At 57.4% G+C, this 221797-nt stretch carries 244 protein-coding genes and 2 tRNA genes (2 of these 246 only partly in view); 136 read left to right on the top strand and 110 right to left on the bottom strand.

The features are described 5' to 3' along the window. Positions 1–194, top strand: the 3' end of a protein-coding gene (gene ald, locus WCX18_RS07890; protein WP_345987081.1) for an alanine dehydrogenase. Its footprint begins 904 nt before the window's first position; 194 of the gene's 1098 nt are visible here — the last part of the coding sequence; its start codon lies beyond the left edge, outside the window; its stop codon occupies positions 192–194. Positions 195–229: 35 nt separating this feature from the next. Here ald and WCX18_RS07885 read toward each other — a convergent pair whose 3' ends face one another. From WCX18_RS07885 to WCX18_RS07870, 4 genes are all read right to left on the bottom strand, one after another. Continuing rightward, positions 230–859 carry an HAD hydrolase-like protein gene (locus WCX18_RS07885; protein ID WP_345987080.1) on the bottom strand — a complete coding sequence of 210 codons (630 nt, stop codon included), beginning with the start codon at positions 857–859 and terminating at the stop codon, positions 230–232. 125 nt (positions 860–984) lie between these two features. After that, positions 985–1419, bottom strand: coding sequence for an ankyrin repeat domain-containing protein (locus WCX18_RS07880; protein ID WP_345987079.1), 435 nt, complete (start codon positions 1417–1419; stop codon positions 985–987). A 15-nt stretch (positions 1420–1434) separates the two neighbouring features. Further along, positions 1435–2037, bottom strand: a complete 603-nt coding sequence (locus tag WCX18_RS07875) for a hypothetical protein (protein WP_345987078.1) — start codon at positions 2035–2037, stop codon at positions 1435–1437. 61 nt (positions 2038–2098) lie between these two features. Continuing rightward, positions 2099–2851 (bottom strand): TIGR01458 family HAD-type hydrolase, encoded by a 753-nt coding sequence (locus WCX18_RS07870; protein WP_345987077.1) that lies wholly within the window; start codon positions 2849–2851, stop codon positions 2099–2101. Between the two features lie 143 nt (positions 2852–2994). Between WCX18_RS07870 and WCX18_RS07865 the strand changes: the two genes are divergently transcribed. The 5 genes from WCX18_RS07865 to galU are packed head-to-tail and all read left to right on the top strand — an operon-like array spanning position 2995 to position 8914. Beyond that, positions 2995–3804 carry an HAD-IIB family hydrolase gene (locus tag WCX18_RS07865; RefSeq protein ID WP_345987076.1) on the top strand — a complete coding sequence of 270 codons (810 nt, stop codon included), beginning with the start codon at positions 2995–2997 and terminating at the stop codon, positions 3802–3804. Then, entirely contained in the window at positions 3797–5077 is a 1281-nt protein-coding gene (locus WCX18_RS07860; protein WP_345987075.1) for a DUF4147 domain-containing protein, read from the top strand. The genes WCX18_RS07865 and WCX18_RS07860 overlap by 8 nt, the downstream gene beginning before the upstream one ends. Next, positions 5070–6287 carry a glycosyl transferase gene (locus tag WCX18_RS07855; protein ID WP_345987074.1) on the top strand — a complete coding sequence of 406 codons (1218 nt, stop codon included), beginning with the start codon at positions 5070–5072 and terminating at the stop codon, positions 6285–6287. Before WCX18_RS07860 ends, WCX18_RS07855 begins: the two co-directional genes overlap by 8 nt. Before the next feature lie 3 nt (positions 6288–6290). Next, positions 6291–8066: a sugar phosphorylase gene (locus tag WCX18_RS07850; protein ID WP_345987073.1), complete on the top strand. Its 1776-nt coding sequence runs from the start codon at positions 6291–6293 to the stop codon at positions 8064–8066. Beyond that, positions 8063–8914, top strand: coding sequence for a UTP--glucose-1-phosphate uridylyltransferase GalU (gene galU, locus WCX18_RS07845; RefSeq protein WP_345987072.1), 852 nt, complete (start codon positions 8063–8065; stop codon positions 8912–8914). The genes WCX18_RS07850 and galU overlap by 4 nt, the downstream gene beginning before the upstream one ends. A gap of 356 nt (positions 8915–9270) precedes the next feature. On the opposite strand, the gene WCX18_RS07840 is transcribed toward galU, so the two are convergent. Together WCX18_RS07840 and WCX18_RS07835 are read right to left on the bottom strand one after the other, a co-directional pair. Continuing rightward, complete coding sequence (locus tag WCX18_RS07840; RefSeq protein ID WP_345987071.1) at positions 9271–10116, bottom strand: aldo/keto reductase; 846 nt, start codon at positions 10114–10116, stop codon at positions 9271–9273. Further along, positions 10109–10495, bottom strand: a complete 387-nt coding sequence (locus WCX18_RS07835) for a hemerythrin domain-containing protein (protein ID WP_345987070.1) — start codon at positions 10493–10495, stop codon at positions 10109–10111. The genes WCX18_RS07840 and WCX18_RS07835 overlap by 8 nt, the downstream gene beginning before the upstream one ends. A 127-nt stretch (positions 10496–10622) precedes the next feature. Between WCX18_RS07835 and WCX18_RS07830 the strand changes: the two genes are divergently transcribed. Next, positions 10623–11036 (top strand): hypothetical protein, encoded by a 414-nt coding sequence (locus WCX18_RS07830; protein ID WP_345987069.1) that lies wholly within the window; start codon positions 10623–10625, stop codon positions 11034–11036. Between the two features lie 12 nt (positions 11037–11048). Here the strand turns inward: WCX18_RS07830 and WCX18_RS07825 are convergent, their stop codons facing one another. Continuing rightward, positions 11049–11285, bottom strand: coding sequence for a hypothetical protein (locus tag WCX18_RS07825; RefSeq protein WP_345984577.1), 237 nt, complete (start codon positions 11283–11285; stop codon positions 11049–11051). A 283-nt stretch (positions 11286–11568) separates the two neighbouring features. Between WCX18_RS07825 and WCX18_RS07820 the strand changes: the two genes are divergently transcribed. After that, positions 11569–11820, top strand: a complete 252-nt coding sequence (locus WCX18_RS07820; protein ID WP_345987068.1) for a hypothetical protein — start codon at positions 11569–11571, stop codon at positions 11818–11820. After that, the gene (locus tag WCX18_RS07815; RefSeq protein ID WP_345987067.1) at positions 11807–12181 is read left to right on the top strand and encodes a hypothetical protein; all 375 of its coding nucleotides are present in this window, start codon (positions 11807–11809) and stop codon (positions 12179–12181) included. Before WCX18_RS07820 ends, WCX18_RS07815 begins: the two co-directional genes overlap by 14 nt. 7 nt (positions 12182–12188) lie before the next feature. Here WCX18_RS07815 and WCX18_RS07810 read toward each other — a convergent pair whose 3' ends face one another. The 8 genes from WCX18_RS07810 to WCX18_RS07775 form a co-directional block, all read right to left on the bottom strand. Beyond that, entirely contained in the window at positions 12189–12734 is a 546-nt protein-coding gene (locus WCX18_RS07810) for a hypothetical protein (RefSeq protein ID WP_345987066.1), read from the bottom strand. A gap of 112 nt (positions 12735–12846) precedes the next feature. Beyond that, positions 12847–13509: a DUF6498-containing protein gene (locus tag WCX18_RS07805; protein WP_345987065.1), complete on the bottom strand. Its 663-nt coding sequence runs from the start codon at positions 13507–13509 to the stop codon at positions 12847–12849. Continuing rightward, positions 13509–13952, bottom strand: a complete 444-nt coding sequence (gene dtd / locus WCX18_RS07800) for a D-aminoacyl-tRNA deacylase (RefSeq protein ID WP_345987064.1) — start codon at positions 13950–13952, stop codon at positions 13509–13511. Before dtd ends, WCX18_RS07805 begins: the two co-directional genes overlap by 1 nt. Further along, positions 13952–14428 (bottom strand): FKBP-type peptidyl-prolyl cis-trans isomerase, encoded by a 477-nt coding sequence (locus WCX18_RS07795; protein ID WP_345987063.1) that lies wholly within the window; start codon positions 14426–14428, stop codon positions 13952–13954. The genes dtd and WCX18_RS07795 overlap by 1 nt, the downstream gene beginning before the upstream one ends. A 69-nt stretch (positions 14429–14497) precedes the next feature. Further along, positions 14498–15073, bottom strand: a complete 576-nt coding sequence (locus WCX18_RS07790; RefSeq protein WP_345987062.1) for a class I SAM-dependent methyltransferase — start codon at positions 15071–15073, stop codon at positions 14498–14500. A gap of 10 nt (positions 15074–15083) precedes the next feature. Further along, positions 15084–16043 carry a DUF6515 family protein gene (locus WCX18_RS07785; RefSeq protein WP_345987061.1) on the bottom strand — a complete coding sequence of 320 codons (960 nt, stop codon included), beginning with the start codon at positions 16041–16043 and terminating at the stop codon, positions 15084–15086. A 66-nt stretch (positions 16044–16109) separates the two neighbouring features. Continuing rightward, entirely contained in the window at positions 16110–16283 is a 174-nt protein-coding gene (locus WCX18_RS07780; RefSeq protein ID WP_345987060.1) for a hypothetical protein, read from the bottom strand. Positions 16284–16353: 70 nt separating this feature from the next. Next, complete coding sequence (locus WCX18_RS07775) at positions 16354–17304, bottom strand: hypothetical protein (RefSeq protein WP_345987059.1); 951 nt, start codon at positions 17302–17304, stop codon at positions 16354–16356. Between the two features lie 219 nt (positions 17305–17523). Between WCX18_RS07775 and WCX18_RS07770 the strand changes: the two genes are divergently transcribed. Continuing rightward, positions 17524–17862: a hypothetical protein gene (locus WCX18_RS07770; RefSeq protein WP_345987058.1), complete on the top strand. Its 339-nt coding sequence runs from the start codon at positions 17524–17526 to the stop codon at positions 17860–17862. Positions 17863–17868: 6 nt separating this feature from the next. Here the strand turns inward: WCX18_RS07770 and WCX18_RS07765 are convergent, their stop codons facing one another. The 3 genes from WCX18_RS07765 to WCX18_RS07755 form a co-directional block, all read right to left on the bottom strand. Beyond that, complete coding sequence (locus tag WCX18_RS07765) at positions 17869–18495, bottom strand: hypothetical protein (RefSeq protein WP_345987057.1); 627 nt, start codon at positions 18493–18495, stop codon at positions 17869–17871. A 146-nt stretch (positions 18496–18641) separates the two neighbouring features. Further along, on the bottom strand, positions 18642–19523 hold the full coding sequence (locus WCX18_RS07760; protein ID WP_345987056.1) for a hypothetical protein: 882 nt from the start codon (positions 19521–19523) through the stop codon (positions 18642–18644). A 66-nt stretch (positions 19524–19589) separates the two neighbouring features. After that, positions 19590–20093, bottom strand: coding sequence for a YgjP-like metallopeptidase domain-containing protein (locus WCX18_RS07755; RefSeq protein WP_345987055.1), 504 nt, complete (start codon positions 20091–20093; stop codon positions 19590–19592). A 97-nt stretch (positions 20094–20190) separates the two neighbouring features. Here WCX18_RS07755 and WCX18_RS07750 point away from each other — a divergent pair, with 97 nt between their 5' ends. The 4 genes from WCX18_RS07750 (at position 20191) to WCX18_RS07735 (ending at position 24140) form a co-directional block, all read left to right on the top strand. Then, positions 20191–21171: a sce7726 family protein gene (locus WCX18_RS07750; protein ID WP_345987054.1), complete on the top strand. Its 981-nt coding sequence runs from the start codon at positions 20191–20193 to the stop codon at positions 21169–21171. Positions 21172–21236: 65 nt separating this feature from the next. Then, positions 21237–22025 (top strand): phytanoyl-CoA dioxygenase family protein, encoded by a 789-nt coding sequence (locus WCX18_RS07745; RefSeq protein WP_345987053.1) that lies wholly within the window; start codon positions 21237–21239, stop codon positions 22023–22025. Positions 22026–22080: 55 nt separating this feature from the next. Continuing rightward, complete coding sequence (locus tag WCX18_RS07740; RefSeq protein WP_345987052.1) at positions 22081–23433, top strand: MATE family efflux transporter; 1353 nt, start codon at positions 22081–22083, stop codon at positions 23431–23433. A 458-nt stretch (positions 23434–23891) separates the two neighbouring features. Next, positions 23892–24140, top strand: coding sequence for a hypothetical protein (locus tag WCX18_RS07735; protein WP_345987051.1), 249 nt, complete (start codon positions 23892–23894; stop codon positions 24138–24140). On the opposite strand, the gene WCX18_RS07730 is transcribed toward WCX18_RS07735, so the two are convergent. The 8 genes from WCX18_RS07730 to WCX18_RS07695 form a co-directional block, all read right to left on the bottom strand. Further along, positions 24137–24772, bottom strand: a complete 636-nt coding sequence (locus WCX18_RS07730) for a CatB-related O-acetyltransferase (protein WP_345990784.1) — start codon at positions 24770–24772, stop codon at positions 24137–24139. The two genes, WCX18_RS07735 and WCX18_RS07730, sit on opposite strands and share 4 nt — an antisense overlap. 43 nt (positions 24773–24815) lie before the next feature. After that, positions 24816–25229, bottom strand: a complete 414-nt coding sequence (locus WCX18_RS07725) for a MarR family transcriptional regulator (RefSeq protein ID WP_345987050.1) — start codon at positions 25227–25229, stop codon at positions 24816–24818. A 121-nt stretch (positions 25230–25350) separates the two neighbouring features. After that, positions 25351–25662, bottom strand: a complete 312-nt coding sequence (cowN, locus tag WCX18_RS07720) for a N(2)-fixation sustaining protein CowN (RefSeq protein ID WP_345987049.1) — start codon at positions 25660–25662, stop codon at positions 25351–25353. Between the two features lie 233 nt (positions 25663–25895). Next, positions 25896–26618, bottom strand: a complete 723-nt coding sequence (gene budA / locus WCX18_RS07715) for an acetolactate decarboxylase (protein WP_345987048.1) — start codon at positions 26616–26618, stop codon at positions 25896–25898. A gap of 57 nt (positions 26619–26675) precedes the next feature. Beyond that, positions 26676–27188, bottom strand: coding sequence for a DUF2953 domain-containing protein (locus WCX18_RS07710; protein ID WP_345987047.1), 513 nt, complete (start codon positions 27186–27188; stop codon positions 26676–26678). Between the two features lie 9 nt (positions 27189–27197). Further along, positions 27198–27548 carry a spore germination protein GerW family protein gene (locus WCX18_RS07705; RefSeq protein ID WP_345987046.1) on the bottom strand — a complete coding sequence of 117 codons (351 nt, stop codon included), beginning with the start codon at positions 27546–27548 and terminating at the stop codon, positions 27198–27200. A gap of 158 nt (positions 27549–27706) precedes the next feature. Further along, a complete protein-coding gene (locus tag WCX18_RS07700; RefSeq protein WP_345987045.1) occupies positions 27707–28459 on the bottom strand; it encodes a TSUP family transporter in 753 nt (250 codons plus the stop codon). Positions 28460–28504: 45 nt separating this feature from the next. Then, the gene (locus tag WCX18_RS07695; protein ID WP_345987044.1) at positions 28505–28798 is read right to left on the bottom strand and encodes an ATP-dependent Clp protease adaptor ClpS; all 294 of its coding nucleotides are present in this window, start codon (positions 28796–28798) and stop codon (positions 28505–28507) included. A gap of 627 nt (positions 28799–29425) precedes the next feature. On the opposite strand from WCX18_RS07695, the gene WCX18_RS07690 reads away from it, so the two are divergent. Beyond that, a complete protein-coding gene (locus WCX18_RS07690) occupies positions 29426–30235 on the top strand; it encodes a transglutaminase family protein (RefSeq protein WP_345987043.1) in 810 nt (269 codons plus the stop codon). An 18-nt stretch (positions 30236–30253) separates the two neighbouring features. Beyond that, a complete protein-coding gene (locus WCX18_RS07685; protein WP_345987042.1) occupies positions 30254–30475 on the top strand; it encodes a hypothetical protein in 222 nt (73 codons plus the stop codon). A gap of 484 nt (positions 30476–30959) precedes the next feature. Here the strand turns inward: WCX18_RS07685 and trxA are convergent, their stop codons facing one another. Then, the gene (trxA, locus tag WCX18_RS07680; protein WP_345987041.1) at positions 30960–31343 is read right to left on the bottom strand and encodes a thioredoxin; all 384 of its coding nucleotides are present in this window, start codon (positions 31341–31343) and stop codon (positions 30960–30962) included. A gap of 171 nt (positions 31344–31514) precedes the next feature. Here trxA and WCX18_RS07675 point away from each other — a divergent pair, with 171 nt between their 5' ends. The 8 genes from WCX18_RS07675 to WCX18_RS07640 all read left to right on the top strand — a co-directional run bounded on the left by WCX18_RS07675 (position 31515) and on the right by WCX18_RS07640 (position 39682). Then, positions 31515–31823: a Dabb family protein gene (locus WCX18_RS07675; RefSeq protein ID WP_345987040.1), complete on the top strand. Its 309-nt coding sequence runs from the start codon at positions 31515–31517 to the stop codon at positions 31821–31823. A gap of 452 nt (positions 31824–32275) precedes the next feature. After that, complete coding sequence (locus WCX18_RS07670; protein ID WP_345987039.1) at positions 32276–32638, top strand: rhodanese-like domain-containing protein; 363 nt, start codon at positions 32276–32278, stop codon at positions 32636–32638. A gap of 31 nt (positions 32639–32669) precedes the next feature. Further along, positions 32670–33053: a thioredoxin family protein gene (locus tag WCX18_RS07665; protein ID WP_345987038.1), complete on the top strand. Its 384-nt coding sequence runs from the start codon at positions 32670–32672 to the stop codon at positions 33051–33053. Between the two features lie 93 nt (positions 33054–33146). Continuing rightward, positions 33147–33326 carry a hypothetical protein gene (locus tag WCX18_RS07660; RefSeq protein WP_345987037.1) on the top strand — a complete coding sequence of 60 codons (180 nt, stop codon included), beginning with the start codon at positions 33147–33149 and terminating at the stop codon, positions 33324–33326. Positions 33327–33383: 57 nt separating this feature from the next. Next, positions 33384–34271 carry a hypothetical protein gene (locus WCX18_RS07655; RefSeq protein WP_345987036.1) on the top strand — a complete coding sequence of 296 codons (888 nt, stop codon included), beginning with the start codon at positions 33384–33386 and terminating at the stop codon, positions 34269–34271. Between the two features lie 16 nt (positions 34272–34287). Continuing rightward, positions 34288–37317, top strand: a complete 3030-nt coding sequence (locus WCX18_RS07650; protein WP_345987035.1) for a TrlF family AAA-like ATPase — start codon at positions 34288–34290, stop codon at positions 37315–37317. After that, complete coding sequence (locus WCX18_RS07645; RefSeq protein ID WP_345987034.1) at positions 37310–38785, top strand: DUF2130 domain-containing protein; 1476 nt, start codon at positions 37310–37312, stop codon at positions 38783–38785. Before WCX18_RS07650 ends, WCX18_RS07645 begins: the two co-directional genes overlap by 8 nt. A 15-nt stretch (positions 38786–38800) precedes the next feature. Next, positions 38801–39682 carry a hypothetical protein gene (locus WCX18_RS07640; RefSeq protein WP_345987033.1) on the top strand — a complete coding sequence of 294 codons (882 nt, stop codon included), beginning with the start codon at positions 38801–38803 and terminating at the stop codon, positions 39680–39682. Between the two features lie 23 nt (positions 39683–39705). On the opposite strand, the gene WCX18_RS07635 is transcribed toward WCX18_RS07640, so the two are convergent. Then, complete coding sequence (locus tag WCX18_RS07635) at positions 39706–41541, bottom strand: ABC-F family ATP-binding cassette domain-containing protein (RefSeq protein ID WP_345987032.1); 1836 nt, start codon at positions 41539–41541, stop codon at positions 39706–39708. A 503-nt stretch (positions 41542–42044) separates the two neighbouring features. Here WCX18_RS07635 and WCX18_RS07630 point away from each other — a divergent pair. Further along, entirely contained in the window at positions 42045–42698 is a 654-nt protein-coding gene (locus WCX18_RS07630; RefSeq protein ID WP_345987031.1) for a DUF3530 family protein, read from the top strand. A gap of 50 nt (positions 42699–42748) precedes the next feature. Here WCX18_RS07630 and WCX18_RS07625 read toward each other — a convergent pair whose 3' ends face one another. The 3 genes from WCX18_RS07625 to WCX18_RS07615 are packed head-to-tail and all read right to left on the bottom strand — an operon-like array spanning position 42749 to position 45212. Further along, a complete protein-coding gene (locus WCX18_RS07625; protein ID WP_345987030.1) occupies positions 42749–44296 on the bottom strand; it encodes an FAD-binding oxidoreductase in 1548 nt (515 codons plus the stop codon). Between the two features lie 10 nt (positions 44297–44306). Next, positions 44307–44873: a twin-arginine translocation signal domain-containing protein gene (locus WCX18_RS07620; RefSeq protein WP_345987029.1), complete on the bottom strand. Its 567-nt coding sequence runs from the start codon at positions 44871–44873 to the stop codon at positions 44307–44309. 9 nt (positions 44874–44882) lie between these two features. Beyond that, complete coding sequence (locus WCX18_RS07615; protein ID WP_345987028.1) at positions 44883–45212, bottom strand: cytochrome c; 330 nt, start codon at positions 45210–45212, stop codon at positions 44883–44885. 158 nt (positions 45213–45370) lie between these two features. On the opposite strand from WCX18_RS07615, the gene WCX18_RS07610 reads away from it, so the two are divergent. Beyond that, on the top strand, positions 45371–46660 hold the full coding sequence (locus tag WCX18_RS07610) for a histidine kinase dimerization/phosphoacceptor domain -containing protein (RefSeq protein WP_345987027.1): 1290 nt from the start codon (positions 45371–45373) through the stop codon (positions 46658–46660). Next, positions 46657–47406, top strand: a complete 750-nt coding sequence (locus WCX18_RS07605; RefSeq protein ID WP_345987026.1) for a response regulator — start codon at positions 46657–46659, stop codon at positions 47404–47406. Before WCX18_RS07610 ends, WCX18_RS07605 begins: the two co-directional genes overlap by 4 nt. Positions 47407–47460: 54 nt before the next feature. On the opposite strand, the gene WCX18_RS07600 is transcribed toward WCX18_RS07605, so the two are convergent. Continuing rightward, complete coding sequence (locus tag WCX18_RS07600; RefSeq protein WP_345987025.1) at positions 47461–48066, bottom strand: superoxide dismutase; 606 nt, start codon at positions 48064–48066, stop codon at positions 47461–47463. Positions 48067–48320: 254 nt separating this feature from the next. On the opposite strand from WCX18_RS07600, the gene WCX18_RS07595 reads away from it, so the two are divergent. From WCX18_RS07595 to WCX18_RS07585, 3 genes are all read left to right on the top strand, one after another. Then, on the top strand, positions 48321–48539 hold the full coding sequence (locus tag WCX18_RS07595) for a cold-shock protein (RefSeq protein WP_345987024.1): 219 nt from the start codon (positions 48321–48323) through the stop codon (positions 48537–48539). 84 nt (positions 48540–48623) lie between these two features. After that, a complete protein-coding gene (locus WCX18_RS07590) occupies positions 48624–48809 on the top strand; it encodes a hypothetical protein (protein ID WP_345987023.1) in 186 nt (61 codons plus the stop codon). 69 nt (positions 48810–48878) lie between these two features. Next, positions 48879–49088 carry a hypothetical protein gene (locus tag WCX18_RS07585; RefSeq protein WP_345987022.1) on the top strand — a complete coding sequence of 70 codons (210 nt, stop codon included), beginning with the start codon at positions 48879–48881 and terminating at the stop codon, positions 49086–49088. 37 nt (positions 49089–49125) lie between these two features. Here the strand turns inward: WCX18_RS07585 and WCX18_RS07580 are convergent, their stop codons facing one another. Then, complete coding sequence (locus tag WCX18_RS07580) at positions 49126–49491, bottom strand: hypothetical protein (RefSeq protein WP_345987021.1); 366 nt, start codon at positions 49489–49491, stop codon at positions 49126–49128. Between the two features lie 126 nt (positions 49492–49617). Here WCX18_RS07580 and WCX18_RS07575 point away from each other — a divergent pair, with 126 nt between their 5' ends. Then, a complete protein-coding gene (locus tag WCX18_RS07575; protein ID WP_345984530.1) occupies positions 49618–50193 on the top strand; it encodes a hypothetical protein in 576 nt (191 codons plus the stop codon). Between the two features lie 9 nt (positions 50194–50202). Here the strand turns inward: WCX18_RS07575 and WCX18_RS07570 are convergent, their stop codons facing one another. Next, positions 50203–50793, bottom strand: a complete 591-nt coding sequence (locus WCX18_RS07570) for a phosphoribosylanthranilate isomerase (RefSeq protein ID WP_345987020.1) — start codon at positions 50791–50793, stop codon at positions 50203–50205. Between the two features lie 166 nt (positions 50794–50959). Between WCX18_RS07570 and trpB the strand changes: the two genes are divergently transcribed. Together trpB and amrA are read left to right on the top strand one after the other, a co-directional pair. Beyond that, entirely contained in the window at positions 50960–52168 is a 1209-nt protein-coding gene (gene trpB / locus WCX18_RS07565) for a tryptophan synthase subunit beta (protein WP_345987019.1), read from the top strand. Positions 52169–52441: 273 nt separating this feature from the next. Then, positions 52442–53434: an AmmeMemoRadiSam system protein A gene (amrA, locus tag WCX18_RS07560; RefSeq protein WP_345987018.1), complete on the top strand. Its 993-nt coding sequence runs from the start codon at positions 52442–52444 to the stop codon at positions 53432–53434. Between the two features lie 21 nt (positions 53435–53455). Here the strand turns inward: amrA and WCX18_RS07555 are convergent, their stop codons facing one another. Continuing rightward, the gene (locus WCX18_RS07555; RefSeq protein ID WP_345987017.1) at positions 53456–53857 is read right to left on the bottom strand and encodes a hypothetical protein; all 402 of its coding nucleotides are present in this window, start codon (positions 53855–53857) and stop codon (positions 53456–53458) included. Between the two features lie 118 nt (positions 53858–53975). Here WCX18_RS07555 and WCX18_RS07550 point away from each other — a divergent pair, with 118 nt between their 5' ends. Both WCX18_RS07550 and WCX18_RS07545 read left to right on the top strand, forming a co-directional pair. Further along, the gene (locus tag WCX18_RS07550; protein ID WP_345987016.1) at positions 53976–54710 is read left to right on the top strand and encodes a hypothetical protein; all 735 of its coding nucleotides are present in this window, start codon (positions 53976–53978) and stop codon (positions 54708–54710) included. Between the two features lie 73 nt (positions 54711–54783). Then, a complete protein-coding gene (locus tag WCX18_RS07545; protein WP_345987015.1) occupies positions 54784–55143 on the top strand; it encodes a hypothetical protein in 360 nt (119 codons plus the stop codon). A gap of 73 nt (positions 55144–55216) precedes the next feature. Here WCX18_RS07545 and WCX18_RS07540 read toward each other — a convergent pair whose 3' ends face one another. Continuing rightward, positions 55217–57130, bottom strand: a complete 1914-nt coding sequence (locus WCX18_RS07540; RefSeq protein WP_345987014.1) for a diguanylate cyclase — start codon at positions 57128–57130, stop codon at positions 55217–55219. A gap of 133 nt (positions 57131–57263) precedes the next feature. Then, positions 57264–58070 carry a hypothetical protein gene (locus tag WCX18_RS07535; RefSeq protein ID WP_345987013.1) on the bottom strand — a complete coding sequence of 269 codons (807 nt, stop codon included), beginning with the start codon at positions 58068–58070 and terminating at the stop codon, positions 57264–57266. A 113-nt stretch (positions 58071–58183) separates the two neighbouring features. Between WCX18_RS07535 and WCX18_RS07530 the strand changes: the two genes are divergently transcribed. The 3 genes from WCX18_RS07530 (at position 58184) to WCX18_RS07520 (ending at position 60643) form a co-directional block, all read left to right on the top strand. Beyond that, complete coding sequence (locus tag WCX18_RS07530) at positions 58184–58459, top strand: hypothetical protein (protein WP_345987012.1); 276 nt, start codon at positions 58184–58186, stop codon at positions 58457–58459. A gap of 183 nt (positions 58460–58642) precedes the next feature. After that, the gene (gene nifE / locus WCX18_RS07525; RefSeq protein WP_345987011.1) at positions 58643–60010 is read left to right on the top strand and encodes a nitrogenase iron-molybdenum cofactor biosynthesis protein NifE; all 1368 of its coding nucleotides are present in this window, start codon (positions 58643–58645) and stop codon (positions 60008–60010) included. Between the two features lie 219 nt (positions 60011–60229). Continuing rightward, positions 60230–60643 (top strand): hypothetical protein, encoded by a 414-nt coding sequence (locus WCX18_RS07520; RefSeq protein ID WP_345987010.1) that lies wholly within the window; start codon positions 60230–60232, stop codon positions 60641–60643. Positions 60644–60683: 40 nt separating this feature from the next. Here the strand turns inward: WCX18_RS07520 and WCX18_RS07515 are convergent, their stop codons facing one another. After that, on the bottom strand, positions 60684–61286 hold the full coding sequence (locus WCX18_RS07515) for a TetR/AcrR family transcriptional regulator (RefSeq protein WP_345987009.1): 603 nt from the start codon (positions 61284–61286) through the stop codon (positions 60684–60686). Between the two features lie 7 nt (positions 61287–61293). Further along, positions 61294–61869: a YceI family protein gene (locus WCX18_RS07510; RefSeq protein ID WP_345987008.1), complete on the bottom strand. Its 576-nt coding sequence runs from the start codon at positions 61867–61869 to the stop codon at positions 61294–61296. A 146-nt stretch (positions 61870–62015) separates the two neighbouring features. Between WCX18_RS07510 and nifN the strand changes: the two genes are divergently transcribed. The 9 genes from nifN (at position 62016) to rpoN (ending at position 68001) form a co-directional block, all read left to right on the top strand. Then, positions 62016–63335 carry a nitrogenase iron-molybdenum cofactor biosynthesis protein NifN gene (gene nifN, locus WCX18_RS07505; protein WP_345987007.1) on the top strand — a complete coding sequence of 440 codons (1320 nt, stop codon included), beginning with the start codon at positions 62016–62018 and terminating at the stop codon, positions 63333–63335. A gap of 17 nt (positions 63336–63352) precedes the next feature. Continuing rightward, on the top strand, positions 63353–63811 hold the full coding sequence (nifX, locus tag WCX18_RS07500) for a nitrogen fixation protein NifX (protein ID WP_345987006.1): 459 nt from the start codon (positions 63353–63355) through the stop codon (positions 63809–63811). A 40-nt stretch (positions 63812–63851) separates the two neighbouring features. Continuing rightward, positions 63852–64307: a NifX-associated nitrogen fixation protein gene (locus WCX18_RS07495; RefSeq protein ID WP_345984514.1), complete on the top strand. Its 456-nt coding sequence runs from the start codon at positions 63852–63854 to the stop codon at positions 64305–64307. A 23-nt stretch (positions 64308–64330) separates the two neighbouring features. Then, positions 64331–64849 (top strand): flavodoxin, encoded by a 519-nt coding sequence (locus WCX18_RS07490; RefSeq protein WP_345987005.1) that lies wholly within the window; start codon positions 64331–64333, stop codon positions 64847–64849. An 88-nt stretch (positions 64850–64937) separates the two neighbouring features. Then, complete coding sequence (locus WCX18_RS07485; RefSeq protein ID WP_345987004.1) at positions 64938–65318, top strand: nitrogenase-stabilizing/protective protein NifW; 381 nt, start codon at positions 64938–64940, stop codon at positions 65316–65318. A 59-nt stretch (positions 65319–65377) separates the two neighbouring features. After that, the gene (locus tag WCX18_RS07480; RefSeq protein ID WP_345987003.1) at positions 65378–65830 is read left to right on the top strand and encodes a nitrogen fixation protein NifZ; all 453 of its coding nucleotides are present in this window, start codon (positions 65378–65380) and stop codon (positions 65828–65830) included. Between the two features lie 104 nt (positions 65831–65934). Beyond that, positions 65935–66279: a 2Fe-2S iron-sulfur cluster binding domain-containing protein gene (locus tag WCX18_RS07475; RefSeq protein ID WP_345987002.1), complete on the top strand. Its 345-nt coding sequence runs from the start codon at positions 65935–65937 to the stop codon at positions 66277–66279. Between the two features lie 15 nt (positions 66280–66294). Next, complete coding sequence (locus WCX18_RS07470) at positions 66295–66585, top strand: 2Fe-2S iron-sulfur cluster binding domain-containing protein (RefSeq protein WP_345987001.1); 291 nt, start codon at positions 66295–66297, stop codon at positions 66583–66585. A gap of 147 nt (positions 66586–66732) precedes the next feature. Continuing rightward, positions 66733–68001, top strand: coding sequence for an RNA polymerase factor sigma-54 (rpoN, locus tag WCX18_RS07465; RefSeq protein WP_345984508.1), 1269 nt, complete (start codon positions 66733–66735; stop codon positions 67999–68001). Positions 68002–68004: 3 nt separating this feature from the next. Here the strand turns inward: rpoN and WCX18_RS07460 are convergent, their stop codons facing one another. Further along, on the bottom strand, positions 68005–68400 hold the full coding sequence (locus WCX18_RS07460) for a P-II family nitrogen regulator (protein WP_345984507.1): 396 nt from the start codon (positions 68398–68400) through the stop codon (positions 68005–68007). Positions 68401–68560: 160 nt separating this feature from the next. On the opposite strand from WCX18_RS07460, the gene WCX18_RS07455 reads away from it, so the two are divergent. Genes WCX18_RS07455 through nifT form a run of 4 tightly spaced genes read left to right on the top strand, consistent with a single transcriptional unit; the run spans position 68561 to position 72556 of the window. Beyond that, positions 68561–69532 (top strand): iron-sulfur cluster assembly scaffold protein, encoded by a 972-nt coding sequence (locus tag WCX18_RS07455; protein ID WP_345987000.1) that lies wholly within the window; start codon positions 68561–68563, stop codon positions 69530–69532. Continuing rightward, positions 69532–70653 carry an aldo/keto reductase gene (locus WCX18_RS07450; RefSeq protein ID WP_345986999.1) on the top strand — a complete coding sequence of 374 codons (1122 nt, stop codon included), beginning with the start codon at positions 69532–69534 and terminating at the stop codon, positions 70651–70653. The genes WCX18_RS07455 and WCX18_RS07450 overlap by 1 nt, the downstream gene beginning before the upstream one ends. Further along, positions 70643–72307 carry an FAD-dependent oxidoreductase gene (locus WCX18_RS07445; protein WP_345986998.1) on the top strand — a complete coding sequence of 555 codons (1665 nt, stop codon included), beginning with the start codon at positions 70643–70645 and terminating at the stop codon, positions 72305–72307. The genes WCX18_RS07450 and WCX18_RS07445 overlap by 11 nt, the downstream gene beginning before the upstream one ends. Before the next feature lie 27 nt (positions 72308–72334). Then, positions 72335–72556 (top strand): putative nitrogen fixation protein NifT, encoded by a 222-nt coding sequence (nifT, locus tag WCX18_RS07440; protein ID WP_345986997.1) that lies wholly within the window; start codon positions 72335–72337, stop codon positions 72554–72556. A gap of 24 nt (positions 72557–72580) precedes the next feature. Here nifT and WCX18_RS07435 read toward each other — a convergent pair whose 3' ends face one another. Both WCX18_RS07435 and WCX18_RS07430 read right to left on the bottom strand, forming a co-directional pair. After that, complete coding sequence (locus tag WCX18_RS07435) at positions 72581–72826, bottom strand: hypothetical protein (protein WP_345986996.1); 246 nt, start codon at positions 72824–72826, stop codon at positions 72581–72583. A gap of 147 nt (positions 72827–72973) precedes the next feature. Beyond that, a complete protein-coding gene (locus WCX18_RS07430) occupies positions 72974–74425 on the bottom strand; it encodes an acetyl-CoA carboxylase biotin carboxylase subunit (RefSeq protein ID WP_345986995.1) in 1452 nt (483 codons plus the stop codon). A 171-nt stretch (positions 74426–74596) separates the two neighbouring features. On the opposite strand from WCX18_RS07430, the gene WCX18_RS07425 reads away from it, so the two are divergent. Then, entirely contained in the window at positions 74597–75466 is an 870-nt protein-coding gene (locus WCX18_RS07425; RefSeq protein WP_345986994.1) for a GyrI-like domain-containing protein, read from the top strand. A gap of 182 nt (positions 75467–75648) precedes the next feature. On the opposite strand, the gene WCX18_RS07420 is transcribed toward WCX18_RS07425, so the two are convergent. Continuing rightward, on the bottom strand, positions 75649–75816 hold the full coding sequence (locus WCX18_RS07420) for a hypothetical protein (protein WP_345984499.1): 168 nt from the start codon (positions 75814–75816) through the stop codon (positions 75649–75651). 30 nt (positions 75817–75846) lie between these two features. Continuing rightward, positions 75847–77496, bottom strand: coding sequence for a nif-specific transcriptional activator NifA (nifA, locus tag WCX18_RS07415; RefSeq protein WP_345986993.1), 1650 nt, complete (start codon positions 77494–77496; stop codon positions 75847–75849). A 185-nt stretch (positions 77497–77681) separates the two neighbouring features. On the opposite strand from nifA, the gene WCX18_RS07410 reads away from it, so the two are divergent. The 20 genes from WCX18_RS07410 to WCX18_RS07315 all read left to right on the top strand — a co-directional run bounded on the left by WCX18_RS07410 (position 77682) and on the right by WCX18_RS07315 (position 95217). Then, entirely contained in the window at positions 77682–78236 is a 555-nt protein-coding gene (locus tag WCX18_RS07410) for a redoxin family protein (RefSeq protein ID WP_345984497.1), read from the top strand. Between the two features lie 27 nt (positions 78237–78263). Then, positions 78264–78698, top strand: coding sequence for an ankyrin repeat domain-containing protein (locus WCX18_RS07405; RefSeq protein ID WP_345986992.1), 435 nt, complete (start codon positions 78264–78266; stop codon positions 78696–78698). After that, the gene (locus WCX18_RS07400; protein ID WP_345986991.1) at positions 78691–79920 is read left to right on the top strand and encodes a nitroreductase family protein; all 1230 of its coding nucleotides are present in this window, start codon (positions 78691–78693) and stop codon (positions 79918–79920) included. Before WCX18_RS07405 ends, WCX18_RS07400 begins: the two co-directional genes overlap by 8 nt. Positions 79921–79957: 37 nt before the next feature. After that, entirely contained in the window at positions 79958–80266 is a 309-nt protein-coding gene (locus tag WCX18_RS07395) for a hypothetical protein (protein ID WP_345986990.1), read from the top strand. Between the two features lie 42 nt (positions 80267–80308). Next, positions 80309–80653 (top strand): nitrogen fixation protein NifQ, encoded by a 345-nt coding sequence (locus tag WCX18_RS07390; RefSeq protein WP_345986989.1) that lies wholly within the window; start codon positions 80309–80311, stop codon positions 80651–80653. A 48-nt stretch (positions 80654–80701) separates the two neighbouring features. Further along, positions 80702–81712, top strand: coding sequence for a MoxR family ATPase (locus tag WCX18_RS07385; protein WP_345986988.1), 1011 nt, complete (start codon positions 80702–80704; stop codon positions 81710–81712). Between the two features lie 129 nt (positions 81713–81841). Beyond that, on the top strand, positions 81842–82366 hold the full coding sequence (locus tag WCX18_RS07380) for a hypothetical protein (protein ID WP_345986987.1): 525 nt from the start codon (positions 81842–81844) through the stop codon (positions 82364–82366). Positions 82367–82447: 81 nt separating this feature from the next. Continuing rightward, a complete protein-coding gene (locus WCX18_RS07375) occupies positions 82448–82648 on the top strand; it encodes a hypothetical protein (RefSeq protein WP_345986986.1) in 201 nt (66 codons plus the stop codon). A gap of 208 nt (positions 82649–82856) precedes the next feature. After that, complete coding sequence (locus tag WCX18_RS07370; protein ID WP_345986985.1) at positions 82857–84551, top strand: hypothetical protein; 1695 nt, start codon at positions 82857–82859, stop codon at positions 84549–84551. Positions 84552–84575: 24 nt separating this feature from the next. Next, positions 84576–85502, top strand: coding sequence for a hypothetical protein (locus WCX18_RS07365; protein WP_345986984.1), 927 nt, complete (start codon positions 84576–84578; stop codon positions 85500–85502). Between the two features lie 101 nt (positions 85503–85603). Next, positions 85604–86224, top strand: coding sequence for a hypothetical protein (locus WCX18_RS07360; protein ID WP_345986983.1), 621 nt, complete (start codon positions 85604–85606; stop codon positions 86222–86224). A gap of 414 nt (positions 86225–86638) precedes the next feature. Next, complete coding sequence (locus WCX18_RS07355) at positions 86639–87361, top strand: DNA alkylation repair protein (RefSeq protein ID WP_345986982.1); 723 nt, start codon at positions 86639–86641, stop codon at positions 87359–87361. A gap of 63 nt (positions 87362–87424) precedes the next feature. Next, positions 87425–88579, top strand: a complete 1155-nt coding sequence (locus tag WCX18_RS07350) for a VWA-like domain-containing protein (RefSeq protein ID WP_345986981.1) — start codon at positions 87425–87427, stop codon at positions 88577–88579. Between the two features lie 148 nt (positions 88580–88727). Next, positions 88728–89423, top strand: a complete 696-nt coding sequence (locus WCX18_RS07345) for a hypothetical protein (RefSeq protein ID WP_345986980.1) — start codon at positions 88728–88730, stop codon at positions 89421–89423. A 2-nt stretch (positions 89424–89425) separates the two neighbouring features. After that, entirely contained in the window at positions 89426–89728 is a 303-nt protein-coding gene (locus WCX18_RS07340; RefSeq protein WP_345986979.1) for a hypothetical protein, read from the top strand. Beyond that, positions 89725–90138: an ArsC/Spx/MgsR family protein gene (locus tag WCX18_RS07335; protein ID WP_345986978.1), complete on the top strand. Its 414-nt coding sequence runs from the start codon at positions 89725–89727 to the stop codon at positions 90136–90138. Before WCX18_RS07340 ends, WCX18_RS07335 begins: the two co-directional genes overlap by 4 nt. Positions 90139–90549: 411 nt before the next feature. Next, positions 90550–92253: a YaiO family outer membrane beta-barrel protein gene (locus WCX18_RS07330; protein ID WP_345986977.1), complete on the top strand. Its 1704-nt coding sequence runs from the start codon at positions 90550–90552 to the stop codon at positions 92251–92253. Continuing rightward, positions 92253–93377 (top strand): hypothetical protein, encoded by a 1125-nt coding sequence (locus WCX18_RS07325; RefSeq protein ID WP_345986976.1) that lies wholly within the window; start codon positions 92253–92255, stop codon positions 93375–93377. The genes WCX18_RS07330 and WCX18_RS07325 overlap by 1 nt, the downstream gene beginning before the upstream one ends. Beyond that, on the top strand, positions 93374–94765 hold the full coding sequence (locus tag WCX18_RS07320) for a glycosyltransferase (RefSeq protein ID WP_345986975.1): 1392 nt from the start codon (positions 93374–93376) through the stop codon (positions 94763–94765). Before WCX18_RS07325 ends, WCX18_RS07320 begins: the two co-directional genes overlap by 4 nt. Continuing rightward, the gene (locus WCX18_RS07315) at positions 94762–95217 is read left to right on the top strand and encodes a hypothetical protein (protein WP_345986974.1); all 456 of its coding nucleotides are present in this window, start codon (positions 94762–94764) and stop codon (positions 95215–95217) included. The genes WCX18_RS07320 and WCX18_RS07315 overlap by 4 nt, the downstream gene beginning before the upstream one ends. 259 nt (positions 95218–95476) lie before the next feature. On the opposite strand, the gene WCX18_RS07310 is transcribed toward WCX18_RS07315, so the two are convergent. Then, positions 95477–95553: transfer RNA gene (locus WCX18_RS07310), tRNA-Met, on the bottom strand. Positions 95554–95574: 21 nt separating this feature from the next. Continuing rightward, positions 95575–95649 (bottom strand) — tRNA-Gln (locus WCX18_RS07305). A 177-nt stretch (positions 95650–95826) separates the two neighbouring features. Between WCX18_RS07305 and WCX18_RS07300 the strand changes: the two genes are divergently transcribed. Genes WCX18_RS07300 through WCX18_RS07285 form a run of 4 tightly spaced genes read left to right on the top strand, consistent with a single transcriptional unit; the run spans position 95827 to position 99182 of the window. After that, complete coding sequence (locus tag WCX18_RS07300; RefSeq protein WP_345986973.1) at positions 95827–96864, top strand: bifunctional 3,4-dihydroxy-2-butanone 4-phosphate synthase/GTP cyclohydrolase II; 1038 nt, start codon at positions 95827–95829, stop codon at positions 96862–96864. Further along, positions 96861–97205 (top strand): TraR/DksA C4-type zinc finger protein, encoded by a 345-nt coding sequence (locus tag WCX18_RS07295; protein ID WP_345986972.1) that lies wholly within the window; start codon positions 96861–96863, stop codon positions 97203–97205. The genes WCX18_RS07300 and WCX18_RS07295 overlap by 4 nt, the downstream gene beginning before the upstream one ends. Then, a complete protein-coding gene (gene cmoA, locus WCX18_RS07290) occupies positions 97205–97915 on the top strand; it encodes a carboxy-S-adenosyl-L-methionine synthase CmoA (protein WP_345990782.1) in 711 nt (236 codons plus the stop codon). Before WCX18_RS07295 ends, cmoA begins: the two co-directional genes overlap by 1 nt. A gap of 10 nt (positions 97916–97925) precedes the next feature. After that, positions 97926–99182, top strand: coding sequence for a M20/M25/M40 family metallo-hydrolase (locus WCX18_RS07285; protein ID WP_345986971.1), 1257 nt, complete (start codon positions 97926–97928; stop codon positions 99180–99182). On the opposite strand, the gene nth is transcribed toward WCX18_RS07285, so the two are convergent. Beyond that, positions 99179–99835 (bottom strand): endonuclease III, encoded by a 657-nt coding sequence (nth, locus tag WCX18_RS07280; protein WP_345986970.1) that lies wholly within the window; start codon positions 99833–99835, stop codon positions 99179–99181. The two genes, WCX18_RS07285 and nth, sit on opposite strands and share 4 nt — an antisense overlap. A 129-nt stretch (positions 99836–99964) precedes the next feature. Here nth and WCX18_RS07275 point away from each other — a divergent pair, with 129 nt between their 5' ends. The 3 genes from WCX18_RS07275 (at position 99965) to WCX18_RS07265 (ending at position 103699) form a co-directional block, all read left to right on the top strand. After that, complete coding sequence (locus WCX18_RS07275) at positions 99965–101905, top strand: response regulator (RefSeq protein WP_345986969.1); 1941 nt, start codon at positions 99965–99967, stop codon at positions 101903–101905. Positions 101906–101982: 77 nt separating this feature from the next. Continuing rightward, positions 101983–102822 carry a peptidyl-prolyl cis-trans isomerase gene (locus WCX18_RS07270; RefSeq protein ID WP_345986968.1) on the top strand — a complete coding sequence of 280 codons (840 nt, stop codon included), beginning with the start codon at positions 101983–101985 and terminating at the stop codon, positions 102820–102822. Position 102823: 1 nt separating this feature from the next. Then, complete coding sequence (locus WCX18_RS07265; RefSeq protein ID WP_345986967.1) at positions 102824–103699, top strand: pyridoxal-phosphate dependent enzyme; 876 nt, start codon at positions 102824–102826, stop codon at positions 103697–103699. Here the strand turns inward: WCX18_RS07265 and fbaA are convergent. Further along, positions 103696–104775 carry a class II fructose-bisphosphate aldolase gene (gene fbaA / locus WCX18_RS07260; RefSeq protein ID WP_345986966.1) on the bottom strand — a complete coding sequence of 360 codons (1080 nt, stop codon included), beginning with the start codon at positions 104773–104775 and terminating at the stop codon, positions 103696–103698. The genes WCX18_RS07265 and fbaA overlap by 4 nt on opposite strands. 103 nt (positions 104776–104878) lie before the next feature. On the opposite strand from fbaA, the gene WCX18_RS07255 reads away from it, so the two are divergent. The 6 genes from WCX18_RS07255 (at position 104879) to WCX18_RS07230 (ending at position 110294) form a co-directional block, all read left to right on the top strand. Beyond that, entirely contained in the window at positions 104879–105805 is a 927-nt protein-coding gene (locus WCX18_RS07255; protein ID WP_345986965.1) for a 5'-nucleotidase, read from the top strand. A gap of 2 nt (positions 105806–105807) precedes the next feature. Beyond that, a complete protein-coding gene (locus tag WCX18_RS07250) occupies positions 105808–106593 on the top strand; it encodes a TIGR00730 family Rossman fold protein (RefSeq protein WP_345986964.1) in 786 nt (261 codons plus the stop codon). 51 nt (positions 106594–106644) lie between these two features. Next, the gene (locus WCX18_RS07245; protein ID WP_345986963.1) at positions 106645–107325 is read left to right on the top strand and encodes a response regulator transcription factor; all 681 of its coding nucleotides are present in this window, start codon (positions 106645–106647) and stop codon (positions 107323–107325) included. Beyond that, on the top strand, positions 107312–108580 hold the full coding sequence (locus WCX18_RS07240; RefSeq protein ID WP_345986962.1) for an ArsS family sensor histidine kinase: 1269 nt from the start codon (positions 107312–107314) through the stop codon (positions 108578–108580). Before WCX18_RS07245 ends, WCX18_RS07240 begins: the two co-directional genes overlap by 14 nt. Positions 108581–108651: 71 nt before the next feature. Then, positions 108652–109674 (top strand): tRNA 2-thiouridine(34) synthase MnmA, encoded by a 1023-nt coding sequence (gene mnmA, locus WCX18_RS07235; RefSeq protein ID WP_345986961.1) that lies wholly within the window; start codon positions 108652–108654, stop codon positions 109672–109674. 5 nt (positions 109675–109679) lie between these two features. After that, a complete protein-coding gene (locus WCX18_RS07230; protein WP_345986960.1) occupies positions 109680–110294 on the top strand; it encodes an arylesterase in 615 nt (204 codons plus the stop codon). A gap of 5 nt (positions 110295–110299) precedes the next feature. Here WCX18_RS07230 and WCX18_RS07225 read toward each other — a convergent pair whose 3' ends face one another. From WCX18_RS07225 to WCX18_RS07215, 3 genes are all read right to left on the bottom strand, one after another. Beyond that, positions 110300–110515: a hypothetical protein gene (locus tag WCX18_RS07225; RefSeq protein ID WP_345986959.1), complete on the bottom strand. Its 216-nt coding sequence runs from the start codon at positions 110513–110515 to the stop codon at positions 110300–110302. Continuing rightward, entirely contained in the window at positions 110512–111435 is a 924-nt protein-coding gene (locus tag WCX18_RS07220; protein WP_345986958.1) for an HpcH/HpaI aldolase/citrate lyase family protein, read from the bottom strand. The genes WCX18_RS07225 and WCX18_RS07220 overlap by 4 nt, the downstream gene beginning before the upstream one ends. Before the next feature lie 94 nt (positions 111436–111529). Next, positions 111530–112255, bottom strand: a complete 726-nt coding sequence (locus tag WCX18_RS07215; RefSeq protein ID WP_345986957.1) for a tetratricopeptide repeat protein — start codon at positions 112253–112255, stop codon at positions 111530–111532. Positions 112256–112300: 45 nt separating this feature from the next. Here WCX18_RS07215 and WCX18_RS07210 point away from each other — a divergent pair, with 45 nt between their 5' ends. Continuing rightward, entirely contained in the window at positions 112301–112519 is a 219-nt protein-coding gene (locus WCX18_RS07210) for a hypothetical protein (RefSeq protein ID WP_345986956.1), read from the top strand. A gap of 122 nt (positions 112520–112641) precedes the next feature. Here the strand turns inward: WCX18_RS07210 and WCX18_RS07205 are convergent, their stop codons facing one another. Beyond that, positions 112642–113235 carry an MBL fold metallo-hydrolase gene (locus WCX18_RS07205; RefSeq protein ID WP_345986955.1) on the bottom strand — a complete coding sequence of 198 codons (594 nt, stop codon included), beginning with the start codon at positions 113233–113235 and terminating at the stop codon, positions 112642–112644. A gap of 25 nt (positions 113236–113260) precedes the next feature. Between WCX18_RS07205 and WCX18_RS07200 the strand changes: the two genes are divergently transcribed. Further along, entirely contained in the window at positions 113261–114076 is an 816-nt protein-coding gene (locus tag WCX18_RS07200; protein WP_345986954.1) for a ferritin-like domain-containing protein, read from the top strand. Positions 114077–114241: 165 nt separating this feature from the next. Here the strand turns inward: WCX18_RS07200 and WCX18_RS07195 are convergent, their stop codons facing one another. Continuing rightward, on the bottom strand, positions 114242–114898 hold the full coding sequence (locus WCX18_RS07195) for an OB-fold nucleic acid binding domain-containing protein (protein WP_345986953.1): 657 nt from the start codon (positions 114896–114898) through the stop codon (positions 114242–114244). Positions 114899–115105: 207 nt separating this feature from the next. On the opposite strand from WCX18_RS07195, the gene WCX18_RS07190 reads away from it, so the two are divergent. The 6 genes from WCX18_RS07190 to WCX18_RS07165 are packed head-to-tail and all read left to right on the top strand — an operon-like array spanning position 115106 to position 119878. Further along, positions 115106–115906 (top strand): NAD+ synthase, encoded by an 801-nt coding sequence (locus WCX18_RS07190; RefSeq protein WP_345986952.1) that lies wholly within the window; start codon positions 115106–115108, stop codon positions 115904–115906. Positions 115907–115915: 9 nt separating this feature from the next. Further along, positions 115916–117034 carry a DegT/DnrJ/EryC1/StrS family aminotransferase gene (locus tag WCX18_RS07185; protein WP_345984457.1) on the top strand — a complete coding sequence of 373 codons (1119 nt, stop codon included), beginning with the start codon at positions 115916–115918 and terminating at the stop codon, positions 117032–117034. Then, entirely contained in the window at positions 117031–117954 is a 924-nt protein-coding gene (locus tag WCX18_RS07180) for a tetraacyldisaccharide 4'-kinase (RefSeq protein ID WP_345986951.1), read from the top strand. The genes WCX18_RS07185 and WCX18_RS07180 overlap by 4 nt, the downstream gene beginning before the upstream one ends. After that, complete coding sequence (gene argB / locus WCX18_RS07175) at positions 117938–118789, top strand: acetylglutamate kinase (protein ID WP_345986950.1); 852 nt, start codon at positions 117938–117940, stop codon at positions 118787–118789. The genes WCX18_RS07180 and argB overlap by 17 nt, the downstream gene beginning before the upstream one ends. 17 nt (positions 118790–118806) lie before the next feature. Next, the gene (locus WCX18_RS07170; protein ID WP_345986949.1) at positions 118807–119169 is read left to right on the top strand and encodes a CidA/LrgA family protein; all 363 of its coding nucleotides are present in this window, start codon (positions 118807–118809) and stop codon (positions 119167–119169) included. Continuing rightward, on the top strand, positions 119153–119878 hold the full coding sequence (locus tag WCX18_RS07165; RefSeq protein WP_345986948.1) for an LrgB family protein: 726 nt from the start codon (positions 119153–119155) through the stop codon (positions 119876–119878). The genes WCX18_RS07170 and WCX18_RS07165 overlap by 17 nt, the downstream gene beginning before the upstream one ends. Here WCX18_RS07165 and WCX18_RS07160 read toward each other — a convergent pair whose 3' ends face one another. Next, positions 119879–120610, bottom strand: coding sequence for an NnrU family protein (locus WCX18_RS07160; protein ID WP_345986947.1), 732 nt, complete (start codon positions 120608–120610; stop codon positions 119879–119881). 73 nt (positions 120611–120683) lie between these two features. Between WCX18_RS07160 and cutA the strand changes: the two genes are divergently transcribed. Genes cutA through thrC form a run of 3 tightly spaced genes read left to right on the top strand, consistent with a single transcriptional unit; the run spans position 120684 to position 124045 of the window. Further along, positions 120684–121004, top strand: coding sequence for a divalent-cation tolerance protein CutA (gene cutA, locus WCX18_RS07155; RefSeq protein ID WP_345986946.1), 321 nt, complete (start codon positions 120684–120686; stop codon positions 121002–121004). A 41-nt stretch (positions 121005–121045) separates the two neighbouring features. Beyond that, positions 121046–122518: a methylated-DNA--[protein]-cysteine S-methyltransferase gene (locus tag WCX18_RS07150; protein WP_345986945.1), complete on the top strand. Its 1473-nt coding sequence runs from the start codon at positions 121046–121048 to the stop codon at positions 122516–122518. Between the two features lie 57 nt (positions 122519–122575). Continuing rightward, complete coding sequence (thrC, locus tag WCX18_RS07145; protein ID WP_345990780.1) at positions 122576–124045, top strand: threonine synthase; 1470 nt, start codon at positions 122576–122578, stop codon at positions 124043–124045. On the opposite strand, the gene ppk2 is transcribed toward thrC, so the two are convergent. Next, positions 124042–124995 (bottom strand): polyphosphate kinase 2, encoded by a 954-nt coding sequence (gene ppk2, locus WCX18_RS07140; RefSeq protein WP_345986944.1) that lies wholly within the window; start codon positions 124993–124995, stop codon positions 124042–124044. The two genes, thrC and ppk2, sit on opposite strands and share 4 nt — an antisense overlap. A 102-nt stretch (positions 124996–125097) precedes the next feature. After that, positions 125098–127038 (bottom strand): thioredoxin domain-containing protein, encoded by a 1941-nt coding sequence (locus tag WCX18_RS07135; protein WP_345986943.1) that lies wholly within the window; start codon positions 127036–127038, stop codon positions 125098–125100. A gap of 168 nt (positions 127039–127206) precedes the next feature. On the opposite strand from WCX18_RS07135, the gene WCX18_RS07130 reads away from it, so the two are divergent. The 9 genes from WCX18_RS07130 (at position 127207) to dsbD (ending at position 140501) form a co-directional block, all read left to right on the top strand. Then, complete coding sequence (locus tag WCX18_RS07130) at positions 127207–128583, top strand: TolC family outer membrane protein (protein ID WP_345986942.1); 1377 nt, start codon at positions 127207–127209, stop codon at positions 128581–128583. A 104-nt stretch (positions 128584–128687) separates the two neighbouring features. After that, on the top strand, positions 128688–129263 hold the full coding sequence (locus WCX18_RS07125; protein ID WP_345990778.1) for a transglutaminase-like cysteine peptidase: 576 nt from the start codon (positions 128688–128690) through the stop codon (positions 129261–129263). After that, positions 129260–131167: an EAL domain-containing protein gene (locus WCX18_RS07120; RefSeq protein WP_345986941.1), complete on the top strand. Its 1908-nt coding sequence runs from the start codon at positions 129260–129262 to the stop codon at positions 131165–131167. Before WCX18_RS07125 ends, WCX18_RS07120 begins: the two co-directional genes overlap by 4 nt. Beyond that, the gene (locus WCX18_RS07115) at positions 131168–133321 is read left to right on the top strand and encodes a type I secretion system permease/ATPase (protein ID WP_345986940.1); all 2154 of its coding nucleotides are present in this window, start codon (positions 131168–131170) and stop codon (positions 133319–133321) included. Further along, a complete protein-coding gene (locus tag WCX18_RS07110; RefSeq protein WP_345986939.1) occupies positions 133314–134702 on the top strand; it encodes an HlyD family type I secretion periplasmic adaptor subunit in 1389 nt (462 codons plus the stop codon). The genes WCX18_RS07115 and WCX18_RS07110 overlap by 8 nt, the downstream gene beginning before the upstream one ends. A 1-nt stretch (position 134703) precedes the next feature. Further along, entirely contained in the window at positions 134704–135318 is a 615-nt protein-coding gene (locus tag WCX18_RS07105; RefSeq protein ID WP_345986938.1) for a response regulator transcription factor, read from the top strand. A gap of 83 nt (positions 135319–135401) precedes the next feature. Then, positions 135402–136667, top strand: coding sequence for a hypothetical protein (locus WCX18_RS07100; RefSeq protein WP_345986937.1), 1266 nt, complete (start codon positions 135402–135404; stop codon positions 136665–136667). A gap of 118 nt (positions 136668–136785) precedes the next feature. Then, on the top strand, positions 136786–138603 hold the full coding sequence (locus tag WCX18_RS07095) for a protein containing Six-hairpin glycosidase-like domain protein (RefSeq protein ID WP_345986936.1): 1818 nt from the start codon (positions 136786–136788) through the stop codon (positions 138601–138603). Positions 138604–138701: 98 nt separating this feature from the next. Beyond that, a complete protein-coding gene (gene dsbD / locus WCX18_RS07090; protein ID WP_345986935.1) occupies positions 138702–140501 on the top strand; it encodes a protein-disulfide reductase DsbD in 1800 nt (599 codons plus the stop codon). A 12-nt stretch (positions 140502–140513) separates the two neighbouring features. Here dsbD and WCX18_RS07085 read toward each other — a convergent pair whose 3' ends face one another. From WCX18_RS07085 to WCX18_RS07065, 5 genes are all read right to left on the bottom strand, one after another. Further along, positions 140514–140906, bottom strand: a complete 393-nt coding sequence (locus tag WCX18_RS07085; protein WP_345986934.1) for a hypothetical protein — start codon at positions 140904–140906, stop codon at positions 140514–140516. 82 nt (positions 140907–140988) lie between these two features. After that, positions 140989–141717, bottom strand: a complete 729-nt coding sequence (gene truC / locus WCX18_RS07080; protein ID WP_345986933.1) for a tRNA pseudouridine(65) synthase TruC — start codon at positions 141715–141717, stop codon at positions 140989–140991. After that, positions 141672–144023 carry a 5-methyltetrahydropteroyltriglutamate--homocysteine S-methyltransferase gene (gene metE, locus WCX18_RS07075; protein WP_345986932.1) on the bottom strand — a complete coding sequence of 784 codons (2352 nt, stop codon included), beginning with the start codon at positions 144021–144023 and terminating at the stop codon, positions 141672–141674. The genes truC and metE overlap by 46 nt, the downstream gene beginning before the upstream one ends. A gap of 57 nt (positions 144024–144080) precedes the next feature. Continuing rightward, on the bottom strand, positions 144081–144410 hold the full coding sequence (locus WCX18_RS07070) for a hypothetical protein (protein WP_345986931.1): 330 nt from the start codon (positions 144408–144410) through the stop codon (positions 144081–144083). Positions 144411–144452: 42 nt separating this feature from the next. Then, positions 144453–145028: a methyltransferase domain-containing protein gene (locus tag WCX18_RS07065; protein ID WP_345986930.1), complete on the bottom strand. Its 576-nt coding sequence runs from the start codon at positions 145026–145028 to the stop codon at positions 144453–144455. A 178-nt stretch (positions 145029–145206) separates the two neighbouring features. Here WCX18_RS07065 and WCX18_RS07060 point away from each other — a divergent pair, with 178 nt between their 5' ends. Beyond that, positions 145207–145722 (top strand): hypothetical protein, encoded by a 516-nt coding sequence (locus tag WCX18_RS07060; RefSeq protein ID WP_345986929.1) that lies wholly within the window; start codon positions 145207–145209, stop codon positions 145720–145722. Here the strand turns inward: WCX18_RS07060 and WCX18_RS07055 are convergent. Genes WCX18_RS07055 through WCX18_RS07005 form a run of 11 tightly spaced genes read right to left on the bottom strand, consistent with a single transcriptional unit; the run spans position 145719 to position 154436 of the window. Then, positions 145719–147173, bottom strand: coding sequence for a TrkH family potassium uptake protein (locus WCX18_RS07055; RefSeq protein WP_345986928.1), 1455 nt, complete (start codon positions 147171–147173; stop codon positions 145719–145721). The two genes, WCX18_RS07060 and WCX18_RS07055, sit on opposite strands and share 4 nt — an antisense overlap. Then, a complete protein-coding gene (locus tag WCX18_RS07050) occupies positions 147155–148480 on the bottom strand; it encodes an NAD-binding protein (protein ID WP_345986927.1) in 1326 nt (441 codons plus the stop codon). Before WCX18_RS07050 ends, WCX18_RS07055 begins: the two co-directional genes overlap by 19 nt. Continuing rightward, positions 148477–148611, bottom strand: coding sequence for a hypothetical protein (locus WCX18_RS07045; protein WP_345986926.1), 135 nt, complete (start codon positions 148609–148611; stop codon positions 148477–148479). The genes WCX18_RS07050 and WCX18_RS07045 overlap by 4 nt, the downstream gene beginning before the upstream one ends. A 9-nt stretch (positions 148612–148620) precedes the next feature. Next, complete coding sequence (locus tag WCX18_RS07040) at positions 148621–148761, bottom strand: hypothetical protein (protein WP_345984425.1); 141 nt, start codon at positions 148759–148761, stop codon at positions 148621–148623. A 44-nt stretch (positions 148762–148805) separates the two neighbouring features. Further along, positions 148806–149843 carry a coproporphyrinogen III oxidase gene (locus WCX18_RS07035; protein WP_345986925.1) on the bottom strand — a complete coding sequence of 346 codons (1038 nt, stop codon included), beginning with the start codon at positions 149841–149843 and terminating at the stop codon, positions 148806–148808. 3 nt (positions 149844–149846) lie between these two features. After that, complete coding sequence (locus WCX18_RS07030) at positions 149847–150314, bottom strand: hypothetical protein (RefSeq protein ID WP_345986924.1); 468 nt, start codon at positions 150312–150314, stop codon at positions 149847–149849. 10 nt (positions 150315–150324) lie between these two features. Beyond that, entirely contained in the window at positions 150325–151047 is a 723-nt protein-coding gene (locus WCX18_RS07025; RefSeq protein ID WP_345986923.1) for an acyl-ACP--UDP-N- acetylglucosamine O-acyltransferase, read from the bottom strand. Beyond that, a complete protein-coding gene (locus WCX18_RS07020; protein ID WP_345986922.1) occupies positions 151044–151943 on the bottom strand; it encodes a Gfo/Idh/MocA family oxidoreductase in 900 nt (299 codons plus the stop codon). The genes WCX18_RS07025 and WCX18_RS07020 overlap by 4 nt, the downstream gene beginning before the upstream one ends. Beyond that, on the bottom strand, positions 151940–153037 hold the full coding sequence (locus tag WCX18_RS07015; RefSeq protein WP_345986921.1) for a DegT/DnrJ/EryC1/StrS family aminotransferase: 1098 nt from the start codon (positions 153035–153037) through the stop codon (positions 151940–151942). The genes WCX18_RS07020 and WCX18_RS07015 overlap by 4 nt, the downstream gene beginning before the upstream one ends. Beyond that, positions 153034–154086, bottom strand: a complete 1053-nt coding sequence (gene lpxB, locus WCX18_RS07010; RefSeq protein ID WP_345986920.1) for a lipid-A-disaccharide synthase — start codon at positions 154084–154086, stop codon at positions 153034–153036. Before lpxB ends, WCX18_RS07015 begins: the two co-directional genes overlap by 4 nt. After that, a complete protein-coding gene (locus WCX18_RS07005; protein WP_345986919.1) occupies positions 154083–154436 on the bottom strand; it encodes a cytochrome c in 354 nt (117 codons plus the stop codon). The genes lpxB and WCX18_RS07005 overlap by 4 nt, the downstream gene beginning before the upstream one ends. A gap of 110 nt (positions 154437–154546) precedes the next feature. On the opposite strand from WCX18_RS07005, the gene WCX18_RS07000 reads away from it, so the two are divergent. From WCX18_RS07000 to WCX18_RS06985, 4 genes are all read left to right on the top strand, one after another. Continuing rightward, the gene (locus tag WCX18_RS07000) at positions 154547–155746 is read left to right on the top strand and encodes a dihydroorotase (protein ID WP_345986918.1); all 1200 of its coding nucleotides are present in this window, start codon (positions 154547–154549) and stop codon (positions 155744–155746) included. Between the two features lie 84 nt (positions 155747–155830). Continuing rightward, a complete protein-coding gene (locus WCX18_RS06995; protein WP_345986917.1) occupies positions 155831–156385 on the top strand; it encodes a DUF4382 domain-containing protein in 555 nt (184 codons plus the stop codon). Positions 156386–156471: 86 nt separating this feature from the next. Continuing rightward, positions 156472–158244 (top strand): ABC transporter ATP-binding protein, encoded by a 1773-nt coding sequence (locus WCX18_RS06990; RefSeq protein WP_345986916.1) that lies wholly within the window; start codon positions 156472–156474, stop codon positions 158242–158244. Positions 158245–158327: 83 nt separating this feature from the next. Further along, positions 158328–158540 (top strand): DUF2892 domain-containing protein, encoded by a 213-nt coding sequence (locus WCX18_RS06985; protein ID WP_345986915.1) that lies wholly within the window; start codon positions 158328–158330, stop codon positions 158538–158540. 119 nt (positions 158541–158659) lie between these two features. On the opposite strand, the gene WCX18_RS06980 is transcribed toward WCX18_RS06985, so the two are convergent. The 3 genes from WCX18_RS06980 to dnaJ are packed head-to-tail and all read right to left on the bottom strand — an operon-like array spanning position 158660 to position 160713. Then, positions 158660–159259, bottom strand: coding sequence for a class I SAM-dependent methyltransferase (locus WCX18_RS06980; protein ID WP_345986914.1), 600 nt, complete (start codon positions 159257–159259; stop codon positions 158660–158662). After that, positions 159260–159553: a chorismate mutase gene (locus WCX18_RS06975; protein ID WP_345986913.1), complete on the bottom strand. Its 294-nt coding sequence runs from the start codon at positions 159551–159553 to the stop codon at positions 159260–159262. It abuts the gene before it with no gap. Positions 159554–159594: 41 nt separating this feature from the next. After that, on the bottom strand, positions 159595–160713 hold the full coding sequence (gene dnaJ / locus WCX18_RS06970; protein WP_345986912.1) for a molecular chaperone DnaJ: 1119 nt from the start codon (positions 160711–160713) through the stop codon (positions 159595–159597). A 141-nt stretch (positions 160714–160854) separates the two neighbouring features. Between dnaJ and WCX18_RS06965 the strand changes: the two genes are divergently transcribed. Further along, the gene (locus tag WCX18_RS06965; protein ID WP_345986911.1) at positions 160855–161907 is read left to right on the top strand and encodes an MltA domain-containing protein; all 1053 of its coding nucleotides are present in this window, start codon (positions 160855–160857) and stop codon (positions 161905–161907) included. 7 nt (positions 161908–161914) lie between these two features. Then, on the top strand, positions 161915–162868 hold the full coding sequence (locus WCX18_RS06960) for a class I SAM-dependent methyltransferase (protein ID WP_345986910.1): 954 nt from the start codon (positions 161915–161917) through the stop codon (positions 162866–162868). Positions 162869–162928: 60 nt separating this feature from the next. Here the strand turns inward: WCX18_RS06960 and WCX18_RS06955 are convergent, their stop codons facing one another. From WCX18_RS06955 to WCX18_RS06930, 6 genes are all read right to left on the bottom strand, one after another. Then, positions 162929–163357: a hypothetical protein gene (locus WCX18_RS06955; RefSeq protein ID WP_345986909.1), complete on the bottom strand. Its 429-nt coding sequence runs from the start codon at positions 163355–163357 to the stop codon at positions 162929–162931. A 71-nt stretch (positions 163358–163428) separates the two neighbouring features. Further along, entirely contained in the window at positions 163429–163854 is a 426-nt protein-coding gene (locus WCX18_RS06950; protein ID WP_345986908.1) for a hypothetical protein, read from the bottom strand. 94 nt (positions 163855–163948) lie between these two features. Beyond that, positions 163949–164485 (bottom strand): hypothetical protein, encoded by a 537-nt coding sequence (locus WCX18_RS06945; RefSeq protein WP_345986907.1) that lies wholly within the window; start codon positions 164483–164485, stop codon positions 163949–163951. 11 nt (positions 164486–164496) lie between these two features. Continuing rightward, a complete protein-coding gene (locus WCX18_RS06940; RefSeq protein WP_345986906.1) occupies positions 164497–164856 on the bottom strand; it encodes a hypothetical protein in 360 nt (119 codons plus the stop codon). A 92-nt stretch (positions 164857–164948) separates the two neighbouring features. Next, positions 164949–165149 (bottom strand): hypothetical protein, encoded by a 201-nt coding sequence (locus tag WCX18_RS06935; RefSeq protein WP_345986905.1) that lies wholly within the window; start codon positions 165147–165149, stop codon positions 164949–164951. 259 nt (positions 165150–165408) lie between these two features. Then, positions 165409–166080, bottom strand: coding sequence for a class I SAM-dependent methyltransferase (locus tag WCX18_RS06930; RefSeq protein ID WP_345986904.1), 672 nt, complete (start codon positions 166078–166080; stop codon positions 165409–165411). Between the two features lie 144 nt (positions 166081–166224). Between WCX18_RS06930 and recR the strand changes: the two genes are divergently transcribed. Both recR and WCX18_RS06920 read left to right on the top strand, forming a co-directional pair. Further along, the gene (gene recR, locus WCX18_RS06925) at positions 166225–166794 is read left to right on the top strand and encodes a recombination mediator RecR (RefSeq protein WP_231018133.1); all 570 of its coding nucleotides are present in this window, start codon (positions 166225–166227) and stop codon (positions 166792–166794) included. Between the two features lie 6 nt (positions 166795–166800). Then, positions 166801–168330 (top strand): AAA family ATPase, encoded by a 1530-nt coding sequence (locus WCX18_RS06920; RefSeq protein WP_345986903.1) that lies wholly within the window; start codon positions 166801–166803, stop codon positions 168328–168330. 5 nt (positions 168331–168335) lie between these two features. Here the strand turns inward: WCX18_RS06920 and WCX18_RS06915 are convergent, their stop codons facing one another. After that, a complete protein-coding gene (locus WCX18_RS06915; protein ID WP_345986902.1) occupies positions 168336–169679 on the bottom strand; it encodes a hypothetical protein in 1344 nt (447 codons plus the stop codon). 226 nt (positions 169680–169905) lie between these two features. On the opposite strand from WCX18_RS06915, the gene WCX18_RS06910 reads away from it, so the two are divergent. The 6 genes from WCX18_RS06910 to WCX18_RS06885 are packed head-to-tail and all read left to right on the top strand — an operon-like array spanning position 169906 to position 173935. Further along, the gene (locus tag WCX18_RS06910) at positions 169906–170574 is read left to right on the top strand and encodes a hypothetical protein (protein WP_345986901.1); all 669 of its coding nucleotides are present in this window, start codon (positions 169906–169908) and stop codon (positions 170572–170574) included. Further along, positions 170574–170993, top strand: coding sequence for a hypothetical protein (locus WCX18_RS06905; RefSeq protein WP_345986900.1), 420 nt, complete (start codon positions 170574–170576; stop codon positions 170991–170993). Before WCX18_RS06910 ends, WCX18_RS06905 begins: the two co-directional genes overlap by 1 nt. Then, positions 170990–171964 carry a transporter gene (locus WCX18_RS06900; RefSeq protein WP_345986899.1) on the top strand — a complete coding sequence of 325 codons (975 nt, stop codon included), beginning with the start codon at positions 170990–170992 and terminating at the stop codon, positions 171962–171964. The genes WCX18_RS06905 and WCX18_RS06900 overlap by 4 nt, the downstream gene beginning before the upstream one ends. 10 nt (positions 171965–171974) lie before the next feature. Then, a complete protein-coding gene (locus WCX18_RS06895) occupies positions 171975–172622 on the top strand; it encodes an energy-coupling factor ABC transporter permease (protein WP_345986898.1) in 648 nt (215 codons plus the stop codon). Further along, positions 172612–173160: a hypothetical protein gene (locus WCX18_RS06890; RefSeq protein ID WP_345986897.1), complete on the top strand. Its 549-nt coding sequence runs from the start codon at positions 172612–172614 to the stop codon at positions 173158–173160. Before WCX18_RS06895 ends, WCX18_RS06890 begins: the two co-directional genes overlap by 11 nt. Continuing rightward, a complete protein-coding gene (locus WCX18_RS06885) occupies positions 173153–173935 on the top strand; it encodes an ABC transporter ATP-binding protein (RefSeq protein WP_345986896.1) in 783 nt (260 codons plus the stop codon). The genes WCX18_RS06890 and WCX18_RS06885 overlap by 8 nt, the downstream gene beginning before the upstream one ends. A 2-nt stretch (positions 173936–173937) precedes the next feature. Here the strand turns inward: WCX18_RS06885 and WCX18_RS06880 are convergent, their stop codons facing one another. The 9 genes from WCX18_RS06880 to WCX18_RS06840 all read right to left on the bottom strand — a co-directional run bounded on the left by WCX18_RS06880 (position 173938) and on the right by WCX18_RS06840 (position 182385). Beyond that, entirely contained in the window at positions 173938–174927 is a 990-nt protein-coding gene (locus WCX18_RS06880) for a lytic murein transglycosylase (protein ID WP_345986895.1), read from the bottom strand. Beyond that, positions 174908–175705: a shikimate dehydrogenase gene (locus WCX18_RS06875; protein ID WP_345986894.1), complete on the bottom strand. Its 798-nt coding sequence runs from the start codon at positions 175703–175705 to the stop codon at positions 174908–174910. The genes WCX18_RS06880 and WCX18_RS06875 overlap by 20 nt, the downstream gene beginning before the upstream one ends. Continuing rightward, positions 175702–177108, bottom strand: coding sequence for a chorismate-binding protein (locus WCX18_RS06870; protein WP_345986893.1), 1407 nt, complete (start codon positions 177106–177108; stop codon positions 175702–175704). The genes WCX18_RS06875 and WCX18_RS06870 overlap by 4 nt, the downstream gene beginning before the upstream one ends. A gap of 12 nt (positions 177109–177120) precedes the next feature. Beyond that, entirely contained in the window at positions 177121–177804 is a 684-nt protein-coding gene (locus WCX18_RS06865; RefSeq protein ID WP_345986892.1) for an SPOR domain-containing protein, read from the bottom strand. Next, complete coding sequence (locus tag WCX18_RS06860) at positions 177797–178333, bottom strand: DUF1882 domain-containing protein (RefSeq protein WP_345990776.1); 537 nt, start codon at positions 178331–178333, stop codon at positions 177797–177799. Before WCX18_RS06860 ends, WCX18_RS06865 begins: the two co-directional genes overlap by 8 nt. Continuing rightward, positions 178333–179580, bottom strand: a complete 1248-nt coding sequence (locus WCX18_RS06855; RefSeq protein WP_345986891.1) for a serine hydroxymethyltransferase — start codon at positions 179578–179580, stop codon at positions 178333–178335. Before WCX18_RS06855 ends, WCX18_RS06860 begins: the two co-directional genes overlap by 1 nt. Before the next feature lie 178 nt (positions 179581–179758). Further along, entirely contained in the window at positions 179759–181285 is a 1527-nt protein-coding gene (gene lysS, locus WCX18_RS06850; protein ID WP_345986890.1) for a lysine--tRNA ligase, read from the bottom strand. Between the two features lie 15 nt (positions 181286–181300). Beyond that, the gene (locus tag WCX18_RS06845; RefSeq protein ID WP_345986889.1) at positions 181301–181783 is read right to left on the bottom strand and encodes a transcriptional repressor; all 483 of its coding nucleotides are present in this window, start codon (positions 181781–181783) and stop codon (positions 181301–181303) included. Beyond that, entirely contained in the window at positions 181780–182385 is a 606-nt protein-coding gene (locus WCX18_RS06840; RefSeq protein ID WP_345986888.1) for a CvpA family protein, read from the bottom strand. The genes WCX18_RS06845 and WCX18_RS06840 overlap by 4 nt, the downstream gene beginning before the upstream one ends. A 150-nt stretch (positions 182386–182535) precedes the next feature. Here WCX18_RS06840 and WCX18_RS06835 point away from each other — a divergent pair, with 150 nt between their 5' ends. Next, positions 182536–183885, top strand: a complete 1350-nt coding sequence (locus tag WCX18_RS06835; RefSeq protein ID WP_345986887.1) for a 3-deoxy-7-phosphoheptulonate synthase class II — start codon at positions 182536–182538, stop codon at positions 183883–183885. 197 nt (positions 183886–184082) lie between these two features. Here WCX18_RS06835 and WCX18_RS06830 read toward each other — a convergent pair whose 3' ends face one another. From WCX18_RS06830 to gatC, 3 genes are read right to left on the bottom strand one after another with little or no spacing between them, the layout of a single operon-like run. After that, positions 184083–185159 carry a type IV pilus twitching motility protein PilT gene (locus tag WCX18_RS06830; RefSeq protein ID WP_345986886.1) on the bottom strand — a complete coding sequence of 359 codons (1077 nt, stop codon included), beginning with the start codon at positions 185157–185159 and terminating at the stop codon, positions 184083–184085. Continuing rightward, on the bottom strand, positions 185156–185503 hold the full coding sequence (locus tag WCX18_RS06825; protein WP_345986885.1) for an arsenate reductase family protein: 348 nt from the start codon (positions 185501–185503) through the stop codon (positions 185156–185158). Before WCX18_RS06825 ends, WCX18_RS06830 begins: the two co-directional genes overlap by 4 nt. Beyond that, positions 185500–185790, bottom strand: coding sequence for an Asp-tRNA(Asn)/Glu-tRNA(Gln) amidotransferase subunit GatC (gene gatC / locus WCX18_RS06820; protein ID WP_345986884.1), 291 nt, complete (start codon positions 185788–185790; stop codon positions 185500–185502). Before gatC ends, WCX18_RS06825 begins: the two co-directional genes overlap by 4 nt. A gap of 181 nt (positions 185791–185971) precedes the next feature. On the opposite strand from gatC, the gene WCX18_RS06815 reads away from it, so the two are divergent. From WCX18_RS06815 to WCX18_RS06770, 10 genes are all read left to right on the top strand, one after another. Continuing rightward, positions 185972–186253, top strand: coding sequence for a hypothetical protein (locus tag WCX18_RS06815; RefSeq protein WP_345984382.1), 282 nt, complete (start codon positions 185972–185974; stop codon positions 186251–186253). Between the two features lie 90 nt (positions 186254–186343). Further along, on the top strand, positions 186344–188851 hold the full coding sequence (locus tag WCX18_RS06810) for a sugar phosphate nucleotidyltransferase (protein WP_345986883.1): 2508 nt from the start codon (positions 186344–186346) through the stop codon (positions 188849–188851). Then, the gene (locus tag WCX18_RS06805) at positions 188836–190884 is read left to right on the top strand and encodes a glycoside hydrolase family 57 protein (protein WP_345986882.1); all 2049 of its coding nucleotides are present in this window, start codon (positions 188836–188838) and stop codon (positions 190882–190884) included. The genes WCX18_RS06810 and WCX18_RS06805 overlap by 16 nt, the downstream gene beginning before the upstream one ends. 44 nt (positions 190885–190928) lie before the next feature. After that, a complete protein-coding gene (locus tag WCX18_RS06800; RefSeq protein ID WP_345986881.1) occupies positions 190929–191954 on the top strand; it encodes a UTP--glucose-1-phosphate uridylyltransferase in 1026 nt (341 codons plus the stop codon). Beyond that, complete coding sequence (locus WCX18_RS06795) at positions 191947–193380, top strand: glycogen/starch synthase (RefSeq protein ID WP_345986880.1); 1434 nt, start codon at positions 191947–191949, stop codon at positions 193378–193380. Before WCX18_RS06800 ends, WCX18_RS06795 begins: the two co-directional genes overlap by 8 nt. 49 nt (positions 193381–193429) lie before the next feature. Further along, positions 193430–194917: a glycogen synthase GlgA gene (glgA, locus tag WCX18_RS06790; protein ID WP_345986879.1), complete on the top strand. Its 1488-nt coding sequence runs from the start codon at positions 193430–193432 to the stop codon at positions 194915–194917. A gap of 11 nt (positions 194918–194928) precedes the next feature. Then, positions 194929–196851 (top strand): 1,4-alpha-glucan branching protein GlgB, encoded by a 1923-nt coding sequence (glgB, locus tag WCX18_RS06785; protein WP_345986878.1) that lies wholly within the window; start codon positions 194929–194931, stop codon positions 196849–196851. A 77-nt stretch (positions 196852–196928) separates the two neighbouring features. Beyond that, on the top strand, positions 196929–198194 hold the full coding sequence (locus WCX18_RS06780) for a glucose-6-phosphate isomerase (protein ID WP_345986877.1): 1266 nt from the start codon (positions 196929–196931) through the stop codon (positions 198192–198194). 5 nt (positions 198195–198199) lie between these two features. Beyond that, entirely contained in the window at positions 198200–199837 is a 1638-nt protein-coding gene (gene glgP, locus WCX18_RS06775; protein ID WP_345986876.1) for an alpha-glucan family phosphorylase, read from the top strand. 6 nt (positions 199838–199843) lie between these two features. Further along, positions 199844–200224, top strand: coding sequence for a YbgC/FadM family acyl-CoA thioesterase (locus WCX18_RS06770; RefSeq protein WP_345986875.1), 381 nt, complete (start codon positions 199844–199846; stop codon positions 200222–200224). Here the strand turns inward: WCX18_RS06770 and WCX18_RS06765 are convergent. From WCX18_RS06765 to WCX18_RS06745, 5 genes are all read right to left on the bottom strand, one after another. Next, on the bottom strand, positions 200213–201490 hold the full coding sequence (locus WCX18_RS06765) for a hypothetical protein (protein ID WP_345986874.1): 1278 nt from the start codon (positions 201488–201490) through the stop codon (positions 200213–200215). The genes WCX18_RS06770 and WCX18_RS06765 overlap by 12 nt on opposite strands. Continuing rightward, positions 201487–202149 (bottom strand): uracil-DNA glycosylase, encoded by a 663-nt coding sequence (locus tag WCX18_RS06760; protein ID WP_345986873.1) that lies wholly within the window; start codon positions 202147–202149, stop codon positions 201487–201489. The genes WCX18_RS06765 and WCX18_RS06760 overlap by 4 nt, the downstream gene beginning before the upstream one ends. 77 nt (positions 202150–202226) lie before the next feature. After that, entirely contained in the window at positions 202227–202616 is a 390-nt protein-coding gene (locus WCX18_RS06755) for a class II SORL domain-containing protein (RefSeq protein WP_345986872.1), read from the bottom strand. A 119-nt stretch (positions 202617–202735) separates the two neighbouring features. Further along, entirely contained in the window at positions 202736–204124 is a 1389-nt protein-coding gene (locus tag WCX18_RS06750; RefSeq protein WP_345986871.1) for a phospholipase D-like domain-containing protein, read from the bottom strand. A 36-nt stretch (positions 204125–204160) separates the two neighbouring features. After that, positions 204161–204637, bottom strand: a complete 477-nt coding sequence (locus tag WCX18_RS06745) for a pyridoxamine 5'-phosphate oxidase family protein (RefSeq protein ID WP_345986870.1) — start codon at positions 204635–204637, stop codon at positions 204161–204163. A 174-nt stretch (positions 204638–204811) separates the two neighbouring features. Here WCX18_RS06745 and glyS point away from each other — a divergent pair, with 174 nt between their 5' ends. Then, complete coding sequence (glyS, locus tag WCX18_RS06740; RefSeq protein WP_345986869.1) at positions 204812–206860, top strand: glycine--tRNA ligase subunit beta; 2049 nt, start codon at positions 204812–204814, stop codon at positions 206858–206860. On the opposite strand, the gene WCX18_RS06735 is transcribed toward glyS, so the two are convergent. From WCX18_RS06735 to WCX18_RS06690, 10 genes are all read right to left on the bottom strand, one after another. Then, entirely contained in the window at positions 206857–207312 is a 456-nt protein-coding gene (locus tag WCX18_RS06735) for a DUF4188 domain-containing protein (RefSeq protein WP_345986868.1), read from the bottom strand. The genes glyS and WCX18_RS06735 overlap by 4 nt on opposite strands. Continuing rightward, on the bottom strand, positions 207309–207974 hold the full coding sequence (locus tag WCX18_RS06730) for a hypothetical protein (RefSeq protein ID WP_345986867.1): 666 nt from the start codon (positions 207972–207974) through the stop codon (positions 207309–207311). Before WCX18_RS06730 ends, WCX18_RS06735 begins: the two co-directional genes overlap by 4 nt. Positions 207975–208072: 98 nt before the next feature. After that, the gene (locus tag WCX18_RS06725) at positions 208073–208453 is read right to left on the bottom strand and encodes a hypothetical protein (RefSeq protein ID WP_345986866.1); all 381 of its coding nucleotides are present in this window, start codon (positions 208451–208453) and stop codon (positions 208073–208075) included. 184 nt (positions 208454–208637) lie between these two features. Then, a complete protein-coding gene (locus WCX18_RS06720) occupies positions 208638–210158 on the bottom strand; it encodes a diguanylate cyclase (protein WP_345986865.1) in 1521 nt (506 codons plus the stop codon). Positions 210159–210492: 334 nt separating this feature from the next. After that, complete coding sequence (locus WCX18_RS06715; RefSeq protein ID WP_345986864.1) at positions 210493–211023, bottom strand: J domain-containing protein; 531 nt, start codon at positions 211021–211023, stop codon at positions 210493–210495. Positions 211024–211092: 69 nt separating this feature from the next. Beyond that, positions 211093–211548 (bottom strand): GNAT family N-acetyltransferase, encoded by a 456-nt coding sequence (locus WCX18_RS06710; protein ID WP_345986863.1) that lies wholly within the window; start codon positions 211546–211548, stop codon positions 211093–211095. Positions 211549–211653: 105 nt separating this feature from the next. Next, entirely contained in the window at positions 211654–212115 is a 462-nt protein-coding gene (locus tag WCX18_RS06705; RefSeq protein WP_345986862.1) for a hypothetical protein, read from the bottom strand. A gap of 98 nt (positions 212116–212213) precedes the next feature. Next, positions 212214–213443 carry a multidrug effflux MFS transporter gene (locus tag WCX18_RS06700; protein WP_345986861.1) on the bottom strand — a complete coding sequence of 410 codons (1230 nt, stop codon included), beginning with the start codon at positions 213441–213443 and terminating at the stop codon, positions 212214–212216. A 69-nt stretch (positions 213444–213512) separates the two neighbouring features. After that, positions 213513–214181, bottom strand: coding sequence for a nitroreductase (locus WCX18_RS06695; protein WP_345986860.1), 669 nt, complete (start codon positions 214179–214181; stop codon positions 213513–213515). Between the two features lie 103 nt (positions 214182–214284). Next, positions 214285–216675, bottom strand: coding sequence for a hemopexin repeat-containing protein (locus WCX18_RS06690; RefSeq protein ID WP_345986859.1), 2391 nt, complete (start codon positions 216673–216675; stop codon positions 214285–214287). A 192-nt stretch (positions 216676–216867) separates the two neighbouring features. Here WCX18_RS06690 and WCX18_RS06685 point away from each other — a divergent pair, with 192 nt between their 5' ends. The 4 genes from WCX18_RS06685 to hemH are packed head-to-tail and all read left to right on the top strand — an operon-like array spanning position 216868 to position 220755. After that, positions 216868–217992, top strand: a complete 1125-nt coding sequence (locus WCX18_RS06685; RefSeq protein WP_345986858.1) for an FAD-dependent oxidoreductase — start codon at positions 216868–216870, stop codon at positions 217990–217992. Between the two features lie 17 nt (positions 217993–218009). After that, positions 218010–219035, top strand: coding sequence for a hypothetical protein (locus tag WCX18_RS06680; RefSeq protein WP_345986857.1), 1026 nt, complete (start codon positions 218010–218012; stop codon positions 219033–219035). Next, positions 219032–219802: an alpha/beta fold hydrolase gene (locus WCX18_RS06675; protein WP_345986856.1), complete on the top strand. Its 771-nt coding sequence runs from the start codon at positions 219032–219034 to the stop codon at positions 219800–219802. The genes WCX18_RS06680 and WCX18_RS06675 overlap by 4 nt, the downstream gene beginning before the upstream one ends. Next, positions 219802–220755 carry a ferrochelatase gene (gene hemH, locus WCX18_RS06670; protein ID WP_345986855.1) on the top strand — a complete coding sequence of 318 codons (954 nt, stop codon included), beginning with the start codon at positions 219802–219804 and terminating at the stop codon, positions 220753–220755. The genes WCX18_RS06675 and hemH overlap by 1 nt, the downstream gene beginning before the upstream one ends. Positions 220756–220825: 70 nt before the next feature. Here the strand turns inward: hemH and WCX18_RS06665 are convergent, their stop codons facing one another. After that, positions 220826–221797, bottom strand: partial view of a response regulator gene (locus WCX18_RS06665; protein ID WP_345986854.1) — the 3' portion only. It continues 876 nt past the right edge of the window; the window shows 972 of its 1848 coding nt (coding positions 877–1848); its start codon lies beyond the right edge, outside the window; the stop codon is at positions 220826–220828.

Below are 221797 nucleotides of genomic sequence, written 5' to 3'. Positions count from 1 at the left end.
GGGCCTACCCGCGCACCTCGACAATGGCGCTCACGAACGCGACACTGCCCTACCTGCTGAAACTGGCGGAATTCGGCGGCGAAGAAGCGTACGTGAAGTTCCCGCTGCTGCACAGTGCGCTCAATACCTATGACGGTAAGCTCACCAACCTGGCCGTCGCCGAAGCGCACGGGCTCGAATACTGCGAGCTGTGAGGCCTTCGGGCCCGAACCAACGGCAAGCGCGTATTTCAGTGCGCCAGCTTCTCCGCAATCTCCCCGACACGATTGAACATCGCTGAAGGGGAGTGCTCCATCAGGGCATCCCCTTTCGTATACCCCCATGTAACGGCACCGAAATCCATATTGACGGCCCGTGCGGCGTTCAGGTCCCTGATCTCGTCACCGATATAGATGGCCTCTTCCGCGGCCAGGCCGCTCTTTCGCAGGATGGTTTTCAGCTTGGACGCTTTTCCGAACAGGCTTGTACCGTATTGCGGGTAGCGCAGCAGCCCCGTATTTTCCTTTCCCAGGATTTTCAGGACATTTTCGTGCGAGTTGCTCGTGACGAGGCTGAGGGTGATGCCCTGTTCCGACAGGGTGTGCAGCATTTCCGTTACCGCGGGAAACATGGGAATATCGCCGACATTCTGTGCCATCCGCTTCCTGAAAACGGCGGCGACCATCGGCACTTTCCATAAGGGGATACGGAGCTGCCTGATGATGCGTTTCGCATCATAGTGCCGCAGGGTCTCGACCTGTTCCGGGTCTATTTTTCTGAAATGGTGTTTTTCCGCCAGGGCGTTGACGGCGTGCAGGAAAAAGGGAAAAGAGTCGGCAAGGGTACCGTCGAAATCGAAAATGACGAGCTTGTACTTCACGGTGTCTCTCTGAACGATATTTTTCTACTTATCACTGCTTATTATACTATGCGGGACGTATCCGCCGTGTTGGTATGGAGAGAGAGTTGGAAAGCAGGATATCGGGCGGGCCTCCCCACCCGGACTTATTTCTTCCGCAGCAGACGGAGGATCTTCGGGGTGACGGCGAGGTCGAGGGCCGTGAAGTCGTCGGGGTTCTTGATGGCGACGTCGGCACCCGCGTCCACGAGCATTTTCACCATCGCCTCTTTGCCGCTGGAAGCGGCGTACATCAGGGAGGTGACGCCGTTGACGTTCGCCGTATCAAGCTCGATGCCCGCGTCGATGAGCATGGAGACGACCTCGGGGTTCTCGCCGAAGCAGGAGAGCCACAGCGCGGTATTGCCGTCGACGTTCTTGAGCATGATGTCCGCGCCGGCGTCGAGCAGTTCGCGCACGATCGCGGCATTGCCTTCGCGGGCGGCCTTCATCAGGGCGGTATTGCCGTAGCTGCCCTGAAGGTCAAGGTTCCCGGCGTCGTAGTCGTTCGCCGCCAGCCATGTCAGTGTGGTTTCGGTCACGGTTGTCTCCTTGGACTATTTTTTCAGGCCCGCAAGGGCGAGGGCGTGCTTGGTCGCCCGGGCGATGATGCTGTGTTCGGGGCGGAACATCGCGTCCGAGATCGTTTTGACCGCCGGGAAGATCTCGTCAAAGCCGTGCTCGGGGAAACCGCTCTGCAGCATGATCTTGTCCATGGAGAGGCCGGCGAGGACCTCATGGTCGAATGCGCCGACATTGGAGGGGCCGATGGCCACGAAGAACTGCTCGAGGTCGTCATGCGCCTGCGTGGCGTTGAGGATGACCCCCCGGTCGCCGCGTTCGATCAGCAGGGAGCGGAGGGTATCGTCAAGAGCGCTTTCATCCACAAAGAGCGGTTTGTCCGCGATGGACGCCGCACGCAGTTCGTCGGCACTGTTGACGCGGTAGCCGACGCATTTCGCATTCGACTGCTCGCCCAGGGCAATGGGGGCGGTGTAGAAGAGGGCCGTGTACGCTTCGGCATCCTCTTTGGCCTTTTCCAGGGCCGCTTCGTCTTCGGGCTGCAGAAAAAAGATCTGCACCATCGTATCTTCGATGATCTCGTCGATCTCGTCGAGAAAATCCTCATTGGTTGCTTTAACGTTGACATCAATCGTCATATATAGAAACTCCTCCTCGTTAGTGCAAGGAGGGATATGCAAGTCCGGTTCCGAGGTTTTTTCAGAGGCTGATCGCGGCGAGGGAGGGGAAGACGGCATCGGGGGTGATGCCGCGTGCGAGGTCGGCGGGTGCGTATTTTCCCGTCTCGACGAGGATGCCCTGCAGGCCCGCCGCCTGCGCACCGCCGACATCGCTTTCGACGTCGTCGCCGATCATGACCGCCGCCTCGGGCGTGATGCCCATCTGCGCACAGGCCAGACGGTAGAAGGCGCTGCTCGGTTTGCCGATGACCGTTGCCGTTTTCCCCGACGCGTACTCCAGGGCCGCGACGAAGCCGCCGGCATCCATACTGAGGCGGCCGCCGTGGTCTTTGAAATAGCGGTTTTTCGCCGCGGCAAGGAGCTCGCCGCCTTCCATCAGGGTACGGAAGGCTTCATTGAAGCGTGTATAGGTGAAGTTTTCCTGGGCGTCGCCGACGACGACACAGCGGCAGGGGGCGTCGGGCAGGTCGTCGAAAAACGCCTCGGCGGCGTCCGTGAGGAGGAAGGTTGCCCGGCTTTGGCGTTCGGTAAGGTACGCTTTGGTGACGTCCAGGGCGGTGATCACTTCCGAGGCCGTGATCGCAAATCCCATCCGCTGCAGTTTTGCGACCACTTCCGCACCCGTCTTCTGGGTCGTGTTGGTCAGGAAGCGGACGGGATAGCGCGCTTTGAGCCGCGCGACTGCTTCGACGGCGCCGGGATAGGGGGTGTCGCCTTCGTAAAGCACACCGCCGATATCGCACAGGACGCCTCTGATGATCGAAGTGTTCATAAAATGTTCTCTTTTCCCGGGATATTTTTGAAGTATACCCCATGGGGCCCTTTGTGTATGCCTAAAAAGCAGGCAGGGATCCAGCGTATAACGGCGGCAGTGATGTTACAATGGGAACATGACAAACATGCAAGGCCGAGCGGATGTCTGATTCGCCGCACTACATCGTTTTCACTGACCTAGATGCCACACTGCTTGATCACGAAACCTACTCGCATTCGGCGGCGCAGCCCGCGATCGACTACCTGATACGTGAAGAGATACCGCTGGTTTTCGTGACCAGCAAAACGCAGCCTGAAGCCGTCAAACTCCAGGAGAAACTGGGACTCTGTGCCCCCTTCATCGTGGAGAACGGCGGGGCGATCTTCATCCCGCGTTGCTGCAGCCGCTTTTACGGCGCAGATCATGAGGCTGATTACGAGGTGATTACCCTCGGGGCGGCCTATGACGCCTGTACGAACCTGCTGGACAACCTGAAAACCCGCTTCCGCCTGAGAGGTTTTTCGCATATGCACCATGACGAGGTGGCCGAACGGACGGGACTGCAGAGCGAAAGCGCCGTGATGGCGAAAACGCGCTACTGCTCCGAACCCTTTATTATGGAAGACGAGAGCCTGCTTGATGACCTGATAGCGGCCGTTTCGGCCGAGGGTTTCATGATCACCAAGGGGGGGCGCTTTTACCATCTTATCGGGCGGAACCAGAGCAAGGGGAGTGCGGTCGAAGCACTGCTCGAGCGCGCCGAGGCGTCGACGGGGATCCGTTTCAGATCCATCGCGCTGGGAGACAGTGAAAACGATTTCTCGATGCTGCAGAGTGTCGATATCCCAGTGCTTATTCCCAAGCACGACGGCAGCTATGCCGCTATCAGCCTGCCCAATCTCATCAAGGCGCCCTATCCGGGGCCCAGAGGCTGGAATGCCGTTTTGCAGGAGCTTTTCGGTGTTGCCTGAGCTCGCAGCCCTCTTCGAGGCGGCGGTCGATGCGGTGATGCCGCAGCAGATGCTCCCGGAGCGGATGCAGCTTCATGACGGGATGCTCTGCATTGATGACAGAGAGTTCGACCTGGAACGCTACCGCCGCCTCTACCTTTGCGGTGCGGGCAAAGCGGCACTGCCGATGGCCGAAGCGTGCGAGGGCATTCTGGGGGCACGCATCGCCGGCGGGGTGATCGTCACGCCCGAAGCGGAACGTCCGCTGCGCTACTGCCGCTACGTCCACAGCACCCATCCCATCCCTTCCGAAGAGAGCGTTGCGGCGGCAGAGCAGTTGATGGCGCAGTTCGCGGCGGCGGAAGAGGGGGACCTGATCCTTTTTCTGCTCAGCGGCGGCACCTCCGCGCTGATTGAGAAACCGCAGCCGCCGGTGACGCTGGAAGCGATGGCGGAGACGACCAGGCTGCTGCTGGAGAACGGCTGCAGCATCGAGGAGACGAACAGTGTGCGCAAGCATCTCTCCATGATCAAAGGGGGGCGGCTGGCGCAGATGACGAAGGCGACCGTGATCGTGCTGGTCATCTCCGACGTCATCGGGGACGATCTCGAAACCATCGGGTCGGCCCCGCTCTACTGCGACCGCAGCACCTATGCCGGCGTCACGGCGATGCTGAAGGAGAAGGGGCTGTTTGAGAGGCTCCCTGCCACGGTACGCGACGTCCTGGCGGAGGGGGAGCGCGGTGCCATTGCCGAAACGCCGACGGAACCGCTGCCGGGCGTGACGCATCTGATGATCGGCAGCAACAAGCAGGCGCTGGAAGCCGCGGCGGCCTGCGGCGTGGAGCACGGCCGGGACGTCCGGGTCGTCGAAACCCCCATCGAGGGGGACGTCGAAGCAGCGGCCGCGGCATTCTGCCGCCGCTTCGAGATGCTGCCGCCGGGTACCCTGCTGCTGCAGGGCGGCGAAACGACGGTGACGGTCTCGGGCAACGGAAAAGGGGGACGGAACCAGCATTTCGCGCTTCATTGTTTGAAACGTTTAAAAACAAATATCGGTTACGATATCATATGTGCCGGTACCGACGGGATCGACGGCAATTCGGATGCGGCCGGGGCCCGCATCTCCGACGCGCTCTATCGGCAATGCACTCCCGGGGAGATCGACGACGCCCTGGCACGTTTCGACTCCAACACGTTTTTCGCCGAGAAAGCGGCACTCATCAAGACCGGCTACACCGGCACCAATGTCATGGATGTGGTATTAGCTTACAAAGGAGAGGAAAATGGCTGACTTTTTTCAAAACGGGGTGATCACGTCACTGCAACGGGTAGGGGGCAGAAGCCTTGAAGCGATGGAGAAGGACCTTGAACACATGTCCGAACGCCGCAAAATGGTCCTGCTGCTTCCCGCACTCTACAGCGAGTTCGAGACCCCGGCGATGCATACGATCATCGAAGAGCTCAAGCATGTCCGCTACCTGCACCGCATCATCCTCGGCCTTGACCGCGCGACCCGCGAACAGTTTCTCGAAGTCAAAAAACTGATGGTCCAGCTGCCGTGCGAAGTGGAGATCCTCTGGAACGACGGCCCGCGCATCCAGGAGCTCTACGCGGAGCTGACCCGCGAAGGGTTCCCCTGCCTGAAAGATCCGGGCAAGGGGCGCAACGTCTGGACGATGATCGGTTACGGCCTGACGGGGGAGGAGAACTACGCCTTTGCCCTGCACGACTGCGACATCGTCAACTACTCGCGCGAGATCGTTGCCCGCCTTTTTTACCCCATCGTCCACCCGGCCCTGGACTACGAGTTCAACAAAGGGTACTACTCCCGGGTGACGAACAAGCTCCACGGCAGGGTGACGCGCCTCTTTTACACCCCGCTGATCCATGCCCTGGAGAAGGTGATGGGCACGAACCGATACCTCGAGTACATGGACAGCTTCCGCTACGCGCTCTCCGGGGAGTTCGCCTTTATCCGCTCGCTGGGGCGCGGGATCGCGATTTCACCGACCTGGGGGCTGGAGGTCTCGACGCTCAGCGAGGTCTACAAGAACACCTCCAATCGCCGCATCTGCCAGACGGAGATCATGGATACCTACGAGCATAAGCACCAGGACCTCGGCAACAAGGCGGAGGGCGGCGGCGTCTACAAGATGGCCGGCGACATCGCCAAGGCGCTCTTCCGGGTGATGGCACAGGAGGGGATCGTCTTTACCGAGTCGCATTTCAAGACCCTGCTGGCGACCTATTTCCAGGAGTCGCGTTTCGAGATCTCCAAGTACGTGGCGCTCTCCAAGCTCAACGGCCTGGAGTACAACCGCGAGAAGGAGATCAGCGCCGTCGAAGCCTTCCAGGACGCTATCGAGGAGGCGGCCAAGGAGTTCTTCGAAAATCCGCTCGGCGTACCGTCGATGTCCCCGTGGATTACCGTCCGATCGGTGCTGCCGGAGTTCTCGGAGAAGTTCGCCCGTGCCGTCGCCTTGGATGCGCAGGAGGCGTAACGCATGATCCAGTACGAACCGCATTCGATACGGGAGCGTTTGACGGTCCTCTACACGCCCGAAGACGCGGACAACGCCTATAAGGGCATCCGGGAGCTGATCAACGGCTACCGCGAACGGATCACCTCCTATGACTATCACCTCAGCGAGAAAGATGCCATTCTCATTACCTACGGCGACCAGGTGCAGAGTCCGCCCGAACCGCCGCTCAAAGAGCTCAACGACTTCCTGGTGTCGCATATCGACGGGCTCGTCAACGCGGTGCACCTGCTGCCGTTTTACCCCTACTCCTCCGATGACGGCTTCTCCGTGGTCGATTACAAGGCGGTCGACCCGCACTGCGGCTCCTGGAGCGAGGTGGAACAGCTGGGCACCCATTTCCGCCTGATGTTCGATGCGGTCATCAACCATGTCTCGCAGTTCTCCGACTGGTTCAAGAAGTACCTCGAGGGCGACCCCGACTATGCGAACTTTTTTATCGATGCCGATCCCACCCAGGACCTGAGTTCCGTCGTACGGCCGCGCACCTCGCCGCTGCTGCACGAGTTCAAAGACGCCGAGGGGCGGATTCGCTATATCTGGACGACCTTCAGCCGGGACCAGGTCGACCTCAACTATGCCAACTACAAGGTACTGCTGGCCGTGCTCGACGCGCTCTTCTTCTACATCGAAAAAGGGGCGACGCTGCTGCGGCTGGATGCGATCGCTTTCGTCTGGAAGGAGATCGGTACGCCCAGCGTCCACCTCCCGCAGACCCACGAACTGATCCAGTTGATGCGGGAGGTGCTGCACAAGGTCGCCCCCGAAGTCATCATCATCACCGAGACGAACGTGCCGCACCAGGAGAACATCTCCTACTTCGGCAGCGGCGACGACGAGGCACAGATGGTCTACAACTTCGCGCTCCCCCCGCTGCTGGCGCATTCGGTCCTGACGGGGAGCCCGGCCAAGCTGCTCGCCTGGGCGCGCACACTGACGCTGCCCAGCGACAAGGTCTGCTTCTTCAACTTCACCGCCTCGCACGACGGGGTGGGGCTACGGCCCGTGAGCGAGCTCCTTGACATCGAGGATATCGCGGCCCTGGAGGCGGCGGCGAAACGTTCGGGCGGCCTGGTCTCGTACCGGGCGAATGCCGACGGTACGCAGAGCCCCTATGAGCTCAACTGCAGCTACATCGATCTGCTCACACCGCCGGATGCGGACGATGCCGTCCGGGCGAAGCGGATGCTGCTGACCCAGGCCGTGGCCCTTGCGATGCCCGGAGTGCCGGGGATCTACTTCCACTCGCTGTTCGGTTCGCGCAACTATCTCGAGGGTGTCAAGATGACGGGCATCAACCGCTCCATCAACCGCGAGAAGTTCAACTCCAACTGGCTCGACGAGCAGCTGCAGAAGGAGGGCGGGCTGGAGCGCCGGGTCTACCTGGCCTACAAACGGCTGCTCTCCATCCGGATCAACGAGACGGCCTTCGATCCCTTCGGGCCGTTCATTTTCCTCGATCTGCACCCGTCGCTTTTCTGTCTCCAGCGCGAGAGCCGCGAACTGGACAGCCATATCCTGGCCGTCCACAACTTCAGCGGCGAGACGGTCCGGTTCCATCTGCCCGATTACCTTGAACTACCTGCGACGGAGTGCATCAGTAACATCTATGTAACGTCGGAGACACTGCAGATTGAAAGTTACGGAGTGATGTGGATAAAATGCCGTATCGATGTCGAGGCGTTCGAGGCGTGCTGCAACCAGGCGCTGCCCATCATCAATGAAAAGGAGTTTGAATGATTACAAAATGTCTATTTCCCGCTGCCGGATACGGCACGCGCTTTCTGCCCGCGACCAAGGCGATGCCCAAGGAGATGCTGCCCATCCTCACCAAGCCGCTGATCCAGTACGGGGTGGAAGAGGCCAACGACGCCGGCTGTGACGTTATGGCCGTCATTACGGGGCGCGGCAAACGGGCCATTACCGATCATTTCGACATCAGCTACGAGCTGGAACATCAGATCAAGGGCTCCTCGAAGGAGTCGCTGCTCAAAGACATCCGCCGCCTTATCGACAGCTGCACCTTCACCTATACGCGCCAGAACGAGATGAAGGGGCTCGGCGACGCCATCTACAAAGGCAGAGTTTTGGTCGGCGAGACGGACCCTTTTGCCGTCATCCTCGCCGACGACCTCTGCATCAATCCCAAGGGCGACGGGGTCCTCAAGCAGATGGTGGAGCTGTACAACAAGTACAAGTGCTGCATCGTCGCCATCATGGAGGTCCCGAAGGAGCAGGTCCATAAGTACGGCGTTATCGCCGGGCGCGAAATCGAAGAGGGCGTTTTCATGGTCGACGACATGGTGGAAAAACCGGACAACGACAAAGCGCCGTCCAATCTGGCCATTATCGGCCGCTACATCCTCACCCCGGATATCTTCGAAGTGATCAAGAACACCAAGCCGGGCAAGAACGGCGAACTGCAGATCACCGACGCCCTCCTGACGCAGGCGAAAAAGGGGATGGTCCTGGGCTACAAGTTCAAGGGCAAGCGTTTCGACTGCGGGAGCGTCGACGGTTTCGTCGAAGCGACAAACTATTTCTACGAACTCGAAAAGAAAGCCGAAGCGAAGGCGGAGAAGCAGTAACCTTCTCCCCGCGGCTCCCCTTTCATACTGCTACTGCGTGACGGCCGGCACGGTCGCACGGTTTCATTATCAATCTCGATGTATGACCGGAAGGTGTTGTTTTGGTGTGAGGGTGAAAGGCTCGCGGTGTCAGCAGCACCGCGAATGCAAGGGAGTAGAAGAACAAAAACGTAATGGCTCGACTTTCAAAAGAAAGTCTGATACAAATCAATCGCATCGGAATGCTTACCCTTTTACGGGTACACACAGTATAGAATATTTGTCAAGCGTACTATGCAATTTTATGATTAACTTTTAATCAATTGCTTTTCGGGATTGTACAAAAGGTAGATCAGGCGCCAAAATGTGCTAGGTTTTCAAGAGAGGAGCAGCCGGTCGATCGCCGCAATCTCCTCGGGTGCCAGGCGGATCTCCGGGACGTGAAGGTCTTCTTGCATGTGCACGGATGAGGTCGTGCCGTCGAGGGGGGTGATCCCTTTGGCGATGAGGTAGGCATAAAAGATCTGTGGGGTACCGATGCGCCGGGCCATCGCGGCGCGGATGACCGGCTCGCTGCCGAGCAGGTGGGGGTTGGCGGTCAGGCTCCAGAAGCTCTGGTAGCGGATGGCGTTTGCGTCGCAGAAGGCGCGCAGCTCCACATCATAGCCGGAATCGGCGTAGAAGCGGTTCTGGAGCACCGCCGGTTTGACCTCCGCTTCGTCAAAAAGCCGCTGCAGGGTGCGCAGATCATAGCAGTTGCTGATTCCGAGCTGCCGCGCGTTGCCCTCTTTTGCAATCGTCTCCATGGCGCGCCAGACGGCAAGCAGCTGCGAAAAGGGGAAGAGCGGCGAGTGCAGGACATACGAATCGACATAATCGGTGCGCAGATTGTCCTGCGAAACGCGGAACGATTGGCGGACCTGCTCCGCAAGCGCAGCTTTTCGGTCATAGGGGGTGTTCTCCGGATCCTGCCCGTCTACGGGGGTGAACTTGGTCTGCAGGAAGAGCGCTTCGCGTTCGAGGCCCTCGGCGCGCATCACCTCGAGGGCCTCGCCGACACCGGCCTCATGGTAGTGGCGGGGCTGGCAGGCCGTATCGATGCCGCGGAACCCGCAGCGCAGTGCCGCTTCGACCAGGGGGGCCGTCTGCTCTTTTTTCCAGGCCGTTCCGTAGATGAGTGTGGGCATCTCGACGCCGGCACGCGTGTGAAGCGTCTTAACCATAAACTTTCTCCGTTTCGACTGTTTTGAGGAACATCGCCAGCTGCGAGTCGATATTGATGATGTGGCGCCGGAACTTTTCATAGGCGTAGTCGTCGATATAGGAGCGCCCGAAGGGGGGAAGCTTTCGTGCTTTTTGCAGGAAGTAGCGCATCTCGGAGAGCAGGGTCTCATGTTCGTCATGGTGTTCCTGAAGACCGTAGAAGCCGAGGCTCCGCATCAGCTCTTCCTCCATGGCGAAGTGGGCTTCCGTATGCTCGACAAGCGCGGAGAACCCCTCGACGAAGTCACTGCCCGAAGCCGCTTTAACACGGGCGAGGCACTGCAGAAACTCCGTGTGGGTCTCGTCCATCACCTCTATGCCGAGAGTCAGCTCTTCCATTCGATGCTCCTTCACACTGCCGTGTCTTTACCGCGCCCTGTGCAACTTTCATGCGATACCCCTGTATCGCACGGAATATGCAGTACTTTATCCAAAACGCCTGAAAGCGGGCGAAGAGGAGATAACGATGCTATCGACGTTCAATGCACTCAAAGCCGTCTACGCTTCGCGCGAAATCACGATGGATGATCTTGAAGTCCTGCAGCAGTACGATTTTATCCACTTCGAAAACCGGGGCATCAGCCGTTCGGAAACGGATTGCCTGCTCTGTGAGGTGCGCTGCGAACCCTTTGCGACTTTTCTGACGGCGATTACCGCGGCCGTTTTCGAGTCGGCGGAAGTCCTGCGCGACATGATCACAAAGACAGGCCTCGGGCTTTTCGAGGAGAAGAGCGATGATGTAGCACTGCTCAGTTTCATGAGCGAGGATAAAGCGGTGGAGATTATCGCCAGTGTTGCACCGGACGGCAGTGTCAGTATCGACGCGGGTGATATCGAAGTGCTGCCTTTTTTCCAGGTCTATCTGCGCGTGCAGCACTGAGGCGCGCGGGCCTTAGTGGTGCTCGTGGCTGCCGCAGCCGCAGCCGCCCTGGAGCATCCCGATGACGAAGTGGTCGTCGACTTCGGTGACATCGAAGTGGTGTTTGCCGCAGAAGCTGTTCTTCATAAAGGAGAGTTGCGCTTCCGCGGCGCTTTTGGCGCTCTCTTTGTTATCGTAGGAGACGATCTGGTCGAGGCCGTTTCTTTTGGCGCAGCTGCAGAGTTTTTCAATGATGACATGGTGTTCCATAACAGGTTCCTTGAGTGGTTTGGTACAAAATGCAACCGCCGTTCCTGCCGGGCACCGTGACGCCCGCCGCTGCCGCACACTTTGGCTGTTTGCCATACTTCACTATTATCGTTGTACTACTGTTTCACGCGGGGGTGCAGACGCGTCCTCCCGGTGTGTTGATCATTACCGGCGCTTTCGCCGGGCAAGCGGAAAAACGCTGATATTTCGGTACGATTCCCGTTTCACGATTACTGCATGGTTTCACTGTACAGTTGTCTTATTCATTGACAAAGGAGCGATTATGAAACGAATGACAGCATTGATTTCGGCAGTCTTCGTCGCAGGGACCGTTTTTGCGTCCGTCCCGACGGAATCACGCCCGCTGCAGGTGCGTAAAGTGGTTCACCTCCAGAGTGCCCCGGAGGCTGTTGAAAAGCCCGAAGCGCTTCCTCCGGCTTCCAAACCGGCCAAGGATTTCGGCAAACTGAACGACCGGAAACTCCCCAACGTCTTTTATCTTCCGAAGCCGGAGGTGTCCGATGAAGCGCAGTAAAGTTATGCTCAGGCTCACCGTACTGCTGATGCCGCTCTGGCTGTTGTCCGGCTGTTTTATCTATGTCGAGGACAACGACCCGCATATCCCCTACGTGCCGGCGACACTGGTGATCCATAATGATATAGACTCCTGGGGCGATATCTGGTATGCCTATGCCGCGCCTTCCACGGCTTCGAGCTGGGGGAACGAGCTGCTGGGCGCGGATGTGCTCTACCCGGGGGACGATCTGGTACTCGATATCTATGAATGCGACCAGAATTATGATATCAGCGTGGAGTATGATGACGGTACCGTCATTGAAGACTGGGGCGTATGGGTACCGTGCGGCGTGACGACGTACGTCACATACTTACACTAAGTGCGGCTCAGCCCTCGATAAGCTGTCCGCGGAAGTAGAGCTTCTGTTTTGGGGCGGGTGCTGCAGGCTCGGCGGCGACCGTCACCGGTTCCGGTGCGACCATCAGTTCATCGAACTTCGTCTGCGGCGTTGCCAGCATGACACTCTCAAAGGCGCGCAGCCGTTTGAGCAGCGCGTCCGAGACGTTTAAGAGCTCCTCGTAGTAGTTCTGGGCGAGTTTCAGGTCGCTGGCGCTCGCCTTTTTCGATCCGAACACCCCCATCAGTCCCCCCGATTTTCCGGCAAACAGCGTGGCATAGATCTTCAGATAGATATCGTAACACTCGGTATGGAGTGTGATCATTTCATCAATGACGCTTTTGGCGTTGGAGGTGGAAAAGACCATCGCATCGTCATAGAGCCAGCGGCTGAAGTCGCTGTCGGACTGGTTGACGGGGACGGCATCCTTTTCTTGGCTGACCCCGGAGACCATCAGTTTGATCTGGTTGATCCATTTGAGCTGGTGTGTTCGTGCATTTCGAATATTCTGAATATAGTTTTCTTTTGATGCCATAATGACCTCCGCGAATAATACGCAAGTGTACGACACGGCCGGAAGATTTTCGGCGATAATATGGATAAAAAATAATCAGCTATCGGATTAATATGATCATCAAAAAGTCACATTAATCCACCGGCAGTTTCCGCTGCAGGGCATCATGCCGCAGGATGAGTGAACGTGCGTCCATGCCGACCTTCAAAAAGAGCAGGACGATCAGCCCGGCAACGGGCTGTCCCAGGGCCGCGACGAGAAAACCGCCGCCGATCAGGCCGATGTGCAGGACGGCAACGCGACCGTAGGGCGCGCCCATCCACTCCCGTAGGGTGGTGCGCTCATAGTCGCCGCTGCGGACATAATCGACGTAGAAGGAGACGGCGTGGCTGACGATGAGCAGCGTCAGGGCCGTGAGCATGCCGTTGCCGAAGAGCGTGTCGCGGTGGTAGAGGTAACCGGCGAGTCCGAAGACGTTCAGGTGCAGCTCCTCCGGCGCGAACAGCGCGATGACGAAGATGCCGTGCACGTAGGTGAACATGCCGTAGTGGAAAATGAAAAAGGGTACGAGGAAGAGTTTGCCGAGATTGCCGGCGAGATCTTCGGGGCGGTTGGTGATCATCTTGAGGACATTGAAGAGGCCGATCACGACGTTTTCCATCCAGTAGAGAAAGATCAGTTCGAAGACGCCCCATCCCCGTTCCAGGACACCGTAAAGCGGGTAGAGATTGGCCGCCAGCAGAACGATGAGCGGCAGGGAAACGTAGCGCCCGAGCGTAGAGAACAACGCTGCCATCAGAGCGTTTTGGAATCGATCACGATGGTCACCGGCCCGTCGTTCGCGATGCGCACATCCATATGGGCACCGAAGATACCGTGCGAGACCGGGACGCTCCCGGATGCCCGGTCAATGAAGTACCGGTAGAGGGTTTCGGCCCGCTCCGGCCGGGCGGCGGCATCGAAGGAGGGGCGCCGCCCCTTTTTGACGTCGGCGGCCAGGGTAAACTGGGAGATGACGAGGAGTTCGCCCCCGACGTCGAGCAGGGAACGGTTCATCTTGCCTGCCTCGTCGGCGAAGATGCGCAGCGTCAGGATCTTGGAGAGCAGCTTGTCGGCGTCCGCCTCCGTATCGCCCTCCAGGACACCCAGAAGAAGGTTCAGCCCCTTTCCGATCGCAGCGATTTCGCGGCCGTCAACGTGGACGGAGGAGTTGCCGACGCGTTGCAGTACGGCCAGCATCAGTGGTGATGATGCTCGTGTTCCAGGATCTCCCGGACGGCGGCATCGTCGAGCGGCTCTACTGCCGTGACCGTCCCGTCGAAAACGAGGCTGCGGCCTGCCAGGGGGTGGTTGCCGTCGAGGACCGCTTCGTCGCCGCGGATCTCCTTGACCGTGTAGATGATGACGTCCTCCGGGTTCGATTCGAGGTGGCCTTCGATCTCCATGCCCGCTTCCAGGTCGTCGGGGAGCTCGGAGAGCGCCTCTTCGACAAGGAGGGAACCGTCGTACTCTCCGAACGCTTCGGCGGGGGAGAGGGTGACATGGACGTCATCCCCGGTCTGTTTCCCCTCAAGTTCCGTTTCAAGCTTGGCAAAAATCTGCCCGTAGCCGCCGTGGAGATACATCAGTTCGGAGTCGTCGGGGTTGAGCAGCTCGCCGTCGGAGGTGGAGAGTTCATAGTTCAGGGTGACGAGGCTGTTTTTCGTAATCTTCATGGTGAAACCTTGGGAATTGGGATAGCGCAATTTTACAATGAAAGGGGGGAAATAGACAAACGTCCGGGCCTACGCCTCCAACAGGGCGGCAAGGCTGTAGCGCCAGCCGTAGCGGTTGACAGCAGTGGAAAAACCGCGCTCCCGTAGCAGCGAAGCCAGCGACTCCGGAGGATAGAAGTGCCCCGGTTCCCCCAGCAGCTTCTCCGCCCGCCGCAGCAGGCCGCCGAGGAGGGTGGAGGGGTCGAAGTCGTAGACGAACAGGAGTCCGCCGGGGCGGAGGACGCGGGCCATCTCGTCGAGCGCTTCTTCGGGAACGGTGAAATGGTGCAGCGCCTCGCCCACGAGGATGCCGTCAAAGCGGTCGGCGGCGAAGGGAAGGGCTTCGGCCCTGGCGATGACACGCGCGACCGTATCGGGGACATAGCGCAGCATCCCTTCGGCCGGATCGGCGGCGACGGCTCTTAAATCGTTGCGGCAGCCGAGGGCGTAGTTGGCGAGGGTGCCCGTTCCCGCGCCGAGGTCGAGGATGTCGGCGTCGGGGGGAAGGGCGTGCAGGGCAGCGCAGAGCTGCGCGACGGCAGTGTCGGGGTAAACGGCCGCTCCGAAGCGGCTAAAGGCCCAACCGAGATGGTTGAAGGGGATCATCGGTGCCGTCTTAGGGCGTGACGACGATATAGACGATACGGTCTCCCTGGATTGCCTGCATGAAGTAGGTATCCGCGTAGCGGTAGTACTGCGCCCCGTCGATCGTGACACTGTACGCACCGTCGGGGAGGCTGTCGAGTACCTGGCCGGGAGCGAATTCGACGTCATAATAGGCCACCGGCGGCTTGACGACGCGGTAGGCGTTGCGGTAGGTGTCCCAGGTGTAGTAGACGTCCGCATAGTAGTAGTACGTGCGCCCGCTATGTACGAAGACGGTGTAGCCAACCGGCAGGGTATGGACCACGAGGCCTACCGGCGGAACGGTGACGATAAACCCGCTGTCGTGATGGCGGTAGTAAAGACCGTCGGCATAGTAGAACGAGAGCGCGCCGAGGCTCAGAGAGATCGCCAGACGCGGCAGACTGTGTACCACATAGCCCGGACGCTGATAATAGGTCAGAGGACGGGCCCCCGGCGGTCGGTAGTAGCGCTTGTGCTTGTCGATACGTACGATGTCACCCTTGGCAGGCGGATAGACCCGTTTGCCGTTGCGGTATTCCACCTTCGGCGGGCGGACTGTACGCTGTTCGGTATGTCTGTACTCCTCGCGTTCTTGCGGGCGGACGACCGGCGCAGGTTTGACCGGATGGGGCGTGTACTTCTGGGGTTCGGAGCGGCGTACCTCTTCGCGGCGGATCTCACCCTTGGAGGGCTGGTTACGGTCGCGGCGAATCTCCTGCCCCAGGGCGTTGCCCTGGTTACCGGAACGGCTCTGGTTGTAGGAACGGTCCTGTTGATTATAAGAGCGGTCCTGCTTGTTGTACGAGCGGTCCTGTTTCTCATAAGAGCGTTCCTGCTTTGAACCGCCTCTGTCGTTGTCTTTCCTGCCATCATGGTCGGGAGCCGCATGGAGCCCGGCCGAGCCGATCAGCAGCGCGGCTGCGACGGATATGAAGTTGCTGTATCGCATCGTATCCTCCTTAATTGATAGCTTCAGTATAACGGGAAATCGTTAAATAATTGTGAGACGATGCGCTTAGCGGGTACGTTCGCGTTTGAGTGCCGTCAGCGTTTTGAAAAAGCAGCCCGCGGTGAAACGGTACTGCTCCCTTTTCTTTTCGAGAGCGGAGCTGTTTTGCTGCACGAGGAGGATGTCTTCGGGTCGGACCCGGTAGATTTTGTCGCAGTGAAGGCAGTAGAGTGTTTCCATTGCTGTACCTGTGCAAGTTATATTCATACCGCTGCAGGTTCAGCGGCATTTCGGGCAGGGGGGGCGGCGTTTAGTTCGGACGCTGTCTGAAAAAAAGCATCAGGGCGGCGCCGCCGAGCAGCAGTTCGGCGAGCAGGAGGGTGATGACGGAGGAGAGCATGGACTCGTCCGAGACTTCGGACGCATCCGAGATCTCGAACGGTGTCGTGCGTTCAAACTCCTGCGTCGCCGGGACATGTTTGGCAGCGGGCGTCTGCGGCAGCACGGGCGCTTCGGCGTCGTTCTCGATCACCGTGGTTTTGGTACTTTCGGGCAGGGCCGTTGGGAGAGCTTCCGGTTCCGGTTCCGGGGCGGCGGCGGCGCGGGCGGCAGCCTCGATCTCCGGCGCGGGCGTTTTGATGGTCGTGTGGGCCTGCGGTTCGAGCGGCTGGGTGACAAAGGGTTTCAGGCTGTTCAGGTCGTTCTCGACATAGGCGTTGGGGTGCAGTTTCCGGATACTGCCGAGGATCGTCTGGATATCCTGCTTGTGACGGAACTGTTCGAGGACGGCCAGGTAGTTCTTGCTCCCGCCGCTGACGGCATAGGCGAAACCGTTTTCATTCTGAAGACGGCTGGTGTCCGGGTTGTGCTGGAGGTACCACTGCAGCGCTTCGTTGCGCTGCTGTGCCTCGCGTTTGCTTTTGAAGACGCCGGCAATGATCTCCCCGCCGTTGGTCGTGAACGCATCCGGATGCAGTTTCTGGATGGTGCGCAGCACGGTGCGGCGCTCCTCGGTCGTGCGGAAGTGGTGGAGGACGGCCAGGTAGTCCGGCACGGCGCTGCGCACGCTGTAGGTAAAGACGCCTGCGGCCTGGAGGGCACTGGTCTCCGGGTCCTGCTGGAGGTACCACTGAAGTGCTTCGATGCGCTGTTTTGCATCCTGTTCCGTTTGGAACGCCCCTGCGATAATGGCTTCTGACGTTGCGGCTGCGAGCGGGAGCACCACCAGAAACAGAAAGAACGATAGGGTGGCCAGACGCATGGAACTCCTTTAACGAATATGGTGCCGAACGCACCAATGAAAGAAGACAATTTTAGCACTCGGAACTTTGTCTAACTTTTTTCTGTTGCAAAAACCGGTGTGTTTTGCCGTTTTTTAACATTTTAGAAGATGTAGCAATAAAAAATGCATTTTTGTAACCCTGCTGTAGTGCAAAGGGGGTAAAGTGGCGGCCAACGATGATCTGCGCAGGAAAACACGATGACCATGATACCGACATCCCGGAAACCCCTGCAGCGCCTCAGCGCTGCAGAGGCATCTGCGGCGGCACGCTGCGAAAACAGCTTCTGCACTGAAAATGCGCAGCGCCAGACCGGACTGGGTGGCGGAATCCATACTGCCGTGACAAACTACATCCGTAAACGTCTGAGAGTACCGGACAGTTTCGAGCCCCTCTGCAGCTGTACCGAAGGCGAGGGAAACAACGTGCGTGTCGTGACCGTGTTTACGGCGCAGAATTACCGGGGAGAGTGCTGCACGGTGCAGCTTGCGGTAGAGATCGACCCGTCAGGATCGATTCTCAGTGTGAAGCAGATCTGAATCGGGTCAGGCTTGCACCGGCTGGCGTCTTCCTGCAAAGAGCATAATGAACGCCGCCCCGCCGAGCAGTTCGGCGATCAGCAGCGGCAGGAAGGACGGTCCCGTCGTTTCCGGGGGAAGGGAAGCCGATGAGAGTGTCGCGGGAGTTGTCACCGCCGTCACTTCGGTACCCGGCACCGTAGCGATGACGGTCGTGTCCGTCGCCGTCATGACGCTTTCCGCCATGCCTTCGGCAGAGACGGCCGCCGGAGCGAATGCCGCGCTCTCATCGGCTGCCATGCGCTGAACGGCAGCACCGAGCGGGCGCGTAAAGTCCATGTTGTTCTTCAGGTAGGCGTCGGGGTAGATCTTCTTGATGCTGTTGCGCACCGTCAGCACTTCGTCGAAATTGCGGAAATCGTACAGTACCGCGACGTAGTAGGGCGCTGCACTTCGGACGCCGTAGGTGTAGTATCCGGCGCGCTGCAGGGCGTAGCTCTCCGGTTCAAAGCGCAGATACCCTTTGAGGGTGTCGACGCGCTGCTGCGCCTGTTCGGGGGTGTGGAACGCCCCGACGACGATGACCTTGGTGGTGGCAGCCGCGAGGGACGCCGCCGTAATAAACAGTAGTAGTGTCGCGATGATCGGTCGCATGGTTCTCCTTCTCGGCGGCACCGGAATTGGTGCCGGGAAAAATAATTGTAACATTAATAACTTTATTAAACATGTTTTTAAAAAAAATTTAAAAGCTTTGGGAGAGAAAGAACGACCGGGGCGTGATCGGGAGAGAGGGGTGCGCCTTACTCCTTCTCTTTGCGGAGTTCGGCATCGAGGGTGTCGAAGAAGGCTTTCGCCTCTTTCTCAAACTGTTTGCGCCACTCGATCCACTGCGCTTTGTAGCGCTCCAGCGTCTTTTCATCAAGCTGCAGCAGCATCCCCTGGGCCTCGAGGGCTTTCTCGGTCCCTTCGGTCACGTTGTCCGCGTCGGGTTCGGAGAGGGTGTCGCTTTGGTGTTCCATCTCCCCGGCGACGTCGTTCAGGGTCTGCTGCTCCTGCGGTGTGAGCTGTTCCCCGTGTTCGTCGAGTGCGTCGCGGGCCGATGCGGCCAGTGCGTCGATCTGTTCGCGCAGGACGCTGCCGTAGCGTTCGATGGCGTCCGACATCTGCCGGTTCAGCGTCTCGGCGTAGGCGTCGATTTGCTGCCGCATCGTCCCGAGCTGCTGCTGCAGGTCGTCGGAGGTGGCGCCGAGCTGTCCCGCCAGCTCCCGGGTGAACTTGGTCAGTTCCGAAAAGAGGGCGGAGAGGGCGTTGCCGCGCAATCCCTCTGCCGTACGCTCGTAGTCGACGAGCCACGTCTCGTCGCGCTGGACGAGGTAGGTCGTCACCGTGTCGGGCAGGTCGCGCCCTTCCGGGGCGCTGATGCGCGAGACGATCTGCGCTCTGCGCCCTTCGATGAGGATTTGTTCGACCGTCGCTTCGGCCCCCTCCCAGGAATGTCTGAAGGCGTCGAACGCCGCCTCGTCTTCCAGGGTGGAGTAGCGGACCGCATCGCCTGCATCGTTCTGTTCGACGGCCTTCCAGAACGCTGCCGCAGCCTCCTGTGGCGTCTTGGGCTCGAAACAGCCGGTAAACGCCGCAACGATCAAAAGGAGTGCCGCCAGGCGGGAAAAAAACATCTTCATAGGGTGCCTTTATAAAGGGTATGGAAAGGCGCCATTATAGCGTGCAGGGGAAAATGCGTCGTAGGGTCAGTAGAGCTTCCCGGAGTGCTCCAGGTGGGTCAGGTAGAGGCGCAGGTCGAACTCCAGCTGGTGGTAGCCGGGGGCCATGTGCTCGCAGAGGTTGTAAAAAGCCTTGTTGTGGTCGCGCTCCTTGAGGTGGGCAAGTTCGTGGGCGACGATCATCTGCAAGAAGGGCTCGGGGACCCGCTTGAAGAGGGAAGCGATGCGGATCTCCCGCCGGGAGCGCACCCGGCCGCCGTGCACCTTCGAGATGCGGGTGTGCATCCCCAGGGCGTCGTCGATGACCCTGATCTTCGTGTCGTAGACGACCTTGTGCAGGGGCTGGGAGTTGCGCATGTGGGCGCTGCGCATAGCGTCGGCGTAGTCGTAGAGCGCGCCGTCGGTGGAGAGGGTGTGCGCCTCGGGGTACTTCTGCAGCAGAAAATCGCCGAGTTTCCCGCTTTCGATCAGGCGGCGCACCTGCGCCTGGAGCGTCTCGGGGTAGTGGGCTAGATAGCGCAGCTCTTTCATACCGCTCTCCCTGTTTGTGTTTACGGCATTGTAGCATCCCCTTCGCGTGCACGTCATATTTTCGGTTGACGCTCCGGCTTCGCGCTATAATCGCGTCATGGATGCCATCAACGCGGGCGAAGTCCTCGCCCTTCTCAATGCCGTCACTGCCGACGAAGCCCTGCTCGAAGAGCAGCCCGACAACCCCTTCATTCCCCGCCGCCTGAAACGGCGCCGCAAGCAATTGTGCGACTACTGCAGCGGGGGCGACGACGAAGGCTATGTGCGGCAGGCTTATACGGATATGACCCCGCGCCAGCGCCGGGACCGTGACCACAAGAGCTTCCTCGCCAAGTACCGCAAGCTGCGGCCCGCCCCGGCGTCGAACGAGGCCGAACTGCGCGAGGCCGCCGAAACCTTCCTGCGCGAACGCTACGGGGAAGGGACACATATCATCCACGAGTTCTCGCAGTGGACCATCAATGTCCGCCCGGACCTCTACGCCCTCTCGGAAAACGAGACGCTCGTCGCCGTCGAGATCAAGAGCGACAAGGACAACCTAGACCGCCTCTACCGTCAGCTTGACAGCTACTCCCGTTTCAGCAACCACGTCTACGTCGCACTCGATGAGCGGTTTCTCACCAAGTACCTGCAGACCTTGGGCAACCGCTTCGAGCATGTGGGCATTCTGCTTTACGGCGAAGCGGGCCTGGGGCTTTACAAGGAGCCCGAACCTCTTCACCCCGATACGCTCGTTGCCATGCTCCGCGCCCCGGAGCTGAAGCACTTCTTCTCCATGCTGAACAACCGCAGCCGCCTTCCCGGCAACGACTACAGCACCTACCGCGACGTCATCGATGCCGTCTACACCCAGCGCGAACGCGAACGGATCGCGCGGCAGCTCTTTGTGACCCGCCTGCGGGGCGGCAGGCCTGAAGATGTTAAGATGGTGGACTATGTCGACCCGCTGGAGAAGCAGCTGCTCTTCGACGAACTGCTCAAACCCTCCTACTGGGAAGCGGGGCGGATGCTTAGGGCGGTGAAGCTGCCCGGCGTGCTGGAGCTCTACCGGCAGCTGCGGCAGCCGACGCTCTTTTGACGCGGGGTCGAACAGAAATTGCTTTGCCGTCTAAAAGGCGAGAGCGCAGAGAGGGGAGCAGTGCAGTGAAAGTGGGGCCGATGACGGCGGAAAAACATTGGTTCGAGTACGAAAACTACGCTCGGCATCCCCGATATCTCGGTCTCTCCGGGGAGGAGAGGGCGATTGTCGAGCAGTTCAACGCGGACGGCTGCTACCTCTACAGGGGTGCAATAGGCGACGAAACGGTCGAAAAGGTCAACGACGCGCTGGACGACTGGACGGTCGCCAATATCAAAGCCCTGGCGGCGAACAAGAAAGAGGACGGCACCTACCCGCGCCTGATCGGGCTGCACGATGAAATCCCCGAGATCAATGCACTCTTTGCGGAGCGCACCATCGTAAAATTGCAGGAGCTGCTGTTCGGCTTGGGGCCGTCGCTGCGGACTTCGATCACCTTTTTGCAGGGGAGCCAGCAGCCGCTGCACCGGGACATCCCCGTCTTTCACGTGATGCCCGGGGAGCCCTATTTCAGGATCTGGATCGCCCTGGAAGATACGACGCCTGACAACGGTACGCTGACAGGCGTCAAAGGCGCCCACCGGGTTGCGGCGGAACGCTACCGTCTGCCGCACCGATTCTACGAACGTTTCGATACAATGCCGCCACAGGATCCAGGCGCATGGCGCCGGTACCAGGAGACGCTGAAGCGGCACTACGAGGCGGCCGGATTGATAGAGGAGGCGTTCGCCTTCCGCAGCGGCGACGCCCTCATCTGGCACCCGCTTTTCCCCCACGGCGGCAGCGTTATTGAGAACAGACGCTCCAGCAGACGCTCCGTCGTCCTGCACGTCTCGGCCCTTCCGCCGCGCTGACATCCATCTTAACCATTGCCGCACCGATGGCGGGTGCAGGCAGGAAGCAATGCAAATGAACCAACCGTCCCGCTCCGTGCTGACGTCTCTGCGGCCCAACGCGCGCCTGCGCGAGGTGCTGCGGCTGGCGCTGCCTGCGGCTTTCAAACACCTCCTCGACGTCCTGCAGATCCTCGTCGACATGCTGATGGTAGGGCTGCTGAGCGTCTCCGCCCTGGCGGCGGTCGGGACGAGCATGCAGTTCATCATGGTCGTCAACGTCGTCATCACCCTCTACGTCGTGGGGGGCAACGCCGTGACGGCGCGCCTCATCGGTGCACGGCGGCGCAAAAGGGCCTACGCGCTGCTCTTTACCCTGGGCATTTTCTCCCTGCTGCTCTCGCTTCCGTTCGCCGTAGCGGGTACCTTCTTTGCTGACGAGTTCTACCGCCTGCTGGGCACGGGCGAGGACGTCGTGCACTACGGCGGCGTCTATTTCGGCGCACTCTCTATAGGCTTCCCCCTTATCTTCCTCGACGCGCTCTTTTACAACCAGCTCAGCGCGGCGGGCGATACGAAGAGCTCGCTGTACATCAAGCTCGCTTCCGCCGGGGTCAATGCCCTGCTGGACTACCTGCTCATCTTCGGCCACTGGGGTCTGCCGGCGATGGGCGTCGCCGGGGCGGCCTACGCGACGGTGGCGGCTTACGGCCTCAACATCGTGCTCTACCTGCTGTTGCTGCGGCGGCACGACGCGCGGCTGCATTTCCTGCCGCTGTGGAACCTGCCGGACCTGAAGCGCGCCGTCAAAGTCGGCAGCCACGCGGCGCTGGAGCGCCTCATCACCGTCAGCTCCTTCCTGCTCTTCATCTGGGTCATCGCCTCCTACGGGACGGCCGCCCTGGCGGGGTACCAGGTGGGGCTGCGCGTGGAGGGGCTCGCCTTCATGCCGGGCTTCGGCTTCGCCGTCGCGGCGATGGCCATCGTCGGGCAGCAGCTGGGGGCGAAGCGCCCCGAGGAGGCCTACGAGGGAGGGCTTTACAGCCTCAAAGTCGCCGCGGCATTCATGGGGCTGCTCGGGCTTGTCATGGTCATCTGGCCGGAGCTCTTTGTGCGCCTTTTCACCCACGACCCCGCGACGGTGGAACAGGCGTCGCTCTACCTGCGGCTCGTCGGCCTCTCCCAGGTGCCGCTGGCCGTGCTCTTCGTGCTCAGCAACGTCCTGCGCGGCGCGGGGGATACCCGCACGCCGCTGAAAATCAACATCGCCGCGCTCTGGCTGCTACGCGTCATCCCCTCCTACATCGCCATGAAAATGGGCTTCGGCATCATCGCCGTCTACATCATCATGACGGTGGAGACCTTCATCAAGGGGATCATCTTCTGGAAGATCTTCGCCCGGCGCAAGTGGTTGAAGACGAAGATATAAGCTGTGCCTTCATCAGTCAAATTGAAGACTGAATAGTAATCTCTTTGCCACTTTTTTAGAAAAAGTAGCGCAAAAAGCGGCCTTTCGCGAATCGCTCATCCCTCCCGGCTTTATGCCTCCGGGATGGCTTACAAAGAGCGCTCAAGGCCAATTCCCAATTTGATTGAATGCGCTTCGACGTGTCGAAGCTCTCTTGTTTTTGTTAGCTTCGGTTCCCGAAGCGCATAAATTGATAGATAACCTGTCGTTAAGCGTGCCTTGAAAGCCGCCCTGAAGGCATAAAGCCGAGAAGGGCTTGCGATTCGCGCAACGACGATTTTCTTTTGTTTCTTTTCTTATGAAAAAGAAAAGATAGAGAAAAATACTCATGCCACTTCTTGAATTGATTTTATGCGCTTCGACGTGTCGAAGCTGATACTATGATATGTGTGGACGCATACGGTAAAAAGGATCAGCGTATGAAAAAGAGCGTATTTGCAGCGGTTTTCCTGCTCTACGGCAGCCTGGCCTTTGCCATCAGTGTCGGCGTCATCGTCCCCTACGAAGAGGACGAACCCGCCCCGGAAAAGGAGCTGACCGCCGAGCAGAAGAAGCAGGAGGCGGTTTTCAAAGAGCGGCTGCGGCAGCGTGACGCGGAGCGCCAGCGGGCCAAAGAGGCGCAGGAGAAGTTTAAGCGCGAGCTGCAGGAGAAGCGCCTGAAGGATTAGAAGCTCTCCCGGCTGCAGCGCTTCAGGGCGTCGATGTCGCCGCCGGTGATGACGTCGATATTTTTCTCTATCTTTTCCGTCGGCCACTCCCACCAGCGGATGGCAAGCAGCGACTCTATGACCTCCTCGTCGAAGCGCTTGCGGACGGGGCGTGCCGGGTTGCCCGCCACGACGGTGTAGGGTGCGACGTCCCCCGCGACGACGGCATGGCTGCCGATGATGGCGCCGTCGCCGATGGTCACCCCCGGCATGATCGTGGCTCCCAGCCCGATCCAGACGTCGTTACCGACGACGGTGTCACCGCGGTTGCCGGACTTCTCGAACATGGCGGCGATTTCCGCGCCCGTCGTCTCCGCGTTCATCGTGAAGTTGTCGAAGGGGTAGGTGGAGAACCCGCCCATGGCGTGGTTGGCCGAGCTCGTAATGAAGCGCACCCCGTGGGCGATCTGGACAAACTTCCCGATGATGAGCCTGTCGAGGCTGAGGGGGAAGAGGTAGGGGGCGAGATAGCCCGCGTAATTCTCCAGCTTTTCAAAATTGTGGTAGTAGCTGAATTCGCCCACCTCGATGCGGGGGTGGTCTATGACCGCCCTGAGGTGGACGACCTGTTCGACAGCGGTGCCGTCGGGCATCACCATGGGGTGTTTTTTCGACGGGTCCAGCATAGTCTTCTCCTTAGTTTAGTTTTGCCGCGATTGCCATGCAGGCGTCGATGTCGCTCTCATCCAGCGGCGAGAGCAGGGTGTCGAGGGTCATCTGCACCGTCGCCAGGGCGTCGGTGGACTGCCGCACCCCGGTGTCGGAGAGCTTGACGAGGCTCACCCGCGCGTCTCTTGGGTTTTTCTCTTTCTGCACCAGCCCCAGCTTCTCCAGCGGGTTCAGCGCCCGGGTGATCCCCGAGGCGCTCATCCCGACCTCTTCGGCCAGGTCGATGCGCCGCATGGCCCGCCCCGGAGCGTTCCGGAGCCGGTGCAGGATGTAAAACTCCGAGAAGCTGATGCCGTGGACGCTGAGCGCCCGGTCGACCTGCTTGAAGAGCTTCGCATGCGCGGAGGAGAAGGCGAAGAGCCATTCCAGTTTCGTAGCCATAGATTATCCTTGCAATATATTTGAGTAAACAAGTATATTGCAAATATCTGCGATAGTCAAGAGGGGAGATTGGGAGTAACACTTGTGTAGCCTATGGTGGGAAGAGGGGCGGGGCCGCCGCTTAGCAGCACTCCAGTTCGGCGCGCTTCAGGGCATTGAGCCCCTCCTCGTCCTCTTCGTTCTCGAAGAGCTCTTCGAGGTAGAAGACGTTGGAGCAGACGAGGTAGAGCAGGGCCTCTTTCTCGTCCGCTTTCGGGTCACGGTCGTAGTAGGCCTGGGGGATCGTCGGGATGATCTTTTTCCAGTAGAGGTTGACGTGTTCGGCCTGAGCGGTCACATAGAGCAGCCGGTCGATGACGAGGCAGGCGTTCTCGAAGCAGTCGATGTTCGCAAAGGAAACGTAGCGTTCGTCTATGCGGATTTCATTGTTCATTGGGCGTGCTTTTCGGAAGGGAGGAGGGGCGCGGCGGTGCGGAGCGTCATTAGTTTCCTTAAAAATATTTGTGGAATATTATACTTTTTATATTTTAAGGAAAGTGGCTGCGAAAAGGCGGGTATCGCAGGTATCAATACGCTTCCTCCCTGCCCGATGCTCTATATTTGTCCAGTGCGGTCGTAGGGATGGTTACGGTAGATACAGGCAGAAATTCGCATCTCTCCCGGGTGCTACTTCTCCGCCGCCTCGAGGTCTGCGGCCGTGTCACGCTTGAAATCGCGGGTCAGGTAGTCGTGGGTCATGGGAAGGGAAAGCTCGAGGGTGTGGAGCATCTGTATCTCGACGGTGACGCCTCGGGTGCGGCACTCCAGCAGGTGGCCGCCGCGGCGGCGATCCGTTGTGAGGAAGTGCAGGTGCAGGCCGGGGACGTTGAGCGACGCCATGAACGCGGGGGTGTAGAAGCCGGCGAGGCACCCCGCCGCGTTCTCGAAGCGGAATTCGTGCTGTTCGGCGGCCGCTTCGCTGAGCGGCCGGTAGTTGTGCTGCTTGGGGACGGAGCGCGCCCGGACCAGGTCGAAGCGGCCGCGGATGCGGAGGGCGTAGAAGAGGTTGGGCGAGGGGAGCAGGGCGTCGAGGCGTGCGAGGAAGGTGTCGTACTCCATCGCCTCTTCGAAAGTCGCCGCAAAGGTCGGTTCGAAAAAGGTGACGACGGCAAAGGGGGTGTGTTTGGCGTCGGAGACGCGGTGGGCCTCCCCGTCGGCGCTGATCTGGTAGACGTCGCCGTCAAGCATCACCATCTCCCCGTCCAGGTCGTCAAAGGTGCCCAGGCCGAAGTCGCCGTGGCGCTTGATCTCGGCCAGGGGGATATTTTCCTCGTAGATCCCCTCAACGAGGGCGTTGACGGGAGCGCAGAGGTAGAGGGGGTGCGATGAGGCGGTGCGTTCGGCGGGCATTGGGTTCTCCTTTCGTCTGTCGGTGTCGCGGACGGTCACCCTGCCGCAGTGATCATCCTAGCGCCTTCCCGCAAAGAAAAAGCGCAGCAAAACGCCGAAGATCCGCAGGGGGACGAGGCGGACCCTCGTGCTGAAGCGGCCTTCAAAGACCGCTTCCTCGTAATCCGCGACGAGGCTCACCTGCCGCGCGGGCAGGAGCAGCGGCTTCAGCGCACCTATCAGCATTCCGGTACAGGCCGGGTCGCCCAGCCCGATGCGGCCGTGAAGGCTGAACTCCCTGACCTGCAGGCTGCGTCGCAGCCCCCGCAGAAGCCGGGTGACACTCTGGGCTGACACACTCCCGCCCGGGAACTTTGTCCTATGCTTTTTGCGCTTCGTTTTTTTCACCGTGCCTGCTTTCTTTGCCAGCCCGGTCAGGTCGACGGAGATAAGCCCGAAAAACCAGTGCAGCCTGGCCTTGTAGTCGAAGGTCTCCTCCTTTTCCAGCTGCAGGCTCAGTTCGACGGGAGTGGCGAGCAACGCGAGCAGAAACAGGAACAGAAAGGCGATGAGATAGAGAACTGTTAGCATGTTCTGCTGCTACTCGTCGTCGTCCTCTTTCTCCTTCATCGCCTTGGCGAGGGTTTCGCCGAGGTGTTCGAAGACGCTGGCCATCCCGCTTTTGATGGGTTCGACCCTGACGCCGTCCTTGTTGATGATGACGAGGGCCACCGGCCGGATGCCGCCACCGCCGCCCGTACCGGCGCCCTGTCCGTCACCGCTTTTTTTGCCGCCGATGTTGCCGCCGGCACCGAACCCGAACCCGATGCTGATAAGGGGGATGAGGGTGTTGCCTTCGATGACGAAGGGCTCCCCGACGACCGTTTTGGTGCTCAGCACCCTTTCAAGCTCCTCCAGGGAGGTTTTCAAAACTTCTTGAACATGTTCCATCGCGCTCTCCTTACTTGCTAATGCAGATATGCTGCGATTGATCCGGAGGGGTATTGCATCCGGACGACAATGTCTGTACTCCTTCACTGATTGTAGCAAAAAGTGACAATGGGGAACGAAAGGGTCTGAAAGTAATGCTGCCAGTAAGGGTCAGTACATCAGGAGGAGGCGATGTACTTAGCGAGCATCAGCAGACAGACGACGATGACGAAGGCGCGCAGGTACTGCGGGTTGATCTTGTAAAGCAGATGCACCCCCAGCCAGGCGCCGATGGCCTGGCCCAGCATCATCACCAGACCCACGTGCCAGACGACGTTGCCGAAAAGGATGAAAACCAAGAGGGATGAAACGTTGGTGGCGAAGTTGAGCGGCTTGGCCGTGGCGGTTGCTGCCACCAGTTTCGCGCGCCGAAGCAGCACGTTCGCAAAGCTGAAGAAGGAGCCCGTCCCGGGGCCGAACATGCCGTCGTAAAAACCGATGCCGGGAACGACGAGCCAGGTAAACTTTTTCGCACCCACTTTGATGCTGAAGTTAGCGGTTCTGCTTGGGTTGTAGAGCAGAAAGTAGCCGATGATCAGCACGAGCACGACGGGGATGACCAGTGACAAAGAGTGCTGGCTGATGAACTGCACGGCTACGGTGCCGATGACCGAGCCGACAAAGGCGGCAATAAAGAGTGGCTTGATGTGCCGCCACCTTATTTTGGACTTCCTGAGCAGCAGGACAGTTGCCATCCCCGTGCCGACGCACCCCTGCAGCTTGTTCGTGCCCAGCGCGTTGATGGGGGACAGGCCGGTGAGCATCAGCGAGGGCAGGGTAATGAGCCCGCCGCCCCCGACCATCGTGTCCATCGTGCCGGCGACGATGGAGGCGGCAAACAGGAACATGAGCATTTCAATCGATATTTCCATAAGAACCAGACTGATTTAAATGCTTAATATTTGCAAGTTGTAGTCTTACTGCTCTTCAACAGAACAGCGCATGGGGAAGCCCTCTTTACGGGCCTGCTCCCGAACCATGAAAGCCTTCGTTTCCGCGATCTCGTAGGTGTAGATGCCGCACAGGCCCTTGCCCTTGGTGTGGATGTCATGGGTGATGGCGTCCGCTTCCGCAATGGTCTTGTGAAATACGGTACTGATGATCTTGATGCAGAACTCCCAGGTCGTATAGTCGTCGTTGAGCATGAAGACGGCGAACATTTTCGGTTCGCTGGTGGCGAGTTCGGTCTTGCTTTCGAGTTGTGTTGACATGGCGGAAGTCTAGCATATTAAAAGATTCAACGGGGTTTCATCCCCACAATCAGCTTCAATGCTTGAAGCGCATTCAATCAAATTGGTAGGTAGATAATTTTCATGCCACTTTTTTAGAAAAAGTAGCGCAAAAAGCGGCCTTTCGCGAATCGCTCATCCCTCCCGGCTTTGTGCCTCCGGGATGGCTTACAAAGAGCGCTCAATGCCAATTCTTAATTTTATTGAATGCGCTTTGTCGCGACAAAGCTCTTTATATACTAGCTTCGATTTCTCGAAGCGCATTAATCGATAGGCAACCTGTCGTTAAGCGTGCCTTGAAAGCCGCTGCAGAGGCATAAAGCCGGGAGCAGCGTGCGATTCGCGCAACGACGATTTTCTTTTGGTTCTTTTCTTAGTAAAAAGAAAAGAATGAGCAGTGTATCTCAATACCATTCTGTGATTGGATGAATGCACTTCGACATATCGAAGCTGATTAGGCTGTGCTTTTCCGAGAGATGACCATATGAATCCATCAGAGGCTCTATTCACTTGCTTTTATTTGTGTCCCGCATGTAATGTGACACGCTATAATGAATAACCGGTGGGACAGGGGTGCAAACACCACTTGTCACAGTGTGAAGGATTGTCATGTGGTTGCACGCATCTTGTTTTCTTGAATTCAGTATTCCGGTTCCGACGCCATTCCTGCTGATGCTGCGCCCCCGGAGCGGATGGCAGCAGTGGGTCGCCAGCGAGCACTACGTTCTGTCGCCCAACGTGCCGGTGATGGAGTTTACGGACATGTTCGGCAACCTCTGCCAGCGGCTGGTCGCACCGTCTGGCTATTTCTCCGTTCACACCTCCGTCGACATTGAAACCGCGGAGGCCTATGATACGGCCCCGGGTGCTCCTTTTGTCGAGGTGCAGCAGCTGCCCGACGAAACGCTCCCCTACCTCTACCCCAGCCGCTACTGCGAATCGGACCGTTTTACCGAGATGGCCAGGTCCATCACGGCGGGCCGGGCCGCCGGCTACGACCAGTGCGCCGCCATCGTCGAGTATATCCGCAATACGGTCCGGTACGCGCCCGGCATGGGGCAGCAGATCATCAGCGCCTCCGAGCTCAACCAGAGCGGCTTCGGCGTATGCCGCGACATGGCCCACCTTGGCATCGCCTGCTGCCGGGCGCTGTCAATCCCGGCGCGCATGGTTGTGGGCTACCTGGAGAGCCTCGAACCGATGGACCTCCACGCCTGGTTTGAGGCCTATGTAGGCGGCCGGTGGTACACGTTCGACCCGACACAAAACGACCTGTGGGGCGGGCGCATCGCGATTGCTTTCGGACGGGATGCCGCCGACGTCGCCATCTACACCCAGTTCGGCGATCCCGTGGAGCTGCTGTATATGTCCGTCAATGTCGAACGGATGGTCTCGCCTCCCTCCGATAGTGCGTTATAAAAACAGATTTCTATTTGAATGAATGCGCTTTGTCGCGACAAAGCTCTTTTTACTGATACTAGCTTCGGTTCCCGAAGCGCATTGATCGATAGGCTCAGTGTCGTTAAGCGTGCCTTGAAAGCCGCTGCGGAGGCCCAAAGCCGGGAGCAGCGTGCGATTCGCGCAACGACGATTTTCTTTTGGTTCTTTTCTTATGAAAAAGAAAAGAATGAAGATAATAGTTCTTTGCCACTTTTTTAGAAAAAGTAGCGCAAAAAGCGGCCTTTCGCGAATCGCTCACCCTTTCTCGGCTTTATGCCTTCAGGGTGGCTTTCAAGGAGCGCTCAAGGCCAACCTCCAATTTGATTGAATGCGCTTTGTCGCGACAAAGCTCTTTTTATATCTCATAAGAGCTTCGGTTCCTGAAGCGCATAAATCGATAGGCAACCTGTCGTTAAGCGTGCCTTGAAAGCCGCTGCGGAGGCCCAAAGCCGGGAGCAGCGTGCGATTCGCGCAACGACGATTTTCTTTTGGTTCTTTTCTTATGAAAAAGAAAAGAATGAAGATAATAGTTCTTTGCCACTTTTTTAGAAAAAGTAGCACAAAAAGCGGCCTTTCTCGAATCGCTCGCCCTTCCCGGCTTTGGGCCTCCAGGACGGCTTTCAAGGAGCGCTCAAGGCCAACCTCCAATTTAATTGAATGCGCTTCGACGGGGCGAAGCTAATTGATATATGGGGAGGTGGGACTAGCCTTCTTGCTGTGCTGCTGCCGCTTCCTGCTCTGCAATTTTTGCGCGGACCATGTCCATGTCGAGGGCCTGCGCCTTTTCCGCGATGTCCAGCAGCTTCTCGTGGAAGAGCACCCCCTCCTGCTGGAACACGATGATCTCGTCTTTCATCACCACCGTCGTCGGGATGGAACGGATATGGAACTGGGCGGCCAGTTGCTGCTGCTCGTCGGTATTGATCTTGGCAAAGGTGATGTCTGAAACGTTCTCCGCGACGCGTTCAAAGATGGGGCCGTACTGCTTGCAGGGTCCGCACCATGTCGCCCAGAAATCGATGATGACGATCTCGTTGTCCGCTATTGTTTTGTCAAAGTTCTCCGCTGTCAGTGCTACTGGTGCCATTCTTTCTCCTTGGTTGTTTTTACGGCCCTATGCAAATTAGATTCAAGGGGTGATTTTGAGGGAGTTTTTGTTGTACAAAACCAGCTTCATGCATAAATTTTGCAACTCGCTCGGCAGCTAACGGATAAAGCAGACTTTTCGTTGATAGCATATTTTTTCCAAGTGGGGTGAATGATGATAGTACACGTTGAAATGTATAAGTTCAAACTCGAATTGAACAAGATGGCCAACATGGTCAAGGCCAAAGAGATGCTCGAAGCGCTGCCCGAAAAGGTGGAGTGGCTGCAGACGATGCAGGTGGGGATGGACTTCAACCACGGGGCGCACTCGTATGACCTCTGCCTCTACGCGACCTTCAAGACCAAGGAACACCTGATGTGGTACAAGGTCGAACAGGAGAGCCTGGAAGTGCTCAATTTCATCAAGGACAAGACGGAGGAGATGCACGTCGTGGATTACGAGGTGGATGAAGAGGAGTAGAGCATTCTCTTTGCTCTATAACTCCCATTAGCTTCGGTCCCCGAAGCGCATTCAATCAATTAGGAATTGGCCTCGAACGCTCCTTGAAAGCCATCCCGGAGGCATAAAACCGGGAGGGGATGAGCGATTCGTGAGAGGCCGCTTTTTGCGCTACTTTTTCTAAAAAAGTGGCAAAGAAATACACTTCTCTATCTTTTCTTTTTCATAAGAAAAGAAACAAAAGAAAATCGTCGTTGCGCGAATCGCACGCTGCTCCCGGCTTTGGGCCTCCGCAGCGGCTTTCAAGGCACGCTTAACGACATTGAGCCTATTGATTTTATGCGCTTCGACTGCTCGAAGCTCTTTTTATTGCTTACAGGTTCGATTTTCTTCTGGATCTTCTCGTCAGGCATGATTATTGTACATATCCCCAAAAACACCCGGCGCACGGCAGCGCCACCAGGAGGGAAACAGTGTTAAATTTCGGACCGTTCAAGTCGCTCTCGACCAAGGAGTTCCAGAAGAAAAAAGAGGAAGGCTTCACTGTCATCGACATCAGAAGAGCCGAAGAGTGGGAAGAAGACGGCATCATCGAAGGGAGCCACAAGATCACCTTTTTTGACGCGATGGGCGGCTTCGACATCGACGCCTTCCTGGAGTCGTTTTCGAAGGTCGTGACGACGAAGGAACAGCCTTTTGTCATGGTCTGCGCCCATGCCAGCCGGACGAAAGTCGCCTGTGAGATTATGGGTTCGAAACTGGGCTACAAAAATGTCTATGAGCTCGACGGCGGGATCAACTGGGGCTGGATCGACAAAGGTCTGGAAACGGTCTAGTAAGTAAAAGCAAAAGCAGGAGAAATAACAGATGCTCGAATTGACAAAAGAGAATTACGATAATACCGTTGACGGCAGCGAGATTGTGATCATAGATTGCTGGCAAAATTTTTGTGCACCGTGCGCACAGTTTGCCCCTATCTTTGAAAAGACGTCTGAAAAATACCCCGAGATCACCTTCACTAAGCTCAATTCCCAGGTGGAAACGAGTATTTCGGATCATTTCTTTATCTCAAGCACGCCGACAACGGTGATCATGAAGGAGAAAACGGTCGTTTTCAAAAAACCGGGCGTATTTTCGGAAGAGGAGCTTGTCGAAATTATCGAAGAGATAAAAACGATGGATATGGAAGAGTTCCGCGCGGCAAAAGCAGCGGAAAAAGCAGCGAGAAGGGCGGCACGCCAGCAAAAATAGCTGCATTCCTAAATTAAATGCGCTTTGCATTCTCTCACTAGCTTCGGTTCCCGAAGCTCATTAATCAATAGGCCAAGGGTCGTTAAGCGTGCCTTGAAAGCCGCTGCGGAGGCCCAAAGCCGGGAGCAGCGTGTGATTCGCGCAACGACGATTTTCTTTTGGTTCTTTTCTGATGAAAAAGAAAAGAATGAACAGCATATTATTTTGCCATTTGTTAGAAAAAAAAAGATTCGATCCCCAATGGGTGTAGTTCCAAAATTGAAACCTTATTAGATTAAATATTTTTTAGCTATTCTTCAGTGTATTTATAATGAATTCAGTGAGAAAGTAATGTCTGACATAAAATTGATATCCACGAGTCAACTTTCTAAAAACCTCTCTATCCCGAAAAACAAACTTGACGAACTTCTTCTTTCAGCAGGATTTATTGAACGTGCAGAAAATGGTTTTTCGCTTACAAAGAAAGGTGAAGATGAAGGTGGTACTTGGCAAACTCATCCCAAATATGGTACTTATATAGTCTGGCCTGAAACGCTAGATCTTCCCGATAAGACTCTTACGCAAGGAAATGACTTTTTCAATGCGACGGCTATTGCCAAGAAATACAATCTTTCCGCAAGACGGATCAATATGATGCTCTCCGAGCTTGGATGGATAGAGCACTATCTTAAAGGGTGGAATATCACTGCCCTCGGAATGAAGAACGGCGGTATCCAGAAAGAGAACACAAAAAATGGTATCCCCTTTGTAGAGTGGCCTAAGAGTATTTTTGAGAACCAGGCTTTCAAGGCCGTTTTACGAGAAGTGCAGGGCGATGCAGGCGAAGAGACGCAGGCCAAAGTCGATAAGTCCGAAGGTGATGACTTCCGAACAAAATTTGAGGCCAAGCACCGTGCCACCGACGGGCACTTTGTACGAAGCAAGGCCGAGATGCTCATTGATAACTGGCTCTACATGGCTGAGATCGTCCACGCCTACGAACGCCGTCTCCCCATCGAAGAAGAGGTATATTGCGACTTCTACATCCCAACGGGCAAAGTATATATTGAGTTTTGGGGGTTGGAGAACGATCCGAAATATGCCGAGCGCAAACGGGTGAAAAAGGCGATCTACGAAAAATACAACTTCAAGCTGATCGAGCTGACGGACGAGGATGTTTTCAATCTTGACGACGTGTTGCCGAAGATGCTTTTGAAGTTTGGAGTGCAGACGTATTAATAATTGGGGGAAAGACATGAATTTTAATCGAGGTTCTGAATGGCGCAAATGGGATTTACATGTACATACACCTTATTCATACTTAAATAATCAATTTGGTGATGACTTTGATGAGTATGTAAAAACTCTCTTTCTAAACGCCATAACACATCAAATCGCTGTGATAGGAATAACTGATTATTTTTCAATAGAAGGTTATAAAAAGATCAAAAATGAGTATTTGAATAATTATGAAAAACTCAAATCTCTTTTTATAGAAGAACAGATTAGACAGATTCAAACTATAAAAATACTTCCCAATATAGAGTTTAGGCTCAACAAAATAATTGGTACGAATAGAGTAAATTTTCATGTAATTTTTTCAGATGATGTTTCAATCACAGATATAGAAGAAAACTTTTTACATGAGTTAGAGTTTATCTATGAAGGCAATCCTCAAGGTAGTGATGAGAAGTGGAAATTAAAGATTCCAAATATTAAAGAGCTTGGCAAAAAACTAATAGAAGAACAACCTGAATTAGGAAGTAGTGAATTATTTGTAGGACTAAAATGTGCCGTCGTTGATGATACTCAGATACTTGACATTTTAAAGAATAAGCAATCTAAATTCAAAGATAAGTATTTGATTGTAGTCCCTTCTGACGAAGACCTTAGTGTAATAAACTGGAAAAGCCAAGATCACAATGTACGAAAAGTAATTTTGCAAAAAGCCGATATGCTTTTCGCTTCTAATCCTAAAACTATTAAGTGGGGTCTTGGTGAATTCAATGAAACTGAAGAAGATTACATCAAAGAGTTCAAAAGTATCAAAGTATGCATATGGGGTTCCGATGCGCATGGCTATGAGAACTTATTCATACCAGCGAATAATAGATTCACATGGATAAAAGCTAACCCAAATTTTGTAGGTCTAAAGCAAGTTGTAAATGAACCAAGAGAACGGGTGTTTCTTGGAGAGAATCCCCCAAAAAGACAAACGGTTTTACTAAATAAATCTAAATATATCTCAAAAGTTAAAATCACGAAAACTTCAGCAAGTCGCTTATCTGATTTGTGGTTCGACAACGAACTCGATATCAATCCCGGCCTTGTTGCCATCATTGGTAATAAAGGCAATGGGAAAAGTGCTTTGGCCGATATTATTGCTTTGACTGGTAATGCACAGTTAATTAATCATACGGATTATGTGTTCTTGACAAAAGAAAAATTTAGACGAAATGGCTTGGCAAAAAATTTTGAGGCAACACTTTTGTGGGAGGATAAAGACCAAAGTACAGTTAATTTGGATGAGACTTTTAAAATTGACGAAATTGAGAGAGTCAAGTACTTGCCTCAAAAATATATTGAAACAATCTGTACTAGTGAAAACTATGAAGATTTTCAAGATGAAATAAACAAAGTAGTCTTTTCTCACATAGATGAGGAAGAAAAGCTCGGAAAACAGAACTTAAGCAAATTGATTTCAGAAAAGACTGACGCGGTAAAAGAACGAAGAGAACGACTTGGTGAAAACATAAAAAATTTATTTGATTCATTAATTGCCTTAAGAACAGACTATAGCGACCTTGAGATGAAAAAGGTTGAAAATGCTTTGAGGGAAAAGAATAAAGAAATAGACGAACATGAAGAGTACAAGAATGAAAACATCATTGAAGTAAAAAAACCCGAAGATGATGAACAGGTTCAGGACGAACAAAAAAAACAGTTCAAAAAGATCACTAGGTTAAATAAACATGCACTAACTTTGGAAAGCTTCAAAGAGAAACTGCAAAATCAATTAAAAGAATATGTAGTACAAAAAAATATTCTTGAAAACACTTTACAAAGTTTAAAACAAGAAGTTGAAAGTTTCAAAGAACGCTTACAAGAAGTAAATCAGAAATTTTTCGAGGCCAAGATTGAAATGGACATAGATCAAATGGTGACGCTCTCTTTCGATACTAGTTTGATTGATTCAAAAATTGAAACCATTACTAAAACCATTGGTGCTCGGAAGGTGAAGATTGCAGTCGTCGATCAAATGCTTGAGAAGAAAAAAGTTGATATTGATGGTCTGACAAATGCCCTGAGTGAAGTACAGCAAGCATATCAAAAATATGTCGAGCAAATGCAACAGTGGGAAGCGAAAAAGCGTGAGTTCATTGCTCAAAAAAACAGGATAGAAGAAAGAATTATATTTAAGAAAGAGAAACTTCCTGCAAAGGTTTTTAAAATCAAGCGTGATTTATTGCAGGCGTATTTTCAACTTCATGACACATATAAACAAGAATTAGCTATATACGAAGAGTTGTACAAGCCAGTCCTACAGTTCATTGAAGATGAGAAAAAAAAGACGAATGCCACAAAAGGCTTTATAGAATTTACAACCAATTTAGTATTTAAGAAGAAGGAATTTACAAGTAAGCTGCTTGACTTTTTTGATAATAGACGAAAAAGATTTGACGATAAAGATGTGATTGAACTTATTGATGAGCATAACCTCTTTGATGCAAAAAGCATGCGCCGTTTATTGCAAAGAATTGAAAACATAATAAATGACAAAAAACCTATAGAACAGCAATTTAGAGATTACAAAAAAACATTAGATTTTTATGTCGTATTATGGGATATGAGCTATGTTGCTATTGAATACGACATCAAGTTAGATGGCAAGACAGTTAGTCAACTGTCACCTGGTGAGAGAGGTGCGTTACTGATCATTTTTTACTTGTTGATTGACAAAGGTGACATACCGCTAATTATTGATCAGCCCGAAGATAATTTGGACAATGAATCTGTTTTTGAATATTTAGTGCCATATATCAAACGTGCAAAACAAAGAAGACAAATTATTATTGTCACACATAACCCGAATATTGCAGTTGTATCAGATGCAGAACAAATCATATACTCTAAAATCGATAAAGCAAACAAAAACGAGGTCTCATATGTGTTAGGAGCAATTGAAGCTAAAGAAATTAACGAAAAAATAGTTGAGGTGCTTGAGGGGACATTCCCTGCATTTGATAATCGAACGAGAAAATATTATAGGACAGTCAATGTCTAATCAAACTACAATTCAATGCCCGAACTGTGGCACTCAAATCGACATCAACGAAATTCTTTACCATCAGCTTGAAGATGAAATGAAAAAGAAATTCGATGGTGAAGTTAACGAACATCGGAAAAGATATAAAGAAGCTATGGATGCTCTCAAGTCCAAAGAAGAAGCATTTAAAAACCAGCAAGAGAAATTCGAAGAACAGTTAAGAGAAAGTGTGTCCAAACAGCTCAAGGCCGAACGACAGAAATTGACCGATGCACTGAAAAAACAGATTTTGGATGAGCAGAGTGAGCAGATGGCTGTGCTTCAAAAAGAGATTGCTGAAAAGTCTGAGCAGGTCAAAGAGCTCAATCGAACCAAAGTGGAGATCGAACAGCTTAAACGGGAAAAAGAGGAAATAGCCGAAAAAACCGAAGCAGAGCTTCAAAAGCGTATCAACGAATCTCTCAAAGTCGAACGTGAAAAGACAGAAAAACGTCTTAAAGAGCAGTTTGCAGAAGAAATGAGTGGGCAATTGGAAGTATTGCAAAAAGAATTGCAGACTAAGACCGAACAGGTTAAAGAACTCAATGCTTCAAAAGTGGAAATAGAACAGCTCAAGCGACAGATTGATGAGGTCGAGGAAGCAGCACAAGTTAAAGCTCAGCAACAACTGACCGAACAGCTCAAAAGCGAAAAAGAGAAGATTCAAAAGCTGGCCACTGAACAAGTCGAGCTTAAACTCAAGGAAAAAGACGAACATCTTGAACAGTTAAAACGCCAGCTTGCAGAAGCACAGCGCAAAGCAGAACAAGGCTCTATGCAGTTGCAGGGTGAAGCACAAGAATTGGCTATTGAAGAATGGCTGACGGTCCAGTATCCATTTGATTCAATTGAAGAGATTAAAAAGGGTGCTAGAGGTGGTGACTGTATTCAGACAGTGCATACTCGTGAAATGCAAAACTGCGGAACTATCTACTATGAGAGCAAACGTACAAAAGATTTTCAACCCGCATGGGTAGAAAAGTTCAAGGCTGATATGAGAGATAAAGGTGCAGACATTGGTGTGTTGGTGAGCAGCGCTATGCCTTCAGGCGTTGACCGTATGCAGTTGATGGACGGAATATGGATATGCTCGTATGAAGAGTTTAAAGGGCTATCAGCCGTTTTGCGTGAAAGTGTTATTCGATTAGCGCATGCTGTTCAGTCAGAAGAAAATAAAACTGACAAAATGAGTTTGCTCTATGGCTATCTGACAAGCAATGAATTCAGAATGCAAATTGAGGCTATTGTTGAAGGGTTCACACAGATGCAAAGCGATCTTGATTCAGAAAAACGCGCGATGGCCCGTATCTGGAAACAACGCGAAAAACAAATAGATAAAGTGCTTGAAAATACAATTGGAATGTATGGTTCTATTCGTGGAATTGCAGGGAATGCTATAGGGCATATTAAAACGCTTGAATTGCCATATCATGAAGATGAGGAATGAAGATGAGGAATGAAGATGAGATATGCCTTTTGCAAAAGTGATAATAAACAATATTCTGCAAGAGATTTTGAAAAGCTACCTGATGATGAACTACAAGAAAAAAGGGCAAGTCTTTTTTGTGTCGAATGTAAAGAAAGAGCATGGTTTACTCGTTCAACTCAGAATGGGATAAAAGATAGGGAAGCTTATTTTAATTCTCATCACAAAGAAGGATGTAGCCAAAAAACGAGTTATGTACTTGTTGAAGATGAACGAGATGCTGCGCCTTCGACTACAGAAACTGTCACTACTGCAGATGAAATTGCGGTTAATCTGGACGAAAAAAAAGGTGGTGTTATCGCGGACTTGTCTAATGAAAATAAGAAAGAGACAAGTGATGACACTGATCCGAGTGGTACACGTAATGTTAAGGGTTTGGCTGGTAAAAATTACACTAATAAAGATAAAACATTACGACAGGTGTTGGCTTCGTTAGTAAGATATCAAAATTTCCGATTTTCTGATAAAAAAATACGTTTCTATTCATCAGCAGGTGCAATTCAAATCGATGGAATTGTCAGAAATGAAATTGTCAATTTTGATGATTTTAAACCAAGTGAAGGTCGTGAACATAAAATTTATTGGGGATTGATTGTTACTGCCAATAAGAGTTCAGACGGAACTATTTGGCTCAATGCGGGGGACTCAAAAAAAGAGCTGAGTATAAAAATATTTCCAGACAAGGCGGATGAGTTTATAGATGCTTTCAAAATAAAAAATCTAGAAGAGTTAAATGGTGCCCATGTTATAGTCGTTGGAAGATCCCAAGTGGCTTCTACAGGTAAACCAATAATTTATTGTGCAAATACAAACTTTATAAATTTGCAGCGCTACAAAGAAGAATATTTAGAAGTTTGACTTTTGGACGAAGTCGAGGAGGATCACCCCTCCAGCTCCGCGAAGCGCATCTCGTAGCTTGCCATGAGCTCGTCGAGTTCCTCCTGCGCTTCGGAGAGGCGTTCGAAATCCGCCTCTACCGCCTTCTCCTCTTTGGCAACGGTCTGGTGGAGTTCCATCACCCTGGAGTTGTCCCCGCTGTTCGAAGCGCTCACAAGCTCCGCATGGAGCGACTTGATACGTGCTTCGCCCTCCATGATCGCCTTCTCCAGCTTCTCTACCGCTTTGCGCAGCGGCGCGGTCGCCTTGGAGCGTTCGCGGGTGAGGGCGTTGATCTCTTTTTTGTTCGCCTTGTAGTTGTTCTTGGGGGCGGTTTTGACCTTTTCTACTTGGTCCTCCTCGCCCCAGCCGATCTTCGCCAGAAAGTCGTCATAGCCGCCGTCGAAGTACTCGGCCCCGTTTTTGGAGAAGATGATGAGCCGGTCGGCGACGCGGCGGAGCATCTCCTCGGAGTGGGTGACGATGATGCAGGAGCCCTGGAAATTCTCGATGGCGACCATCAGCGCCTCGATGGAGTCGATGTCGAGGTGGTGGGTCGGTTCGTCGAGGAAGAGCAGGTTCGCCGGGCGCGCGAGGATCTGGCCGAGCATGACGCGGCTCTTCTCGCCGCCCGAGAGCAGGGAGACCTTCTTCTCGGCGAGGTCCCCGCTGAACATCATGCCGCCGCAGATGCCGCGCACGACGGAGGCGGAGAGTTTCGGGTTGGCCTCGTAGATCTCCTCCATGATGGTTTGGCCCGGGTTGAGACGCGAGATGTTCGTCTGCCCGAAATGGCCGAAGGAGGTAGAGGGGTGGAACGCCACTTCGCCGCTTAAAGGGGTGAGCTCGCCGGCGATGTTGTTGAGCAGGGTCGATTTACCCGTACCGTTCTTACCGATGATGGCGAGGCACTGCCCCTTCTCCAGTGTGAAGGAGACGTCCTTGAAAAGCAGGTGCTCCGGCGTATAGCCGAAGCTGAGGTCTTTGACTTCCAGCAGCACCTTGGCCGGGGTCTCCTTGAAGTTGAAGTCGAACTTCAGCGTGGGGTCGAAGCCGAGGTCGTCCATCTCCCCCATCTTCTCGAGCTGCTTGACCTTGGACTGGGCCAGCGCCGCGGTGGAGGCACGCGCCTTGTTGCGGGCGATGAAGTCTTCCAGCTCCTTGCGCTTCTTGTCGTCGGCGGCCTTCTGCTTCTCGTAGAGCTCGTCGTTGGCCTTGAGCTGGTCGTAGAACTTGTGGGTGTCGCCGGGGATGACAAAGAGGCTGCGGCGCACGAGGCCCATGGTGTGGGTCACGATGGAGTCCATGAAGTCGCGGTCGTGGGTGATGAGGATCACCTCGCCCTTGAAGCTGCGCAAAAAAGCCTTGAGCCAGCGCAGGGAGAGGATGTCGAGGTAGTTGGTCGGTTCGTCGAGCAGCAGCAGGTTCGGTTCGGTCACCAGAAGCTTGGCGAGGTTGATGCGGATCTGGTAGCCGCCGGAGAAGGAGCCGGGGGCCTTGTCGAGGTCCTCCTGGTCGAAGCCGAGGCCGAAGAGGATCTTCTCCACGCGGTAGACGTCGTACTTCATCTCTTCGCCTAGGGCCAGTGCCGCCTCTTCGCGAAGGGTGGGCTCGGTGAAGTGGAGGTACTGCTTGAGCGCGCCGATGCGGTAGCCCTTGGGCGTGAGGACCTCGCCGCTGTCGGGGCTCTCCTCGCCGAGGATGATCTTGAAGAGCGTGGACTTGCCGCTGCCGTTGCGGCCGACGAGCCCGACCTTGTTGCCCGGGTTGAGCTGGAAATTGAGGTTACTGAAAAGCTCCTGGCTGCCGAAGCTCTTGGAGAGGTTTGAAAACTGTATCATGGGACTCTTTGGACGGGTAAAAGATTTCGCGTATTATAACAGGTGGCACCCGCCGCGCCGTCACAGAAAAAAAAGTGTACCGATCGCGATCCTCGAAAGCTCTTATATTAGCTTCGGTTCCCGAAGCGCATTCAATTAAATCAGGCCTTGGCCTTGAGCGTTCCTTGAAAGCCGCCCTGGAGGCATAAAGCCGGGAAGGGCGAGCGATTCGCGAAAGGCCGCTTTTTGCGCTACTTTTTCTAAAAAAGTGGCAAAGAGTTATTCCTTTTCCTTTCTTTTTACAAAGAAACGAAACCAAAGAAAATCGTCGTTGCGCGAATCGCTCGCTGCTCCCGGCTTTGGGCCTCCGCAGCGGCTTTCAAGGCACGCTTAACGACCTTTCGCCTATTGATTAATGCGCTTCGACGTGTCGAAGCTCTTTGTGTTTTGTTAGGTGCCCCTTGAGTATCTTTACGCAGAATTTATACTTATGGATTATCCTTGTCTGAAAAAAGGATACATTCATGCACCGTCTGCTGCTGACCGCTCTTGTTCCCCTCTCCCTGCTGGCCGTCACGCTACCCGAAAAAGCCCTCTACCTTGAAGGTGCCAGTGACAAAGGCATCATCCTCGCGCACGGCAAGGGGATGCATCCCGATTTCAAAGTCGTCGGGCCGTTGCGTAAGGCGCTGAACGAAGACCTGGAGTTCCACACCCTCTCTTTGCAGATGCCGACGAACCACGAGGATTACGAGGGATACGAAGTGGAGCAGCCGCGTGTGGACGCCATGATCGACCAGGCCATCGTCTACCTGAAAGAGCACGGGGTGAAGACGATCTACCTTATGGGGCACTCGCTGGGAGCGGGGATGACTTCGAGTTACCTCGTTTCGCACCCCGATACGTCCGTTGAGGGGTACATCGCCGTGGGGTGCCGCGGCAACGGCAGCAAGGTCGTCTCCTGCAACGACAATATGCCGAAGATCAACATCAGTGTGCTGGACGTCTGGGGCAGGGCGAACGGGGAGGACGAAGGGTTCGCCGCGACGCGCGCCAAACTCGTGGGACCGAAGTACAAACAGTATGGCATCGACGGTGCGAACCATGTGCTCGACGGCGCCGAGGGGTTCTTTGTCGATGAGGTCGAGACGTGGCTGGAAGGTCAGGAAGCGGAGTGATTTAACCGTGAAGGAGTAAGGCAGGCCCGGTGCGCAGTGCGCCGGGGGGATTAATAGATCCCCGACTTGCCCGGTGCCAGGATCCCCTTGGGGTCGAGGGCGCGTTTGATTTTCTGGAAGACGTTGTGGATCTCCGGACCGTACGTCTCGGCGACGAGGTCCATAAACCCGCTGCTGGTGCGGTAGACGCCGTAGCCCTGGGCGGCAAACTCCCGGACCAGCTCCGCGTAACAGTCATGCGCGCGCTGCATCTCCTCGGGATCGTTGCGGTTATAGAGCAGGTCGACGATATGGTGCATGTCCCGCCACCCCACGATAAACTCGGCGACGTAGTCGAATTCGTATTTGTTCAGGATCTTTTTGGCCAGGGCGGACTGGTTCAGCGTATGTTTACCCTCGGCGGGTGCCACCGGTGCGAACCACATGCTCCCCCCGCCGCCGCGCCAGTTGTAGAGGCCGAACTCCTGGAGGGTCATGTAGCCCCGCATCAGGTCGGCGCGGTATGTGAAGATGGGGTCGTCCCCCATCTCGGCCGCGGTCAGGAAGGCGACATTTTTGAAATTGGCGGAGACGGCCGACTGGATGATCTTCCAGTTGAGCTCGTTGGCCTCTTCGGTCCCGTACAGTCCCGCATAGACGTTCCACGTCCCCATGCCGGTATCTTTTTTGATCTTTTCGATCTCCGCGTCGGTGATGGCGCGGTTCCCCTCGGCATAGTCCGCGCGGCTGACGACGCCGGCCGCTTCATAGAGCGTGCTGGCGATGGTAAAGGCGTTGGGGATGATGTTGGCGATGCGCAGCGGGCGCAGGACCTCCACGATCTTCTCGACATCCTCGACCTTGTCGAAGGTGATGCAGAAGGGCTTGTACGCCGGCGGCTCGGGCATCAGCCACATCCCCATTTTCGTACAGATGCCGTAGTTGCTCTGCGTGAAGATGCCGTCGAGGTAGGGGCCGTAGCCCCATTTGAAGACGCCCCAGCTCGTGGAGTTTTCGATCCCGCCCATCCCGGTCCGGAACTCCGAGCCGTCGGCCAGGACGATCTCCATGCCGCACTGCATCATAAAGTGTTCGCCGTAGGGCGTATAGCCGACGCCGCGGTCCATCGTGTTGCCCAGGGGGCTGGCGATGGCGCTGGGCGCCGGGCACGAGAGCCACAGTTTGTACCCTTTTTCATGGATGTAGTCGAAGAGCTGCTGGTAGGTCACGCCCGGCTCGACGATGGCGTAGCACAGATCGGGGTTCACCTCGATGATGCGGTTCATCTTGTGCAGGTCGAGGATGACCGCCCCGCGCTGCGCGGGCGCGGCGGTACCGTACCCCATGTTCTTGCCCGTCGAGAAGGTCCAGAGCGGGATGACGTATCTGTCGCACACCTTGACGATCTCCACGACCTGCTCTTTGGTTGACGCCTGGACGGCGAGTGCCGGCATATGCTCTTCGATGGGCACGGCCATCATGATCTTCTCGTAGGGGAGCATCTCCTCGTCGCCGATGAGCACGTTCTCCTTGCCCACGATTTTGACAAACGCCTTGATGGCTTTCTGCATGGTTTCATGCGAAACGTTTTTCGGCATGGCCGTCAGTTTTTTACTCATGTAATCTTCCTTATGCTTTGAATACGAATGAGACAAACGCGTTCTGCGCGAAATGTCCGGTGGTAAAGTCGTGTCGTTTGGCGACGGCCGCCGCATTGAGCCCGATGACGGTGTGGTAGGCCGAGACCGCCAGACCGTACCGGTCGGTCGGGACCGTATCGATATGATCGAAAACCTTTTTCATCGTCGTGGCGGAGAGGGTCGATTCCGTATGGTTCATCCCCGATGCGGAGGGCATATGGGTGATCTCGGAAACGAAGGAGACCCGCGCCGGCATGGCCGCCTGCTGCAGCAGGGCGTAATCGCTCGGCGCCACCAGGCCGCAGAACGTCGCGCCACTGTTTTCGGCGATGGCCGCGGCGAGCAGGCGGAAGTTCTCCAGCCTGTCGCTGCCCAGCCGGAGGATGTCACCCGTACTGGGGGCGTTCGCGTAGCCGGTTTCGTCGGCGGCAGCGGAAACGATAGTGATGATCCTGCCGCCTTCGCTGCCCTCGGCGCCTGCCATGGCGAGCGGGGTGGAGAGCGCCGCCGCGGCCGCGGCCAGCGCGGCGTGTTTCATGAAAGCTCTACGATACATCGCCGCGCCTCACTTTGCCGTGGGATCGGCAATCGTGCCGTCGGCCAGGCTCGTCGCCAGATCCATCAGCGTCGCGTCGTCTATTTCCGATTTCCGGAAGGCGGGCATGGCGTTGCTGCCGTGTCTCACCGTCTGGAAAATCCCTTCCGCTCTCGCCTTCACGCCGGCGGCATCGTCCATTTTGGTAAAAATGGAGTGCGGTGCGGTTTTCAGCGTATGGCAGTGCGCGCATACTTTTTGAAATGCCTCTTTTCCGTCTGCGAATCTGTATTGCTTGCCAAGTTCGACCGCGAACATGGACGTGCCTGCGAACAGAAGCGTGATAGCCAATCGTGTCATATGACCCCCTATTTAGATGTGTTCAGCCGAAAATATAGGGAAAAAAAATCGCATAAAAATCGCAACGGGAAATTTGATTTTTTCCCCGCCGAAGCCTTGACATGATGTGCGGAATGTGGGATAGAATATCGCTTCATTTTATGCATGGAGGGGACGTTTTGGACCAGACGTATATTGGATTTTCCGATCGGCACAAGGCGAAGATCCAGGCCGCCGGGTTTGCTTTCGCCGGTGTTATCGGGGTCGCGATCGTTGACAGGATTTCGATCGGCCTGACGCAGATCAAAGCGGATACCTATGGTCTCCCTTTCCTGATCGGCGTCCTTTTTTTCCTGTTAAGCGCCACGTTTCTCTACTCTTTGCTGCGCAAAACGGCCATGGTCGCCGAAAAGGCACAGGCGACGCTGGCGGCCTGCCAGCGCGAGGAGAAAGAGGAGCTCCAGCTCTTCAACTTTGCCCTGGACAACAGCGCGGACGCCATCTACTGGTTTACCTTCGACACCCGATTTTTCTATGTCAACGACGCCGCCTGCAAGATGCTGGGGTATTCGAAAGAGGAGCTGCTGCAGAAGAAACTGTGCGAGATCGATCCCAACAGCAATCTGAACAGCAGGGCGTTTCTCGAAGAGATCAAAGCGCGCGGCTTCGTCTGCTTCGAGAGCATCCAGATCCGCAAGGACGGCAGCCGCTTCCCCGCGTCGGTATCGACGAACTATTTCTGCAACGGGACGCATGAGTTCGTCTGCGCGTTCGGCCGGGACATCACCGAGCAGAAAGCAAAAGAGAAGATCATCATCGAACAGAACAGCGCGCTGAAGCACTCCCTGGAGGAGAAGGAGGCCCTGATCAAGGAGATCCACCACAGGGTGAAGAACAACCTGGAAGTGATCTCCTCGCTGCTGCAGATGCAGAACCGCCGTGAAACGGACCGGCATGTCAAAGAGGCGCTCTCCAAGAGCCAAAGCCGTATTTTCGCCATTGCGCTCGTCCATGAAATGCTCTACAAGAACTCCGGGCTTGCGACGATCGACATGAAACAGCACCTCGAGCGCCTCTCCGGGGCGATGATGGAGCTTTATGACCCGAGCGGGGACATCGCCGTGCATGTCGAAGCGGAAAACGTCAGCCTCTCGATGGACAACGCCGTGCTGGTCGCCCTGATCGTGCATGAGCTTTTTCTCAATGCGATCAAACATGCATTCAAAGGGGCCGGCCGCGGAGAGATCCGCATCTTCATCCGTCATGCGGAGGACGGGAGCATCTATTTCGGCGTACGCGACAACGGCGTCGGCTTTGACCCGAAAACGACGGACATGACCAATACCCTGGGGTGCCAGCTGATCAACTCCATCACCGAATTCCAGCTCAACGGAACGATCGCGGTCGTCAACGACAACGGCTTCTGCTGCACCATCCGTTTCACCCCCAGCGAGCAGGGAAGCAAATGAAGCCGGGCATCATGATCGTCGAAGATGAGAGCATCATCGCCCTGAATATCAAGGAGATCCTGCTGATGCAGGGGTATGAGGTGACGGGGATCGCCCCGGACAGTGCGAGCGCATTCGCCCTCCTGGAGCGCAGGAAACCGGACATGATCCTGATGGACATCACGCTTAAAAACCGTGAGGACGGCATTGAACTCGCCCGGAACATTACGGCAAACCTGGAGATCCCCATCGTCTTCCTGACGGCGAACGACAAAGAGAGAACGATCGAGCGGGCGATCGACATCACGCCGTACGGCTACATCCTCAAGCCGTTCAAAGAAGCGGTGCTGAAAACGACGATCGAGATCGCTTTGAAGAATTTTGCGGCCAACCGTAATCTCTCGACGACAATCGATGCGATCAACCATGAGTACACCACCATCCAGAACCGGCTCCTGCTGGAAGAGAATGCGAAAAGCCATTTTGTCAGGTTGAAGTACGGCTATCTCTATGATACGCAGGAGGATGTGCTGCTGCTGTCGGGAAAAGAGGTGCCGCTGAACGATAAAGAGAAGAAGTTCATGCGACTCGTGGTGAAAAATTTCGGCAAAGTCGTCAGTGTCGAACAGATCGAGAATTATGTCTGGGACGGAGAACTGGTCGGGGAGGGGGCCCTGCGTTCCTTGATCTTTCGTATTCGGCAGAAGATTCCCAAGGACCTCATTACCTGCTACTCCAAGATCGGCTACAAGGTCACCCTCGGGTGAGAGGCACGCCCAAAGCGCGGCCGCCGCTCCCTGTCGCGGGGCGGGGAGAAACGTTTAGTTGTACCCGATGATCGGGTCGTCCTCTTTGGCGGCGTAGTTGTCCGAAACAAACTTCCAGTTAACGAGCTTCCACCAGTTTTCCAGGTAGGCCGCGCGGTTGTTGCGCTGGTCGATGTAGTAGGCGTGCTCCCAGACGTCGCAGACGAGCAGCGGGCGCAGGCCGTCTTTCACGGGCGTTTCGGCATTGCTGTACTTCTTGATGGCGAGGCTGCCGTCCTGAACGACCAGCCAGCACCATCCCGAACCGAAGAGGCTGGCGGCGGCGTTGAGGAAGGCATCCTTGAAGTCCTCCATGGAGCCGTGGTCATGCTCGATCTTGTCCATGAGCACGGTGGAAGGCGAGGTCTTCTCCGTCGTCAGGCCGTACCAGTAGAAATCGTGGTTGAAGACCTGCGCGGCATTGTTGAACGTCGGCCCTTTGGACTTGCGGATGATCTCCAGCAGCGATGCATCCGCATATTTGCCCCCTTCAATCAGCTTGTTGAGATTGTTCACGTAGCCCTGGTGGTGCTTGCCGTAGTGATACTGTATCGTCTCCGCGGAGATCATCGGTTCCAGTGCCGTCTCTTCATAGGGCAGTTTCATCAGTTCGAATGCCATGTCTTTCGCTCCTTTTGGCGTTTGCTTTGTTTTCATAACCTTTTTGAGGTGCAAAAATGAATCTCACTGCACAAATAGTTTTTTCTTTGTACTTTTGCTTGCTAATTATTTTTATTTCAGGTATAATTAAGCCATTGAAAGATGATTTAGAGTTTCATCTTGGTTTGTAACTATTGAAGACTTCCTCAGTATTTTCTATTCCACGTTTTACTCCGCATTATATTTTGACAACACTCCAACATGAAGGTCTTGCAATGGCAAATCTTAAACACGGAACCGTTAAATGGTTCAACAGCGAAAAAGGCTTTGGTTTTATCGCCCCGAAAGAGGGTGGTGACGACGTATTTGTACACTTCCGCCAGGTCAACAACAGCGGCTACGGCCGTGTCGAACTCAACGAGGGACAAGAAGTCACGTACGAAATCGGCCAGGGGCAAAAAGGCCCGCAGGCAGAGAACGTTACGGCGCTCTAACGATCTTTCCGGCGGAACCTTCCGCCGGCCAGGCGTTCGTTTAAGAGAGTTTAACTCTTTTATAGAGCGACTTTAAGGATCGATATGAACAGCAGAGAAGAGACACTTAAAGCACTAAAAGACGGCAAAGAACTGATCAGTTCGGTGACCGGTCTAAGGTATAAAATCATCGAGGGCCTGCTGCACTCGAGAGACAGCGAACGCGTCGAATGGCAGCTAAGCGGCCTCCATTTTTACAATCCCGTCTCCTGGCAGAACCTGCAGCACTAAGCACCCCGCAGAAGGCCGCGCCTTCTCTGACCTATCCGCTCCCCACACGAAAACAGAAGGTATAGACCTATGCAAAAAAGATTTGAAGGGACCGTCATCTGGTACGATTCCGAAAACGGTTACGGCATTATCCGGCTCCGTGCCGAACACAAGACGGTCTCCATCGCGGAGTGCCAGATCCACCACTGCCGCGCCGTGGGCATCCGTGCGCTGCGTGTCGGGCACGACGTCTCTTTCGAGATCGTCGATACCGAAGCCCACAACCTCTTCTTCCTCTGATCCATTACGTTTCCCCGACCGCCGGCAGGCACCGACCCTAGGGCAGCAGTTCGTGCAGTGCGACGATGTAAAAGGGGACCTTCTCCCTCTGCGTCATGTCGGTGAACTGCTCGCAGGCAGCCTGGACGGCGGCCACGATCACCATGTAGTACTCGTCGATGATGGAGTGGTCCAGCTCCAGGATGTCGGCGATCTCGTTACAGGCCATGCGTTCGTCGTCCTCATCCATGTTGGGCGCCCAGGTACGGTCGGGGTCGCGTAAGCAGACGTAGCCGTGATCGTCGATGAGGTAGTAGAGCTCGGTGATCTTCTCTTTGTCGAACCCATGGATGCCCTTTTCGAAAAAAGCGTTCTCTACTTCCTGCAGCGTGATGATCGTACCTTTAAGACGGTTTGGCGGCACATAGACTCCTTTTTGGGTGCTTTCATTGATCGCTGAATGCAGGAAACGGGCGCGACATCCGGTACCAAATGTCGCGTGGAAGAACAAAAAATGTAGGTCCGGGGAAAACCACAAAGGAACCGACTTATGATTTTCAACCATGAATTACCGGCGGAAGTACAACAAGCCATCCTCGCCATGGACCCGGGCGATGCCATCCCATTGGGAGTCGAAAACGATGAACCCATGATCCTTCTGCGCCTCAGCGACGGGGCGGAAGCGCTGCTCGACGCCCCCGAGCTGGAGTGCGACTTCAAGCCGACATTTCTGCTGATGCCCTTTGACGGCAAGACGATCGGGGTCTGTATTGTCCAGTTCCGTCTGAACAAAGACGACAACTACATCTTTACGACACACTACGACATTACCGACCCAAAAATGTACGAATCCCTGAAGGCATTGCTGAAAATGGACAAGTACAACGTCATTATTGCCACCGTCGCGAACCATACGGGGATGCCGGTCGAGACGAAATTCGTCAGAACGTTCGACCCCCTGGAGGTACTGGAGAAGACAAAGAGTGAGGCGCAGAATGAAGCCGGAGACGGCATGGCCTACCACATCTTCAACGGGATGATCGCGCAGATCGGCGACTACCCCACCGTCTGGCACACGCTCGAGGCGCTCGCCCCCGCGCGCAAAGAGTGGCTGCTGCAGGCGTAGACGAAGCGCCTAGCACTGCTTGGCGGCACGGATAAAGGCCCGCATCTTTTCGCGGTCCTTTTTGCCCGGTTCGCGCTCGACCGCGGTGCTGACGTCGACGCCGTAAAATCCGTAGGGGAGGGCCTGCTCGACGTTTTCGGGCGTTAGGTTGCCCGAGAGGATGATCTTCGAGCAGTCCCTGCCCTCGAACCACGACAGGTCCAGGCTGCCGTCCGCTTGTAGCGTATTCGCACCGAAGACGTCGACGATGCGGTAGCGGTCGCCAAGGTAGTCGATGTCGGCCTCGCGCTGGGCGCGCACGACGCGAAGGTGCGGCGCGACGAGCGAACCGTACAAAGCGTCCGTCGCCTCGAAGTGGATCTGGGCGAGGGTGATGCCGCTGAGCGCGATCGCCTTGTTGATGTACTTGGCATCGCTGTCGACGAAGATGCCGACCTTCTCGACGAAGGGGGGCAGCTGCTCGACGATCTTGAAGGCCGCCTCGGGGGTGATAAAGCGCCGCGAGCCCTGGAAAAAGATAAAGTCGATGGCGTCGGCGCCTTCTTCTACGGCGGCCAGCGCGTCCTCGAGATTGGTGATGCCGGTGATTTTTACACGCATCGATCCTCCTCTCATATATTAAAGATGGTGCGGCCTCCGACGCGTGCCGCAGACCTGTTGTCTCTCTATAATGCAATGCCCGTTCAAGCTGCCGTTCCCCGCTACTGTTTTCTAAGATGTCCTCCGCTAGAATCGGTGGAGATTATCAGAAGGAGCAGTCATGCAAATGCAAAAACCGTATCTGGAGACCATGCCCGACGCGAACGGCTTTTTCGGCAAGTTCGGCGGTGCGTTCATCCCGCCCCAGCTCGAGGAGCCTTTCCGGGAGATCCGCGAGGCCTATGACAAACTGTCGAAATCCTACGAGTACCTGCACGAGCTGCGCAAGATCCGCAAGCACTACCAGGGGCGGCCGACACCGGTCTACTATGCGAAGAACCTGAGCGAGTTCTGCGGCGGCGGGCAGATCTACCTCAAGCGCGAGGACCTCAACCACACCGGCGCGCACAAGCTCAACCACTGCATGGCCGAAGCGCTGCTGGCCAAGTACCTGGGCAAGAAGAAGCTCATTGCCGAGACGGGGGCGGGGCAGCACGGGGTGGCGCTGGCGACGGCGGCGGCGTACTTCGGGCTGGAGTGCGAGATCCACATGGGCGAGGTGGACATCGCCAAGGAGCACCCCAACGTCGTGCGGATGAAGATCCTCGGCGCCAAGGTCGTCCCGGCGACGCACGGGCTCAAGACGCTGAAAGAGGCGGTCGACTCCGCGTTCGAGGCCTACCTGGCCGATACGGAGACCCAGATGTTCGCCATCGGCTCCGTCGTGGGGCCGCACCCCTTCCCGCGGATGGTGCGCGACTTCCAGTCCGTCGTCGGCATCGAGGCCAAGGAGCAGTTCATGGAGATGACGGGCAAGCTCCCCGACCACGCCGTGGCCTGCATCGGCGGCGGTTCTAACGCTATGGGGCTCTTTTCGGGCTTCATCGATGACCCGGTGAAGCTGCACGGCGTCGAACCGATGGGTAAGGGGGAGAAGCTCGGCGAACACGCCGCGACGCTCACCTACGGCGAAGAGGGGGTGATGCACGGTTTCAACTCCATCATGCTCAAAGACGCCGAGGGCAACCCGGCACCGGTGCACTCCATCGGTTCGGGCATTGACTACCCCTCCGTCGGGCCGGAACACGCCTACCTGCGCGAGATCGGGCGGACCATCGTCGGCACGGCGACGGATGACGAAGCCGTGGATGCCTTCTACAAGCTCTCGCAGTACGAGGGGATTATCCCGGCGCTCGAATCGGCCCACGCCGTCGCCTATGCGATGAAGCTGGCGCGCTCCAACCCCAAAGACGCCATCCTCATCAACCTCAGCGGGCGCGGGGACAAGGACATCGACTACGTCATCGAGCACTACCCCATCCCGCCGAAGGGGTGAGGAACGGCGGCGTTTCGGCCGCCAGACACTTCACGCTTTTCCCGTCACTTTTTACAGCCAGAACCCACTTTTCTGCCATTTATCCGATAAAAATTGTCCGTTGAGAATAAAAATTGTAGTGCGCACTAAACGACGGCCTGGCCGCGACCGTCTTCCGGGGGTTGTCCGGCCGGTTCGAAAGCCCCTTTAAGCTTTGGCGTTTGCAGATTGCCCCGCCGTACAAAAAGTGGCTGCTGAAGCCCTGAAACAGTTCACACGAAAAAGGAGTTCACCATGACACTGCAAGACCTGTTGCTCAAGCTCGCCCGCGCTTCGATCGAAGAGAAATTCGGGAAACCCTTTCCCTACTCAAAAGAGATTCTGCTCGAGCAGTTCCCGCAGCTCTCGGAAGCACGTGCGACCTTTGTGACCATCAACATCGACGGTGACTCCCTGCGCGGCTGCATCGGGTCGCTGCTGCCGCACAAAACGCTCTTCGACGACGTCGTCTACAACGCCCAGGCCGCGGCCTTCAGCGACCGGCGCTTCTTCCCGCTGAGCGAAAGCGAGTACCCCTACTGCAGTATCGAGATCTCCATACTGACCCTGCCTGAAGAGGTGGAGTACGGCGACACGGAGGAGCTCAAAGCGAAACTAAGACCCGGCATCGACGGGGTGATCCTGCAGCAGGGCCGGCACAGCGCGACCTTCCTGCCGCAGGTGTGGGAGGAGTTTCCCTCGTTTGACCAGTTTTTCGGGCAGCTCGGCGTCAAGGCGGGGATCAGGGGGTTTGCGCTCGACGAGCACCCGGCCATCTTTACCTACCAGGTCGAACGCTTCGCTGACGTCGCGCCGGAGGAGGAGTACGAGGTGGCAACCGACACCCCTTTCCCCACCCCCCAGGCCGCAGAGGCGGGCTTTTACGGCGCCCTGGAACGGGGGGACCTGGAGGCGATGCTCTCGGTGTGGGCCGATGACGAGGGGGTCGTCTGCATCCACCCCGGCGGTGAACGCCTGCAGGGCAGGGAGGCGGTAGCCGGGAGCTGGCGCGCGATGCTGGCGGGGCAGCAGGGAGTCCATTTTGAGCTCGAAGACGTACAGACGACGCGCGAGGGGCTGATCAGCATCCACAGCCTCAGAGAGTGCGTCTACGTCGACGGCCAGCTGGCCGGGATGGCCCTGGCCACGAACGTCTACCGGCAGACGCAGGAGGGGTGGCGCCTCTTTATGCACCACACCTCTCCCGACCCGCAGGTCATGGGGATGAGCGCGGTGGTCATGCACTAAGCGGCGCGGCCGCGCCGGGCATCAGGCGACGAATTCGGTGATGTTCATCCGGTAGAGGAAAACGCCGTCGATGACCTGGCCCAGGATCTCTTCGTTGGTGAAGCTGATGCCCAGGATGTCATCGCCGGTGTTGACGACGGAATCGAGCAGTTCGAGAATGGGGGCGTTCTCCTGTGCCAGGCCGATGTCGGTCACGTTCAGTCCGGGCAGCTGCTCCCGATTCGACGCGTAGAGCGCGCCGACCGTTTCGTTGAATTTCGCATCGTCGTCGTTGATACCGTTGACATGCCCAAACAGCAGGATCCACTCATCGAGCTCCGGGTTGTAGATCCAGAATGCGGCCTTGGGTTTGCGCCCGCTGTCGTCGAGGAGCTGAACGAACTCTTTGCCGCTCTCCATCATGGTCTGGGTTAATGCTTTCATCGGGTTCCTTTGGTGCTTTTTACCGCCTTATGCACTTTACGCTCCAAAAGCGATGCAGGGTTGTCCATTCGCGGCGAATTACTGTAAAATCCGCTAAATGCTCTAAAGGCCGACAATCATGCAAGCTTTCGGAAAATTCGCCACCGAACACGACCTGGAATACCTCGTCGAACACTACCTCTATTTCAACGCGCCGGGCGAGGAGATTACCGCCCTCGATCTGCCGCAGCTGCTCAAGAAGAAGAACAAAACCGTCGCGGGGACGCTCTTCCTCTACAACCCGGCCATGGCCCCGGCGGGGTACAGCAGCGACAAACCGCTTGCCGAACAGGGGTACGAATTTGACGGCCGCTACACGGCGCTGCAGTTCAACAAGCTGATGGACATCTTCCAGTCCCGCATCCACGGCTTCGAGGGCAAACTGATCGAGGTGAAGTACCTCTTCAACTACAATCGCCCCGACATCGAACCGACCATGGTGCTGGAGACGTTCAACGAGGACATCGAGAAGCTGCCGTCCTTCCAGCAGACCCGCTTCAGCCGTGAACTCAACTACCACGACGTCAAGAACATCCGTCTCAGCGGCAAGTTCGTCTTTTTCGCCTGGGGCAACCGCTTCGACCGCCACCACCCCAACATCCTCGCCTACGCCAAGTCGATCTTCGAGCAGAGCGAAAAGATCGGGAAGGCGCGGGCCTACATCTACGACCCGGGCCTGCGTCAGCAGATGAGTGAGGAGGGGGCGCGCTTCCTCCACCCCGTCGCCGCCGGGAAACTCAAAACGAAAGTGACCGAGGCGATCGCCCGGGCTTTCAAGACGAACCCGCCGCTTCCGACACCGTACGAGGTATAATCGAAGGGTACTCATACTTCGCTCATAGTGGGGGCGTACCATTTGAGTATCCCACCTTGATAAGGAGCACGTCATGAAAAAGGTAATGACAGTAGTGGCAGCGACATCGCTGCTGGCGGCAACGGCGCTTTTGGCGCAGGGTCAGGGCAGTACGACGATGCAGAAGTCCCAATCACAGATGCAGACGCAGCAGATGCAGATGAAGCAGAACCGCATGATGATCCAGAACCAGACCTATCTGCAGACCCAGGACCGTACGAAAGATCAGCTCCAGGATCAGACCAAAGACCAGGACAAGGATCAGACGCGCGACCGTCTGCAGGACAGGGTGGATGAACCCGATCAGGACCGTCTGCAAGACCGGCTCCAGGATCAAGTCGACGAGCCCGCCCAGGATCGTGACAGAGACCGCATCCACGTCGACGACGAGTAAAGACTGCAAAGGCGGACTCCCCTTCGCCCGATTCGCTTCTTCCTAAGTGATCCTCCCCCGAGCCGGGGACGGGTCATGACTCCGCTTTCTCTTTTTCCGTATGTTCGAATGGATGATCACCGTCCACAATAAGGGCATCATCGACGATGACCATGTTCCTGCCCGATGATTTCGCCTCGTAGAGGGCCTTGTCGCTGCGTGCGACGGTGTTTTTGAGGTTGTCCCCGTCGTGGTAAAGGGTGATGCCGAAGCTTGCGGTGATCTGTCCGACCCCCTCGAAGGTCGCATTTTCGATGCGCTCGCGGACCCCCTCCGCGATGGCCACAAGGCTGTGGAGGCTGTCGACCATCATCAGCAGGAGGAACTCCTCGCCGCCCCAGCGGATGATGAAGTCCTCCTGACGGATGGCATGGCGGATGATGCTGACGAACATTTTGAGGACTTCGTCGCCGCGGTTATGGCCGTAGGTGTCGTTGATCCGCTTGAAGTGGTCCAGGTCGACCATGATGACCCCCAGCAGTTTCTGCTGCGCGTTGGCCGAATGGCAGAGCTTGTGGAAAGAGGCGTCGAGGAATTCGCGGTTATAGGCGTGGGTCAGTTTGTCCCGGGATGCCCGCTGCTCCAGCTCCCGCTGGTTCAGGATAGTCAGGCTGATGTCGGTGAAGACGACGATGTAGCGGTGGCCGGGAATGGGGTTGACGCTGACGGTATAGACGCGCGGCGTCCCCTCGCGGTCGAGCATCTTGACGATCCGGCGCGTTGCAGGGGTCTCCATCAGGGCTTTGACCCACTGCTTGCCCTCGGGGACCTTGCCGAGGTGGAAAAAGCGGTCATCGGCGATAAAGAGGTCGCAGATACAGTCGTGTTCCTCAAGGAAATGTTCGAGCGAATCGTAGTTGAACGACTCGTAGAAGAAGCGGTTGGCGAATTTCAGCGTATGGCCGTCGGTGAGGATGACGACGTTCCGCTGAAGATCGATGAGCGACTGCAGCTGGCGTTTGTCGATCTCGATCGCATTGCGCTGCAGGTTGGCACGGTAAAGCAGGTAGAAGAGCAGGGCCAGCAGGGCGATGATGACAAAGGCCATGATCTTGTACTGGTTGAACCGGGTCTGGAGGTCCTCGTGCTTGCGGTCGATGATGAGGTAGGCGACGGTGTGCTGCGAAATGGCATTGACGACGGGTACAAAGGTGATGGCATGGAGGGTTTGCTCATCGAATTCGAAGAAGTTGAAGGCGTTCCCCCTCGCCAGGACCTTGTCAAGCGGCCCGTTCTCCCGGATATAGTTCCGGATCAGTGCCGCTGTTTCAGGGGTATGGTTCGGTCCCAGCGCCTTTTCGTGCATGTAGTCGCCGAAAAGCTCCGAAGGGGCGTAATAGTTCTGTTCGTCGGGGAAGACCTTCGATTTGACGGTGTCGGCGAGGATGATAAAGTGGGCATCGGCATGGATGTCGTCACGGATGCGTTCGAGGATGGTCTGCATCGAGATGGAGAGTTCGACGCTGCCGAGGTAATCGTTTCCGTCAAAGAGGGGATAGACGAAGCGGTAGCCGTTAAAGATGCGCCCCTCCTCGAAGCCGGACACGGGCTTGTGCGTCCGGTTGACATAGGCGACGCTGTCCCGCACGCCGGTCAGGTCGTCCCCGAACCGCTCGGGGCGGTGAAAGCGCAGAAAGCTTTCGTTGTTGCTCAGATGGAAATGCATCTGCTTGAGGTGGTAGAGGCTGATGTTGCGGTAAACGGGGAGCAGCAGGCTGTAGAGCTTTTTGCGGATCTCGGCACGCTCCGCCTCCGAGGCGTCCGGCACTCTTTTGTAAAGGTCGATGACGTCTTTGACGTTGATGCGGTTGTAGTAGATGATGTCGGCCTGGGACTGGAAACCGCGGATGATGCTGCGGTAGGTCGAGACCGTCAGCTCCTTTTCCGCGGCGAGATGTCCCTTCACGCGGTCGGTCAGAATATCGTTGCTGAAGATAAGGATCAACACGGCACTTAATACAAAGAAGATAAGATACTTTATTGCCGGTCCGAAATGCAGCTTATTGTGATAGATGTTCATAATTGCAGTATATTAAAGTGATTATTAATTTCTTCCTTCATACGCAGGCCGGCGTCTGCCGTTACCTGCCGATATCGAACACCCTGAGCACGAGCTTGTAGAGCAGGAACAAAAAGAGCAGGGGGAAGACGACCGTCTGAAAGACGAAGGCGATGATGAGCCGGACGATGCGGTCGCCGGCCGCATTGGCCTCGGCCTTGTAGCGTTCGACCTGCTCGGTATAGTACGACGTGCTGAAAACGCTGTAGGAACTCTTTTTGAACTGCTCGATATCGTCCGCGATCGCCGTGACCCCCCGGTCGAGTTCGACAATATTGTATTCGGGCTGGACAAATTGGGTGTAGACGAGGTCGTTTGCGATGGCCATGAGCGGCACGCTGAAACGCAGAAAGACCATGATGACCGTAATCTTGAAAAAGAGGGTCCGGGATTTGTCGTCGCGCGTGAAGCGGAAAAAAAGCCAGAGGTTGTAGGCGATGACAAGGAAGAGCAGCAGGTAGTTGAAAAAGGCGTCCGTCACGATATTCATGAAGATGGTCTGGATCCCCAGGGAGGTGATGCTGGCGAGCATGATCCAGGAGAAGCGTTCGATGAGGTCGTTGACGGGGTCGAGCACCTCACCGACGGCGAGGGTGACGCCGGGCGGACCGACCTCGGTGCCCTGTACGACGGAGATGACGGCGTTGAGTGCCTTGGCCGTGCCGAAGACGACGAGGGCCTGCTCAAAGGCATCGTCTACGACCGTGCGGCCGGGTTTGTCGAGGGTCCCGGCAAAGGAGAAGGTGAGCAGGGCGAGCGAAAGCACGACGATGAGCAGACGGTTCCAGTGGCGGCGCAGAAAAGAAGCAGCAGGTACGGTCTCGGGCATGACGGCTCCTTGGATGATGCCATATCTTAGCGAAAAGCGCAGCGTATCCCTCACACTCCGCTCACCCTCCTGGTCTACAATTTCCGCATCCCAACGAAAAAAAAGGACACAAAATGAAAAAGACAATGATTGCAATGACGGCAGCGGCACTGGTCGCTTCAACGGCAGCGATGGCACAGCAGGGGCCGGGCGCAGGTGCAGGTGCCGGTACGGCGACGATGCAGCGCAGCGCGGCGATGATGCAGCAGCAGATGCAGAGCCAGATGCGCTACCAGCACCAGATCCAGAACATGACACAGGCAAAGCACCAGTACCAGCACCAAAACGGTGTCGAGGAGACGGTCACGGAGCCGGAAGTCGTCGAAACGACCGACACCGTTACGGAGTAAGCTCCTCCGCTCGCCGGGTACACCCGGCTTCTGCTCTCCTTTTCCCCCTTTAACTGATAACTACTCCCAATAACCCTCCGCAGGCACACATATTGCATATTGCCCTACAAGAAAAATCAATAGCGTAAAGCAGGCGGATGAGCAGCTTTGCTGACTATGAAAATCCAAAAGAAGGATGACATTATGGCAATGGTAAACCGCGCAAAGATCAAAGAACTGTTGAATGAGAGTGCCTGTTCGCACAGCAAGGACAAAAAACCCGGCGAGGGGTGCGACAAGCCCAAGCCGGGAATGGCGGCCGGCGGCTGTGCCTTCGACGGCGCACAGATCTCGCTCTTTCCCTATGCGGACGCCGTCCACCTGGTGCACGGCCCGCAGACCTGTCTCGGGGCTTCGTGGGAGACCCGGGAGAGCCTGAGCTCTTACAAGGGGCGCAACCATACCTTTATGGGCTTTACGACGGGGATCACGACGAACGACGTCATCTTCGGCGGCGACAAGCGCCTGGAAGACTCTATCGACTACGTCATGGAGCACTACAAGCCCGAGGCGATCTTCGTCTACTCCACCTGTGTCACGGCGCTGGTGGGCGACGACATCGACATGACCTGCAAACTCGGCAGCCAGAAGCACGGCGTGCCGGTCGTTCCGGTGCATGCGCCGGGCTTCGTCGGGGGAAAAAACCTCGGTTCCCGCCTGGCGGGTGAGGCGGTGCTCGAGCACCTGATCGGGACCAAAGAGCCCGAATTCACGACAAAGTACGACATCAACCTGATCGGTGACTATAACGTCACGGGCGATATGTGGCAGTACCTGCCGATGTTCGAAAAACTCGGCATCCGCGTGCTCGCCTCCATGAGCGGCGACGGCCGCGTCGGCGATATCCGTACGGCGCACCGTGCCAAGCTCAATGTCATCGTCTGTGCGAAATCGCTCGTGACGCTGGTGCGCAAGATGAACGAGAAGTGGGACATCCCATGGGTCTCCGTCTCCTTCTACGGCAAGCGCGATACGACCTTCGCGATCCGTGAGATCGTCAAGGCACTGGGTGACCCGGAACTGATGGAAAAAGCCGAACGCCTCATCGACGAGGAGGAGGCGAAACTCGACCTGGCGCTTGAGCCGTACCGCCGTCTCTTCAAGGGCAAGAAAGCGGTCCTCAACACCGGGGGGAACAAGGCCTGGTCCATCGCCTCGGGTCTGCAGGACCTCGGGATCGAGGTCGTCGCGACCTCCATCAAGAAGTCAACGGCGGACGACATTGAAAAGGCCCGCGAATACCTCGGCGAGGACGGGATCCTGATGGACAAACCGGCGGCGCAGCAGTCCAAGGTTATCGACGAAAGAGGGGCACACATCCTCCTGGCCGGGGGGCGCAGCCTCTATACGGCAATCAAGAAGAAGATCTCCTTTATCGACGTCAACCAGGAGAAAAAGACCTCCTACGGCGGCTACAACGGCCTTATCAACCTGGCCGAGGATCTCAAGGCCGCCTTCGCCAACCCCGTCTTCGCCAATGTTTCGGCGAAGGCCCCCTGGGAAGTCGGCTAATCCGATAACCTATAATCCACCTCCGCACATCCGAAACACGCCACTGTTTCGGTAAGGGGACCCCGGGAAACGTAACGTTTCCCGGGAGATTAAGTTACTATCACATTTTTTGGCTATAATCCTAACTTCACAAAATATCTTCAAGAAACTATGAATAATGTTGTCACTATGTTGCTATAATGAATGACAGCAACACAACATTGTAAAGGTGCAGACGCAATGGGTGATTTGGCCAAACATTTTGATGTCCTGATCAAAAAACACTATTATATACATGAGCGCTACGGCGTCGACGTTACCTTCGCGCTGCTCTACCACGCCGAACCGCTTTCCATCGACGTCATCGGCGGTTTGCTTCGTCTGTCGGACCATCTGCACCAGGTTGACGAAAACCACTACTTTATCGTGTTTGATTTTACCAATCAGGCCAATGCCCACAAGGCGTCCCAGAATCTGCTCTGTAGGCTTGACGACCACTTCCGCGATACCGAAAGCTGCATCGCGCTCGACGCTTTCGATACGACAAAAAGTACGCCTATTGTCCTGCGTCGGCTGCAGCAGATCCTCTCCGAGGTACGCAAGCGCCCCCGTGTCCGCATCGACAACGAAACGATCCTCGACGGCCGTATGTAAACGGCCTTTTCATATTTTTATCGGTCAGTGAGAGGCGCGGCTACGCCGAGATTTCGGCGAGGGCTTTGAGGCCTTTGGGGGTCAGGTAGGGGCGCATCGCCCCCTGGACGTGCTGAAACATCCCTTCGAGATGGTACTCGTCCAGGGGATCGCCCAGGGTTTCGAGAAAGGGGATCCAGAACTGCGTCGCGAGCAGGGTCGTGTCGGCGAGATGCTCCAGGACGTTGTCATAGGGGACCTGAAGGTAGCCGTTGTCAACGAGGCCGGCGAGCACCAGGACGATGCGCCCGCGGTGGGCGAGGTTGTCGCGGATGTAGCGGGCCTTGAGTTCCGGGTCGCGCGAAAGCAGAAAGAGCAGCTCGCGGTGGAAAAAACGGTACGTCCAGTAGACATGCGCCAGGTGCGACATGTGCGCGTGGAGCGCCTCGATGGAGTCGGGCCGCTCCTGCGGTTCCAGCTCCGTCTGCGCCTGCATCTCTTCGTAGAGCCGCAGAATGATCGCTTCGCGGTTTTTGTAATGATAGTGGAGGTTGCCGGGGCTCATCCCGAGCGCCGCGGCGATATGGTTCGTCGTCGCGGCCTGGGTATTGCCTTCGTTGAAGAGCTTCAGCGCCCCGGCAAGAATCTTTTTTTTCGTTCCCATGGCGGCATTATAGCGGTTTGGCGATCCCCTCGAGCTCGATCGTCAGTTTCACGTCGTCGCCGACGGCAACCCCGCCCGCTTCAAGGACCTGGTTATAGGTGAGCCCGAAATCGCTGCGTTTGATCTTTCCCTCGAGAATGACACTGCTGCGCGTCATCCCCCAGGGGTCCTTGATGGTCCCGGACACTTCCGCTTCAAAGGTGACGCTGCGGGTAACGCCGTGCAGCGTCAGCTCACCGGTGATCGACTCCCCGTCAAACTTCGTCATCGTAAACGTAATGTCCGGATACTTGGCCGCATCGAAAAAATCGGCACTTTTGAGGTGGTCGTCGCGCTTGACGATCCCCGTATCGACGCTGGCGGTCTTGACGCTGCCCGTAAAGGATTTGAGGACAGTGCCCTCCAGGTCGTAACTGCCGCTGAAATCGGCAAAGTGGCCGTTGACGTTGCTGATCATCATATGGCGCACCTTGAAGCCCACGGTGGAGTGGGTCGGATCGACGTCGTACACGGCGCCGAAGAGCAGGGAGGACGAAAGGGAGATCGCCGCAGCGGTTCCCAGAATGCGAGTGGAAAGTTTCATTTCGAATCCTTTTAGTGTAAATACTCTAGAACTTTACTCCTTTTTTCGTTGCATGTCAAGAGTAATTACACTAATTTGATAATTTCTATCGAAAATTGCCTGCAAGAACGCGAAATGCAGATGTTCTCCTATATTAAGGAGGTGCCATGTCTCACGAAGCCGACTTCGAACTGAACAGGAAAGAGCACAAACCGCTTCAGGTCAACCCCATCAAACATTCGCAGCCCATGGGGGCGGCCCTGGCCTTTATGGGGATCCGCAACTGCCTGCCGCTGATGCACGCCTCGCAGGGGTGCGCGTCCTATACCAAAGTCTTCTATACCAAGCACTTCAATGAACCGATTCCCATGTACAACACCTCGGTCAGCGACATTACCGCGGTGCTTGACGGCGGGGACTACTCCATTCTGCTGGCCATCGAAAACATCACCAAGAAGAACAAGGGGATGAAGCCCGAGATCATCGGCCTGCATACGACGGGGCTGACGGAGACGAAAGGCGACGACGTCCGCGGTGTGGGGATGCATATCGAGATCCCCTACTGCTACGTCAACACGCCCGACTTCGAAGGGGGGATGGAGAGCGGCTGGGCCCTCACGGTGAAGGCGCTGATCGACCAGCATACCGCCCCGGCGACGGAGTGCAAACCCAACAAGCTCGTGCTGATGCCGCATGTGGGTATCCAGCCCGGCGAGATCGAGAAGATCAAGGCGATGTGCGAGGATTTCGGTTTCGAGACCCTGGCAATGCCGGATCTCTCCACCTCCCTGGACGGTTACCTCAGCGAGGGGCAGGGCAAGCTGGCGACGGGGTCGATCGGCATCGATGATATCGTGGCCCTCGGCGACACCGAGACCGTCATTACGATCGGACACTCCATGAAGGTCGGCGCGGAGGCGCTTCAGAAGAAGAACCCCGCCGTGCGCCACGTGCATTTCGACCATCTGATGGGGCTGGAAAATAACGACAATTTTGTCGCGGAACTGATGAAGATCCGCCAGATCGACCCGCCGCCGCTTGTCAAACGCTGGCGCGGCCGCCTGCAGGACGTCATGCTCGACAGCCACTTCCTGGTGGGATCGGCCCGTTACGTCATCACCGGTGAACCGGATGCGTGCATCGGTATCTGCGAACTGCTGCAGAGCGTCGGCGGCACCATCGATACGGTCGTGGCGACGACGTACAGCCCGGTGCTGGAGAAAATCACGGCCGAGCATGTCTTCGTCGGGGACCTCGAAGACGCGGCCGCGCACTTCAAAGACGCCGACCTGGTCATCAGCAACTTCCATGCGGAACGATTATTGCATATGGATGACAAATGCCATGCCGGACTGATGCTGCGCGGCTTCCCGAATTACGAGGAGCTCGGCAATCAGCTCAAGAGTGACCAGCTGTACGAAGGGAGCTGTTTCTTCCTTTTTGAAGCGGCGAATACGTTGCGGCATGTCATGCACGGTGAACACTAAATCGAATTGAAGGGGTCATGATGGGAGAAAGTACGAAGATCAGCGTTGAGACAACCGGAAAACTGGAAAACGCGATGAAAGTCGCTTTTGCGTCGAAAGACATGGAGACGGTCAACGCGCACTTCGGAGGGGCGAAGGAGTTCGTCGTGTACAACGTCTCCAAGGACGGCTATGAGCTTAACGGTGTGATCAAGTCGGATACGTCCGGCCTGACGGGCGACGACAAGACGGACTTCAAGGTGCAGTGCCTCGAAGGGATCAACATCATGTACGTCGAATCCATCGGCGGTACGGCAGCGGCCAAGGTGATCCGTGCGGGTATCAACCCGATGAAGGTACCCGACCCGCGCCGGATCGAAGAGATCCTGGGGGAACTGGTGGAGATGATCAACGGCAACCCGCCGCCGTGGGTCAAGCGGATCATCAACATGGAAACCAAAGAGGACCCGCGCCTGGCGCGCTGGGCCGTCGAATAACCGTCGCAAGACGACAAGCAACATCAAAAGAAGGAAAATAATGAGCGACACGGCACTTGAAATCAATGCATTCACCGAGGAGCTGATCCGTCAGCTGCGTGCGACAGACCAGTTTGGTAACTGGTCCAAAATGAGCGACGAGGAGCTGTTGACGAAAAAATACGTCAAAACGAAAGAGCAGCTCAAGGAGATCCCCATCATCGCGGATATCGACGAGATGCTGATCGGCGAGATCAAGATGATCTACAAGGCGATCGCCCTGCAGTTCGAACGCAAGACGGGCGTCATGTGCAACGTCGTTATGGAGATGAGCCATGAAGGGTTCGGACGCTGTATCGTCATCGCGGACAAGATCGTCCTGGTGGACAAGTATTTCAAAGACGCGCACCGCTTCAGCTTCCGCACCCTTGACAAACTGTACGAAGACGGTCAGAAACTGCTCGACAGAGCGTTCGAGATCTACGAACAGTACAAACCCTGCAAAGACAAAGCTTAATTACAACTAGGAGAGAGACATATATGGCAACAGTAGGTATTTTCGTCGGTAGCAGTACCGGTGCGACACAAGAAGTGGCGGAACTGCTCGAGGAGCAGTTTGAAGGCGCAGAACTGATCAATATGGAAGAGGATTTTGACGACCTCGAACAATTCGACGATTTCGACGTACTGCTGATCGGCTCCTCCACGTGGGGGCAGGGCGACCCGCAGCGTGACTGGGTCGATCCGATGATGGAGCTTGAGAGCGAAACCCCCGATTTCAGCGGCAAGAAAGTCGCGTTTTTCGGTGCCGGTGACCAGGATACCCACGGCGAGGAGTTCGTCAGTGCCCTGGTAAAGTTCAAAAAGCTCTTTACCCAGCTCGGCGCGGATACCGAATACGGTTACTGGCCGACGGAGGGGTACACCTATAAGTTCTCCGCCGCAGAGAAAGACGGCAAATTTATCGGTCTCCCGATCGACAAAGTCAACCAGGAAGACCTGACCGAAGAGCGCGTCAGCGCCTGGGCGGGACAGCTTAAGCAGGAGATGGGACTGTAAGACAAATTTGTCACCTTTTCAGTCCCTTAAATGATTCTTTTGACAAAAAACTAAAGAATCAAAATTGCAAATCACATAGAAAGGATAGATGATGGGTACACTCACAGAGTTTCAGTCGCTGACCGATGCCGAAGACTATTTTGATTTCTTCGATCTCGATTATGATGAGCGTCTCGTGTACGTCAAACGTTTTCACATTTTGAAGGAGTTTGGTGCAATGATGGATCGCGCCATCGGGAGCGATCTCGAGGGTGATGAGAAACTGCTCGAATACTACAAGTTTGCACTCATCACCGTGTACAAGAATTTCGAGAACGGTTACGCCCCGTCCGCGGCGGACGTCTGGGATATGTTCGGAAAAGAGAGCGCCTGCGGGACCTGTTCGACCTCGGAGAGCTGCAGCGACGTCGAAGAAGTGAGCAACGGCGTTCACGCCTGTACGAGCCAGGCGGATCTCAGCTTCAACTAAAGATGCGCTTCTCCCGGAATTCCGGATAGGCCAAGCGAACAAAATACAGGAGGTAAGCAATGGATGAAAATCAAATGTCGACTGCTGACAGCAAAATGATATCCCCCTCAAAGAAAGATGCCATTCTCCCGGTCTTCCGGATCGGCCAGCGGGTCAAAATCACGAAGGCGATCCGCAATGACGGCACGAACCCGTTCCACCCGCGTGACGGTATCCTCGTCGAACCGGGTGCCGAGGGGTACGTCACGAATATCGGTGACTTCCTGCAGGTGATCCGCGTCTACGACGTCAAGTTCATCGAAGAGGGTTCCACCTTCGGCTGCCGCGAAGGCGAGCTTGTTGCCGTCGAGGAGGAAGACGGCTACGACGAGGTAGAGGACGAGCTGCGCTGGATCCGCGAACACCGCGCCAAGCGCGAAGCAGAAAAGCTCGCCAAAGCCGCCGCAGAAAAAGAGGCTGCCGAATTCGCCGCAAAAGGGGCGCAATCCCAAGATGAAGGAGATATGGCCTGAATTTTGGGTATTGACGAACTTGATGCATCTGCCATGATGCAGCGAGGGATTAAAAGAAGGAGAACGACATGGCAAACGTCATTTTTTGCGGATTTGGCGATGGCATGGACAAGCGTGTACAGGCCCGTACCGGCGACGTGCTTCTGCGTGTAGCGGAGAGCAACGGCGTGAAAATCCCGACCGAGTGCAAGGACGGGACGTGCGGGAGCTGTGCGGTAAAGATCGAAGATCTCAGCGTCGAAGAGCCAATGAACTCTACGGCCGAAGATTATGATGCACATGCTCAGTCTTACTATATGGAAGACAAAGAGCTCGACACCCTGGTCGAAATGGGTGCGATTACGAAAAAGGAGGCGGAAGTTGCCCAGCAATTCAACCGCCAGACACCGATTCGTCTCGCATGCCAGTGCATTGTAAGAAGCGATATTATCGTTAAACCATTCGAGTAAAAAAAGGAGTTAAAGATGACAACACGTGTAGAAATTATGAACGACTTCCTGGCGATCAACGTCAAGCCGGGTAAAACGATTCAGGACATTGTTGAAGCGTCAGGTTCTGCCCTGCCGTTCGGTTGCCGTGACGGCGAATGCGGGACCTGCGTGGTCTTCGTTGAGTCCGGTATGGACTTCCTCAGCGACATGACGGACAAAGAAAAAGCGGTCATGAAAACGCTGAACGAATCCAGCCCGAAAGCACGTCTGGCCTGCCAGATGAAAATTGCCCAGCCCAACGGTCTGGTCCGCCTGAAGTACTAATCTTCCCGAAGGGTTTTCCCCTTCGGACTCCTTTTTCTTCTACATTTTCGAAACTTCTAGAACAAATTTTGCATTTTGTGCAATAAATGCACAAAATATATCCACATTTCCGTATCACAATATTTGCAGCAGGGGTATGATTAGACGATGAAACAAGCTTTAAACCTCAAACAGAAACAGCTGCCGCGCCTCTCCATGCAGACATGGCTGCCGCTGCTACAGTGTTCGCTTTCGGACCTGGACAAACACCTGCAGGTCATTTCGAGTGAAAACCCCTGTCTTGAAGTTTCGTCGGGATTCGAAGTCTCGGAGAGCTCTTCGGAACGATCGCATCGTGCCTACATGGAGTACCAGAACCATGTTTCCAACGCCTCCAGCGATGAAATCGAGTGGCTGAGCGTCTCGAGCCAGTCGCTTTATGAGAGACTCGACGAGCAGATCGCCGCACCGCTCTTTCCGACCCCGATCTCCCAGAAGATCGCCCGCCAGATCATCTACTATATCAGCGACGAGGGGTACTTCGAAGGCTCCGTCGAAGAGATCGCCGAACAGTGCGATACCGATGCGCAGCAGGTCGAGAAGGTACGTCAGCGTTTTGCCTACCTGGAGCCTTCGGGCGTGGGGGCAAAGGATTACAAAGAGTCGTTCCTCTTCCAGCTCAACGAGGTCGACATGGACGATGAGCTGAGCATTCTCGTCAGTGCGATGATCACCCGTTTCGAGTCAATGGAGAAGTTCGTCAACCACCCGCGCCTTCACGACGCGAAAGAGGTGATAAGCCACCTCAAGAACCCGCCGGCGCTGGAGTACATGGAGAGCGAGCCGCCGGTGCTGCCTGACCTCTACGTCGCCTTTCAGGGGGGCGAGTTCACCATCAAGATGAATAACGCCTTCTACCCCGACCTTAAAGTGACGCAGATCGACAAGTATGACAATTTTGCCAAACAGAAGTTCAAAGAGGCACGCGAGCTCGTCAAGCTGCTCGACCTGCGCAAGGCGACGCTTTACAACGTAACGCTGGTGCTGCTGGAGAAGCAGTACGCCTTCTTCATGGGCGGGGAGCTGCAGCCGCTGAAACTGCAGGACGTGGCGGACGAACTCGGTTTTAACGAATCGACGATCTCACGCGCCATCAGCGACAAGTACCTGGAGACGGAGCGGGGGGTGTTCGCCTTCAAGGATTTCTTCTCCAACGCGATCGGGAACGTCTCTACGGCGGAGATCAAACATTTCCTGGAGCGGCTGGTCAAAAGCGAGGATCATGACAAGCCTTTCAGCGACAAGATCCTGCATGAGAAGATCGAAGCGCGCTTCGGGATCTCCATGGTGCGGCGCTCCATCGCGAAGTACCGCCAGGAGCTGGAGATACCGCCCTTCAAAGAGCGGCGTTTCCTTTACAAACTGGCCGAGCGCTGAGGCTCAGCTCGCCGGGGTGTCGATGGCGGTGTAGTAGCTGTCAAAGTGCAGCGCGCGCTCGTCGTTGTCGCTGTGGCGCAGCGCCGCTTCGTTGATTTCGCCGGTGCGGATCCGTTCGACTTCCAGGACCGGCGTCACCCACATTTTGCCGCTTCCCTTGCCGAGATCGCGGGTATTGCAACGGATCGCCTCTTTGGCCGCCTCTTTGAAGAGTTCGTTCGAGACGACGATGTCGAGGCGGATGTTCTCATCGAGTTCGACGGGGCCCGCGTCGTCAAACGCCAACCCGCCTTTACCGATGACCTCGCTGATGGTGACGCCTTCGATAGCGTGCTCTTTGAGCTCCAGTAACACATCACTGAGGCAACTGCGGTTGAAGATGGCAGTCAGTTGGTACATGGCTGATCCTTTCATTGGATTACCATAGATACTGCATAAGGTATTCCTGACGTCGGAGGGTGACAATTTTGTCATCTCAGCGTCGTTTGCGCGGGGATGCTCAACTGGAACACCATTTGCATAATGGCCGGTAGAAATCTTTTTTAAAAGGGGTCACAAAATGGCTAGAGATGATTTGATCGGCGGAGCGCTCTGGGAGGAGTACTCAACCGAAGTACAGCGTAGAATGAACGATCCTATCAATATGGGAGAACTCACTGAAGCCGATGCCGGCGATGATAAACTCGTTATCGCCGATTTCGGTGCAGAGAGCTGCGGTGACGCCGTACGCCTTTACTGGCTGATCGATCCGGCGACGGACACGATCAAGGTCAGCAAATTCAAAAGTTTTGGTTGCGGTACGGCGATCGCCAGTTCGGACATGATGGCCGAACTCTGTATGGGCAAGACCGTCGACGATGCGCTGAAAATTACGAACATCGACGTCGAAAAAGCGCTGCGCGACGATCCGGATGTTCCGGCGGTTCCGGGCCAGAAGATGCACTGTTCCGTTATGGCCTACGATGTCATCAAAAAAGCGGCTTCCATCTACAAGGGTGTCGATATGGAGAGCTTCGAGGATGAGTTCATCATCTGTGAATGTGCCCGTGTCTCCCAGGATACGATCCTGGAGGTTATCAAGCTCAACAAGCTCAAATCCATCGAAGAGATCACCGACTACACCAAGGCGGGCGGTTTCTGTAAATCCTGTATCAAACCGGGCGGCCACGAGAAGAAAGACGTCTACCTCGTCGACCTGCTCTCCCAGGCGCTCGAGGAGCTCGCTGCCGAAGAGAAGAGCCGCAAAATCATCGAAGCGAAGGGCGACGGCACCTTCGAATCCATGGGCCTTGTCCAGAAGATCAAAGCGGTCGAGTCCATTCTCGAAGAGTATATCCGCCCGACCCTCAAGGCCGACGGCGGTGACGTCGAACTGCTTGACATCGTTGCAAACGAAGGCAAGTGGGATGTCCTCATCAAGTACCAGGGTGAATGTATGAGCTGTTCCATGAATACGACGACGACGCTGGCGGGTATCGAGGATATGCTCAACTTCAAACTCAAAGCTCCGATCAAGGTAATCGTTACTTAATGGCCACATACGCGACCAAAGAAGGCACATTCGGCTACCTGAAACAGTTCCCGAAATTCAGTCGGGACTTCTACCGCTTCAACGGCGAGGCATTTCTCTCGTCGATGGGGCTCGGGACCTTCCGCAAAGAGCCCTACCGCGAAGAGAACTACGTTCTCAACTATAAAGACGCGGTCAAGATGGCGGTGCAAAACGGCATCAACGTCATCGATACGGCGATCAACTACCGCTACCAGATGAGCGAGCGTGAGATCGGCGAGGCACTTGCCGAGCTTTTTGCAGAGGGCAAAGCAACCCGCGAACAACTGTTTATCACCTCGAAGGCGGGATTCATCCCCCTGGATTTCCCCTTCCCGGACCCTTACGACTGGATCAAGACGAATATGCTCGATGCGGGGCTCGCCGCCAAGGACGACATCGTCGTCGACCAGCACTGCATGAACCCGAAATTCCTGCGCTGGAGCGTTGAGACGTCGCTCAAGAACCTGGGCGTCGAGACGCTCGACGCGCTCTTCCTCCATAATCCGGAGACCCAGCTGGGGTACGTGGACTATATGACGCTCCGCCTGCGCATCGCAGAGGCGTTCAAGCTCTTTGAAGCGTTGGTGGCCGAAGGCAAGATCCGCCACTACGGTATCGCGGCATGGAACGGCTTTTTATACGAGATGGGGCACACGGAGTATCTCAGCCTCAAGGACATCGTCACCATCGCCGAAGAGGTCGGAGGGCCGGAACACCACCTGCGCTATCTCGAGATCCCGTTCAACCTCGCCAAAACGCATGCGTATACCTATGCCAACCAGAAGGGACCGGACGGCCGTTATTACACGCTGCTGCAGGCGGCGTACGGGTACGGCCTGCAGTGTTTCGCGGCGTCGTCGCTGCTGCAGATGAACCTCTTCAAGGGCAAGTTCGACATCCGTCTGGCCGAGATGATGGGCACCGGCGAACTCACCGATATTATCAGTGCACTGCAGTTCGCCCGTTCCGGCGGGATCCTGAGTGCGCTCTTCGGCGCCGTTGATCCGCAGCATGTCGAGGACAATCTGCTGCTGGCCTATGTGCCGCAGCTTCCCAAGGAGACGATGAACAAGGTCGTAAAGGGCGAGTATGCTGTATGATGTGATCGTCGTCGGAAGCGGGATCGCAGGTTTGCATGCAGCACTTTTTGCCAAACGCGCGGGCTGCCACGTCGCGGTCCTTACCAAGAGCAATCCGTTCCGTTCCAACTCCGCCGTAGCGTCGGGGGGGATCAACGCCGTCATCAACGTCAGCGAATACGATTCGGTCGAGCGTCACGTCAATGATACCTTCGACGGTTCGGACGGACTGGCCCACCTCGGGAATATCCGCAAGATGTGCGCCCAGGCGCCCGAGATCGTACAGGAACTCGGTGAGATGGGGGTCGGTTTCGATACGGACGAATCGGGGGCGTTCGCACAGCGTCCTTTCGGGGGTGCGAGCGCGAACCGCACCTGCTACATTGCCGACCGGACGGGTTCGGCCATCGTGCAGACCCTGCTGATGCAGTGCCGCAACGAAGGCGTGCACATTCTTGCGAACCACAAGTTCCTCAACATCTGCAGTTTCAAAGAGAAGCTCTCCGGTGTGACCGTGCTGCGCCGCCGCGATTCGCAGGTGATTGCGTTTGCCTGCAAATCGCTGATTTTGGCCGGCGGCGGGTACGCTGGGATCTTCCGCGGCCACTCCACCAACGCGCAGGAGAGTTCCGGCGACGTCATCGCGGCGGCGCTGCGGGCGGGGTTGCGGCTCTCCAACATGGAGTTCGTCCAGTTCCACCCGACGACGCTTGCGACGAACGGCTCGCTGATCAGCGAAGCGGCGCGGGGCGAAGGGGCCTACCTGGTCGACGAGACGGGGACGCGTTTCACCGACGAACTGCAGACACGCGACAAGCTCTCGCGCGCCATTACCGAACACATGCGCGAGGGCCACACGGTCTACCTCGACTTCCGCCATCTGGGCGAAGCCCTCATCGACGCCAAACTTCCCTCGGCACGGAAGATGGCCCTCAACGGCGCAGGGATCGATATCACCACCGAGCTGCTGCCGATCACGCCTTCGGCGCACTATACCATCGGCGGGATCTGGACGCGCGATGATACGTCCACGGACATGCCCGGGGTCTTTGCCTGCGGGGAGTGCGCGGTGACCGGCGTGCACGGTGCCAACCGCCTGGGCGGGAATTCCCTGCTGGAAGGGGCTTACTTCGGCCGCCAGGCGGGCATCGAAGCGGCGCGATATGCGCGCCGACGCGAGTTCCGTCCCATCGACTACCGGGATGTGGACAAGGAGAGCCGCCGCGTAGAGCTGATCCTGGAGGGAGACAACCTCTACAACATCAACGCCATGCGCAAGAATCTCGGCGAATCGCTCTTCCGTAACGCCGGCGTCTTCCGCAGCGAAGATACGCTCTCATCCGCCCTGGAGTACTCCCACTACCTCATGGGCAGAAAGCATGGGCTGCACTGTATTCACAAAGAACGGGAGAACAACGTCGAGCTGGCGTCGATCCTCGAGTTCGAGAACGCCCTGACCATCGCCGAGGCGATGATCCTCTCGGCGCTCAAGCGCAAAGAGAGCCGGGGGGTGCACTACCGCGTGGATTACCCCGAGCGCGACGACCGCTATTTCAATGCTGCTTCCTACATCAAACTGGTGGGGCGCGACTACCTGAAAATATCGTTCGAGCGGGTCGTGCGCGGCGGCCTGTGGCACCACACCAAAAAAGTTCTGGCTTCCCTTAAAGTCTGAGATCCATCTAACAACAAAGGAAAAACAATGGCTAAAGTAATGTTAAGAGACAACGGGGACGGACAGATCCTCTTCTATGTGGCAAAGAAGGACATGGAGGAGATCATCAAGGAGTTGGAGTTTGACACAGATGAAAAGTGGGGCGGTAATGTCAGCCTGACCAACGGGGACGTCTGGTACATCAAACCGGGGCCGAAAAACCTCCCCGACGAAGTCGACGCCAAGATCATTACCCGCGGCGACGACTGATCACGCTTTGGCGCGGTTACGGGCCTAGCGCCCGCCGAACGCCTTCTTCATGCGTTTGATACTGGACTGCTTTTTCTTCATCAGGTCCACCGTACACTCTACCTTACCGGCATCTGCCTCTTCACACATGGCGAAATTTCCGATATGCTGCGACAGCAGATCGTTTACGCCTTTATCGCTCTGAGCATCTTTGAGTTTGCTGCAAAATGCAGAATCGACACTGTCAATGAACTGTACTTTTCCGTCGGAAAAGATGATTTTTGTGGTCAAGGAACACCTCGTTAATAAAATAAACACGCAAAATATTACCACATAAAAAAGTAAATTGATCAAATAATATACAAATTAATTTCTGCAGATAAAAAAAAATATGTTATAGGGGATGCCGACCCCGAAAAACGGGGCCGGACGGCTGGGTCAGTGGCGGATGGAGAGGTTGTTCTGCTTGATCGTTCCGATGAGGCGGTTGATCTGTTCCATGCGTTCTTCCTCTTTTTTGATGCAGTTGATCGCGTCGAGGTTGAACTTGTCCAGTTTCTCGTCGAGATAGTTCGTGGTGAAACGTCCCTCGATAAAGTCCCGGTCGCGCACGATCGCTTTGTGCAGCGGGATGTTCGTCGGCAGCCCGTCGATGTAGAACTCGTCGAGGGCACGGCGCGCTTTGCGGACGGCCCCCTCCCAGTCCAGCGACCAGATAATGAGTTTGCCGATCATGGAGTCGTAATCCGGCGGGATGACGTAGCCGGCGTAGAGGCTGGTATCGAGGCGGACACCGGGGCCGCCGGGCGCCATGTAGTTCGTGATCTTCCCGCAGGAGGGGAAGAACTGCTTCTGGGGGTCTTCGGCATTGATACGGAACTCGATGGCATAGCCGCGGAAGATGATCTCCTCCTGCAGAAAGCGGAGCTTGTCCCCCGCGGCGATCTCGATCATGCGCTGGATGATGTCGATGCCGGAGATCAGCTCCGTGACGGGGTGCTCCACCTGGACGCGGGTATTCATCTCGATAAAAAAGACGGTGTCGCTTTCATCGACGAGAAACTCGATGGTCCCCACGCTCTCGTACCCCAGCCGGAACATCGCCTTGGTGGAGATGCGGAAGATCTCTTTGCGCACCGCGTCGTTCAGGCGGGGGGAGGGGGCAATCTCGATCACCTTCTGGTGGCGGCGCTGGATGGAGCAGTCGCGTTCGCCGAGGTGCACGACGTTGCCGTACTTGTCGGCGATGATCTGTACCTCGATATGGCGCGGGTTCTCGACGTATTTTTCAATAAAGACATCCCCCTTGCCGAAGAATTTTTTCGCTTCGTTCGTCGCGGAGTCGAAGAGTTCGTCGAACTCCTTTGCTTTGCGGACGATGCGCATCCCGCGCCCGCCGCCGCCGAAGGCCGCCTTGATGATGACGGGGAAGCCGATTTCCGCCGCGACCTTTGCCCCCTCTTTTTTGTCGGTGATGGCCGTCGGGGTCCCCTCGATGACGGGGACGCCGATCGCTTTCATCGCCGCCTTGGAGGCCGTTTTGTCGCCGAAGAGCATGATGTGCTCCGCTTTCGGGCCGATAAAGATGATACCGGCACGCGTACAGGCATCGGCAAACTCGGCGTTTTCGCTGAGAAAGCCGTAACCCGGGTGGATAGCGTCGCAGCCCGCTTTTTTTGCCAGCGAGATGATGCGGTCATAGTCCAGGTAGGCCTGCAGGGCGTTGCCGAGGATGGGGTAGGCCTCGTCGGCTTTGCGGACCCAGATCCCTTCGGCGTCGACTTCGGAAAACATGGCAACGCTGGTGATGTCGAGCTCTTTACAGGCGCGGATGATGCGCAGGGCGATCTCGCCGCGGTTTGCGACCAGAATTTTCGTAATCGTTTGCATTCAGACTCCGTTTCGGATGCCTCCGGGCATCCCGATTCAAAAAGATGGAGACATTTTAGAGGGTTCTCAAAATTATTTCTTTTGCTTTATTGCGTTTTATCTATTTTGATAATGTGAGTTTTTTTTCTATCTATTGTGAGTAAAATTGTCTATTATTGCTATAATGAACCTATGAGAAAAGAGACGCTTCAGAAACATACGAAGATCGCCAACGATATCCTCTACTATATCTATACCCATATCGAAACGCACATCGACCTCGAGGAGCTCAGCCGCGACCTCAAAATCAGCAAGTTTCATATGCACCGGATTTTCAAGGAGATGTTCGGCCAGAACATCTATGAAAGCATCAAGTCGATCCGGCTGCAGAAAGCCTCGAGCCTGCTGATCACCAACCGCTACTCGACAATCTCCGAGGTGGCAGCGCAGTGCGGGTACAGCTCGCATTCGTCGTTTATCAAAGCGTTCAGGATGCGGTTCGGCAAAAGTCCGAAACGGTGGCGGGAAGGGGGGTATAAAACCTATTCGGACCGGCTGCTCAGGCGTGCGGGGATTGAAACGGCGAAGCTCTCCGAATTTGACGGCATGGAGCCGGTGATCGAAAAGCGGCCGGAGCTGGAGAGTTACTATATCCGCCACAAAGGGTATGACAGCATGATCAAGCCGACGTGGCAGAAGCTGCAGACCTGGGTGCTGGATAACGGCCTGTCGGACTACCGTCAGATCGCGCTCTTTCACGACAACCCGACGGTGACGCCGCTGGAAGAGTGCCGCTATATCGCCTGTATCGTGACGGACGAGAAGGTGCAGAGCGACCGCCTGCCGAAGTTCAAGATCGCTTCGGGGATCTATGCCCGCTTCGACCTGCAGGGGCGCCACGAGGATTTCCTGCGTTTCATTCACTGGGTCTACCATGTCTGGCTTCCGCGCAGCGAATACGAAACGACGACGAAACCCTCCTACGCCGTCTACCGCAAGAACAACTTCCTCTCGGAAGACGGGACCTTCGATCTCAGCTTCTATATCTCGATACGTTACTGATTACAGGCCGTAGATAAGAGCAGCGGGGGCGCTGTAAAACACCATGGTCGCGCCGCAGCCGTTACAGGCAAGACTTGTGCGCAGCGCTTGAAGCTGTTGATGATAGTAGTGCATAGCCATTTATAACTCCTTGTTATAAGGAGAATGCAAACGGCGTTCCAGGGGTTTTGAGCGGCGGTAAACTACTGTTTTCGCCCGAGGAACCAGCTCTGCTTGTCATCGCGGCAGACCGGGGTGACGCCTTTGGCGCTTTTGCTGCAGCTCTCTTTTTTGCGTCCGAGGAACCAGGTGTCGTACGTCGCACCTATTGCCGGTGAGACCTGTGTGTTTTCCGATGTTGCGTGTGCCATGATAAATCTCCTTGGTTGGGGTTAAGACATCTAGATGTCGATGTCGTATTTTTTGATCTTGTAGCCGATCTGGCGCGGGGTCATGCCCAGCTGGGCCGCCGCCTTCGTCTGGATCCCGCGGTTCTCGATCAGCGCCTGGATGATGGACTCCTTCTCCAGCTCCTGCAGGGTCGCCTTGGTGACCGGGTGGGACTCGGCAGGGGCGGCGTGTACCTCTTCGGCAGGCGGCGGGGCTACCGGCGGCATGGAATGCACCGTAGGCTGCGCCACCGGTTCGGGGGCGGCGGTGTTGTAGAGTTTCTGGTAATTGAACGGCAGGACGTGGTTGAGCATCTCCGGCAGGACTTCGCCCTCGGGGCAGATGAGGACCAGGCGCTCCATCGTGTTCTGAAGTTCCCGGATATTGCCCGGCCACGGGTAATCGAGCAAGAGTTCCATCGCCGCTTTGGAAAGGCTCATGTTTTTGTTGTGCTCTTTCATGAATTTCTTCATGTAGTGCTCGATCAGCAGTTTGACGTCCTCGTAGCGTTCGCGCAGCGGCGGGAGGTTCAGCGGGATGACGTTGAGACGGTAGTAGAGGTCCTCGCGGAACTCCCCTTTTTTGACCATCTCTTCAAGGTTGCGGTTCGTCGCGGCGACGAGGCGGACATCGGTCTTGACCGTCTTGGTCCCGCCGACGCGTTCGAACTCCTGTTCCTGGAGGATACGCAGCAGCTTTACCTGGAGCGAGGAGGTGATGTCACCGATCTCGTCGAGGAAGAGGGTACCGCCGTCGGCCAGTTCGAAACGCCCTTTGCGCATCTCTTTGGCATCGGTAAAGGCGCCCTTCTCGTGACCGAAGAGCTCGGATTCGAGCAGGGTTTCGCTGATGGCGGCACAGTTGAGCTTAATGAAGGGGCCATTTTTGCGGCGGCTCAGGTTGTGCACCGCCGTCGCGATGAGTTCCTTACCCGTACCCGTCTCCCCGCGAACGAGGATCGTCGCATCGGTCGGGGCGACGGTCTCGAGCATGCTGAAGATCTGGCGCATTTTCGTGCTCCGCCCGATGATGTTCTCAAAGCGGTGCTCGCTGAGCATCTCCTCTTTATAGTACATCTTGAGCTGGTTGAGCTGCTCTTTTTCCTTGATGAAACGCTGCTGAATGGCAAGCGTTCCGCTGAAGAGCGAACCGACGATGGTGAGCATGCGGACGATCTCGTCGAAGTTCAGCGGCGTGTCCGGCCCGAGGTTGGCGGAGATGACCCCGGTCACGGCGTCGTCCTGGATAACGGGAACGGCGACATAGGAGACGGACTTGCTGTTGACGACGCCCATCTTGTTGAGGTAGTCGATGCTGTTGTGGATATTTTCGATGACGACGGGTTCGCCGCCGGCGGCGGCAAGGCCCGTCGCGCCTTCGCCGAGCTTGTAGGTCGCCATGAGGCGCTGCTGCTCGGTGAGGTCGATCGAGGCGTACAGTTCCAGAACCTCCTCTTCGTTGAGCAGGAAGAGGGCACAGCGTTCAAGATAGTTGTGACGCTTGAGCAGGCGCATTCCCTGTTCGATCGTCTCTTTGATATCCGTCGTGCTGGCCAGGATGACGGCAATCTCGTAAAGCAGTTCGATCTCTTTATAGGCAAAGGTCAACGAACAGGTTTTACATTCCGGCCTGTCGGGGATCGCTGGGGTGTCGTATATCATTACTGTTTTTCTTTCTTTTACGGGTTGTGGTTTCTACACACTTGCGTGAATCAATATTCAGGTGTTATTATAGACCAACCTGGTACCACAAACCGACAAATATGTAGTATAAAAAATAGGCATCCGTACATATTTTACAAGAACGTTTTTTGCATCTGATTGGCAAATCTCACAGAGGATATGTTATGGAAATCACGGTACACGGCACCCCGACACCCCTTATCGGAAAGCAGCCCAATGTGGGCGGAGAAGCCCCGGCAGCACGCATCACGAAGCTTGACGGATCACAGAACGTCATCGGCATGATCGCCCCCAATACCCAGTTGCTCATCGCCATTCCTTCGCTGAAAACGGAAGTCTGTTCCCTCGGCGCCAAAAAATTCAATGATCTGCTCAAAACGTACAAAAAGCTCAATGCCATCATGATCACGACGGATGACCTGGATTTCGTCAAGGATTTTGCTGAAAAAGAGTCCATTGATGCCGCAGACCTCGTCGTCGACCCGGACCGCAACTTCGCCAAGAAGTACGGCCTGCTGATCAGCGAGGGCAAACTCAAAGACCGTATGGCCCGCGCCGTTTACGTTATTGACCGCGACGGCGTCGTCGCCTACCGCGAGATCGTTCCCGAGATCGTCGACGAAGTCAATTACGATGCCTGCATCGAGGTCGTTGACAAACTGGTCAACGAGAAGAAGACGGGGCACGGCCATTCGCACGAAGAGTGGATGAGCGTCTGATCCGCTTTTGAGATAAAGGAGGCCCTCATGGCAGAGAACTATATTGCGTGGCTGCTGGCACGCGGATTTGACCCAAGCGACCTGGAATCCCGGGCCTTCAACGGCAACACGCCGCTGCTGCAGGCGGCGCTGGAAGGCAACGATATGATGGTCGAGCGCCTGCTGGAAGCCGGTGTGGATCTCTATGCGGTCAACAACGATTTTAACGGCGTTATCTTCAACGCCTGTTATGCCGACAGTGCCGCGATCATTGCCCGCCTCTTTTCTGCCGGCGCGGATATCGACGACATCAACGAGAACGGCGAAACACCGCTGATGTACGCCGTCTCCGCCTCCCGTCTTAACAGCGTCAAAGCCCTTCTTTCCCTGGGCGCCGACAAGTCCATGCAGAACATGGACGGCTACTGCGCCATCGATTTCGCCGTTAACCGGGACGTCCTCAATCAGCTGCGCTATGCGTGAGCTCTATGACGCGACGGTGCTGACGCCGCTGCGCGTCGCCCGTTCCGGCGGCTATATCGACTGGTCTTCCCAGCCCTCCCTTTTCAAGCAGTACCCGGAGTTCCTTTACCGCGTCGGTTTCGATACGCACGAGGAGCTTTCGCCGCTGGGCCTGGCCCGCTGTGTCACGTTTGAAGGGAGCGTCGGCGGCAAACCCTACCTTCGCCTCAACACTCCCTCTGCCGGTAACCTCCACCCCGTGGAGCTCTATGTGCAGGTGCGCGGGATCAAAGGGATGCTCAGCGGGATCTACCACCTCGATGCCCTGAAGGGGGAGCTGGTGCTGATCCGCGAATGCGGTGCGGAGGGACTGGAACACTTCGTCGGGATGGAAACGCGCTTCGAGGGTTTCATTTTTGTCGTCAGTGTCGTACCGTTCCGTTCCGAATGGAAGTACGGCCACCGTGCCTGGCGCTACTGCTATATGGACGCCGGTCACCAGATCGGCGCGCTCTGTGCGGCCATGGATGTGCACGGGCTTGATACCGTGCTGCTGGACGATGTGGATTTCCCGGGACTGAACCATATGATGGGCTTCAAGCAGCAGGAGTTCGTCTGCTCGGTCATGGCCGTGGGGAAGGCGGGTGAAAAACCCGCAAAGCTCCCGAAAGCGCCGCTGATGCAGGTGGCGCCGACCGATTACGACGAGAGCGACGGGGTCGTTCCGGGCTGGATCGTGCAGCATCACCCCGTCGGCAGGACCCTGCCGCCCCGGATGCGCAGCACCGACGCGACCCTGCAGCGCGCCCGGCGATCCGCCCGCGTCTTTGCCGGAAAGGCGATGCGCGCGGAGGCATTTGAACGCATTATGCATACGCTCACGCGAACGCCGGAGTGGCTGAACGCCTACGCGATCGTGCTCCGGAATGACCGCGCCCCGGCCGGTCTCTACCGCGGCGGCGAACAGCTTAAGGCGGGCGACTTCGCCGAGACGGCGGCCTCGATGCTGGTCGACCAGCGTTTCGTTGCAAACGCGGAGATCGTCATGGTGCTTAGCAGCGCGCAGTACGATGCGGACCTGCAGATGGCCTCGGCCGCCTTTGCGCACGGCCTCTCGCTGGACGCCGCCGCCCTGGGCGTCGGCTATACGGCCATCGGGGCCTTTTACGATAAGAAGCTGCAGACCTTTTTGGAGACGCCGGAACACATACTCTACGTCGGCGTCTTCGGTCTGGAACGGTAGGGTGGATGGAGGTACCCTTAATATGAATGTCAAAAAGATGAACAAAGCACACAATGCCGAAGCACAGAAGATCCTGAACATCTACCGCTTCTACCAGAAAGACGGGAATCTTTATCTCACCGCGGACGACGAAACGCTCGATGCCATTTTCGAGGCGGTCGTCGACGCCATCAACGACTGCGGCCCGCTCAAGGCGACGCTTCCCTACAACGAGTTCGTGCATCCCAGCAAGATGACGGCGGAGGGGGACCCGGGCTGGGTCGGCCATTTCGAGGAGCGCGACAACCGCCGCTTCTTCCTCAGCGACATTCACGACTATCTCTATCTGCTCTACGGCAGACAGTAGAACGGTACTTGCATGCTGATGCGTTATATACAAGGAGATTCCATGACTGCGATCATGCCGCCTGAACATGTCAAAATGTATGAAGACGTCAAGACACTCCTCTCCGCGTATGCGGTCAACTACTATGCCAAAACCGTCCTTGCACCCCTGGTCGCGCAGAAGTCGCTGCTGATGGACCACCTGTACGAGGACATGGGCTTTCACAGCCGCACGGAGATGGGGGCGTTCATGAAAAAGAACTTCCCGAAGCTGGCGGAGGAAAAGCCCAAAGACAAGCTTTGGAAAAAATACATCTATGACCGGGTCGGCTCCATCGCGCCGGCCTGCGCCACCTGCGATGATCAGCTCACCTGCTTCAAATGCATGGTTAAAGAGCTGACTGCCTGAACCCCCGGGCATCCGCACGTTAAATACTGAAAGGAACGCTAACCCTCAATGACGACACCATCCATTTCAACCACGGAACTTTACGACCATATCGATACGCTGATCAAAACGGATACGCCGCTTTTTATCCACGGCAGCCCCGGAATTGGGAAATCCTACATCGTCGCCGACGTGGCCGAGAAGAACAAACTTGAACTGGTGGATGTGCGCCTGTCGCAGATGGACCCGGTCGACCTGCGGGGCGTCCCGGCGATCCGCGACGAGCAGACGGTCTGGATGCCGCCGGTCTTTTTCCCGAAAGACCCCGACTCCGAGGGGATTCTCTTTCTCGACGAACTCAACTCCGCGCCGCCGTCGGTCCAGGCGGCCATTTACCAGCTCGTGCTCAACCGCCGCATGGGCGAGTACGACCTGCCCGCAGGGTGGCGGATCATCTGCGCGGGGAACCGCGTCAGCGACCGCGGGGTCGTTTTCCGCCTGCCGACGCCGCTGGCCAACCGGATGGTACACTTGCATGTCCAGGCACGCTTCGACGACTTCAAGCTCTTCGCGCTGAAATCGAAACTGCACCACTTCGTCATCGGTTTCCTGGGTTTCCGCCCGGACCTGCTCTCGACTGAACCGGTCGTCGAGGACGACGCCAACCCGGCCTTCGCGACGCCGCGCAGTTACCACATGCTCTCGAACATCCTGAAGTCCAGCCTCGATATCGGCAAGATCGCCCCGGTCATCTACGGCACTATCGGCTACGCCGCCGGGATCGAGTTCGTCTCCTACGTCAAGGTCTACGAGGAGCTGCCGGATGTCGCGGCGATCTACGAGGGGCACTACCCGCAGATCGAGAACCAGCCGGCACTGCTCTACGCGCTCGTCTCCGCGCTTGTCGAGTACTACAACGGTTCCGACACTCACAAAGACCACCTCTTCGCCTACAGCGAAACCCTCCCGACGGAGTTCGGCGTTATGCTCGTAAAAGACGTCATCGTCAAGGACGAATCCATCGCGACCCACGGCGCCTTTGACGCCTGGCTGGCGAAGTACGGGGAATATATTCTCTAAACCGTTTCGCTGCGCTTCGCGCGCATCTTCTCCCCTCTAACTTTTTTGGCACTAAGATGCAAAGTGGTATATTGTCCGATAAATGATTGCATTTGTCTTGAATGACAATGACGCAAGTGACTCGGAGCAATGAAAAAACATTTTGTGCTGATCACCTTTTCTCTTCTCTTTCTACAAGGGTGCGGTTACTGGGTGACAACGGTGTATGACCACTGTACCACTCCTTCCGATATGTTTATAAAGGACATATCCGGCGCCTATATACTCGACCGCTCCATAAAATACGTCAGTGAACTTTCCACACTGGAAAACGATGAAATCAACGGCAAGTTCGAGTTGTGTATCGGACGACGTTGCCCTGATGATTATGGGAATTACCGTCCGGTAAAAGTCGTTTCGCCAAAGGCAAAACTGACCGGAAGGATGCGGAAAATCGCTCCGAAGTTGCTGTTGAGCGCCTTCTTGAGCAAGTCGGTTCATGTCGAAGCGATTGTAGACGGCAGACGCGTATGGGTAAGGCCTTTTGACATCGAAGACAAGTTCCTGATGCAGGATACAAATGCGTCGTTGATTCTGCATCATAAAGATTCCATCTTCACATTTCAGTGCCCCCTGGACGATCCAATCGTCATCGACAACGAACTCAGCTTGTAAGAGGGCTATCAAGAGTTGAGGTCACGATCCCCCACGATTTTTTTCTATGCTTTTCCTATCTAAATGAAAAAAGGATAGAAGATGCGATACATTCTACTTGCACTCATCCCACTGCTTTTTACCGGCTGCGTCATCCGCGCGCCGTACGCTTACAGAGGTGAACCGGTCATCTATTACGAGTCCGGATACCCGTCAGGATATTACGAAGAGGGCCGAACCGTCTATAAACGCAGCAACGGCCATGGCCACGCCTACGGACACCATAAAGAGTACCGCCACTAATACCTCTCCCGGGACGTTTTCCTTCGTCCCACACTTCTTTTTCTGTATTAATTAGTTTTGTTTTGTGTTAAGTTGATAGGTGGTATATTGATTCGAATCTATATACGAAATGTATGATTAACACGATTTTTCAATAGATAATTGAACATTTTGTACGTTGAATAGAGAGTTAGCTTCGTAGAAATTACATATATAGGGAAAGTAAAACATGAAAAATGATTCTTTAGATAGGGATACTCTGGTATTTGATAATGAGGATTTTTCACTTATTGAAAGTGAATTGGATCACTACGAAAAAATGGACACAATAAGAATCGATGTTAATCAGGGGTTAGAAGAAGCTCTATCAGAAATGGATTCGCTTAAAAAGCAACTTTCCACAAATGAAGGAGACACTTTAATTGAGTGCTGCAAATCTTCTATCATGGATACGATAACTGGTCAGTTCGGTTTAGCAAGCATGTTCATTGATTGCAAAGACGGTGGCAATGTCACTACAACACATAACTTTGAAAAAGGTATTACAGCAAACGATGTTGATAAAGCGAAATTCGATGATTTCAAATCAAACCATGACGGAAGTCGACAATGGTCTGACGTGAGGAAAAAAACAGGTTATGATGATCCATTGCCAGGCAAGCGAAAACAGGCGTTTCAAACACAAAATGAGATAATTGATGCATATACAGGTCGTCCATTGCCAAAAGATGGACGTGCTCACCTCGATCATATAGTATCCGCAAAAGAAATAGAAAGCAATGCAGCTGCAAATTTACATATGAGCCCTGAAGATCGGGCGAAAATGGCTACAAAAGATTCAAATCTGGCTTTTACTGATGGCAGTGCCAATCAGTCAAAAGGCGATCAAAAAATGAAAGAATGGCTTGATAGTTCAGACAAAAAAACTGAAGGAACTAAGGCAGAGAGATTTGGTATTGACAAAGATGCTGCCTTGCAAAAAGACAAAAAAGCGCGAAAAGAAATTAAAAAAGAAATCAACAAAGAAGCATTCAAAAAATACTCTAAAGAGCTGTTAGTCACTGGTGGAAAGGATGCAGCTAAAATAGCCGCTTATTCGGCCATTGGAGTGGTGCTTCGTGAATTTGTTCAAGCTCTGTTTTTGGCGGTCAAAGAAACGTTTTCTAATCGAGGAAATGAATCTTTAAAGGATGTATTTATTCGATTTAAAACAAGAATGTCAGAGGTTGTAGAAAACTTAAAAAAGAAATGGAAAGATATTTTCACCGACTCAATTGAAGGTGGTTTAACGGCATTTTTTTCAAACCTTTTAGTTTTTGCAGTCAACCTTTTTGCGACAACATTAAAAAAAATTGTCCATATGATCCGCGCTGGGTTTGTCTCACTCGTTCAAGCGGTAAAAATTATGGTGAACCCACCTGCTGGCATGACTCAAGATGAGGCAAACTACCAAGCAGTAAAAATCATGGTGGCAGGATTAATTGGAGCCGCTTCGTTAGGCTTGAGTGCTGCTGTTGAGAAATTCTTACAATCAATTCCTGGTCTCCAGCCCATTATGATGTTTCCCTTACCGTTTATTGATCAAACCGTAAGTGATGCTTTGGCCGTTACTTTAACAGGAATTATGGGTGGTCTGCTGACGACAATAGTTATTTATGCTATGGATAAATTTCGGAATGAAGGCAAGAAAAGCAAAATCCAAATTCAACTGATTTATCAGAGTGGAGTTGTTGTAGAGTACAAAACTGTACAAAGTTGGTTTGTTTTGAAAGATGCATATGAGTTTCTTCAAGAATCCGTTGAACAAACCGTTGAGACACTTGTTGTAACACGAAATATAATTATAGAATCGGAAAACCAAGTAGCAGAAGCTCGTGCTGGGCTTGAAAGCGCAATGGATAAGCTTAGAAAAAGAAATAACTAATTATAAAAACAGGAGATACTTATAATGGAAAGTTCTGAACAAGAAACTAATGGAGATATTGAAAATGTCGCTTCAACTGCCGAAACATTGATAAAGACAGAAAACCTGCCAATTAATATTTCAGATAAGGCTTTATTAATAGAAGCTAGTGATAAAGCGGTTGAAATCTTTAAACATATCAAAAAAGTTTCTGAACGCATACAAGAAGCTAAACAAGATTCTGAACGTGCCAAAAACATGGAGTCAGGCTGGTTTGGCAAAACAGGAAAGAAAACTGATGCGACGGCTACTGCACTGGTAAGAACTAATGAAGCCATAGTTGAAATGAATGACCTGATTCAGGAAGCCGTCAAATTTTCTTGTCGTTCTGTTGAATACTCAACAGTTATGATTCAAGCAATGTCTCAATTGATTGCAAATGGCTTCAAAAATAGCAATGGCGAAATTATCAAATTAAATCAATCTGGTGAAGAATTTGCAAATATCATTCTCTCTCAAGCTGATGAGTTTACAAATAAACACTTAGAAATCAAGAGGCTTCAGGAACAACAGCAAAAAGATGTTGTTGATCTAAAAAACCACAGTGATATTAACGATGAAAAATTAGCATCAGAAATTTTACGGCTAGAGAAAGAATCTCATAAAAAAGATGCTGAACTATCTGATGAGATTCACCAAAAAACTACTTTAATATTGAATAAAAGTGATGAAAAGGATGCACTGCACGACCAACAAATTGGAGAGCTCCACGAAAAAACTTCAGAAGTCTCATTTCAAAGTGATGCAAACGATTTGAAGCATGATCAGCAGATTAAAGAATTATTTGACCTTGTAAAGAATCTACAGCAAAAAAATGCGGAAAACGAGAAAGCTAAAACAACATACCAGTGGCTCACAGTTATTTCATTATTGATTTCTACTGTGGCAATAGTTCTTGTCACCGTCAAGTGATCAAAAAACTCTCATTAGCTAACAAATCGTTGCACACCAATAAATGCCTCGCAGGCATTTATTGGTGAACTCAAACGTTAGATAGTCTATAGGAAGTCTGTATGGCAAACGAATGTATTTCTATTGTAAAAGACATTGTAGTTGCATTATCAGCTGCTGGTGCAGCATTGATTGCTTACAAAGGTCTTAGTACTTGGCAGAGAGAACTCAAAGGGAAATCAGAGTATCAACTCGCAAAAGATGTTTTACGTTCTGCTTATAAAGTCAGAGAAGCCTTTAAGCATGTCAGAAACCCTGCAATTTATGTTTATGAATATCCTGAAGACATGTTAGATCAAATAGGTCAATTAAAAAAAGAACATCGTTACGCAGGGACTGCTCATGTTTATGAAGTTCGTTGGAAAAAGCTTGATGAAGCTTTTGCAGAATTAGAAGAAAAAAATTTAGAAGCTCTTGTCGAATGGGGCTCAGAGCATCAAGACACAATAGTTCCCTTAAGAAAATGTAGAGCAGAGTTGCTCATAGCATTACAGGATCTCTTAGCTCGATATAAAAACCCACATCAAGAAAACTGGAAAAATCGCGAAGAAAAAGCAAATGAGCGATCAACTTTGTATCACTTAGGTGAAGAATCTGAACTTGACAAGTTTACACCTCAAATAAATTCAGCAATAGAATTATTTGAAAAATGGTTACGACCACATGTTTCTCGAAAACATTAAAGAATCTAACAAACCAAAGGAGACCAATCAAAAACCCGCGGGCGGCTTTTTGATTGCTCATTTCAAACGTTAGGGGAATCATGCAAAATCGGTTTGAAGAAAAACCCACATTATTTGTGACAGTTGTTCTTTCTCTAGTCCTCGCAATAGCCTTGAGTCTAGTTTATGCAAGTCGGGAGAACTATTTTGCTGAAACCAGTGCTATATTTACATTCATTTTATCACTTGCGATTTCTTCAAGGTATTTCAGCTCAAATCGGTGTATTTCAATAATCATTAGAACGCTTTGTAGTGGGGGACTGGCAGGTGTAGTCTATTGGTTTGCACAGTCTTCGGAACTCGGACTAATTAATGCCATAGTCTATGGTGCGTTGATCGGTTTAGTTTGGATGATCGTTGATGGAATAGGAAGTAATGAATCCTGCACCTAAAATGAATGCAAAAAATATCAGCCAAACCCTCCGAAGCCTAGGTGACCCCGACATCGCCGAACATTCTAAGCGCTTTTTCAAAACGGGCGAGGGGGAGTATGGAGCAGGGGACAGGTTTCTTGGTATCCGCGTTCCCGTATTGCGAAAGCAGGTTGCCAAGTTCCGTGAGGCGCCGCTGCAGGAGGTCGAGAAGCTTTTGCATTCGTCTTATCATGAAGAACGTCTCTTTGCGCTGTTTCTGATGGTCGTGAAATACGAACGTAGCAATGCGGCGGAGAAAGAGGCGGTTTATGACTGCTACATGGCCAATACTGCCTACATCAACAACTGGGACCTCGTCGACAGTTCAGCTCCTTACATTGTCGGTGAGTACCTGATAGCAAGGGACAAAGCGGTCCTCTATACGTTCGCACAATCCGAAAGCCTGTGGGAACGCCGCATCGCGATCATGGCGACGTTCTACTTCATCCGCAACAGCAGGTTCGACACGGCGCTGGCGATTGCGGAGCTGCTGCTTTCCGATACGCACGACCTGATCCACAAGGCCGTCGGCTGGATGCTGCGGGAAGTGGGCAACCGCGAGCCGGACAGAGAGCGGGCGTTTCTTGCTTCCCGCTACAAGAGCATGCCGCGGACGATGCTGCGCTACGCCATCGAGAAGTTCCCGGAAGGGGAGCGCAAGGCTTATCTGAAGGGGGAGGTTTAGCGGCTCAACCATAGAACGGCGATTGCATATTTTCCGGCATAAACCCAGGGTAGAGAGAGGGCCATGCCAGAAGAACAGAGCGATTTGCAGCGCCGGCTGGAGAAGATCCGCGTCCAGTTCCTATTTGACCACCCGTTTCTGAGCGTGCTGGCACTCTCCCTGCCCATGCGCTACCGCAAGAACCCCCACGAAGCCTTCGAGACCGACGGGACGGCCATCTACGTCGATACGACCATGGCCGATACTATTCCCGAACAGCAGCTAAAGTACATCTACGCGCATACGCTGCTGCACATCATGCTCAAGCACCCCTTCCGTATGGGCGGGCGCGACCACAAGACGTGGAACCGCAGCAGCGACGTCGTCATCAACCTGCTGCTCGATGATTTCGAGCGGGTGGGCGAGCGGCCCGAACACGAAGTGATGATGGAGAAGTACCGCGACCAGAGCGTCGAGGAGGTCTACAACGCGCTGTACCAGGAGAACCCGGAGGGGGAGGGCACGCCCGACGACGAGAACCCGCAGGAGCAGAAGCAGGACCTCATAGAGAGCGAGGGTGACAGCGAAGCGGCGATGGAAGAGATCGATGCGCTGATTGTCCAGGCCATGGGCGCGGCGCAGAAGCAGGGGAACATCCCGGCCTCCTTCCTGGAAGTAATCCGCGAAGTCACCCGCCCAAAGATCGACCTCGCGACGCTCCTGCACACCTACATGACGGAGAGCTTCTTCGACAAGCAGAGCGACTTCTCCCGGCCCAACCGCCGTTTCATCTACCAGGGGCTCTACCTGCCCGGCTACCGCCAGGAGCACAACCGCCTCAACCTCTACATCGCGCTGGACCGCTCCATGAGTATCAGCCGCAACACCTTCTCGAAGTTCCTCGGCATCATCGACTCGGTGCTGCGCCTCAGTACCGACTTCAAGGTAACGGTCATTCCCTTCGACGATGAGGTCGACAAGGAGAAGATCGTCACCTACGACGCCCAGGCGCTCAAACCGGAAGTGGCTTTCGAGAAGGGCAACGGCGGGACGCAGTTCGCACCGGTGCTGGAGTACCTCAATACGGCGGACGAAGCGGCGGCGACGCTGATGGTGCTCAGCGACGGCTTCTTCAAGATCGAAAAGGCCTCGCACCTGCCGACACTGTTCCTGGTGAGCGAGAAGCGCAACATGAAGCGTTTCGAGCCCTACGGCGACGTCTTTTATTTCGACCTGTGAGGAAATCAGCTGTGCTCTGCATAGTAATGGGAATGAAACAGGAGCATGGAATGCGACAAAGCGCCAAGGGTGCGTGGGCCTGCTGCCGAAGCAAACCCAGTGTTAACGCAGGTATCCGGACTTTGTTCGGATGCCGTGAGGAGTAGATATGTACGACCTGAGTTACAAGGAAGAGATCGAAGCCCTCAAGGATGAACCGGACTTCGAGACACGTGGCGACGAACTCTACCTCTACCACGAGGATGACGAGGCGAGGCTGGAGTGGGCCTTCTACCGCCCCTCCGGTTCGCACCCGGAACAGGTCAGCGACAAAAACGTCATGGTCTCCATCATGGCCTTCAACCATTCGCGCCTGGGGGCGTACGAGCGTTTTACGCGGCTGCATCCCGACGTCATCGCCAACGACCGTCTGCGGGTCAAGGTGCGCAACCGGAGCCGGATGCTCTTCCGCGCCATGGTCGACAACGACTTTACCGAGCTGGTGCAGGTGCTGGAGTACGCCCCGGTCTTTATCGACATGGCCTGCGACCAGGTCATCAACGGCCGTATCTGGAACGAACACTATGCCGACCTGGGGGCCGCGACGGCCTTTCTGACGATGGCGGAAGACTTCCTGGACGACAAGCTGGTCGAAGGGGTGAAGCGCCGCCTGCAGCCAGTGCGCAAGTTCAGCTACGACGAGGCGAAGGCCTACCTGGAGACGCTGAGCAAGCAGGCACAGAATTTGCATCCTCTGCTCAAAGCGCACTATACAGATGCGTACGAGACATGGGTGGAAAAGACGCAGTTGCATCCGCTGCAGCGGATTGCACTGCAAAAACAGATAGCGGCTTTGAAGGAGTGAAAATGTCCGAAGAGAGTGTAGAGATGTCCGAAACTGGTATGGACATGTCCGAACCGATTGACAAGACGCGGATTCTCCGCAGCGTAATGAAGGCGATCTATAACCTCGCCGACGAGGAGAACTACAGTGTTTACGAGGCGGAGGATATCGCCTTTTACCTCGGGCTCGACCAGCATCTCGTCGACGAAGCGATCGAGATCCTCTGGGATGCGGGGTGCCTCAACCACTGCATGACCGAGGATGACGACGGTACGACGACCTACTGCCTCACCGACAAAGCCATCGATATGGTCGAACTGGGATGACACTGGTCCTCTTTTACGAAAAACCGGGCTGCGCCACCAATGCGCGTCAGAAGAAGCTGCTCTACAAGGCAGGCTGTACGCTGATCGTACAGAACCTGCTGGCGCTCAACATGGGGCCCGACGAGCTGCGCACCTATCTGGATGGGCGCCCCGTTGCCGAGTGGTTCAACCCCAACGCCCCCGCCGTCAAAGAGGGACGGGTCGACCCCACGGCTTACAACGCCGAAACAGCCCTCTCCATGCTCCTCCAAGACCCCATTCTGATCCGCCGGCCCCTTATCAGCGTCAACGGCCACCGCATGTGCGGCTTTGACCAGGCGAAAATCGAGGGGATCATCAACACGCCGCTGGGTACGCCGATTGACAACGGCTGCTCCTCCGAAAACGGCGAATTCTGTCCGGAACCATAATTGCAATAAGTGTGGTAATCAAGGCTCAAGGAGAAACGATGCACGCTTTGGACAACTACTTTCGCACGAAGTTCAGCTTCATGGCAATGGTCTATATCGGTCTGATCGCCGTTGCCGTCTACGCCAAACAGTTCTAACCGCTTCGGGACGTTCCGCCGTCCCTGCAAGCGCACCTTTTTCCCTCTCTCGCTGAAACCGTTTCTACGCTTGCATAGAATATCCCGTATTGCTTTCCGGTATTAGTTCCACGGCAACAACCGATGTGACGGTCGAAACGCAACAATATTGTTTTTTAACGTGGCGAATCGGAGCTTTAGGAAGCATACCGTATCATGCAGAGTACGAAAAAAATATGAAAGATTGTGGTTTGACAGCATGAAACGACTTTTTTTGCCGTGGATATTGTTGCCTGTGTGCCTGTCGGCTGACATCTTCTCGGCGAGCGTCGGTCAGTTTGAAACGCCCATGGCGGCCCAGGAAGCACGGCAGCATCTCCCGGGCGATCTCGCGCCGTACTGCGTGACCTATGCTGAGCAGGGCGGTTACTCTGTGCGCTGTTTTGTCGGCAGCAGTGAAGCGGACGTCCGGGAAAGCGCGGCAAAGCTCTGGGCGGGCGCTTTTGAAACGGTCAAAGACGATCCGGACAGGATCCGGCAGCTTTTTGTCGACCGCCTGTACGAGGTGGCGCGGGTGCAGGGCGCGTCGGCAGCCTGCGACGCCTCGCGTATGCTGGCAGAGGCGTTTCCCCGTGACGGGGCCGTGTTGAAACAGTACGCGACGCTGCTGTTCTGGTCCGGGCGTACGGCAGAAGCGCAGACCCAGTTCAAGCAGCTCGTGTCGCTTGACCCGGCTTACAAAAACGACCGCGTCTACCTGCAGCTTAGGACTGCGCTTCTGCTTGAGAGGGGTGAAACGCTTCTGGCGGAAGCGCCGGGGGAAGTCCCGGCACTGATCGATGCGGAGCCGGAGGCGGTCAGAAACGCCTACGACGTTATGCTGCTCCGTGTCCGCGCACTGATCAGGGTGCAGCAACTCCCGGAAGCGGAAGCCGCCGCCCGCACACTTTTGGAGCGCTACCCCGCCAGTACGGAGGCGGAGACGATCCTGACAAACCTGCTGCGCTGGCAGGGCAAAAACGCCGAAGCCGCCGAACGCCTGCAGCAGAAGTATGCGAAGCAGGGCGACGCCGAAACGGGGAAACAGCTGGCGGCGCTTTATATGGCCTCGGGGGAAACGGGCAAAGCCGAAGCGCTGCTTGAAACGCTCGTCGCGGAGCAACCCGGGGACCTGGAAACGACCCGGATGTATGCCATGGTATTGCTGCAACAGCATGAAAAATCGAAGGCGGGGGATGCCGTGTCGGCGTTGGAAGGCGAGGCGCTGGAGACGTTCCGCACTGCCTACCCGGAGCTTTACTGCCGCACCCGGGTCCACGCCTTCGAGGCGGGGACGGAACTCGCCTCCTACAGCGACGGCCGTGACGACGACGGGCGGGTCTACGCCGGTATCGAGGTGCCGATTGCACGCCGTGTCCTTGTCGCCGCGGCTGAGCGGGTCTGGCGCTACGGCCTCTACGACACGAATGTCCGGGGAGAGCTTTACGACGCTTTCGGCAGCGGGACGTGGGGCTACCTCTCCTTCTCCGCGGCTCCGGATGCGGCGTTCCTCCCCCGCTACAGCCTCGGCGGGCACCTTTACAAGGGGATAGGGAATTTCGAGATCGGCATGGGGTACGTCTACAGTCATTACAAAGAGACGGATACGCACCTGCTGGTCCCGGAGTACTCCCTCTATTTCGGCAACCGTTACACCTGGAACCAGAAATTCTACTGGATACCCGAGAGCGGCAGTTACGCGCTGCTGAACCTGCTGAAATACGAAAGTGCCTGCCGCTGGGACGCCGTGCTCTCCTATACTCGGGCCTCGTCGTCGGAGAAGGTCGACATCGGCAATGTGTTCAGCCATACGGACGCCGACATGCTCCGGGGGGAGGGGAGCTACCGGCTGACGCCGGAGTGGATGGCGGGGGGCGCGCTTTTTTATGACCACTACCGTTCGGACACCGCGACATTCGATCGCCGGGGCGCGAGCCTCTACCTCAAAAGGTACTGGTGATGCCTGAAAACATACTCCACTCCTGGCTGATGTTCCTGACGGACAAGCTGCCGCTTGTCTGGGACGTGACGGTCGCATTTTTTCTGAGCGCGGTCGTGCTGCTCATTGTCCTGTCGGTATCGCAGTACTCCATCGAGCGCAGGAGGTTCAGCGTGGTCCAGCGCAAAGAGCGCTATCTCCCGCTGATCAGCCGCTACATTGAAACGGGCCGGAACGACATCGCGGTGAGCGGGAGGCTTGATTACTATGCGCTTGCCGATGCCCTGACCGAGACGAACAGTTTTCTTCCCATCGCGGAACGGAGTAAGACGCGGGAGCTCGCCATGGCGATGGATGTGGACACCTACCTGCTGCGCCGGCATGAGACGAGCTGGTCGGAGGTGAAAAAAAAGTTCTTTTTCACGAAGATGCTTTTCCTCTATTCGCCGCGGCTGAAATCTTTTTTCAAGAAGATGATTGCAAAACATACCGACTTCGAAATGATGGTCTACTCCGTGTACGGTTTTGCGAAGCTCGCCGATACGGACGAGGACCTGGAGCATATTACGGAGGTGCTGCAGGGGGCATACAGCAGGGGGATCAGCCTGAAGTTCAGCGAGTTCGTCTATATGCAGGCGTTTGTCGACATCGCGTACCGGGAATTGGAAGCTTTCCTGAACGGGGCGCTGTTCCGTAATGCGCCGATGGTCATGGTCAGAAGCGTCGTCGCGGCGCTGGGGGATACGAAGAAACGCGAATACGCCCCGCTGCTCAAAAGCCTGTTCGAACGCCACCGGGAGGATGAGCAGTTCGTCGTCACCTATATACGGAGTCTCCACAAGATCGGGGCGATGGAGTGCGATGTGATCAGGGCGTATTACAACAGTCCCAACACGGTCACCCGCATCGTCTGTGCCCGGACCGGGCTGGATCTGTGCGGCAGGTCCGCGCTGACATTCATGTATGGCTACTTCTTCGATGAAAACTATTATGTCAGGAGAAACATCTTCGAAATGTGTAAAAAACACGGTATCGGGCGCGTCGAGATCCTGGATATCGTCACGCGCAATGCGGCCGGCAAAATCGTCGACCCCTTTTTCCTTGACAGCCTGAACGCCTTCTACCCGCTTGGAGCAGAACGATGAGCGAATACCTGATCTATCTTTTCCTGCTGCTTCAGGTCCTTTACCTGATGTTCCTCGTGTTTACGAACATGACGACGACGGTGTTTATCCTGATTTCGCTCAAACAGGTCATGGCCTATTTTTTCTCCGCCAAGAATGTCATCGTCAGCCGCATTATCAATTCGAACAACTACCGGCCGATGTCGATCCTGGTACCGGCATTCAACGAGGAGCAGACGATCATCGCCTCGGTCCACTCTTTCCTGAAGCTCCATTTCCCCGAGTACGAGATCATCGTGATCAATGACGGTTCGACCGACAGTACGCTTTCGCGTCTCAAGGAGGAGTTCGGCCTGGAACCGAGCAACGTCCCCGTACGGCTGTACGTTTCGCACCAGCCGATCCGGCAGACATACACCTCGCCGGATTATCCGAACCTGATCGTCGTCGACAAAGCCAACGGGGGGAAGGCGGACGCGCTCAACTGCGGCATCAACGTCTCGCGCTTCCCGCTGTTTTGCAGTGTGGACGCGGACTCGCTGCTGGAGTTTGACGCGATCCTGAGGAGCATCGTGCTCTTCTCCCTCGACAGGCGGCTGGTGGCCATCGGGGGCAGGGTAAACGTCATGAACGGCTGCGACGTCGTCGAGAAGCACGTCCTGCGCCGCGGGCTGCCGGAGACGCAGATCGAATCTTTCCAGGTGCTGGAGTACACCCGCGGGTTCCTCGCCGGGAGGATCGCCTGGGAACGTTTCGGCGCGCTGCTGATCATTTCCGGCGCGTTCGGCGTTTTCCGTAAAGACATGGTCCTCTCCATCGGCGGCTACCGGCATACGGTGGGCGAAGATTTCGACCTGCTGGTGCGTATCCATCGCCACTGTTACGATAACAATATCGACCACACCGTCCGTTTCCTGCCCGATACGATGTGCTGGACACAGGTACCCACCGACTACAAATCGCTGCTGCGCCAGCGCAACCGCTGGCACCGGGGGCTGATCGAGACCCTCTACCACAACAAGAAAATGATTTTCAATCCGAAATACGGCAGGGTCGGGATGCTCGCGCTCCCCTATTATCTGATGGTCGAGGGGATCGCACCGATGGTGACGTTCATGGGGCTCGTCTCCATCATCACGCTCTATATCTTCGGGCTGCTGAACCGCGAAGCGCTCATCGTCTTTTTCCTGCTGGAGTTCGCCTGGGGAACCGTGCTCAATATCGGGGCCCTGTCGCTCGATATGTTCGTCAAGCGCCGCCTGACGAAACTGAAGGACATCTACCGGCTGCTGATGCTGAGTTTCCTTGAACCCTTCCTCTACCGGCCGATGCTCAAAGTGGAGGGGTTCCTCGCCATGTTCAACGTCTTTAACCGCTCATGGGGACATATCAAAAGGAAGTCGATTTGAAATGGTTGGACAGCCTGCGCTTCTGGAGTGTGCGTATTCCGCTGCTGCTGACGTTTCTAAGCTACTATTTTCTGATGGTGCTTACCAATTTCGACAAGGTCGAGGCGTACGCCAACCCGCTGCAACCCTTTAAGGGGAGTGTCTACTTTATTGATAAGCATATCTATGCCGGCCCTTATCCGGACCCGGAGGCACTGGCGCAGCTGCAGGACAGTCATGGGGTCCGGCGCGTTGTGTCCGTCCTGAATCCCGAGGTGCCGTTCGTGCGGGAACTGGCGCAGAGCGAAGCGGAGGCGTGCCGGCGCCTGGGGATGGAATACATCGCCCTTCCCGAGGCTGACGCCCGGGAGCTTGCCGGGGTATTGGCGTCAGCGAAGGTCCGGACCTATGTGCACCGCTATTTTATGACGTCCGATTTCAAAAGTTTTGTGAAGGAAGCGGCATCAAAATAGGAACGTGGATATCCGGAAGGAAAAGAGCTCGTTTTGGAAAAAAGGTTTGATTTTTGATTTGAAGGTTTCGATTGGTTGCGGGAATAGGATTTGAACCGCCAAAGGCCGTCACGAGAACGTGAACTGCTTCACGTTCTCAGGCCAACGCGCACGGTCGATGTACGAAGTACCGAACGGGCCGATGAGCTTCGGAATAAATCAGATAAGAAAAGAGCTCGTTTTGGAAAAAAGGTTTGATTTTTGATTTGAAGGTTTCGATTGGTTGCGGGAATAGGATTTGAACCTATGACCTTCGGGTTATGAGCCCGACGAGCTACCGAACTGCTCTATCCCGCGATCGTTAAAAATGATAAGAGGTGGATGGGGTAGAGGGATTCGAACCCCCGAATGCTTGGACCAAAACCAAGTGCCTTACCGCTTGGCGATACCCCAGTCCGCATCTTCAACCGCTCTGTGTCAGTTGAGGCCGAAATTATAGGCAATATACGCCGCAATGTCAAGGGTTTTCGGGAGAAATTTATGAAAACTTTTTATTGGCTATAATTGCAACTATTATATACGGATTTCACAACACACGTACGGATTCCGACACAAGGTTCAGGGAGACAAATGACACCGATCGAACGGGTAAAAAAAGCGATTGAAGCGATCAAGCGCGGCGAGATGGTCATCATGATGGATGACGAGGACAGAGAGAACGAGGGGGACCTTGTTTACGCATCGGTCTTCTCAACGCCGGAGCACGTCAACTTTATGGCGACGCACGCCAAAGGGCTCATCTGCGTGGCCCTTTCCGACGCGACGGCCAAACGGCTGCAGCTCGCACCGATGGTGACGTCCAACACGTCGGCGCACGAAACGGCCTTTACCGTCTCCGTCGATGCAGCGGAAGCGACCACGGGGATCTCCGCCGGGGAGCGCGACCTCACCATCCGCATCCTTGCCGATCCGCTCAGCCGCCCGGAGCAGCTGGCACGCCCGGGACATATCTTCCCGCTCATTGCCAAAGAGGGGGGCACCCTGGTGCGTACGGGGCATACGGAAGGCTCCGTCGATCTCTGCCGCCTCGCGGGGCTGAGCGAGTCGGCTGTCATCTGCGAAGTGATGAAAGAGGACGGCACCATGGCGCGCCGCGACGACCTCGATCTCTTCGCGGAGAAGCATGCGCTGCAGATCGTCTACATCTCCGACATCGTCGAGTACCGCATGGCCAACGAGACCCTGGTACACGGCACGGGGGAGACGGAGATCGAGTTCTTCGGGGTCAAGGCCAAGCGCCACGACTTTGAAGACCACGACGGCAACCACCATACGGCGGTCGTTTTCTACAATGTCGGCGAAACGGCCAACGTCAAGGTGCACAACGTCATCCCCGACCTCGACCTGCTGCTGAACCAGTCCAAGTACAACCGGCTGATCGAGAGCATCGAGTACCTCAAGCTAAACAGCGGCGTGCTGGTCTTTATCAACAACCCCGATGCGACCGGCGGCAACATGAAAGAGTACGGCATCGGCGCGCAGATCCTCAAATCGCTCGGGGTGAAACATATGCGCCTCATCACCGATTCGAATGTCCCCGCTTTTGTCGGTCTGGGTGGGTTCGGCCTGGATGTCGCCGAAGTGATCCACCTGGACGCCGATGAATGACACCGGAAGAGAGGGCACTGCTGCGGTGCACGCTTGAGGAGGCACGCGCAAAGACGGCCGGCGAGATCGCGCAGCTGGAGCCCCAGCTCGAACCCATTGCCCCGGACTGCTGTCTGGGGGAACTGACGCGCTCGGAGCTGATGGGAGAGCAGGAGGTCGCGGCCAAGGCCTATGAAGCAGCCGTGAGGCGCAGGAACCGTCTGGCCTACGCGTTGTCGCGCATCGACTCCGAAGACTTCGGGGTCTGTGAAGCGTGCGATGAACCTATCGCGCCGGCGCGTCTGGCGCTCATACCGGAAGCGACGCTCTGCGTGGCGTGTGCCAAAGAGAAGGGGGAATGATGGAAGACAAGGTATTCAACAAACCGATCGAGAAGCAGTTCGAGTTCGACGAACAGATCGCGGCGGTCTTCGACGACATGCTCAAGCGTTCCGTTCCCTTTTACGAGGAGGCGATGGCGCTGACGAAGCGTTTCGCGCTGGCGTACCTGCGCGAGGGCGGACGGCTCTACGACCTGGGCTGTTCCACCGCCTCGACGCTGCTGAGCATCGAGCGGGACCTTCATGTCGCCGCGGAGCTCGTGGGCATCGACAACGCCGCCTCCATGCTCGAACAGGCGCATCGGAAGCTCGCCGTCTTCGGTTCGAAAATACGGCTCGAAGAGGCCGACATCATGACCTTCGGGTACGAGGCGGCCGACGTCTTTATCACGAACTATACCCTGCAGTTCGTCCGCCCCCCGGTGCGCGAGACGCTGGTACAGCGTATTTTCGACGCACTCAACCCCGGAGGGGTCTTCATCTTCAGCGAAAAGGTCGTCAGCGAGGACAAGCGGCTCAACAAGCTGCTCATCGACGGCTATTACGACTTCAAGAAGACGCAGGGCTACAGCGAATACGAGATCATGCAGAAGCGCGAAGCGCTGGAGAACGTCCTGATCCCCTACACCGAAGCGGAGAACCGTGAGATGGTGACGCGCTGCGGCTTCGCGCACTGCGAGACGATCTTCCGCTGGGGCAATTTCGCGACCTTTATCGCACTGAAAAAATAGGAGCGCCTCCATGACGGTCATCGAACATTTCAAAGCCCTCTGCGCGATCCCGCACTGTTCCGGCGACACGGCGCAGATGCTCGCCTACCTGGGCGAAAAAGCCGGAGCGTACGGCTACACAACGCACACGGACAGCGCGGGGAACCTGCTCTGCAGCCATGCGGACGCGCAGGTGACGCTGCAGGCGCACTACGACATGGTCTGTATAGGACACGCCCCGGAGCTGGTTCTGTATGAGGAAGCGGGATGGCTGCATGCGAAAGATTCGACGCTCGGCGCGGACAACGGGATGGGGATGGCGATGATGCTGGCCCTGATGGAGGCGGGCAGGCCGGTCGACTGCCTCTTTACCTCCGACGAGGAGACCGGGCTGGTCGGCGCGCGGGCCCTCGCCGTTCCGCTCAAGACCCCGGTTTTGCTCAACCTCGACAGCGAGGAGTTCGGGGAGATCACCGTCGGCTGCGCGGGCGGGGTCGACCTGAACGTCACGCTGCCGCTGACGCGCACGTCGCGGGAGCTCTACTGCTATGAAGCGGTGGCCGAAGGGTACCCCGGCGGGCATTCGGGCGTCGACATCGACAAACATCTCCCCAACGCCATCAAGGAACTCGCGGCGAAACTTTATGCCATGGGCGCTTCCCTCGTCTCCATCGCGGGGGGAGAACGCCGCAATGCCGTTCCCAAGCGGGCCGTCGCCGCGGTGGCGTTTGAAAACGAAGCGGATGACGCGATGCTCCGCCCCCTGGGAAAACAGTTCTGCGAGGTCATCGAGAACCCGCTGCTGCCGATGCTGCACGCCTTTGCGCACGGGGTCCGCGATTTTGATGCCGGGTTGGGAATTGTGCGTACGAGCATCAACCTCGCCGAGATCGCGACGACCGAGACGGCGCTCACGATCAAGCTCAGTGCCCGTTCGATGATCGAAGCGGACCTCCGCCGGATCGAATCGGAGACGACGGCCTATTTCAGCGCCTTCGGGGCTTCGGTGGAGAGCGAGGGGTTCTATGCACCGTGGGAGCCGGAACAGGAGGGGTTCGTCGAAGAGGTCAGGGCGGCCTACGAGGCGGCCAGCGGCGAAACGGTCTCCATCGGGGCCATCCACGCCGGGCTGGAGTGCGGCATTATCAAGAAGCACTTCCCGCAGATGCAGATGGCCTCTATCGGGCCGACGATCACCCATCCGCACTCGACCCGTGAACGCGTCGACCTGGGGAGCGTCGAACGGGTCTTCGCGGTTGTTGAAAAAGTGATCGCCGCGCGCGCTTAGCGCGCTTTGAACCCCTCCGTGCTTTTACAGTAGTCGCGCAGGAAACACTCCGTGTCGCATTTGGGGTTCTTCGCCGTACAGATGTAGCGGCCGAACAGGACCATCCCCTGGTGCAGGGCGTGCAGGTCGGTCTTGAATTTCTTGACGAGGGTCTCCTCGGTTTTGAGGGCCGTTTCGTCGTCGCTGAGGCCCAGGCGGTGGGCGACCCGGAAGACGTGGGTGTCTACGGCCATCAGGTTGGCGCCGGTGTATTCGATCATCACGACGTGCGCCGTCTTCTGCCCGACGCCCGCGAGCGTGACGAGGTCCTTTTCGTTCATCGGGATCTCGCCCCCGTAGACCTCCATGACCCGCTGCGCCATCTTGATAATGTTGACGGCCTTGTTGTTAAAGAAGGAGCAGCTGTTGATGATCGCTTTGACGTCGTTGACGTCGGCGCACGCCAGGGCTGCGGGATCGGGATACTTCTCGAAAAGCGCGGGGGTGATCAGGTTGACCCGCTTGTCCGTGCACTGGGCCGAGAGGGCGACGGCGATGACAAGTTCGTAGGCGTTGCGGTAATCCAGCTCCGTGACGGCCTCGCTGTAGCGCTCCATCAGGGCCGCTTTGATGGCTTCGATCTCTGCTTTGGTGGCTTTTTTCACTTTTTTCATGGGTGCCATTGTAGCAAAGCGTACCGGGTTACGGGTCTGAAATTTTGATATAAGTGTAATAAATGTAAAAGCTTGGGATGGCTACACTATGAAACTTGACATTGTGAAAGATTGTGAAAGGAGCGCCCGATGGGATTGATCAGCTGGCTTTTCGGGAAGCGTACAGACGCGGGAGACCTCCCCGACGACTACATCAGCAAGTCGCTGTTGTTCAGTTATCTTGATGCGCAGAGCGCCACGGTAATGTTTTTCAGCCCGGCAAAGGGATGGGTGGGGGCCAACCTCGCTTTTTACAACACCTTCGGTTTTAAGAATATGGAAGAGTTCCGCGAGCAGTACGACCGGATCGCCGATTTCTTCAACGATCCGAACTACGAGATCTTCGCCGAGAGCGATGAACTCTGGCTGCGGCAGCTCGAGCGCGAGGCGGAAAAACCGCCGCAGGTACATATGAAACTCCCCAACGGCGAAACAAAGGTGTTCGCCCTGCGCAGCCGGGTCTTCAAAAGCGGGTACAACGGGCTTTCGTTTCTGGAGATGACGGACGTCACCGAGCAGGAGCGGGCGCGCATGGAACGCGAACGCGCGGAGACGGCCAAGCAGCAGTTCCTGCACAACATCTCCCACGAGTTCCGTACACCGATGAACGGCATCATGGGGTTCGTCGAACTGCTGAAATCGTCGCACCCCTCGGCGACCCAGCGCGACTACATCGAGATGATCGAGCGCTCTTCGCAGTATATGATGAACAACATCGAGTCCCTGCTGGACCTCGCGCAGATGCAGACCGGCCGCCTCAGCCTCGACATCACCGAGTTCAAGCCGATGGGTGAACTCGAATCGCTGCTCCGACACTACGAGTACGAAGCGCGCCAGCGCGGCATCGGGCTCTATGTCTTTATCGACCCGGCCCTGCCGACCTACATCGAGGCCGATCCGCGCAAATTCCGCCAGGTGATCTCCCTGCTGGTCGACAACGCCGTCAAGTTCACCGAGTCCGGGGGCAGGGTGCATGTCGACATCCGGGTCGCCAAGAAACATGCGAACGACCTCTATACCCTCCACATCAGCGTCAAGGATACAGGCGTCGGCATCGCGCCGGAGCGGCTGGCGAGCATTACCAAGCTCTTCGAGACGGGCGGGCACTCCGACAACCGCCTGGGCGTCGGGCTGACCCTGACCGAGGGGCTGCTGCATATGATGGGCTCCTGGCTGGAAGTCACCTCCGAAGAGGGGCGCGGGTCGCATTTCTCCTTCAACCTCAATGTGACCGGTACGACCGTGACCAGCTTCGACCCCATCCGCGACCACAGCGCGAAAGTGCTGCTCTTCGACGACGACCGCCTTTTCGACGGCAACCTTCTCAGCCGCTACCTGCAGGCGTTCGGCCTCTCGGTGACGAAGGTGCACTACACGGAGCATGTGGACTGCGGCGAGACGGATATCCTCTATATCGTCGCGCCGAAGGAGAACTCGGGCTGGCTGATGCAGCTGGGGGCCTTCGAGTCGCACCCGTGCCGCTTCGTCATGCTGGTCGACGAGGAAGAGGTCCTGCCGGAGCGCGTGCGCCAGGTGATCGATTACACCCTGAAAAAACCGTTGCTGCCTTCACGGATCTCCAAACACCTGACCCAGGTCCTGCAGCTGCCGGTCAGGAGCGTCGAAAAGCCGCAGGGCGGCGAGCGCAAGATCAAGGCTCTGGTCGTCGAAGACAACATCATCAACCAGCGCCTGACCAAACTGCTGCTCGAAGAGTACAACCTCTCCGTCACGGTGGCCGCCAACGGGCACGATGCGGTAGAGCTGTGCCGCAAATACCCCTTTGACGTGATCTTCATGGATATCGACATGCCGGTCAAGGATGGGATCGCCGCGACGCATGAGATCCGCAAGCTTCCGCTCTTCCGCGAACACCCGGCCCCCATCATCGCCGTGACGGCCCTTGTCATGGAGGGTGACCGGGAACGCATCCTCGGCGAGGGGCTTGACGACTACCTCGCCAAACCCCTGGGCCGCGAAAAACTCGAGGGGATTCTCGAACGCTATCTGAGCAAACCTGCCCTCTCCTAAGGCGGCCCGCCCCGGCCGTTGGGTATCTGTTTAATATTCGTAATTACAATACTTTCACTTTAAACAAAGGTGAATGAATGAAGCTTATCATCAAATCATTGATGGCGGCAGCGCTGATCAGCGTGAGCGCCTCTGCGGCAGTCGTGGCCACGGTCAACGGGAAAACGATCACATCCGAAGAGGTGAATGCGGTCCTGATGGAGGGAACGCAGGGTCGTTTCACCTCTCTGCCGAAAGAGAAGCAGGACGAACTGCAGCAGCGCGTCGTTGAGGGCCTCGTCATGCAGGAGCTCGTCTACGAAGCCGCGAAGAAAGAGGGTGTCCTCGATTCCGCAAAATACAAAAAAGAGTATGACGATATCGTGGCGCGCATCCAGAAACAGCTGGCAGCGAAAGTCTGGCAGGAGAACCTGCTCGAAGGCATCAAGGTCACTGACAAAGAGATCAAGGCTTACTATGACAGCCACGGCGACGAGTTCGAACAGAAAGAGAAGGTCCATGCACGCCATATCCTCGTCAAAACGGAGGATGAAGCGAAAACGATCATCGCCGGGATGAAAAGCCTCAAAGGCGACAAGCTCAAAGAGAAGTTCATCGAAGAAGCCAAAGCGAAATCAACAGGCCCGAGCGGTCCGAAGGGCGGCGACCTCGGCTTCTTCCAGCAGGGGCAGATGGTACCGGAATTCAACGATGCCGTCTTCGGTATGAAAGTGGGCGAGATTACGCCGGCACCGGTCAAAACCCAGTTCGGCTACCACATCATCTATCTCGAAGAGAAGCAAGCGGGCAAAAAAGCGACGCTTGATGAAGCAAAACCGTTCATCGAACAGCGCCTGAAGCAGGAGAAATTCCAAAAAGAGATGGAAGCGAAAACCAAAGCGCTCAAAGACGCTGCTAAAATCACCTACAGCAAATAATTTGCACCTCATTCCCGCACCGTTCGAGCCCTTCCGGTTTGAAGGGCGGGAGCTTTACCTCAAACGCGACGACCTGATCCACCCCTTTTTCAGCGGCAATAAATACCGTAAACTCTACGCACTGCTGCAGACCCCTTCCAACGTCATCCATACGCTTGTCTCCTACGGCGGCATCCAGTCCAACGCCATGCTCTCCATCGCCGCGCTTTGCCGTCTGAAAGGGTGGCGTTTCGAATACACCGCGAAAACAGCACCGCAGCATCTCAAAGCGGACCCGCAGGGGAACTACCGCCATGCCCTGGCGCTGGGGATACAGCTGCATGAAGTGCATCCGACGGCGTACGATGCGGCCGTAAATGCACTGAAAGCGCGTAGCAAGGAGAATGAACGCGTACGGTTGATTCCACAGGGCGGTGCCGACCCGGCTGCGCAGGAGGGGGTATCGGTACTGGCCGAAGAGATCCGGGAGTGGAAAGCGGAGCAGGGCATCGAACAGCTCAATGTCGTGACGCCCTCGGGGACGGGGACGACGGCGGCCTACCTGGCGAAAGCCCTGCCGGAGTGCCGCATCGTCACGGTCGCGGCCGTCGGTGACCCGGCTTACCTGCGGCGGCAGATCGAAGCGCTGATGCCGCTGCCGCCGAACCTGACAATCCTCTCCACGCCCTACCGTTTCGGCAGCCTGCACAACGCGCTGCTGCAGACATACGAAAAACTCAAAGCGGCGGGCGTGGAATTCGACCTGATCTATGCACCGGTGATGTGGCTGGCGTTAATGGAAGCGTGGGATGAATTGGAAGGAGAAATGCTGTACGTGCATTCGGGCGGCGTCAGCGGCAACGAGACGATGCTCGCGCGCTATGCGCGGCGCCCTTAGTTGCGGTTGAGGGCGTTGAGGTCGGCAAAGGCCTGCTCGACGCGCGCGACCAGGCTCTCCTGGCCGGCACGGAGCCATTTGCGCGGGTCGTAGTACTTCTTGTTCGGCTTGTCTTCGCCTTCGGGGTTGCCGATCTGTCCCTGCAGGTAGTCGTGGTACTTCGCGACATAGTCTCTGACGCCGTCCCAGGTTGCCCACTGCGTATCGGTATCGATGTTCATCTTGATGACGCCGTAGCCGAGGGCTTCGGTGATCTCTTCGGGTGCGGAGCCGGAGCCGCCGTGGAAGACGAAGTTGACCGGTTTTTCGGCCGTGCCGAACTTCTCGGCGATGTACTGCTGCGAGTTGTCCAGGATTTTCGGTGTCAGGACTACGTTGCCCGGCTTGTAGACCCCGTGGACGTTCCCGAAGGAGGCCGCGACGGTGAAGCGCGGGCTGATCTTGCTGAGGATCTCGTAGGCGTAGGCGACATCTTCGGGCTGGGTGTAGAGCAGGGCGTTGTCGATGTTGGTGTTGTCGACGCCGTCCTCTTCGCCGCCGGTGACGCCCAGCTCGATCTCGATGGTCATCCCGATCTTGTCCATGCGCGCCAGGTACTCGGCACAGGTGGCGACGTTCTCTTCAAGGCTCTCTTCGGAGAGGTCGAGCATGTGGGAGCTGAACAGCGGTTTGCCCGTACGGTCGAAATGCGCTTCGCCCGCATCGAGCAGCGCGTCGATCCACGGCAGGAGTTTGCGCGCCGCGTGGTCGGTGTGCAGGATGACAGGGACGCCGTAGAGCTCGGCCATCATGTGCACATGGTGTGCCCCGCTGATCGTTCCGGCGATGGCGGCTTTTTCGCCGTCGTTGGAGAGCCCTTTGCCCGCATAGAACTGGCCGCCGCCGTTGGAGAACTGGATGATGACGGGGGAGTTGACCTTCGCCGCCGCTTCCAGGACGCCGTTGATGGATTCGACGTTGACGACGTTGACCGCCGGAAGGGCGAACTTGCCCGCTTTCGCCGCTGCGAACACCTTCTGGACGTCGTCTCCGAAGAGGACGCCGGGTTTGACCAGATCGAGAATACCTTGTGCCATAAAAAGATCCTTGGGGACAGAAAATTTCTAATGCGGATTATAGCGCTTTTCGCTATGATAACCGTTAAATACGTGCGTATTTATTACGCGAAGGTTGCAGGCAATGGCATTTGATCTCTCTTCGGTCCTGGTGATCGGTATCTCCTCCCGGGCGCTCTTCGACCTGGAAACTTCCAACCGAGTTTTCGAGGAAGAGGGGCTCGAGGCGTACCGCGCCTACCAGCTCGAACATGAGAAGGTACCGCTGGAAAAAGGGACGGCTTTTCCTCTGGTGGAGGCGCTGCTGGGCCTCAACGTCAAGGCGGGGAAGCCGGTCGTCGAAGTGATCGTCATGTCGCGCAACTCCCCCGATACGGGGCTCCGGGTCTTTAACTCCGTGGCCCACTACGGCCTGCCGATCACGCGGGCGGCGTTCAGCGGCGGTACGTCGCTCTCCCCCTACCTGGACGCCTTCAAAGTCGATCTCTTCCTCTCGAAGTCCGAAGAGGACGTGCAGCAGGCGGTGGACGGCGGGGTGGCGGCCGCCGTGCTCTACGCGCCGCCGCAAACGGCCGGGCGCCACGATGACCAGATCCGGATCGCCTTCGACGCCGATGCGGTGCTCTTTTCCGAGGCGAGCGAGCTGATCTACAAGCGTGACGGCATCGAGGCGTTCTGGGCGCATGAGAAAGCCCATGCCGACGAGCCCCTGGAGGCGGGGCCGTTCGCGAAGCTGCTGATCACCCTCTCGTATCTGCAGCGCCACTTCGCCCCGGCACCGTCGCCGGTGCGCATCGCCATCGTCACGGCGCGGAACTCGCCGGCGCACGAACGGGTCATCCAGACCCTTCGGCGCTGGGGGGTGCATGTCGACGAGGCCTTTTTTCTCGGCGGTCTGGGCAAGGAGGAGGTCCTCGAAGCGTACGGGGCCCATATCTTCTTTGATGACCAGGATATCCACCTCGACGGGGCGTCGCGGGTCGTGCCGTCGGGCAAGGTGCCCTACAAGAGCGATTCGCCGATCCGTGCACTGATGCCAGAGGAGAAGTAGCGATGGCCAAAGAGCAGAAGATCGAGCAGCGCTATGTCAAGGATATCAAGTCGTCCGACGTCTGGTCGGTCTTCAAGATCATCGCCGATTTCGTCAAGGGGTTTGACGAACTGGGCGACCTCGGACCGGCGGTGACGATCTTCGGCAGTGCCAGGGTCGGCGAGGATCACCCCTGGTACGCCAAAACCGTCGAACTTTCCGGGAAACTGGCGGCCTCGGGCTTCAACGTCATCAGCGGCGGCGGTCCCGGCATCATGGAAGCGGCAAACCGCGGGGCCTACGACTACCGGGATGAGGGGATCGAATCGGTCGGCCTCAACATCGAACTCCCGACGGAACAGCACCCCAACCCCTATACGACCAAGGAGGAGGATTTCGACTACTTCTTCTCCCGGAAGGTGATGCTGGTCAAATACTCCACGGCCTACGTCATCATGCCCGGAGGGTTCGGAACCCTGGACGAGCTCTTCGAGGCGCTGACCCTGATCCAGACGAAGAAAGTCGACGGGGTGTGCGTTTTCCTGATGGGGGAGGCTTTCTACGCACCGCTTCTGGAGTTTATACGCAACTCTCTGCTCGCCGAGGGGATGATCAGCGAGGAGGACCTGGCCATGCTGACGCTGACCGACGATGTCGACCTGGTCGTACGGGAGATCCGCGAATCGCTGCGGATGCAGCTGCAGTCGCTCCGGGCGAGCGGCCTCTCAGATACCCCCTATTACCAGAAACTGCAGCGCTTTTTCGAGGAGCGCTGCACGGGGGACGGTGACGACCCCGCGGAACGTTAATGAAGCGTTTTTGATGCAGGGGTATGCTGGATGCCGATGAAAGGATGGCCCGTGGACGCGACCCGCTTGCTTTTGATCGAAGACGATGTCCAGATGGCGGAACTGCTGGGGCGTTTTCTGCGCCAGGAGGGGATGGCGGTCGAGCACGTCACGCGTCCCTCCCGGGCGATGAAGGCGCTGGAAGCGGCACCGTACGACCTCGTGGTCCTCGACCTCTCCCTGCCGGAGATGGACGGGCTGATGCTCTGCCGCAAGATCCGCGAGCACTCCGATGTGCCCATCATCATCTCCAGCGCACGCACCGACCTCGACGACAAGCTGACCGGGCTGGAGAACGGGGCGGACGACTACCTCCCCAAACCCTACGACCCGCGTGAACTGATGGCGCGGATCAAGACCGTGCTGCGGCGCCGGGGGCGGAGCGAGACGGAAGCGGAGGAGACGCAGAGCCGTTTCCGCATCGACGAAGAGGCGACACTCATCTACTTTGACGGCGAGCCGTTAAGACTGACCCTGGCGGAGTACGAGATCCTTAAACTGATGCTGAAGCATCCCAACCGCACCATCTCCCGTGCCGATATCGCCAACAGCATCGAGTCGCACCGTTTCGACAGCGGGGTCGAGAGCATCAATATCCTTGTCGGGCGCATCCGCAAAAAGCTCGACCCGGAGCATTTTGACACCTTCATCCAGACCGTGCGCGGCATAGGGTACCGGTTTGACGAACATTAACCCCCGTTCGATCATCTTCGCCGCCCGCCTGGTAGGTGCCATCACGGCCCTGCTGCTGATCGCGGCGACGCTGATGGCACTTTACCTCTCCATCCAGCTCGACAAACGCAACGAGATCCAGCGCGCCGTCATGCTCTACGACCTGCTTTTTATGACCAAGCCGACGCCCGAAGCATTCGCGCGCTACCTCAAAGAGCACCAGCTCACCCCCGTCGGCGGGGAGGTGATGAAGCGGATCCGCGAAGAGGGCAAACCCTTCATCGAGGACCCGCTGCTGCGTCGCACCTTCCAGTCGGGAAACATCGAGATCTTTGTCTACGATATGCACTGCTACTACGCCTACAAGATGCACGACATGTATTACTACCGCAGCGACAAGGAGATGAAGCCCTATATGCTCTACATCCTCGTTGCGGCCGCCATCGTCCTGATCACGGTCATTCTGCTCTACCGCTATATGTCGGGCTCCATCGAACCGCTGCAGCACCTGCACCGGCAGATCCTCCGTTTTGCCGACGGGGAGAAGGGGATCGATACGAAGGTCGAGGGGAGCGACGAGGTGGCGCAGGTGGCCAATGCCTTCCACGACAGCGTCCAGAAGATCGAGGCCCTGCAGCGCAGCCGTTCGCTCTTCCTGCGCAACGTCATGCATGAGCTCAAAACCCCGATCAGCAAAGGGAAGCTGCTGGCACACCTGCTGGAGATTGCGCCCAAGGACAAGGCGATCCTCGAGGAGCTTTTCGAACAGATGCAGGGGCACCTCAACGACCTGGCCCGGGTGGAGTCGCTGACGGCCCGCCACCTGCAGCTCGATATCCGCTCCTACGCCTGCGTCGACGTCCTGGACCAGGCGATCGACCTGCTGGGGGTGCCGCGATCGGAGCTGGAGATCGCCGTCGGCAGCGAAAAGATCATGGTCGATTTCGACCTCTTTGCCTATGCCCTGAAAAACCTGATCGACAACGCGGTGAAGTACGCGTCGCAGCGGCCGGTCACCATCGGTTTTGAAGGGGACTGTCTGCGGATTGCCAATGCCGGGGAGCCGTTCAAGGAGGAGTATACCCACTACCTCAAGGCGTACCAGCGCGACCTCTCCCAGCACTCCCTGGAGGGGATGGGCCTCGGGCTCTACATCGTCAACGAGATCGTGACGCGCCACGGTTATGCACTGCGCTACGCGTACGAAGAGGGGCAGCATAACTTCAAGATCTGTTTTGCTAATACCTCCATGGGGAATCAGTTGCCTGAAACGTAGCGTTTGGGAAGAAAATATTAGGTTTAATTATCACAATGCTGTTACAATTGCGAAAAAATGCTGGAAGGGCAATGGAAAAGAAAAAAGTGCTTATCGGGATGAGCGGCGGGGTGGATTCGACGGTGACGACCATGCTGCTCAAGGAACAGGGATACGAGGTCGAAGGGGTGTACATGAAGCTGCACTCCAAACCGGGCTACCATGAGATCCACCAGGCACGCGCCCAGAAGGCGGCCGATTTCGCCGGGGTGAAACTGCATGTCCTCGACCTGCAGGAGCAGTTCAACCAGAACGTCTTTACCCCCTTCGTCGAAACCTACAAGGCGGGACGTACGCCCAATCCCTGCGCCCTGTGCAACCGGACGATGAAGTTCGGTGCCCTGGCGGATTTCGCCGACGAGGTGGGCGCGGACTACCTGGCGACGGGCCACTATATCAAGACTGACGGCCGCTTCCTCTACCAGGCGGAAGACGATACGAAAGACCAGAGCTACTTCCTCTTCTACGTCGACAAGAAGATCCTGCCGCGCCTCATTTTCCCGCTGGGCGAGCGCAAAAAGACGGATATCAAGGCTTATGCCGCTGCCGTCGAGGGGTTGGAGTCCTTTGCCTCCCAGGCGGAATCCAGCGAGATTTGCTTCGTCGAGACGACCTACGCCGATGTGCTCAAGGATTACGTGAACATCGATCAGCCCGGCGAGGTGCTTGACCGTGAAGGGAACGTTGTCGGGGAGCACAAAGGGTATATGCACTACACCATCGGCAAGCGCAAAGGCTTTACCGTTCACGGTGCGCATGAACCGCACTTCGTGCTCGAGATCAAGCCCGAGACGAACCAGATCGTCGTCGGCATGAAAGAAGATCTGGAGATATGGGATGTCACCATCGGCAATATCAACCTCTTCGACGAGCGCAGTGAATTCGATACGACGGTCAAACTGCGCTACCGTACGAAAGCCGTACCGTGCCACGTCACGATTGAAGGGGAAAAAGCACAGATCAAGCTGCAGGAGCCTGTCCTGGGCGTCGCAGCCGGACAGGCTGCCGTCTTCTACGACGGTGACAAACTGATCGGCGGAGGCTGGATCGAGTAGCAGTGATGGTCAAAATTTTTGCCCTCATCCTTCTGCTGCTGTTGGCTGCCCTCTATCTCCTGAAATCAGATGCGGAGATGACGCCCTTGCAACCCGGTGAAAAGATCCTCGCGTTCGGCGACAGTATCACCTACGGATACGGCGCAAAAGCCGCTGAAAGCTACCCCGCGGTGCTGCATACGCTGACCGGTCTCCCTGTGATCAATGCCGGGGTGAACGGCGAGACAACAGAGGAGGGCGCGGTACGTTTCCCCCGGCTGCTTGAAGATGAGAGCATCCGCTTGATGCTGCTCTGTCTTGGCGGGAACGATATTCTGCAGCAGCGCTCGCATGCACGCCTCAAAGCCAACCTCAAACGTATCGTCCAGCTCGCGAAAAGCAAAGGCATCGATGTTGTATTGATCGGCGTTCCTACGTTTGGCGTATTCGGCATGTCGTCGCTGCCGCTTTACAAGGAGGTTGCAGATGAGGAAGGTATACCCTATATGCCTTCTCTGCTGCCGGACGTACTCGGTGACAGGGGGCTCAGAGCGGATTATGTTCATCCCAACGCGGCGGGATACCGTGTGATCGCTGAAAGGGTCGCGGCACGCCTGCGCTCCCTGGGGTATATCGAATAGCCCTCTTACCCGACTTCGTTCATGATCTTGATGATGAGTTCGCGCTCGTCTTCAAGGATCCGCACGGGAATGCCGTAGCGGCGCGAGAGGCGCTCTTTCTGTCCTTCGGACGTCGACCCGAGGGGAATGCGGTAGGTCGTGTAGTTCTCGCTGTGGGAGACCTGCATATTGAAAGAATAGACTTCATCCTGTGACGGGGCGTTGTGGACAAATTTGGTCATGCGTTTACTCCGTAGAGCGCTGCGCGCCGCAGAATCATCTGCGCCCAGGGCAGCTGGGTCGGTTTCTCCACCATCATACCACGAAAGCTTGAAACATTGCATGATGCGGAAACGATCGTTTCCGCCTGCGCCAACGCCGCAGCATCGACCCGGTAGGCCTCTTCCACGGCATCGATCTGGGAGGGGTGGATGATCGTTTTTCCGAAGAGCCCCTGTGTCAGATCCGCTTCGAGCTCTTTCGCAAACCCATCCGCATCCCGGAAACATTTGTAGACGCCGCCGCAAAGGTTGAAACCGTGTGGTTTGAAGACGGTGAGGAGCGTGGCAATCACCTGGGCCGGGGCGACTAGTGTATAGAGCGGCGTCACGCAGTCGCGTGTCATCCCCAGCTGGCGCAGCATGTCCTCAAGCCCGAAACGCACTGTCGGGATGCGCGCCTGATAGGGCCGGAGGCGTTCGGCGAGGGCATGAAGCCTTGCCTGCGAAAAGAGATCATCGCCTTCGATGGAGGGCATGAATGCGAATGCATTGTCGTTCAGAAGCGTCAGCCATGTCTCCGCATTGTCGGTGCCGAATTTCGGCAGGACGAAGCCCTCAAACCGTTCGATCCCCTCCATCTGCAGCAGCTCGGCGAGCATCTGCGGCGAGGCGGGGCGGAGAAAACGGAGCAGGGTTGTCTCAGCGAGCTGCGGCAGGAGGATTTGGAGTTGCCGGAGTGCCCCGGGGCGATCGGCGGCGTTGATGCCGTCTTCAAGATCGATGACGCAGCTGCGCAGCTGCGGGTACTTCTTTCCGCTAAGCACGGCGGTGAGGCCGGGATGCGTCGCCGGGACGAAGAGGGTTCCGCCCAGCTCGGCGGGATGGATGGGCTCAGTTCGCATGAAGCCGACAGGGGCCGGGGTAGCGCGTTTTGCCGTCATCAAGCTGCGGGAACTTCACGGTGCCCATTTCCATTACCATCTCCTTTGTGTTGTAAACATGCTACCGCAAACTACCGAATGAATAAATGAAAAATCAGAGCCCTGCCTGCTTCAATTTGTTGTAGTATTTGCAGCCGAGCGTAGAGCCGCCGTCGCAAGCCTTGCCGTACAGCAGCGCCGCTGCCGCATCATTGCGCTTCGTGCCTTCACCGAGCGTGTACATATTTCCGAGGTTATAGCAGCCGCTGGCGCTGCCGTTATCGCAAGCCTTTTTGAAGTACCTGACCGCCGCTGCCGCATCGCGCTTTACGCCCTTGCCGGAGCTGTAGAGGTTGCCGGTATTCGTACAGGCGTGGGCATTCCCGGCGTCACAGGAGTCCTCGAAGTATTTGGCGGCCTGTGCATAGTCCCGTTCCGCGCCCCGGCCGTCGCCGAGCATATTGCCGAGGTTGAAGCATCCCGCTGCTTCGTTCGCGTCGCACGCTTTGCGGAAGAGCGTGACGGCTCGGGATTCATTCTTGGCGATACCGCGGCCGTGCTCGTACATGCGGCCGAGGTTTGTACACCCCAGTGCACTCCCCGCGTCGCATGCTTTCTTGTAGAAACCGGCGGCTTTGGCATAGTCTTGGCCGATGCCCTGGCCGTTGTAGTACATGATACCGAGGTTGTAGCAGGCAGTTTCTTCACCAGTGCTGCAGGCTTTATCCCACTGGATGGCGGCCTTGCGGTAATTACCCTTGTCGTATGCAAACTGACCTTCGTTGAAAGCGTCGCCGAACATCGGCACGGTTGCCAGCAGTAACAGGATGGTTTTTTTCATGATTTGGATCCTTTGGATAGTGATAAAAGAATGTTGATAGAGGCAATGAGCCGCCGCATGGTATCGAAGCAGGCTTTATCCGCTCTTTGCTCCTGTTTTAGGGGGTTTTTATGGCCTGAATTATCAGTTTGGAATGGTCAATCTGTATCAAAATTCACAGGAAACTTCAGTGTTTACTGCCCGATCACGGACGATCCCGGCGGCAAAGAAAGCGGGTTAAATTTGATGAACGGCGGCTTGATCCGTTGCAGCCTGCAGCCCTGATGTCTTAGAGGACAGAGTAGTGCTTTATATCTGTTTGGGCGGCGGGTCTAAAAAGGGGGAAATCGGAAGGGGTAGCTGCGGATGATTGACAGGTATGAGACAACCTGCCACGTCACAAAGAATCAGATGGCATTGAGCCAGTAGGGGACGTTACGTTGCTCGGCCTTGATGGTCGTCGCTCCGCCGTGGCCCGGGTAGACTGTCTTGTCGTAATCAAGCTGCAGGAACTTCTTGAGGCTCTTTTTCATCTCTGCGGGCGAAGAGTAGGGGAAGTCGACGCGGCCGATGGAGTTCTGGAAGATAAAATCGCCGCTGAAGACGGCGTCGCCGATCTCGATCATGGAACAGCCGGGGCAGTGGCCGGGGAAGTGGCGGAAGGTCACTTCGATGCCGCCGATCTCGAAGGTCTGGTCCCCCTCGACCTCGACGTCAGGGTAGGAGGGCGGCAGGTCGGGCATCCAGCCGCTTTTCTGCAGCAGCATCACGTCGCCTTTGGGGGTGTACAGGGGGATGCCGTAGTACTCTTTAAGCTCCTGGTTGCTCCAGACGTGGTCGAAATGGCCGTGGGTATTGAGGATGGCCACGGGGTTCGTCACATTGGCCTTGACCCACTCCACGGCGCCCACGCCCGGATCGATAATGATGTCGCTGCCGTTCTCCGTCACGATGTAACAGTTGGTCTGGTAGGGCCCCATGGGCTTTTTCTTGATCTGCATACGTTTTCCTTTGGTAGAATTATACATGCTATTTCACACCACCCTGCAATCGATCATCCAGACCGCGGAGCCGGCGGCGAAGCTGGCGGCGTTCCGTACCTTCTATGCTGCATACCAAGCGGGGGAAGTTTCGTTCGAAACGGCGTTTACCCCGGTTTGTTTCGACGAACCCTCCTTTGCCTCCGTCTGCGAGATCGTCCCGCCGCAGCACGTCCCCAAACGCAAAAGCCCCGTCACCGACGAGGGAAAGATCCTGCTGCTGCACGCCATTGCCCATATCGAATACAGCGCGATCGACCTGGCCCTGGACCACGCCTACCGTTTCACGGAAATGCCGAAAGCCTTCTACGACGACTGGCTCGAAGTCGCCGACGACGAGTGCCGCCACTTCGAGATGCTGCATACCCTGCTCGAAGCGCTGGGCAGTCGTTACGGCGTTCTGCCGGTGCATGCGGGGCTCTTCGAGGCCGGCCAGAAGACACTGACGCTGCTCGAACGCATGGCGGTCGTACCGCGCTATTTCGAGGCGAACGGACTGGATGCGACCCCGCAGATCCTCGAGAAACTGATACCGATCAAAAAGGATCCCATGATCGCCCGGATCGTCGACGCGCTGAAGGTGATTTTGGATGAGGAGGTGGAGCATGTCCGCAAGGGGGACCGCTGGTTCGATTACGCCTGCGAAGCGGCGGGGAGGGACAAATCGGTCTATTTCGAGATTGTCGAGCAGTGCTGCCCGGGTAGCTACCCGCGCCAGAAATACCTCAACGTCGATGCCCGCAAAGCGGCGGGTTTCAGCTGCAGCGAACTCAACCGTATGAGTACGGAAAAGATCTGTTGACGAAAGAAAGCTAATTTGTTACAATAGGATTACATAAAGGTAACAAAAGGGGAACAAATGGATTACGCTTTCTTCGCGCAGACCCAGACTGTCGTGGCATTGGCGGCACTGGTGATTTTCGGCGCCTCGGTGCTGATTCGCTCCGGGGGCGTAAAAGAGCGCTGATCAGCGCTCTTTGGCAAACGTACTCTCTTCGACAATGACCGGGTAGAAGTAACCGTACCCGAAATCCTTATCCGTCTCGACTTTTCCCGTTGCAATCACAATATCGCCTTCTTTAATATTCGCTACACTACTTGCCGTAAAGACCAGGTCGTCCGTCATGGTATCGCCGCTGCCGTCTTCGAGGTGGACCCAGTTTCGCTTCATGATCTGTCTGGAGATCTTGGTGACTTTGCCGCGCACCTTGACGTTTTTGCCCTTGAGCGCCTGGCGTTGGGTGAAGACTTCCGCAACGGTATAGCCGCCTTCGGCTTTTTTCAGGCGCTCTTTGGGGGCGTTTTGGGGCTGGACACGCTCTGCGGTCGCGGCGGCACCCGGCGCCATGGAGGCGAACAGGATCTTGTCGAAGGTACGGTCGAGGGCACGGCTTTTAAAGTTCGGCATCCACATCTGTTCGGTGAAAGAGACGTTGTCACCGACACCGACTTTCGTCGCCGTCACCGCGACCCAGTAGGGTGCACTGCCTTCGGAAACCTTCATATAGGTGTAGCCTCCGGCATCCATCGTCTCGACGACGCGTGCCGTATGCTGCACCGGTGCATTCGGACCGGCTGCCCAGAGGCCGTAAACTGTCATTATAAGAATGAATAATGTCTTCATTCGAATTCTCCTCGCTGTTTTGGTCTTTGCATCATATCAGATGCATATACAACGATCGGGAAAGAGGGAGAAAAAAGTTCTGGATTGTAATGATTATCGTTTGCGAAGGAAAATTTGATATAATTTTAATTGTTAAGGCTTCTCTAAATAAAATCCTTTATAGCGGGATACGCAAGGGAAGCATAAAAAGATGACAAGGAACCGCGGATGGGCAAATACGCAATGGTCAGCGACTTTTTGACGAAGTTCCTTGTTGACGAAGTCGAGAAGACCGGTCTGAACCGGGTGGTCGTCGGGCTGAGCGGCGGGATCGATTCCGCCGTGGTCGCCGTCCTGGCCCATCGTGCCTTCGGGGACCGGCTGCTCTGTGTCAAAATGCCGTCGCACTACTCGTCGCAGAGCAGCCTGGACGATGCCGACGAGCTCTGCGAACGTTTCGGTATCCGCGCAGAGACCCACAGCATTGCGCCGATGCTCAAAGCGTACGAGCACGAGGCGATGGATAACCTCCGTATCGGGAATTTTTCGGCGCGGATGAGGATGGCGACGCTGTTTGACATCTCGGCGCGGGAGCGTGCGCTGGTGCTGGGTACAAGCAACAAGAGTGAACTGATGCTGGGGTACGGAACGCTGTTCGGGGACCTGGCCAGCGCGGTCAACCCCATCGGCGACCTTTATAAAACAGAGGTTTTCGAACTGGCGCGCCACCTGGAAGTCCCGGAGAGCATCGTCAGCAAACCCCCTTCGGCAGACCTCTGGGCGGGGCAGAGCGACGAAGCGGAGCTGGGATACAGCTACGCACAGATCGACGCCGTGCTGCGGCGCTACGTCGAAGAGCGTGCCAGCAAAACGGAATTGATCGAAGAGGGGTGTGATGCGGCACTGGTGGAACTGATCCTGACACGGATCTACCGCAACCAGTTCAAGCGCAAAATGCCCGTCATCGCGAAACTGACGTCGCGGACGATCAACCATGATTTTAACTATCCACGCGATATCACATTATAGGAGAAGAGGATGAAAGTACCGTTTTACCGGCCGGAGATCGGTCCCAAGGAACGTAACAAGGTCGAGCAGGTACTGCAGGGCGATGCCGAATTCGCCGTGGAGGATCTCGAAGCGAATTTTGAGAACTACATCGGCTGCGGCTATGCGCTCGCAACGTCACACGGCACGGCGGCTCTGCACCTGGCGATGCTGGCCATCGACCTCAAACGCGGGGACAAGGTGCTCTGTTCCGTCAACGCCTTCCCGGCGGTGCCGGAAGTCGTGCGCCACTTTGACGCCGAACCGATCTTTATCGACGTCAACGAGTGGACGATGAACATGGATATCGACAAGCTTGAGCGCTACCTCGAGGCCAACAGTGCCAAGAAGCTCAAGGCGGTTATCGTCTCGCACATTGCCGGCCAGCCGATGGACCTTGACCGGCTCTACAACATCGCCAAGATCTACAACGTCAAGATCGTCGAAGACGCTTCCGATGCGCTCGGCGCGACCTACAAAGGGAAGAAGATCGGCTCGACGGGCGCGGACATCACCTGCTTCAGCTTCAGCCCGCACATGAAACAGACCATCAGCAACGGCGGGATGCTCGTGACCGACGACGCCGATATGATGGAGCGTGCGACCCTGCTGCGCAACCACGCCATGGTGCGTGACGAAGAGGGGCTCAGCTACATCTACGACGTCGTCGACATCGGGAGCAAATACACGATGAGCCCGATCGAGGCGGCCTTCAACGACGCCTTTATCTCCCACCAGGACAAGGTGATCGCCCGCCAGAAAGAGGTGGCGGCGCGTTACAGTGAACGGCTCAAAGGGGTCTACCATATCACTCCTCCGGAGATCCACGGGGATCACGCCTTCAGCAACTACATCATCAAGATCGACAAGAACCGCGACGGGTTCGCCCGCGATCTTCTGGCCAAAGGGATCGAGACGGGGCTGCACTACATCCCGCTGCACCTGATGGCATACTACAAGAACAAATACAACCTGCGCATCAACGACTTCCCGGTCGCACTGCGCAACTACCAGCAGGTCCTCTCCCTGCCGATCTTCGGCTCCATCACGGACAAAGAGGTCGATTTCGTCTGCGACGCGGTCATCGACCTGGCGAAAAACCGCGTGTGAAACCCCGCCTCGTCGCCTGGGGGGAGCGCTTCTTTTACGCCCCCTCGCTCTTTCAGCGTCTGCTCGCTTATATCCTCTGGCCCCTCGGCGCCCTTTACTGTTTCATCATGTTCCGCCGTTTTCAAAACAGTGTCCCGAGAAAGCAGGGACTCCCCGTCATCAGCATCGGGAACCTGACCGTCGGCGGCAGCGGCAAGACCCCCCTGACGGTGGCGCTGGCACAGCACTATACGCACCCCGCCGTCGTGCTGCGCGGCTACGGACGCCAAAGCAGCGGCCTGCAGGTCGTTTCCGACGGACAGCGCATCCTCTGTGATGTCGCGTGCAGCGGCGACGAGGCGATGCTGTACGCCCTGCAGCTGCCCCAGGCCGTCGTCATCGTCAGTGAGGACCGCGAAGCGGGCATTGCACAGGCGAAGGCGATGGGATGCGAATGCGTCTTTCTCGACGACGGCTACGGCAAACACTTTATCGCGAAGTATGACATCGTCATTGACGTCACGCCCGCCAACGGCTTCTGCCTCCCCGCCGGCCCCTTCCGCGAGCGGCTCTGGCCGGGGAAAAAAGCGCGGCTTGTCCGGGAGGGGGAGGATTTCACTCGCCGCGTCACGATCAGGGATGCCGCCGCGAAGATGGTCCTGGTGACGGCCATCGCTCGGCCCGAGCGGCTTGACCCGTTTCTGCCCGACGTGGTCGCCAGGGAAACCTTCCCCGACCACTATTTTTTCACCCGCGACGAACTGGCCGCCATCCTCGAAAAGTACGGGGCGGACGCCTTGCTCGTTACTTATAAAGATTACGTTAAAATTCGCCACTTTGACCTTCCGCTTGCGCTGATGGAGCTCCGCCTGGAGCTCGGTGACGCGCTGGCCGAAGCAGTGGAACACTACATCAGGACATACGATGAAAACAAAGATTGATACCGTCAAGACCCTCCTGGAGGCGCTGCCGTTCATCAAGGAGTTCAGAAACCAGATCGTCGTCATCAAATACGGCGGCGCGGCACAGACTTCCGAAACGCTCAAGGCGAAATTCGCCAAAGACGTGCTGCTGATGTATCTTGTCGGGATCCGTCCTGTTATCGTTCACGGCGGGGGACCGCGCATCAACGAGATGCTCTCCAAACTGGACATTCCCACCGAGTTCATTGACGGGCAGCGCGTCACGACCCCGGAAGTGATGCGCATCGTCGAGATGGTACTGTGCGGCGAGGTCAACAACGAGATCGTCGCGCTGCTCAACTCCCACGGCGCCAGCGCGTTCGGCGTGAACGGCAAAGACGCGCAGTTTCTGCGTGCGCAGCCCAAAGATGCCGGTAAATGGGGCCTTACCGGGGTGATCGAGCATGTCAAGGCCGACGTCATTCACCGCCTGATCGATGAGAAGTTCATCCCCGTTATCGCGCCGATCGCCTCCGACGGCGAGACGGGCCATCCGGGCTACAACATCAACGCCGACCTGGCAGCCTCCAAGATCGCCGGGGCCATCGGGGCGAAAAAGGTCGTTTTTATGACCGACACCCCGGGCGTCCTCGACGCCGAGGGCAAGCTGCTCTCCTCCTTGACCGAAGCGAAAGTCGAAGAGCTCAAGGCCGACAAAACGATCCATGGCGGTATGGTTCCGAAGGTCGATGCCTGTATCGAGGCGATCGAGCGCGGTGTCCAGAAAGCCCACATCATCGACGGCCGGATCGAACACGCCATCCTGCTCGAACTCTTTACCGAAGAGGGTATCGGTACGCAGATTACCCTCTAGGCATCAGGGGCGATACGATGCTCAACGGCATGGCTCTCCTGCTTTTCTGCCAGCTTTGCGGCGAGGCGCTGGTGCGGCTCTCGGGCTGGCCGCTGCCCGGTCCCGTGCTCGGGATGCTGCTGCTCTTTCTCTGGCTCCGCTACCGGGGCCGTTCCTCCCACGATCTGGACCTGACCGCCGACGGACTGCTCAAATACCTTGCACTCCTGTTTGTGCCCGCCGGGGTCGGGGTGATGGTGTACTTCGATGCCCTGGGCGGTATCTGGCTGAAACTGGGGGTGACGCTGCTCGCCAGTGCCGTGATCACGCTGGTGGTGACGGGGTGGACGATGCAGTGGCTGCTGCGACGTCAGAAAACGGAGCATGCCGATGGCGTTTGACAGCTTCTGGGTCTACCTTTCCGCCTCGCCGCTGTGGTGGCTGACGCTGACCATCCTCGTCTACCTCGCGGCGCAGAAACTCTTTCTCAAAAGCGGCAGCGCGGCCCTGCTGAACCCCGTGGCCGTCTCCATCGTCGTTTTGATCGCCCTGCTGGAGCTGAGCCATACCTCCTATGACGCCTACTTCGCCGGGGCGCAGTTCCTGCATTTTCTCCTGGGACCCGCCACGGTGGCCCTTGCCGTGCCGCTTTTCCGCCAGATGGCCCGGCTGCGCGCCATCTGGTTCCCCGTGACGGTGTCACTGGCCGTCGGCGTTCTGACCGGGGCCTTCAGCGCCGTGGCGATAGGTTACGTGCTGGGGCTTGACCGTACAACGCTGCTCTCCCTGGCACCGAAATCGGTGACGACGCCGGTGGCCATGGGCATCAGTGAAGTGCTCGGCGGTATCCCGGCGATGACGGCAGCATTTGTCGTCTTTACGGGGATTACGGGGGCGGTAATCGGGCTGCGCGTACTTAAAGCGGCAGGCGTTACGGATGAGAGCGCGGTGGGGACGGCGATGGGGGTGACGGCCCACGGTGTCGGAACGGCGCGGGCCTTCGAAGTCCACCCCGTCAGCGGCGCCTTTGCCGGGCTGGCGATGGCGCTGGCCGCTTTTCTGACGGCCCTGCTGCTGCCGCCCCTGTTTGAGTGGCTGGGGTGGCGCTGATCAGGCGCGTTTTTTCCCGAACGGCAGCAGCATAGGCACCTCTTCACGGTAGCGTCGGTAGGCCTCTCCCAGCGTTTTGACAAGGTCTTTCTCCTCGAAGACCAGTCCGATAAGAATATAGAGCGTCATCCCCGTTGAAAAGAGCAGATGCCCCGTACTCATGACCGGCGTGGCCCAGAGGCCGATCACGGTGCCGGTCTGGATGGGATGGCGTACATACCGGTAGAATCCCTTTTTCTGGAAACGTACTTCGGGTTCCGGAATCCCCCGCAGTGCCCGGTACCCCTGGTGCAGCCCGAAGAGCTCGAAGTGGTCGATCTGGAAAGTCGCGACGAAGGCCATGCTCCACCCCAGGACGTAGAGCAGCGTCGCCGCCCAGAAGAGGGGCCCGGTTTCGAACGCGTACACGGTGCCTGTCATCGGCTGCCACAGCAGGATGATCAGCAGCAGGCAGAGCGCCGAGAGGACTGTATAGGTCGAGGTGCGGAAAGCGACGGGCAGCGCACCGAAAAGCACCTGCTTGACGGCGGTTCGGGCCATGACGGAGTGCTGCAGACCGAAAAGCGCGATCAGTGCCAGGTTGATCACCAATGCAAAACTGCCGCTCTTGCCGCTGTCGATGGTGAACGGCATAAATGACCAGGGGTAGACCCAGAGGATCAGCAGTGAGACGGAGACCATCGCCGACAGGTAGGCGAAGAGGGCGTAAATAAAGAGAAGAATCTGTTGCATGCTGTATTATATTTTATGATGGCTGTTCTTTTTCTGCGCAGCCCGGTTTTTCGATAAGCGCTATAATGAAGTCATGAAAACAGAATCGATCATCGTTTACTGTACGTGCCCCGATGCACTCAGCGCCAAAGATATTGCCGAAGCCGTGGTAAAGGAGCAGCTCTGCGCCTGCGTCAACCGTCTTCCTGCCGTGATGTCGCACTATATCTTCAAAGGCGAATACTGCGAGGACGAAGAGGTGCTGCTCATCATCAAGACGACCGCAGCCGCCTTCGAGAGTCTCAAAACGCGCATCGAGGCGCTGCACCCGTACGACGTCCCCGAGATCATTGCCGCCCCCATCGTCGCCGGCAACGACAGTTACCTGGGGTGGCTTCAGGCGAGTGTGAAGTGAAACGGCTCCCCGTTTCGGCACCGGCACACTAGGAGCATGCCGTGGCAACACTGAATTCCCCCGGGATCTACGTGGAAGAGATGGCGACGGGGGCAAGCCCTATCGCAGGGGTGTGGACTGCCACGGCTGGCTTTGTCGGCGTTGCAGCGCTGCCGAACGAGCATGGCACTGCCGTGCTGACAACCTCCGGGCGGGAGTTTACGGATACGTACGGCCGCTACAGCGACGACACCCCCTGGCTTGCACCGGCAGTTCAGAGTTTTTTTGCCAACGGCGGGCAGCGCTGCTATGTCGTCAATGTCGAAGATCATAACAGCCTGTGTTCTGGACTGACGGCACTGGAACAGGTTGATGAAGTGGGCATTGTCTGCATCCCCGGTGCAACCACCTACGAGGTGCAGTCGGCAGTGATCGCCCACTGCGAAGCGGCGGGGGGACGCTTCTGTATATTAGACAGCATTGCGGGGGCGGACGTCGCGACGGTTAGGGCTCAGAAGAGCCGTCTCGTGTCGGACAAGGGGATCGGTGCACTCTACTATCCGTGGATTGTCATGGGGGTTGAAACGGTTGACGGTGACGGGAACCCGGTCACGGAGACAAAACCGGTGCCGCCCAGCGGTGCCATCGCAGGGATCTACGCCAGGATTGATGGTAAACGCGGTGTCTTCAAGGCACCGGCGAATGCGCTCATTGACGGGGCTGCAGCTCTGGAGCGGAGCATTACCCAGAATGAGCAGGCCCTGCTGAACCCGGAAGGGATCAACTGCATTCTCAGCTTCCCCGGGCGGGGCATCCTGGTGTGGGGGGCGCGGACCATCGCCCCTCCGGGTTCGGAGTGGAAGTATGTCAATGTCCGCCGCTTCCTCCTCTACCTGGAAGAGTCCATTGATAAAGGCACTCAGTGGGCCGTGTTCGAACCCAACGGCGAACCGCTCTGGTCGCAGGTAAAAGGGGCCGTCTCAAACTTTCTTTACGCAGAGTGGCGCAAAGGGGCGTTGAGTGGTGTCAAGCCGGAGGAGGCTTTTTTTGTCCGGTGCGACCGGACGACGATGACACAGGATGATGTCGATAACGGGCGGCTGGTTGTCGAAATCGGTGCCGCAGCGGTACGGCCGGCCGAGTTCGTCGTGTTCCGGATCGGGCAGTGGACGGCCGGAAGGAACGACACGCAGACTGTGAGAGGTACAAGCGAGCCCCGGATGCAGGGCACCCCATTCCAGCAGTCGGTTTGGGAGGCGCTGAAGCGCATCCCGAAAGGGAAGGTGACGACCTACGGGGACCTGGCGGCTTTTCTGGGCACAAATGCGGTCCGCGCCGTCGGTACGGCCGTGGGCTGCAATCCGTATGCTCCGGAGGTTCCGTGCCACCGTGTGGTCCGCAGTGATGGCCGTGTCGGCAGCTATTCGGGCGAGGGCGGTGTCCGGGGCAAGATCGCACTGCTGGCTTCGGAAGGGGTTCAGGTACGCAGGGGCAGGGTCGTCGATTTTGCCGAAAAACGCTACCGTTTCGTTTAGGGCGCCTCTAACTCCCGCTTCGCTATAATTGCGAAAAATTTTTTCAAAGCGAAGATGATGCAGTTTATCGAGACACGTGGAAATGACGGAACCCATCCTTTAAAAGTAACCTTCTCCCAGGCGATTTTGAGCCCGATCGCCTCTTTCGGCGGGCTGTACGTCCCCGAAGCGCTTCCGGAGCTGGGCGAGACCTTCTTGCAAAAGCACCTGGGCAGCAGTTACAAGACGATGGCAAAGGATATGCTCACGCGTTTCGGTATCGACATCGACGAAGCGGTCATCGACGAGGCGCTTGCGCTCTACGACGCTTTTGACGACCCTTCCAACCCCGTCCCGGTCGTCAAGGTCAAAGAGGACCTCTATGTCAGCGAACTCTACCACGGCCCGACACGCGCCTTCAAAGACATGGCGCTGCAGCCCTTCGGCGTCGTGCTCTCTTCCATTGCACAGGCCAGAAACGAGAACTACCTGATCCTCGCGGCGACGAGCGGCGATACGGGACCGGCGGCGCTGGAAACATTCAAAAACCGCGCCAACGTCAAGGTCGCGTGTATGTACCCCGACGGCGGAACCAGTGACGTTCAGCGCCTGCAGATGGTGACCGAGGATGCGGAAAACCTGAAAGTGATCGGTATCAAGGGGAGCTTCGACGATGCCCAGGGTGCCCTCAAGCGCCTGCTCGGCTCCGACACCTTCAAAGCGGCACTGAAGGAGAAAAACACCTCCCTCTCCGCGGCGAACTCCGTCAACTTCGGCCGGATCATCTTCCAGATCATCTACCACATCCACAGCTACCTCGAGCTGGTGCGCCAGGGTGCCATCACGATGGGCGAGAAGGTCTACCTGGATGTGCCGAGCGGCAACTTCGGTAACGCCCTGGGCGGCTACTACGCCATGAAGATGGGGCTGCCGGTCGAGAAGATCATCATCGCCTCCAACGAGAACAACGTCCTGACACGCCTCATTACGACGGGGAAATACGACCTGCGCGACGCCCACGTCGTTGCGACGACGTCACCTGCGATGGACATTCTCAAATCCTCCAACGTCGAGCGCATCCTGTACGATCTCTTCGGCGAAGAACGCACGAAGGCGCTGATGGAGCAGCTTGACAACGAGCACTACTACGAGCTCTGCACGATGGAGCTCTCCAAGCTGCAGGAGTTCTTCGCGGCGGATTTCGCAACAGGCGACGAGGGCAAGCAGTTCATCAAGATCGCGCTGGAACACGGCTACCTGATGGACCCGCATACGGCCACCTGTTTCAAGGCCTACGAGAGCTGCGCGACGAAGGAACTCAAAACCATCGCCTACTCCACGGCCGAGTGGACGAAGTTCTCCCCGACGATCGCCAACGCGCTCACCGGCGAGATCGATACGCACGACATCGACGCCCTGAACGCGATCGCCGCCGAAGCGAATATCGGCATTCCCGACATGATCAAGGCCCTCTTTGACAAGCCGGTCGTTCAGGATACCATTATCGAAAAAGAGCAGATCGAAGCGGAGATCCTGAACTTTATCTAATCTCCTTTTTCAGCCTTTTCGGGCTGCAGGGCGACGCTGCTGTCGAACGCGGCGATCATCCTGTCTGCCGAATAGAGCGTTTCACCGTCCGTCTTCAGCTTTTTCTTCTCCACCCTGTCATGATAATCGAGCTGTTTCAGAATGTATTTGATGCAGTTGAGCCGCGCTTTTTTCTTCTTGTCCGCATGAATGACCGTCCAGGGGGCGTGCTCCGTGTGCGAGGCCATGAACATGGAGTATTCGGCGATAGTGTATTTGTCCCACAGCTCCTGTGAACGCAGGTCGATGGGGGAGAGTTTGTAGTGCTTTAGCGGGTTGCGTTCGCGCTCCTTGAAGCGCTTCGCCTGCTCTTTTTTCGAGACGGAGAAGTAGAACTTGACGAGGATGATGCCGGCATTGACGAGCATCTTCTCGAACTGGGGAACTTCGTGCAGGAACTCCTGGTGCTCGTCCTGGGTACAGAACCCCATGACGGGCTCGACACCGGCGCGGTTGTACCAGCTGCGGTCGAACAGGACGATCTCGCCCGCACTGGGGAGGTGCTCGACGTAGCGCTGGAAATACCACTGCGTCTTCTCGACGTCCGAGGGTTTGTTGAGCGCCACGACGCGCGCGCCGCGGGGATTGAGGTGTTCTGTGATGCGCTTGATCGTCCCGCCCTTGCCGGCGGCGTCGCGTCCCTCGAAGATGAGCAGCAGTTTCAGTCCCTGCTCCTTGACATGTTTCTGCAGTTTCAGCAGTTCGATCTGCAGCTGCTTGAGCTCATCTTCGTAGTCGATCACGCTCTTGCGGATCCAGACGGCGACCCGCTTCTTGCCGTTCTTGTTGTGCTCGCGCCGTTCCCGCTCGAACGCCTCGGCGCTTTCGATCCTGCGGTCGTCATGGACAATCTCTTTGAGAATCTCACCCGTTTCCAGTTCCGTGCCCAGCATATCGTGCTTTGTGCCCATACATGCTCCTTTGGCCGATTATAACACGGATAAAGTGCTTTCATGATGTAAGAGCGCACAGCAATAGCGCAGGGCTTACCTATCCCTTGCGCTTATAATTTATCAGATTGTGGAGAACTTCTCCTTGATCGTTGGGGCGATCTCGTCCGCATTCTTGAGCTGTGCAAAACAGCTCTGGACGCCGCAGAGCATATAAGCATCGTCGTCGGTGGCCTTGACGTGGAGGTAGGGGTAGGTGACCGTCGAGAGGTTACCTGCGGCGGATGCCAGCCGTTCGGCATCGGCTTTGACGACGAGGTCTTCGAAGAGGTAGCGCAGTGCCTGGTTGAAGAGGTAGGGGAAGTAGATGGGCGTTTTCGCCAGGCGGGCGGAGTAGTACTCCAGGGTTTTGAAGGCGAAGCGGCGGTACTTCTCCTCGACGAGGATGCCCAGGCTCAGCAGCAGGTCGACCATAACGCCGACGGAGCCGGGGTAGGAGCTGTCAGTGGGGTCGGCGTCGGTGACGAACTCGCCCTTGCTGAAGTACCAGCGCCCGTTGTCGTAGAGGGTCTCCAGCGCGCGGTTGGCCATCTGCTGTGCCTGCATGAGGTAGGTTTCGTCATAGGTCGCTTCGTAGGCTTTGACGAAGGCGGTACCAAGGTAGGCGTAATCTTCCAGGAACGCACCGATTTTCGGCGTGCTATGAATGAGGGCGGTGTGGTAGAGCGTGCCGTCCGGCATCAGGAAGTCCTGCAGGGCCTTGAGAGCTGAAACCGCTTTTTCGATATAGGCGGGGTCACTTTTGCCGAGTTCGAAGAGTCCACGGATCATCATGGCGTTCCAGGAGGTCTGGATCTTACGGTCGATAAAGGGGTATTCGCGTTCCGTACGCAGGCGGAGGAAGACGTCGCGGACGGAGGCGAACCACTCGGGGCGTGCGAGGGGCTCGGAGAGCCAGAGGATGTTCTTGCCCTCAAAATTTCCGTTCGGCGTGACATGCAGGGTCTCCAGGATCGCATCGGCGTCATCCCCGGCGAAACCTTCCTCGATCAGCGCCGACTTTGCAACGTCGTATGCAACGATGAAGTAGGTGCCTTCCTCCCCCTCGCTGTCGGCGTCGCTGGCGGAGTAGAAGAGGCCGTCCTCCTGCATCTTCGCCGCCATGAAGCCGGCGATCTCCGCGGCCGTGCGGGTATAGGACGCATCGTCCAGCATCCGCCCGGCCCTGGCATAGAGTTCGCAGAGCAGGCCGTTGTCGTAGGTCATCTTCTCGAAATGCGGCACCAGCCACTCCGGGTCGACGCTGTAGCGGCAGAACCCGCCGTCAATGAGGTCGTACATCCCCCCGCGGTGCATCGTCGAGAGGGTCTGCGTCACCATCGTTTTCGCATCGGCATCGTTTTGCAACAGGACGATGTCGAGCAGGGCATTCAGCGTCGAGGTGTGCGGGAATTTCGGCTGCTGGGAGAAGCCGCCGTGCGTGCTCTCGAAGTTGTGCAGCGCCTGTTTGACGAATCCGGTAGCCAGGGAGGGCTTCAGTACCGTTGCCTCTTTCGGCCGGTCTTCGGGTTTCAGATAGTTCTGGATCTCGTCGGCGTTCTGGAAGAGCTTTTCGTCCCCTTCGGCCACCTTGGTGGCGATGATCTCGGTCAGTTCCGTAAAGCCCAGCATCCGCTCGCGCGTGGTCGGGGGAATGTAGGTACCGGCATAGAAGGGTTTGTTGTCGGGCGTACAGAAGATGGAGGCGGGCCAGCCGCCTGCACGGCGGTTGAGCAGCTGGTGGACCTCCTGGTAGTACTTATCGAGGTCGGGGCGCTCTTCGCGGTCGACCTTGATGCTGATGAAGTGTGCGTTCAGGTAGGCGGCGATGCTTTCGTTTTCGAACACCTCATGCTCCATGACGTGGCACCAGTGGCAGCTGCTGTAGCCGATGGAGATGAAAATGGGACGGTTCTCCTCGCGGGCGCGCGCAAAAGCTTCGTCGCACCAGGGGTACCAGTCGACGGGGTTGTTCTTGTGCTGCTGCAGGTAGGGGGAATCTTCGTTGGCGAGTCTGTTGGGCATTTTCGGTCCCTCACGGTTGGGATAGGGGGGCATTATATACAAACTGTTATTTAATCCTGAAAGTTCGCAGATAAAAATTATTACATTATGTTCTTATAAGGCTGAAACGGGCTATAATCCCTATAAGGACAGTTTAAAAACTGGCAAATCAAGTGCAAAGGATTGACAATGAAACGTAAAGGTATATTGGGGATTCTACCTTTCTTATTGGCGACGTCCGGTTACGGACTCACGGTAGAGGAAGCCTATCGTACGGTCATTGATACCAACCCGGAAGTCCGGCAGCGTATCGAGGATTACCGCGCGGTGGAAGAGGATAAAACGATTGCGTTCGCCGACTATCTTCCGGTGGTTGATATCCAGGGCAGTGTCGGTTATAAACATGATGAAGGTTCCGTCGGATCGTTTGACCCGAACAATGACCAGGATGACTACCTGCATACAGAGGCGTTCGTCCGGGCGCGCGAAAACCTCTTCCGGGGCTTTTCAACGATGTATGATGTCGCCCAGCAGGACGCACGGCTGCTTTCGGCAGAGCACTCCCTGATGGAAAAGGTGAGCCAGCTTGGGCTCTCCATGATCGAGAGCTACCTGGGCGTTCTGAAACAGAAGCAGCTCCTCGCTCTCACGGTAGAGAACCGTGATACGCACCAGCGCTACTACGACATGATCAAAGAGCGCGTCGAAGCCGGTGCGGGCACACAGTCGGATATGGAACAGATTTCCGGACGTCTTGCGCTAGCCGAATCGAACGTCAAGGTCGCCATGAACAACTACGACGATGCTCAGACAAGCTTCAAGCGCATCTACGGTGAGGCGGTCAACCCCGACGATATGATGGAAGCGGACATCAACGCTTCGCTGTTGCCGGAGAGCATCGAAGCGGCGGAAAAAACGGCGGTTCTGCGTTACCCGACCCTGATGGCCAACCGCAAAAATATCGAAGCGGCGCAGGCGGCGTATCGTCAGGCGGCTTCGAACTACTATCCGACCGTTGACCTGGAAGTCAAAGAGACCCATGTTAACAACGACAGGACGGGCGATTACGCGTGGCGTACGAACTCCGGGGACGAAAACGAATTTACGGTCCAGCTGATCGCGTCTTGGAACCTCTATAACGGCGGTTCGGACGTCGCCGGGCGCAATAAAGCGCTGGCGTCCGCGTTCAACGCCTCCGAAAAAATGATGGAGAACCAGCGCCTCGTATTCGAACGCCTTAACTACTCCTGGGCGGCAAAAACACGGATTGCGGAGCAGCTTGAATACCTCAAAGATCACCGCGACTTCACGCAGAAGACCCTCCAGGCGTATCTCGAAGAGTTCCGCCTCGGACGCCGGACACTGCTGGACGTCCTTGATGTCGAGAACGAGTACTATACTTCCCGCAAGGCCTATGTCTCTGCGCTGTACGATCAGCAGCTGTCCGAATACCGGGTCATTGAGAACGTCGGGAACCTCCCGCTGGTCGCGGCAGTGAAACCCGATGAGATTCTGGCGCTGAAACGCGACGCCATGGCAGAAACGAAGGTCCCGGCGTCCGAGTAGGCGTCGGGCGACAACATAACAAGGTGGTACTTGGTTTGCCCAGGTTTCTTGCACTTTTTCTGGTTCTTTTCGTCTGGGCAGGAAAAGGTGCGCCGTTGTTGGCAGTGGAGCCTTCACTGGCTGCCTCCAAGGCAGCAAAGCAGGATTATTTTGCCAAGAAACGGTTTGAGGCCATGGACAAAATGCTCCGGGACCTTCGGAACAAAAGTGAAATGGAAAAGCTTGAGGGGGTCAATGACTTCTTCAATCGTGTCCGTTTCGTTTCCGACCTGGAGAACTGGGGCGTAGAGGATTACTGGGCGCGCCCGAGTGAATTCCTGACACGTGACCAGGGAGATTGCGAAGACTACGTTATTGCTAAGTATTTTGCCCTCAAACGCCTGGGCGTTCCCGAGTACAAGCTCTATTTCACCTACGTCAAAGCGATCAGGCTCAATCAGGCCCACATGGTTCTAACCTATTATGAAAATCCGAAAGCCGTTCCGCTGGTCCTGGATAATCTCAATTACCGTATTTTCCCGTCAACGAAACGCAAAGACCTGGTTTATGTCTACAGTTTCAATGCGGAATCCCTCTTTCTGAATACCCAGAAGGGAAGAGGCAGGACCCTGGCGGGCGGGTCGACACGAAACAAAGAGTGGGCTGTATTCCTGCAGCGCATTGAAAAGGAGGGATTGTGACACTCTTCAAAGAGATCACGCTGGCGATGTCGGTACTCGTTGTCGCCCTGCTGGCGATGACAATGTTCAGTAACTACCGGACGAACGTCCGCTTTATCGAGGATCAGCTCTACACCAGCGCGCGCAATACGGCGTCGTCGCTGGGACTGGCGATCAGCAAGGCGAGCAACGGCGAGGATGTCGCGATGGCGGAGACGATGATCAATGCGGTCTTCGACAGCGGGCTTTACGAGGCGATCATCTACCGGAACGTGGACGGCGAAGTCCTGTACGAACGCCATACGCCGCTGACCCTGGACACCGTACCGGAGTGGTTTGCGCATAGCATCGCGCTGCCGCCGGCGGCGGCGACCGTGCCCGTCGGCAAAGAGTGGATGCTCGTCGGCCAGCTCCAGATCGAGGGACACCGCGGGCAGGCCTATACCCAGATGTGGGATGCTTTCAAAGAGGTAATTGCCAGTTTCATTATTCTGAGCGTGATGGCCATGGCCGGGATCTTCTTTATGCTGAAGGTCGTACTGCGTTCGCTCGAAGCGGTCCGGGAACAGGCGGAAGCGGTCTCTGGCAACCGGTTTATCATCCAGGATTCGCTGCCGAGGACCAAGGAGATCCGTGACGTGGTCAAGGCCATCAATACCCTCGTATACAAGGTTAAAGAGGTCTACAAGCAGGAAGCCGACGCCGTCGCCCGCTATAACACGCTGCTGTATGAGGACCGGCAGACCCACCTCAAAAACCGGGATTTCTTCATGATGAAACTCGGCAGCCTCGTCTCGGGCGAAGACCGCTTCTCCTCGGGTTATGTCGCCGCGTTCCAGCTGTGCGACCCCGACAAGGTGAAGCACGAAGAGGGCGGCTACGTCCTGCAGAAAGTGCTCTCATTCATCAGTGATATTGCCAGGGGGATCGTCAACGGCGTCGAGGAAGGAGTCGCCTGCCGCGTCCGCGAGTTCGATGTGATGCTGATTATCCCGTCGCTGGAGGAGTCCGAAATCACGGGGCTGCTCACCTCGGCGGCGGAAAGCTGCCGCGGGGCCGGCTACTGCGTGACGATCGCGGCGACGCCTTACCGTGCCGGGGAAGCGGCATCGGAACTGCTGAGCCACCTTGACTACGCGTTGATGCAGGCGGAAGCCGAACGGGGGACGGCGCCGTTCCTTTACCGTGCCAAGCATGACAATGTCCCCACATGGGGGCACGACGCGTGGCGCAAACATCTGCGCAATGCCATGAAACTGGACCACTTCGTTGCCTTCTACCAGCCGGTCGTCTCCCGTAACGGGCTGACGGTCCAGCAGGAGCTGCTGCTGCGCCTGGAGCTCGAGGGCAGCCTGCTCAATGCCGGGGCATTCATTCCGGTCGTCGGGCACCTTGAACTGCAGGAGGAACTTGACCGTTACGTGCTGGACAAGGTCGGTGAGACCCTGCATGCCAGCGAGATCGCGGTGAACGTTTCGGGGAATTTCATTGCCCACAGTGCCACCATGGGGTGGCTCGCGGAGCGTAAAAGCAGCTGGGAGACCAATAAGCTGGCGCTCTCCTTCGAGGTTTCCAACAGTATGGTGATGGCCGAGCCGGAGACGGCGGCGACCTTCTCCGCCTTCGTGCAGAAGCAGGGATGGCGGTTCGGTATCGACCACTTTACGGTCGAGTCGGAAAAAGAGCTGACCTCCCTGCAGCGGATCAAGCCCTCCTACCTGAAGATCGATGCGGTCTACCTGCTTTCGCTGGTCGGCTCCGAGGGCAAGCGCGAAGCGGCACTCTTCACCATCGCCCGCCTGATCGATATCGAACTGATCGCAACAGGGGTCGACAGCGAGGAGACGGCAGACCGTCTGCACCAGCTCGGGATCGACTTGCTGCAGGGCTTCTGGATCGGCGAACCGGCCAAGGGGGCGGCGTAAATGGGCGAACGCAATCGTTCCGGGCTGCTTGATGCCCTGCTGGCCGTCGCGAAACTCTATCATCAGGAGGTGACGGAGGAGATGGTACTGGCCGGCCTGCCGGTCGATCCGAGGGATCCGAAGCTTTTTGAACCCGATCCGCAGCGCTCCCGCTCCCTTTTCAGCCGCGCAGCGGAAAAAGCGGGTTTCGCCAGCACCCTCCAGAAAAAACCGCTGCGCAAGATCGCGCAGCATCTGCTGCCATGCATCCTTGTCCTCAAAGAGGAGCGGGCCTGCGTCCTGCTCGAGTTTGACAAAGAGATGGAGTATGCGAACGTGCTGATCCCGGGGGTCCCAGAGCAGGAGGGGTGGATTGCCATCGAGCACCTTGAGGAGGAGTACCTCGGCTACTGCTTCCTGATGAAAAAGAACTTCGGCTACCGTGTCGAAGAGGAGGACGACAAGGCAGAGAAGGATGACCGTCACTGGTTCTGGAGTACGCTCAAGCGTACGAAAGCGATTTACGGCGACATCCTGATCGGGTCGTTCCTGGTCAACCTCTTCATCCTGATACTGCCGCTGTATATGCGCAACGTCTTCGACCGGGTGATCCCGAATTCGGCTCTCGATACGCTGTGGGTCCTGACCTACGGGGTCGTCGCGATCTTTGTACTCGAAGCCCTCTTGAGGTTCCTGCGCAGCTACTTCATGGAGATCGCGGCCAAGAAGAGCGACGTCATCATGTCCTCGAAGATCTTCGAGCATGTGATGGATATGAAGCTCTCCGAACAGGTCGGTTCCGTCGGGGCGTTTTCAAGCGACCTGAAACAGTATGAGAGTATCCGGAATTTTCTGACTTCTACGGTCGTGACGACCGTGATCGACCTCCCTTTTTCCATCCTCTTTTTGCTGGTGGTTTACTGGGTGGCAGGGGATATCGTCTATATCCCCCTGTTTACGATCCTGCTGATCGTGCTTTATGCGTTCCTGATCAAGGGGCCGATCCGAACGAGCATCCGCAATTCGAACCAGGCGGCATCGATGAAAAACAGTATTCTGCTCGAAAGCCTCAATGCCATTGAGACGATCAAGGCCTTCAACTACAACAGCGTGATGCAGTGGAAACTGGAGGAAGCGACCGGCAAGATCGCGCAGCGGGGACTGAAGTCGCGTGTGCTTAACGGTTCCATTGCGACGGTCACGGCTTTCCTGATCCGGGTGCAGACGGTCGCCGTCATCGTGGCGAGCGTCTATATGATCCATCAGGGGATGTTGACGACGGGGGGACTGCTGGTCGCCTATATCCTGGCTTCGCGGGCGGTCAACCCGGTTGGGAAGCTGGTGATGCTGATTTTGCAGTTTAACAAGGCCAGGTCAGGATTCCGGGCGATCGAAAAGGTGATGGACAGCGCGATCGAGCACCCGACCGAACGGGATTTTATCAGTGCACGCCATCTTAAAGGGAACATTGAGTTCGTCAATGTCGATTTCGCCTATCCCGATGCGGCGCGGAATGCCCTGAACAACGTCTCGTTTACGATCAAGCCCGGCGAGCATGTGGCCATAATGGGAGAGATGGGCTCGGGTAAAACGACCATCATTAACCTGCTGATGGGCTTTTATGCGCCCAAAGAGGGGATGATCCTCATCGACGAGGTCGAGATGGACCAGTATGCCCCGGCGGAACTGCGTAAAGAGATCGCCTATGTACCGCAGGAGATCATTCTGCTGCAGGGGACGATCAAGGAGAATATCGCCCTGAAACACCCCGGCATCGACTCGCACGAGATCGTCGAAGCGGCCCGCCTGAGCGGCGCCCTGCGCTACATCAACCAGAACCCCGACGGTTTCAACATGAAGATCAAGGAGCGGGGACAGAACGTCTCGGGCGGGCAGCGGCAGTCCATCGGGATTGCGCGTGCATTGATCGACAACTTCACGTTTGTCCTCTTCGATGAACCGACCTCACACCTGGACGAAGAGAGCGAACGTATCGCTATCCTCGGGATCGCCCAGAAGATCAAGGGGAAAACGGCCATCTTCGTTACCCATAAAGATGCCGTCCTCGAACTGGTCGACCGCATCATTCTCCTCGAGCGCGGGGAAGTGGTCATGGACGGGACGAAGAAAGAGGTCCTCGCCTACCTGAATAAGTCGGAGGTGCATCATGCTTAACGGATCCATGCTCTCCAACAAGTTGCCGAAGCGCCCGGAGAACAAGAACGACCTCCGTCCCAAAGCCGTTACGGAAAAAGAGCTCGCGTATCTCAACAGCCGAACGGCCGCGGTCCTGGAGCGCACGGCGCTGCATTCACGGCTGTTTTTGTGGATCATGCTGCTGACGGTGGCGATCTTCATCATTTGGGCGGACAATGCCATGATCGACGAGGTCGTCAAAGGCGACGGGAAAATCGTCCCCAGCAGTCAGATCAAACCGATCCAGAACCTCGAAGGGGGGATCGTCAAGGAGATCCTGATCAAGGAGGGCGACCTGGTCCAGAAAGGCGAACCGCTTCTGAAGATGCAGGATATTTTTTTCAGTTCGACCGTCGAACGCAATCGTCTGGAGTACGACGAGCTGTATGCCCGGGCGATCCGCCTGCGGGCTGAGGCCTACGGCACGGCGTTTATCGAGCCCGAGACGAGCGACCCGGCGCAAAAAGTGCTGATAGAGAAGGAGCGCAGCCTTTACCAGAGCAACAAGCAGCAGCTCCAGAAGAGCATCGCCATCCTCAAGTCACAGATCGCGCAGCGGACCAGCGAGCTCAAAGAGGCGCGGGAACACTATACGCAGCTTGAAGCGGAAATGACCCTGGTGCAGAAGGAGATCGATATCAACCGGCCGCTGGTGGAAAAACGCATCGTGCCCGAGGTCGACTTCATCAAACTGCAGCGCGATGCCAACAACGTCGAGCAGTCGTTGACGGCCACACGCCACCAGATCACGTCGACAAGGGCGATGATCGAAGAGGCCAAGAGCAAACGCGACGAAGCGGAGCTGGCGTTCCAGAACCGGGCCAAGGAGGAGCTCAACGGCATCGAGGCGCAGATGCAGCGGATCAAAGAGTCGCAGACGGCGCTGGAGGACCAGGTAAGCCGGACCCTCGTGCGCTCCCCGGTTGACGGGATCGTTAAACGCCTCTACGTCACGACAATCGGCGGGGTCGTGACGCCGGGGATGAAGCTGATGGATATCCTCCCGACGGGCGACTCTCTGCTGGTGGAAGTAAAAGTCCACCCGCGCGATATCGCCTTCTTGTACCCCGACCAGCGTGCCGTCATCAAGATTACGGCCTACGATTTTTCCATATACGGGGGGCTGAGCGGCCGGGTGGTACGGATCAGCCCCGACTCCATCAACGAAGCCGACGGCAGGACCTACTACCAGGTCTGGATCGAAACGGACAAGACCTTCCTCGGTACCGTCGAGAATCCGCTGAAGCTGATCCCGGGGATGGTCGTCAACGCGGAGATCGTTACCGGCAAGAAAAGTATTCTCGACTATATCCTTCGCCCGCTCCTGCGGACGAAAGACAACGCCTTCAAGGAGCGATAAGATGAAAAGACTCTACCTCTATTCGAAGCGCGATTCGGTACTGAAGCATTGGAAAAGCGGCATGTCGCGGCTGTATAAACTGCAGGGGTTTCAGGAACTGGGATCGCTTTATGCGGCCCTGGAAGAGGCCCGCCCTGCCGCCGTGCTGTTTGATTACGACGGGCATATCGGCGAGATCGAGGAGCTGCTGCAGTATCTCAAGTCGACGAAGACCGCCGTGATGGCAATGAACAGCAGTCCCGTCTATTCGGACGGGATCGTGCTACTCAAAGGGGGCGCGCGTGCCCTGCTGAATGCCTATGCCTCCGCCAACAATATCAACCAGGCTGTCAAGGCCGTCGTCGGCGGTAATATCTGGCTCTATCCGGAGTTCATTCAGATGATGATCCGGCAAAACAGTATGATCGCGGCCGGCAGGCAGGAGACGCTTGAACCGCTCTCCGCACGGGAGCGGGAACTGGCGGAGATGGTGGCGCTGGGCATGAGCAACAAAGAGATCGCCCAGACGGCGGATATCGCCGAACAGACGGTCAAGACGCATCTGAAAACGGTGTATGAAAAGCTCGGCGTGGCCAGCCGGCTTGAGCTGGCGATTATGGTCAATAGCGGCAAATAATAACAAATTCATACGAAAGTAGTATTGAGTTCTCACAGGCTTTATGTCTATAATACAGCTAAGATACATTCAAAGGAGATGAGATGGCAACTGCAATCGGAATGGTAACGGCAGTAGAAGGCGTAGTAAAGGTGATTGGACCGAACGGCAGTGAAAAGATTGCCGTCTCCGGTGATATTATCCATGAGAATGACACGGTTATTACAGGTGAAGGCGGCATCGCACTGAGCCTTAATAACGGGCACACCGTCGAGATCGGCTCGAATGAGCATGTGGTCCTCGACAGCAGTGTGACGGTCGATACGGCCGCGAACGATGCACTGATCGGCGACGTAACGGCACTGGAAACCGCCCTTATGGGTGAGATGGGTGCGACTGCAGCCGGCCAGGGTGGTGCACAGGGCAGCGGTCTGAGCAACGGTGCTCTGTATGAACAGCGTGACGATGCGCGGGGTGACGTCGGTGCAGAACAGTCTTCCGCCGAAGGTGCCGAACACGGTTTTGCGAGTGCGGAACTCGGAAATCCGGCGGATGCACAGCCGGCGGCTGATACAGATACCGACACTGATACGGACACTGATACGGACACTGATACGGACACTGATACCGACACTGATACAGATACGGACACTGATACGGATACGGACACCGACACAGATACCGATAATGACGACGATGACGACACCGATAACGATGACGACAACGACGACGATGATGACGACGACGACGATGATGACGATGACGATGACGATGACGACGGCAACAACGGTCACGGCAACGACGATGACCACGACGACGACAGCAACCCGGGACAGGGAGGCGGCGGTCACGGTGCCGACACGGATGACGATTCCGACGATGATGACGACGGCAACAACGGTCACGGCAACGACGATGACCACGACGACGACAGCAACCCGGGACAGGGAGGCGGCGGTCATGGTGCCGACACGGATGATGACTCCGACACTGACACAGATACTGATACCGATACGGATGACGACGGTAACAACGGTCACGGCAATGATGAAGATCATGACGATGACAGTAACCCGGGACAGGGCGGCGGCGGTCACGGTGCCGACACGGATGATGACTCCGACACGGATACCGATACTGATACAGACAGCGATACAGATACCGACGCGGATTCTGACAGCGATACGGATGCCGACAGCGACGATGACCATGACAACGGTCACGGCAATGACGAAGACCATGATGACGACAGCAACCCGGGACAGGGCGGCGGCGGTCACGGTACCATGGACGCGGAGGATTACGATCTCTTCGACGACAGCGATCTGGCCGATCTGGATGTTGATCCGGATCCGGACAGCATCGTCTGACAGGGGCGGGTTGACGCCCGCACCCCTGTGCTCTTACCAAAGCGTGCCCGCGGGCACATTTTTGTAAGGGCCTGAAAACATCGGACAGTTTTGATGCCAGGCAGATAAAGGAGACGGAATGACGCTACCGCATGCGGTCTCCGGAACGGATGAAACGCATTTCATCGCGGATATCCGTAAAATACTGGGAGGGGGGGAGGTTTCCCTGCGCATCCCGAAGCGCTTCGGACACGCGTTCGATCCGGGGTGCTCGCAATGGTATGTCACCCTTTTCCAGCCCGGGAAAAAGCCGCTGCGATGGGGTTCGCGGCGCCGTTCGGCAGAAGCGAGTCTCCTGGGGGCCGTCGCAGGTCTGAAAAAACGCAAAGGTTTCGAGGCATTTGACATCGCAGACCCGTCCGCGTGCCGGATCCTGGTCGAGATGGTCACCGATGCCGTCCCCTGCGATCTCCGGTCGCTGACGTGGATGGCGCTCTCCCCGGCGCGTTTCGAACCCGGTGTGACCGGTCTGCGGTGTGAATGGAACGGACAGGTGCGTTACGTCATGCCGACGGATGCGGTCACCCACAGCATCATGAGCGTAACGCAGCTGCTGGATTTTCTCGCCCGGCGGTTCGGCCTGGCGGAGCGGGGCGAGGATGAAGAAGCGCGTGCCGCGCGCATGCTGTCGCTGCCGCTTCAGTGCTCCCTGCTCAAAAGCGTCGCGGTGATCTCTTACGAAGCGGGGGCCCTGCCGCTGTACCGCGGCATTCCTGCGCCTTTCAACCTCTCTGCAGCGGGGGTGGAGCGTGTCGTGCGGGCGAGCATAGGGTGGCTGGCGGACAATATGCGGGAGGATGGCCGGTTCCTCTACTACTATGACCCCATCATGGACAGCGAGGCCGACTTTCAGCATCCGAAAAATCCGGGCTATTACAACATACTGCGCCACAGCGGCGCGACGATCACCCTGATCGAAGGGTACGAACGTTTTAGGGAAGAGCGGCTGCTGGCGGCCGCACGCCGCTCCATCGACTTCTTTGTGACGACACTGCGTGAAGAGGAGGGCGAAGAGGGCTATAGGTGTTACCCTTTTTATAACAAGAAGTCCAAACTCGGCGGGGCGGGAATAGGGCTGGCCGCCCTGATGCGCTACGAACATGCCAGTGGCGACAAGCGGTACCGCCATTATGCAGAGGGGATGGTGCGGCATCTGCTCGGCCGTATAACGGAGGACGGGGAGATGATCGGGTATTACCGTCACCCGCGTCACCAGAAGGGCGCACCGCTCGTCGATATCGATGCGAAAACGAAGCGTGAGCTCTTCTCTTTTTACTACCCGGGCGAGGCGCTGCTCGGGCTGGCCCTCTTTTATGCGCATGCAGACGCGGCGGAGGGGCTCAAAGCGGTCATCCTCGCACAGAGCCGCCGTGCGCTTGATTTCCTCGTGCATATCCGTCCCGAGAAGTATGCAGACCTTTTCGAACCGCTGCCGGCCGACAGCTGGCTGATGCAGGCGATCGAGGCATGGGACGGGATCGCAGCGATCGTGACGGACGCGCACCGTGCCTTCGTCTATGGCGATGCGGCGCAGATGATCCGGCACATGTATATGCCCGACGACGCGCTCTACCCCGATTATCCCGGTGGTTTCTACTACCGCTTCGGCGACCATGTCTATCATGACGGCTCCCGCTGTGAGGGGCTGATGGCGGCCTACCGTCTGGCCCGTCAGCGCGGCGAGCGGGCGGAGATGACACGGGTACTCGGCCCCATGCTGCTGGCGGCGCGGGGACTGCTCGCTACGTTCAATACCCCCGAATCGACGTACGCCCACCGCGATCCGGCGCGTACCGTCGGCAGTTTCCGCTTCAAACTGACACGGCAGTGGGTCCGTGTCGACGCCGTACAGCATGCCGCCTGTTTCTATGCCCGGCTGCTCCCGTTTCTGAAGTAAAGTCCGGCGGCCTGACCCCGCAGCAGCAGGGGCATGTTACTGATTCGTTTTTGCTTCTTGCGCTAAAATGTGGCGCAACTTCGTCACAAAGGTTTTCTGTGAAACGGTTTATCGCGTTTTTTACCCTGCTTTCGGCGACACTCCTCTTCGCCTTTCAAAGCAGTTTTCTGATGCCAGAAGAGGCGTTCAAGCCCAAGGCATCCCTGCTGGACAACCAGCACATTGCCATCGATATCGAACTGGGGGAGGGGATCTACGTCTATGCGGACAAACTTGATGCCGCCATCAAGGCGCCCTCCACGGTCTCCATCTCCGAAGTCAAGGTCAACAGCGTCGCCGAGGAGCACGACGGCGACATGGTCCACCTGCACAAGGTCCCCGTCGAGATCATCCTGACCTCCTCGCAGAAAACGGGCACGGTTCCCGTGACTGTCTCTTTGGCGTTCCAGGGCTGCTCGGAGCGCGGGCTCTGCTATGAGCCGCAGAACAAAGAGTACACTTTTGACGTTGACCTCGCTAAACTTGGATCGGCTGCCGCCGCGGCGCCCGAAAAGCCGAAGGCTCCGGCCGCCGCGAAGGGTGAGAGCGAAACGGACCTGATCGTCGACACGCTCAAGGGCGGCAGCCTCTGGGCGATTCTCGCACTTTTCTTCGGTTTCGGACTGGCGCTCTCGCTGACCCCGTGCATCTTCCCGATGATCCCGATCCTCTCCTCCATCATCGTCTCACAGGGGGAGCATCTCACGGCCAGACGCGGGTTCACCCTCTCGCTGGTCTACGTCCTGGCGATGGCATTCGCCTATACGATCGCCGGGATCATGGCGGGACTTTTCGGCGAGAACCTGCAGGTGATTCTGCAGAATCCGTGGGCGATCGGCGCCTTCGCATTGATCTTTGTCGCTCTGGCATTCTCGATGTTCGGGTTTTACGAGATCGGGCTCCCGGCGACGCTGCAGACGCGGCTGTCGCGTTTTTCCGACAAGGCGGGTGAGAAGGGCGGATTTAGCGGCGTCGCGGTGATGGGCTTTCTGAGCGCACTTATCGTCGGCCCCTGCGTGGCACCCGGCCTGGCGGCGGCACTGATCTACATCGGCCAGACGGGCAATGCGGCGCTCGGCGGCATCGCCCTCTTCGTCATGAGCCTCGGGATGGGGGTCCCCCTCCTGCTCATCGGCCTGGGTGCGGGCAGGTTCATGCCGAAACCGGGCGGCTGGATGAACATCGTTACGGAAGTATTCGGCGCCATTATGATCGGTATTGCCATCTGGATGGTATCGCGGGTGCTCCCGGACTGGATCACGATGATGCTCTGGGCGATCTACTTTATTGTCGCCGCCGTCTACCTCGGTGCTTTCGAACCGGTCCACGGCGGTGTGCGCCGCTCAATGCACTCCTTTATCAAGGCGATCGGCATCGTCTTTATGCTCTACGGGACGATCCTGCTCGTCGGGGCGCTCTCAGGCGGTACGTCGTTGACGCAGCCGCTCAAAGGGTTTGAGGTGAAGATGTGTACGGACGGCACGCCTGCGGCCGCTTCGACGAAGGAGGTGGCCTTTCAGGTGATCCATTCCGAGGCGGAGCTGGAGCAGATCCTCGCGGCGAACAGGGGAAAAAAGGTGATGCTGGATTTCTCGGCCGCATGGTGCACGGCCTGTGCAGAGTATGCGGAGATCACCTTTGCCGATCCGCGGGTCGTATCGGCACTGGATGATTTTATCCTGGTGCAGGCGGACGTGACGGAGAACAGCGACCCCGAAAAGGCGCTCACAAAGCAGTTCGGTCTCTTCGGTCCTCCGGGTATCCTCTTCTTTGACGAAAGCGGAAAACTGATCGAGAACAAGACGCTGATCGGCTATAAACCGCCCGAGGCGTTCCTCGAACACCTGCGTTCACTCTAGCGATCCTGCGGTCTAGAACTGCTCCCACAGCCATTCGGCAACGGCTTCTTTCTCGGCGTTCGTCAACCCTTTGACGGGCGTCATCACCCCGAATTTTTCCACCATCTCCGGCAGGCACAGAACATAATCCTCGTCGGGGTCGTCAATGTACTCCTTGATAAAGGCCTTGACGACTTTGCGCTGGATATCCTCGTCTTCGTTGTGAATATGGATCATCATTTTCAGGCGCATCGAGACCATGCGCATCGTCGGCGCTTTCATCTTCGCCTTCTGCAAGCCGCGTTCGGGTTCGTTCAGCGGCAGCATGACCATGTGGCAGGAGGCGCAGTGCTGCTCATAGATCTTGTAGCCGTCCGCGGCAAAAAGCGATGCGCAGAGGAGAAGGGGCAGTAGTATCGGTTTCATCGGCACTCCTTTACACGGGCGTTATTTTTCATTATGCCACCGTATTGTTAAGGGAGTGTGCGGCGTGTAAAATTAAAAATTATTATTCAGTATGCCAGCCGAATCGTGCCATGAGCACTTCGATAATCTCCCCGGGGGAGGCGCTGATGCAGAGCGGTTCACCGGTGACGGGGTGGGGGAGTTCCAGCTTCGTCGAGGCCAGCAGCAGGCGGTGGCAGCCGAAATGCTCCCGGAAGAGGTTGTTGTGTTCGGTCCGCCCGTATTTGGTATCGCCGACGATGGGGTGCAGCAGGTGCTTCATATGGCGGCGGAGCTGGTGTTTGCGCCCCGTTTCGGGCCGCAGCCGCACCAGGGAGTAGCGCGCAGCCCGGTAGCGCCCGACGGGGATAGGGAGTTCGACGGTGGCGAGGCGCTCAAAGCCCGTGACGGCCTCCTGGGCCTCCTTGTCCGTGCGCGCCTTCGCATCGGTCATTTTGTCGAGCAGCTCTTTGAGCGGGTAGTCGATGCGGCCCGCTTCGTCAATATAGCCGCGAACGACGGCGAGGTACTCTTTGCGGACGCTCCCCGCCTCGAAGATCTCGCCGACTTTGCGGGCTGTTTCCGGGTCGAGGGCGAAGAGCAGCACCCCGGAAGTAGGCTTGTCGAGGCGGTGGACGGGGTAGACGTACTGCCCGATCTGGTCGCGGACGAGCTGCAGCGCGAAGCGGGTCTCGTCCTTGTCGATCCAGGAGCGGTGCACGAGCAGCCCGCTGGGCTTGTTTACGGCTACAAGCCACTCGTCGCGGTAGAGGATCTCGAGGGGTTCGTCCATGCTGCATCGCCTTTTTTGGATGCGATTATAGCGTCAAATGAGGCGCGGACCTCCCCGACGGCTTCGACCATGTTGGCCAGGCTCGGTTTGACCTCCTCCCATTTTCGGGTTTTAAGGCCGCAGTCGGGGTTGATCCAGAGCTGCTCTTGCGGCAGTACCTCCAGCAGGGCATGAATCTGCGCGACCATCTCCGCCACCGGCGGGATGCGGGGGGAGTGGATGTCGTAGACGCCTGGCCCGACCTCCTGCTTGTAGCCGACCTCCTTGAAGATGCGCAGCAAGGCGTTGCCGCTGCGGGCAGTCTCGATGGAGATGACGTCCGCGTCCATCGCCTCGATGGTGTGGATGATGTCGTTGAACTGGCTGTAGCACATATGCGTATGGATCTGCGTCTCGCTGCGTGCACAGGCGACGCTGCGGCGGAAGGCGTCGACGGCCCACGTCTCGTAGGCAGCGATATTCTCGCGGCGCAGCGGGTACCCCTCCTTGAAGGCCGCCTCGTCCACCTGGATGATGCGGATACCGGAATCCTGGAGGTCGTCGACCTCGTCGCCGATGGCAATGGCGATCTGCGCGGCAACATCGGCACGGGACATGTCGTCGCGGACGAAGGACCAGTTGAGGATCGTGACGGGGCCGGTGAGCATGCCCTTGACGATCTTCGCCGTTTTGCTCTGCGCATAGGTCGTCCAGCCCACCGTCATCGGCAGCGGGCGGCTGACGTCGCCGTAGATGAGCGGCGGCTTGACGCAGCGGCTGCCGTAGCTCTGAACCCAGCCGTTGGCGCTGAACGCAAACCCGGCGAGCTGTTCGCCGAAATACTCGACCATATCGTTGCGTTCCGGTTCGCCGTGCACGAGTACGTCCAGCCCGATCGACTCCTGAAAGGCGATGCAGTCGTCGATATAGGCTTTGATGCCCGCTTCGTACGTCCGGGCATCGATGTCGCCGCGTTTGAAGTCGCGGCGAAGGCTACGCAGTTCCGGCGTCTGCGGGAAAGAACCGATGGTCGTCGTCGGCAGCAGGGGGTAGGCCAGTGCTTCGCGCTGGGCCTTGATCCGCTCCGTATAGGGTTGCGCACGCTCCGTCGTCGTCTGCGATGCAACGCGCTGCTGTACGGCGGCGTCGTGGATGCGCGGGGAGCATTGCCGTGTGTGGACCGCTTCCCGGCTGAGTTGCATCAGGCTCAGCTCTGCATCGTCCAGTGCCTCACCGGCGAAGCGTTTGGCGACGAGGTTCAGTTCGGCCAGCTTCTCCTTCGCAAAGGCGAGCCACTGCTTTATTTCCGCATCGAGTTTCGTTTCCGCTTCGAGCGAATAGGGGACGTGCAGCAGCGAACAGGAGGTGGCGGGAACGATAAGGGCTTTCGGCACCGTCTGCGCGATCGTCTCGAGCCTGTCGCCGACGGCATCGAGGTCGCTGCGCCAGACATTCCGCCCGTCGATCACCCCTGCAATGAGCGTTTTTCCGCTTTGGGCGATAGTGGCGAGGGCATCCATGTTGCGCGGGCCATGGACGAAGTCGAGGGCGATCCCGCTGATCGGCGTATGGGCCAGGACTTCGACGGCCTCGCAGGCGTGTTCGAAGTAGGTCGCGACGATGATTTTGACGTGTGAGACGGTGGAGCCGAGCCGGTCGTAGGCGCGTTTGAGCAGGCTCAGGGTTTTGACGTCCGGCCCCGTTACCAGGAGCGGCTCGTCGATCTGGACGGTAATCTGCTCGTCGAGAGTACTGATCGCCGTCAGCACCGCTTCGTAGCAGGCGACAACGGCATCGAAATGGGCATGGCGGTCAAAGTTTCTGTCGACGCTTTTGCCGAGCCAGAGGAAAGTGAGGGGGCCGATCAGGTTGATTTTCGGGGCGATCCCCGCGGCCTTTGCTTCACGGTATTCGGAGATGATCTTCGCGGCGTTCGGCGCGAAGGTGTCGTCTGCAGCGAACTCGGGGACGATATAGTGGTAGTTGGTATTGAACCACTTGGTCATCTGCATCGCGGTACGCTGACTGTCGCCGCGGGCCATCGTGAAGTAGCGGAGCGTTTCGTCCTTGATGTTGCGGAAGCGGGCCGGGACCGCACCGAGCATGATACAGGTATCGAGCATCGCGTCGTAGTAGCTGAAGTCGTTGCAGCTGATGACAGCGATGCCGGCGTCATGCTGCTCCTTCCAGTGGCGGCGGCGCAGTTCTGCCGCGCTCGCTTCCAGGGCCGCGAGGTCGCTTTTGCCGCTCCAGTAGTTCTCCAGCGCGAATTTCAGTTCGCGGTTCTCCCCGATGCGCGGGTAGCCGATAACGTAGTTTTTTGACATGGGTATATCCTTTGATATTTTTCTTTTTGATTGTTGGAATGATCGGTTGGAAAAAAATCAGAGGTGCGGCGGGTGTACCCCGGTGCGTCGGAAGCTGTAGAATCGGCAGTTGCAGTTACAGGCGGATTTTTTGCGGCACGCGCGCAGGGTCAGGAAGGTTCGGCGTCTAAAGTAACAGTCGCAGTGGCAGGGTTTGTCGTTGGCGAAGCAAGCGAGGGCTTCGAGGGGCTCTTCCGGCGGGTCCTCGTCGCTTTCGCGGTCACGCTGCAGGGCGGTTGCATAGGTTTCAAGGCAGTCGCGCAGGGCGTTCTGCGCGGGCGCGACGCTGTGCGCCTGGATGGAAGCGAGGGTAAAGTAGCGCTTGCCGAAACCTCTGGGTGCTCTCAAAAACCTCTCCTCTTCCAAAAATGTTGCCGCATTATACAGTCATCAATCTTTGCGTACGGCGATGGCCTGCTTCTTCATACGGTATTTCTCGTACGGTTCGTTCCAGAACTCTTTGTACTCGAGCACGGTAAAACCCTCGCCGAAGAGTGATTTGAGCTCCTCCTTCTGGAGCAGGAAGTCGGGGTTGGAGTCGGGTTTTTCGTTGCCTTCGTCGGCCATGTAGGTCTCCACGACCATGATGCCGCCGGGTCTCAGCGCCGCTTTCGCACGCCCGATCAGGTCGCGGTCAAGGAAGTTCGTCTTCACGATCATGTCGTAGGCTCCCGCGTCGGGGACGAAGGTGTCGAGGTCCGCCTCGATCAGGTTGATGTGCCCGAGGTCCGCTTTTTCACGCAGCGCCGCGAGGGCGACGGTCGAGATGTCCACGGCATCGACCGTAAAACCCCTGTCGGCCAGATAGAGGCTGTGGCGTCCGCCGCCGCAGGCGAGGTCGAGGGCCCTCGCTCCGGGGGCTTCGGCGGCGTGTTTGCTGACCAGCTCGCTCGGCGGCCTGCGTTCGAGCAGCCCCTCCATCTCGGTGTACTTCTTATCCCATTTCTCTTTGTCTTTTTGTGCCAATGTTTCTCCTTGTCGTATGATCTCTGCAGTGCCGGGTATGCAGAAACGATGCGACCGATTATAGTCCCAAACGGCTGATGATACGATGTCCGGTGGTGTATACGGTCAGCGCGGCAGCGGCAGCTTAATCACCCCCTCAAGCCGCTTTGTCTATACTGGGTACCGATAAAGGAGCAGCATGGAACGGGTGAGAATCGGGGAGAATCATAAAACGAAGACGGTCTGGAAGACGGTCCCGGGAACGGTACTGATCTACCTGCCGATCCTGGTCGCCGTCCCTTTTGCCGTCCTGGCGGTGCTGCTGGTGCGCTGGCACCTCCGGATCATGGGGGCGGAGCACCTGAAATCCTTCCGGGATTTCGTGCCGGAGTGGGCCAGCCACCGCTATACGCGGCAGGACCAGATCATCTTTACCACGGAGACGGCGTGGTGGCAGTTCGCCCGCTACCGCTTCTTCTGGATCTTCAACTGCAAGCTCTACTGCCCGCTGAGCGTGGCGCTGTTCAGCTACCTGGCCTACCTGGTAAAGGTGGTGGAGAACTGGTGGTGTCCCTTCGGGCACGATAAAAAGCCCCTTTATAAAGACGCGGCCATCGATCAGTCATTCTGGCACATCTACCCGGACGAAAAAGCGAAGCTCCACCCTGACGACCGGGAAAACCCCATCTGGAACGAATCGTCCCGGGAAAACTAGTAGCGTTTCCAGAAACTCCGGGTAAACAGCAGCACGACCGTATAGAACTCCAGCCTGCCGATGATCATGGCGGCCGAGAGCAGGAGCTTGTCCGCGTCGGAGTAGAAGTGGAAATTCTGCGACGGCCCGATGAGCGCGAAGCCCGGCCCGATGTTGCTGACGCAGGCGACGGCGGTGCTGATGGAGGTCATGGGGTCGTAGCCGCGGACAAAGAGGTAGAGAGAGACCAGGACATTGGTCGCGATAAAGAGCACGAGGAAACCGCTGACCCTGCCGATGATCTCGCTGCCGACGCGTTCGCGGTCGATGAAGATGCCGATGACGGCGCTGGGCTGCAGGATCTGCTTCAGCTGGGCTCTGAGGTTTTTGAAAAGGACGACAAAGCGGATGGTCTTCATCCCCCCGGCCGTCGAACCGGCGTTGCCGCCGAGCAGCATGGCGATCAGCAGCAGCGCCACGGGCGCCGCGCCCCACAGCTCATAATCGAGCGTCGTGAACCCGGTGGTCGTCAGCAGCGACGCGACGGTAAAGAAGGCGTGGGTCGCACTGTAGCCAAACCCGTCGCTGCCGTTAAGCAGATGCAGCGCGGTCAGCAGCACGGAGAAAAGCAGAAAGATCCCGAGATACCACCGCACCTCTTCGCTGCGCCATCCGCTGAAATCGCCCCGCAGCGCTTTGAGGTGTACGAGGAAGTTGATCCCCGAGATGATCATAAAAAGGGTGGTGGTCCAGAGGATGAAAGGCGCATCGTTCCAGTACCCCATCGAGAGGTCCCGGGTCGAAAAGCCGCCCGTGGCAATCGTGGAGAAGGCGTGGTTGACGGCATCGAAAAAGCCCATCCCGCCCGCAAGGAGCAGCAGGGTGTTCGCACTTGTAAAAAGGAAGTAGATCCCCCAGAGCCACAGGGCGGTATCTCTGATCTTGGGCGTCGCTTTTTCCAGCTGAATCCCGGTGGACTCCGCCCGGAACATCGTGAGCGATCCCGTGGGGTTGATCAGGGAGAAGAGCCCCACGCCCAGGACGATGATCCCCATGCCGCCGAGCCAGTGCATCAGGCTGCGCAGCATCAGGATACTTTTGGGCAGCTGCTCGATCTGCGTGTAGATCGTCGCACCCGTCGTCGTAAAGCCGCTGATGGCCTCGAAAAAGGCGCCGCTCGGGGTCACGTCGGTGTAGAGGTAGAGCGGGATGGCGCCGCCGATGCCCAGGAGCAGCCAGATGAGATTGACCGAGAAGATGGCCCCCTTGACCGTCATCTGCATCCGGCGGCGGGCCAGGGCGCCGAAGATCGCGGCATTGAAGAGGAAAAAGAGCAGGTCGAAGAGGATGAAGGATTTCATATCCTCGCCGTACCAGAGCCCCGTCGCGATCGGGATCAGGAAAAAGAGCGCCAGCCCGGTGCCGATACTGCTGATGAATTTGGCGCTGTTGATCAGAGTGTGTATATCCACCGCTTCATCGCCTCCTCATTTTCGGCATCAAGAAATACGAACAGAACGTCCTCCTCGTGCAGTTGCAATTTTGCGACCCACGGCAGGAGGAGGTTGTCTCTGAGCAGAAAACTTCTGCAGCGCTTCGGGTCCGGCGGCGGGAGCATCTTCTCGAGCATCGGCGAGTCGGAAAAGATCTTGCGCGAATAGATGATCCCCCTGCCGCCGCAGTAGTGGCGTTCGGAGATGATGGAGCTCGACCCGATCGCCTCGAGGATGGCGTAATAGGCACTCGATTTCGGGCCGCGCATCGGGATGATGCCGAGCGAATGCATCAGGCCGTAGCGCTCAATATCGTTGTTGATGGCGACCGTGCGCGGGATGCCGTGTTCTTTGGCCTCGAGGCAGCGGATGATGTTCTCCTCGTCCTCTTCGCTCGTAAAGATGGCCATATCGGCACGGCCGGCATGCTCATTGTCGAAGAGGGTGTGTTCGATGTAGTGGCTGTTGATCACCGACGCATGCTCCTGCAGCAGTTCGGAAGCGCGTTCGCATTTCTCGAGATGCTTGTCGATGATCTTGAGCTTGATCCCCCGCGGGATCAGCGCCTTGGCGATCTCAAGTCCCAGCAGCCCCGCATCGAAGATGGCGACGCGGCTGATGCGGTCGGGGACGGCGGGGTTGAGCCGGGCGCAGTAGGCGCGGATGGTGTCGGGATCCCCGAAGAAGTAGACGAGGTCGCCCCGGTAGAGCACGCTCTCCGCATCGGGCAGGGTGAAGTGCTTGGCACGCTCCAGGCCGACGACGACGCAGGTTTCATGGACAAACTCCGCGACGGGGATGCCCGTCTCCGGTGCGCTTTCGACGTAGACGGAGACCATCTGAAAAGGCGAATAGATAAAGGATTTGACGTTGTTTGCCTGCGGGTAGTCCAGCAGGGCGCTGATGGAGCGGGCCGCGGAGGAGAAGGGGAAAACGGCGCTGCTGATGCCGAGTTTCCCGGCAATGGTGCTGTCGGCGAAGTAGGGGTTCTTGAGACGGATGATCTTGGTATCGGCATCGATGAAATCCCCGGCAATGAGGGTGGAGAGTATGTTCGCTTCGTCGCTGTCGGTCACCGCGATGAATATGTCGAACCGGCGGTTTTTCAGGGGAAGGTAGGTGTCGGGGTTCTCGATGTTGCCCGCGATGGTGAAGACGTCGATGCTCTCCTGGAGCTGCTGCAGCGCCGCGGCCCGCTGGTCGATGATGGTGACGTTGTGGCGGTGTGAAAGGGTGCTGGCGAGGCGGTAGCCGACCCGTCCGGCCCCGGCGATGATGATATTCACGGTCTGTCCTTGGGGTGTTTTTTATTCAGATAGGCTGCATACACAAGCAAAAGGAGTGCGGCGGCCAAAAGGCCGGCAAAACCGGGAAGGATGATCGTTTCAAAAAGGGCGGCGGCATCGGGGTTCTGCATCGATAGAGCCTAATCGTCGCCGCGCTGTTTTTCCAGGTACCAGGCGAAGGCGACAAGGCAGATGATGACCCCGGCCCAGACCATAAAGCCCGGAAGGGCGGCGGTGTTGAGGTGGCCGGCACTGTCCGGCGGAAGGTTTGCTGGTCCCATGGGTGACTCCTTAGGGCTTCTCTTCAGACCATTATAGCCGGATACTAGCGGTGGTTCTCCACGGTCGGCGGGACGACAACGCTGTCGGCCTGCATGGAAAGGGCCTCCGGATGGGCTTTGTAATGGGCGCGTACCGCTGCGGCAAGGCGCGCCTTGACCGGTTCGTCGACCAGGACGATCTCCTCGTCGGGGAGGGCGTCGATGAGCGCCTGGAGGAGTGCGTCCTGCGGGGCGGTCATCTTCGGCAGCCAGCTCTGCAGCAGCGTTCTGTCGACGAACTCGGGGATGGAGCCCATAATGCCGACATCGTTCTGGTCATGGATCAGCAGGCCGGAGGTCGTGCCGCGGTCGAGGGTGAGAACCTGGAAAAAGTAGAGCGTGTGGTAGGCGAGCTGTTCGGCGACATCCTCTTCGCTCACCTCCGTCCGCTTGGCGAGGGCGTCCGAGATAATGGAGACGTAAACGTCGATCACCTGCTCGGCAAAATACTTCGCAAAACCGTAGTCCGTCCCGAAATCGCCGCTGTTGTAGTGCTCCAGGTAGAAGTGCGCGACGCCGCGGTGGCGTCCCAGGGCGGGGATACGGAAGTAGCGGTCTCCCTGCTCCGCGCCTTTATCGAAAAGGTCGGGGGTGATGAAGTTGAGGTGCTCGATAAAGCGGTGCTGATCCTCTTCGTAGAAGATGGAGGGGTTCAGGTCCGCCATGATGCGCCAGTAGCCGTTCCCGTCCTTCATACGGGTGTAGCTGATGTGCATGTGGATAGAGGGGACATGGGGGTTGCGCGGGTGGATGATGGTCGAGATGGCGCTGGCGGCGTCGAGCTTCTTCTGGGGCATATCCTCGTAATGTACCTGGGAGACGTTGACAGAGGCGCGGTTGAAGAGGCGCTCGTCGCGCCCCTCGTAGCGCATCCCGCCGCCGTGGCGCCCTTCGTCGCGGAACCACTCCACCGCTTCAAAAGGGACGTTCGCACCGAAGATCTGGCTGAGGCCGTTGAGACGGTTGACAAAATAGAGCTGCAGGTTCTCCATCAGGGCGATCGCCGCCTCGGACTCCGCCGTTTTCGAGTAGATACGTTCCATGACTTATGCCTCCTTGAGCGCTTTTTTGATCAGTCCCGTCGAGGCGAAAAAGAGCAGTTCGAACAGGGGGTTGATGCGCGCCGTCTTCGCGTCGGGGGCGTCGACGGCCTTAAAGGTGAAGGGCTCCCCCTCCTTTGGCGTGATGGTGAAGGTGACGGGGAAAAGGGTGCGGATGGCGTTCTGCTCTTTTTTCGAGCCCTTTTCCAGGATGTTTTCCATCGTGTCGTGCTTCTTGATCATCTGTGCGACGGTGACGATCTTGTCGGCAAAGAGGACCTTATCCCAGCTGACCTTGCCCTGCTCGAAGTGAAACGATGCCGTCTTGTTCTGCAGTGGCGACGGTTTCATGCCGAGGATCGTCTCGGCCAGGCCGAGCAGGCGTCCGGTGCCGCCCAGGGCTTCGGCGCAGGTGTTCAGGTTTTCGCGGATCGCGGAAAGGGTTTCAGTGTCGTAGGTGTTGAATTTCAGCATGTTTTTCTCCTCAGGCGCAGCGGTGTGCGGCGATAAAGCCGGTAAAACGTTTGGCCTGCGGGTTATCGAGGGCTTCGGTCATTTCGGCGGCAGCGAGGGGATCGAACTGCTTGTGCAGCTGCCGGAAGCAGCGGCGCACGCTTTCGATATCTTCGCGGTCCTCAAAGCGGCGCCGCATCCCGATCAGGTTGAGGCCGCGGACGGTGGCGGGGTTGCCTTCGACGAGGCAGAAGGGCGGGACGTCGTACCGGAGGTTCGACGCACCACCGACCATGACGCCCGTGCCGATGGTACAGCCCGCCGCAACGGTGCTGAGCCCGCCGACGATGACGCGCTCCTCGCAGCGGCTCTTCTCCTGCATCGTCACGGCGTTGGTAAGGATGCAGTTGGCCCCGAGGGAGACCCCGGGAAAGAGCTGGACGTAGGCCATGATGAAGTTCTCTTCGCCGATGCTCACGGCGTCGGCCGTGTCGTTCTGGGTCGCGATCTGGCAGAACTCGCGCACAAAGGTACCACGCCCCAGGGTCACGGGGGCGAGGCCGTTGCCGATCTTGACAAAGGAGAAGAGGCGTACGCCCTTTTCGAGGGTGACGGGCCCTTCAAGCACGACGTGCGCTTCAAGCCGAGCGCCCGCCCCGATGACGCTCTCGGCGCCGATATGGCAGAAAGGCCCGATCTGGGCGTCCGGGGCGATCTGGGCACCCGGAGCGATGACGGCGGTAGGATGGATCATGCTTCGGTTGCCACCTGCAGGGTAATGATACTGTCCTCGATCGTGGCCAGCGAGCCGCGCTCGCCCGTTTCAAGGTAGGTGACGAAGGCCTCGACCTCTTTGAGGAGCGGTTCGTCCTTCTTGATGTGGCAGCCGCGCACGACGTAGGAGTTGTTGACGTGGAAGTTCGAATACTCCGTGAGGTTCTGCGTGATCAGGTCCGCCTCGAAGTAGGCGTCCTTGCAGGCGACCTCGATGGTGCGTTTTTTGAACGGTGTGAGCCAGTTGGTGAGGATCTCGGCGACAATGGCGTCTTCAAGCTCGAAGCTCAGGACCGCGTTGTCCTCGTGGTGGTTGTGGATCTTGCGGGATTTGAAGATGTTCTTCTCCAGGATGTTGCGGTGGGTGATGAAGCGCATCAGGTCGATGTCGTGCACGGAGAGGTCCGTGAGGACGCCGACGTCGGCGATACGCGGCGGGAAGGGGCCGACGCGGGTGATGGACATCGTATAGATCTCCTTGCCTTTGAGCTCCTCTTTGAGCGCCTGGACGACGGGGTTGAAACGTTCGACGTGGCCGACGCAGCTTTTAAGCCCCGCCTCTTTGACCGCCTTGGCGATCAGTTTCGCGTCCTCGATGGTCGAGGCCGCCGGCTTTTCGATAAAGACATGCACCCCGCGCTCGATACACTTGAGCGCGACCTCTTTGTGCAGGAAGGTCGGCACGACGATGATGGCGGCATCGGGCTTGGCGGTGTCGAGCATCTCGTCGACGTCGGTGAAGAAGGGCTCGGCGAAGTCGCCGTTTTTCACGACGTCGCAGAGGGCTACGATCTGCACCTTCTCGCCGAGGGCATGGAGGATGCGGTAGTGGTTGCGGCCCATGGAACCCAGGCCGATCAGGGCGATCTTGATCATGCGTTTTCCTCCAGGGCCTTCACGATGAAGTCCTGCTGCTCAGCGGTGAGGTAGGGGCTCATCGGCAGGGACATGATCTCTTCGCTGACGCGTTCGGAGACGGGGAAGTCGCCGGCCTTATGGCCCAGGGACGCGAACGCCTCCTGCAGGTGCAGCGGCATGGGGTAGTGGACGGCCGTCGGGACGCCTTTGGCGTTCAGGGCCGCGGCGACGGCTTCGCGGTTCTTGACGCGGACGGAGTACTGCGCGTAGACGCTGGTGCGGTCTTCCATGACGGCAGGGGTGACGACGTTCGAACCGGCCAGCTTTTCGCTGTAGGCCGCACCGATGCGCATACGCGCTTCGACTTCGCCGTCGAAGTGGGCCAGTTTGACGTTGAGCACCGCCGCCTGAATGGCGTCGAGACGGCCGTTGATACCGATGTAGCGGTGCTTGTAGCGCTCGTTCTGACCGTGGTTGAGCAGCATGCGGATCTTCTCAGCCAGGGCATCGTCGTTCGTGAAGACGGCGCCGCCGTCCCCGTACGCGCCCAGCGGTTTGGACGGGAAGAAGGAGGTACAGCCGATCGTGGAGAGGTTGCAGGACTTTTTGCCCTTGTACTCGGCCCCGAAGCTCTGGCAGGCGTCCTCGATAACGGGGAGGCCGTGTTTGGCGGCGATGGCGTTGACCGCGTCCATGTCGGCGCACTGGCCGTAGAGCGAGACGGGGATGATTGCCTTCGTGCGTTCGGTGATGGCATCCTCGATCAAAGCGGCATCGATGTTGTAGGTCGTCTCGTCGATGTCGACGAAGACGGCTTTGGCGCCGAGGAAGGCGATGACTTCGGCCGTGGCAATGAAGGTGAACGGGGTGGTGATGACCTCGTCCCCGGCCTTGATGTCGAGGGCCATGAGCGCCAGCAGCAGGGCGTCCGTGCCGCTGCTGCAGCCGATGGCGTGCGCCGCGCCGGTGTAGGCGGCGAGGTCGCTCTCAAGCTTCTGCAGTTTCGGTCCGCCGATGAACTGGGCCGATGCCATGACCTCGCCGACTTCGCGGTCGATCTCCTCTTTGTATGCCTGATACTGCGCCTGCAGATCGATAAAATTGATTTTCATTCCTGTTCACCTTCGATAAGATGTGCCACACGAGCGCTGCTGCCGTGCTCAAGGTACGCCCTGAGCGCTTTGGAGTCTTCGAGGAACGCCTGCCGGTCAAGGGCCTGCATCGCCTCCAGAAGCGCTTCCGCCGTGACGGCGTCCTGGATCAGCTCCGGGTGCAGCGGCCGCCCTTTGAAGCGGGAGAACATGATGTTCGCCAGGCCGATGTAGTCGAGTTTGACGAGCGTTTTTGCGATCAGGTAGTCCAGCGGTTTCGCCACGTAGGCGAGGACGAACGGGGTACCGATCAGCGAAGCTTCCAGGGTCGCCGTCCCGCTGCAGATGAAGGCGAAGTCGCTCTCATAGAGTGCTGCATGCGCATCGTGTGCCACAATAAACGGTGATAGGTTACCGTAAAGATCATTCAGCTCTTCTTTCGCAAAATGCTTCGGCACGACAAGCACCGCTTCGGCATCGAGACGCGCGCGCAGTTCCCGGAAAAGCGGCATCAGGCGGCGGATCTCGCTTTTGCGGCTGCCGGGCATGAATACGACGCGTTTGACGGTCGGCGCGCTGTCGGTTTTGAAGTGCGCGATCTCGTCGAGCAGGGGGTGGCCGACGTACTCGATGGGGGCGTCCGGGCTGTAGTACTCCTTCTCAAAGGGAAGGATGGAAGCGAGCCGGTCGATCGTGCGCTCCAGTACGGGGATGCGCTTTTGCTTCCACGCCCAGGCCTGCGGGAGGATGTAGTAGATGATCTCCTTCTCCGGGTAGCGCTTCTTGATCTTTTTGGCCAGGGGGAGGTTGAAGCCCGATGAGTCCATCAGCAGCACCTTGTCGGCCCCGGCGGCGAGCTCAACCATCTCGTCGGCGAGTTTGAAGAAGTAGCGCAGCTTTTTGAGCGCATCGACGAAGCCCATGATGGCCAGGGAGCGGAGGTCGACGAGGGGCTCACCCAGGGAGCTGTCGAAGATGCCGATCAGCTCGACGTCGTCGCTCAGTTCGGCTTTGAGGGCTTTCAAGTGGACATTGGCCGAGTGTTCGAGGGCGGAGACGAGCAGCTTCATGATCCGCCGTCTCCCCACTGCTGGAAGGCCGGGTCGTAGCGTTCCGTCTGGGCGTCGTGGAAGTCGTGCAGGAAGGTGGTGATGGCATCGATGTCCGCGTCGCTGAGCGGCGATGCAAAGCCGATCATCATCTCCTGCATCGGGGTGTCGGCGATCCCTTTGCGGAAGGTCTGGAGCTTATAGGCCAGGAACCCCTTGGCCCGGTTGGCGAGAGAGGGGTAGTTGCCGGTCCCCTCCGCGCGGGAGCCGTGGCAGTTGTTGCAGCCGTTTTGAAAGTAGAGGGTTCTGCCCCGCTCGTAGCCCTCATCGCTTTTTTTCGCCGCGCATGCACCGGCTGCGAGAAGAATCAAAAGAAAAAAACGCACTCTAACCCCTGCCTTATTGGTTTTGCAATACAATGTCGACATTATAGCATCCGGGCCTTCCTGCGCGCTTGCGGGGCCCGGGAGTGAGGACGGGCATGATTTTTGAAAACGTGACGATTTGCGACTGCAGCGGCGAACGGGTCGCTTGCGTACGCATCGAGGAGGGGCGTATCGCCGAGATCGCCGAACAGATTGCCGGGGACGAGCGTGTCGACGCCTCCGGAAAGATCCTGCTGCCGGCGCTCGTCGATACGAACGTCCGTCTCAAGGACGGCCGCCTGACGGGCCGCCACCTGCTCGACCTGGCCAAGGCGGCGCGCAAAGGCGGTGTCGGGACGGTCGTGCTCTCCCCCGACTCGACCCCCGCGGTCGACGATGCGATCTCCCTGGAGTTCGTCCAGAACCAGCGTGACGGATGCGAAGGGGCGCGGATCGAAACGGCCATCGCCGCGACGATCGACGACGAGCGTTTCAGCAACATCGCCATCCTGCTCAAACGCGGCGCGGTCGCACCCTATATGACGACCTCCATCTCCAACCACCTGGCCGTGCGGGTCGCCGAGTACGTCAAGATGTTCGGCGGGACGCTCTTCTGCCGCGCCTTCGACCGCAACCTCTCCGCCAACGGGGTGATGAACGAGGGGGCAGTGGCCCAGCGCCTGGGCCTGGTCGGCATCCCCGCGCTCGGCGAACCGGTCCACGTCGCACGGATGATCGAGATCGCCCGGGAGTTCGGGATCGCCATCGTCTTCAAAAGCATCGCTTCCCCGCGCTCCATCGAGATGATCTCCGCCGCAAAACGCGAAGGTGTGGATGTCCGCTGCGAGGTGAGCCTGCACCACCTTCTCAAAAGCGACGAGGCGTGCGAAGGGTTCAATACCGTCGCCAAGCTCGACCCGCCGCTGCAGTCCGAAAGCGACGTGCTGAAGCTGCGCGAGGCGTTCGAGGCGGGGGCGGTGGATATGCTGACCCTGCTGCACCAGCCGAACTCGCCGGTCAACAAAGAGGTCGCCTTCGCCGACGCGGCTTACGGCTGCGAGAGCATCTCCGATGCGCTGCCGCTGCTCTATACGAAACTCGTCGCCTCGGGCTGGATCAGCTGGGAGCGGCTGGTGACGCTCTGCGTCCGCGAACCGGCCCGTTCCATCGGACGCGATGCCGGTACGATCGGCGTGGGCACGACCGATGTGGTCCTTTTCGACCCGCAGCCGGTCCGCATGCTCGAAGACCGTCAATCGCTCTATGACGGCGAAACCCTTCATGGAACGGTCGTCGAACGCTTTCATAACGCCTGAAAAGCCCCTAAAACAGGGGCTTTCGGCCGGTAACTTTTCTGGGGTATAATAGCAGGATACAGTAATATTACTAAGGAGCCTGCAATGAAACGTTTCTATGCAAGTATCGCCGCAGCAGCACTGCTGACGGCCGGGATTGCCGGATGCGGCGGGAGCTCATCCGGCAGCGGTGTGCTCAACGTCGGCCTGACAGATGCCCCCGCCGAGTTTGAAGCCGTCTATGTGACAATCGACAAAGTGATGGTGCACCGTTCGGACGAGTCCAACGAGTCCAACTCCACCTGGCTGACCGTGGCGGATGTCAACGGTACCTACGACCTGCTGAAACTGCGCGACGGCAATGTCTCGATGATCGGCGTCGCGAACATCCCGGCGGCCAAGTATACGCAGATGCGTCTGGTTCTCCAGTATGACAGCAATGACTCGACGGTTCACCCGTACGGCAACTATGTCGTCATCGGCGGTGTTCCCAGCGAACTGACGGTACCGAGTATGGTCATCAAAGAGAGCCACAACTTCATCATGGCGCCGGACGGCAACATGACGATGACGGTCGACTTCGATGCGAACAAGTCGATCCACTCCACCGGCAGTGACAAGTGGATACTTAAACCGGTGCTTCACATCGATACGAAGTAACCGCTTCAACCTTTCGCCCGGGTAAACGCGGGGGCGTTCTCCCCCCGCTTTACGTTTTCCACACCCTTCCTGGTCTATAATCCCCCATGCAAGAAATGACATGGCGCACCCTGCTGCGCGACACCAAACCTTTTCGTAGACGGATCGCATTGGGGCAGACGGTCGCGGTACTTGCCGTCGCGATCTCCCTGCCGGTCCCGCTGCTCTTCCCGCTGCTGGTCGACCAGGTACTGCTCGAAAAGCCGGCCCAGCTGACGGGCCTTATCGACACGCTGTTCGCCCCCGGGGAGCCGTGGGGCTACATCGTCGTGGTGCTGCTGACGACGCTCTTTCTGCGCATGCTCTTCGTCGTCGCCAACGTCTTCCAGTCCCGCCTCTTCACCATCATCTCCAAGCATCTCGTCTTTACGATCCGGCGGCGCATCCTGGAACACCTTCGCCATGTCTCCGTCTCCGAGTACGAAGCCCTCGGCGGGGGCGGCGTCAGCGCGCGGCTCGTAACGGACATTGACACGGTCGACGCTTTCATCGGGGTGAGCATCGGGCGCTTTTTCGTCTCTGCGCTCTCGCTGATCGGCGTAGCGCTGGTGCTGCTCTATATCAACTGGCAGCTCGCGCTCATCATCTTGTTGCTCAATCCCGCCGTCGTCGCGCTGACGACCTGGCTGGGCAAGAAGGTGCGGAGGCTCAAAAAGACGGAGAACCAGAAGATCGAGCGGTTCCAGAACCGCCTCTCCGAAACCCTGGACCTCTTTGTGCAGATCCGTACCTACAACCAGGAGCGGCGCTACATCGACAGCATGATCGAGGATGCGAAGGGGATCAAGAACGCCTCGACGCAGTTCGGCTGGAAGAGCGAGGCGGCGGGGCAGCTCTCTTCGCTGCTCTTTCTGAGCGGGTTCGAGTTTTTCCGCGCGGCGTCGATGCTGATGGTGCTCTTCTCATCACTCTCCATCGGGGAGATGTTCGCCGTGCTCGGTTACCTCTGGTTCATGGTGACCCCGCTTCAGGATATGCTGCAGATCATCTTCTCCTACCAGAACGCCACGGCGGCGCTGGAGCGGCTCAACGCGCTGCTGCGGCTGGAGAAGGAGCCCAAGTACCCCCATGAGCACAACCCCTTCGACGGGAAGGCGACGAACAGTATCTCCGTGGAGCACCTCAGTTTCGGCTACGGCGAGAAAAAGGTGCTGCACGATATCACGATGACGGTCGAAGCGGGCAGGACCGTCGCGCTCCTGGGCCACAGCGGCAGCGGCAAAACGACCCTGGCGCAGCTGGTCCTGGGGCTGTACGCCCCGCAGGAGGGGAGCATCTGTATCGACGGCATCCCGACCGAGCAGATCGGGCTCGATGTCATCCGTGACCATGTCGCCCTCGTGCTGCAGACGCCGAAGATGTTCAACGATACCCTGCGCCAGAACCTGACCCTGGGCCGGGACATCCCCGACGAAAAGCTCTTCGACGCCCTGCATGTCGCCCAGCTCGATGACGTCGTGGCGAAGCTCACAGAAGGGCTGGAAACGATGATCGGCAAGGACGGCATACGGCTCTCCGGCGGCGAACGCCAGCGGCTCGCCATTGCGCGGATGCTGCTGCACGACCCGAGCGTCGTCATTCTCGACGAATCGACCTCGGCCCTGGACGTGCAGACGGAGAGCCACCTTTTCACCTCGCTGCGCGACTACCTCAAGGGCAAAACGACCCTGATCATCGCCCACCGCCTCAGTACCGTCGAACATGCGGACTATGTCTATTTCCTCGACCGCGGCCGCATCGTGGAGGCGGGGACGCCGGAGGAGCTGCTGCGGCGCGAAGGGTTCTACCAGCGCTTCGTGCAGAAACAGCTGACGCACTGAGAGTTTGGTGACTTAGGTTACTGACGGCAGTTCCCCGATTTGTATATACTCTATGCCATCCAAGTTTTATACCCAAGGAGAATATGATGTGTGTCAATATGGGAACCGTCGATAAGGTTATCCGAATTATTCTGGGCATCGCCCTGATCGCCTATGGGCTTGTGGCGCCGAACTACATCGTTGCCGTGATCGGGCTGGTGCCGCTGCTGACGGGCGTGTTCGGCGTCTGTCCGCTCTACATCCCGCTGAAGCTCAATACTGGCTGCAAGCACGAAGAGAAGAAAGAAGAGGAGTGATCAGCGCGCTTCATCTGCGCGCGGGCTTGCCGCCGAGGCATGTAGTGAATCGGAATTCCGCAGGTACGAGGACAAACCCAGTGTTAACGTAGATATCCGGGCTTTGCTCGGATGTCGTTTTATGCTTTATAAGCAGAAAATAGGAAGACCGGATAGTTCCTGTCCGGTTTCTCAATCGTCAGCGCGGTCGTGAAGGCCGCGTTCACAAACCCGCATTTTTCCGCCATCCCTTTTAACGTCTCTCTGTCAAAACCGAAATGGAAGACCCCGTCATTGCCGTGGGAGTGGAAGCTGCCGTCCTCTTTGTCGAGGTCCGCGACGGCGATGAAGCCGCCGGGGTTGAGGTGCTCATAAAGGGTCTTGAGGAACCCTTCGGTGTCTTCGACGTGGTGCATCGCCATGGAGCTGATGATGCCGTCGAAGGTTTCGCTCAGCGGCATCTGCGTGATATCGCAGCAGGCGGTTTTGATCTGGTGCTCCGGGGTGCTTTTGCTCTGCAGCACTTCGAGCATCTTTTCGGAGGTGTCGACGGCAGTAACGGAGCCGACGTGGGGGGCGACGCGGTAGGTGAGCAGTCCCGTCCCCGCGCCGAAGTCTAGCAGTGACATCTCTGAGTTCAGGGCAATGGTGTTGATGACGGCATCGGCAGTATGCGCCGCGATCTGCTGGCGCAGGTCACCCTTGTCCCAGTCGGCGGCAGCGGCGTCGAAACGGGACATTTACAGGTCCTTGGCGTTGCGCAGTTCGGAGATTTCCGTTTCGACCATCTCGTTGATCATCATCGTGTAGAGGTCGGCGACGAGGTTGGGGGAGAGGTCGAGATCGAGGGCTTTGCGGCGCAGGCGCTGGATCACGGCATCGATGCGCTCGGGCGCCTTGACTTCGTCGATGGTGTTCTTGAAGCGGGCGGCCTGTTTGATGTAGTTGTTGCGTTTGGCGATGAGTTCGACGATCTGGTCGTCGAGTTTGTCGATCTCTTCACGGACTTCTGCGAGGGAGTTGCACGCTTTCATAGGGCGCTCCTGTGGTGATTATAGAGGTATTTTACCGCCCCTTATTTAAACCACCCTTTGACCTTTTCAAAGGCCGATTCGAAGACGCTCTCGTGGGGTTTCGATTCGATGCCGAAGCTCTCCTGCAGCTGTTCGAGCAGGTCTTTCTGGCCGTCGTTCAGTTTTTTCGGGTAGACGAGCTTGACCTGGGCGATCAGGTTGCCCTTGCCGTGGCCGTGGACGTCCTCGATCCCCTCGTTGCGGAAGCGGTACTGCTGTTTGTCGCGGGTCCCCTGGTCGAGTTCGAGCTCGATCTCGCCGGTCAGCGACGGGATGGTGATGGTCTCGCCGAGGATCGCCTGGGTGAAGAAGACGGGGACTTCGACGTAGACGTCGTTGCCGTGGCGCTGGAAGGTCTCGTCGTGCTCGACCTGGAAGGTGACGTAGAGGTCGCCGCGGTTGCCGCGCTTCCCGACGTTGCCCTTGCCGGAGACGCGCAGGCGGTTGTCGCTGTCGACACCCGCGGGGACTTTGATGGTCACGGTCTCTTCGACCTCCTCGAAGCCCGCACCGTGGCACTCGGGGCAGGGCTCGCCCGGCATCGTGCCCGCGCCGTGGCAGACCGGACAGGTCTGGGAGAAGGTCATGAAGCCCTGGCGCATATAGACCTGGCCCTTGCCGCCGCACTGCTTACACGGCGCGAGCTTGCCGTTCTTGGCGCCTGTGCCGTCGCACATCGCGCACGCCTTTTTGTAACTGAAGCTGATCTCTTTGTCGCAGCCGAAAACCGCCTCTTTGAAGCTGAGAGTGATCTCCACGCCGAGGTCGAGGGGGTATTTGTCCATGTCCGCCGGGTTCTGGCGCGAGCGGCGCCCGCCGCCGAACATCTCTTCGAAGATCTCGCCCAGGTCCTCAAACCCGCCGAAGCCGCCGCGTCCGCCGCCGGCGCCCATGCCCTCTAGCCCCTGTTTGCCGTAGCGGTCGTAGATGCCCCGTTTTTCGTCGTCGCTGAGGACCTGGTAGGCCTCGTTACAGAGCTTGAATTTGTGTTCCGCTTCCGGGTCGTCCGGGTTGGCGTCGGGATGGTACTTCTTTGCCATTTTGCGATAGGCTTTCTTGATCTCGGTTTTTTCAGCGCTCTGGCTGATCTCCAAAATTTCGTAATAGCTCATCTCTTCCATACAAATCCCTTGTTATACTGTTTTTTTTGATCGGCACAATGAAGTGCCCCGAAAAAATTTTCGGAATTATACCATCTTGAGTGGAGTCTTATAAAGTTGTACATATTTCATACCAATTTTCTTTTCATTTTTCTGCTCCTTTTGACCGGCTGTGCGCAGAAGGAAACACACCTGAACCTGAACGGCGAAGCGGACAGCAGCGGCGTTTTCGTCTCTTTCGACACGCTGCCGCAGTGGGACGAGCAGCGGGCCGAGGCGGGGCTGGCCGTTTTCAAAAAACAGTGCGCTTTGAACAAGCTGCCTGCCTTGCAGCCGCTCTGCGCCGAGGCGGAAAAGAGCAACGACCCCCAAGCCTTTTTTGAAGCAAACTTCCGCCCCTTTATGCTGATAGAAAATGGGGAAAGCGAAGGGCTGATGACGGGCTACTACGAACCGCTCCTGCATGGTTCTTCAAAGCAGAGTGCCGCTTACCCCTATCCGCTCTATGCCCCGCCGAGGGATCTGCTGCGCATCGAACTCGCCTCGCTCTATCCCGACCTGACCCATCGCTACCTGCGCGGCAGGCTTGAAGGAAACCGCGTGGTGCCTTACCCTTCCCGGGCGCAGATCAACGCCGGGGACGTTGATGCGCGGCCGCTGTGCTATGTCAGCAGCGACATCGACCGCTTCTTTCTCCACGTCCAGGGCTCCGGGCGTGTCCTGCTCGACGACAACACGACCCTCTACATCGGCCACACCGACCGCAACGGCCACCCCTACCACTCCATCGGGAAGCTGATGGTGCAGGAGGGGCTCATTCCCAAAGCGCAGATCTCCCTGCAGACGATCCGCGCCTACCTTCGCAGCCACCCGCAAGAGAAGAAACGCATTCTGGAGTCTAATCCCAGCTACATCTTCTTCGGCCTGCGCACGCAGGGGGCGACGGGCACCCTCGGCACTGAGCTGACCCCAATGCACTCCGTCGCCGTCGACCGCACCCGCATCCCGCTGGGCTACCCCGTTTACGTCGACGCCGTCGAACCCCTCGGCGGCAAGCCATTGCAGCTCCTGGCCATGGCGCAGGATACGGGCAGCGCCATAAAAGGGCAGGTACGCGCTGACCTCTTCTGGGGCTATGGCGAACACGCCGAAGCCGAAGCAGGCCGGATGAAGTCGCCGCTGCGCCTCTGGCTGCTTGTGCCGAAAGCTGAGTAGGGAGCAGATGCTGACGTTTACGACCGAACCGATGGCGGAGATCCTGCCTCTGCTCGAAGCGCAGTTGGCGCAGCTCAACGCAGGGGAGAACATAGAGTTCTCCGTCCTCGACCCCGACCTTGGCGCGGGCAATTATGCCGGAGCGACTATTACCGTTGAAGGTGTAGAGTACCTCTACAGAGGCTACAAGGCATGGACCGACCTTGCGGAGCTTCTGCTCTGCCGGATGATGACCCCTGCGAGTCTCGAAAACGGCACTGTCCGCCTGCGTTTTATGAAACTCGACACAGGCGCATCCTTCCACAGAGAAGAGGTAGAGGAGAAGACGGAGAAGTACGGCTCGGCCTCGCCCTTCGCGGCCATCAACAAGAACGAGGAACCGGCCTTTCTCTGGGCTTACCGTCATTCGTTAGAGCGGGTCAAAATAGGGCAGCGGAAACGGGTGCTTAACCTCGGCATCAACAGCGGGGAGGAGTTCGAGCTGATCCGCCGGATTCTTGGCGACAGTTTTAGCGATATGGAGCTGGTCGGGGTGGACCATTCGGCGACGGCCATCGCCGAAGCACAGGCAAAGTTTCCCGAGCCAAATGTGACCTTCCACGTCCACGACATCAACGACCTCGACAGCCTCGAATTGGGCCGTTTCGACCTCATAATGAGCATAGGAACCCTGCAGAGCCCCGGCGTGGAGTTCAAGCCGCTCTTTATGTCCTTGATACAGAACTACCTAGCTCCCGGCGGCAGCGTCATCCTCGGCTTCCCCAACAGCCGCTGGACAGACGGAGAACTTATCTACGGCGCCAAAGCACCCAACTATGCATTCTCGGAACAGTCGCTGCTCTACAAAGACGTCTATTTTTGCAAGAAATACTTGCAGCAGAAGAAGTTCCGGGTGACGCTGACCGGAAAACCCTATCTCTTTTTGAGTGCGACGGTGTTTGAATCGAGTCGGCAAGCGTAACGTTTAAAATGACCAATCAAAAAGCCGCCTGCGGGTTTTTGATTGGTCTCCACTGATTTGTTATGCATATTCACGTGCCTTTAAATGCTTCTCCATTGCATAAATACTAGTTGCGTTCATTATGACAAGGATGAGTAAGTCAAGTAGATAGATTAGTGGTCCTGGATCGTCAACGTATCCTGCTATAGCTACGAATAATGCTACTCCGGTTGAACTTAGTGTACTTATTGTGTTAGTACTCATTCTGGTATAGCGAGTGAACATGTATGCTGATAATAGAAAAAATGGAAGACTGATTAATGCTAAAGTCGACTGAGCTATAAAGTACACAGCAAATGATCCAAGGTAAATGAGCTCAAGCTCTTTTAGCATTTTGACTGTCCATGTTATTACATCTAAGGGATAGAAAATACCTGCCAAAGCAATGACCGCAAAGCTATTCAAAAGTCCAGTAAGCAATAGAAGTAGATAAAGAAGATACTTTTTCATTCTTAGCCTAACGTTTAAAATGAGCAATCAAAAAGCCGCCCGCGGGTGTTTGATTAGTCTCCTCTGATTTGTTATATGGAATTTTCACGCTCAGCAGCCGAGTCATTAGCTTCTTCTCTGTCGGCTATCTTCTTCAACTTTGCTTCGACGATGCGTTCCTGCGCTTCCCAAACTTTAGGTGCCGCATATCCTGCAATTATTGACAAAGCAATGATCTTCGCGACAGTTGCAGCGGAAGGTTGGATGGAGCCAATAAAGTACAACCCTAAAACAATGCCAAGGATGCCACCTAGAACCATCCTAAGATATAGCCACGTACCACGTAATTCTTGAAGCTCCTTGGATGCTATCTTCATGTCATCTTCGTTTGTAGGCGGTCCCTCAAGATCAATACTCTTAACTATAGCCTGTGCCAGGCTACCAATAACAGCGCCGATTGGGCAACCGACAAGAAGAGCGATGTCATATGATGTCAGTCCGAGACTTTCAAGAATCATTCAAGTGTCCTTCTGTATAACGTTTAAAATGAGCAATCAAAAAGCCGCCCGCGGGTTTTTGATTGGTCTCCTGTGATTTGTTATCTTATGACGATTATCCATTACTTGTGAGATTGTCTTCATCAGATGATTTTCTTTCAGGATTTAGCTGTACAGAAAAGAAGGAAATCGAACCGCCAAACCCAAGTTTATGTTCATATGTAAAGTCTATTTCCCCGTGTAAATCATCCAGATTGGTTATTGGGAAGATCAGCTCTGCCTTTTGGTTTGGTCCGATTTTATAGTTGCCATCATACCGAACAGTCTCTGCATTGAATTTTTTTACGTATTCTTTTGTTTCAGTGTCATCGCTATCTTCAAATGCCATTGCTTCTTGATGAAAGCCATTAGGAGCAGATAATCCCAAACTGTCATGCACATCTCTGGATACTTTGATGCCTGTAATAACAGTGTTATGTTCATTGTTTTGAATTTGAATAGTCAATTGATTGGCTTGTATTGGTAACTTTAGAGTTCCGGAAACCTTTTTGCCTGAATTTGATGTTGCTATGACAATGGGCTTGTTTTGAATGACGAAGTGCCAAATAAAGTATCCAACCAGGACTAATAAAATAATTCCGACATATTTCATAATTCGATTTCCTATTTCGTTCTTAGGGCTGCAAGTTTGACACGCATATCTTCATCCGGCTCTTTGTTCGGTTTATATCCAATAGACTGTAATACATTTGGAAAAATTGCTTTGTAGGACTCTGAAGCAAAAACTCTATCTCTAAGAATGGTAGATTCCAAACCATCCAGGAGCTTGTTTTTCAGATATGTCATATCTTCACCTCTGCGCACAAGTTCCTCGATTGATTTGAACCAAAACCTGTATTGATTCTCATCTTCCAGTGTTTCATACAATTTTTCTGTTGGCACATTTTTCAGGCTTTCGAATTTTTTGGCCAAAAAATAAAGTGCAGTCAGTACAACCACAATACCTATTCCCCATGCAAGCATCTATACTCCTTTTTAAGATAACGTTTAAAATGAGCAATCAAAAAGCCGCCCGCGGGTTTTTGATTGGTCTCCTTTGATTTGTTATCTCGCATTTAAATACAACATTCCGGGTATGTGTCATAAAAACTTTGCAATGCTGCTGTACCATAGATATATGGGTAAGGACTGTTACTTTTAATATCCTTTTTTTGTTCTTCAATAATATTTAAAAATATATCACTAGCCAAACAATACTTACTGCCATCATCATCTGTTATTTCAACATATGAACAATTAATACATTCTATTTTCATACTTTTTCTCTTTCACGATAACTATTAATTAGTTTACATTTTAGTGTACTATAGAACTTTTTTGGTTAGAAAAACCTGCAAAAAGAATAACAATATGCAATATATTAAACTGTTTGGTGTGCTGTAATGCAAAAATGGATGTATGACTATTATCGATATCCGGTGATAGATTAACAAGATGTAGGTCTATTGGCACAATTCGGTGTTAATCATACATTGGAGAGTGGAAAATCCGAGAACTCGGTGCGGAGTTGCTCGGCTAGAGCGGTTTTCGGTAGGTAGCAAAGAAGTGCGGCACCGGCGGGGGCTGGTCATCGTCGTAGGCGACGAAACTCTCCTCGTTCAGGCCTGCGCGGACGAAGCCGCCTATCTCGTCTTTGTCGAGGGGGAGGGGGATTGCTTCTTCCTGTTCCCCGGCCAGGCGGCTGCGGCAGGAGACGAGGATGGTGCCGCCGGGGGCCATGAGCGAGACCATGGCGTCGCGGGCCATGATGCGGTACTTGCCCGGCAGCACCTGGATGGTGTTGCATTCGTAGACGACGTCGTAGGCTCCTCTCCACGCTTCTGGGTAGTCGAACAGGTCGGCGATGAGGTACTCCACTTTGCTGTCGGGGTAGCGGTTTTTGCAGAGCGCGATGGCGCTGGGGGCGATGTCGAAGGCGGTGACGTCGTAGCCGTAGGCGGAGAGCTCTTCGGCGTCGTCACCGACCCCGCAGCCGACGGCAATGGCCCGCTGCTTTTCCCCCGGTGCGAGGGGGTGCGCTTTGAGCCAGCCGGTCAGGTAGGGGTTGGGGGCGAGGTCGGCCCAGAAGACGGCGGTGTGGTCGCCGTCGGCGCTGCTGTAGATGCTGTCGAACCACCCCAGCGGGTCGTCGCGCTCCTGGTAGGAACGGACCATCTGCCGGTAAGCTTCGGGGTCAAACTCTGCCATCGCGCTACTCCTTTTGCTACTGCAATCCCTTATTCTAGGCCGGAACAGGTAAAGGTTTTCTATCATCGCCGTTCCCGGCGAAATTGCTGAAAAATCTTTCAGGCGGCAGCGCCCACCGGGGCGGCTTTACGCTAAAATAGCGCTATGAAACACAGCCTTGAGAAGTTTACGCGCCTTGTCGACGCCCTGCAGGAGCTCCCGACCGTGGGACAGAAGTCGGCGACCCGCCTGGCCTACCACATGCTGATGCACGACAGCTTCGGGGCGATGAAGATTGCCCACGCCATCGAGGATGCCGTCGGCAGCATCAAAAAGTGCCGCTCCTGCGGGGGGATGAGCGAGGATGAGCTCTGCGGCGTCTGCTCCGACGAGGGGCGCGACGTGTCGCTGCTGTGCATCGTCGAGAACGCAAAGGACATTCTCACCATCGAGGAGAACGGGCTTTTCGGCGGCCGCTACTACGTCCTCGACGCTCTCGACCGCCTCGATATCGACCACCTGCGCGCCACGGCGGGCAGCGGCGTCGAGGAGATCATCTTTGCGCTGACGCCCTCCATCGCCACTGACGCCGTCATCCTTTACATCGAGGACAAGTTGCAGGGGATGGACGTGCGGTTCACGCGGATCGCCCAGGGGGTCCCGACGGGCGTGAGCCTGGAGAACATCGACATGCTCTCCCTCGCCCGGGCCCTCGAAGACCGCGTCAAGGTCTAGGCAAAAATGACCGAGCGCGACCACGACCGGCTGGTGCGCAACCTGCTTCGGCTGCTGGGGCAGCCGGAATCCTCCCTTATCCAGACCCACATCTCCAGCGTCATCATCGCCAAAGACGTCGTTTACAAGCTGAAAAAACCCGTCGATTTCGGTTTCCTGGACTACTCCACCCTCGAGCGCCGCAAGCATTTCTGCCAGGAGGAGGTGCGCATCAACGGCCGTTACGCCCCGCTGCTCTACCTGGGGGTCGTCGCCGTCACGGGCAGTGTCGAGGCACCGGAGCTGGACGGGGAGGGCGCGGCCATAGAGTACGCCGTCAAGATGCGCCGCTTCGACGCCGGGGCCCAGCTCGACAATATCGCTTCTGCGCAGGGACTCACCGGCGAAGAGTGCGACGCCGTCGCCGACACGGCCGCCGCCATGCACGACGGCGCGCCCGTTGTCGATCCTGACAGCGACTACGGTACGCCCGCGAGGGTTGTCATGCCGATGCAGGAGAACTTCGACCTCATGGCCTCCCTGCACCGCGACGGCGACCTGGCCGCGGACGTCGCGGCGCTGGAGCAGTGGACGCGGGCGGAGCATGCACGCCTGACCCTGCTGTTGCAGCGCCGGCGCGATGATGGCTTCGTGCGCGAAGTCCACGGGGACATGCACCTGCACAACATGGCGCTCTTCGAGGGCAGGCCCATGCTCTTCGACGCCATCGAGTTCAACCCCTACCTCAACCACATCGACGTCATCAGCGACCTCGCTTTTTTGCTGATGGATCTGGAGTACAGGGGACTCGCCCGGCAGAGCCGCCGCATCCTCAACCGCTACCTTGAACATACGGGCGACTACGCCGCCGTGGCCCTTCTGCCCTTTTACAAGACCTACCGGGCCATGGTGCGGGCGAAAGTGCTTGCCCTTCATGCCGCTCAGGACATTGCGGAGGAGGCGCGCGAAAGGGTCGTCGACGAAGTGCGGGCCTATATCGCACTGGCAAAAAGCTACGGGGAGAAGAATCATCCTTTTCTGATGATCATGCACGGCGTATCCGCTTCGGGCAAGAGCACCCTGGCCCTGGAAGCCGTCGAGGCCTTCGGCGCGCTGCGCCTGCGCTCGGACATCGAGCGGATGCGCCTTTTCCGCAGCGAAGGGGAAGAAGTCGACATCTACACGGCAGAGGCAACGGCGGCGACCTACGGCAGGCTCGAAATGCTTGCTGCAACACTGTTGGAAGCGGGCTGCAGCGCCGTCGCCGACGCGACCTTCCTCGCGCCGGAACAGCGCGAGCCCTTTGCCGAACTGGCCGCGCGTATGGGCGTGCCATTTGTCATTTTGGACATCGAATGCAGTGGAGAGGAACTTCTGCGCCGTATTCGGATACGCAGCGAGAAGGGCAATGACGTCTCCGAAGCGGACGAAGCGGTCCTTGCCATGCAGCAGAGCAGGGTCAAGCCGCTCTCACAGCCTGAGCAGGCGTACCGATTTGTCCTGCAGTGCGACGCGCCGCTGCCGGTGAAGGCGCTGGCGGCGTTTATAGGAGCGTAAAAAGCTTAGGGCTTGGAGATCCGGTAGGAGACCTGCCACGTTTTGGTCTCGCCCGCTTTCAGCGTCGGCGAGAAGCGGAGGGTGTAGCCGTCGCGGCGCTCGTAGGAGAGCGTGCTTTTTATTGTCGTTTTGCTGTCCGAGGAGACGCCGGGGACAAGGACATCGACGCGCTTGGCAGCGTCGGAGCGGTTGGAGAGGCGGTAGGAGACGGTAAGGTCCCAGTAGAGACCTTCGTCCTGGCGCGTCACCAGCGTGCTCTTGGCGACGAGGTCGAAGTTTGTTCCCAGGCGCAGGGTGACCGTCTCGTCTTTGGGGGTGTTGTCCAGCGCGCTCTCGCCCAGCAGGATGGTCGTGCCGTCCGTTTCGGCGTAGGTGCGCACCGTGCCTGCGGGCAGCGGGATGTCGAAGCCTTCGAGGTCGACGAACTGGCTGACGGGTCGTTTCAGCTCCGCGCCGCTCTGCAGCGGGGAGGGCATGGTCACCTCATAGCGACGTTTGAGCGCATGCGACGGCCGGTCGATAAAGCGTATCTGCGTCTTCTCATTGTCGGCGAGGGTTACCTTGAAGGGGACGCTGTAGAGATGGTACCCCTCGACGGCCTGTTCTGCCACCGGCGCCGCCGCAGCTTCCATCATCACCTTGCCGACATAGAGACGCGGCTGGGCGGCTCGGTTGATCTCCCCCGCGAGCAGGTGCAGCTTCGTGTTCTCGAAACGTTTGCCCGAGCGGTTGTCGACGGTGATCCATCCCGTCAGGTCCCCTTTGTCGCCGTCCAGGGTGAGGGTGTAGTCGCTCTTCCACTGGATGCTGCCTATGAGGTAGTCCAGCGCCATCTCGCCCCGGATCGGTTTGGAGGCCTCGACGTTCCAGACGAGGGAGGGCTTCATGATGAGCGTGTCGGGGATGGCGTCGAAGATGAAATCCTCGTTGCGTATCCCGCTCTCGATGCCGCGGTCGGTCTGCACGACGGCGGGCGATGCCGCCAGGAGCGTCCCGCCGCCTATCTCCGGTTTCTCCTTACCGCCTGTTTTAAACCGGACACGCTTGCCGATATTGGCCTCGATGATCTTGGCGAGGGTGATCTTGTCGAAGCGGTACTGCTGCGAATAGAGCGTTACGCCCTCCGGTAGCCGTACGCTGACGGCGTCGGTCTGCACCGTCGTTGCCACGCCGGGGTAGACGACGCTCTGTTTTCCCTTCTCGACGCTGAGCTGCCGTTTTTCATGCACCAGCCCGATGCCGGCGTTGTAGATGACGAGGGAAGTCTCTGTCGAAGAGGGCGAAAGGGTGGCGGCAAAGAGGAGGGGGGAGGCAAACAGCGACAGAAGAAGCGGGCGGATCGGGTGCATGGCGGCTCCTTGAAAAGCGGGAAATTGTTTCCTGTCAGTGTAGCAGTTTTTTGTAATGTATCGTCACGCGGCATGGAACCGTATGTAAATCGAGACGATAAGGCGTTATTTGGTCCCAAATCGATATAAGAAGTGGGATCGTTTAGTGCGGCTTTAGTGATCCTTCTTTAAGATGCAGGTGAATAATGATTCATTACAGCCGTCACAGGCTGGTTTGGAGGGATGGATGTACCGACTTCTTCTCATGGCGATGACGGCGGCGACGCTTTCGGCCCACGACTACTGGATCGACGCTTCGGGTGCACTGCAGCGCGGCCACCTCGCGGCGGACGCGGGGGAGCATGCCCATAAGGACGAGGTGCCGCAGCGGTTTCCATCGGAGCGCTACTGCCGCCGTAACGGCACGACTGACGAGGTAAAGGGACCGTTCGGCGTTTCGGAACGTCTCGGCACGGAGTGCGACAGTGCGATGGTTGTCCTGCACCTGGGCAATTACGCCAAAACACCCTACGGCATCGTCGCGGCGGCGGAGGCGAACCCCTCGATGGTGATCCGAAGCTGGGAGAGTATCGAAAGCGTCAAGCGCCTGAACCGGCCGGCGGACTTTACGCCGCTGGGAAAAGGGTTTGAACTGAGTTTCAGCCGGGACCCGTCAACCCTGGAAGAGGGGGACAAGATGCGGATCCTCGCGACCTTTGACGGTATACCGAAAGCGGGTGCGGTCGTTGCCTATGAGGGCCGGGTCGTCGGCACGACGGACGAAGCGGGACATATCAATGTCCGTATCCGCCACGCGGGGCTGCAGCTCATCCGCGCCACCCTGAGAGAGCCGCTCCGGGGTGCCCCGGTCGCCGAGCGCCTCTACAACGCCACGCTGAACCTGGAGGTGAAGTGATGCGATGGCTTTTTGCTCTAATGATACTGGCGCCGCTGCTCTTCGCCCATGACCTCGTGCACCGGGTGTCGCATGCGGAGTGCATCGCCGTCTCCTTCTCCTATGCCGATCAGAGCGATTTTTCCTACCAGTCCTACGAGCTCTACGCCCCCGGCGAGACCATTCCCTACCAGGTCGGACGGACGGACAAAATGTCGTCGCTCTGTTTCCTGCCGACGAAACAGGGGGTGTGGACGCTCAAGGCCTTCGGCGAGGACGGCCACGGCGCGACGGTGGAGATCACCGTTGACGATCAACTGGCCCTGGGCGGGTATGACCGGCCGCTGTTCGAGAAGTTCCAGAAGGTCTTCGTCGGGCTGGCGCTGATCTTCGCGCTGTTCGGCGGGCTGTATTTTTATAAAAAAAGGAGAGGGAAATGAAAAAAGTATTGGGAATGACGGCATTGGCCTGTGCCGCTGCATGGGGGCACCACGGGGTGCCTTCGATCAGCCTGACGGGCGTCGACGGTCCGGGGGCACCGCTGGAGACGACCAGTTCAACGACGCTTCCGGAGGGATCGTTCCTGGGATACCTGAAGCTCGACCACGCGAAGTACAAAACCTATACAAGTGCCAAAGACGGCGAAATGGAGCGGACGGACTACTGGCTCTACGGACTGGGCTACGGGGCGACCCCCTACCTGAGTGCGTATGTGTTCATGCCCTACTATACGAAGGCGCTGGACGACGCGACAATGGTGTCGGGCTTCCATGACGTCAATCTCCAGCTCGTGCTGGGCCTGGTCTATGACGAGGGGTTCAAACTCGCACGCAAAAACGAGAGCCTGGATGACATGGAGGATTGGCACTTTACGCTCTTCGTGAACGGCACCCTGCCCACGGGGGACTCCGAACGCAAGGACGGCAGCGGCGCACTCATCGACCCGGGGATGCAGACGGGGTTCGGCGAACCCTCATTGATGGCCGGGGCCAGCATGACCAAGTGGTTCGGGAACGCCTTTACTTTCGTGGGCGACTGTTCGTACAATACCTTTTTCGAACACACCTACGACGACGGCACAAAGCTGCGCTTCGGGGATGAAATCCGCGTCAACGGCGCACTCACTGCAAGGGTCTATGAGCTGCCCAAATCGCGGCTCCGCCTGGATGCCTCCCTCGAGGCAAACTACCTCTACCTCGGGCGTGACGAAGAGGACGGCGTCGGCGCCGAAGCGACGGGCGGTTCGATCCTCTATACGACGCCCGGCATGCGTCTGACCTACAAGACCGTTTCGGCCGCAATGGGCGTGAAACTGCCGACGGCGACGGACCTGAACGAAGCGGATCTCCAGCAGGGTTCCGAAGGCAAAGAGCGCTACCGGTTGATCTTTACCTTCTCGACCCTCTTTTAAAGGCAAACAGATGCATATCCCGGACGGTTTTCTCTCCCCGGCCACCTACCTCCCGGCCACGGCCGTGGCGGCGGGGCTCATTCTCCTGGCGCTGAAGCGCGCCGAGCTCGATGCCGATAAGATCGCCGGGGTCGCGGCGGTGAGCGCGTTCAGTTTCGTCGCGATGCTCTTCGCGATCCCGATGCCCGGCGGGACCTCGGTACACCTGGGAGGGGTGGGGCTGATGGCGGTACTGTTCGGCCCCTGGACGGCCTTCGGGGCGCTCTCCCTGGTACTGCTGGTGCAGGCACTGCTGTTCGGGGAAGGGGGGATCACCGCGTACGGGGTGCACGTCATCGCGATCGCCTTTGCCGGGTCCGTCTCCGCCTATACCGTCTACCGCTTCGTGAAACGCTTTTCGGAGAGCGCGGCCCTTTTCGCGGCGGGCTGGTTCGGACTGGTCATCCCGGCGGTGATCGTCGCGTTCGTACTGGGCATCCAGCCGCTGATCGCCCACGACGCCGGGGGCAAACCGCTCTTTTTCCCCTTCGGCCTGGAGGTGACGCTGCCGAGCATCATGATCCCGCATCTCATAGCGGGATTCGCCGAGGGGGCCGTGACGCTCATGATGGTGCGTTTCCTGAAGCGCTATTTCAAAGGGGTGTTCGATGCGGTTTGAACGTCTGTGGCTTTTTGCGTATCTCGCCGGGATCGTGGCGCTGGGCTATATCCATGACATAAGGGTGATCGCCGCGCTGTTGCTGCTGCTCGTCGCGCTGGGCGGGCGGCGGCGCTGGCTGCTGCTGCGCCGGGCGGTCGCGGCGCTGCTGCTCTTTAACGTGACCGTCACGCTGGCCTATTTCCTGGCCCACCGCTTCTTCGGATTTCCCGAAGCGGCCCTGCTGCTGATCAACCTGCGCGCCCTGGCGATGACGCTGATGACCTTCACCCTGGTGTCGCGCATCAATATGGCCCGCGCACTCGCCTTTTCGCGCACACTCTCGCTGCTCTACACGCTCTGCGTCTCGCAGATCATCGCGTTCATGCGCTCCTACGCGGCATTCTCGGAGGGGCTGCGGAGCCGCAACGCAGGACGGCAGCACGGCACAAGGCTGCATGCGCTGCTGGCGCAGCTCTACTATTTTATGTACAAGACACTTTCGCTGTCGCAGGAGAATGCGATGGGGATGCGATCACGGGGGGTGATGGATGATTGAGTGCCGCAACGTCAGTTTCGACGCGACCGATTTCGAAGGGGAGAAGCATCCGCTGCTGCGCGACATCTCCTTTACGATAGAAGAAGGGGAGAAACTCGTGCTCTTCGGGATCAACGGTTCGGGCAAGTCGACCCTGCTCAAACTCCTCAACGGGCTGGAGCAGCCCAAAAGCGGCGAGATCCTCTACGGCGGGGTGCCGATGGACAAACGCTTTCTCAAAGCGAACAAGGGGACATTCAGGCGCGAGAACGTGCTGCAGATGCAGGACCCCAACAGCATGCTGTTCAATACGAGCGTCTACGAAGAGATCGCCTTCGGGCCGCGGACTTTCGGGTTTGACAACGTCGATGAGAGGGTAAAGCACTTCGCGGAGCTGTTCGGGGTGGCGAGGCTGCTCGAACGCGCTCCCTACCGGCTCAGCGGCGGCGAAAAGCAGCGGGTGCTGCTGGCATCCCTGCTGGCCGTCGAGCCGAAGTTCCTGATGATGGACGAACCGACGGCGCACCTGGACCCGCCGACGACGGGGTGGCTGGTGGAGCTGCTGCAGGAGATGAAGATCACGACGCTGCTCTGCACGCACAACCTCAGCCTCGGCCGCGAGCTGGGGACGCGCGCCCTCGTACTCGGTCCCGACCATACCCTGCATTACGACGGCCCGGTCGATGCCCTCTTTGACGACCTGCACATCCTCGACGAGGCCAGACTGCTGCACCGCCACCGCCATACCCACGACGGCAGCGAACACACCCACGCCCACCTGCACGACTGGGCGTAGGGTTATTTGTTGGAAAGGGTAAAGGCGTCGTAGGCGAGACGCAGCACGCCCACGGCATAGTTGCTGGAGTTGTTGTAGCGCATGATCTTTTTGACATAGCCGCTGAGATAGCCGAGTTCCGGTTTGCCGCAGGCGTAGCAGTTGTAGGTGCGGCCGTTGCGCCCCTTGTCAAAGGCGAAGGAGGCGTTGTCGGTCGCAAAGTCGTAGTCGTACCACGCCTCTTCAACCTCGGGCATCAGGGGGAACTTTTTCCAGTCGATCAGCACCGTAAAGCCGGCATTGTCATGCAGGTAGCGCGCGGTCGAGAGAATGGCGTCCTCCATCTTCTGCAGGTCGCCCGGGCCTTGGCCGTAGCTCTCGACGAGGTAGAAGTTCTGCGGCATGAACTGGGAGATGCCGACGGCCCCGGCATAGGAGCTTTTGAAGCGGCAGGTGCCCGGGGTAATGGCGTTGGTGTAGCAGAACGCCATCAGGGAGACGATGTTGCGCTCGGCCATGGCAAGGAGGCCCCTGTTGCGTTCGCTGTCGGCGGGGAGCTCCCGTACGAGCGTGTTGAAGACGGTGAAGGCGTCGTGGGTGCATCCCACGCGCCCCAGACGCGTTTCCTTGGCGAGAATGGCCGCGACGACCTCGCGGTTGACGCCGAAGCGCCGTTCCGCTTCGTCATAGGCGCCGCGGTACTGCCGAAGATTTTCGACCATCGCCGGTACGAAGGTGACGAGGGCGTTGTTGGCACGCTTCTCGTTGGCATGGTGGACCGTGATCATCTTCGGGCTGAAAAGGCGCAGGCTCTGGGCGTCGCGCAGCGTGCTCTGGGCATCGAGCAGGTAGCGGTTGGCATAGTCGACGCTGACGCCGGCTTTGACCGCCTTGTTGCAGATGGACTCGTAGGCGTCGATTTTGAAACTGCAGTCGCTGTAGGCGAAGAGGGCAGTGCTGAGCAGCGGCAGAAGCAGGGCCGAGGCCGTGCGTTTAAAAGGCAAAACTTTCACGCATCACCTCTTCGATGGACTCGGCACTGTAGCGCTCTTCGGTGAAGAGACGGTTGGCCAGGACCCCCTGGCCCAGGAGCATCTCGGCGCCGTCGATGGCTTGGAGACCGTTCTCGGCACAGAGCGCGAGAAAAGGGGTCACTTTGCCGTAGATGGCATCGGCCCCGTAGCGGCTCTGCCGCAGCAGCGGGAGCAGCAGGGCTTCGGGGGCGGGGAGGCTGTCGTCTTCGAGCCCGGCCGAGGTCGTGTTGACGACGAGGTCGTAACCTTTGGGGGTGAAATCGTCCCAGGTCATCGTCGCGAAGCCGTCGTCGGCAAAGGGGGCCAGGCGGCCGGCGGAGCGGTTCAGGACGTGGACGGTTTTGCCCTCCTGCTTCAGCCTCGTTGCCAGGGCCCGTGCCGTGCCGCCTGCGCCGAGGATCAGGACGTCGTTGACATTGTCAAAGTTGCGGATGGCAAAGAGGAAACCGTCGGCATCGGTGTTGTAGCCGATGAGTCTGCCGTTTTCATTGACGATCGTATTGACGACGCCGACCTCTTTGGCGAAACCGCGGATCTCGTCGCAGGCGCTGTAGGCGGCCTCTTTGTGCGGCACGGTGATGTTCGCACCCTGCAGCCCCAGGTCGAAGAAGGTTTTACGCAGTTTGGTGCCGTCGGTAAGATGCACCCGCGTATAGCAGCCGGGAAAGCCCAGGCGTTTGAAGACGTGGTTGTGCATCAGCGGCGAGCGGGAGTGGTGGACGGGATCGCCGAAGATGGCGAAGAGGGAGGGGGTCAAAACTTCAGGTCCTCCAGGGAGCTCAACAGCGCGCCCAGTTTGTTCTGGACTTCGAGGTACTCGAGTTCGGGCTGGGAGTCGGCGACAATGCCCGCGCCCGCCTGCAGGATCACCTCGCCCGGTTTGACGAGGGAGGTGCGGATCGTGATGGCGCTGTCCATGTTGCCGTCGAAGCCGAAGTAGCCGATCGCACCGCTGTAAAAGCCGCGTTTGAGCCCTTCGAACTGCGCGATGAGCTCCATCGCACGGATCTTCGGCGCCCCGGTCATGGTCCCCGCGGTGAAGGTCGCCATGAAGAGGTCGAACATGTCTTTGTCCTCGCGCAGTTCGGCCGTGACGTCGCTGACGATGTGCATGACGTGGGAGTAGCGCTCGATATGCATCATATCCTCGACCTTGACCGTGCCGGTCTTGGCGACGCGGCCGATGTCGTTGCGCCCCAGGTCGATGAGCATGAGGTGCTCGGAAAGCTCTTTGGGATCGGCGAGCAGCTCCTCTTCGAGTTCGCGGTCGCGCTCTTTGGTGTCGCCGCGTTTACGGGTCCCCGCGATGGGGCGCAGCAGCAGTTCGTTCTCCTGCAGGCGCACCATGACCTCCGGGGAGCTTCCGACGATGGCGAAATCCTCGTACTCCATCAGGAACATGTAGGGCGAAGGGTTCTTGGTGCGGAGAATGCGGTAGAAGCTGAACGGGTCGACATGCGCTTTGCGGGTGTAGCGGTTCGTCATCAGGATCTGGAAGACGTCGCCGCTCTTGATCATCTCCTTGGAGTCCGCCACCATCTCGAAGAAGCGCTCTTTCGTAAAGGCGAAACTGCCCCCTTCGTCGTTATGCATCGGGATGAGCGGGGTGTAGTCGTACTCGCCCTTGATCTCGGCCTCGAGGGTGCCGAAGCGTTCCGCCATCGCGTCCAGGGTCGTCAGCAGGGTGACCTTGTGGTTCTGGTGGGAGTAGACAACGACGAGCTTGGGCAGGATCAGGTCGAGGTCGGGCACCTGCATGGGGTCTTCGAGGTTCTCCATGTGGCTTTTCAGTACCGGTTCGAATACCTTGACCATGTCGTAGCCGATGTAGCCGATAAAGCCGTCGGCATAGCCGATGTCGAGGCTTTTGCAGACCGCCTTGTACGGGGCGGTGTCGATCGCGGCGTAGTAGGATTTGAGGAAATCGAACGGGGAGACCGCCGAGACGTCGGTTTCGCCCGCACCGTTCGTGTAGCGCATCTCGCCTTCGCGGTACTGCAGCCGCTCGCGCGCACCGATCAGGATAATGCTGTTCTTGCCGCCGCTGCTGCCGGCGCTCTCGAACAGAAAGGTGATCTCGTCCGCAAAGGCATTTTTGAGTTTCTGGTAGAGCGCGATCGGTGCGAACTGGTCGAGCATAAACTGGGTGTGGTGGAACATAACTCTCGCTTCTTACGGTTTGATGGTGTAGATGAAGGCGCCGGATTCGATCTTGCGGCGGACATCCTGCAGGCGCGCTTTGGCGTCGGTTCGGTTTGTAAACGGACCGACGAGGACTTTGTTCGTCGTCTGGCCGTTGATGACGACGCGGTGGAAGGTATACTCGTAGCCGCTGCGCTTGATGTTGTCCAGGAAGGCGCGGTTGGGCTTGTAGCGGCTGAATGAGCCGACCTGGATGTAGACGTCGCCCGGTGCCGGGTGGCCCGCGACTGCCGGTGCAGGGGTCGGCACCGGAGCCGGTTTCGGTTTTACGACCGGGGCAGGCGCCGGTTTCGGTTGCGGTGCGACCTCGGGTTCCGTCTCATCGATAACGATGATGTCGCTCTGCGCGATCGGGACCGGCTGGGCGATTTCGGGGGCTGCGGGCGCTTCGACTGCCGGCTCCGGTTCGGGAGCAGGGGTCGTCGCATTGACGGATGCCACCGGCGTGAGCGGGGTGGGAATCGGTTTGGCGACGACTTCGGGGTGGGCGACCTGGACCGGTGCGGAGCCGCTCATGCGTCCCATGATAATGACGATGACGATGGCCACGATCACCAACGTACCGACTCCGATAAGCATCTTTTTGCGGGTACCGTCCCGTGAGTTTCGGTTGAGGATGATATCGTTGAGTTCGTTGTGGTGTTCGTCAGGCATACTGGGCTCCTTTGTTGCCCCCCGCTGTAAACAGGGCATAGGGAAGATTGATGATGTTGTAGGCATCGGGCAGCGCGTCGGTTGGGTAGACCCGCCACTGCCGGTTCATTTTCTCTTCCAGCTTTTGGGAAATGATTTTACCCATTTCGACGGCGTGTTGTAAAGCGGCGCCGCAGGGAACGTAGAGATGCAGGTGGTTCGGGCTTGCCGAGTGGAAGGTGACAAGGTCTTCATACCCCAGTGCCGAGAGGATCTTGCCCGCATGGTGGTAGAAGTGTTTGGGCGCATCGCCGTTGTAGTCGATCACGATAAAAGGGACGTTACCGTCATCGTCGACAAGGGGGTGGGCCAGGGTGAGCTGCCGGGCGCGGTGCGCGTTGATCAGGGTATCGCTCAGCGGCGCATCGACGCGCTTGTATTTCGAAAAGAAGGTGCGGTTCCCGAACGGGACCTGCTCGGCGACTTCCGGCATCTTCTGCCAGTAGTACGACCGGACGATCCGTTCGAAAAAACGGGCCTCTCTGTCCATCAATACGTCGGCTGGGAGTAGATGACGAACTGCTGGGCGAGTGCTCTGAGTTCTGCTTTGATCTCGGCCTGCTTGGCTTCGTTCTCGATGTCGTCGAGAACGTCGCAGATACGGTTGGCGATGATCTCGAACTGCTCCTCTTTCATCCCGCGGGACGTGAGCGCCGGGGAACCGATACGGATACCGGAAGTGACAAAGGGCGAGCGGAATTCGCCCGGAACGGTGTTCTTGTTGACGGTGATGCCCGCGCGGCCCAGTGCCGCATCGGCGTCTTTACCGCTGAAGTCGCGGTCGAGGAAGGAGACGAGGACGAGGTGGTTGTCCGTACCGTCGCTGACGACCTTGTAGCCGCGTTTCATGATGACGTCGGCGAGGACGCTCGCGTTGGACTTGACCTGCTTCGCGTACGCTTTCCACTCGTCGGAGAGGTTGTATTTGAAGCCGACGGCCTTGGCGGCGATGACGTGGACCAGCGGTCCGCCCTGCAGACCCGGGAAGATCGCGGAATTGATCTTCTTCGCGATATCTTCGTCGTTGGTCATGATGAGACCGCCGCGCGGGCCGGCGAGTGTCTTGTGCGTCGTCGTGGTGACGACGTCTGCGTACGGGAACGGGCTCGGGTGCTCACCGGCGGCAACGAGGCCGGCAATGTGGGCGATGTCCGCAAAGAGGATCGCACCGACTTCGTCCGCGATCTCGCGGAATTTCTTGAAGTCGATCTCTCTGGCATAGGCGGAAGCGCCGCAGACGATGATCTTCGGCTGGACGATGCGGGCGATGTCCATGACGCGCTCGTAGTTGATGCGGCCGTCGAGCTCGACACCGTAGGTGAAGCTCTGGTAGTTCTTGCCCGAGAAGCTGGGCTTCGCACCGTGGGTCAGGTGGCCGCCGTGGCTCAGGTCCATCCCGAGGATCTTGTCGCCCGCCTGGATCAGCGCGGCGTAGACGGCGCCGTTCGCCTGGGAGCCGGCGTGCGGCTGGACGTTGGCGAATTTACAGCCGAAGAGCTCGCAGGCGCGGTCGATGGCGAGCTGCTCGACGGCATCGGCAAATTCACATCCGCCGTAGTAACGTTTCTGCGGGTAGCCTTCGGCGTATTTGTTCGTGAATACGGAACCCATCGCCTCCATGACGGCGGGCAGGGTAAAGTTCTCGGAAGCGATCATCTCAAGGTGGTCGGTCTGGCGCTCCAGCTCTTTTTCACACAGGGCATAAACTTCGTTGTCAAACTCTTGCAGAAAGCTCATTTTTTTCCTCTTTTTATTGAATTAAATACGGCATCGGGACCAAGTTCCGATTGCCTACGTTAACACTGGGTTCGCCTTGGCGGCGGGCCCGCGTGCAGTTAAACCGCACTTTGTTGTTCTGGCATTCTGAACGTATCTTCCTACCAGCTTCCTTGGATCAATCCTACGCTTTTTAGCCTTACTCTTCCTCGTCTCCGTCGGCGGGGTTGAGCTCGTTTTTCAGCGGCTTCATCGCCGGGAACAGGAGCACGTCGCGGATGGAGTGCTCGTTGGTCAGCAGCATGACGAGACGGTCGATGCCGATCCCCTGGCCGGCCGTCGGGGCCATCCCGTAGCTGAGCGCGCGGACAAAGTCCTCGTCCATCTCGTGCGCTTCTTCGTCGCCGCCGGCTTTGGCTTCAAGCTGTCCCTCGAAACGGCCGAGCTGGTCGATGGGGTCGTTGAGCTCGCTGAAGGCGTTGGCGATTTCGCGCCCCGCGATAAAGAGCTCGAAGCGGTCGGTGAGCGCCGGGTTGGCGTCGTTGCGGCGCGCCAGCGGAGAGATCTCGACCGGGTACATCGTGATAAAGGTCGGGTTGATCAGCTTCTCCTCGACGAAGGCGTCGAACATCTCGCCCTGGAGCTGGCCGACATTGAGGCTGTCGCTGACGTCAAATCCGTTTTCGCGCAGGTAGACAAGCATCTTCTCTTTGTCGTGGACAATGAATTCCGGTACGCCGCCGATCGCGCTGAGCGACTCGATGAGCGGGATCTCCGTGAATTTGGAGAAGTCCACTTCCATCTCCCCGTAGGGCAGCTGCGTCGGGAGCTTCAGGTGGTCGAAGAGGTACTCGAAGTACTCCTTGGTCAACGCAATGAGGTCCTTGTAGGTCTTGAAGGCCCAGTAGAACTCGATGGAGGTGAACTCCGGGTTGTGGGTCGCGTCCATTCCCTCGTTTCTGAAGTTGCGGTTGATCTCGAAGACGGCTTCGAAGCCGCCGACGATGAGGCGCTTGAGGTAGAGCTCCGGGGCGATGCGCAGGTAGCGGTCGACGCCAAGGGCGTTATGGTGCGTCACGAACGGCTTGGCGTTGGCGCCCCCTGCGATGGGGTGCATCATCGGCGTTTCAACCTCGAGGAAGCCTTTGTCCTCGAAGAAACGGCGCGTGAGCGAGATGATCTGGCTGCGGATCTTGAAGGTCTTGCGCACTTCGCTGTTCATGATCAGGTCGAGGTAGCGCTGGCGGTAGCGCATCTCTTTGTCGGTGAGGCCGTGGAACTTCTCCGGCAGCGGCGCGATCGCCTTGGTCAGGAGCTTGAAGCCGTCGACGTGCAGGGAGAGCTCGCCCTGGTTGGTGACAAAGGGGAAGCCCTCGACCTCGATGATGTCACCGACCTCGATCTGCTTTTTGAAGACGTTGTTGTAAAAGCCCTCGGGCAGGTTGTCACGGGTGACGTAGACCTGCAGCATGGCGCTTTCGTCCTCGATCTTGAGGAAGCTGGCCTTCCCCATGACGCGGAAGAACTTGATGCGCCCCGCGACGCAGTAGCGGCGGTTCTCGTCGCGTTTCGTCTCTGTGTGCGCCAGGTCGGAGTTGACGTTCAGGAACTTGTCGATGGTCGTATTGCGTGCCGAGTCGTTGGCGTAGGGGTTGATCCCCTCGGCCTTGAGCGCATCGGCTTTTTCGATACGTTGCTGGATGTATTTGTTGTCAAAAAAAGACAATAGCGATCTCCTCTGTTAGGTGTGTGATTTTTTCTGGCATTCGGCGCAGACCCCGTAGATCTGCATCGAGTGGTCTTTCATCTGGAAGCCGAGTTTGTCGGCGATGGCGTGCTGGCGTTTTTCGATCTCCTCGTCGACGAACTCGGTGATGGAGCCGCATTCGGTGCAGATCATATGGTCGTGGTGCTCTTTGGCTCCGAGTTCGTACTTCTTGCCCTGGGCACCGAAGGAGAGCGAGGTGACGATCTCTTCACTCTCCAGCAGGCCCAGGGTACGGTAGATCGTCGCGATCCCCGTTTTGAGGTCCGGGTAGTTCTCCTGGATCTTCTTGTGGAGGGCTTCGGGGGTCAGGTGCTCGTCGGAGTTGTAGAGCGTCTCCAGGATCACCTCGCGCTGGATCGTGAACTTCAGGCCGTTCTTTTTCAGCAGTTTTTTGAAATCCTCGAGGAGCTGTTCGTATTCGATGGTTTTGGCGTTGAAGTCATTCGAATGGCTCATGGCGTCTGCTCCTTCAGCTGTGATTTGACGGTCTCGATGATCTCGCCGGCACGTTCGATCGAGATGGCGGAGTCGTTCGTTTCGGGCTTGGGCGCCGTCTCCTTGGGCTGCAGCGATTCGGTATCGAGGTGCATGATGTAGCTGCCGGTCTCGACGAGAATAGGGAAGAGGATGCTTCCCTCAAGCGGTTCGCGGATGTTTTCGCGGATGGTGACGACGTTGTTGAGGGCGTAGGCGATGACGGCGGCGATGAAGAAGAACTTCCCGCTGCCGAAGACGAAGCCCGCAATTCGGTCAAGCGCGCCCAGGCCGCTGGCGGCGCCGAGGCGTTTGAAGAGGTGGCCGATTCCTACCATGGCGAGCCAGAAGAGCGCCAGGGTGAGGAGGAAGCCCGAAAACGAGATGAGGGAGGGGCTCTCGAAATGGAAAATATTGTCGTTGAGGAAGGCTCCGACCTCGCCGCTGACCCGTGAGGCAACGAAGATACCGCCGATGATCCCGATCAACCCGAAAAGCTCTTTGAAAAAGCCGTTGAGGATGCCTTTGAGGCCAAGCAGCAGGATGATGACGGAGATGACAAGGTCGAAGTAGTTGAAATCCATTCAGAACGCCCGTTTTGAAATTGAGAAGAATTATAGACAACTCTCACTAAAAAAAGCTTGACAGCGTGCCGGCGGGGCGTTATTAACCCCCTGTTAAAGCTTCGTGCTGTATCATTGCCGCTCTAAATTGATTATAAGGTATTGAGAGCCATGAGTAACTGGTCACCATCGAGCTGGAGAAGTTTTCCGATCAAGCAGCAACCGACCTACCCCGATCAGGACCACCTGAAACGGGTCGAAGCAGAGCTGCGGCGTTATCCGCCGCTGGTGTTTGCGGGCGAAGCACGGAATCTGAAAGCGCAGCTGGCCCAGGTTTCTGATGGGAAGGCGTTCCTGCTCCAGGGCGGCGACTGCGCCGAGAGTTTCTCCGAGTTCCATGCCGACAATATCCGCGACACCTTCAAGGTGATGCTGCAGATGGCCGTCGTCATGAGTTTCGCCAGCGGCCTGCCGGTCGTCAAAGTGGGGCGCATGGGCGGCCAGTTCGCCAAACCGCGCTCCTCTGACATGGAGACCGTCGGCGACGTTACGCTGCCGAGCTACCGTGGGGATATCATCAACAGCATCGAGTTCACCGAGGAAGCGCGTATCCCGGACCCGGAGCGCATGATCCACGCCTACCACCAGGCGGCACCGACGCTCAACCTGCTGCGCGCTTTCGCGTCGGGCGGTATGGCGGACCTGCACCAGGTGCACAAGTGGAACCTCGATTTCGTCAAGCAGACGGAGATGTCGGAGAAGTACGAAGCGTTCGCGGCGCAGATCGAGCAGTCCCTGCGTTTCATGGAAGCCTGCGGCGTGACGTCGCAGACCTACCGCACCCTGCGCGAAACGGACTACTTCACCTCCCACGAAGCGCTGCTGCTTAACTACGAAGAGGCCTTCACCCGCCAGGACTCCCTGACAGGCGACTGGTACGACGTCTCCTCTCACATGCTCTGGATCGGCGACCGTACCCGCCAGGTCGACGGCGCGCACGTCGAGTTCCTGCGCGGCGTCAAAAACCCTCTGGCGTTCAAGGCCGGTCCGTCCATGACGACCGAAGACCTGCTGAAGCTCTGTGATACCCTGAACCCGGAGAACGAAGCCGGACGCATCAACGTGATCGTACGCATGGGTGCCGGCAAGGTCGGCGACCACCTGCCGGAGCTGATCCGGGCCGTCGAGCGCGAAGGCAAAAAGGTGCTCTGGAGCTGTGACCCGATGCACGGCAACATCATCAAGTCCGGAAACGGCTACAAGACCCGCCGCGTCGACGATATCCTTACCGAGATGAAAGAGTTCTTCCAGGTTCACAGATCCGAAGGGACCTACGGCGGCGGCGTCCACCTGGAGATGACGGGCAAGAACGTCACCGAGTGTCTCGGCGGTGCCTTCCATATTACGGAAGAGGACCTCAACAGCCGTTACCACACCCACTGCGATCCGCGCCTCAATGCGGACCAGTCCCTCGAACTGGCGTTCCTCATCGCCGATACCCTCAAAGCAGCCCGTAGCTAATTTTTAATTACGGCATCCGGGCAAAGCCCGGACACCTGCGTTAACACTGGGTTTCCCTCGGCAGGAAGCCCACGTGCAGGTAAACCGCACTTAACCATTACACAAATCCACACTGCGGCAACCTTCAGATACTAGACAATTTCAAGAAAAGTAGTTAGTGATTTTTTCCCCAAGCGGGGATGTGCGTAGCAGTGCGCTTAGAGCGCGGCGGCGTCGAGCGCCTTGATGAGTTCGTCGGGGCGGTTGGACCACTGGATGGCGTCCTGCTTGGAGACGATCCGCTTGCGGACCAGGTCGAAGAGCTCCTGGGTCTGGGTGACCATCCCCGTCTCCTGCTGGTTGAGCTGCATCTGCGAATAGAGCTGGTGGACTTTGTCTTCGCGGATCAGGTTGGCGACCGCCGGGATATTGATCATCAGCTCCTGGGCCGCGACCCGTCCGCCGCCCAGGCGCGGCAGCAGTGCCTGCGAAATGACGGCGATGATGGAGGTGGAGAGCTGCGCACGGACCTGCGGCTGCTCGTCCCCCGCGAAAACGTCGATAATACGGTTGATCGTCTGCGGCGCGGAGTTGGTGTGCAGGGTACCGAAGACGAGGTGACCGGTTTCGGCCGCGGTCAGTGCGGCGGCAATGGTCTCCTTGTCACGCATCTCCCCGACCAGGATGACGTCGGGGTCTTCACGCATCGCGTATTTGAGCGCATTGGCGAAGTTGGCCGTGTCGGTCCCGACGTTCCGGTGGGAGAAGAGACACTTCTTGTTCTGGTGGACGAATTCGACCGGGTCCTCGACGCTGATGATGTGGCGGTTTTCCGTTTCGTTGATCTCGTTGAGCATCGCGGCCAGGGTAGTGGACTTACCGCTACCGGTCGGTCCGGTGACGAGGATCAGCCCCTTTTCGCGCTTGACGAGCTTTTTGAAGATGGCTTTGGCGTTGAGATCGTCGAGGCTCGGGATCTCGATCGGAATGATACGGAAGGCACAGGCGATATCGCCCATGGTTTTATAGTAGTTGGCACGGAAACGGCCGACTTCGGGGAGCAGGATCGCGAAGTCGAGTTCGTTATGCTCCTCGAACTCCTTTTTCTGTTTCTCGGTCAGCAGGGAATAGGACATATCCTCGATCGTTTTGCCGTCAAGGACGGGAAGGTTCAGCGCCACCAGGCGGCCGTCGATACGGATCTGGGGCTCGGAGCGGGAAACGAGGTGAAGGTCCGACGCATTGTAGGCGACGACGCTTTTTAACAGTTTACGGATATCCAGGGTCTGACTCATGAGAGAAATTCTCCTTCATAGAGGGGTTCATTGAAACCGATTATAACATGATTTCCGGTTTCCACAACAGGGCGTTTTATTAACAGGTTTTCCTTGGCAAGCCAGGCCCGTTTGCCGCCGTCATCGAGGTTGAGTTCTTTGAGTTTCAGGGTACGGTAGGTCGTTCCCCGCGTATTGAAAAGCTGCTGCATTTCGGCACCCTGTGACAGCCAGCGGTCGACTTCCGCTTCGCCGACGGGATCCGTTTTGAAGTCCACGAAAGCGTAGGCGATGTCGTGCTTTTTGAAAAAAGCGAGGGCTTTTTTCACACTGTCGCAGTTTTTGATGCCGTAGACAGTTATCATTCGATAATCTTCGGGACGATAAAGAAATGCTCGTCGCTGTGGGGAGCATGTTCAAGGATGTCGTCGTTGACGGCGGTGTTGCAGTTGGGAACATCTTCGCGCAGCTGTGTCGCATTTGTAGTCATCGCAAAGGTGTCGGGGACATCGGTTGTATCCAGCGCGCTAAGATTGTCGACAAAGGCGACGATCTCGCTGAGCTGGCCGATCACCTCTTCGCGGTGGGCGTCGTCAATTTTGAGCATTGAGAGTTTTTCCAGACGGCTTAGCAGGGCGTCATCGATTTGCATAAAGTACCTTTCGTTGGCGTAATCGTATTAATTGTAGCAAAAAGATACTTAGAGGCAGAGTGCCCTCTCTCAGCCGCCTGCAGGAGCATATTGATTAAATTGCAATCAACTCGTAATCTGTTTTGCATACTATTTTGTAGTAGAATCCTAAAAGCACATTTCAAAACATAAGAGGTGGGTAATGATCAGAAAAAAACAGAACGGGAAAAAAGTCTGGGTGACGTTTACGGTTTTGCCCGAAACCGGTATGGAGGACGTCGTCTTGTGCGGCGCCTGGAACGACTGGTCGGATGAACCGATGAAGCAGAAGAAGAACGGCGAGTTTTATCTGACGAAGGTATTGCCCGCCGGCAGCACGTTTGAATTCGGCTATAAAAGCGGCGACGGTGCCTGGATGGCGGAGGGGGACTGCGCAACGGTCCCTTCGCCGTTCGGCAGCCACAACGCGCTGCTGGAGCTTTGAATGCCGTATGAACTGTAACAGATCAGGGACGACGTAACTACCTTACCGGTCGTTAAACGGAGGGGTCGATTTATATTGTGAGGAGAGTGTATGAAAGCCGTTGTAATGGCAGGTGGGTTTGGAACGAGGATCCAGCCGTTAACCCATTCGAGACCGAAGCCGATGCTGCCGATCGTGAACCGTCCGATGATGGAACACACGATGATGACCCTGAAGGAGCTCGGGATCACCGAGTTTATTGTGCTGCTCTATTTCAAGCCCGACATTATCAAGGAGCATTTCAAAGACGGCAGCCACCTGGGGATCAACATCACCTATGTCCTGCCCGATGACGATTACGGCACGGCAGGGGCGGTCAAGCTGGCCGAGGAGTATATCGGCGACGACAACTTCATTATCATCAGCGGCGACCTGGTGACCGATTTCGATTTCAAGAAGATCTTCGATTACCACAAGCAGAAAGATTCCAAGCTGACGATCACGCTCACTTCGGTAGAGAACCCGCTCGAGTTCGGGGTGGTGATCGCCAACGAAGAGGGGCGGATCGAGAAGTTTCTCGAAAAGCCGAGCTGGGGCGAGGTCTTCAGCGACACGATCAATACGGGGATCTATGTCATCGAACCGGAGATCCTCTCCTACATTCCCAAAAACGAGAACTTCGACTTCGCCAAGGACCTTTTCCCGCTGCTGATGCGCGAAGGGGTGCCCCTCATGGCCGGGAATGCCGAAGGGTACTGGCGCGACGTCGGGAACCCGGAGAGCTACCGTGACGTCTACGAGGACATCCTCGGCGGCAGCGTCAAGGTGATGATGCCGCCGGTCCGCCAGGCCTACCCCGACGGGACACTCTACAGCGACGAAGCCTATAAACTCGACGACAGCGTCGAGATCATCGGGACGGTCGTCCTGGGCAGGAACGTCACCATCGGCAAAGGCACGAAGCTCAACAACGTCGTCGTCGGCGACGACTGTACGATCGGCAAAGAGAGCAAGGTACGCAACAGCGTCCTGTGGGAACGCGTGACGGTCGACAAGCGCGCGCTGCTTGACGGCTGTGTCATCTGTAACGACAACCAGATCGGCAAAAACGTCACGGCGAAGGCGGGACTCATTCTGGCCGAAGAGTGCGAGATCGGCCAGCTGGTCACCGTCGAAAAAGACGTCACGATCTGGCCGCACAAAGTGATCGAGGATGCCGCCATCGTCAGCCGCAGTGTCATTTTCGGGAGCCGTTACAAGAACTCCATCTTCGAAAACGGGTACGTCGTCGGGAAGTCCAACGTCGAGCTCTCCTGCGAAATGGCGACGAAGCTTGCCGAAGCGTTCGGCGCCCAGCTGCCTATCGGTTCGACGGTCGTCATGGCCCGCGACTACAACAAGGGGTCGCGGATGCTCAAACGCGCCTTCGTCGGCGGGCTGCTCTCCTCGGGCGTCAACGTCAAGGATTACAACGGCATTCCCTCCTCGGTCCTGCGCTGCAGCCTCTCGATGGACAGCAAGGTCGTCGCGGGGGTCTATTTCCGTCAGCAGCTCGACGACCCGACCAGCACGGTGATCACTTTCTACAACCATGAGGCGCTGCGGATCAACACCGAGGTGGCAAAGAAGGTGGAGAAGGCCTTTTTCAAAGAGACCTTCCGCCGCGTCGACTTTTCCCAGATCGGCCAGATCTTCGAGTCGGATCATGCCAGAGAGTATGCCGCCTATCAGAAACAGATGGAACACCTCTTCGATCCGCACTTCTTCAAACGCAGCGGGTACCGCATCGCCGTGGACGTGATGCACGGGATGGGCTACGAGGTCTACCCGGAAATCCTGCGGGATATGGAGGTGGACAATATCATCTTCAACGCCTATGCGGATGAGAAACGCCTGGCGAACATCAACTCCCTGGTGAAGCGCTCCGTCGGCGACATGAGTGCCGTCATGACCTCCATGAAGCTTGATGCCGGCTTCATGTTCTACCCCTACGGCCAGCGCCTGGACATCATGTGCGACGAGGGGAAAGTGCTCGAAAAGCAGACGGCGCTCTATGTCGTGCTCTCGCTCCTGAACATGGAAGCGCGCGAACGCGGCGAGAAGATGAAGGTCTTCCTGCCGACCTGGGCGGCGGACATCGTCTACTTCGACTCCCTCGAGATCGAACGCGGACAGTACGCCAACTTCAAAGCGGAGCAGATGCGCCAGTACGACCTCGTGGCGACGGGGGAGGGCAACTTCGCCTTTTCCGCCTTCGCCACGCACCGTGACAGCATGTTCGCGACGCTGAAGATCCTCGAGATGCTGATCAAGTTCGAGGTCAAGCTGTCCGAACTGATCGCGTCGCTGCCGAAGTTCTACTACCGGACGGCCCAGGCCGCATGCAGCCAGTCGCTCAAGGGCAAGATGATGCGCCGTTTCCTCGAGGATGCGAAGGGCAAAGACGCCTCGACCCTCGACGGCGTGAAGATCTGGCTCGACAAGAACGACTGGGTCCTGATGATTCCGGACCAGTACAGCGACAATCTCAACCTCTACATCCAGGCGGAGACGAGCGAACGCGGCGAAGCGATCCTCGCCGAATACACGACGAAGGTCGCGGAGTGGGCGAAAGCGTGATGGAAACGGCACCGTTGAACCTGGCGTTTATCTGGCATATGCACCAGCCCGACTACCGGGACAGCAGCGGTGTCATGACGATGCCCTGGGTCTTTCTGCATGCCATCAAAGACTACTATGAAATGCCGTGGCTCCTGACCCGGTTTCCCGGACTCAAAGCCACGTTCAACGTGACGCCGCCGCTGATCGAACAGCTGAACCTCTACCGCGATCCGCTCGCGAACGACGCCTTTTTGGCACTGTGGATCAAACCGGTCGAAAAACTGGAAGAAGGCGAACGCGCCTGGATGGTCAAGATGTGCAAATCGACGCAGTTCGAGACCATGGTCCGGCCGCTGCCGCGATACGCGGCGCTTTTCCACCGCGACGACTACAGTCCCGAGCAGCTGTTGGAGCTGCAGGTGCTCTTCATGCTGGCATGGTGCGGCAACTACCTGCGCCACAACAGCAGCGTGGTCAAGAAGCTTCTGGCGCAGCGTGACGCCTACTCCCAGCGGGACAAGCACGCACTGCTCGAGGAGCTCACCGCCTTTGTCGCAACGATTTTGCCCTTTTACGCGAAACTGCAGAAGGCGGGCCGGATCGCCGTGTCGACGACGCCGTACAACCATCCCATCCTGCCGCTGCTGCTCGATATGGAAAACGCCAAGCGGGCCAACCCCCATACGACGCTGCCGGCCAATCCCCTCTCTTTGGAGTCGGATGCATCGGAGCAGGTGAGCCGTGCGGTTGCCCTGTACAAAAAGACGTTCGGCACGGACCCGGTCGGCTTCTGGCCGGCGGAAGGGGCGGTGGACGAGCGCAGCGTCGGGATCTACCGGAAGCACGGTCTGAAGTGGATCGCGACGGACGAGGAGATCCTCTTCCGTTCGCTGAAGAGCGACACGCGCGACAACCTCTACAGCCCCTACCGTTTCGACGGGGTGACGATAGGCTTCCGCGACCACGGTCTCAGCGACCTCATCGGCTTTACCTACCGCTTCAAACCCGCCGACGAAGCGGCCGACCACTTTATACGTGCCCTCGGCGGCATCGGAGCAAAGCAACACGGGGGCACCGTCTTTGTCATCCTCGACGGGGAGAACGCCTGGGAGTTCTTTGAGAACAACGCCTACGACTTCTTTATGGCGCTCTATGCCCGCCTGGAACACTCCGTCGGGATCGAGACGGTCACGATGAACGAGGTTGCGGTCCAGCCGGACCAGCCGACCCTCTCCCGCCTCGCGCCGGGAAGCTGGATCTACGGAAATTTCGATACCTGGAGCGGCCATGCAGAGAAGAACCGCGCCTGGGAGTTGATCTACCAGACGCGCCGCGATGCCGATCACCACGAGGGCAGGGTGGACCCGGAAAGGGCGGAAAAGATCCGATTTCATTTTCTGGCCGCCGAATGCAGCGACTGGTTCTGGTGGTACGGCGATGACCATGCGACGGATTTCGCCGAGGAGTTCGACGCGCTTTTCCGAGACCATCTCATTACCATCTACCGCCTGCTGGAGATGCAGCCCCCGGCCGACCTTTTCGAACCGATCATTTCCCAGAAGGGCCGCGATGCGTTCCTGACCTATCCGCAGAGCCCGGTTTCACCCATCATCGACGGGAAGGAGTCAAGCTTTTTCGAGTGGCTCGGCAGCGGCACGGTCGATGAGCGCAAGGGGTATTCGACGATGGACCGGGTCCGCGGCCCGGTCGAGAAGATCCACTACGGGCATGATGAAGAGCGGGTCTACCTCGCTTTTGAAGGGGATACCGACAGGCTCCGTGCCAAGGGGTGTACCCTGATCATCACGGTCGAGGAGAACGGCCGGAAAGTCATCCTCCCGATGACGAAGCCCCTGCAGGACGAGCGCGTCGATTTCGCCTTTGACGAGCGTCCGGAACTGGCGCTTTCGCGCCAAGGCTTCATCGGCCTTGACGTCTTCCACCTGCGTTTCGAGATCACGCGCGGGGAGGAGATCGTCCAGACCCTGCCGGGATACGGGTCGCTGCATATCGATATGAATGAAACTTACGCGGAGCACTGGTTTGTCTAGGAAAAGAGCACAAATGGCACATGATCTGATGCAAAGGGGCGGCCATGTCTGAGATCCGTTACGACAAGCTGCACGATGTGCATGTGCTCATTGCACCTGAACGGCTCCACCGTCCCGACTGTATCCCCAAACGGCTCAAAGCGTATCGCCATGTCGCCAAATGCCCCTTCTGCGAGGGGAACGAAGCACTGACCCCGCCGGAGATCTTCGCCATCCGCAGCGCGGGGAGCTTCGCAAACGAGCCGGGTTGGCAGACCCGCGTCGTCCCCAACCTCTACAAGGCCGTGCAGATCGAAACGCCCGACAAGCACCACTACGGCATCTTCGAATACCATGAAGGGTTCGGGGCCCACGAGGTGATCATCGATACGCCGGAGCACCACACCTCCATGACGCAGTGGAGCAAAGGCGAGGTCGTCAACTGGCTGACGACGCTCGGCGCACGGGTGGCGGACCTGCGGCGCGACATGCGGATCGGTTACATTTCGCTGTTCAAAAACGAGGGGACCGATGCGGGGGCGACACAGCCCCATTCGCATACCCAGCTCATCGGCCTGCCGATTCTCCCGAATACCCAGCGGGCCTATTACGAGCGGAGCGCACGCTATTACCGTGAACACGGCAGGGCGCTGGTCGCGGCGGTCATTGATCACGAGCGCCAGGCGGGGGAGCGCATCATTGCCGAGCAGGGGGACTTTACGGCCTTCTGCCCCTTCGCAAGCGCCTACCCGTTCGAGGTGATTATCGCTTCGGAAACACGGCGCGGCCAGATCGACACCCTCGCCCCGGAGGCGTTCGAAGCCCTGGCGCCGCTGCTGCTGGACGTGCTTTTGAAACTGGAACGGCAGCTGGGATGCCTGGCCTTCAATCTCGAGATCGCCACGCCCCCTTTTGCGACACCGGAGGAGACCCCGGCAAAGGCAACGACGGACGATATGTTCCGTTTCATGCTCCGCATCCAGCCGCGGCTTTACCGGCACGGGGGCTTCGAACTTTTGACGCAGATCATGATCAATCCCGTTGCCCCCGAAACGGCGGCGCGACTATTGCGGGGTGAACCTGATGCGTAAGCCGAAGGTACTCTTCGCGGCCAGCGAGGTGTACCCGTTTGCTAAGACCGGCGGTCTGGCAGATGTCGGTTACAGCCTGCCTAAGGCGCTCGCGAATGCTTTCGACGTGGCCGTGGTGATGCCGCTCTACCACACGGTCGACCGGCAGAAGTACGCCATCGAAGGGCCGACGGATTCTTTCGACGTGATGCTGGGGTCGGAGCGCCGGACGGTTTCCCTTTATGAAAGCCGTTATGAGGAACGGACGTACCTGTTCGTTTATGAACCGCAGCTCTGCGACCGCGATTACCTCTACGGCCCACCGGGGGAGGGGTACGACGACAATGCGGAGCGTTTCGGCCTCTTCAGCTATGCGGTGACGGAACTGGCCAGAGCGATGCAGAGCGACATCGTCCATCTCAATGACTGGCAGACGGCCCTGGCGGCGCTGATCATCGCCGATGACGAGACGCTCAAGGCGCGGACCGTCTATACGATCCACAACCTCGCCTACCAGGGGGACTTTCCGAAGAAGGCCCTCTCTGCGCTGGGGATCGACAAGCGCCATTTCACCCTCGAAGGGATCGAATACTATGACCGGGTCAACCTGATGAAGGCGGGCATCGGCTATGCGGATGCCGTCACGACGGTGAGCCCCACGTACGCGGAGGAGATTCTCACGCACCGGTTCGGCTGCGGGCTGGAAGGGTACCTGGAAAAACACCGCACCCGCCTGAGCGGCATCGCCAACGGTATCGATACGGAGCACTTTTCGCCGCAGACGGACAAGAGCCTTTTGCGCCCCTATAAAACACCGCGGGGGAAACTGTCGAACAAGAAGCGCTACCTGGAAGATGCGGGGCTGGAAGATGCGGGGCTGCCGCTCTTTATCTTCATCGGGCGCTTCACCTGGCAGAAGGGGATCGACATGCTCCTCGAGGCGCTCCCGCAGATGGCGGCGCTGCCCTGCAACATCGCCATCCTGGGCGAAGGCGAACCCCGGTACCACCCGCGGTTCGAAGCCGTGGCAGAGGCACATCCGAACCTCCACCTCTTTTTCGGTTACGACGAGGCGCTGGCCCACCGGATGTACGCGGCGGCGGATTTCCTGCTGATGCCCTCCCTGTTCGAGCCCTGCGGCCTCAACCAGATGATCGCGGCCCACTACGGCGCCGTACCGATCGTCCACGCTGTCGGGGGGCTTGCCGATACCGTCGCACCGATCACGAGGATGCAGGAGACGCCTACGGCCTGCGGGATCACCTTTGACGAGGCGACGCCTGAGGCCCTGTTGGCGGCCTTTGAGACGGCCCTGGAACTCTACCGTGACGCGAAGGCGTGGTCAAGGGCCGCAACCCACAATATGCACGCGGACGTCTCCTGGGGCCAAAGTGCCTCGGCCTACGCCGCGCTGTACCGGAAAATCAGCGGGAGCGCGGTAAAATGACCCCCTTTATCGCATCCGGGACCATCCGTATTTCAACACGAGGGATTGCATGACATCATTCAATATTCTGCTGGCGGCATCCGAAGTCGTCCCTTTCGCCAAAAGCGGCGGTCTCGCCGATGTTGCCGGTGCACTTCCCAAGGCGCTGCGCGCCCTGGGCCATGACGTGCGCGTCGTCATGCCGCGCTACTATATCGTCGACATCGAGAAGTACAAGCTCAAGAAGCTCGACGGCTCCCTGGGCGTGCCGATGGGCAGCATGGGCGAAGCGTGGGCCGCGGTCTACGAAGGGGTGCTCCCCGGCAGCGATGTCCCCGTCTATTTCATCGACCACGAGGGCTTCTTCGGGCGCAAGGGGCTTTACGACGAGGACGGCCAGGCGTACGGGGACAACGACAACCGTTTCATTTTCTTCTCCAAGGCCGTTTTACAGCTGGCGAAGAAGCTCCGTTTCAAACCCGACGTCATCCATACGAACGACTGGCATACGGCGGCGATCCCGCTGCTGATCAACACGACCTACGCATTCGACCCCGATTTCGAGAATACCGGCACGCTGCTGACGATCCACAACCTCCAGCACCAGGGCAAGTTCTACAAGGGCGCGATGGATGTGCTGGGCGTCGGCTGGGAGCACTACAACGCCGACGAACTCGAGGAGTTCGGGGGGATCAACCTGCTCAAGGCCGGGATTGTCCACGCCGACGCCGTCAATGCCGTCAGCCGCAAGTACGCCAGCGAGATCCGCACGGCGGAGTTCGGCTGGGGACTGGAAGGGCTCATCGACGCCAATGCCAGCAAGCTCTACGGCATCCTCAACGGCGTCGATTACGACGAGTGGAGCCCGGCGGTCGACCCCTTCATCACGAAGCATTTTGATGCCGACAACCTTGCCGGGAAGGCACTCTGCAAACAGGACCTTCAGCGCGAATTCAGCCTGCCGGAACGCGCGGACGTGCCGCTGATCGGTCTCGTCGGCCGCCTCGCGGATCAAAAAGGGATCGGGCTGCTGGCAGGGGCCATCTGGAACCTGATGGAGCTGGACATCCAGATCGTTCTGCTCGGAACGGGCGAGAAGTGGGCGGAGTATTTCTTCAGCGACGTAGCCGCCAAGTACCCCGACAAATTCGCCTGCTACATCGGCTACCGCAACGACCTGGCGCACCGCATCGAGGCGGGCAGCGACATGTTCCTGATGCCCTCGCTCTTCGAACCCTGCGGGCTCAACCAGATCTACAGCCTCCGGTACGGCACGCTGCCCATCGTGCGCGCCACCGGCGGGCTCGACGATACGATCGTGAACTACGGCGGCGACCAGCAGAGCGGCACCGGCTTCAAGTTCGATTTCGCGACGCCGGATGCGCTCTCTAATACTGTCAAATGGGCGGTGGAGACGTGGTACGAGGACCCGGATGCCATCGACCAGATGCGTCTGAATGCGATGGAACAGCGTTTTGACTGGGAAGTCGCCGCCGAGGCCTACAGTGACATCTACTGCCATATCATCGGCGGCCGGCGCAGCAGCCGCCACCAATAAACGGAGTTTACATGACGATCCATTACGATATTTCGCGCTTTTCCGAACTCGACATCTACCTCTTCAAAGAGGGGACCCACACGAAACTTTTTGAAAAGATGGGATCGCATTTCATGGAGCGCGAGGGCGTCCGCGGCGTCTATTTCGCCGTCTGGGCCCCCAATGCCGAGCGTGTCAGCGTCCGCGGGGATTTCAACGACTACGATCCCGAGCGCCATCCGCTGCGCCTGCGCGAAGACGGTTCGGGTATCTGGGAAGGCTTCATCGAAGGGATTGAAGCGGGACTGACCTACAAGTACCATATTGTCTCGAAGTTCCATAACATCGTACATGAAAAGGCCGACCCGTTCGCCTTCTACGCGGAGGTGCCCTCCAACTCCGCATCGCGGACCTGGGAGCTCGATACCTACAGCTGGAACGATGCGGAGTGGATGGGGACGCGCGCCGCGCACAACCGCCACGACGCCCCCGTCAGCGTCTACGAGATGCACCTGGGCTCCTGGCGGCGCAAAGTCGAGGAGGGGGACCGCTACCTGACCTACCTCGAGCTGGCAGACGAACTGGTCGCCTATCTCAAGGAGATGAACTATACCCACGTCGAGTTCATGCCGCTGACCGAGTACCCCTACTACGGCTCATGGGGCTACCAGGTGACGGGCTACTACAGCGCGACGTCGCGCTACGGGGAGCCGCAGGATTTGATGCACCTGATCGACGCCCTGCACCAGAACGGTATCGGCGTCATCATGGACTGGGTGCCGTCACACTTTGCCGTCGACATGCACGGCCTGATCAACTTCGACGGTACCGCGCTGTACGAGCATGAGGACCCGCGGCAGGGGTACCACCCCGAATGGGGCAGCATCATCTTCAACTACGGTCGCAACGAAGTCCGGGCTTTTCTCATCAGTTCCGCGCTCTTCTGGCTGGAGAAGTACCACATCGACGGGATCCGGGTCGACGCCGTCGCCTCGATGCTCTACCTCAACTACGCCCGCGAAGAGGGCGAATGGGTCCCGAACGAACACGGCGGCAACGAGAACCTCGAAGCGGTGGCCTTCCTGCGCCAGCTCAACACCTCCGCCTACGCGGCCTTCCCGGACATCATGATGATCGCGGAGGAGTCGACGGCCTGGCCGATGGTGACGCGTCCGACCGACGTCGGCGGGCTCGGGTTCGGCTTCAAATGGAACATGGGGTGGATGCACGACACGCTTGCCTACATGCACCGCGACCCGTTCTACCGCCAGCACCACCACGACCAGCTCACCTTCAGCATGTGGTACGCCTTCGACGAGAACTTCATGCTGCCGCTGAGCCATGACGAGGTCGTCCATATGAAAGGTTCGCTCATCAACAAGATGCCCGGGGACACGAACCAGAAGTTCGCCAACCTGCGTGCGCTCTACGGCTACATGATGGCCCACCCGGGCAAAAAGCTGCTCTTCATGGGCGGGGAGTTCGCCCAGTATGCCGAGTGGGCCTACAAGCACAGCCTGGAGTGGCACCTGCTGGAGTTCCCGCTGCACCAGGGGCTGCAAGCGATGATGGCCGAGCTCAACCGCCTCTACCGCAGCGAACCGGCGCTCTACCTGCACGACGTGGAGCGCAAAGGGTTCGAATGGATCGATGACGCCGATTACAGCCACAACTGCATCAGTTTCATGCGCAAAAGCGACAACCCCGATGAGACGGTCTATGTCGTCTGCAACTTCGCCGACGAAACGCGCGAGGGGTACCGCCTGGCACTGCCGGACGGCGGCGAATACGTGGAGATCTTCAACTCGCAGGCCAAGGCGTACGAAGGGTGGGAGATCGGCAACGAAGGTGTGATTTACGCCGAGGAGATGCCGATGTACGGACGCCCGTACTCGCTGTCGATGACGCTGCCGCCGATGGCCGTCGTCTATCTGAAAAAACGGAGTGCCCATTAGTCGTTCAATACGGCGGCGCTTCTTTGGCCGGAACAGGGCTATACTGATATAAAATTAACAATTATGAGGGGATGACAATGTTACGTTTTGATCGCGATTTTACGTTTGAGGGTTCGGAGGCACAGCATCGTGTCATGGAGGAGGCGTTTGCCGTCGTGACCGAAGAGCATAAGGGGCGCATCGGTTATTATGACCTGCCCGAAGGTTCCCAGTCGCTGGTGGAAGCGGCCAAAGCGCTGGAGACGCAGAACAGCCTGCTGGCATCGGGAGCGGTTACGGACATCGCCGTCATCGGTATCGGCGGCTCCTCGCTGGGGATCAAGGCGGTGGATTCGCTGCTGGCGTCCCGGGGAACGAAAAAGCGCGCACTGCACTTTTTCGAGAACTCCGACCCCATCGACATCACGCGCACGATGGCGAAGCTGACGAAGGAGAAGACCCTCTTCATCGTGATCTCCAAATCCGGCGGCACGATCGAGACGACCTCCATTTTCAAAACGCTCATTGCGCATTTCGGCCTGGAGCTTGAGGGTGCGGACCGCGAGCGGATCATCGTCATTACGGACAAAGGCTCCGGCCTCTCGCAGTTCGGCGACGCCTACGGCCTGGGCCAGTACAACATTCCCGACAACGTCGGCGGCCGCTTCTCCGTGCTCAGCGCGGTGGGGATCATCCCGCTGACGCTGGCCGGCTACGACACGGCGGCGCTGCTGGAGGGGGCGGGCAGTTTCCTCGGCTCCTTCTTCGGGGGCAAAGAGCAGCACCTGCTGGAGAAGGCGTGCTTTCTCTACGAGCATGAGAGAGAACAGAGCATCAACGTCCTCTTCTCCTACGCCAACGACCTGGAGAACTTTACCAAGTGGTACGTGCAGCTCTGGGGCGAATCCCTGGGCAAGATCGACGCGATGGGATCGCACGTCGGCATGACGCCGGTGGGGCTCATCGGTTCGGTGGACCAGCACTCCTTCCTGCAGCTGCTGATCGAAGGGCCGAAGGACAAGACGGTCACCTTTATCAGCATCGAGGATTTCGGCGTACCGCTCACGATCCCCGAGATCTCGCTCAAGCATATCGAAAAGACTGACTTTATCAACGGCAAGAGCTTCAACACCCTTATCAACGCCCAGTGCGCCGCCACCCGCGAAAGCCTCGTGCGCAGCGGCGTGCCGACAGACGGGATCGTCATCGAAACCATCGATGCGCCGAGCGTCGGTGCCATGATCATCTACTATGAACTGCTGACATCCCTCGTCGGTGCAATGCTGCTGGTCAATACCTACGACCAGCCGGGCGTCGAGCTCGGCAAGGTGATCCTCTATGAAACATTTACAGACAAAGGCTGATCGCAATGATCCTGCATGATTACGACTTCGACCCAAAGTACGCCAAACCCGTTGCCTACTTCTCCATGGAGTTCGCCATCCACCAGGCCCTGAAAATCTATTCGGGCGGCCTGGGGTTCCTGGCGGGTTCACACATGCGCAGCGCCTACGACCTGCGCCAGAACATGGTCGGTGTGGGTATTTTGTGGAGCTACGGCTACTATGACCAGGGGCGGCACGAGGACCGCAGCCTCAAGATCAACTTTATCCGCAAGCACTACTACTTCCTCAAAGACCTCGGTATCCGTGCCACGGTGAAGATCCACGGGCAGGAAGTCCATATCAAGGCGTACTACCTCCCGCCGGATATCTTCTCGTCGGCCCCGGTGGTCCTGCTTTCGACGGACATTCCGGAGAACGACTTCCTTGCGCGTACCATCACCCATAAACTCTACGACGCCAACGAGGAGACGCGTATCTCCCAGGAGATCGTATTGGGAATCGGCGGCGTCAAAGTCCTGGAGTCCCTCAAACACAGCGTGGATATCTACCATCTCAACGAGGGGCATGCCCTCCCGCTGGCCTACGAACTCTATAAACGCTACGGTACGCTCGAAGAGCTGAAACAGCATGTCGCCTTCACGACACACACGCCCGAAGCCGCCGGCAACGAGGAGCACAATCTCCACCTGCTGCACCGCTTCGGCTTCTTTAACGGCCTCTCGCTCGAAGAGGTCCGCCAGGTCACGGGAGAGCAGGGGGAGAACTTCAACCTGACCGTGGGCGCCCTGCGCGCCTCGAAGATCACCAACGCCGTCTCCAAGTTCCACGGGGAGGTGGCGAACCGCATGTGGGCGGACTGCGAGGGGCGTTCGGAGATCATCTCCATCACCAACGCCCAGAACCGCCGCTACTGGACGGACAAGGGGATGCAGGCCGCCCTGGACAGCCACGAGGATTATGAACTGCTGGCCCGCAAAAAGCACCTCAAGCGCCAGCTCTTCAACATCGTCGCCGACCAGACCGGCAAGATGTTCGACCCGGATGTGCTCACCATCGTCTGGGCACGCCGTTTCGCCGAGTACAAGCGCCCGGGGCTCCTCAAGCTCGATTTTGAACGTTTCAAAGCGCTGATCGAACGGACGGAACACCCTATCCAGGTCATCTGGGCCGGAAAGCCGTACCCCTTCGACACCAGTGCGGTCAACCTCTTCAACGAGCTGATCCACATCAGCCACCAGTTCAAGCGCATGGCCGTCCTGGCCGGGTACGAGCTGGAACTCTCCGCGATCCTCAAAAAGGGGAGCGATATCTGGCTGAACACGCCGCGCGTTTCACGCGAAGCGAGCGGTACGAGCGGGATGAGCGCGAGCATGAACGGCACGCTGCACCTCTCCACGGACGACGGGTGGCACCCCGAGTTCGCCATCAACGGGATGAATGCCTTTACCATCCCGCCGATCGACCACAGCACCCCGACAGAGGAGCAGGACCGCGAAGACAACAAAAACCTTATGGATATGCTCGAAGACCAGATCATCCCGCTCTATTACGACCACCCCGAACAGTGGACGCACATGATGAAACGGGCGATGGCGGACGTCATCCCGAAGTTCGACTCGGGCCGGATGGCACACGAATACTACGAACTGATGTACAAGTAAGTGCCGATGACGATTCGCGTCTATTACGAAGACACGGACACGGGCGGCGTCGTCTACTACGCCAACTACCTGAAATTCTGCGAACGCGCCCGCAGCGAGCTCTTCTTCAGTAAGGGGGAATCACCGCTGTTTGAAGGGGGGCACTTTGTCGTGCGCCATATCGAAGCGGACTATCTCGGTTCGGCGGTGCTGGGCGATCTGCTGGAGGTCTCTGTGGAAGTGGTGTCTGTAAGGGGCACGGGGCTGCAGATGCATCAGAAGGTGCGGCGCGGTGACGAACTGCTCTTTACCCTCGACGTGCAGCTTGTCTACCTCATGACCGACGGGCGTATCGGGCGGCTCGATGCCGCCAGGAAGGAAAAACTGAAGGCGCTGCTAGAAGAGTGAGTCGAACGGAGACTCCTCCTCCTCTCCAAGCGCTGAAAAGCGCGAAATCCCTGCGCGGTAGATCGTCACAGGGTAGGCCACCTGGTTATCCTCGATAGGTACAGTATACTCACGCGGCGATCCCGCGGCCAGCGAGTAGAAATAGTCAATCCCCAGCGTCGTCGCGTAGTTGATCCAGTCGTACTCGATATCGTTCTGCAGCAGTTTATTGCTCTCGACGAGCACCCCGTTCTGCGCCCCGATGGAGTTGGCGACGAGCATGTTTTCGCGGTCCTGCGGCTGGGTGATGTCGAAGAGCATGGAGTTGTAGCCGATCTGCGTTGCAAGCACCTGTGTGGCGTTGGCATCGTAGAGGGTCAGCTGGGACATGATCATCGCGCTTTTGACCAGCGGCGTGTTGAGCAGGAACGTACCGTGCTGGAGTTTTTCATTCTGATCGAGAATGTGTTTCAGGTTGGTCGTCCGCTTGTCGATGGGGTAGGCGTAGATGGTACGGCCGGCCGCATCGAAACTGCGGGGGTCTTCGTCTGCGAAACGCTCGAGGTAGGCGCTTTCGGCCGCGCTTTTGAGCTCTTCGCCCAGGGCGGACTGATCATAGAAGATGACCAGCGGCGGCGTGGCGTTCTCCAGCAGTTTCCCGATCTGCTCTTTGTAGTTGATCCCGCCGAAGTAGAAACGTCCGCCGCTCTCTTCAAGCTCGGTGGCGTTCACGTCGGCGACGTTGACCGTGGGCACATAGACGTTGCAGCGCGGGCGCATCTGCACCAGCGTATCGGCACCCTGTTTGGTAAAGGGGGCGATCACGTAGTGGAAATGCTCCTGCGAGACGGCGGAGAGGCCGGTGCGGATCTCATCGGGGCTTTCGCCGCCGATATTGAAGGTCTTGAGCTCGAAATCACGGTTCTTGCCAAGCAGGTAGGCGAGCACGCTGTTCGTCGTCGATGCGGCGTAGCGGCCGATGACCCGCTCGGGCAGCAGCAGCGCAAAACGCACCCCGGTCCCGATCACGGCGCCGTCGATGTTGAAAAGGGCGACATAGATCAGGCGCTGTTCGTTCAGGGCCTCGTCCTCGACCGGCTCGGGCATCTGTGCGAGCAGGGAGAAGAACTGCTCGTGTTCGACGAGATCCTCGAGGCAGTCGGTATCGCACTCGTAGGGGTCGAGGTTGAGCACGTAGGTCTTGGGCAGGGGAATGCCGGAGACGACACCGCTGCGGGCAAAAAGCAGCGCGGGAAGCAGTAGAAGAGCGATCAGAAGGGTTCTCACAGGGCGGCCTTGATGTTTTGGAGGTCAAAAAACGTCACTTTCTTGAGCGACGGGTTGCGCAGCAGGTACTGCGGGTGGTACAGCGGCACGAGCAGGGTGCCTTTGTCATAGTCGATCTTGTGCCCGCGCACCTGCTCGAAAGGGGTGCTGTCGTCGGTGACGATGCTGTAGGCGTCGGGGCCGAGGGTGACGATGACCTTCGGGCGGACGAGTTCGATCTCTTTGCGCCAGTAGGGCTTGCAGCTGCTGCACTCCGACGCCGTCGGTTTCTGGGTTCCGGCCCCCTTGCACTTGACGGCATGGGTCAGGTAGACCGCGGCGGGGTCGAGTCCCAGGACGTTGGTGATCATGCTCTCCAGCGACGCGCCGGAACGGCCGGCGAAGTAGTCCCCGCTCTCGTCCTGCGCCATGGAGACGTAGGCGTCGATGATCATCAGCTCCGCACTGCCGCTGCCCGTACCGGCCATACTCTGGCGACGGATCTTGGCCAGGTCGCAGAGGTGGCAGCTGCTGGCGATGCGTTGCAGGGCAGCGAGGTCGTTGGGAAGCTCTCCTGGGGCGCCGCGCGGGTTGACGATGACCGGGTCGCAGTAGTCGAATCCCAGGGCTTTGAGCCGGTAAAGGTTCTGCAGAAGTGCAGCGTTCTGGTACGATTTCATGAATCAGAGTATAGTGAATGCGGTGTTAAAAGGGGATTATAAAAAAACCGCCGCAAAGGCGCGGCGGGAGAGGGAAATCAGTCTTCGACTGTGACTTCGACCGGCTCGTTTTCCCAGAGGCCGTGTTTTGTACAGTAAGCCTGCGCAACCAGCTTCATCTTTTTGCTCGGGATAATGTTGAAAGTCACTTCTGCGTGACCTTTCATATCCTGGCCGCCGAGCATACCGGAAGTGAAAGACGCTTCACCGAGGAGCGTTTCGCCGTTGAAGAGGCGGATGCTTTCGATGAAGTGGTCCGGATCGTCCGGGTGCGTATACTCGTTACCCATTTTGACCGTGACCGGGAACTTTTCACCTTTTTTCGCCGTTGCAGCACAGTGGATGAACGGAGAGTGGCGGTCGATGTAGTCTTTTTTTGCTTCGCGCTCGACAGTGTCGATGTCGACATAGCGGTTGATAGTTGGCATGGCATTTCCTTCTGTTTTTGATTTACGCGTGCATTGTACACCTGCAAAGATTTAATAAAACATAAATAAGAGAAATTATATCTGATTTAATAAATCCCTAAGGGCCCGGAAAAACCGGGCTACAGTTGCGGTGCGATGAGGCGCATCAGGTTCTCGCCGAGCCGCCGAAAACGCCCGGCGGGACGGATGCTGACGGTCGAACGTTTCATCAGCTTTTCCATCCACGATTCCGTCTCGCTGATGATGCGTTCGGAGTAGGCGAAACTGACGACTTCGTAGTTGAGCAGCAGGCTGCGGTTGTCGATATTGACCGATCCCAGCATGGCGCCGAGATCGTCGAAAAGGATCGCTTTTGCGTGGAGCATCGTGCCTTCGTAGAGGGCGACATGGATACCGGCCTCTTCGAGTTCGCGCATGTAGCTGCTGCGGGCGAGATCGGCGAGGAGGTGGTTGGATTCGCGCGGAGTGATGAGCTTGACGTCGACCCCCTTGGTGTTGGCAATGGTCAGCGCCTGCATCAGCGAAGCGTCTGGGACGAAATAGGGCGTGACGATCCAGATCCGTTCGCGGGCGGCGTAGACGGCGCTGAGGAGTGCCTCGAAGAGGGCGTCGCCCGGCACGTCGGGACCGGAGGGGACGACCTGCACGTAGGCGTCGCCGTCGGTATGGACGGGGGTTCCCGGTACTGGGGGCGGCGCTTCGGCGGCGTAGGCCCAGTCGGCGGCGAAGATCTCCGCGTAGTGGTAGGCCGCCGGCCCCTCGATACGAAAGAGCAGGTCCTCCCACCGTTTGGCGTCAGGCAGCGGCCCCATGTATTCGCCGGAGAGGTTCATCCCGCCGGTCAGTACCGTCGTGCGGTCGAACAGGTAGATCTTGCGGTGGTTGCGGAGGTTGATGTAGTTGCGAAAGGGCATCCGCAGGATCGGCATGAAAAAGCAGACCTCGACCCCCGCTTTGCGCAGGGCGCCGAGGGGAAACTGCCAGAAATAGAGCGGCCATGACCCCAGGGCGTCGATGAGGAGCTTCACCTCGACCCCTTCGCGCCGTTTGGCGATGAGCGCTTCGGCCAGTGCAGCGGTCACGGCGTCATGCTTGAAGACGTAGGTGCTCAGCCAGATGCTCTCCCGGGCCGTGCGGATCTGCTCCAGGAGGGCACTGTAAGCCTCGGTCCCCTCGAAGAGCATGGTGAAACGGTTGCCGGAGGTCGCCCCGGGGATGCCGTTGTTGCGCAGGATGCCGTCGATGGGGTTGGCCTGGGTGACGGCGGCTTCGGTCTCGCGCATGTCGAAGGCCGTCTTGAGGTAGCGCGAGCGGCGCTTGCGCGATCCCAGGACGAAGTAGAGGGGGACGGCAAGGTAGGGCAGCAGCACGATGGCGAGCATCCATGCCATCATGCTCGACGGGGTACGCCGCTGGTAGATCATGTGCAGCAGTGAGGCGATGACCATCAGTTCGCCGAGGATGACGAAGGTGTGAAAGAAGAGCAGCTGCAGCCAGTCGAAATTCATCCTACCCCTTTGCGTTTACTGACAGCATAGCGTGATTCACCCCTTTTTATGCCCGCCGCCGCGGCGCGGAAGCAGGGTCTCCATGTGCTCCCCGCCGAGGGTGTAGGCTTCGCCGAAACCGAAGACCGCCTCCCCGCCGACGGGGGTGAACTCGTGGAGGTGGAAGTCCTGCATCTGCATCAGGCCTGAGATCATCCCGGGGCTGAAGGTCTTCATGAAACGGGACATGACGGCATCGAAACGCTCGTCTTCGCGGGGGACGATGCGCGTTTCGCACTGCAGCGAAACCCGTTTGCGTGCAAAGAGGTTTTCGGCGTTGCACTCATCCTCTATAAAGAAGAGCGAAGCGCGCCCCTCCCGGCGGAGGTTGGCCGCATGGCGTGCGATGTCGCTGATAAAGACGTAGTAGCGGTGATCGTCGCGGACGAAGGGGGCGTAGGAGGCGAAGGGGAAACCGTCGGCGTCTGTCGTACCTATAACGGTGCTGCGGAACGCGGAGAGAAAATCGAGCATGGGTCCAGGCCTTTAATGCGGGGCGAAATATGGTGCTATTATAGGGTACCTGCGTAAAAATTCGGAGGGGGCGTGCCGATTTAAGCGGCAATGGCCCCCGGGGGCGGGGGCTATCATCCGCTTTTAACCTGCCACGCGCTAAAATCGCGATACTTTTTATTCGACGGGATAGATATGCTGAAGACACTATTGATCGAAATCGGGGTAGAGGAGCTGCCGGCGGTACCGCTGCTGGGCGAGCTTGCAAACATCGAGAAGAAGTGGGCGAAAGTGCTCGAGGACAATGCGCTGATGTGCGAGTTCGAGTTCTACTACACACCGCGCCGCCTCGTGCTGTGGCACCGCGAGTTCAAGACCGCCCAGGACGACACGACCGAGGAGCTTTTCGGAGCGCCTATTGCCATCGCCTACAAAGACGGCAAAGCGACGCCGGCGGCGGAAGGGTTCGCGCGCAAATGCGGCGTCTCGCTGGACGAGGTCGGCCGCGCGGAGAAGGGCGGCAAAGAGGTCCTCTACTATAAAAAAGAGATCAAGGGCCAGCCCTCAAAGGCACTGCTCGAGGGGATGCTCTCGCAGTGGCTGAAAAGTCTCAGCTTCGGCAAGTCCATGCGCTGGGGCGCGCTCGAAGAGAGCTTTATCCGCCCGATCCGCTGGGTCAACGTCATGATGGAGGGCGAGAGCGTCGACATGACCCTCTTCAACGTCAAGAGCGCCCCGGTCACCTACGTGCACCGCATGCACAGCTTCGAACCGCAGATGGTCGCGGACGAGAAGCAGTACTTCGGACTGCTCGAATCGGGCGCGGTCACGCTCTTCGCCGACGACCGCCGCAAAACGATCCTCGATGCCTTCGAAGCCCTTGAAAAAGCGCACGGCATCGCCATCGAGGTCGACGGCGACCTGCTCGACGAGGTCATCGCCATCACGGAACACCCGACGCCGCTGCTGGGCAGCTTCGACGACACCTTCCTGCGCCTGCCGCCGGAGGTTATCATCACCTCCATGAAGGAGCACCAGCGCTACTTCCCGGTTTTCAAAGACGGCAGGCTCGTCAACCAGTTCGTCGTCGTCTCCAACGCCCTGACAGAAGATTTCAGCAAGGTCGTCGAAGGCAACGAGCGGGTCCTGCGCCCGCGCCTCGCCGATGCGCTCTTCTTCTACGACAACGACCTGAACAAGGGGCTCAGCACCGAGGGGCTTGAGAAGGTCGTCTTTATGGACGGCCTGGGAACGCTCCGCGACAAGATCAACCGCGAGCACGACATCGCCGACGCCCTCTTTGAGCGCTACGGCGACCTCGTGACGGTGGAGAACAGCCTCTCTTATGAGATGAACCAGGAGCTGCTGCAGCGCGCCGTCGAGCTGGCCAAGGCCGACCTGATGAGCGAAATGGTCTACGAGTTTACCGAGCTGCAGGGCCTGATGGGTTACTACTACGCGAAGGCGCTGGGCGAAGCGGACGAAGTCGCCCTCGCCATCAAAGAGCAGTACCTCCCCGAAGGCGAGGACTCCCCGGTACCGTCAACACGCTTCAGCGCCCTCGTAGCCCTCGCGATCAAGCTCGACACCCTGCTGGGGCTCTTCAGCGTCGACCAGATCCCGACCGGTTCACGCGACCCATTCGGTCTGCGCCGCGCCGTCAACGGGATCGTCCGTATCGCGCTGGCCCACGGCCTGCCCTTTGACATCGCCGCGACCCTGCGCGAACTCGGCGCCAAATACAAGGGGATCGACTTCGAAAAGCTCGAATCCTTCTTCATCGAGCGGGTCAACCAGTACTACAAGGTCAACCCTTCCATCGTCGCGGCGGTTCTCGCTTCCGGCGAACGGGAGATTCTCTCCCTCGATGCGAAGATCAAGGCTGTCGCAAGCTTCGTGGAATCCGACAGCTTCTCGACGATGTTCTCGACCTTCAAACGCGTCGCGAACATCACCAAGGACTTTGATGTCAACGGTCCGCTCAATATCGATGTGAGCCGTTTCGAGGCGGTGGAAGAGGGCGCGCTCTACAAAGCATTCAAAGCCGTCGTCGACGCCGAGTACGACAGTTACGAAGCGGAACTCGACGCGCTCTTCGGCCTGAAGCCTGAGCTCGATGCCTTCTTCGACAACGTCATGGTCAACGCCGAGGACGAAGCCGTCCGCTACAACCGCAAAGCCCTCGTCGCTTCCGTCTACAAGACGCTGCTGGGCATCGCGGACATCAAAGAGATCTCGATCTAACCCCGCCCGCCTTCCAGGCGCCCCCTGGCCGACGCATGGCGGCCCTCCGCTTCGACAAAACCGAACGCCTTCGCCAGCCCGAACTGCGGCATATTGTGATAGATGTTTTCATACTGCCCCGGCCGCACGACATAGGTCTCATGCCAGATCCCCACGTCGCCGCTTGAACCGACGCGCTTGTTGAACGCGGCCCATGCCGGCGGGTGCTCACCGTCTTTGAGCCCCGCGAACTGCTCCAAATGCTCGAACGACTTCCAGTACTGCACCAGGATGATCGTACGCCCGAACCACTGCTCGTAGTGCAGCAGCCCCAGCTCCGGGTCCGCCTGCAGCTCCCTGAGCATCCGCGGCATCGCCAGCGCTACGGGCAGCCACTTATGGACTTTCCACGGCTTGTTGATGCGCATCCCGATCAGGAAGACGACGAACTCGCCTTCAGGTCTTGATGTCATTCGCTTTTCGTGGATTGTTGGCATGGTCCCTCCTGCATTGAACTTCTTTTAATCGCTCTTTTTTGGTTTGTTAGGCTATATATAGCATACTCTTCAACGCGCATCGCTATGTAATATAGTAATTGAACTACACCAAATTTGCGTTGCTCAGAATCAAAAAGCATTGCAAGCTCATTGAGTTGCTCAAATGAATAAGCTTTTGCACTACGAAGTTCTTGAAGTTCTATGGCACTCACATTTTTTGCGATAAAACTATAGTAAGTCATTTCCTCTCCAGACAATTTAACTGAAATCCGACCACTACGTAACTCAGTGGCTGCTACATGAACCTGATAATTTCTCAGTAATTTTATGAGGTGCAATGTTGGATCATTGCTTTTATAAAAATTAGGAAGTTCATGATCAGTCAAAAAATCTTCAATTCGAATTAATTCACTTAATGATGCTCGAAAGAAAGCAGGCCGGACACTTTCAGGACGTACAGTAGATAAACAATGTTCTACAAGTTCTATTTGACTAGCCATGAATATTGCAGAGTTAATACATTCTTTAACTGTTGACAGGGATTGTTTGACAATCTTTGATCTTGGAGGCGTGACAAACCCTTGCGTTACTTGGACAAATTTTGTTTTATCAAATATAAGTGATTTTTTTGGTTCCATATTTTGGCCTGATTACTAATAGCATTTATTGTAGCAAACGATTACAGGTTGTGCGAATTAGTAATTGAAAAAAGTATTAGTTGCTGATATCAGTATGGTCAGTCTAATACTTTTACAACATCCCACTTGTCACCGCGGATCGAGATTGAACCGCCGTACTCGTTTTCACCGATCCACTGGTAGAGCGAGCAGTACATATGATTCCCTGTCGTCTCTTTCCCGTCCCTGGTTTTGATGTTGAACCCTGCAGGTGATTGTCCCTCTTTCAGTGATGTGACCGATTTGAACGGTAGCTGGATCTGGGCACCGCCCTGGAAGACAATGAGGTTGCTGCCGATGTTCTGCCCGTCGCAGATCAGCGAGGCGTTGATGATATGAAAGGTCTCTTTTTCTTCAAGGGTGGTGATTTGAAGGTCGACGGCGTGCAGCGCGCCTGAGATGCAGAGGGCAACGGTACCGAGCAAAATGGTTCTGAGCATAGAGGAGTCCTTCTTCAGGGTCGAAAAACTGTTGAATTTTGTATATTCTATCAGAATAATGTCTCATTACTATTAACAAAAACACATATAAATGTGAAGTATTTCTATAGTGCAATTCTTTTTCTTCTGCTATTCGATCGATAGCACGGGGAGAAAAATGGTTTGTGCAGTCCGCCCGCGAAGGTCAATCGCCTTCGCCCTGCATGCCCGGCCGGTAGGCCACCACGCTGTTGCGGCCTCTGGCCTTGGCGGTGTACATGGCGATGTCCGCCCGTTTGATGAGATCATCTTCCTTTTCGGCATCTTTTGGATAGATGGCAACTCCGATGCTGGAGGAGATGTGGAGTGTCAGCCCCTCGATCTCGAAGGGCTGACAGAGGGCATACCGAATCTTTTCCCCTATGACCAGGGCGTTCTCGTCGCTGCCGACACCGGAGAGCAGCACCACGAACTCGTCCCCGCCGATACGTGCAGCGATATCTGACTGGCGCAGGCAGGCAACGATGCGGTCTGCGACGACCTTGAGCAACAGGTCGCCGGTGTCATGCCCGAACTGATCGTTAACGGGTTTGAACCGGTCCAGGTCGATAAACATCAGGGCCAGGTCGGTCTGCTTGTGTTCGGCATTGGCAATCGCTTTGTGCAGCCGGTTGTGGAAGTGCAGCCGGTTCGGCAGGCCGGTCAGTGCATCGTGGAAGGCCTCGTGTTCGACCTCGTCCTCGACCAGTTTGCGGTCGGTGATGTCGTAGAACCATCCCAGGACGGCCGGTTTTTCCTGGTATTCAATCGGGAAGTAGGAGGCCAGGACCCATTTGACCCACTGGGACGATCCGGGCGATCGGATCTCTATCAATTTGTCGACGACCTTTTCCCCCCTGGCAACGGCTTCCTCAATCTCGGCAAACTCTTTGGGATCGGCGTAATAGCTGGAGGGACGTACACCGATGATCTTATCATCGGGGATTTCGAGCAGGTCGTTGTAGCAGCTGTTGGCAAACACCACGCGGTTGCTGCCCAGGTCTGAGATACGCGTTGCGATGGGGCTGCTCTCCAGCATTTTCAGCAGACTCTCCTCGCTCTGGGCCGCCTTGACGCGCAGGTGAAAGTTCTCTTCAAGCCTTTGCCTGGTATCGCGGGCGCTTAGCAGCAAAAAGAGCAGGAAGAGGGAGAGCATCGCGCCCATACCCTGGGAGAGGGTATTGTCCGTGACGGAAAGCGGCACAATCAGCGATAAGAGAACCGGCAGGATAAAGCCCAATACGGATAGGCGGTCGATTGCCAGTACGGTAGCACTGCCGGCGCTCAGTCCGGCAAGTGTGAAGGCAACATAGACTTGATGGGAGATGTCATCGGATGGAACCAGGACGACACCGCCCATGCCCCAGACCATACCGGTGACTATAAGTGCCAGGCGGAAACGCAGCAGCCACTGTTTGGCGTCAGCCGGGGTCATTATGTCAGCCGACCGCCGCCAGGCCATCAGCAGGGCTACCCGCCACAGCAGAACAGCGAAAAGAAGCGCAAGCCAGCCGAATCGGATACCGGCGTCAATGACCGGTGCTTGGATCACGACCAGGATCAAGGCCAGAATGGCACTGATACTCAGCGATGAGGGCAGATGGGCGTAGAGCACCTGTACCTGCTCCATCGGTAAAGTGTCAGAGTGCTCATCCCTTTTTTGCCAGGCCGTCAGCTGCTGTTTCATTTAGATCCTGCGCCGTTGGCAGTGGTGTGTTTCACGATAGACCTCTTTTCGTTACGGAATTCATCAGCAGTGGTTGTTTAGACCAGGCAATCAATGCTATCCCTGCAGTTGACGGAAAAGACGATTCCAAACAGTCAGTGGATTCTCACTATTTATGCAGATTCATTTTAGCAAAGTAGTTTCGATTTTCATATGATATTCAACATGAATCAATAAAAATTCTTCGGTGTGTTCATTTACAGCGTGGAGCGAATCATTGCCGGTAGAGGGAGTTAATGGTATGCAGCAGGCTCTGCCAAGCAGGTGGGATGTCACGGAGCAGGGCGCCGTTCGGTTATGAAACAAGCTCGATCAGGAGGTCCCGCGCTTCCGTGATCTGCACGAAGAGCTCGTGGCTGCCGCCGACGTCAGGGTGCGCCTCTTTGGCGCGGCGGCGGTAGGCGGCTTTGATCTGGGTCACTTCAAGTTCGCCGTCGACGGGGAGTTCCAGGAGTTCTCGCATCTCGCGTTCGTTGAACTGCCGGAAGGGGCTGCCGTGGCGCCGTTTGTGCCGGTTGCGACGGGCCAGCTCCTCGAAAACCTTCTCCTGGGTCTTGCGGCGGCGTTCCATGGACTCCTGCAGCAGCTGCGTGCGCTCCGTATTCCATTTATGGCGGGACATGACGACGCAGGCGGCAAAGCTGATGCATCCTGTGGAGAGGAACTCGTCAAAGTCGAAGGGGCCGACCATCTCGTAGGGCTCTTCCAGCCAGGCGACCCGGCTCCCTTCGTCGCCTTCGACGCGGTCGATCATGACGAAGTCGCGGAGACCGAGCGCACTGTTCCAGATGATGAATTGCTCCTCTTCCCACGAACGCTCTTGCATGACCTGTCTCCTTGCGTGTTTGGCAGGACATGCAATATATGTGCTAATAGGAGAAAATGAGTCTGTATTCTAGGGTACTCTCAGCATCTCGACGTGGGGAATGCCGTCTTCGTCGTAGGGATCTGAAACCGTTTCAAAGCCGAAGCCGGCATAGAAGGGCTCCAGTCGCTGCTGCGCTGAGATGCGGATGGACGCCTGCCGGTAAAGCGAGGGGATACGCGCTATCGCTTCAAGCATCAGCGCTTTGCCCAGACCCCTGCCGCGCAGCGGCAAGGGGGTGATGACGCGCCCGATGGAGGGTTCCGCGAATCTCCTGCCCGGGGATACGACGCGCAGATAGGCGACGAGCCGTTTCCCGTCGGCATCTTCTTCCCACCCCGTGAGGTGCCACGACAGCGGATCAAGGTCGTCCGCATCCTGATAGGCGCACTCCTGTTCCACGACAAAGACGGCCTGCCGGAGCTTCATGATCTCCAGGATCTCCATGGGGGAGAGCCGATCGTACAATGACCATTGCCACCGCATCGGTCTACTTTTTGAGGTTGGTAGTTGGTGTTTTCATGAGGCGGCAGTTTGCAAAAAAGATGCCAGGGACGCAGTGCCCGGTTGTCGTCCGGACTTTTTGCGGCCTTACGCCTCCGGGCGGTAGGGGCTTTCGTGGCGTGAGGCCTGCAGGCCGAACTGTACGAACATCTGCAGGGTTTCGTCGTGGCGGTGGATGATGTCGACGACGGCGGGATCGTCCGAGGTGAGGGTGACCTTGATGCCGTCTTCGAGCATTTCCCACGCCAGCGTCATGGCGTCGCGGTTGTCGAAAAGCTCGACGAAGAGGGGGTCCCAGGAGCGTACGGCCCGGCCGCCGTCGTAGCGCTTCTTCATCCCCACGACATGGTCGTGCAGGATGGTGACGAGCCTGGCGTCCCCGGAGGTGACGCGGGTGACCGTTTCGATCCCCGCCGCCGTTTTCTGCGTCGTACGTTCAAGCTCGTCGTGGCGGACGAGCAGCTCGTGGTAGAGTGCCTCGTCGGCCTGGTGCGCCGCGTCGCTTCCCCCGCGGCCTCTGAGGAAGACTCTCTCCTTGTGCGTTTCCATGGGACTCCTTTTGCCGTATTGTGCCGCACCAATGCAAAAAAAGCTCCCGGCACGGCAACAACTATATAGTATATTAATTAATATGTAACCTGCTGGATTCAGTCATCGGCCGGGACGGGGACGCGCTGCATCTTCTCGTGGCCGGTGCGGCGTACGACGGCAAGCCCGGCAGCGCCGAGGAGGGCAAAGCCCCCGACGAGGGCGAGGATGCCGCCGTCGTAGAGGCGGCCTATGGTCACGCCGATGGGCAGGGCGATGAAGGTCGAGAGCGAACCGACGACCGCGGCGCCGATGCCGGCAATGTGTCCCAGCGGCTCCATCGCCATGGCATTAAGGTTGCCGAACAGCAGGCCGAAGCAGAAGAAGGTAATGAGGCCGTAGAGCATGAAGCTCCAAAACGGTGGTACGCCGTCATGGGCATAGGCATAGGTGAAATAGAGGAGCGAGACGAGGGTGAGGGCCGCGAGCGCCGAGGAGCTGAGCGGCCGCATCCCGTAGCGCATCACCAGCCGCGCATTGAGGTAGGAGGCGAGGCCGATGGAGAGGGCGAAGATGCCGAAGTAGAGGGCGAAGAGCTCCCCGGTGCCGTAGGTGTCGCGGAAGATCTGTTCGGCGGAGCTGAGATAGCCCATGAAGACGCTGAAGACCAGCCCCATGGCGACGGTATAGCCTAGGGCGGTGCGGTTCCTGCAGGTCTCGACGATGCCGGTAAGGACGTTTGAGAGCGAGAGGGGGATGCGCCGCGCTTTGGGCAGGGTCTCCGGCTGGCGAAGGATGAACCAGACCAGCGTGACGGCGGCGACGGCAATGAAGAGCCCGAAGATCGCCTGCCACCCCCAGAGGTAGAGCAGCCCTTCGCCCAGGGCCGGGGCGACGGCGGGTACGAAGATGAAGATGCTCATGACGAAGGACATCACCCGGGCCATCATCCGCCCTTCGTAAAGGTCGCGAATGAGGGCCACGGAAACGATGCGCGGCCCGGCGGCGCCGAGCCCCTGCAAAAAGCGGCCGAAGAGCATGACGGAGAGGTTCGGGCTGAGCAGGGCGATGAGGGAACCCGCGATGTAGAGGCCGAACCCGACATAGATGGCCGGCTTCCGCCCGAAGCTGTCGCTGAGCGGCCCGTAGAGCAGCTGCCCCAGGGCCATCCCCGCAAAAAGCAGGGAGATGATAAGCTGGCGGTCGTTGTCCGTCTGCACCTGCAGGGCCGTGCCGATGGTGCTGAGCGCGGGCATGACGGCGTCGATGGCCAGGGCCGCCGCGGCGGTCATCAGGCTCATTAGAAGGACGAACTCTTTAAAGGAGGGGTGGGGTGTCTGCGGTTTCATTCTAACCTTTTTACCACGGATCGGCTTCAGGCTCGGCCGGTGCGACGCTTCGGGGGAACGCTTTCAGCTTCAGGCATCGTAGAACGCGGTGAACGCGTCGAGGGGAACTCTTGGCGTCCGGTAGCCGTTGATGGGGGCCGTCTTGTCCTCGTAGCCCAGGGCCATGCCGCAGAGCAGGGTCTTGTCGCCGCCGATGCCCAGCGCCTCGCGGACGATGTCCGGGTATTCGGCCAGGGCGGCCTGCGGGCAGCTGCCCAGCCCGAGGGACGTTGCCGCGAGCATGACGGACTGCAGGAACATGCCGTAATCGAGCCAGGAACCCTTTTCCAGGGCGGCATCGATGAAAAAGTAAAGTACGACGGGGGCGTCGAAGGCCCTGTAGTTGGCTTTCCACTGTTCGGCCTGTGCCGCTTTGTCCTCTTTGGCAATGCCCAGCGTCCGGTACATCAGCAGGCCCGTCTCTTTGCGCCGGCTCCGGTAGGGCTCCTCCCACTGCTGCGGGTAGTAGCTATAGTCCATGCGGGCTTTCTCGCCCGCTTCGAAGGCCCGGATGATCTTTTCTTCGATCTGCTTCTTTCTGCTGCCGCCGACGACGCAGACGCTCCACGGCTGCATGTTGACGCCGGAGGGGGCATGCTTTGCGTGTTCGAGTATCGAGATGACCGTCTCTTTGTCGACCGCTTTGTCGCGGAAAGCCCGCACCGATCTGCGTTCGAGGAGTGCATCCAATGTATCCATTTCCGTCCTTTGGCATCTTAAGAGCAAAGCATAGCGTTTAAAAGGCAATTAACAAGAAGGGCGCAGGTGTCGACAGGTGACCTGCGCCATTGAAAGAAGGTGGCTAGGGTAGGACGCTGCAGCCGAGCCGATAGAGGCGGTACCCCTTGGCGTGCAGCGTGTCGTGGCGGCTCTCGAAGTCCCAGCGCACCCACTCCCACAGGGCCTTTCTGCCGCCGCCTACATTGACCCAGAGGGCGTTGTAGCGCAGTTCGCCGTCGGCGCCGAGGAAAGCATTGAGGCGTTCCGGACGGTACCCTTTCGCGTTGTACTCGGTGTACAGCTTGTCGAAGTCGGCGCGTTTCCAGGCCCAGACGGCGGGACGGTCCTCGTCCGACTTGATCCAGACGGCGTTGTAGCGCTCCTCTCCGTCAGGGTAGACGAACGTATTGATATCGATCAGGCGGAAGCCTTTGTCATGGTACTCGGTGTACAGCTTGTCGAAATCGGCGCGTTTCCAGGCCCAGACAGCGGGCCGGTCTTCGTGCGATTTGATCCAGATGGCGTTGAAACGCTCAATGCCGTCGGGGAGCATGAAGGCATTGAGCGACGCCAGCCGGTACCCTTTCGCGTAGTACTCGGTGTAGAGCTTGTCGAAATCGGCGCGTTTCCAGGCCCAGACGGCGGGCCTGTCGTCGTGCGATTTGATCCAGACGGCGTTGTAGCGCACCTCGCCGCCGGGCAGGACGAAGGCGTTGAGTTCGTCCAGGCGGAACCCTTTTGCATCATACTCTTTTTTCAGTCTGTCGAAGTCGGCCCGTTTCCAGGCCCAGATGACGGGACGGTCTTCGTCCGATTTGATCCAGACGGCGTTGTAGCGGTCATGGCCCACCGGCAGCTGCTGCAGGTTTTTGCGCCAGGTTGTCAGCGATGCGTGGATGATGGCCCGCTGCTGCGGCGTGATCCGTGCCCGCGTCTGCCCGGTGGTGTTGCCGGGAAGGTAGGGACACTGCGCCGTGTAGCTCATGACGTTGTCGCGCGGCGGTGTCGCGGTAAAGTCCCTGCCGCAGTAGTCCGAGTGGACGGTGAACGTACCGGCCCCGATGCAGGGGTTGGCGGTGGCAGAGGGCAGGTCTGTCCCGAAGAGCGCCTGCATGTACAGTGTGGCGCCCGGATCGCCTGAGGTATCCGTCAGGGTATCCATATCCCAAACGAGGTCCGCGATGTTTTCGGGGACGTTTTTGGGGTCGGGATAGTGCTGCCGGCAGTAGTCGTCGAGCTGCTGCGTCGCGACGGCCATTGTTTCGGGGGAGTCGTTGCGCATGGTATGGGTCAGGTCGAAGTAGTGGCCGAGCTCATGGGCCAGAAAGACGTGGGGTGCCTGGGCGGGGGTAGGACCGCCGGCGTAGACCATGACGCCCAGCGTTCCCGTCGCCGCCCACGGGCTGAGCGCGACAAAGTTCATATCTTTGTGCGAGAAACCGCCGCCGCCTTCGTCGACAATGTCGCACGCCTTCGAGTACCGGACATACTCGCTGCCTTTGAAGAGGTAGGTACAGCCGTTGCTTTCGCGCCACAGGGCCGCCTGGATGCCCTGTTCGAATCCCTCCGGGAGACCGCGCCAGTTGTCTCTGATGGCCTGCGGGTAGCCCGGGTCTACTCCTGCACTGACGCTTGAGAAGCGGACGTATTCGTCATTTTTAAAGAAATAGATCTGACCGGTGGGTTTGTAGTAGAGCGCGGCATCGATCCCCTGTTGGAATGAGGGCGGGAGGCCCGGCCAGTGGTCGGCGATGGGCTTGGGATAGCCCGGGTCGACGCCGGCACTGACGCTTGTGAAACGGACGTATTCGCTCCCTTTGAAGAGGTAGACGCAGCCGTTACTCTCCCGCCAAAGCGCGGCATCGATCCCCTGCTGAAAGGAAGCCGGTAGGCCCGGCCAGTGGTTCGCGATGGGCTTGGGGTAACCCGGGTCTACTCCTGCACTGACGCTTGAGAAGCGGACGTATTCGTTTCCTTTGAAGAGGTAGATCTTGCCGTTGTCCTGCCGCAGCAGGGCGGCGTCGATCCCCTGCTTGAACGCGGCGGGGAGTCCGGGCCAGTTCCCGTCAAGCGGTTTGGGGTAACCCGCATCGACTGGCACCCTGATGGCGGTCCGGCGGCGGACGTAAATGACGATCTTGTCGGGGTAGTGCTTGGCCGCATAGCTGTAGGCCGCATGCTGCGAAGGGCTCAGGCGGTAACCGGCGAAAGCAGGGTCCGGGTGCGGGATCGTCGCCTCTGCATCGGGGCACTCCATGCTCCAGTCCGCCACACGGTTGATCAGCGTATTGTTGAGGGTGCTGATCTTCTGCAGAATCAGCCTGATGCCCACATCGGGTTCGTAAATGGCATTGGTATCCTCGATCAGCGCCCTGATCGTGTCGTCTGAAAATGCGTCGCCTGCATAGTGCGAGCCGTCGTCATCGGCGAGCTTGATGACGACGACGGGCAGTCTGATCAGCTCCGTGCTCATTGTTTTGTTCCTCCTCCTGTTTCTGTCCGACCGGCGAGGGTGGACATCTGCATTAAACTATAGGACTTTATTAATTAAAAGATACTGCGAAATAATATTTCTAATTGGTATTTTTGATCTTTAGGCAGTGTGATACCTATGCCTGGTTTGAACGGAGTTTCGTTACACTATGGCAAAAGAAAAAGGACCCGTTTGACCTACGACACGGCCATAATCGGCGCCGGCATCAACGGCTGCGCGACGGCGTATTTTTTGACGCAGGGGGGCGAGAAAGTCGCCCTGATCGACCGCGAAGGGATCGCCGCTGGCGGCAGCGGTGCGGCAGGGGCTTTCGTTTCGCCCAAGTTCTCCAAGGGCGGCCCGCTCAAGATGCTGATGGAGGAGAGCTACCTATTCTCGCTCGATTTTTACGAGCGCCGTTTCCCCGAGCTGATCCGCATCGCACCCCTGATCCACTTCGCCAAGTACGAGGACGAGAACGAAAAGGTGAGGGCATTCAAAGAGACGACGGCGCTGCCGATGCTCGCTTCGATGCCGGAAGCGCCCCTGACAGAGGAGACGGAGGCGTTCGAACACGTTGTCCTGGCCCGCAGCGGGCTGGTCAACGCCCAGGGAGTCTGCTCGCGGCTGGCGGAGGGTTCTGACTTAATATTGGATGATATTAATATCATAAAATATGATGACGGAATCTGGTCGGTCGGAACGATCCGCGCGAAGAAGGTCGTTCTGGCGACGGGCGCATACCGGCCCGTCGTTGCGATGCCGCATATCGCGCTGCGGGCCATCTGGGGGCACCGCGTCGACATCAGGACGGCGACGCCGCTGCCGTGCCATCTGCACCAGTACGTCTCCATTGCCGCGACCGGCGCGAACGGGGAGGGTGCCATCGGGGCGACGCACGACGTGCACTATGATCCGCAGACAGCGACGGAGCCCTATGATTATGCTGCAGGGCGTGCGGAACTGCTGCAGAAGGCGGCCAAAACAGTCAGGCTGGAAAATATTGAAGTCCTCCAGGACCACACGGGGCTGCGTTCGGGTTCCAACGACTATTACCCGCTGGTCGGAAGGGTCGCCGACGCCGAGGCGTCGCTGCAGGCGTTTCCGGGGCTTGCAAAAGGTGCCAAAACCGACGCGGCGTCGCTCGTCTACCACCCCGGGATCTACATGATCAACGGCACGGGCGGCTACGGCTTCGTCATGGGACCTCTGCTTGCCCGCACCCTCGCCGAGTCGCTGCTGGAAGGAAAGCCGCTACCCGAGGCGCTGGACCCGACCCGTTTCCTCTACCGCTGGGCGAAACGCGCCGGAAAGTGATCTGCTACAATAGGGCTATGAAAACGTTCCTTCCGTTTATCGCGGCGGCGGCATTGATGCAGGGGTGCGGGAGCAACAGCTCCGCGGACGCCTTCCATCAGCCCTCTGCCGCGCTGTGCGATGCCAGCAAGAGCCTCGGCGACGGGACACTGCTCTGTGCCGTGCGCCCCTCGCGTCTCAACCCTGCCGCCCGCGACCAGTTCGGGACGGCGACACTGCTGGACCAGCGGCTGGGATTCGGATACCACAGCGCTGTTTTCCCGCCGGAGGGAAGCAGCGTCAAAGGGGTTTACGTGCATATGGTCGGGACCTTCGGCCGTCCCTATAACCAGGAGAACGGAGCCTTCTCTTCCGAGACCTTTATGCACGAAGCGGCGCAGAACGGTTTCGTCGTGCTGAACGTTGCCTACCACAACCGCTACCTTGTCAACGGCACGACCGAGTGCGGCGGCCACCCCGAGGTCAACAACTGTGCGGGGAAGGTAAGAGAGGAGAAGCTGACCGGCGAGGACCTCTCGACCGTCGTCGATGTACCCGCAGCCGACGCCGTCATCCCGCGCCTGCTACGCCTCGTCGCGTATTTCGAAGCCAGCGGGTTCCATTTCCCCGTGACGGTCGTCGGCACAGACGGCGTGGCGTGGGAAAACCTTTATGCCGGCGGCCATTCGCAGGGGGCGGGGCAGGCGCTCTACCTCTCAAAGTACTTCGGCGCAGGGCATGTCTGTATGCTCGCAGGCATTTACGACGTGCCCGACGATGTGCCCGCTGCGGGAACGGTCGCCGACTGGATCACCGACACGTCGCCCTTTGCCGATCCCGCCCGCATCCGCGCTATCACGGCTACGGACGACCCCTCCTACAGCGATTTCGTCTATACGTACGGCCAGCTCGGTCTGCAGTGGAAATCCTTCTATGCTGCGACATACCACGATGCCGAGGGTACTGCTATCGGCGCCCACGAAGCGGCGGTGGATGACCCGGTTTACGCCCCGCTGCGGCAGCGTGCCTGCTTCGAGACCGACAGTTTCGAGGACCTTCCGTGACGGTTGTTCTGACGGTCATCGGCGTGATCGTGCTGCTTTGGGGTGTGCTTTTTCTGCTGTGGCCGCGGCTGGTTTTCGCCCCTGTTTATTACCCCAAACGTGACGCGTTCCACCTGCACCCGGAGCGCTTCCGGGGGCTCGAGCAGGTGCGCGGCGGCAACGTCGTGCTGGAAGGCATCGTGTACGAGCCGGAGTCGCCCCGCAGCACCGTCTTTTATTTCGGCGGCAAGGAGCAGGACAGCGTGGCGCTGGTCAGTAAGCTCAGCGAGCGTTTCCCCGACTGGCGTATCATCGCGTTCAACTACCGCGGTTACGGCCGCAGCGGCGGAAGGCCGGGCGAACGCGTTCTGCTCGAGGATGCCGTTGCGCTGGTGGCCTATGCCAAAGAGCGTTTCGGCCCGCTGATGCTGATGGGCTACAGCCTCGGCGGCAGCGTGGCCGCCTATGCCGCTTCGCGCACCGACGTGACGCGGCTCATCCTTGTCGCACCTTTTTACGATATTCCCTCCCTCGCGCGCCGCAGGGTGCCTTTCTTCCCGGGGTGGCTGATGCGCTGCCGTTTTGAGACGGCCCGTTATCTCGGCGGCGTCAGCGCACCGGTAAGCATCTATGCCAGCCGGGACGACGAGATCGTGCCGCTTGAGCAGAGCCTTGCGCTGAAGGAGAAGGCGCCGTTGTTAGCTGTCCATAAAGTATACAGCGGGTACAATCATGCAGAAATACTCGGCAGCGAACGTTTCATCGCCGACGTCTCAAAGGTGTGCTGATGGCAAAAAATGCAGTCATATTGCTTAATATGGGAGGCCCGAACGACCTCTACGAGGTTCAGACCTTCCTGCATAACATGTTCAACGACCCCAACATTCTGACGATGAAGAGCGACCTGCTGCGCCGCTTCATTGCCAGCGTCATTACCTCGAACCGCACGAAGAGCGCGCAGGAGGTCTACCAGAAGCTCGGCGGTAAATCGCCCATTGTCGGCATTACGAAGCAGCTCGTTGCGGCGCTGCAGGCGAAACTGGGCGAAGACGTTATCGTCGATTTTGCCATGCGCTATACACCGCCCTTTGCGGACGTTTCCATCGAACGTCTGAAAGCGGAAGGGGTGACACACGTCTACCTGATTCCGCTCTACCCGCAGTACTCGACGACGACGACCAAGTCTTCCCTGGAGGATTACGAAGCTCGGATGCATGCATTGGGGCTGAAGGCTTTGGTGACGGAGATCAAGCATTTTTACACCAGTGCGACCTACAACGCGGTCATCATCGACCGTATCCGCGAGGCGATGGCCGGGGCGGACGCGGGGGCGTTTGAACTGATCTTCTCCGCGCACGGGCTCCCGCAGAAGATTGTCGACAAGGGCGATCCGTACGAACATCACGTGACCGAACACGTCGCGCTGCTGAAGCCGATGCTCGAAGCGGCGGGACTCGCCTTTGCCGACATCCATATCGCCTACCAGTCAAAGGTCGGCCCGCTGAAGTGGCTGGAACCCTCCCTGGAGCAGAAGCTCGAAAGCCTGGAGTGCAAAAAGGTGCTTGTTTTTCCGATCGCCTTTACGATCGACAACTCCGAGACCCTCTACGAGCTCGATATGGAGTACCGCGAAGTGGCCGAGGAGCTGGGGTACGAGGATTACCGCGTCGCCGCCTGTCCCAACGACCACCCGCTCTTTGTCGAGGCGCTGGCGTCGCTCTATGCGAAAATGCGTTCCTGAAAACTCAAAGCACTGAAATCAAAAAGATGTGAATGGTGGCGCGCAAAAAGCGCGCAGGAAAACGAATAGGTTAGAGGGTTGTTTTGAAGCTTTCGATGGCGGCCATCGTTTTGTGCAGCGTCGCGGCGAAGGCGTCCGCCAGTTTGACGTACTCATCGACCCGGTTGATGAGTACCGCCTCGCGAAGTGTTTCCGCCGCCTCGGCAAGGGCGTCGGCCCCGATATTGGACGCGACACCCTTGACGTCGAGCATGAAGGCGACGAGCTTGGTATCGTCGTTGGCCCGGAGGTAGCTGCGGACAAGATTGTCGGCCTGGTTGTAGGAGGCGACGAACTCATCGAGGATCTCGGCGTACATCACTTTGTCGCCGGCACAGATGTCCAGACCCACTGCGGCGTTGAGCGCCGTATCCGCCCCGTGGGTTTTCAGTTCCGGAAGCGCCTCTTCCTCCTCGTCTTCAACCGCTTCCGACGCAAGGTTCAGGTACTGGTACATTACCGCATAAAGGGCATCGACACGCAGCGGCTTGGCCAGCTGCTCCTCCATGCCCGCTTCGCGCATCTTGCGGATATCATCGGCCCCGACGTCCCCGCTCAGCGCGACAACCGTTATAGCGTCAAAACGCGGGTCCTGACGAATGGCTTGTGTTGCTTCGAAGCCGTCCATGACCGGCATGTGGGCATCCATCAGGACCATGTTGTAGTTGGGGTTTTCGTTGAGCATATTCAGGGCTTCCCGGCCGTTGTTGGCGATGACGATCTCCATCCCGCTCCCCTCCAGAAGGCGTGAGATCACCTTCTGGTTGATCAGGTTGTCTTCGGCGATCAAAAGACGGTTGCCGGCGAATTCAGCCAGCCGCTCTTTGGTGACGGAGCCCAGGTCCGCCGGCAGTTCACGTTTTTTGCGCGTGACGGTTTCCGCAGGGGTGACCGGAGCGGCCGGAACTTCCAGCGCTGCTTCAGGTGCTTCCTGGGCAGCTTCCGGCATCTCCTCTTCAAAGGTTTCGAATACGACCGGTGCCGGCTCCTCGGCCGCTTCCTC

The organism is Sulfurimonas sp. HSL1-2, from assembly GCF_039645565.1.
Taxonomy (GTDB): domain Bacteria; phylum Campylobacterota; class Campylobacteria; order Campylobacterales; family Sulfurimonadaceae; genus Thiomicrolovo; species Thiomicrolovo zhangzhouensis.
The sequence above is the reverse complement of the archived record's forward strand: the minus strand, read 5'-3'. Positions and strand labels throughout refer to the sequence as shown.

Excerpts from the sequence above, each read along its gene's own strand:
- glyS (WP_345986869.1), top strand. The coding sequence starts at position 204,812 with ATGCTGAAGACACTATTGATCGAAATCGGGGTAGAGGAGCTGCCGGCG.
- WCX18_RS06725 (WP_345986866.1), bottom strand. The coding sequence starts at position 208,453 with ATGCTCAGAACCATTTTGCTCGGTACCGTTGCCCTCTGCATCTCAGGC.
- WCX18_RS07675 (WP_345987040.1), top strand. The coding sequence starts at position 31,515 with ATGATGATAGTACACGTTGAAATGTATAAGTTCAAACTCGAATTGAAC.
- WCX18_RS07490 (WP_345987005.1), top strand. The coding sequence starts at position 64,331 with ATGGCAACAGTAGGTATTTTCGTCGGTAGCAGTACCGGTGCGACACAA.
- WCX18_RS06715 (WP_345986864.1), bottom strand. The coding sequence starts at position 211,023 with ATGCAAGAGCGTTCGTGGGAAGAGGAGCAATTCATCATCTGGAACAGT.
- WCX18_RS07030 (WP_345986924.1), bottom strand. The coding sequence starts at position 150,314 with ATGCTGAAATTCAACACCTACGACACTGAAACCCTTTCCGCGATCCGC.
- WCX18_RS07270 (WP_345986968.1), top strand. The coding sequence starts at position 101,983 with ATGAAGCTTATCATCAAATCATTGATGGCGGCAGCGCTGATCAGCGTG.
- WCX18_RS07705 (WP_345987046.1), bottom strand. The coding sequence starts at position 27,548 with ATGGAACATGTTCAAGAAGTTTTGAAAACCTCCCTGGAGGAGCTTGAA.
- WCX18_RS07770 (WP_345987058.1), top strand. The coding sequence starts at position 17,524 with ATGACCATGATACCGACATCCCGGAAACCCCTGCAGCGCCTCAGCGCT.
- WCX18_RS07015 (WP_345986921.1), bottom strand. The coding sequence starts at position 153,037 with ATGAAAATCAATTTTATCGATCTGCAGGCGCAGTATCAGGCATACAAA.
- WCX18_RS07630 (WP_345987031.1), top strand. The coding sequence starts at position 42,045 with ATGCACCGTCTGCTGCTGACCGCTCTTGTTCCCCTCTCCCTGCTGGCC.
- nifA (WP_345986993.1), bottom strand. The coding sequence starts at position 77,496 with ATGATATACGACACCCCAGCGATCCCCGACAGGCCGGAATGTAAAACC.
- WCX18_RS07530 (WP_345987012.1), top strand. The coding sequence starts at position 58,184 with ATGAAAAAGACAATGATTGCAATGACGGCAGCGGCACTGGTCGCTTCA.
- WCX18_RS07685 (WP_345987042.1), top strand. The coding sequence starts at position 30,254 with ATGAATGCGCTTTGTCGCGACAAAGCTCTTTTTACTGATACTAGCTTC.
- WCX18_RS07285 (WP_345986971.1), top strand. The coding sequence starts at position 97,926 with ATGACGGTCATCGAACATTTCAAAGCCCTCTGCGCGATCCCGCACTGT.
- WCX18_RS06870 (WP_345986893.1), bottom strand. The coding sequence starts at position 177,108 with ATGTTCCACCACACCCAGTTTATGCTCGACCAGTTCGCACCGATCGCG.
- WCX18_RS07335 (WP_345986978.1), top strand. The coding sequence starts at position 89,725 with ATGACACTGGTCCTCTTTTACGAAAAACCGGGCTGCGCCACCAATGCG.
- nifN (WP_345987007.1), top strand. The coding sequence starts at position 62,016 with ATGTCTCACGAAGCCGACTTCGAACTGAACAGGAAAGAGCACAAACCG.
- WCX18_RS07320 (WP_345986975.1), top strand. The coding sequence starts at position 93,374 with ATGAGCGAATACCTGATCTATCTTTTCCTGCTGCTTCAGGTCCTTTAC.
- WCX18_RS06855 (WP_345986891.1), bottom strand. The coding sequence starts at position 179,580 with ATGAGCTTTCTGCAAGAGTTTGACAACGAAGTTTATGCCCTGTGTGAA.
- WCX18_RS06930 (WP_345986904.1), bottom strand. The coding sequence starts at position 166,080 with ATGGCAGAGTTTGACCCCGAAGCTTACCGGCAGATGGTCCGTTCCTAC.
- WCX18_RS07740 (WP_345987052.1), top strand. The coding sequence starts at position 22,081 with ATGAACCAACCGTCCCGCTCCGTGCTGACGTCTCTGCGGCCCAACGCG.
- WCX18_RS07535 (WP_345987013.1), bottom strand. The coding sequence starts at position 58,070 with ATGCCCGAGACCGTACCTGCTGCTTCTTTTCTGCGCCGCCACTGGAAC.
- WCX18_RS07430 (WP_345986995.1), bottom strand. The coding sequence starts at position 74,425 with ATGCAAACGATTACGAAAATTCTGGTCGCAAACCGCGGCGAGATCGCC.
- WCX18_RS07590 (WP_345987023.1), top strand. The coding sequence starts at position 48,624 with ATGAACAGCAGAGAAGAGACACTTAAAGCACTAAAAGACGGCAAAGAA.
- WCX18_RS07380 (WP_345986987.1), top strand. The coding sequence starts at position 81,842 with ATGAAAAAACATTTTGTGCTGATCACCTTTTCTCTTCTCTTTCTACAA.
- WCX18_RS06975 (WP_345986913.1), bottom strand. The coding sequence starts at position 159,553 with ATGAAAGCGTGCAACTCCCTCGCAGAAGTCCGTGAAGAGATCGACAAA.
- WCX18_RS07100 (WP_345986937.1), top strand. The coding sequence starts at position 135,402 with ATGGCAACTGCAATCGGAATGGTAACGGCAGTAGAAGGCGTAGTAAAG.
- WCX18_RS07870 (WP_345987077.1), bottom strand. The coding sequence starts at position 2,851 with ATGAACACTTCGATCATCAGAGGCGTCCTGTGCGATATCGGCGGTGTG.
- fbaA (WP_345986966.1), bottom strand. The coding sequence starts at position 104,775 with ATGGCACAAGGTATTCTCGATCTGGTCAAACCCGGCGTCCTCTTCGGA.
- WCX18_RS07345 (WP_345986980.1), top strand. The coding sequence starts at position 88,728 with ATGTACGACCTGAGTTACAAGGAAGAGATCGAAGCCCTCAAGGATGAA.
- argB (WP_345986950.1), top strand. The coding sequence starts at position 117,938 with ATGAAAACAAAGATTGATACCGTCAAGACCCTCCTGGAGGCGCTGCCG.
- WCX18_RS06780 (WP_345986877.1), top strand. The coding sequence starts at position 196,929 with ATGTTACGTTTTGATCGCGATTTTACGTTTGAGGGTTCGGAGGCACAG.
- nifX (WP_345987006.1), top strand. The coding sequence starts at position 63,353 with ATGATGGGAGAAAGTACGAAGATCAGCGTTGAGACAACCGGAAAACTG.
- WCX18_RS07085 (WP_345986934.1), bottom strand. The coding sequence starts at position 140,906 with ATGAAACCGATACTACTGCCCCTTCTCCTCTGCGCATCGCTTTTTGCC.
- WCX18_RS06810 (WP_345986883.1), top strand. The coding sequence starts at position 186,344 with ATGAAAGCCGTTGTAATGGCAGGTGGGTTTGGAACGAGGATCCAGCCG.
- WCX18_RS07325 (WP_345986976.1), top strand. The coding sequence starts at position 92,253 with ATGCCTGAAAACATACTCCACTCCTGGCTGATGTTCCTGACGGACAAG.
- WCX18_RS07025 (WP_345986923.1), bottom strand. The coding sequence starts at position 151,047 with ATGATCCATCCTACCGCCGTCATCGCTCCGGGTGCCCAGATCGCCCCG.
- WCX18_RS07545 (WP_345987015.1), top strand. The coding sequence starts at position 54,784 with ATGAAAAAGGTAATGACAGTAGTGGCAGCGACATCGCTGCTGGCGGCA.
- WCX18_RS07035 (WP_345986925.1), bottom strand. The coding sequence starts at position 149,843 with ATGGAACGTATCTACTCGAAAACGGCGGAGTCCGAGGCGGCGATCGCC.
- WCX18_RS07470 (WP_345987001.1), top strand. The coding sequence starts at position 66,295 with ATGACAACACGTGTAGAAATTATGAACGACTTCCTGGCGATCAACGTC.
- WCX18_RS07130 (WP_345986942.1), top strand. The coding sequence starts at position 127,207 with ATGAAACGTAAAGGTATATTGGGGATTCTACCTTTCTTATTGGCGACG.
- trxA (WP_345987041.1), bottom strand. The coding sequence starts at position 31,343 with ATGGCACCAGTAGCACTGACAGCGGAGAACTTTGACAAAACAATAGCG.
- WCX18_RS06905 (WP_345986900.1), top strand. The coding sequence starts at position 170,574 with ATGCGATGGCTTTTTGCTCTAATGATACTGGCGCCGCTGCTCTTCGCC.
- thrC (WP_345990780.1), top strand. The coding sequence starts at position 122,576 with ATGCAGTTTATCGAGACACGTGGAAATGACGGAACCCATCCTTTAAAA.
- WCX18_RS07820 (WP_345987068.1), top strand. The coding sequence starts at position 11,569 with ATGAAACGAATGACAGCATTGATTTCGGCAGTCTTCGTCGCAGGGACC.
- rpoN (WP_345984508.1), top strand. The coding sequence starts at position 66,733 with ATGAAACAAGCTTTAAACCTCAAACAGAAACAGCTGCCGCGCCTCTCC.
- galU (WP_345987072.1), top strand. The coding sequence starts at position 8,063 with ATGATTACAAAATGTCTATTTCCCGCTGCCGGATACGGCACGCGCTTT.
- WCX18_RS07390 (WP_345986989.1), top strand. The coding sequence starts at position 80,309 with ATGACTGCGATCATGCCGCCTGAACATGTCAAAATGTATGAAGACGTC.
- WCX18_RS07045 (WP_345986926.1), bottom strand. The coding sequence starts at position 148,611 with ATGCAGAACCCCGATGCCGCCGCCCTTTTTGAAACGATCATCCTTCCC.
- glgB (WP_345986878.1), top strand. The coding sequence starts at position 194,929 with ATGACGATCCATTACGATATTTCGCGCTTTTCCGAACTCGACATCTAC.
- WCX18_RS07375 (WP_345986986.1), top strand. The coding sequence starts at position 82,448 with ATGCGATACATTCTACTTGCACTCATCCCACTGCTTTTTACCGGCTGC.
- ppk2 (WP_345986944.1), bottom strand. The coding sequence starts at position 124,995 with ATGGGCACAAAGCACGATATGCTGGGCACGGAACTGGAAACGGGTGAG.
- WCX18_RS07225 (WP_345986959.1), bottom strand. The coding sequence starts at position 110,515 with ATGACCAAATTTGTCCACAACGCCCCGTCACAGGATGAAGTCTATTCT.
- WCX18_RS06815 (WP_345984382.1), top strand. The coding sequence starts at position 185,972 with ATGATCAGAAAAAAACAGAACGGGAAAAAAGTCTGGGTGACGTTTACG.
- WCX18_RS06835 (WP_345986887.1), top strand. The coding sequence starts at position 182,536 with ATGAGTAACTGGTCACCATCGAGCTGGAGAAGTTTTCCGATCAAGCAG.
- WCX18_RS06760 (WP_345986873.1), bottom strand. The coding sequence starts at position 202,149 with ATGAAATCGTACCAGAACGCTGCACTTCTGCAGAACCTTTACCGGCTC.
- WCX18_RS06845 (WP_345986889.1), bottom strand. The coding sequence starts at position 181,783 with ATGAGCCATTCGAATGACTTCAACGCCAAAACCATCGAATACGAACAG.
- WCX18_RS07795 (WP_345987063.1), bottom strand. The coding sequence starts at position 14,428 with ATGAAGATTACGAAAAACAGCCTCGTCACCCTGAACTATGAACTCTCC.
- WCX18_RS07255 (WP_345986965.1), top strand. The coding sequence starts at position 104,879 with ATGGCATTTGATCTCTCTTCGGTCCTGGTGATCGGTATCTCCTCCCGG.
- WCX18_RS07755 (WP_345987055.1), bottom strand. The coding sequence starts at position 20,093 with ATGAAAGAGCTGCGCTATCTAGCCCACTACCCCGAGACGCTCCAGGCG.
- WCX18_RS06800 (WP_345986881.1), top strand. The coding sequence starts at position 190,929 with ATGTCTGAGATCCGTTACGACAAGCTGCACGATGTGCATGTGCTCATT.
- WCX18_RS06960 (WP_345986910.1), top strand. The coding sequence starts at position 161,915 with ATGCTGACGTTTACGACCGAACCGATGGCGGAGATCCTGCCTCTGCTC.
- WCX18_RS07840 (WP_345987071.1), bottom strand. The coding sequence starts at position 10,116 with ATGGTTAAGACGCTTCACACGCGTGCCGGCGTCGAGATGCCCACACTC.
- WCX18_RS07585 (WP_345987022.1), top strand. The coding sequence starts at position 48,879 with ATGCAAAAAAGATTTGAAGGGACCGTCATCTGGTACGATTCCGAAAAC.
- WCX18_RS06735 (WP_345986868.1), bottom strand. The coding sequence starts at position 207,312 with ATGACATCAAGACCTGAAGGCGAGTTCGTCGTCTTCCTGATCGGGATG.
- WCX18_RS07710 (WP_345987047.1), bottom strand. The coding sequence starts at position 27,188 with ATGCTAACAGTTCTCTATCTCATCGCCTTTCTGTTCCTGTTTCTGCTC.
- WCX18_RS07635 (WP_345987032.1), bottom strand. The coding sequence starts at position 41,541 with ATGATACAGTTTTCAAACCTCTCCAAGAGCTTCGGCAGCCAGGAGCTT.
- nifT (WP_345986997.1), top strand. The coding sequence starts at position 72,335 with ATGGCTAAAGTAATGTTAAGAGACAACGGGGACGGACAGATCCTCTTC.
- WCX18_RS06920 (WP_345986903.1), top strand. The coding sequence starts at position 166,801 with ATGACCGAGCGCGACCACGACCGGCTGGTGCGCAACCTGCTTCGGCTG.
- WCX18_RS07350 (WP_345986981.1), top strand. The coding sequence starts at position 87,425 with ATGCCAGAAGAACAGAGCGATTTGCAGCGCCGGCTGGAGAAGATCCGC.
- WCX18_RS06915 (WP_345986902.1), bottom strand. The coding sequence starts at position 169,679 with ATGCACCCGATCCGCCCGCTTCTTCTGTCGCTGTTTGCCTCCCCCCTC.
- glgP (WP_345986876.1), top strand. The coding sequence starts at position 198,200 with ATGATCCTGCATGATTACGACTTCGACCCAAAGTACGCCAAACCCGTT.
- WCX18_RS07625 (WP_345987030.1), bottom strand. The coding sequence starts at position 44,296 with ATGAGTAAAAAACTGACGGCCATGCCGAAAAACGTTTCGCATGAAACC.
- WCX18_RS07655 (WP_345987036.1), top strand. The coding sequence starts at position 33,384 with ATGTCTGACATAAAATTGATATCCACGAGTCAACTTTCTAAAAACCTC.
- WCX18_RS07640 (WP_345987033.1), top strand. The coding sequence starts at position 38,801 with ATGAGATATGCCTTTTGCAAAAGTGATAATAAACAATATTCTGCAAGA.
- WCX18_RS07785 (WP_345987061.1), bottom strand. The coding sequence starts at position 16,043 with ATGCGATACAGCAACTTCATATCCGTCGCAGCCGCGCTGCTGATCGGC.
- WCX18_RS06695 (WP_345986860.1), bottom strand. The coding sequence starts at position 214,181 with ATGGATACATTGGATGCACTCCTCGAACGCAGATCGGTGCGGGCTTTC.
- WCX18_RS07700 (WP_345987045.1), bottom strand. The coding sequence starts at position 28,459 with ATGGAAATATCGATTGAAATGCTCATGTTCCTGTTTGCCGCCTCCATC.
- WCX18_RS07360 (WP_345986983.1), top strand. The coding sequence starts at position 85,604 with ATGGCAAACGAATGTATTTCTATTGTAAAAGACATTGTAGTTGCATTA.
- WCX18_RS07000 (WP_345986918.1), top strand. The coding sequence starts at position 154,547 with ATGATTTTTGAAAACGTGACGATTTGCGACTGCAGCGGCGAACGGGTC.
- WCX18_RS07450 (WP_345986999.1), top strand. The coding sequence starts at position 69,532 with ATGGCCACATACGCGACCAAAGAAGGCACATTCGGCTACCTGAAACAG.
- WCX18_RS07185 (WP_345984457.1), top strand. The coding sequence starts at position 115,916 with ATGAAAGTACCGTTTTACCGGCCGGAGATCGGTCCCAAGGAACGTAAC.
- WCX18_RS07615 (WP_345987028.1), bottom strand. The coding sequence starts at position 45,212 with ATGACACGATTGGCTATCACGCTTCTGTTCGCAGGCACGTCCATGTTC.
- WCX18_RS06680 (WP_345986857.1), top strand. The coding sequence starts at position 218,010 with ATGAAAACGTTCCTTCCGTTTATCGCGGCGGCGGCATTGATGCAGGGG.
- WCX18_RS07825 (WP_345984577.1), bottom strand. The coding sequence starts at position 11,285 with ATGGAACACCATGTCATCATTGAAAAACTCTGCAGCTGCGCCAAAAGA.
- WCX18_RS07645 (WP_345987034.1), top strand. The coding sequence starts at position 37,310 with ATGTCTAATCAAACTACAATTCAATGCCCGAACTGTGGCACTCAAATC.
- WCX18_RS06795 (WP_345986880.1), top strand. The coding sequence starts at position 191,947 with ATGCGTAAGCCGAAGGTACTCTTCGCGGCCAGCGAGGTGTACCCGTTT.
- budA (WP_345987048.1), bottom strand. The coding sequence starts at position 26,618 with ATGCCCGCCGAACGCACCGCCTCATCGCACCCCCTCTACCTCTGCGCT.
- glgA (WP_345986879.1), top strand. The coding sequence starts at position 193,430 with ATGACATCATTCAATATTCTGCTGGCGGCATCCGAAGTCGTCCCTTTC.
- hemH (WP_345986855.1), top strand. The coding sequence starts at position 219,802 with ATGGCAAAAAATGCAGTCATATTGCTTAATATGGGAGGCCCGAACGAC.
- WCX18_RS06840 (WP_345986888.1), bottom strand. The coding sequence starts at position 182,385 with ATGGATTTCAACTACTTCGACCTTGTCATCTCCGTCATCATCCTGCTG.
- WCX18_RS07115 (WP_345986940.1), top strand. The coding sequence starts at position 131,168 with ATGGGCGAACGCAATCGTTCCGGGCTGCTTGATGCCCTGCTGGCCGTC.
- WCX18_RS07855 (WP_345987074.1), top strand. The coding sequence starts at position 5,070 with ATGGCTGACTTTTTTCAAAACGGGGTGATCACGTCACTGCAACGGGTA.
- WCX18_RS07695 (WP_345987044.1), bottom strand. The coding sequence starts at position 28,798 with ATGTCAACACAACTCGAAAGCAAGACCGAACTCGCCACCAGCGAACCG.
- WCX18_RS07220 (WP_345986958.1), bottom strand. The coding sequence starts at position 111,435 with ATGACGGCAAAACGCGCTACCCCGGCCCCTGTCGGCTTCATGCGAACT.
- WCX18_RS07195 (WP_345986953.1), bottom strand. The coding sequence starts at position 114,898 with ATGAAGACATTATTCATTCTTATAATGACAGTTTACGGCCTCTGGGCA.
- WCX18_RS07835 (WP_345987070.1), bottom strand. The coding sequence starts at position 10,495 with ATGGAAGAGCTGACTCTCGGCATAGAGGTGATGGACGAGACCCACACG.
- nifE (WP_345987011.1), top strand. The coding sequence starts at position 58,643 with ATGGCAATGGTAAACCGCGCAAAGATCAAAGAACTGTTGAATGAGAGT.
- WCX18_RS07595 (WP_345987024.1), top strand. The coding sequence starts at position 48,321 with ATGGCAAATCTTAAACACGGAACCGTTAAATGGTTCAACAGCGAAAAA.
- WCX18_RS07020 (WP_345986922.1), bottom strand. The coding sequence starts at position 151,943 with ATGATCAAGATCGCCCTGATCGGCCTGGGTTCCATGGGCCGCAACCAC.
- WCX18_RS07190 (WP_345986952.1), top strand. The coding sequence starts at position 115,106 with ATGGGCAAATACGCAATGGTCAGCGACTTTTTGACGAAGTTCCTTGTT.
- WCX18_RS07040 (WP_345984425.1), bottom strand. The coding sequence starts at position 148,761 with ATGGGACCAGCAAACCTTCCGCCGGACAGTGCCGGCCACCTCAACACC.
- WCX18_RS07575 (WP_345984530.1), top strand. The coding sequence starts at position 49,618 with ATGATTTTCAACCATGAATTACCGGCGGAAGTACAACAAGCCATCCTC.
- WCX18_RS07205 (WP_345986955.1), bottom strand. The coding sequence starts at position 113,235 with ATGCAGATCAAGAAAAAGCCCATGGGGCCCTACCAGACCAACTGTTAC.
- WCX18_RS07790 (WP_345987062.1), bottom strand. The coding sequence starts at position 15,073 with ATGATCCCCTTCAACCATCTCGGTTGGGCCTTTAGCCGCTTCGGAGCG.
- WCX18_RS06890 (WP_345986897.1), top strand. The coding sequence starts at position 172,612 with ATGCGGTTTGAACGTCTGTGGCTTTTTGCGTATCTCGCCGGGATCGTG.
- WCX18_RS07405 (WP_345986992.1), top strand. The coding sequence starts at position 78,264 with ATGGCAGAGAACTATATTGCGTGGCTGCTGGCACGCGGATTTGACCCA.
- WCX18_RS07815 (WP_345987067.1), top strand. The coding sequence starts at position 11,807 with ATGAAGCGCAGTAAAGTTATGCTCAGGCTCACCGTACTGCTGATGCCG.
- WCX18_RS07165 (WP_345986948.1), top strand. The coding sequence starts at position 119,153 with ATGCCGATGGCGTTTGACAGCTTCTGGGTCTACCTTTCCGCCTCGCCG.
- WCX18_RS07600 (WP_345987025.1), bottom strand. The coding sequence starts at position 48,066 with ATGGCATTCGAACTGATGAAACTGCCCTATGAAGAGACGGCACTGGAA.
- WCX18_RS06985 (WP_345986915.1), top strand. The coding sequence starts at position 158,328 with ATGATGTGTGTCAATATGGGAACCGTCGATAAGGTTATCCGAATTATT.
- truC (WP_345986933.1), bottom strand. The coding sequence starts at position 141,717 with ATGGACGAACCCCTCGAGATCCTCTACCGCGACGAGTGGCTTGTAGCC.
- recR (WP_231018133.1), top strand. The coding sequence starts at position 166,225 with ATGAAACACAGCCTTGAGAAGTTTACGCGCCTTGTCGACGCCCTGCAG.
- WCX18_RS07215 (WP_345986957.1), bottom strand. The coding sequence starts at position 112,255 with ATGAAAAAAACCATCCTGTTACTGCTGGCAACCGTGCCGATGTTCGGC.
- WCX18_RS07665 (WP_345987038.1), top strand. The coding sequence starts at position 32,670 with ATGCTCGAATTGACAAAAGAGAATTACGATAATACCGTTGACGGCAGC.
- WCX18_RS07275 (WP_345986969.1), top strand. The coding sequence starts at position 99,965 with ATGGGATTGATCAGCTGGCTTTTCGGGAAGCGTACAGACGCGGGAGAC.
- WCX18_RS06945 (WP_345986907.1), bottom strand. The coding sequence starts at position 164,485 with ATGAAATATGTCGGAATTATTTTATTAGTCCTGGTTGGATACTTTATT.
- WCX18_RS06950 (WP_345986908.1), bottom strand. The coding sequence starts at position 163,854 with ATGATTCTTGAAAGTCTCGGACTGACATCATATGACATCGCTCTTCTT.
- WCX18_RS07160 (WP_345986947.1), bottom strand. The coding sequence starts at position 120,610 with ATGCAACAGATTCTTCTCTTTATTTACGCCCTCTTCGCCTACCTGTCG.
- WCX18_RS07735 (WP_345987051.1), top strand. The coding sequence starts at position 23,892 with ATGAAAAAGAGCGTATTTGCAGCGGTTTTCCTGCTCTACGGCAGCCTG.
- WCX18_RS07875 (WP_345987078.1), bottom strand. The coding sequence starts at position 2,037 with ATGACGATTGATGTCAACGTTAAAGCAACCAATGAGGATTTTCTCGAC.
- WCX18_RS07365 (WP_345986984.1), top strand. The coding sequence starts at position 84,576 with ATGGAAAGTTCTGAACAAGAAACTAATGGAGATATTGAAAATGTCGCT.
- WCX18_RS07355 (WP_345986982.1), top strand. The coding sequence starts at position 86,639 with ATGAATCCTGCACCTAAAATGAATGCAAAAAATATCAGCCAAACCCTC.
- WCX18_RS07200 (WP_345986954.1), top strand. The coding sequence starts at position 113,261 with ATGCTATTTCACACCACCCTGCAATCGATCATCCAGACCGCGGAGCCG.
- WCX18_RS07210 (WP_345986956.1), top strand. The coding sequence starts at position 112,301 with ATGAGCCGCCGCATGGTATCGAAGCAGGCTTTATCCGCTCTTTGCTCC.
- WCX18_RS07495 (WP_345984514.1), top strand. The coding sequence starts at position 63,852 with ATGAGCGACACGGCACTTGAAATCAATGCATTCACCGAGGAGCTGATC.
- WCX18_RS06990 (WP_345986916.1), top strand. The coding sequence starts at position 156,472 with ATGCAAGAAATGACATGGCGCACCCTGCTGCGCGACACCAAACCTTTT.
- WCX18_RS06720 (WP_345986865.1), bottom strand. The coding sequence starts at position 210,158 with ATGAAACAGCAGCTGACGGCCTGGCAAAAAAGGGATGAGCACTCTGAC.
- WCX18_RS07765 (WP_345987057.1), bottom strand. The coding sequence starts at position 18,495 with ATGCGACCGATCATCGCGACACTACTACTGTTTATTACGGCGGCGTCC.
- WCX18_RS07510 (WP_345987008.1), bottom strand. The coding sequence starts at position 61,869 with ATGAAACTTTCCACTCGCATTCTGGGAACCGCTGCGGCGATCTCCCTT.
- WCX18_RS07250 (WP_345986964.1), top strand. The coding sequence starts at position 105,808 with ATGGCCAAAGAGCAGAAGATCGAGCAGCGCTATGTCAAGGATATCAAG.
- WCX18_RS06995 (WP_345986917.1), top strand. The coding sequence starts at position 155,831 with ATGAAACGTTTCTATGCAAGTATCGCCGCAGCAGCACTGCTGACGGCC.
- amrA (WP_345987018.1), top strand. The coding sequence starts at position 52,442 with ATGACACTGCAAGACCTGTTGCTCAAGCTCGCCCGCGCTTCGATCGAA.
- WCX18_RS06770 (WP_345986875.1), top strand. The coding sequence starts at position 199,844 with ATGACGATTCGCGTCTATTACGAAGACACGGACACGGGCGGCGTCGTC.
- WCX18_RS06745 (WP_345986870.1), bottom strand. The coding sequence starts at position 204,637 with ATGCTCGATTTTCTCTCCGCGTTCCGCAGCACCGTTATAGGTACGACA.
- WCX18_RS07650 (WP_345987035.1), top strand. The coding sequence starts at position 34,288 with ATGAATTTTAATCGAGGTTCTGAATGGCGCAAATGGGATTTACATGTA.
- WCX18_RS07730 (WP_345990784.1), bottom strand. The coding sequence starts at position 24,772 with ATGCCCGACGGCACCGCTGTCGAACAGGTCGTCCACCTCAGGGCGGTC.
- WCX18_RS07395 (WP_345986990.1), top strand. The coding sequence starts at position 79,958 with ATGAACAAAGCACACAATGCCGAAGCACAGAAGATCCTGAACATCTAC.
- WCX18_RS07295 (WP_345986972.1), top strand. The coding sequence starts at position 96,861 with ATGACACCGGAAGAGAGGGCACTGCTGCGGTGCACGCTTGAGGAGGCA.
- dtd (WP_345987064.1), bottom strand. The coding sequence starts at position 13,952 with ATGCTGGCCGTACTGCAACGCGTCGGCAACTCCTCCGTCCACGTTGAC.
- lpxB (WP_345986920.1), bottom strand. The coding sequence starts at position 154,086 with ATGAAGCTGCTCGTCTCCGCCCTCGAACACTCGGCCAATGTCCACTTG.
- WCX18_RS06955 (WP_345986909.1), bottom strand. The coding sequence starts at position 163,357 with ATGAAAAAGTATCTTCTTTATCTACTTCTATTGCTTACTGGACTTTTG.
- WCX18_RS06750 (WP_345986871.1), bottom strand. The coding sequence starts at position 204,124 with ATGAATTTCGACTGGCTGCAGCTGCTCTTCTTTCACACCTTCGTCATC.
- WCX18_RS07725 (WP_345987050.1), bottom strand. The coding sequence starts at position 25,229 with ATGGCTACGAAACTGGAATGGCTCTTCGCCTTCTCCTCCGCGCATGCG.
- WCX18_RS07410 (WP_345984497.1), top strand. The coding sequence starts at position 77,682 with ATGGAAATCACGGTACACGGCACCCCGACACCCCTTATCGGAAAGCAG.
- WCX18_RS07060 (WP_345986929.1), top strand. The coding sequence starts at position 145,207 with ATGGAACGGGTGAGAATCGGGGAGAATCATAAAACGAAGACGGTCTGG.
- WCX18_RS07300 (WP_345986973.1), top strand. The coding sequence starts at position 95,827 with ATGACACCGATCGAACGGGTAAAAAAAGCGATTGAAGCGATCAAGCGC.
- WCX18_RS06895 (WP_345986898.1), top strand. The coding sequence starts at position 171,975 with ATGCATATCCCGGACGGTTTTCTCTCCCCGGCCACCTACCTCCCGGCC.
- WCX18_RS07480 (WP_345987003.1), top strand. The coding sequence starts at position 65,378 with ATGGATGAAAATCAAATGTCGACTGCTGACAGCAAAATGATATCCCCC.
- WCX18_RS07370 (WP_345986985.1), top strand. The coding sequence starts at position 82,857 with ATGAAAAATGATTCTTTAGATAGGGATACTCTGGTATTTGATAATGAG.
- WCX18_RS07515 (WP_345987009.1), bottom strand. The coding sequence starts at position 61,286 with ATGGGAACGAAAAAAAAGATTCTTGCCGGGGCGCTGAAGCTCTTCAAC.
- WCX18_RS07425 (WP_345986994.1), top strand. The coding sequence starts at position 74,597 with ATGAGAAAAGAGACGCTTCAGAAACATACGAAGATCGCCAACGATATC.
- cmoA (WP_345990782.1), top strand. The coding sequence starts at position 97,205 with ATGGAAGACAAGGTATTCAACAAACCGATCGAGAAGCAGTTCGAGTTC.
- WCX18_RS06885 (WP_345986896.1), top strand. The coding sequence starts at position 173,153 with ATGATTGAGTGCCGCAACGTCAGTTTCGACGCGACCGATTTCGAAGGG.
- WCX18_RS07455 (WP_345987000.1), top strand. The coding sequence starts at position 68,561 with ATGGCTAGAGATGATTTGATCGGCGGAGCGCTCTGGGAGGAGTACTCA.
- WCX18_RS07760 (WP_345987056.1), bottom strand. The coding sequence starts at position 19,523 with ATGAAGATGTTTTTTTCCCGCCTGGCGGCACTCCTTTTGATCGTTGCG.
- WCX18_RS07445 (WP_345986998.1), top strand. The coding sequence starts at position 70,643 with ATGCTGTATGATGTGATCGTCGTCGGAAGCGGGATCGCAGGTTTGCAT.
- trpB (WP_345987019.1), top strand. The coding sequence starts at position 50,960 with ATGCAAAAACCGTATCTGGAGACCATGCCCGACGCGAACGGCTTTTTC.
- WCX18_RS06860 (WP_345990776.1), bottom strand. The coding sequence starts at position 178,333 with ATGGACAGAGAGGCCCGTTTTTTCGAACGGATCGTCCGGTCGTACTAC.
- WCX18_RS06910 (WP_345986901.1), top strand. The coding sequence starts at position 169,906 with ATGTACCGACTTCTTCTCATGGCGATGACGGCGGCGACGCTTTCGGCC.
- WCX18_RS07605 (WP_345987026.1), top strand. The coding sequence starts at position 46,657 with ATGAAGCCGGGCATCATGATCGTCGAAGATGAGAGCATCATCGCCCTG.
- WCX18_RS07780 (WP_345987060.1), bottom strand. The coding sequence starts at position 16,283 with ATGGAAACACTCTACTGCCTTCACTGCGACAAAATCTACCGGGTCCGA.
- WCX18_RS06730 (WP_345986867.1), bottom strand. The coding sequence starts at position 207,974 with ATGGAACCAAAAAAATCACTTATATTTGATAAAACAAAATTTGTCCAA.
- WCX18_RS07400 (WP_345986991.1), top strand. The coding sequence starts at position 78,691 with ATGCGTGAGCTCTATGACGCGACGGTGCTGACGCCGCTGCGCGTCGCC.
- gatC (WP_345986884.1), bottom strand. The coding sequence starts at position 185,790 with ATGCAAATCGATGACGCCCTGCTAAGCCGTCTGGAAAAACTCTCAATG.
- WCX18_RS07135 (WP_345986943.1), bottom strand. The coding sequence starts at position 127,038 with ATGCCCAACAGACTCGCCAACGAAGATTCCCCCTACCTGCAGCAGCAC.
- WCX18_RS07805 (WP_345987065.1), bottom strand. The coding sequence starts at position 13,509 with ATGGCAGCGTTGTTCTCTACGCTCGGGCGCTACGTTTCCCTGCCGCTC.
- WCX18_RS07420 (WP_345984499.1), bottom strand. The coding sequence starts at position 75,816 with ATGGCACACGCAACATCGGAAAACACACAGGTCTCACCGGCAATAGGT.
- WCX18_RS07170 (WP_345986949.1), top strand. The coding sequence starts at position 118,807 with ATGCTCAACGGCATGGCTCTCCTGCTTTTCTGCCAGCTTTGCGGCGAG.
- WCX18_RS06690 (WP_345986859.1), bottom strand. The coding sequence starts at position 216,675 with ATGAGCACGGAGCTGATCAGACTGCCCGTCGTCGTCATCAAGCTCGCC.
- WCX18_RS07750 (WP_345987054.1), top strand. The coding sequence starts at position 20,191 with ATGGATGCCATCAACGCGGGCGAAGTCCTCGCCCTTCTCAATGCCGTC.
- WCX18_RS06900 (WP_345986899.1), top strand. The coding sequence starts at position 170,990 with ATGAAAAAAGTATTGGGAATGACGGCATTGGCCTGTGCCGCTGCATGG.
- WCX18_RS07550 (WP_345987016.1), top strand. The coding sequence starts at position 53,976 with ATGCAAGCTTTCGGAAAATTCGCCACCGAACACGACCTGGAATACCTC.
- cutA (WP_345986946.1), top strand. The coding sequence starts at position 120,684 with ATGAAAACAGAATCGATCATCGTTTACTGTACGTGCCCCGATGCACTC.
- WCX18_RS07475 (WP_345987002.1), top strand. The coding sequence starts at position 65,935 with ATGGACAAGCGTGTACAGGCCCGTACCGGCGACGTGCTTCTGCGTGTA.
- WCX18_RS06830 (WP_345986886.1), bottom strand. The coding sequence starts at position 185,159 with ATGAGTCAGACCCTGGATATCCGTAAACTGTTAAAAAGCGTCGTCGCC.
- WCX18_RS07775 (WP_345987059.1), bottom strand. The coding sequence starts at position 17,304 with ATGCGTCTGGCCACCCTATCGTTCTTTCTGTTTCTGGTGGTGCTCCCG.
- WCX18_RS07690 (WP_345987043.1), top strand. The coding sequence starts at position 29,426 with ATGTGGTTGCACGCATCTTGTTTTCTTGAATTCAGTATTCCGGTTCCG.
- WCX18_RS07865 (WP_345987076.1), top strand. The coding sequence starts at position 2,995 with ATGTCTGATTCGCCGCACTACATCGTTTTCACTGACCTAGATGCCACA.
- WCX18_RS06710 (WP_345986863.1), bottom strand. The coding sequence starts at position 211,548 with ATGCGGTGGCAATGGTCATTGTACGATCGGCTCTCCCCCATGGAGATC.
- nth (WP_345986970.1), bottom strand. The coding sequence starts at position 99,835 with ATGAAAAAAGTGAAAAAAGCCACCAAAGCAGAGATCGAAGCCATCAAA.
- WCX18_RS07095 (WP_345986936.1), top strand. The coding sequence starts at position 136,786 with ATGACGCTACCGCATGCGGTCTCCGGAACGGATGAAACGCATTTCATC.
- WCX18_RS07620 (WP_345987029.1), bottom strand. The coding sequence starts at position 44,873 with ATGTATCGTAGAGCTTTCATGAAACACGCCGCGCTGGCCGCGGCCGCG.
- WCX18_RS06940 (WP_345986906.1), bottom strand. The coding sequence starts at position 164,856 with ATGCTTGCATGGGGAATAGGTATTGTGGTTGTACTGACTGCACTTTAT.
- WCX18_RS07830 (WP_345987069.1), top strand. The coding sequence starts at position 10,623 with ATGCTATCGACGTTCAATGCACTCAAAGCCGTCTACGCTTCGCGCGAA.
- WCX18_RS07110 (WP_345986939.1), top strand. The coding sequence starts at position 133,314 with ATGCTTAACGGATCCATGCTCTCCAACAAGTTGCCGAAGCGCCCGGAG.
- metE (WP_345986932.1), bottom strand. The coding sequence starts at position 144,023 with ATGTCAAAAAACTACGTTATCGGCTACCCGCGCATCGGGGAGAACCGC.
- WCX18_RS07485 (WP_345987004.1), top strand. The coding sequence starts at position 64,938 with ATGATGGGTACACTCACAGAGTTTCAGTCGCTGACCGATGCCGAAGAC.
- WCX18_RS06980 (WP_345986914.1), bottom strand. The coding sequence starts at position 159,259 with ATGTCCCGTTTCGACGCCGCTGCCGCCGACTGGGACAAGGGTGACCTG.
- WCX18_RS06935 (WP_345986905.1), bottom strand. The coding sequence starts at position 165,149 with ATGAAAATAGAATGTATTAATTGTTCATATGTTGAAATAACAGATGAT.
- mnmA (WP_345986961.1), top strand. The coding sequence starts at position 108,652 with ATGGAAAAGAAAAAAGTGCTTATCGGGATGAGCGGCGGGGTGGATTCG.
- dnaJ (WP_345986912.1), bottom strand. The coding sequence starts at position 160,713 with ATGGAAGAGATGAGCTATTACGAAATTTTGGAGATCAGCCAGAGCGCT.
- WCX18_RS07105 (WP_345986938.1), top strand. The coding sequence starts at position 134,704 with ATGAAAAGACTCTACCTCTATTCGAAGCGCGATTCGGTACTGAAGCAT.
- WCX18_RS07520 (WP_345987010.1), top strand. The coding sequence starts at position 60,230 with ATGGGTGATTTGGCCAAACATTTTGATGTCCTGATCAAAAAACACTAT.
- WCX18_RS06865 (WP_345986892.1), bottom strand. The coding sequence starts at position 177,804 with ATGCCTGACGAACACCACAACGAACTCAACGATATCATCCTCAACCGA.
- WCX18_RS07555 (WP_345987017.1), bottom strand. The coding sequence starts at position 53,857 with ATGAAAGCATTAACCCAGACCATGATGGAGAGCGGCAAAGAGTTCGTT.
- cowN (WP_345987049.1), bottom strand. The coding sequence starts at position 25,662 with ATGAACAATGAAATCCGCATAGACGAACGCTACGTTTCCTTTGCGAAC.
- WCX18_RS06705 (WP_345986862.1), bottom strand. The coding sequence starts at position 212,115 with ATGGAAACGCACAAGGAGAGAGTCTTCCTCAGAGGCCGCGGGGGAAGC.
- WCX18_RS07460 (WP_345984507.1), bottom strand. The coding sequence starts at position 68,400 with ATGTACCAACTGACTGCCATCTTCAACCGCAGTTGCCTCAGTGATGTG.
- WCX18_RS06825 (WP_345986885.1), bottom strand. The coding sequence starts at position 185,503 with ATGATAACTGTCTACGGCATCAAAAACTGCGACAGTGTGAAAAAAGCC.
- WCX18_RS07230 (WP_345986960.1), top strand. The coding sequence starts at position 109,680 with ATGGTCAAAATTTTTGCCCTCATCCTTCTGCTGCTGTTGGCTGCCCTC.
- WCX18_RS07850 (WP_345987073.1), top strand. The coding sequence starts at position 6,291 with ATGATCCAGTACGAACCGCATTCGATACGGGAGCGTTTGACGGTCCTC.
- WCX18_RS07340 (WP_345986979.1), top strand. The coding sequence starts at position 89,426 with ATGTCCGAAGAGAGTGTAGAGATGTCCGAAACTGGTATGGACATGTCC.
- WCX18_RS07385 (WP_345986988.1), top strand. The coding sequence starts at position 80,702 with ATGACGACACCATCCATTTCAACCACGGAACTTTACGACCATATCGAT.
- WCX18_RS06755 (WP_345986872.1), bottom strand. The coding sequence starts at position 202,616 with ATGCCAACTATCAACCGCTATGTCGACATCGACACTGTCGAGCGCGAA.
- WCX18_RS06700 (WP_345986861.1), bottom strand. The coding sequence starts at position 213,443 with ATGAAACCGCAGACACCCCACCCCTCCTTTAAAGAGTTCGTCCTTCTA.
- WCX18_RS07570 (WP_345987020.1), bottom strand. The coding sequence starts at position 50,793 with ATGCGTGTAAAAATCACCGGCATCACCAATCTCGAGGACGCGCTGGCC.
- WCX18_RS07810 (WP_345987066.1), bottom strand. The coding sequence starts at position 12,734 with ATGGCATCAAAAGAAAACTATATTCAGAATATTCGAAATGCACGAACA.